The 226,512-nt window shown below is 54.0% G+C and carries 243 protein-coding genes, 3 tRNA genes, 4 pseudogenes and 1 other annotated feature (2 of these 251 only partly in view); of the genes and pseudogenes, 87 read left to right on the plus strand and 163 right to left on the minus strand.

Annotated elements, in window-relative coordinates:
- The 3 genes in view from MY052_RS12785 to MY052_RS12795 are tightly spaced (each overlapping or abutting the next) and all read right to left on the minus strand, a layout consistent with a single transcriptional unit that may run on beyond the window.
- On the minus strand, positions 1–34 hold the 5' portion of the coding sequence (locus MY052_RS12785) for a heavy-metal-associated domain-containing protein (protein WP_035895277.1). It extends 251 nt beyond the left edge of the window; 34 of the gene's 285 nt are visible here — the first part of the coding sequence; its start codon is at positions 32–34; its stop codon lies off the left edge, out of view.
- The gene (locus MY052_RS12790; protein WP_115074230.1) at positions 31–387 is read right to left on the minus strand and encodes a hypothetical protein; all 357 of its coding nucleotides are present in this window, start codon (positions 385–387) and stop codon (positions 31–33) included. The genes MY052_RS12785 and MY052_RS12790 overlap by 4 nt, the downstream gene beginning before the upstream one ends.
- A complete protein-coding gene (locus MY052_RS12795) occupies positions 365–1,510 on the minus strand; it encodes a transglutaminase-like domain-containing protein (protein ID WP_248537108.1) in 1,146 nt (381 codons plus the stop codon). The genes MY052_RS12790 and MY052_RS12795 overlap by 23 nt, the downstream gene beginning before the upstream one ends.
- Before the next feature lie 227 nt (positions 1,511–1,737).
- Here MY052_RS12795 and MY052_RS12800 point away from each other — a divergent pair, with 227 nt between their 5' ends.
- Positions 1,738–2,277, plus strand: coding sequence for a DUF2058 domain-containing protein (locus tag MY052_RS12800; RefSeq protein WP_185064419.1), 540 nt, complete (start codon positions 1,738–1,740; stop codon positions 2,275–2,277).
- Positions 2,278–2,353: 76 nt separating this feature from the next.
- Here MY052_RS12800 and MY052_RS12805 read toward each other — a convergent pair whose 3' ends face one another.
- Entirely contained in the window at positions 2,354–3,052 is a 699-nt protein-coding gene (locus MY052_RS12805; protein ID WP_248537109.1) for an RluA family pseudouridine synthase, read from the minus strand.
- A 397-nt stretch (positions 3,053–3,449) separates the two neighbouring features.
- Between MY052_RS12805 and MY052_RS12810 the strand changes: the two genes are divergently transcribed.
- Together MY052_RS12810 and ttcA are read left to right on the plus strand one after the other, a co-directional pair.
- Positions 3,450–4,145, plus strand: coding sequence for an outer membrane protein (locus MY052_RS12810; protein ID WP_202215826.1), 696 nt, complete (start codon positions 3,450–3,452; stop codon positions 4,143–4,145).
- 435 nt (positions 4,146–4,580) lie between these two features.
- The gene (gene ttcA, locus MY052_RS12815) at positions 4,581–5,516 is read left to right on the plus strand and encodes a tRNA 2-thiocytidine(32) synthetase TtcA (protein ID WP_035895287.1); all 936 of its coding nucleotides are present in this window, start codon (positions 4,581–4,583) and stop codon (positions 5,514–5,516) included.
- Positions 5,517–5,564: 48 nt separating this feature from the next.
- Here ttcA and dbpA read toward each other — a convergent pair whose 3' ends face one another.
- From dbpA to MY052_RS12830, 3 genes are all read right to left on the minus strand, one after another.
- The gene (gene dbpA / locus MY052_RS12820) at positions 5,565–6,938 is read right to left on the minus strand and encodes an ATP-dependent RNA helicase DbpA (protein ID WP_202215827.1); all 1,374 of its coding nucleotides are present in this window, start codon (positions 6,936–6,938) and stop codon (positions 5,565–5,567) included.
- Positions 6,939–7,271: 333 nt separating this feature from the next.
- On the minus strand, positions 7,272–8,255 hold the full coding sequence (zntB, locus tag MY052_RS12825; protein ID WP_035895307.1) for a zinc transporter ZntB: 984 nt from the start codon (positions 8,253–8,255) through the stop codon (positions 7,272–7,274).
- A 226-nt stretch (positions 8,256–8,481) separates the two neighbouring features.
- Complete coding sequence (locus MY052_RS12830) at positions 8,482–9,648, minus strand: methyl-accepting chemotaxis protein (protein ID WP_248537110.1); 1,167 nt, start codon at positions 9,646–9,648, stop codon at positions 8,482–8,484.
- Between the two features lie 365 nt (positions 9,649–10,013).
- On the opposite strand from MY052_RS12830, the gene MY052_RS12835 reads away from it, so the two are divergent.
- The 3 genes from MY052_RS12835 to MY052_RS12845 all read left to right on the plus strand — a co-directional run bounded on the left by MY052_RS12835 (position 10,014) and on the right by MY052_RS12845 (position 14,146).
- Complete coding sequence (locus tag MY052_RS12835) at positions 10,014–12,152, plus strand: putative bifunctional diguanylate cyclase/phosphodiesterase (protein WP_248537111.1); 2,139 nt, start codon at positions 10,014–10,016, stop codon at positions 12,150–12,152.
- Positions 12,153–12,286: 134 nt separating this feature from the next.
- Positions 12,287–13,138, plus strand: coding sequence for an aldo/keto reductase (locus MY052_RS12840; RefSeq protein ID WP_248537112.1), 852 nt, complete (start codon positions 12,287–12,289; stop codon positions 13,136–13,138).
- Between the two features lie 18 nt (positions 13,139–13,156).
- Positions 13,157–14,146: an aldo/keto reductase gene (locus tag MY052_RS12845; protein WP_248537113.1), complete on the plus strand. Its 990-nt coding sequence runs from the start codon at positions 13,157–13,159 to the stop codon at positions 14,144–14,146.
- A gap of 37 nt (positions 14,147–14,183) precedes the next feature.
- Here the strand turns inward: MY052_RS12845 and MY052_RS12850 are convergent, their stop codons facing one another.
- Both MY052_RS12850 and MY052_RS12855 read right to left on the minus strand, forming a co-directional pair.
- Positions 14,184–14,642, minus strand: coding sequence for a DMT family transporter (locus MY052_RS12850; protein WP_202215831.1), 459 nt, complete (start codon positions 14,640–14,642; stop codon positions 14,184–14,186).
- A gap of 3 nt (positions 14,643–14,645) precedes the next feature.
- Complete coding sequence (locus tag MY052_RS12855) at positions 14,646–15,080, minus strand: DMT family transporter (protein ID WP_035895296.1); 435 nt, start codon at positions 15,078–15,080, stop codon at positions 14,646–14,648.
- 95 nt (positions 15,081–15,175) lie between these two features.
- Here MY052_RS12855 and MY052_RS12860 point away from each other — a divergent pair, with 95 nt between their 5' ends.
- Positions 15,176–16,111 carry a LysR family transcriptional regulator gene (locus tag MY052_RS12860; RefSeq protein WP_248537114.1) on the plus strand — a complete coding sequence of 312 codons (936 nt, stop codon included), beginning with the start codon at positions 15,176–15,178 and terminating at the stop codon, positions 16,109–16,111.
- Positions 16,112–16,160: 49 nt separating this feature from the next.
- Here MY052_RS12860 and tkt read toward each other — a convergent pair whose 3' ends face one another.
- The 5 genes from tkt to MY052_RS12885 all read right to left on the minus strand — a co-directional run bounded on the left by tkt (position 16,161) and on the right by MY052_RS12885 (position 20,998).
- The gene (gene tkt / locus MY052_RS12865; protein WP_115074234.1) at positions 16,161–18,152 is read right to left on the minus strand and encodes a transketolase; all 1,992 of its coding nucleotides are present in this window, start codon (positions 18,150–18,152) and stop codon (positions 16,161–16,163) included.
- Between the two features lie 135 nt (positions 18,153–18,287).
- The gene (gene alsE / locus MY052_RS12870) at positions 18,288–18,965 is read right to left on the minus strand and encodes a D-allulose 6-phosphate 3-epimerase (protein WP_123650479.1); all 678 of its coding nucleotides are present in this window, start codon (positions 18,963–18,965) and stop codon (positions 18,288–18,290) included.
- Positions 18,966–18,986: 21 nt separating this feature from the next.
- Positions 18,987–20,249: a PTS ascorbate transporter subunit IIC gene (locus tag MY052_RS12875; RefSeq protein WP_248537115.1), complete on the minus strand. Its 1,263-nt coding sequence runs from the start codon at positions 20,247–20,249 to the stop codon at positions 18,987–18,989.
- Positions 20,250–20,280: 31 nt separating this feature from the next.
- Complete coding sequence (locus MY052_RS12880; RefSeq protein WP_035894009.1) at positions 20,281–20,547, minus strand: PTS sugar transporter subunit IIB; 267 nt, start codon at positions 20,545–20,547, stop codon at positions 20,281–20,283.
- Positions 20,548–20,557: 10 nt separating this feature from the next.
- Complete coding sequence (locus MY052_RS12885; RefSeq protein WP_248537116.1) at positions 20,558–20,998, minus strand: PTS sugar transporter subunit IIA; 441 nt, start codon at positions 20,996–20,998, stop codon at positions 20,558–20,560.
- Positions 20,999–21,220: 222 nt separating this feature from the next.
- Between MY052_RS12885 and MY052_RS12890 the strand changes: the two genes are divergently transcribed.
- Entirely contained in the window at positions 21,221–22,270 is a 1,050-nt protein-coding gene (locus MY052_RS12890) for a LacI family DNA-binding transcriptional regulator (RefSeq protein ID WP_035894013.1), read from the plus strand.
- Positions 22,271–22,507: 237 nt separating this feature from the next.
- On the plus strand, positions 22,508–23,221 hold the full coding sequence (gene bdcA, locus MY052_RS12895; protein ID WP_248537117.1) for an SDR family oxidoreductase: 714 nt from the start codon (positions 22,508–22,510) through the stop codon (positions 23,219–23,221).
- Positions 23,222–23,613: 392 nt separating this feature from the next.
- Here the strand turns inward: bdcA and MY052_RS12900 are convergent, their stop codons facing one another.
- Together MY052_RS12900 and MY052_RS12905 are read right to left on the minus strand one after the other, a co-directional pair.
- Positions 23,614–24,012, minus strand: coding sequence for a hypothetical protein (locus tag MY052_RS12900; RefSeq protein WP_115074236.1), 399 nt, complete (start codon positions 24,010–24,012; stop codon positions 23,614–23,616).
- 153 nt (positions 24,013–24,165) lie between these two features.
- Positions 24,166–24,285 (minus strand): annotated as a pseudogene (locus MY052_RS12905) (recombinase family protein); the annotation flags it as partial.
- Positions 24,286–24,428: 143 nt separating this feature from the next.
- Here MY052_RS12905 and MY052_RS24310 point away from each other — a divergent pair.
- A complete protein-coding gene (locus tag MY052_RS24310; protein ID WP_420828644.1) occupies positions 24,429–24,740 on the plus strand; it encodes a gp53-like domain-containing protein in 312 nt (103 codons plus the stop codon).
- A 1-nt stretch (position 24,741) separates the two neighbouring features.
- On the plus strand, positions 24,742–24,981 hold the full coding sequence (locus tag MY052_RS12910; protein ID WP_202216843.1) for a hypothetical protein: 240 nt from the start codon (positions 24,742–24,744) through the stop codon (positions 24,979–24,981).
- Here the strand turns inward: MY052_RS12910 and MY052_RS12915 are convergent.
- The 38 genes and pseudogenes from MY052_RS12915 to MY052_RS13100 form a co-directional block, all read right to left on the minus strand.
- A complete protein-coding gene (locus MY052_RS12915) occupies positions 24,970–25,557 on the minus strand; it encodes a tail fiber assembly protein (protein ID WP_202216844.1) in 588 nt (195 codons plus the stop codon). The genes MY052_RS12910 and MY052_RS12915 overlap by 12 nt on opposite strands.
- Positions 25,557–26,495 (minus strand): phage tail protein, encoded by a 939-nt coding sequence (locus tag MY052_RS12920; RefSeq protein ID WP_248537118.1) that lies wholly within the window; start codon positions 26,493–26,495, stop codon positions 25,557–25,559. The genes MY052_RS12915 and MY052_RS12920 overlap by 1 nt, the downstream gene beginning before the upstream one ends.
- Complete coding sequence (locus tag MY052_RS12925; RefSeq protein WP_115074244.1) at positions 26,495–27,160, minus strand: DUF2612 domain-containing protein; 666 nt, start codon at positions 27,158–27,160, stop codon at positions 26,495–26,497. Before MY052_RS12925 ends, MY052_RS12920 begins: the two co-directional genes overlap by 1 nt.
- The gene (locus MY052_RS12930; protein WP_115074246.1) at positions 27,157–28,356 is read right to left on the minus strand and encodes a baseplate J/gp47 family protein; all 1,200 of its coding nucleotides are present in this window, start codon (positions 28,354–28,356) and stop codon (positions 27,157–27,159) included. The genes MY052_RS12925 and MY052_RS12930 overlap by 4 nt, the downstream gene beginning before the upstream one ends.
- The gene (locus MY052_RS12935) at positions 28,356–28,709 is read right to left on the minus strand and encodes a contractile injection system sheath initiator (RefSeq protein ID WP_115074248.1); all 354 of its coding nucleotides are present in this window, start codon (positions 28,707–28,709) and stop codon (positions 28,356–28,358) included. Before MY052_RS12935 ends, MY052_RS12930 begins: the two co-directional genes overlap by 1 nt.
- The gene (locus tag MY052_RS12940; protein ID WP_248537119.1) at positions 28,709–29,461 is read right to left on the minus strand and encodes a Gp138 family membrane-puncturing spike protein; all 753 of its coding nucleotides are present in this window, start codon (positions 29,459–29,461) and stop codon (positions 28,709–28,711) included. The genes MY052_RS12935 and MY052_RS12940 overlap by 1 nt, the downstream gene beginning before the upstream one ends.
- 60 nt (positions 29,462–29,521) lie before the next feature.
- Positions 29,522–29,896: a hypothetical protein gene (locus tag MY052_RS12945; protein ID WP_248537120.1), complete on the minus strand. Its 375-nt coding sequence runs from the start codon at positions 29,894–29,896 to the stop codon at positions 29,522–29,524.
- Positions 29,897–29,898: 2 nt separating this feature from the next.
- A complete protein-coding gene (locus MY052_RS12950; RefSeq protein ID WP_248537121.1) occupies positions 29,899–30,513 on the minus strand; it encodes a hypothetical protein in 615 nt (204 codons plus the stop codon).
- Positions 30,514–30,588: 75 nt separating this feature from the next.
- Positions 30,589–30,930: a hypothetical protein gene (locus MY052_RS12955; RefSeq protein WP_248537122.1), complete on the minus strand. Its 342-nt coding sequence runs from the start codon at positions 30,928–30,930 to the stop codon at positions 30,589–30,591.
- On the minus strand, positions 30,930–31,994 hold the full coding sequence (locus MY052_RS12960; RefSeq protein WP_248537123.1) for a hypothetical protein: 1,065 nt from the start codon (positions 31,992–31,994) through the stop codon (positions 30,930–30,932). The genes MY052_RS12955 and MY052_RS12960 overlap by 1 nt, the downstream gene beginning before the upstream one ends.
- A 2-nt stretch (positions 31,995–31,996) precedes the next feature.
- Positions 31,997–32,299, minus strand: a complete 303-nt coding sequence (locus MY052_RS12965; RefSeq protein WP_248537124.1) for a phage baseplate plug family protein — start codon at positions 32,297–32,299, stop codon at positions 31,997–31,999.
- A gap of 1 nt (position 32,300) precedes the next feature.
- Positions 32,301–32,869, minus strand: a pseudogene (locus MY052_RS12970) (phage baseplate protein).
- Complete coding sequence (locus tag MY052_RS12975; RefSeq protein ID WP_248537125.1) at positions 32,869–34,818, minus strand: hypothetical protein; 1,950 nt, start codon at positions 34,816–34,818, stop codon at positions 32,869–32,871. Before MY052_RS12975 ends, MY052_RS12970 begins: the two are co-directional and overlap by 1 nt.
- A complete protein-coding gene (locus tag MY052_RS12980) occupies positions 34,808–34,972 on the minus strand; it encodes a DUF6889 family protein (protein ID WP_370868726.1) in 165 nt (54 codons plus the stop codon). Before MY052_RS12980 ends, MY052_RS12975 begins: the two co-directional genes overlap by 11 nt.
- Before the next feature lie 23 nt (positions 34,973–34,995).
- The gene (locus tag MY052_RS12985) at positions 34,996–35,451 is read right to left on the minus strand and encodes a phage tail assembly chaperone (RefSeq protein WP_248537126.1); all 456 of its coding nucleotides are present in this window, start codon (positions 35,449–35,451) and stop codon (positions 34,996–34,998) included.
- 3 nt (positions 35,452–35,454) lie between these two features.
- Complete coding sequence (locus tag MY052_RS12990) at positions 35,455–35,895, minus strand: DUF3277 family protein (RefSeq protein ID WP_115074266.1); 441 nt, start codon at positions 35,893–35,895, stop codon at positions 35,455–35,457.
- A gap of 9 nt (positions 35,896–35,904) precedes the next feature.
- On the minus strand, positions 35,905–37,059 hold the full coding sequence (locus MY052_RS12995; protein WP_248537127.1) for a DUF3383 family protein: 1,155 nt from the start codon (positions 37,057–37,059) through the stop codon (positions 35,905–35,907).
- 2 nt (positions 37,060–37,061) lie between these two features.
- Positions 37,062–37,610 (minus strand): phage neck terminator protein, encoded by a 549-nt coding sequence (locus MY052_RS13000; RefSeq protein ID WP_248537128.1) that lies wholly within the window; start codon positions 37,608–37,610, stop codon positions 37,062–37,064.
- Entirely contained in the window at positions 37,607–38,008 is a 402-nt protein-coding gene (locus tag MY052_RS13005; protein ID WP_115074272.1) for a head-tail adaptor, read from the minus strand. Before MY052_RS13005 ends, MY052_RS13000 begins: the two co-directional genes overlap by 4 nt.
- The gene (locus tag MY052_RS13010; RefSeq protein WP_115074274.1) at positions 38,008–38,514 is read right to left on the minus strand and encodes a hypothetical protein; all 507 of its coding nucleotides are present in this window, start codon (positions 38,512–38,514) and stop codon (positions 38,008–38,010) included. The genes MY052_RS13005 and MY052_RS13010 overlap by 1 nt, the downstream gene beginning before the upstream one ends.
- Positions 38,514–38,930, minus strand: coding sequence for a DUF4054 domain-containing protein (locus MY052_RS13015; protein WP_115074276.1), 417 nt, complete (start codon positions 38,928–38,930; stop codon positions 38,514–38,516). Before MY052_RS13015 ends, MY052_RS13010 begins: the two co-directional genes overlap by 1 nt.
- Positions 38,899–39,183, minus strand: coding sequence for an STY1053 family phage-associated protein (locus tag MY052_RS13020; RefSeq protein ID WP_115074279.1), 285 nt, complete (start codon positions 39,181–39,183; stop codon positions 38,899–38,901). The genes MY052_RS13015 and MY052_RS13020 overlap by 32 nt, the downstream gene beginning before the upstream one ends.
- A gap of 42 nt (positions 39,184–39,225) precedes the next feature.
- Positions 39,226–40,167 carry a DUF2184 domain-containing protein gene (locus tag MY052_RS13025; RefSeq protein WP_248537129.1) on the minus strand — a complete coding sequence of 314 codons (942 nt, stop codon included), beginning with the start codon at positions 40,165–40,167 and terminating at the stop codon, positions 39,226–39,228.
- A gap of 13 nt (positions 40,168–40,180) precedes the next feature.
- Entirely contained in the window at positions 40,181–40,675 is a 495-nt protein-coding gene (locus MY052_RS13030; protein ID WP_248537130.1) for a structural cement protein Gp24, read from the minus strand.
- Positions 40,676–40,678: 3 nt separating this feature from the next.
- Positions 40,679–41,881, minus strand: a complete 1,203-nt coding sequence (locus tag MY052_RS13035) for a DUF2213 domain-containing protein (protein ID WP_115074286.1) — start codon at positions 41,879–41,881, stop codon at positions 40,679–40,681.
- Positions 41,882–42,182: 301 nt separating this feature from the next.
- A complete protein-coding gene (locus MY052_RS13040; RefSeq protein WP_248537131.1) occupies positions 42,183–42,404 on the minus strand; it encodes a hypothetical protein in 222 nt (73 codons plus the stop codon).
- Between the two features lies 1 nt (position 42,405).
- Positions 42,406–42,954: a phage head morphogenesis protein gene (locus MY052_RS13045; protein WP_338033456.1), complete on the minus strand. Its 549-nt coding sequence runs from the start codon at positions 42,952–42,954 to the stop codon at positions 42,406–42,408.
- A 55-nt stretch (positions 42,955–43,009) separates the two neighbouring features.
- Positions 43,010–44,461, minus strand: a complete 1,452-nt coding sequence (locus MY052_RS13050; protein WP_248537132.1) for a DUF1073 domain-containing protein — start codon at positions 44,459–44,461, stop codon at positions 43,010–43,012.
- A gap of 5 nt (positions 44,462–44,466) precedes the next feature.
- On the minus strand, positions 44,467–46,080 hold the full coding sequence (locus MY052_RS13055) for a terminase large subunit (RefSeq protein ID WP_248537133.1): 1,614 nt from the start codon (positions 46,078–46,080) through the stop codon (positions 44,467–44,469).
- Positions 46,081–46,277: 197 nt separating this feature from the next.
- The gene (locus tag MY052_RS13060; RefSeq protein WP_248537134.1) at positions 46,278–46,880 is read right to left on the minus strand and encodes a hypothetical protein; all 603 of its coding nucleotides are present in this window, start codon (positions 46,878–46,880) and stop codon (positions 46,278–46,280) included.
- 246 nt (positions 46,881–47,126) lie between these two features.
- On the minus strand, positions 47,127–48,131 hold the full coding sequence (locus MY052_RS13065; RefSeq protein ID WP_248537135.1) for a tyrosine-type recombinase/integrase: 1,005 nt from the start codon (positions 48,129–48,131) through the stop codon (positions 47,127–47,129).
- 206 nt (positions 48,132–48,337) lie between these two features.
- Complete coding sequence (locus MY052_RS13070; protein WP_248537136.1) at positions 48,338–48,826, minus strand: hypothetical protein; 489 nt, start codon at positions 48,824–48,826, stop codon at positions 48,338–48,340.
- Between the two features lie 308 nt (positions 48,827–49,134).
- Positions 49,135–49,596, minus strand: coding sequence for a lysis protein (locus MY052_RS13075; RefSeq protein ID WP_248537137.1), 462 nt, complete (start codon positions 49,594–49,596; stop codon positions 49,135–49,137).
- Positions 49,593–50,090 (minus strand): lysozyme, encoded by a 498-nt coding sequence (locus MY052_RS13080; RefSeq protein WP_248538941.1) that lies wholly within the window; start codon positions 50,088–50,090, stop codon positions 49,593–49,595. Before MY052_RS13080 ends, MY052_RS13075 begins: the two co-directional genes overlap by 4 nt.
- The gene (locus tag MY052_RS13085; RefSeq protein ID WP_115074299.1) at positions 50,090–50,392 is read right to left on the minus strand and encodes a hypothetical protein; all 303 of its coding nucleotides are present in this window, start codon (positions 50,390–50,392) and stop codon (positions 50,090–50,092) included. Before MY052_RS13085 ends, MY052_RS13080 begins: the two co-directional genes overlap by 1 nt.
- Positions 50,393–50,533: 141 nt before the next feature.
- Positions 50,534–50,608 (minus strand) — tRNA-Gly (locus MY052_RS13090).
- 3 nt (positions 50,609–50,611) lie between these two features.
- Positions 50,612–50,687: transfer RNA gene (locus MY052_RS13095), tRNA-Thr, on the minus strand.
- A gap of 82 nt (positions 50,688–50,769) precedes the next feature.
- A tRNA-Ile gene (locus MY052_RS13100) sits at positions 50,770–50,846 on the minus strand.
- 32 nt (positions 50,847–50,878) lie between these two features.
- On the opposite strand from MY052_RS13100, the gene MY052_RS13105 reads away from it, so the two are divergent.
- Positions 50,879–51,256: a hypothetical protein gene (locus MY052_RS13105; protein ID WP_248537138.1), complete on the plus strand. Its 378-nt coding sequence runs from the start codon at positions 50,879–50,881 to the stop codon at positions 51,254–51,256.
- Between the two features lie 232 nt (positions 51,257–51,488).
- A protein-coding gene (locus MY052_RS13110; RefSeq protein ID WP_248537139.1) for an IS1 family transposase occupies positions 51,489–52,186 on the plus strand; the annotation gives its coding sequence in 2 pieces (ribosomal slippage) (positions 51,489–51,738 and positions 51,738–52,186; 699 coding nt in all).
- A 169-nt stretch (positions 52,187–52,355) separates the two neighbouring features.
- Here MY052_RS13110 and MY052_RS13115 read toward each other — a convergent pair.
- The 6 genes from MY052_RS13115 to MY052_RS13140 all read right to left on the minus strand — a co-directional run bounded on the left by MY052_RS13115 (position 52,356) and on the right by MY052_RS13140 (position 56,488).
- Positions 52,356–52,769: an antiterminator Q family protein gene (locus MY052_RS13115; protein WP_248537140.1), complete on the minus strand. Its 414-nt coding sequence runs from the start codon at positions 52,767–52,769 to the stop codon at positions 52,356–52,358.
- Entirely contained in the window at positions 52,769–53,101 is a 333-nt protein-coding gene (locus tag MY052_RS13120) for a hypothetical protein (protein ID WP_248537141.1), read from the minus strand. The genes MY052_RS13115 and MY052_RS13120 overlap by 1 nt, the downstream gene beginning before the upstream one ends.
- A gap of 2 nt (positions 53,102–53,103) precedes the next feature.
- A complete protein-coding gene (locus MY052_RS13125) occupies positions 53,104–54,975 on the minus strand; it encodes a toprim domain-containing protein (protein ID WP_248537142.1) in 1,872 nt (623 codons plus the stop codon).
- A gap of 103 nt (positions 54,976–55,078) precedes the next feature.
- Positions 55,079–56,005: a hypothetical protein gene (locus tag MY052_RS13130; RefSeq protein ID WP_248537143.1), complete on the minus strand. Its 927-nt coding sequence runs from the start codon at positions 56,003–56,005 to the stop codon at positions 55,079–55,081.
- Complete coding sequence (locus MY052_RS13135) at positions 56,002–56,199, minus strand: DUF4222 domain-containing protein (RefSeq protein WP_248537144.1); 198 nt, start codon at positions 56,197–56,199, stop codon at positions 56,002–56,004. Before MY052_RS13135 ends, MY052_RS13130 begins: the two co-directional genes overlap by 4 nt.
- A gap of 1 nt (position 56,200) precedes the next feature.
- A complete protein-coding gene (locus tag MY052_RS13140) occupies positions 56,201–56,488 on the minus strand; it encodes a helix-turn-helix domain-containing protein (RefSeq protein ID WP_338033420.1) in 288 nt (95 codons plus the stop codon).
- 49 nt (positions 56,489–56,537) lie between these two features.
- Between MY052_RS13140 and MY052_RS13145 the strand changes: the two genes are divergently transcribed.
- The 13 genes and pseudogenes from MY052_RS13145 to MY052_RS13205 all read left to right on the plus strand — a co-directional run bounded on the left by MY052_RS13145 (position 56,538) and on the right by MY052_RS13205 (position 61,741).
- On the plus strand, positions 56,538–57,236 hold the full coding sequence (locus MY052_RS13145; RefSeq protein ID WP_248537145.1) for an XRE family transcriptional regulator: 699 nt from the start codon (positions 56,538–56,540) through the stop codon (positions 57,234–57,236).
- Positions 57,237–57,433: 197 nt separating this feature from the next.
- Positions 57,434–57,652: a hypothetical protein gene (locus tag MY052_RS13150; RefSeq protein WP_248537146.1), complete on the plus strand. Its 219-nt coding sequence runs from the start codon at positions 57,434–57,436 to the stop codon at positions 57,650–57,652.
- Positions 57,653–58,063, plus strand: a complete 411-nt coding sequence (locus tag MY052_RS13155) for a hypothetical protein (protein WP_248537147.1) — start codon at positions 57,653–57,655, stop codon at positions 58,061–58,063.
- 181 nt (positions 58,064–58,244) lie between these two features.
- Entirely contained in the window at positions 58,245–58,439 is a 195-nt protein-coding gene (locus MY052_RS13160) for a hypothetical protein (RefSeq protein ID WP_248537148.1), read from the plus strand.
- Entirely contained in the window at positions 58,429–58,800 is a 372-nt protein-coding gene (locus tag MY052_RS13165; RefSeq protein ID WP_248537149.1) for a hypothetical protein, read from the plus strand. The genes MY052_RS13160 and MY052_RS13165 overlap by 11 nt, the downstream gene beginning before the upstream one ends.
- On the plus strand, positions 58,782–59,036 hold the full coding sequence (locus MY052_RS13170; RefSeq protein ID WP_248537150.1) for a hypothetical protein: 255 nt from the start codon (positions 58,782–58,784) through the stop codon (positions 59,034–59,036). Before MY052_RS13165 ends, MY052_RS13170 begins: the two co-directional genes overlap by 19 nt.
- A complete protein-coding gene (locus MY052_RS13175; RefSeq protein WP_147281539.1) occupies positions 59,008–59,226 on the plus strand; it encodes a ParE family toxin-like protein in 219 nt (72 codons plus the stop codon). The genes MY052_RS13170 and MY052_RS13175 overlap by 29 nt, the downstream gene beginning before the upstream one ends.
- On the plus strand, positions 59,223–59,636 hold the full coding sequence (locus tag MY052_RS13180) for a hypothetical protein (protein WP_115074378.1): 414 nt from the start codon (positions 59,223–59,225) through the stop codon (positions 59,634–59,636). Before MY052_RS13175 ends, MY052_RS13180 begins: the two co-directional genes overlap by 4 nt.
- Positions 59,633–60,211: a hypothetical protein gene (locus MY052_RS13185; RefSeq protein WP_115074380.1), complete on the plus strand. Its 579-nt coding sequence runs from the start codon at positions 59,633–59,635 to the stop codon at positions 60,209–60,211. The genes MY052_RS13180 and MY052_RS13185 overlap by 4 nt, the downstream gene beginning before the upstream one ends.
- 10 nt (positions 60,212–60,221) lie before the next feature.
- Complete coding sequence (locus MY052_RS13190) at positions 60,222–60,815, plus strand: hypothetical protein (RefSeq protein WP_115074382.1); 594 nt, start codon at positions 60,222–60,224, stop codon at positions 60,813–60,815.
- A complete protein-coding gene (locus tag MY052_RS13195) occupies positions 60,815–61,039 on the plus strand; it encodes a hypothetical protein (protein ID WP_115074385.1) in 225 nt (74 codons plus the stop codon). Before MY052_RS13190 ends, MY052_RS13195 begins: the two co-directional genes overlap by 1 nt.
- A 326-nt stretch (positions 61,040–61,365) precedes the next feature.
- A pseudogene (locus MY052_RS13200) lies at positions 61,366–61,542 on the plus strand (ATPase); the annotation flags it as partial.
- Between the two features lie 7 nt (positions 61,543–61,549).
- Positions 61,550–61,741, plus strand: coding sequence for a helix-turn-helix transcriptional regulator (locus MY052_RS13205; protein ID WP_115074460.1), 192 nt, complete (start codon positions 61,550–61,552; stop codon positions 61,739–61,741).
- On the opposite strand, the gene MY052_RS13210 is transcribed toward MY052_RS13205, so the two are convergent.
- A complete protein-coding gene (locus tag MY052_RS13210; protein WP_115074387.1) occupies positions 61,722–62,903 on the minus strand; it encodes a tyrosine-type recombinase/integrase in 1,182 nt (393 codons plus the stop codon). The genes MY052_RS13205 and MY052_RS13210 overlap by 20 nt on opposite strands.
- A 256-nt stretch (positions 62,904–63,159) precedes the next feature.
- Here MY052_RS13210 and MY052_RS13215 point away from each other — a divergent pair, with 256 nt between their 5' ends.
- Complete coding sequence (locus tag MY052_RS13215) at positions 63,160–63,645, plus strand: DJ-1/PfpI family protein (protein WP_420828619.1); 486 nt, start codon at positions 63,160–63,162, stop codon at positions 63,643–63,645.
- A gap of 69 nt (positions 63,646–63,714) precedes the next feature.
- Here MY052_RS13215 and MY052_RS13220 read toward each other — a convergent pair whose 3' ends face one another.
- The 7 genes from MY052_RS13220 to ycgZ form a co-directional block, all read right to left on the minus strand.
- Positions 63,715–64,584, minus strand: coding sequence for an aldo/keto reductase (locus MY052_RS13220; RefSeq protein ID WP_248537152.1), 870 nt, complete (start codon positions 64,582–64,584; stop codon positions 63,715–63,717).
- Positions 64,585–64,870: 286 nt separating this feature from the next.
- Positions 64,871–66,358 carry an alpha-amylase gene (gene amyA / locus MY052_RS13225; protein ID WP_202215839.1) on the minus strand — a complete coding sequence of 496 codons (1,488 nt, stop codon included), beginning with the start codon at positions 66,356–66,358 and terminating at the stop codon, positions 64,871–64,873.
- A gap of 152 nt (positions 66,359–66,510) precedes the next feature.
- On the minus strand, positions 66,511–67,044 hold the full coding sequence (locus MY052_RS13230; RefSeq protein WP_035894023.1) for a LuxR C-terminal-related transcriptional regulator: 534 nt from the start codon (positions 67,042–67,044) through the stop codon (positions 66,511–66,513).
- A 33-nt stretch (positions 67,045–67,077) separates the two neighbouring features.
- Complete coding sequence (locus MY052_RS13235) at positions 67,078–67,290, minus strand: hypothetical protein (RefSeq protein WP_248537153.1); 213 nt, start codon at positions 67,288–67,290, stop codon at positions 67,078–67,080.
- Positions 67,291–67,345: 55 nt separating this feature from the next.
- The gene (locus tag MY052_RS13240; RefSeq protein WP_248537154.1) at positions 67,346–67,609 is read right to left on the minus strand and encodes a biofilm development regulator YmgB/AriR family protein; all 264 of its coding nucleotides are present in this window, start codon (positions 67,607–67,609) and stop codon (positions 67,346–67,348) included.
- 23 nt (positions 67,610–67,632) lie between these two features.
- On the minus strand, positions 67,633–67,935 hold the full coding sequence (locus tag MY052_RS13245; RefSeq protein WP_248537155.1) for a hypothetical protein: 303 nt from the start codon (positions 67,933–67,935) through the stop codon (positions 67,633–67,635).
- 55 nt (positions 67,936–67,990) lie between these two features.
- On the minus strand, positions 67,991–68,227 hold the full coding sequence (gene ycgZ, locus MY052_RS13250) for a regulatory protein YcgZ (protein WP_035894025.1): 237 nt from the start codon (positions 68,225–68,227) through the stop codon (positions 67,991–67,993).
- A 321-nt stretch (positions 68,228–68,548) separates the two neighbouring features.
- Between ycgZ and MY052_RS13255 the strand changes: the two genes are divergently transcribed.
- Both MY052_RS13255 and MY052_RS13260 read left to right on the plus strand, forming a co-directional pair.
- The gene (locus tag MY052_RS13255) at positions 68,549–69,742 is read left to right on the plus strand and encodes a diguanylate phosphodiesterase (RefSeq protein ID WP_248537156.1); all 1,194 of its coding nucleotides are present in this window, start codon (positions 68,549–68,551) and stop codon (positions 69,740–69,742) included.
- A gap of 175 nt (positions 69,743–69,917) precedes the next feature.
- On the plus strand, positions 69,918–70,649 hold the full coding sequence (locus tag MY052_RS13260) for a MerR family transcriptional regulator (RefSeq protein ID WP_248537157.1): 732 nt from the start codon (positions 69,918–69,920) through the stop codon (positions 70,647–70,649).
- 104 nt (positions 70,650–70,753) lie between these two features.
- Here the strand turns inward: MY052_RS13260 and MY052_RS13265 are convergent, their stop codons facing one another.
- Complete coding sequence (locus MY052_RS13265) at positions 70,754–71,050, minus strand: DUF406 domain-containing protein (RefSeq protein ID WP_035894032.1); 297 nt, start codon at positions 71,048–71,050, stop codon at positions 70,754–70,756.
- Between the two features lie 235 nt (positions 71,051–71,285).
- Complete coding sequence (locus MY052_RS13270) at positions 71,286–72,902, minus strand: peptide ABC transporter substrate-binding protein (RefSeq protein ID WP_248537158.1); 1,617 nt, start codon at positions 72,900–72,902, stop codon at positions 71,286–71,288.
- 192 nt (positions 72,903–73,094) lie between these two features.
- On the opposite strand from MY052_RS13270, the gene mpaA reads away from it, so the two are divergent.
- Positions 73,095–73,814 carry a murein tripeptide amidase MpaA gene (gene mpaA, locus MY052_RS13275; RefSeq protein ID WP_123650493.1) on the plus strand — a complete coding sequence of 240 codons (720 nt, stop codon included), beginning with the start codon at positions 73,095–73,097 and terminating at the stop codon, positions 73,812–73,814.
- On the opposite strand, the gene ycjG is transcribed toward mpaA, so the two are convergent.
- A complete protein-coding gene (gene ycjG, locus MY052_RS13280; protein ID WP_248537159.1) occupies positions 73,805–74,770 on the minus strand; it encodes an L-Ala-D/L-Glu epimerase in 966 nt (321 codons plus the stop codon). The two genes, mpaA and ycjG, sit on opposite strands and share 10 nt — an antisense overlap.
- Positions 74,771–74,870: 100 nt before the next feature.
- On the opposite strand from ycjG, the gene tpx reads away from it, so the two are divergent.
- Positions 74,871–75,377, plus strand: a complete 507-nt coding sequence (gene tpx / locus MY052_RS13285; protein ID WP_234505934.1) for a thiol peroxidase — start codon at positions 74,871–74,873, stop codon at positions 75,375–75,377.
- 50 nt (positions 75,378–75,427) lie between these two features.
- Here tpx and tyrR read toward each other — a convergent pair whose 3' ends face one another.
- The 12 genes from tyrR to pspA all read right to left on the minus strand — a co-directional run bounded on the left by tyrR (position 75,428) and on the right by pspA (position 86,382).
- A complete protein-coding gene (gene tyrR, locus MY052_RS13290; RefSeq protein WP_123650496.1) occupies positions 75,428–76,969 on the minus strand; it encodes a transcriptional regulator TyrR in 1,542 nt (513 codons plus the stop codon).
- A gap of 208 nt (positions 76,970–77,177) precedes the next feature.
- Positions 77,178–77,882: an ABC transporter ATP-binding protein gene (locus MY052_RS13295; protein ID WP_035894045.1), complete on the minus strand. Its 705-nt coding sequence runs from the start codon at positions 77,880–77,882 to the stop codon at positions 77,178–77,180.
- Positions 77,869–78,705, minus strand: coding sequence for an ABC transporter ATP-binding protein (locus MY052_RS13300; RefSeq protein WP_248537160.1), 837 nt, complete (start codon positions 78,703–78,705; stop codon positions 77,869–77,871). The genes MY052_RS13295 and MY052_RS13300 overlap by 14 nt, the downstream gene beginning before the upstream one ends.
- Positions 78,698–79,531 carry an ABC transporter permease gene (locus tag MY052_RS13305; protein ID WP_035894049.1) on the minus strand — a complete coding sequence of 278 codons (834 nt, stop codon included), beginning with the start codon at positions 79,529–79,531 and terminating at the stop codon, positions 78,698–78,700. The genes MY052_RS13300 and MY052_RS13305 overlap by 8 nt, the downstream gene beginning before the upstream one ends.
- Positions 79,531–80,580 carry an ABC transporter permease gene (locus tag MY052_RS13310; protein ID WP_248537161.1) on the minus strand — a complete coding sequence of 350 codons (1,050 nt, stop codon included), beginning with the start codon at positions 80,578–80,580 and terminating at the stop codon, positions 79,531–79,533. Before MY052_RS13310 ends, MY052_RS13305 begins: the two co-directional genes overlap by 1 nt.
- Positions 80,581–80,659: 79 nt before the next feature.
- Positions 80,660–82,228 carry an ABC transporter substrate-binding protein gene (locus tag MY052_RS13315; RefSeq protein ID WP_035894053.1) on the minus strand — a complete coding sequence of 523 codons (1,569 nt, stop codon included), beginning with the start codon at positions 82,226–82,228 and terminating at the stop codon, positions 80,660–80,662.
- Positions 82,229–82,351: 123 nt separating this feature from the next.
- A complete protein-coding gene (locus tag MY052_RS13320; RefSeq protein ID WP_035894055.1) occupies positions 82,352–83,419 on the minus strand; it encodes a YcjF family protein in 1,068 nt (355 codons plus the stop codon).
- A complete protein-coding gene (locus MY052_RS13325; protein ID WP_035894057.1) occupies positions 83,416–84,813 on the minus strand; it encodes a YcjX family GTP-binding protein in 1,398 nt (465 codons plus the stop codon). The genes MY052_RS13320 and MY052_RS13325 overlap by 4 nt, the downstream gene beginning before the upstream one ends.
- Before the next feature lie 34 nt (positions 84,814–84,847).
- Entirely contained in the window at positions 84,848–85,066 is a 219-nt protein-coding gene (gene pspD, locus MY052_RS13330; protein ID WP_185666061.1) for a phage shock protein PspD, read from the minus strand.
- 14 nt (positions 85,067–85,080) lie between these two features.
- Entirely contained in the window at positions 85,081–85,440 is a 360-nt protein-coding gene (gene pspC, locus MY052_RS13335; RefSeq protein WP_123650504.1) for an envelope stress response membrane protein PspC, read from the minus strand.
- On the minus strand, positions 85,437–85,661 hold the full coding sequence (gene pspB / locus MY052_RS13340; RefSeq protein WP_248537162.1) for an envelope stress response membrane protein PspB: 225 nt from the start codon (positions 85,659–85,661) through the stop codon (positions 85,437–85,439). The genes pspC and pspB overlap by 4 nt, the downstream gene beginning before the upstream one ends.
- A gap of 52 nt (positions 85,662–85,713) precedes the next feature.
- On the minus strand, positions 85,714–86,382 hold the full coding sequence (gene pspA / locus MY052_RS13345) for a phage shock protein PspA (RefSeq protein WP_035894065.1): 669 nt from the start codon (positions 86,380–86,382) through the stop codon (positions 85,714–85,716).
- A gap of 167 nt (positions 86,383–86,549) precedes the next feature.
- Here pspA and pspF point away from each other — a divergent pair, with 167 nt between their 5' ends.
- Positions 86,550–87,524, plus strand: a complete 975-nt coding sequence (gene pspF / locus MY052_RS13350; RefSeq protein WP_035894067.1) for a phage shock protein operon transcriptional activator — start codon at positions 86,550–86,552, stop codon at positions 87,522–87,524.
- On the opposite strand, the gene MY052_RS13355 is transcribed toward pspF, so the two are convergent.
- Both MY052_RS13355 and MY052_RS13360 read right to left on the minus strand, forming a co-directional pair.
- The gene (locus MY052_RS13355; protein WP_248537163.1) at positions 87,515–88,906 is read right to left on the minus strand and encodes an MFS transporter; all 1,392 of its coding nucleotides are present in this window, start codon (positions 88,904–88,906) and stop codon (positions 87,515–87,517) included. The two genes, pspF and MY052_RS13355, sit on opposite strands and share 10 nt — an antisense overlap.
- 25 nt (positions 88,907–88,931) lie before the next feature.
- Positions 88,932–90,104, minus strand: coding sequence for a M20 aminoacylase family protein (locus MY052_RS13360; protein WP_035894071.1), 1,173 nt, complete (start codon positions 90,102–90,104; stop codon positions 88,932–88,934).
- A gap of 169 nt (positions 90,105–90,273) precedes the next feature.
- On the opposite strand from MY052_RS13360, the gene MY052_RS13365 reads away from it, so the two are divergent.
- From MY052_RS13365 to osmB, 13 genes are all read left to right on the plus strand, one after another.
- Positions 90,274–92,577, plus strand: a complete 2,304-nt coding sequence (locus MY052_RS13365) for a helix-turn-helix domain-containing protein (RefSeq protein ID WP_248537164.1) — start codon at positions 90,274–90,276, stop codon at positions 92,575–92,577.
- A 90-nt stretch (positions 92,578–92,667) separates the two neighbouring features.
- Entirely contained in the window at positions 92,668–94,317 is a 1,650-nt protein-coding gene (sapA, locus tag MY052_RS13370; protein WP_115074734.1) for an ABC transporter substrate-binding protein SapA, read from the plus strand.
- The gene (gene sapB / locus MY052_RS13375; RefSeq protein ID WP_035896323.1) at positions 94,314–95,279 is read left to right on the plus strand and encodes a putrescine export ABC transporter permease SapB; all 966 of its coding nucleotides are present in this window, start codon (positions 94,314–94,316) and stop codon (positions 95,277–95,279) included. The genes sapA and sapB overlap by 4 nt, the downstream gene beginning before the upstream one ends.
- Entirely contained in the window at positions 95,266–96,156 is an 891-nt protein-coding gene (gene sapC / locus MY052_RS13380) for a putrescine export ABC transporter permease SapC (RefSeq protein ID WP_248537165.1), read from the plus strand. The genes sapB and sapC overlap by 14 nt, the downstream gene beginning before the upstream one ends.
- On the plus strand, positions 96,156–97,148 hold the full coding sequence (gene sapD, locus MY052_RS13385) for a putrescine export ABC transporter ATP-binding protein SapD (protein ID WP_035896321.1): 993 nt from the start codon (positions 96,156–96,158) through the stop codon (positions 97,146–97,148). Before sapC ends, sapD begins: the two co-directional genes overlap by 1 nt.
- Position 97,149: 1 nt before the next feature.
- Positions 97,150–97,956, plus strand: a complete 807-nt coding sequence (sapF, locus tag MY052_RS13390; RefSeq protein WP_035896320.1) for a putrescine export ABC transporter ATP-binding protein SapF — start codon at positions 97,150–97,152, stop codon at positions 97,954–97,956.
- 23 nt (positions 97,957–97,979) lie between these two features.
- On the plus strand, positions 97,980–98,765 hold the full coding sequence (gene fabI / locus MY052_RS13395; protein WP_248537166.1) for an enoyl-ACP reductase FabI: 786 nt from the start codon (positions 97,980–97,982) through the stop codon (positions 98,763–98,765).
- A 235-nt stretch (positions 98,766–99,000) separates the two neighbouring features.
- Entirely contained in the window at positions 99,001–100,158 is a 1,158-nt protein-coding gene (locus MY052_RS13400; protein WP_248537167.1) for a carboxymuconolactone decarboxylase family protein, read from the plus strand.
- Between the two features lie 81 nt (positions 100,159–100,239).
- Positions 100,240–102,174, plus strand: a complete 1,935-nt coding sequence (locus tag MY052_RS13405) for an exoribonuclease II (RefSeq protein ID WP_035896317.1) — start codon at positions 100,240–100,242, stop codon at positions 102,172–102,174.
- 230 nt (positions 102,175–102,404) lie between these two features.
- Positions 102,405–104,390, plus strand: a complete 1,986-nt coding sequence (gene pdeR, locus MY052_RS13410; protein WP_248537168.1) for a cyclic di-GMP phosphodiesterase — start codon at positions 102,405–102,407, stop codon at positions 104,388–104,390.
- Positions 104,391–104,471: 81 nt separating this feature from the next.
- Positions 104,472–104,654: a YciZ family protein gene (locus MY052_RS13415; protein WP_035896315.1), complete on the plus strand. Its 183-nt coding sequence runs from the start codon at positions 104,472–104,474 to the stop codon at positions 104,652–104,654.
- Positions 104,655–104,724: 70 nt separating this feature from the next.
- The gene (yciT, locus tag MY052_RS13420) at positions 104,725–105,474 is read left to right on the plus strand and encodes a DNA-binding transcriptional regulator YciT (RefSeq protein ID WP_035896314.1); all 750 of its coding nucleotides are present in this window, start codon (positions 104,725–104,727) and stop codon (positions 105,472–105,474) included.
- A gap of 294 nt (positions 105,475–105,768) precedes the next feature.
- Positions 105,769–105,984: an osmotically-inducible lipoprotein OsmB gene (gene osmB / locus MY052_RS13425; RefSeq protein WP_035896313.1), complete on the plus strand. Its 216-nt coding sequence runs from the start codon at positions 105,769–105,771 to the stop codon at positions 105,982–105,984.
- Positions 105,985–106,152: 168 nt separating this feature from the next.
- Here osmB and yciH read toward each other — a convergent pair whose 3' ends face one another.
- The 5 genes from yciH to pgpB form a co-directional block, all read right to left on the minus strand.
- Positions 106,153–106,479 carry a stress response translation initiation inhibitor YciH gene (gene yciH / locus MY052_RS13430; protein ID WP_035896312.1) on the minus strand — a complete coding sequence of 109 codons (327 nt, stop codon included), beginning with the start codon at positions 106,477–106,479 and terminating at the stop codon, positions 106,153–106,155.
- Positions 106,479–107,213 carry an orotidine-5'-phosphate decarboxylase gene (gene pyrF / locus MY052_RS13435; RefSeq protein WP_035896311.1) on the minus strand — a complete coding sequence of 245 codons (735 nt, stop codon included), beginning with the start codon at positions 107,211–107,213 and terminating at the stop codon, positions 106,479–106,481. The genes yciH and pyrF overlap by 1 nt, the downstream gene beginning before the upstream one ends.
- 148 nt (positions 107,214–107,361) lie before the next feature.
- Positions 107,362–108,531 carry a lipopolysaccharide assembly protein LapB gene (gene lapB / locus MY052_RS13440; RefSeq protein ID WP_035896310.1) on the minus strand — a complete coding sequence of 390 codons (1,170 nt, stop codon included), beginning with the start codon at positions 108,529–108,531 and terminating at the stop codon, positions 107,362–107,364.
- Between the two features lie 6 nt (positions 108,532–108,537).
- Positions 108,538–108,846 carry a LapA family protein gene (locus MY052_RS13445; protein WP_035896309.1) on the minus strand — a complete coding sequence of 103 codons (309 nt, stop codon included), beginning with the start codon at positions 108,844–108,846 and terminating at the stop codon, positions 108,538–108,540.
- A 168-nt stretch (positions 108,847–109,014) separates the two neighbouring features.
- Positions 109,015–109,740, minus strand: a complete 726-nt coding sequence (gene pgpB, locus MY052_RS13450) for a phosphatidylglycerophosphatase B (RefSeq protein ID WP_248538943.1) — start codon at positions 109,738–109,740, stop codon at positions 109,015–109,017.
- 167 nt (positions 109,741–109,907) lie between these two features.
- Here pgpB and ribA point away from each other — a divergent pair, with 167 nt between their 5' ends.
- A complete protein-coding gene (ribA, locus tag MY052_RS13455; protein ID WP_035896308.1) occupies positions 109,908–110,498 on the plus strand; it encodes a GTP cyclohydrolase II in 591 nt (196 codons plus the stop codon).
- Positions 110,499–110,546: 48 nt separating this feature from the next.
- Here the strand turns inward: ribA and MY052_RS13460 are convergent, their stop codons facing one another.
- From MY052_RS13460 to MY052_RS13470, 3 genes are read right to left on the minus strand one after another with little or no spacing between them, the layout of a single operon-like run.
- Positions 110,547–111,674 (minus strand): ABC transporter ATP-binding protein, encoded by a 1,128-nt coding sequence (locus MY052_RS13460; protein ID WP_202215861.1) that lies wholly within the window; start codon positions 111,672–111,674, stop codon positions 110,547–110,549.
- 12 nt (positions 111,675–111,686) lie between these two features.
- Positions 111,687–112,589 (minus strand): carbohydrate ABC transporter permease, encoded by a 903-nt coding sequence (locus tag MY052_RS13465; RefSeq protein ID WP_248537169.1) that lies wholly within the window; start codon positions 112,587–112,589, stop codon positions 111,687–111,689.
- Positions 112,582–113,472 carry a carbohydrate ABC transporter permease gene (locus tag MY052_RS13470; protein ID WP_248537170.1) on the minus strand — a complete coding sequence of 297 codons (891 nt, stop codon included), beginning with the start codon at positions 113,470–113,472 and terminating at the stop codon, positions 112,582–112,584. The genes MY052_RS13465 and MY052_RS13470 overlap by 8 nt, the downstream gene beginning before the upstream one ends.
- Before the next feature lie 192 nt (positions 113,473–113,664).
- On the opposite strand from MY052_RS13470, the gene MY052_RS13475 reads away from it, so the two are divergent.
- A complete protein-coding gene (locus tag MY052_RS13475; RefSeq protein WP_248537171.1) occupies positions 113,665–114,513 on the plus strand; it encodes a helix-turn-helix domain-containing protein in 849 nt (282 codons plus the stop codon).
- Positions 114,514–114,532: 19 nt separating this feature from the next.
- Here MY052_RS13475 and bglB read toward each other — a convergent pair whose 3' ends face one another.
- From bglB to MY052_RS13490, 3 genes are read right to left on the minus strand one after another with little or no spacing between them, the layout of a single operon-like run.
- Positions 114,533–115,642 carry a beta-galactosidase BglB gene (bglB, locus tag MY052_RS13480; protein WP_248537172.1) on the minus strand — a complete coding sequence of 370 codons (1,110 nt, stop codon included), beginning with the start codon at positions 115,640–115,642 and terminating at the stop codon, positions 114,533–114,535.
- A 9-nt stretch (positions 115,643–115,651) separates the two neighbouring features.
- Positions 115,652–116,944 (minus strand): ABC transporter substrate-binding protein, encoded by a 1,293-nt coding sequence (locus tag MY052_RS13485; protein WP_248537173.1) that lies wholly within the window; start codon positions 116,942–116,944, stop codon positions 115,652–115,654.
- Positions 116,941–118,113, minus strand: coding sequence for an oligogalacturonate lyase family protein (locus MY052_RS13490; RefSeq protein ID WP_248537174.1), 1,173 nt, complete (start codon positions 118,111–118,113; stop codon positions 116,941–116,943). Before MY052_RS13490 ends, MY052_RS13485 begins: the two co-directional genes overlap by 4 nt.
- A gap of 424 nt (positions 118,114–118,537) precedes the next feature.
- Between MY052_RS13490 and MY052_RS13495 the strand changes: the two genes are divergently transcribed.
- On the plus strand, positions 118,538–119,293 hold the full coding sequence (locus tag MY052_RS13495; RefSeq protein WP_248537175.1) for an oligogalacturonate-specific porin KdgM family protein: 756 nt from the start codon (positions 118,538–118,540) through the stop codon (positions 119,291–119,293).
- Between the two features lie 122 nt (positions 119,294–119,415).
- Here MY052_RS13495 and acnA read toward each other — a convergent pair whose 3' ends face one another.
- The 5 genes from acnA to topA all read right to left on the minus strand — a co-directional run bounded on the left by acnA (position 119,416) and on the right by topA (position 126,683).
- On the minus strand, positions 119,416–122,091 hold the full coding sequence (acnA, locus tag MY052_RS13500; protein ID WP_248537176.1) for an aconitate hydratase AcnA: 2,676 nt from the start codon (positions 122,089–122,091) through the stop codon (positions 119,416–119,418).
- A 214-nt stretch (positions 122,092–122,305) separates the two neighbouring features.
- A complete protein-coding gene (locus MY052_RS13505) occupies positions 122,306–122,473 on the minus strand; it encodes a hypothetical protein (RefSeq protein ID WP_156105145.1) in 168 nt (55 codons plus the stop codon).
- Positions 122,474–122,475: 2 nt separating this feature from the next.
- Positions 122,476–122,592, minus strand: a complete 117-nt coding sequence (locus MY052_RS13510) for a YmiA family putative membrane protein (RefSeq protein ID WP_072011363.1) — start codon at positions 122,590–122,592, stop codon at positions 122,476–122,478.
- Positions 122,593–122,928: 336 nt separating this feature from the next.
- A complete protein-coding gene (gene cysB / locus MY052_RS13515) occupies positions 122,929–123,903 on the minus strand; it encodes an HTH-type transcriptional regulator CysB (RefSeq protein WP_035892921.1) in 975 nt (324 codons plus the stop codon).
- Positions 123,904–124,085: 182 nt separating this feature from the next.
- Complete coding sequence (topA, locus tag MY052_RS13520; protein WP_035892922.1) at positions 124,086–126,683, minus strand: type I DNA topoisomerase; 2,598 nt, start codon at positions 126,681–126,683, stop codon at positions 124,086–124,088.
- A gap of 394 nt (positions 126,684–127,077) precedes the next feature.
- Between topA and MY052_RS13525 the strand changes: the two genes are divergently transcribed.
- The gene (locus tag MY052_RS13525; RefSeq protein ID WP_035892923.1) at positions 127,078–127,329 is read left to right on the plus strand and encodes a YciN family protein; all 252 of its coding nucleotides are present in this window, start codon (positions 127,078–127,080) and stop codon (positions 127,327–127,329) included.
- 92 nt (positions 127,330–127,421) lie between these two features.
- On the opposite strand, the gene sohB is transcribed toward MY052_RS13525, so the two are convergent.
- Positions 127,422–128,468, minus strand: a complete 1,047-nt coding sequence (sohB, locus tag MY052_RS13530; protein WP_248537177.1) for a protease SohB — start codon at positions 128,466–128,468, stop codon at positions 127,422–127,424.
- Positions 128,469–128,721: 253 nt separating this feature from the next.
- Here sohB and MY052_RS13535 point away from each other — a divergent pair, with 253 nt between their 5' ends.
- Both MY052_RS13535 and cobO read left to right on the plus strand, forming a co-directional pair.
- Positions 128,722–129,483, plus strand: a complete 762-nt coding sequence (locus MY052_RS13535) for a YciK family oxidoreductase (protein ID WP_248537178.1) — start codon at positions 128,722–128,724, stop codon at positions 129,481–129,483.
- Entirely contained in the window at positions 129,480–130,070 is a 591-nt protein-coding gene (gene cobO / locus MY052_RS13540) for a cob(I)yrinic acid a,c-diamide adenosyltransferase (RefSeq protein ID WP_248537179.1), read from the plus strand. Before MY052_RS13535 ends, cobO begins: the two co-directional genes overlap by 4 nt.
- Here the strand turns inward: cobO and MY052_RS13545 are convergent.
- The 5 genes from MY052_RS13545 to MY052_RS13565 all read right to left on the minus strand — a co-directional run bounded on the left by MY052_RS13545 (position 130,042) and on the right by MY052_RS13565 (position 136,605).
- Positions 130,042–131,016, minus strand: a complete 975-nt coding sequence (locus MY052_RS13545) for a helix-turn-helix transcriptional regulator (RefSeq protein ID WP_248537180.1) — start codon at positions 131,014–131,016, stop codon at positions 130,042–130,044. The genes cobO and MY052_RS13545 overlap by 29 nt on opposite strands.
- Before the next feature lie 23 nt (positions 131,017–131,039).
- The gene (locus MY052_RS13550) at positions 131,040–133,391 is read right to left on the minus strand and encodes a beta-glucosidase (RefSeq protein WP_202215871.1); all 2,352 of its coding nucleotides are present in this window, start codon (positions 133,389–133,391) and stop codon (positions 131,040–131,042) included.
- Positions 133,392–133,409: 18 nt separating this feature from the next.
- Complete coding sequence (locus tag MY052_RS13555; protein ID WP_035892933.1) at positions 133,410–134,771, minus strand: MFS transporter; 1,362 nt, start codon at positions 134,769–134,771, stop codon at positions 133,410–133,412.
- 181 nt (positions 134,772–134,952) lie between these two features.
- On the minus strand, positions 134,953–135,870 hold the full coding sequence (rluB, locus tag MY052_RS13560) for a 23S rRNA pseudouridine(2605) synthase RluB (RefSeq protein ID WP_035892934.1): 918 nt from the start codon (positions 135,868–135,870) through the stop codon (positions 134,953–134,955).
- A 243-nt stretch (positions 135,871–136,113) separates the two neighbouring features.
- Positions 136,114–136,605 carry a GNAT family N-acetyltransferase gene (locus tag MY052_RS13565; protein ID WP_248537181.1) on the minus strand — a complete coding sequence of 164 codons (492 nt, stop codon included), beginning with the start codon at positions 136,603–136,605 and terminating at the stop codon, positions 136,114–136,116.
- 96 nt (positions 136,606–136,701) lie between these two features.
- On the opposite strand from MY052_RS13565, the gene MY052_RS13570 reads away from it, so the two are divergent.
- Positions 136,702–137,613, plus strand: coding sequence for a LysR family transcriptional regulator (locus MY052_RS13570; RefSeq protein WP_035892942.1), 912 nt, complete (start codon positions 136,702–136,704; stop codon positions 137,611–137,613).
- Positions 137,614–137,653: 40 nt separating this feature from the next.
- Here the strand turns inward: MY052_RS13570 and MY052_RS13575 are convergent, their stop codons facing one another.
- The gene (locus MY052_RS13575; protein ID WP_035892943.1) at positions 137,654–138,274 is read right to left on the minus strand and encodes an L-threonylcarbamoyladenylate synthase; all 621 of its coding nucleotides are present in this window, start codon (positions 138,272–138,274) and stop codon (positions 137,654–137,656) included.
- Positions 138,271–139,152, minus strand: coding sequence for an RNase RNM (gene rnm, locus MY052_RS13580; protein WP_035892945.1), 882 nt, complete (start codon positions 139,150–139,152; stop codon positions 138,271–138,273). The genes MY052_RS13575 and rnm overlap by 4 nt, the downstream gene beginning before the upstream one ends.
- A gap of 167 nt (positions 139,153–139,319) precedes the next feature.
- Positions 139,320–139,412, plus strand: a sequence feature (Trp leader region).
- 34 nt (positions 139,413–139,446) lie between these two features.
- On the opposite strand from rnm, the gene MY052_RS13585 reads away from it, so the two are divergent.
- The 5 genes from MY052_RS13585 to trpA are packed head-to-tail and all read left to right on the plus strand — an operon-like array spanning position 139,447 to position 145,978.
- Positions 139,447–141,009 (plus strand): anthranilate synthase component 1, encoded by a 1,563-nt coding sequence (locus tag MY052_RS13585; RefSeq protein WP_248537182.1) that lies wholly within the window; start codon positions 139,447–139,449, stop codon positions 141,007–141,009.
- Positions 141,009–142,604 (plus strand): bifunctional anthranilate synthase glutamate amidotransferase component TrpG/anthranilate phosphoribosyltransferase TrpD, encoded by a 1,596-nt coding sequence (trpD, locus tag MY052_RS13590; RefSeq protein WP_248537183.1) that lies wholly within the window; start codon positions 141,009–141,011, stop codon positions 142,602–142,604. The genes MY052_RS13585 and trpD overlap by 1 nt, the downstream gene beginning before the upstream one ends.
- Before the next feature lie 3 nt (positions 142,605–142,607).
- Positions 142,608–143,966 (plus strand): bifunctional indole-3-glycerol-phosphate synthase TrpC/phosphoribosylanthranilate isomerase TrpF, encoded by a 1,359-nt coding sequence (gene trpCF / locus MY052_RS13595; RefSeq protein WP_248537184.1) that lies wholly within the window; start codon positions 142,608–142,610, stop codon positions 143,964–143,966.
- Positions 143,967–143,975: 9 nt separating this feature from the next.
- Entirely contained in the window at positions 143,976–145,169 is a 1,194-nt protein-coding gene (gene trpB, locus MY052_RS13600; RefSeq protein ID WP_035892954.1) for a tryptophan synthase subunit beta, read from the plus strand.
- Entirely contained in the window at positions 145,169–145,978 is an 810-nt protein-coding gene (gene trpA / locus MY052_RS13605; RefSeq protein ID WP_248537185.1) for a tryptophan synthase subunit alpha, read from the plus strand. Before trpB ends, trpA begins: the two co-directional genes overlap by 1 nt.
- 32 nt (positions 145,979–146,010) lie before the next feature.
- Here the strand turns inward: trpA and MY052_RS13610 are convergent, their stop codons facing one another.
- A complete protein-coding gene (locus MY052_RS13610) occupies positions 146,011–146,466 on the minus strand; it encodes a MarR family winged helix-turn-helix transcriptional regulator (protein WP_248537186.1) in 456 nt (151 codons plus the stop codon).
- Positions 146,467–146,541: 75 nt separating this feature from the next.
- On the opposite strand from MY052_RS13610, the gene MY052_RS13615 reads away from it, so the two are divergent.
- Both MY052_RS13615 and MY052_RS13620 read left to right on the plus strand, forming a co-directional pair.
- Positions 146,542–147,489: a quinone oxidoreductase family protein gene (locus MY052_RS13615; protein WP_248537187.1), complete on the plus strand. Its 948-nt coding sequence runs from the start codon at positions 146,542–146,544 to the stop codon at positions 147,487–147,489.
- A gap of 325 nt (positions 147,490–147,814) precedes the next feature.
- On the plus strand, positions 147,815–148,447 hold the full coding sequence (locus tag MY052_RS13620; protein WP_248537188.1) for a LysE family translocator: 633 nt from the start codon (positions 147,815–147,817) through the stop codon (positions 148,445–148,447).
- Positions 148,448–148,456: 9 nt separating this feature from the next.
- Here MY052_RS13620 and MY052_RS13625 read toward each other — a convergent pair.
- Positions 148,457–148,939 (minus strand): annotated as a pseudogene (locus MY052_RS13625) (EAL domain-containing protein); the annotation flags it as partial.
- Positions 148,940–148,997: 58 nt separating this feature from the next.
- Here MY052_RS13625 and MY052_RS13630 point away from each other — a divergent pair.
- A protein-coding gene (locus tag MY052_RS13630; RefSeq protein WP_248537189.1) for an IS1 family transposase occupies positions 148,998–149,695 on the plus strand; the annotation gives its coding sequence in 2 pieces (ribosomal slippage) (positions 148,998–149,247 and positions 149,247–149,695; 699 coding nt in all).
- Here the strand turns inward: MY052_RS13630 and MY052_RS13635 are convergent.
- Together MY052_RS13635 and MY052_RS13640 are read right to left on the minus strand one after the other, a co-directional pair.
- The gene (locus MY052_RS13635; RefSeq protein ID WP_248537190.1) at positions 149,630–150,757 is read right to left on the minus strand and encodes an EAL domain-containing protein; all 1,128 of its coding nucleotides are present in this window, start codon (positions 150,755–150,757) and stop codon (positions 149,630–149,632) included. The genes MY052_RS13630 and MY052_RS13635 overlap by 66 nt on opposite strands.
- 99 nt (positions 150,758–150,856) lie before the next feature.
- Positions 150,857–151,735 (minus strand): LysR substrate-binding domain-containing protein, encoded by an 879-nt coding sequence (locus tag MY052_RS13640; RefSeq protein WP_248537191.1) that lies wholly within the window; start codon positions 151,733–151,735, stop codon positions 150,857–150,859.
- A 113-nt stretch (positions 151,736–151,848) separates the two neighbouring features.
- On the opposite strand from MY052_RS13640, the gene MY052_RS13645 reads away from it, so the two are divergent.
- Positions 151,849–153,330, plus strand: coding sequence for a UbiD family decarboxylase (locus tag MY052_RS13645; protein WP_248537192.1), 1,482 nt, complete (start codon positions 151,849–151,851; stop codon positions 153,328–153,330).
- A 113-nt stretch (positions 153,331–153,443) separates the two neighbouring features.
- On the opposite strand, the gene MY052_RS13650 is transcribed toward MY052_RS13645, so the two are convergent.
- Positions 153,444–154,028, minus strand: coding sequence for a hypothetical protein (locus tag MY052_RS13650; protein WP_248537193.1), 585 nt, complete (start codon positions 154,026–154,028; stop codon positions 153,444–153,446).
- A gap of 423 nt (positions 154,029–154,451) precedes the next feature.
- Between MY052_RS13650 and MY052_RS13655 the strand changes: the two genes are divergently transcribed.
- Both MY052_RS13655 and MY052_RS13660 read left to right on the plus strand, forming a co-directional pair.
- Complete coding sequence (locus MY052_RS13655) at positions 154,452–155,258, plus strand: winged helix-turn-helix domain-containing protein (protein ID WP_248537194.1); 807 nt, start codon at positions 154,452–154,454, stop codon at positions 155,256–155,258.
- Positions 155,242–155,733, plus strand: coding sequence for a hypothetical protein (locus tag MY052_RS13660; protein ID WP_181814588.1), 492 nt, complete (start codon positions 155,242–155,244; stop codon positions 155,731–155,733). The genes MY052_RS13655 and MY052_RS13660 overlap by 17 nt, the downstream gene beginning before the upstream one ends.
- A gap of 155 nt (positions 155,734–155,888) precedes the next feature.
- Here MY052_RS13660 and ompW read toward each other — a convergent pair whose 3' ends face one another.
- On the minus strand, positions 155,889–156,524 hold the full coding sequence (ompW, locus tag MY052_RS13665; RefSeq protein ID WP_035892976.1) for an outer membrane protein OmpW: 636 nt from the start codon (positions 156,522–156,524) through the stop codon (positions 155,889–155,891).
- Positions 156,525–157,042: 518 nt separating this feature from the next.
- Between ompW and MY052_RS13670 the strand changes: the two genes are divergently transcribed.
- From MY052_RS13670 to yciA, 3 genes are read left to right on the plus strand one after another with little or no spacing between them, the layout of a single operon-like run.
- Positions 157,043–157,786: a YciC family protein gene (locus tag MY052_RS13670; protein ID WP_248537195.1), complete on the plus strand. Its 744-nt coding sequence runs from the start codon at positions 157,043–157,045 to the stop codon at positions 157,784–157,786.
- Positions 157,787–157,833: 47 nt separating this feature from the next.
- Positions 157,834–158,373, plus strand: a complete 540-nt coding sequence (locus MY052_RS13675; protein WP_035892980.1) for a septation protein A — start codon at positions 157,834–157,836, stop codon at positions 158,371–158,373.
- Between the two features lie 15 nt (positions 158,374–158,388).
- Complete coding sequence (gene yciA, locus MY052_RS13680) at positions 158,389–158,787, plus strand: acyl-CoA thioester hydrolase YciA (RefSeq protein ID WP_035892982.1); 399 nt, start codon at positions 158,389–158,391, stop codon at positions 158,785–158,787.
- An 82-nt stretch (positions 158,788–158,869) separates the two neighbouring features.
- Here yciA and MY052_RS13685 read toward each other — a convergent pair whose 3' ends face one another.
- Positions 158,870–159,406, minus strand: coding sequence for a YniB family protein (locus MY052_RS13685; RefSeq protein ID WP_202215882.1), 537 nt, complete (start codon positions 159,404–159,406; stop codon positions 158,870–158,872).
- Positions 159,407–159,541: 135 nt separating this feature from the next.
- Between MY052_RS13685 and hxpB the strand changes: the two genes are divergently transcribed.
- From hxpB to MY052_RS13705, 4 genes are all read left to right on the plus strand, one after another.
- Entirely contained in the window at positions 159,542–160,210 is a 669-nt protein-coding gene (hxpB, locus tag MY052_RS13690; protein ID WP_248537196.1) for a hexitol phosphatase HxpB, read from the plus strand.
- Between the two features lie 153 nt (positions 160,211–160,363).
- On the plus strand, positions 160,364–161,125 hold the full coding sequence (kduD, locus tag MY052_RS13695; RefSeq protein WP_035892987.1) for a 2-dehydro-3-deoxy-D-gluconate 5-dehydrogenase KduD: 762 nt from the start codon (positions 160,364–160,366) through the stop codon (positions 161,123–161,125).
- An 89-nt stretch (positions 161,126–161,214) separates the two neighbouring features.
- Positions 161,215–161,805, plus strand: coding sequence for a metal-dependent hydrolase (locus MY052_RS13700; RefSeq protein WP_035892990.1), 591 nt, complete (start codon positions 161,215–161,217; stop codon positions 161,803–161,805).
- Positions 161,806–161,982: 177 nt separating this feature from the next.
- A complete protein-coding gene (locus MY052_RS13705) occupies positions 161,983–163,374 on the plus strand; it encodes an L-cystine transporter (RefSeq protein WP_035892992.1) in 1,392 nt (463 codons plus the stop codon).
- 125 nt (positions 163,375–163,499) lie between these two features.
- On the opposite strand, the gene cedA is transcribed toward MY052_RS13705, so the two are convergent.
- The 8 genes from cedA to osmE all read right to left on the minus strand — a co-directional run bounded on the left by cedA (position 163,500) and on the right by osmE (position 169,739).
- Positions 163,500–163,739, minus strand: coding sequence for a cell division activator CedA (gene cedA, locus MY052_RS13710; protein ID WP_035892993.1), 240 nt, complete (start codon positions 163,737–163,739; stop codon positions 163,500–163,502).
- A 139-nt stretch (positions 163,740–163,878) separates the two neighbouring features.
- The gene (gene chbG, locus MY052_RS13715) at positions 163,879–164,634 is read right to left on the minus strand and encodes a chitin disaccharide deacetylase (RefSeq protein ID WP_115074727.1); all 756 of its coding nucleotides are present in this window, start codon (positions 164,632–164,634) and stop codon (positions 163,879–163,881) included.
- An 11-nt stretch (positions 164,635–164,645) separates the two neighbouring features.
- Positions 164,646–165,992 carry a 6-phospho-beta-glucosidase gene (locus tag MY052_RS13720; protein WP_035897024.1) on the minus strand — a complete coding sequence of 449 codons (1,347 nt, stop codon included), beginning with the start codon at positions 165,990–165,992 and terminating at the stop codon, positions 164,646–164,648.
- A gap of 105 nt (positions 165,993–166,097) precedes the next feature.
- Positions 166,098–166,922 (minus strand): transcriptional regulator ChbR, encoded by an 825-nt coding sequence (gene chbR, locus MY052_RS13725; RefSeq protein WP_115074726.1) that lies wholly within the window; start codon positions 166,920–166,922, stop codon positions 166,098–166,100.
- Between the two features lie 25 nt (positions 166,923–166,947).
- Positions 166,948–167,295 carry a PTS N,N'-diacetylchitobiose transporter subunit IIA gene (gene chbA / locus MY052_RS13730; RefSeq protein WP_035897022.1) on the minus strand — a complete coding sequence of 116 codons (348 nt, stop codon included), beginning with the start codon at positions 167,293–167,295 and terminating at the stop codon, positions 166,948–166,950.
- 54 nt (positions 167,296–167,349) lie between these two features.
- The gene (gene chbC, locus MY052_RS13735; RefSeq protein WP_035897021.1) at positions 167,350–168,708 is read right to left on the minus strand and encodes a PTS N,N'-diacetylchitobiose transporter subunit IIC; all 1,359 of its coding nucleotides are present in this window, start codon (positions 168,706–168,708) and stop codon (positions 167,350–167,352) included.
- A gap of 84 nt (positions 168,709–168,792) precedes the next feature.
- Positions 168,793–169,113, minus strand: coding sequence for a PTS sugar transporter subunit IIB (locus MY052_RS13740; protein WP_035897020.1), 321 nt, complete (start codon positions 169,111–169,113; stop codon positions 168,793–168,795).
- Positions 169,114–169,400: 287 nt separating this feature from the next.
- The gene (gene osmE, locus MY052_RS13745; RefSeq protein WP_035897019.1) at positions 169,401–169,739 is read right to left on the minus strand and encodes an osmotically-inducible lipoprotein OsmE; all 339 of its coding nucleotides are present in this window, start codon (positions 169,737–169,739) and stop codon (positions 169,401–169,403) included.
- A gap of 227 nt (positions 169,740–169,966) precedes the next feature.
- Between osmE and nadE the strand changes: the two genes are divergently transcribed.
- Positions 169,967–170,794 (plus strand): ammonia-dependent NAD(+) synthetase, encoded by an 828-nt coding sequence (nadE, locus tag MY052_RS13750; RefSeq protein WP_202215885.1) that lies wholly within the window; start codon positions 169,967–169,969, stop codon positions 170,792–170,794.
- Positions 170,795–170,893: 99 nt separating this feature from the next.
- Here nadE and spy read toward each other — a convergent pair whose 3' ends face one another.
- The 6 genes from spy to astC form a co-directional block, all read right to left on the minus strand.
- Positions 170,894–171,400 (minus strand): ATP-independent periplasmic protein-refolding chaperone Spy, encoded by a 507-nt coding sequence (spy, locus tag MY052_RS13755; RefSeq protein ID WP_167540428.1) that lies wholly within the window; start codon positions 171,398–171,400, stop codon positions 170,894–170,896.
- Between the two features lie 318 nt (positions 171,401–171,718).
- The gene (astE, locus tag MY052_RS13760) at positions 171,719–172,696 is read right to left on the minus strand and encodes a succinylglutamate desuccinylase (protein ID WP_248537197.1); all 978 of its coding nucleotides are present in this window, start codon (positions 172,694–172,696) and stop codon (positions 171,719–171,721) included.
- 9 nt (positions 172,697–172,705) lie between these two features.
- Positions 172,706–174,031, minus strand: a complete 1,326-nt coding sequence (astB, locus tag MY052_RS13765; RefSeq protein ID WP_248537198.1) for an N-succinylarginine dihydrolase — start codon at positions 174,029–174,031, stop codon at positions 172,706–172,708.
- Complete coding sequence (gene astD / locus MY052_RS13770; protein ID WP_248537199.1) at positions 174,028–175,506, minus strand: succinylglutamate-semialdehyde dehydrogenase; 1,479 nt, start codon at positions 175,504–175,506, stop codon at positions 174,028–174,030. The genes astB and astD overlap by 4 nt, the downstream gene beginning before the upstream one ends.
- A complete protein-coding gene (gene astA, locus MY052_RS13775; RefSeq protein ID WP_248537200.1) occupies positions 175,506–176,537 on the minus strand; it encodes an arginine N-succinyltransferase in 1,032 nt (343 codons plus the stop codon). The genes astD and astA overlap by 1 nt, the downstream gene beginning before the upstream one ends.
- On the minus strand, positions 176,534–177,754 hold the full coding sequence (astC, locus tag MY052_RS13780) for a succinylornithine/acetylornithine transaminase (RefSeq protein WP_248537201.1): 1,221 nt from the start codon (positions 177,752–177,754) through the stop codon (positions 176,534–176,536). The genes astA and astC overlap by 4 nt, the downstream gene beginning before the upstream one ends.
- A gap of 450 nt (positions 177,755–178,204) precedes the next feature.
- Between astC and xthA the strand changes: the two genes are divergently transcribed.
- Entirely contained in the window at positions 178,205–179,008 is an 804-nt protein-coding gene (gene xthA / locus MY052_RS13785) for an exodeoxyribonuclease III (RefSeq protein WP_035897757.1), read from the plus strand.
- 665 nt (positions 179,009–179,673) lie between these two features.
- Here xthA and MY052_RS13790 read toward each other — a convergent pair.
- Positions 179,674–179,841 carry a hypothetical protein gene (locus tag MY052_RS13790; protein ID WP_202215891.1) on the minus strand — a complete coding sequence of 56 codons (168 nt, stop codon included), beginning with the start codon at positions 179,839–179,841 and terminating at the stop codon, positions 179,674–179,676.
- Here MY052_RS13790 and MY052_RS13795 point away from each other — a divergent pair.
- The 6 genes from MY052_RS13795 to MY052_RS13820 all read left to right on the plus strand — a co-directional run bounded on the left by MY052_RS13795 (position 179,764) and on the right by MY052_RS13820 (position 185,840).
- Positions 179,764–180,417, plus strand: a complete 654-nt coding sequence (locus MY052_RS13795) for a TVP38/TMEM64 family protein (protein WP_248538944.1) — start codon at positions 179,764–179,766, stop codon at positions 180,415–180,417. The two genes, MY052_RS13790 and MY052_RS13795, sit on opposite strands and share 78 nt — an antisense overlap.
- Positions 180,417–181,118 carry a TVP38/TMEM64 family protein gene (locus MY052_RS13800; protein WP_248537202.1) on the plus strand — a complete coding sequence of 234 codons (702 nt, stop codon included), beginning with the start codon at positions 180,417–180,419 and terminating at the stop codon, positions 181,116–181,118. The genes MY052_RS13795 and MY052_RS13800 overlap by 1 nt, the downstream gene beginning before the upstream one ends.
- Positions 181,118–182,311 (plus strand): ABC transporter substrate-binding protein, encoded by a 1,194-nt coding sequence (locus tag MY052_RS13805; protein ID WP_414627540.1) that lies wholly within the window; start codon positions 181,118–181,120, stop codon positions 182,309–182,311. Before MY052_RS13800 ends, MY052_RS13805 begins: the two co-directional genes overlap by 1 nt.
- Positions 182,284–183,819 (plus strand): ABC transporter permease subunit, encoded by a 1,536-nt coding sequence (locus MY052_RS13810; protein WP_248537203.1) that lies wholly within the window; start codon positions 182,284–182,286, stop codon positions 183,817–183,819. Before MY052_RS13805 ends, MY052_RS13810 begins: the two co-directional genes overlap by 28 nt.
- Positions 183,819–184,451: an ATP-binding cassette domain-containing protein gene (locus MY052_RS13815; RefSeq protein ID WP_248537204.1), complete on the plus strand. Its 633-nt coding sequence runs from the start codon at positions 183,819–183,821 to the stop codon at positions 184,449–184,451. The genes MY052_RS13810 and MY052_RS13815 overlap by 1 nt, the downstream gene beginning before the upstream one ends.
- Positions 184,452–184,535: 84 nt before the next feature.
- The gene (locus tag MY052_RS13820; protein ID WP_248537205.1) at positions 184,536–185,840 is read left to right on the plus strand and encodes a rhodanese-like domain-containing protein; all 1,305 of its coding nucleotides are present in this window, start codon (positions 184,536–184,538) and stop codon (positions 185,838–185,840) included.
- On the opposite strand, the gene MY052_RS13825 is transcribed toward MY052_RS13820, so the two are convergent.
- Together MY052_RS13825 and MY052_RS13830 are read right to left on the minus strand one after the other, a co-directional pair.
- Positions 185,837–186,469, minus strand: a complete 633-nt coding sequence (locus tag MY052_RS13825; RefSeq protein ID WP_248537206.1) for a CDP-alcohol phosphatidyltransferase family protein — start codon at positions 186,467–186,469, stop codon at positions 185,837–185,839. The genes MY052_RS13820 and MY052_RS13825 overlap by 4 nt on opposite strands.
- A complete protein-coding gene (locus MY052_RS13830; protein ID WP_248537207.1) occupies positions 186,459–187,028 on the minus strand; it encodes a carboxymuconolactone decarboxylase family protein in 570 nt (189 codons plus the stop codon). The genes MY052_RS13825 and MY052_RS13830 overlap by 11 nt, the downstream gene beginning before the upstream one ends.
- Positions 187,029–187,106: 78 nt before the next feature.
- Here MY052_RS13830 and MY052_RS13835 point away from each other — a divergent pair, with 78 nt between their 5' ends.
- Positions 187,107–187,523 (plus strand): pyrimidine (deoxy)nucleoside triphosphate diphosphatase, encoded by a 417-nt coding sequence (locus MY052_RS13835; protein WP_248537208.1) that lies wholly within the window; start codon positions 187,107–187,109, stop codon positions 187,521–187,523.
- Here MY052_RS13835 and MY052_RS13840 read toward each other — a convergent pair.
- Positions 187,483–187,752 carry a YnjH family protein gene (locus MY052_RS13840; RefSeq protein WP_248537209.1) on the minus strand — a complete coding sequence of 90 codons (270 nt, stop codon included), beginning with the start codon at positions 187,750–187,752 and terminating at the stop codon, positions 187,483–187,485. The two genes, MY052_RS13835 and MY052_RS13840, sit on opposite strands and share 41 nt — an antisense overlap.
- 235 nt (positions 187,753–187,987) lie before the next feature.
- On the opposite strand from MY052_RS13840, the gene gdhA reads away from it, so the two are divergent.
- On the plus strand, positions 187,988–189,331 hold the full coding sequence (gene gdhA, locus MY052_RS13845) for an NADP-specific glutamate dehydrogenase (protein ID WP_035895378.1): 1,344 nt from the start codon (positions 187,988–187,990) through the stop codon (positions 189,329–189,331).
- A 103-nt stretch (positions 189,332–189,434) separates the two neighbouring features.
- Here gdhA and rnd read toward each other — a convergent pair whose 3' ends face one another.
- The 5 genes from rnd to MY052_RS13870 all read right to left on the minus strand — a co-directional run bounded on the left by rnd (position 189,435) and on the right by MY052_RS13870 (position 195,811).
- A complete protein-coding gene (gene rnd / locus MY052_RS13850) occupies positions 189,435–190,550 on the minus strand; it encodes a ribonuclease D (protein ID WP_035895405.1) in 1,116 nt (371 codons plus the stop codon).
- An 81-nt stretch (positions 190,551–190,631) separates the two neighbouring features.
- Positions 190,632–192,317, minus strand: a complete 1,686-nt coding sequence (gene fadD, locus MY052_RS13855; protein WP_123651447.1) for a long-chain-fatty-acid--CoA ligase FadD — start codon at positions 192,315–192,317, stop codon at positions 190,632–190,634.
- Positions 192,318–192,524: 207 nt separating this feature from the next.
- Positions 192,525–193,106: a Slp/YeaY family lipoprotein gene (locus MY052_RS13860; RefSeq protein WP_248537210.1), complete on the minus strand. Its 582-nt coding sequence runs from the start codon at positions 193,104–193,106 to the stop codon at positions 192,525–192,527.
- A 40-nt stretch (positions 193,107–193,146) separates the two neighbouring features.
- Positions 193,147–193,842: a tRNA (adenosine(37)-N6)-threonylcarbamoyltransferase complex dimerization subunit type 1 TsaB gene (gene tsaB / locus MY052_RS13865; protein ID WP_035895390.1), complete on the minus strand. Its 696-nt coding sequence runs from the start codon at positions 193,840–193,842 to the stop codon at positions 193,147–193,149.
- 58 nt (positions 193,843–193,900) lie between these two features.
- On the minus strand, positions 193,901–195,811 hold the full coding sequence (locus MY052_RS13870; RefSeq protein ID WP_035895392.1) for a DNA repair helicase YoaA: 1,911 nt from the start codon (positions 195,809–195,811) through the stop codon (positions 193,901–193,903).
- Between the two features lie 127 nt (positions 195,812–195,938).
- On the opposite strand from MY052_RS13870, the gene MY052_RS13875 reads away from it, so the two are divergent.
- The gene (locus MY052_RS13875; RefSeq protein WP_035895394.1) at positions 195,939–196,283 is read left to right on the plus strand and encodes a RidA family protein; all 345 of its coding nucleotides are present in this window, start codon (positions 195,939–195,941) and stop codon (positions 196,281–196,283) included.
- A gap of 111 nt (positions 196,284–196,394) precedes the next feature.
- Here the strand turns inward: MY052_RS13875 and MY052_RS13880 are convergent, their stop codons facing one another.
- From MY052_RS13880 to MY052_RS13900, 5 genes are read right to left on the minus strand one after another with little or no spacing between them, the layout of a single operon-like run.
- Positions 196,395–197,537 carry an alginate lyase family protein gene (locus MY052_RS13880; RefSeq protein WP_248537211.1) on the minus strand — a complete coding sequence of 381 codons (1,143 nt, stop codon included), beginning with the start codon at positions 197,535–197,537 and terminating at the stop codon, positions 196,395–196,397.
- A gap of 7 nt (positions 197,538–197,544) precedes the next feature.
- Positions 197,545–198,639, minus strand: coding sequence for an ABC transporter ATP-binding protein (locus MY052_RS13885; protein ID WP_248537212.1), 1,095 nt, complete (start codon positions 198,637–198,639; stop codon positions 197,545–197,547).
- Positions 198,640–198,649: 10 nt separating this feature from the next.
- Positions 198,650–199,489 carry a carbohydrate ABC transporter permease gene (locus MY052_RS13890; protein ID WP_115074719.1) on the minus strand — a complete coding sequence of 280 codons (840 nt, stop codon included), beginning with the start codon at positions 199,487–199,489 and terminating at the stop codon, positions 198,650–198,652.
- A 9-nt stretch (positions 199,490–199,498) separates the two neighbouring features.
- Complete coding sequence (locus tag MY052_RS13895; protein WP_081918560.1) at positions 199,499–200,440, minus strand: carbohydrate ABC transporter permease; 942 nt, start codon at positions 200,438–200,440, stop codon at positions 199,499–199,501.
- A gap of 13 nt (positions 200,441–200,453) precedes the next feature.
- A complete protein-coding gene (locus MY052_RS13900; protein WP_248537213.1) occupies positions 200,454–201,743 on the minus strand; it encodes an ABC transporter substrate-binding protein in 1,290 nt (429 codons plus the stop codon).
- Positions 201,744–202,269: 526 nt separating this feature from the next.
- Here MY052_RS13900 and MY052_RS13905 point away from each other — a divergent pair.
- Complete coding sequence (locus tag MY052_RS13905; protein WP_248537214.1) at positions 202,270–203,502, plus strand: alginate lyase family protein; 1,233 nt, start codon at positions 202,270–202,272, stop codon at positions 203,500–203,502.
- A complete protein-coding gene (locus MY052_RS13910) occupies positions 203,499–205,502 on the plus strand; it encodes a heparinase II/III domain-containing protein (RefSeq protein WP_248537215.1) in 2,004 nt (667 codons plus the stop codon). Before MY052_RS13905 ends, MY052_RS13910 begins: the two co-directional genes overlap by 4 nt.
- A 537-nt stretch (positions 205,503–206,039) precedes the next feature.
- Here MY052_RS13910 and MY052_RS13915 read toward each other — a convergent pair.
- Positions 206,040–207,236: an MFS transporter gene (locus MY052_RS13915; RefSeq protein ID WP_202215903.1), complete on the minus strand. Its 1,197-nt coding sequence runs from the start codon at positions 207,234–207,236 to the stop codon at positions 206,040–206,042.
- Between the two features lie 115 nt (positions 207,237–207,351).
- On the opposite strand from MY052_RS13915, the gene MY052_RS13920 reads away from it, so the two are divergent.
- Complete coding sequence (locus MY052_RS13920) at positions 207,352–208,308, plus strand: AraC family transcriptional regulator (RefSeq protein ID WP_248537216.1); 957 nt, start codon at positions 207,352–207,354, stop codon at positions 208,306–208,308.
- 187 nt (positions 208,309–208,495) lie between these two features.
- Here MY052_RS13920 and MY052_RS13925 read toward each other — a convergent pair whose 3' ends face one another.
- Positions 208,496–209,095, minus strand: a complete 600-nt coding sequence (locus tag MY052_RS13925; protein WP_248537217.1) for a hypothetical protein — start codon at positions 209,093–209,095, stop codon at positions 208,496–208,498.
- A gap of 241 nt (positions 209,096–209,336) precedes the next feature.
- On the opposite strand from MY052_RS13925, the gene MY052_RS13930 reads away from it, so the two are divergent.
- Complete coding sequence (locus tag MY052_RS13930) at positions 209,337–210,023, plus strand: helix-turn-helix domain-containing protein (protein WP_035893557.1); 687 nt, start codon at positions 209,337–209,339, stop codon at positions 210,021–210,023.
- Between the two features lie 2 nt (positions 210,024–210,025).
- On the opposite strand, the gene MY052_RS13935 is transcribed toward MY052_RS13930, so the two are convergent.
- Genes MY052_RS13935 through MY052_RS13980 form a run of 10 tightly spaced genes read right to left on the minus strand, consistent with a single transcriptional unit; the run spans position 210,026 to position 219,597 of the window.
- Positions 210,026–211,714, minus strand: a complete 1,689-nt coding sequence (locus tag MY052_RS13935) for a PglL family O-oligosaccharyltransferase (RefSeq protein WP_248537218.1) — start codon at positions 211,712–211,714, stop codon at positions 210,026–210,028.
- 4 nt (positions 211,715–211,718) lie between these two features.
- On the minus strand, positions 211,719–212,390 hold the full coding sequence (locus MY052_RS13940; protein WP_248537219.1) for a fimbrial biogenesis chaperone: 672 nt from the start codon (positions 212,388–212,390) through the stop codon (positions 211,719–211,721).
- A gap of 14 nt (positions 212,391–212,404) precedes the next feature.
- Positions 212,405–212,914: a fimbrial protein gene (locus MY052_RS13945; RefSeq protein WP_248537220.1), complete on the minus strand. Its 510-nt coding sequence runs from the start codon at positions 212,912–212,914 to the stop codon at positions 212,405–212,407.
- Positions 212,914–213,429, minus strand: coding sequence for a fimbrial protein (locus tag MY052_RS13950; RefSeq protein WP_115074712.1), 516 nt, complete (start codon positions 213,427–213,429; stop codon positions 212,914–212,916). Before MY052_RS13950 ends, MY052_RS13945 begins: the two co-directional genes overlap by 1 nt.
- A 7-nt stretch (positions 213,430–213,436) precedes the next feature.
- On the minus strand, positions 213,437–213,973 hold the full coding sequence (locus tag MY052_RS13955; RefSeq protein ID WP_248537221.1) for a fimbrial protein: 537 nt from the start codon (positions 213,971–213,973) through the stop codon (positions 213,437–213,439).
- A 9-nt stretch (positions 213,974–213,982) separates the two neighbouring features.
- Positions 213,983–214,996, minus strand: a complete 1,014-nt coding sequence (locus tag MY052_RS13960; RefSeq protein WP_248537222.1) for a fimbrial protein — start codon at positions 214,994–214,996, stop codon at positions 213,983–213,985.
- Between the two features lie 16 nt (positions 214,997–215,012).
- Positions 215,013–217,643, minus strand: a complete 2,631-nt coding sequence (locus MY052_RS13965) for a fimbrial biogenesis usher protein (protein ID WP_248537223.1) — start codon at positions 217,641–217,643, stop codon at positions 215,013–215,015.
- 24 nt (positions 217,644–217,667) lie between these two features.
- Positions 217,668–218,384 (minus strand): fimbria/pilus periplasmic chaperone, encoded by a 717-nt coding sequence (locus MY052_RS13970; protein ID WP_248537224.1) that lies wholly within the window; start codon positions 218,382–218,384, stop codon positions 217,668–217,670.
- Between the two features lie 41 nt (positions 218,385–218,425).
- A complete protein-coding gene (locus MY052_RS13975) occupies positions 218,426–218,971 on the minus strand; it encodes a fimbrial protein (protein ID WP_202215915.1) in 546 nt (181 codons plus the stop codon).
- Positions 218,972–219,024: 53 nt separating this feature from the next.
- On the minus strand, positions 219,025–219,597 hold the full coding sequence (locus MY052_RS13980) for a fimbrial protein (RefSeq protein ID WP_035893543.1): 573 nt from the start codon (positions 219,595–219,597) through the stop codon (positions 219,025–219,027).
- Positions 219,598–219,955: 358 nt separating this feature from the next.
- Here MY052_RS13980 and MY052_RS13985 point away from each other — a divergent pair, with 358 nt between their 5' ends.
- Positions 219,956–220,237 carry a hypothetical protein gene (locus MY052_RS13985; RefSeq protein ID WP_248537225.1) on the plus strand — a complete coding sequence of 94 codons (282 nt, stop codon included), beginning with the start codon at positions 219,956–219,958 and terminating at the stop codon, positions 220,235–220,237.
- Here the strand turns inward: MY052_RS13985 and MY052_RS13990 are convergent.
- The gene (locus MY052_RS13990) at positions 220,224–220,400 is read right to left on the minus strand and encodes a hypothetical protein (RefSeq protein WP_248537226.1); all 177 of its coding nucleotides are present in this window, start codon (positions 220,398–220,400) and stop codon (positions 220,224–220,226) included. The two genes, MY052_RS13985 and MY052_RS13990, sit on opposite strands and share 14 nt — an antisense overlap.
- A 525-nt stretch (positions 220,401–220,925) precedes the next feature.
- Here MY052_RS13990 and proX point away from each other — a divergent pair.
- Positions 220,926–221,921 (plus strand): glycine betaine/L-proline ABC transporter substrate-binding protein ProX, encoded by a 996-nt coding sequence (gene proX, locus MY052_RS13995; protein WP_035893541.1) that lies wholly within the window; start codon positions 220,926–220,928, stop codon positions 221,919–221,921.
- A gap of 122 nt (positions 221,922–222,043) precedes the next feature.
- Here the strand turns inward: proX and catA are convergent, their stop codons facing one another.
- The 6 genes in view from catA to MY052_RS14025 are tightly spaced (at most 35 nt apart) and all read right to left on the minus strand, a layout consistent with a single transcriptional unit that may run on beyond the window.
- A complete protein-coding gene (gene catA / locus MY052_RS14000) occupies positions 222,044–222,970 on the minus strand; it encodes a catechol 1,2-dioxygenase (RefSeq protein ID WP_248537227.1) in 927 nt (308 codons plus the stop codon).
- 35 nt (positions 222,971–223,005) lie between these two features.
- Positions 223,006–223,284: a muconolactone Delta-isomerase gene (gene catC, locus MY052_RS14005; RefSeq protein WP_035893537.1), complete on the minus strand. Its 279-nt coding sequence runs from the start codon at positions 223,282–223,284 to the stop codon at positions 223,006–223,008.
- A gap of 12 nt (positions 223,285–223,296) precedes the next feature.
- A complete protein-coding gene (locus MY052_RS14010; protein WP_248537228.1) occupies positions 223,297–224,409 on the minus strand; it encodes a muconate/chloromuconate family cycloisomerase in 1,113 nt (370 codons plus the stop codon).
- Entirely contained in the window at positions 224,396–225,739 is a 1,344-nt protein-coding gene (locus MY052_RS14015) for an MFS transporter (protein ID WP_248537229.1), read from the minus strand. Before MY052_RS14015 ends, MY052_RS14010 begins: the two co-directional genes overlap by 14 nt.
- Positions 225,740–225,760: 21 nt before the next feature.
- Entirely contained in the window at positions 225,761–226,255 is a 495-nt protein-coding gene (locus tag MY052_RS14020; protein WP_248537230.1) for a flavin reductase, read from the minus strand.
- Between the two features lie 10 nt (positions 226,256–226,265).
- Positions 226,266–226,512, minus strand: partial view of a PDR/VanB family oxidoreductase gene (locus tag MY052_RS14025; RefSeq protein WP_202215922.1) — the 3' portion only. 686 nt of this gene lie beyond the right edge of the window; only the last 247 of its 933 coding nucleotides appear in the window; the start codon falls outside the window, past its right edge; the stop codon is at positions 226,266–226,268.

Raw genomic sequence — 226,512 nt, forward strand, 5'->3', positions numbered from 1 at the left:
ATAGCATCAACGCCAGGCAAACTGCTTTTTTCATTCCATCCACTCCCAAATCCAGGGCAGAACATAAGGATAGGTGATAAGCGCCAGCACCAGCGGTACCGACAGCCAGTAGAGCCACACCAGCACCCGACGGCTCACCACGTTGACGCACACCGGCTTCGACGACAAATGCAGGCGCCAGAACCCCCGCGCCATCAACCCTACCGCCACCACAATCATCGGGAACTGCAGCCAGGAGGCACCGGGGATCCCCACCAGCCCTGCCGCTGAGATACCAAACAGCAGATACAGTAACGGCCCAATGCAACAAAGCGTTGATGCGCCAGCGGCGACAATCGCCGCCAGCAGCGTCAGTACACCGCCCTTAATGCTGTTCGACGCTGACATAGTCGTAGCTAAAGAGAGCAGGATCGTAGAAGTTCAGCGGGTCGCCATCAACTTCCGCATACGGATAGCCCAGGTTATTGACGTCACCCTGCTCTGCCGCTGGCGACAGCGCGAAATCACGCGCGTGGTTGAAGCCCACCCAGTTCATCTCCCAGTTGCCGAACAGATAGTCGTTTACTGCCGTTACCGCCGGGTCGCCGTTCTCTTTTTTCTCGGTCAGACGCATTTTAGTCACATCCGCTGGGTCAGCAGGCATCCAGCCAAAACCCGCCAGCCAGAACATCGCGCGGCAGTGCTGGCCACCGCTGACTTTAGCCACGCCCTGCGCATCGGCGCTGCCGAAGGCTTTTTTCGAGTAACCATCGAGTTTTCGACTAGCGCCCAGGCGAATACCGAACATTTCACGCGCCGGGATCCCGACCGCGCGGCACAGCGCGACAAACACCGAGTTAATATCGGTGCATTTACCGCCCAGCTTACCGGTTTTCAGGATTTCACCTACATCACCGGTACCGCAGCCAATCACCGCATCATCACGATGCATATGCGTACTCACCCAATCGTGAATCAGACGCGCCTGCTTAAGCGGGGCTTTTTCATTGCCGATAATTTTCAGCGCGGTCTCTTTTACCAGACCATCCACCGGAATATGCGGGGTTGCCTGTAGGAATGGCTTGATTTCGTCAGGGATAACGGCGCCTTCCACCGGCAGTTGCCAGTCGGCAAGACGGTTTTCTTTCAGCACTTCCCAATCACGGGTTTCAGTTTCCATTTCCACTTTGATATCCAGCGGGCCGCTGGAGGCAGGCCAGGTCACAAAGAGCACTTTCGCACCGTAACGGTTATTGGCATTGAGGGTAGCGCTTTGGTAATTCCCGCTAAAAGAGAGGTCAAGCAACTGCTGGAAAGCCGTGTCTTCCGGGATAGGGATCCACAAATTAACCTTGCCAGAAGAGCCCTCAGGGGCCTTAAGGCTGTAGGTCTGGGTCATAACAAAACGGCGGGATTTGCCTGAAGATGAAACGGCAGGCTTAGCAACAGCTTCGGTTTTTGCAAAAACCGGGCTCACCAGCCCAAGGGTGGAGAGTGCCGCGGCACCTTTCAGAAAGTTACGCCTTTCCATTGTGTTTCCTTCATCACCAGAAAAAGCTGGCGCTTAACCCCGCACCTGCGGAGGTTGGCAGCTATTATGCGGCTACGCATTCATCGCCACAATAATTTACGGGGCATTAAAGGCCCAAAATGCCAAGCGGACGCCGGACAACGCGCCACTCGAGACCTATAATCTGGCATCGTGACAAAAATTACGGGTATAATCCCCGCTATTATTCATCAAATTCAGAAGCGAAAATGACAAAACTTACCTTACAAGAGCAGATGCTAAAAGCGGGATTAGTCTCCAGTAAAAAAGTGGCCAAGGTCCAGCGTACGGCGAAAAAATCGCGCGTTCAGGCTCGTGAGGCAAGAGAAGCAGTCGAAGAAAATAAGAAGGCGCAGCTTGAGCGCGATAAGCTACTCAGCGAGCAGCAAAAGCAGGCCGTGTTATCGAAAGAGTATAAAGCCCAGGTGAAGCAGCTTATCGAGATGAACCGCGTCATGCCGGGTCGAGGCGATATTAGCTTTAACTTTACCGACGGCAGCATCATTAAAAAAATCACGGTCGATAAGCTGACGCAGACTCAGTTGATTAACGGGCGCCTCGCCATCGCGCGTCTGGCAACCCAGAGCAACGGTGATAGCGAATATGCGATTATCCCAGCGGTCGTGGCGGAAAAAATCGCTCAGCGCGATGCCAGCAGCATTGTTCTGCACAGCGCCCTAAGCCAGGAAGTACAGGATGAAGACGATCCGTACGCAGATTTCAAAATCCCTGACGATCTAATGTGGTAAGCATTATTTCATGTCGGCCTGATAAGCGAAGCGCCATCAGGCAATGCCCAAAAGCCCTCACGGGCTTTTTTATTGCTCAAAAAGGGCTAGCGTGACGCGCATTGACCGCTTCACCACTAACGGGGTGAACAAAATTCAGCGCGCTGGCATGCAGCATCAGCCTTGGCGCATGCTCGGCGCCCGCCATCAATAGACCACCGTACAGATCACAACCCAGAATCGGATGCCCCAATTGCTGACAGTGAATCCGCAACTGATGCGTACGGCCGGTTTCCGGGGTTAATGTGACCCGCGTCAACGGCAACGGCGTTCCCCCTTCTCCCTGCTGGAAAAAACGTGCATCAACCCGGTAATGAGACCGCGCCGGTTTTCCCTGGATCGGGCAAATCGTCATACGCGGGAACCGCGCCGGATCTTTAGCAATCGCCGCGTCAATAATCCCTTCATCATGTTCCAGATGACCACACAGTAAAGCGCTGTATTCCTTCGTCACGCTGCGCTGGCTAAACTGCTGGCACAGAGCTGCATTAATGGCTTTATTGCGCGCCACTACCATAAGCCCGGAGGTGCCAAAATCAAGACGGTGAACCAGCGTACAGCCGGGGAAATCCTCTACCAGCCGGTGGTGTACTGAATCGAGGTTCTGCGGATTTTTCCCCGATAGACTCAGTAACCCGGCAGGCTTATTGATAAGCAGCAGATGTTCATCTTCATAGAGGATCTCTATCTCAGCGGAACACGGTGGAGCGATAAAAGTATCAACAATTGTAGACATCAGGTGGCCAGCATAGCGAAGGTGCCGGGATAATAGCGAAATTCCCGTCTGCTGGCGAATCAGTTGTTTCGGTGATCGCCTGCTGACGGAACAGGTTAGCCGGGCGGACGGTGCTGATTATATTATCACGAAACTGCTTTAATATTCTGGAGAACAATACCTATGCCATTTGGCCTAATACGCCATACCAAATAGCCATTATTATATACACCAATAACAACAATCATTAATCCAACCAATAAAATTATAGAGGCATATATTTACTATGCCATTGTCCTTTTTTGTTACATTCACTATTAATTAAAAGAAGATTCAAGCGAAGTTATAAATTGCATTAGAATCCATTACAGGAATAATACACAGGCTTGATCAATTTACTTCATTCATAGGTATTTAAATGAAACGTGCACTACTTGTCTCTGCATTAATGGTTTCTTGTTCTACTTTTGCAGCGTCAAATCAGCTTGATCAATGGACTGGTTTTTATGCAGGGGGCAATCTCGGTTATGGCTCAGGCCACAGTCGCGATGAAGGGAATTCAAGCTCCTGGGGCGATTCTATCGACGGTGTGGTCGGTGGTATTCAGGTTGGTCATAACTGGCAGTTCGATAATAATATCGTACTGGGCGTGGCAGCGAACCTGAACCTGTCTGATATGGGCGATGATTTCAAAAACAGTGCCCACGATCAGTACGACCCGTATGATGGCTCCGTTGATATCAAACAGAACGGTTCTGTCGATGTCCTGATGGGCTATGCTTTTGACCGCATTCTTCCATACGTAAAAGTGGGCGTGACTGTCGCAAAACAAGATTTCACGATGGGTTGCCACAAAGGCGATACCGCGGTAACGAATGGCTGTAAGAACGCAGAATTCAATACCAGCGCATCAAATATCTCTGCAGGTATGAACGTTGGCGCGGGTGTACAATATCGCGTAACCGAGAATTTATCTGCGGGTATTGAATATACATACGTTGATTTAGGAACGTCTTCCGTTTATCTGCACGATCCTAACTTCCCAGATTATGGTTCTCGTGACTTTAATACGTCTTACAGTACCACCACGCTTAACGTAAACTATCTCTTCTGATAGCCAGCATCACGGAAACTATATTTTCCCAGGAACGTAGGCATCCGATAACAACATAATATTTGCATTCTTAATTATTTTGAATAGCGATGCGTCACGTCTGATAAATCTCATCAGCATAATAAGGCTGCCGATAATATTATCTGTCAGGTCCATTATTTTAATGGGCCTTCTATTTTACACCATACTCTCTGATGAAAGCCTACCCCAGCCCCCTTCCACGCCAGCCTCGCGCAGGTCGGCTCCAGAATTAGATGGCTCAACGCTGTAAAACGTGCTGACATTCACCGTCGTAATCCGTACCATACACGCCACACATTCGCTGATTCGCTTTTGACCGGTCAGCGCGAGACATGTCTTTTATCGCAAATCAAATGGACGGGAAGACGCTGTGTTCGGCCTGAATTTCCATTTAGATTTTTGAGTAACCATTAAATGCAACAAAATCAAGAAATTAGCCAAAAAGAAAAATACAATCTGAACAAGCTACAGAAGCGCCTGCGCCGTAACGTGGGTGAAGCCATCGCTGACTTCAACATGATTGAAGACGGCGACCGCATTATGGTTTGCCTGTCCGGTGGTAAAGACAGCTACACCATGCTGGAAATTTTGCGCAACCTGCAGCAGAGCGCCCCTATCAGCTTCAGCCTGGTGGCGGTAAACCTCGACCAGAAACAGCCGGGCTTCCCGGAGCACATTCTGCCAGAGTATCTGGAGAAACTGGGCGTAGAGTATAAGATTGTCGAAGAGAACACCTACGGCATCGTGAAAGAGAAAATCCCGGAAGGGAAAACCACCTGCTCGCTCTGCTCCCGTCTGCGTCGCGGTATTCTGTACCGTACCGCCACTGAACTCGGGGCGACCAAAATCGCGCTGGGTCACCACCGTGACGACATCCTGCAAACGCTGTTCCTGAACATGTTCTACGGCGGTAAAATGAAAGGCATGCCGCCGAAGCTGATGAGCGACGACGGTAAACATATCGTTATTCGTCCGCTGGCCTACTGCCGCGAAAAGGATATCGAGCGTTTTTCTGAGGCTAAAGGGTTCCCAATCATTCCATGCAACCTGTGCGGTTCGCAGCCAAACCTGCAGCGTCAGGTGATCGCGGACATGCTGCGCGACTGGGACAAACGTTATCCAGGCCGTATCGAGACCATGTTCAGCGCTATGCAGAACGTGGTGCCATCGCACCTGAGCGATATCAACCTGTTTGATTTCAAAAGTCTGACCCACGGCGGTGAAGTCATTAACGGAGGTGACCTGGCGTTTGACCGTGAAGAGATGCCGTTACAGCCGGTAGGCTGGCAGCCAGAAGAAGAAGACGGTCAGTTGGATGAGCTGCGTCTGAACGTAGTTGAAGTGAAGTAATACGATTGTCGCGTCTCAGGTTTATGCCTGAGACGCGTTATTCCGCGCTTATTTCAGCAAACGCACTCGGCACGCCTTGCCTTTGATTTTCCCTTTCTGCAGCAGTTTCCACGCCTGATGCGCTACGCCTTCGCGAACCGCCACGTAAACGTGTGCTGGATGAACGTCGATTTTACCGATATCCGCCCCTACCAGCCCAACGTCACCGGTTAACGCGCCCAGCACGTCACCTGCACGCATTTTGGCTTTCTTGCCGCCGTCGATGCACAGCGTCATCATTTCTGGCTCCAGCGGCACAACGCGCGCTTTACCCGGCTCAGCCATCCAGTTGAGTTTAATTTGCAGCATTTCAGCAAGAATATTGGCGCGCTGGGCTTCTTCCGGTGCACAGAAGCTGATTGCCAGCCCGCTGTTACCGGCACGAGCGGTACGTCCAATGCGGTGCACGTGAACTTCCGGGTCCCATGCCAGTTCGTAGTTCACCACCATCGCCAGCGATTTTATGTCCAGACCGCGTGCCGCCACGTCGGTTGCCACCAGAATACGCGCACTGCCGTTAGCAAAACGCACCAGCGTCTGGTCGCGGTCACGCTGTTCGAGGTCGCCGTGCAGCACGATGGTGCTCTGGCCCGCAGCATTCAGCTCTTCATAGACCGCCTGGCAATCTTTTTTGGTGTTACAGAACACCACGCAGGACGCCGGCTGATGCTGACTCAACAGCTGCTGCAACAGGGCGATTTTGCCGTGACGCGGCACGTCGAAGAACTGCTGCTCAACGGCTGGCAGCGCGTCAACGGAATCAATTTCGATGGTTTCCGGCGAGCGCTGTACGCGACCGCTGATCGCCGCGATGGCGTCCGGCCAGGTCGCGGAGAACAGCAGCGTCTGGCGAGACGCTGGCGCAAAGCGAATAACTTCATCGATGGCGTCGCTAAATCCCATATCAAGCATACGGTCCGCTTCGTCCATCACCAGCGTTTGCAGCGCATCCAGAGAAACGGTGCCTTTTTGCAGGTGATCCAGCAGACGCCCCGGCGTCGCCACAATTATATGCGGCGCGTGCTGCAGCGAGTCGCGCTGCGCACCGAAAGGCTGGCCACCGCACAGCGTAAGCACTTTAATGTTTGGCAGGAAACGCGCCAGACGACGAATTTCCCCAGCGACCTGGTCTGCCAGCTCACGAGTTGGGCACAGCACCAGCGATTGTGTCTGATACAGACCCGCATCAACATGTTGCAGCAGGCCTAAACCAAATGCTGCCGTTTTGCCGCTACCGGTTTTTGCCTGTACCCGCACATCCTTTCCAGCAAGGATGGCTGGCAGCGCGGCCGCCTGTACCGGGGTCATAGAGAGATAGCCCAGGTCGTTAAGGTTTTCGAGCTGGGATGCGGGGAGGATATTCAGGGAGGCAAAAGCGGTCACGGTGTAGTTCTCACGAATTAGGGGCTGACGTTCAGCAGGCGCGTATCCTCGCAGATCTCGTCGCGGGATGCGACAACTAATCAACGAGTGTAGCCAGGGTAGCGGAAAAAAAGACAAAAAAAAGCCGACTATTCTAAGCCGGCGTCGTACGAATCAATTGTGCTATGCAGTAATTCAAAAAAAGGAAGTAAGACAATATGGAGCGCAACGCCCATCGCTTGACGTTGCATTCACCTGCAGGAACGATATTGCCTCGATTGGAGCGCTGGTTTATTGACCTCGCTCAAATTAAGTTGCGTTATCGTCACCTGGCGGAATATAAAAGATGACTTTTTACAACCAGTTACTGCGGTGTAACCACCACGTAACACCCCCAATGAGTACGACCAGCATAATACAAAAGAGGGAGAATCCCAGATGCGAACCGCCGCCGGGAATACCGCCCAGGTTGACGCCAAATAGGCCGGTCAGGAAGGTGCTGGGTAAGAACACCATGGCCATCAGGGACATCGTGTAGGTGCGACGCGAAAGCGACTCTTGCATCATCTGCGCGATTTCGTCGGTCATCACGGCGGTGCGAGCGATACAGCCGTCAATCTCATCCAGCCCACGGCCAAGTCTGTCAGCAATGTCCTGCATCCGTCGGCGCTGATCGTCAGTCATCCACGAGAGCCGTTCACTGGACAAGCGCGCGTACACATCACGCTGCGGTGCCATATAGCGTCGCATCACGATAAGCTGTTTGCGCAGCAGCGCCAGGAAGCCACGCGGCGGCACCTGCTGCTCAAGCAGATTGTCTTCAAGGTCGATAATTTTGTCATGCAGCTGTTCGATAAACTCGCTAGCGTGATCGGTCAGCGCATCGCATACGTCCACCAGCCAGGAGCCGCAATCCGTTGGACCGCTGCCCTCCTGCAGGTCACTCACCACATCATCCAGCGCCAGCACTTTTCTCTGCCGCGTAGAGACAATCATGCGTTCATCAATATAGAGACGCATCGCCACCAGTTGGTCAGGGCGTTCGTCGGTACTACCGTTAATACAGCGCAGCGTTATCAGCGTTCCCTCACCTAATCGACTGACGCGTGGCCGCAGGCTTTCGCCAGCAAGCGCATCACGTACCGTTTGCGGCAGCAGTGGCGTTGTTGCCAGCCATTCGGCGCTGTCGGGATGGGTGTAATTCATGTGCAGCCAGCACGGATTATCTTTGCTGACGGTTTCATCGTCGGTCAGGGGTCTGACTCCGCCCTGGCCGTCGAGTAGCCACGCAAATACCGCATCAGGTACGTTCAGTTCTGATCCCTTTATGGCTTCCACTTCGCCTCCGATCACGACTATTCATCCTGATAGTCTAGCTATCTGCTTTTGTTAAGCAATAAGAGCGTGTGCCATCGCGCTGAAATTGTTCACAAAAGGTGGTAGGTAGAAGTGATTGGATTAGTGCTTCCTTGCCGCGGTAGGCCGGATAAGCCAAGCGCCATCCGGCCTAGCGGGAACGCTTCAGCGGTTGAAACGTTATCAACAGCGAAAAACCCTGCAAACCCTAAAACGACTGCCAAAAATCCTTATCATGGCTCCCCGCCACCGCTGGCTGCAATGCCCCCACCGGCGGCGCATCAGCCGCCCGTGGCTCCCCTCCGATACGGAAGTTCTGCGTCCGCGACTGCAACTCAATAACCTGATGCTTCAGAACATCAGACGACCGCGCCAGCTCCTCAACCACCATCCCATTACTCTGGGTTACGGTTTCCAGCTCCGTCAGCGCCTGAGTGATCTGGTCAATCCCCTTTTCCTGCTCATTGGTTGAGACGGCAATCTGCTCCATCAGGCTGTTGAGCTCACCAGACCCCGCGACGATGTCCTGCATATTCTTCTCGGCTTCGGCCACAATATTCGCCCCTTGCGTCACGTTATCGCTGGTCACGCTAATCAGGGTCTTAATACTTTTTGCCGCCTCGGCGCTGCGATGTGCCAGATTGCGCACCTCACCGGCTACCACCGAGAATCCTTTACCATGATCGCCCGCTCGGGCTGCCTCTACCGCCGCGTTCAGCGCCAGAATATTCGTCTGGAACGCAATGCCATCAATCATGGCAATGATTTCAGTCATCTGACGAGCACAGTCGGTGATCGACTGCATATTGTTCGCCACTTCACCCATCAGCGCGCCACCTTTACGGGCGCACTGAGTCGCATCGCCCGCCCGCTCGCTGGCCAGCCTGGTATGCTCGGCGTTGTTTTTGGTACTTGCCGCAATCTCTTCCATGCTGGAAGCCGTCTGCTGAAGCGTTGCCGATTGTTCTTCGGTTTTGACCGCCAGTTCCGCACTGCGGTTAGCCAACTGTTCGGATAGGGACATGGCTGAATCAGACGAAGCGCGAATCTCCGCCACAAGCGTAGAGATATTATTCGATAAGTTATTGATACCCGGAATTAAGCGCCCTGCGCAGTTATTACCGAATATAGGAATACGCACCGACAAATTCCCATCATTAACTTCGTCAATGCTGCGTTTAACCGCGTTAATCGGTGTGACGAGATATTTCGTCATATAAAGCCAGAGCAACCCTAGTGCCACCACCCATACAATATTGACGGCCAAATGCAAGAATATATTCTTCGATAATATTAAACAGATCACATCTGCAATAAGAAAGACCGCCAGAATAAAAACCAGGATAAAAGTTCGGACGCTAATGTTTTTAAACATAATCTACTCCCCAACTCCTGCTGTGTCATTTTGTTATATCACCAGAAGTTGCATTTTCCAGACTATTTCCATGTTTTTAAGTAGTTTAATTGTTAGCAACGTTAGTTTTACTTTTTGCAGATTTTTAAACCAACCAAAGTAAAACTGACAAAACCAAAAATCACAGCAACAGTTAAGCACCAATAAAATAAGAACAATATAAAAAAGCAAGACTTAATGTTCACTGGCATTTCATTACTCGTTAGCCATGCTTAATAATATCCAATGACGAAAAAAGAGCGTCTGAGAAGTGTTTTTTCATTGTGTAAATTTAGGAATTTACTGATAGATTAATTAAATCACGTTTATGAAAAGGTATGGATTGCATGATGCTGCACGCTTCGTGGGACCCGATACTAGTCGGTATTTCATTTCTGGTGGCCTTCATTGCGTCTTTCGTTGCGCTTGATAGTGCTGCAAAAATTGCCGCTTCTAATAAAAAGGCGGCCATCTTCTGGCGTATTACCGGCGGCGCGACGCTAGGCATTGGTATTTGGTCAATGCACTTTATCGGCATGTTGGCAATGAAAATGCCGATGCCGATGAGCTATCACCTTGAGCTCACGGTTATTTCCTTATTAGCCGCGATTATTGCCTCTTCATTGGCCATTAATATTGCGGTCGCTGGCAATACGTTATCACTAAAACGCCTCTGTATTGCTACCGCCCTGCTCAGCTCCGGGGTCGTAACCATGCACTATGTCGGCATGGCGGCGCTGATGGCCCACGACGAAATCACCTGGAGCATTCCGCTGATTATCGCCTCGGTCATCATTGCTATCGTGGCGTCATGCGTAGCCCTTTGGCTGGCGTTCAGCCTGCGCCTTAACAGTAAAGGAGTACTGCTAACCCGCGTCGGCGCGGCGTTCGCCATGGGTATTGCCATCGCCGCCATGCACTACACCGGCATGAGCGCCGCCACCTTTACCGGCCATAGTCATATGATGATGAACCACGGCGCTATGGTCAGCGAAGAGGGTCTCTCTATCTGGGTATCGGTCACTACGCTGCTATTGCTGGGACTGATGCTGATGATTTCCATGGTGGATTCACAGGTTCGCACCACGCGCCTGACGGAAAATTTACAGCGCCTTAATCAACAGCTGGAACAACAGGCGCGCTTCGATGGGCTGACGGGGCTTGCGAACCGCAGCCAGATTGACATGCGGCTGCTGGCCTGCCTGCATCAATCACGCCTGGCCGGCAGCACTTTCGCGCTGGTGCTGATGGATCTCGACCGTTTTAAATTAATTAACGATGCCTGGGGCCACCACGTTGGCGATAACCTGCTGGTGTCCGTTGCGAACCGCATGAGCGCCTGTATTAATCCCAAAATGACGCTCGCACGCATTGGTGGGGATGAATTTATTCTGCTGGCGCCAGATTGTAATGAAGCGGAAATTGCCGATATTTGCACCCGCATGGTGGAGAGCATTCGTCGTCCGTTTTATCACTCCGGACAAATCCTGCAGATCTCATTAAGCGTGGGAATAAGTCTTTATCCCGGCCACGGTGAAACGCCTCAGGAACTAAAACTCTCCGCAGACACGGCGATGTATCACGTGAAGCACAGCGGTCGTAATGGCTGGGTTTTCTATCATGAATCGATGCTCGACAGCACCTGGCAAGGGGCACATTTTCTGCAGGATCTAACCCAGGCGCTGGATCACGGTCAGTTTGAGCTGTGGTATCAGCCCAAGTATCACGTCAAAGAACAGCGTATTTACGGTTTTGAAGCCCTCCTGCGCTGGCGGCATCCGAAAAAAGGGATCCTGCTGCCCGAGGTTTTCCTGTCTACGCTACAGAATACGGGGCTCATTGTCTCGGTTGGGAACTGGATTGTGGACCAGGCCTGCCAGCAGTTGCACAAATGGAGTCTCTCAGGGCATGACGATTGGACGATATCGTTGAATATCTCTCCGGTACAGTTTGAGCAGCAGAATTTTTATGAGCGAGTCTGCGACGCGCTGGTACGCCATCACGTTTCCCCTACTCGCCTGACCATCGAGCTTGCGGAAACCACCGCGCTCCACGGCTTTGATCGCAGCGTGCAGATTTTTAACGATTTCTGTCGCATCGGGATCACCATTTCTATCGACAACTTCGGCGTGGGTTATTCCAATATGCTGGCGCTGCAGGATCTTCCCGCCGGTGAGCTGAAAATCGATAAAAGCTTTATGAAGGATATGCGGGAAAACAGCAAACACGTCAGAATTGTCTCCACCATCATTAACATCGCCCATTCGATGAATATGGACGTCGTGGCCGAAGGTATAGAGACTCAGGAACAGCAGCGGATCCTCAGCGGGCTTGGCTGCGATACCCTCCAGGGCTTCTGGTTCTCTGACCCAGTACCAGCGGATGATATTGAGGTCATGCTAAATAATCTGCCGCTAACCGGCGACCCGAATTCTCCCGCCACCCTGCGCCGGGATATTTCCTCCGGTAAGAAGCGTCAGGCCTGAAGTCTGGTGAGCGGTATTCCACCGCTCACCAGACTGATTCATGAATTTTGATCATTACCGTTAGAGAATACCCCCCTCTAATCAAATAAATCTCCCCGCGCTATTCTTCTTCTACTCAGAAAAAGGATAACGCCATGCAAACAGTAAAACTGAACAACGGTATCGTGATGCCTCTGCAGGGCTTCGGGGTTTATCAGATGACCGATGCCGCGGAATGCGAGCGCGCGGTGCTTGATGCCCTGGATACCGGCTACCGGTTAATTGATACCGCCGCTTCCTACCAGAATGAAACCCAGGTCGGCAATGCTCTTAAGCAAAGCGGCATCGCCCGCGACGAACTGTTTATCACCACCAAGCTGTGGCTGCAGGGTACCAGCTACGATGGGGCCAAAGCCCAGTTTGAACGATCGCTGAACCGCCTGCAGTTGGACTACGTCGACCTCTATCTCATCCACCAACCTTTCGGCGACATACACGGCGCATGGCGCGCTATGGAAGAGCTACACCAGGCGGGGAAAATTCGCGCCATTGGGGTCAGTAACTTTCACCCGGACAGGCTCGCCGACCTGATGGCTTTTAATACCGTCGTGCCCGCCGTTAACCAGGTTGAAGTTAACCCGTTTAACCAGCAGCTTCACGCCACGCCGTGGATGCAAAGTCACGGCATCCAGCCGGAAGCCTGGGCACCATTTGCCGAGGGCCGTAACGGCCTGTTTGAGCACCCGACGCTTACCGCCATCGGAAAAAAATACGGGAAAAGCGTGGGCCAGGTGGTACTGCGCTGGCTGCTGCAGCGCGGCATTGTGTCGCTCGCAAAATCCGTGCGCAAAGCACGTATGGTCGAAAACTTTGCCATTAACGACTTTACGCTGAGCGATGACGACATGCTGCACATCGCTGCGCTGGATACTGCCACCAGCGCCTTTTTCTCCCACCGTGATCCGGCCATCGTTGAGTGGCTGGCCGCCCGCAAACTCGACGTTTAATCCCATAAGGAATCTGCAATGCAACAGAGAACGCTCGGCCAGTCTGGTCTGAAAGTATCCGCACTTGGGCTTGGCTGCATGGGGCTTAGCTACGGCTACGGCCCAGCAACAGACACCCGTCAAGCGGTAGAACTGATTCGCGCCGCCGTTGAGCGCGGGGTGACCTTTTTTGACACCGCCGAAGTCTACGGCCCTTACCTCAATGAAGAGGTGGTCGGCGAAGCACTGAAGCCGTTTCGCGACCGCGTAGTCATTGCCACCAAGTTTGGCTTTACCTTCGGTGATGACAACAAGCAGCAGATTTTAAACAGCCGCCCGGAGCATATCCGTAAAGCGGTAGAAGGTTCACTTAAGCGCTTAAAAACCGACGTTATCGACTTACTCTATCAGCACCGCGTTGACCCGGATGTCCCGATTGAGGACGTTGCAGGCGTGGTTAAAGACCTGATTGCCGAAGGTAAGGTGAAACATTTTGGTCTTTCCGAAGCCGGGGCGCAGACCATTCGCCGCGCGCATGCGGTACAGCCCGTTACTGCACTGCAAAGCGAATACTCTATGTGGTGGCGTGAACCGGAGCGAGAAATCATCCCGCTGCTCGAAGAGCTGGGGATCGGTTTTGTGCCATTCAGCCCGCTGGGCAAAGGTTTTCTGACCGGGGCCATTACCACCGACACCGCCTTTGGCAGCGATGATTTCCGCAGCAAAGTGCCGCGCTTCCAGGCGGAAGCCCGCGAGACTAACGCGCAACTGCTGACCGTACTGGCAGACCTGGCCGCCGAGCGCGGGATCACCCCCGCACAAATTGCGCTCGCCTGGCTGCTGGCACAAAAACCGTGGATAGCTCCCATTCCGGGTACCACCAAGCTGCACCGGCTGGAGGAAAACCTGGGGGCGGCAGAAATTGTGCTAACGGCCAGCGATCTGCAAAAAATTACCCTGGCGCTGGATGCGATTAAGATTGTGGGCGATCGTTATCCTGCATCCATTCAGGCGCGCGTCGGACGATAAAAATGACAATGGCCTGTGACTTTGACAGGCCATTTTTTCACGCGTTAACCGTCGCTGCCTTACTGCTTGAATAGATAAAATAGAGCGCAATGCCTAAACAAACCACCGCCCCCAAACGGGTATAGGTGAAGTGGATAGACGCGTTGCCCAGCCAACCAAAGTGGTCAATCAGCATGCTCATAGCCAGTTGGCCGAAAATAACCGCCACCGTGGCGATGCCGGTACCAATTCGCTGTACCGCCACGACCATAATCACGATGTACGGGACGCCGAGCATCGCCCCCATCAGCTGCCATTTTGGCACGTCCAGTAACGTTACCGTCTGCACCGGTTCGAAATAGAAAATCAGCAGCGCCGTCACTAACGCACCCACCGAGAAGGTCAGGAATGCACTTTTCAATACCCCCACCTGGCTACCAAGCCGACCGTTGATTGCCGCCTGAACGCTCAGCGTCGCACCGCCCAATACCGCCAATAGCATCATGATAACTATCATTATTTACCCTCTTGCCACCAGCAGCAGCGCCGCCAGAATAAAGCCCAACGCGTACAGACGCTGTACGTTGATTTTACGGTGCGGCGTACCAAACAGGCCGTAATGGTCAATCAGCAGACTTTTGAAAACCTGCCCCGCTAGTACGCCAATCATCGTCATCGCCACGCCAATAATCGGTGCCGCCACCGTGAGGATCACCACGTAGATAGGCCCGAGCACCCCACCCAATAACGTCCAGCCCGGCTGGGAAAAAAATGAGGGCCCCGAGCGCGGGCTGAAAAACAGCATCAGTAAAAACGTCAGTACCGCACCGACGCCGAAGATGCTGAACGTCGCCCATAAATCACCCACTTCCCCGCCGAGCGGACCCAGAATCCCGGCTTCAACCGACAGCCCCATACCACCGGCTATCACCAGCGCAATCAGTAACAGTTGCATCACTACCCCCCATCGTTAAGGCGGATGAAGATAGTCGATTTTGATTGCGCTAAAAATGGTATAAGTGAAGAAACACTTTTTCAGGATTTGCATTAATGTTCGATCTCAGCGCAGTGAGTATCCGCACCCTGCTGTTCTTTATTGCGGTGTACGATGCGCAAAGTTTTTCCGTTGTCGCCCGCAAAGAAGGGGTCTCAGCATCGATGATTTCGCGCACCATGCAGCAGTTTGAAGAAGCTATCGGTCAGCAGCTGTTTTATCGCAATACGCGTTCGGTTATCCCAACAGAAGCCGCTCGGCAGCTCATTGAACATGTCCGTACCATTGCCGATGAGCTTGAGCAAGCGAAAGAAACGCTGCAAAGCCGCGCCGCCTCACCATCTGGCATGGTGCGTATCAACGCGCCGGTCTTTTTTGGCCAGCGACACATCGCCCCCGCCCTTGTCGGGCTCGCCGAGCGCTACCCGACGTTGCAGGTTGAGCTGACGTTAACCGATGATTTTGTCGACCCGCACCGGGAGGCTACCGACGTCATTTTTCGTATTGGCGCCCTGACCGACTCGGCGTTTCACGCCCGGGTGTTTGGCAATCAGCATTACCATCTGGCCGCCTCGCCTGCCTATCTGCGACAGCACGGCGCGCCGCAATCACCGGGTGATATCCAGCAGCATGCGTGTCTGGTTTATAAAGGTTCATCGGGCCCTAACCGCTGGCTGCTGAAGCAAGGTGAAGCACCGTGGGTTCACTACCCGCTGTTGCCGAAGCTGGTTTCCAATAACGCCGACGCGCTGCTGTCTGCCGCACTCGGGGGTATGGGGCTGGTGCTGTTTCCTGACTGGCTTATCGGTGACTGCCTGAAAAATGGCACGCTGGTTAAGCAGTTAGCGGGTTTTGATGCGGCGATTCATACCGAAACGCAGCAGATTGCGGCACTCTATCCGAACGCTCGCCACCCGCCGCTGAACGTGCGGGCGGTGATTGATTATTATGTGGAAAGATTTGGCACCCCGCCGTATTGGCAGGTGAAGTAGATAGCCCGGCGTTGCTGCACGCGGCCGGGCTACCGTGAGGAAAAACGAATTACAACAGCGCTCTCGCCTTTTCCAACACATTATCAACGGTGAAGCCGAACTCTTTGAACAGCAGATCCGCTGGCGCAGACTCACCGAAGGTGGTCATGCCAACGATAGCACCGTTCAGGCCCACGTATTTGAACCAGTAGTCTGCGATGCCCGCTTCGATTGCCACGCGTGCAGAGACCGCTTTCGGCAGTACAGATTCGCGGTAAGCCGCATCCTGTTTGTCGAAGGCGTCGGTGGACGGCATGGAAACCACGCGAGCCTTCACGCCTTCAGCGGTCAGTTTTTCGTAAGCGGCTACCGCCAGCTCAACTTCGGAACCGGTCGCAATCAGGATGATTTGCGGCTGACCATCGCTGTCTTTCAGCACGTAACCACCGCGGGCCACGTTCGCCAGCTGCGCTTCGGTACGTTCCTGCTGCGCCAGGTTCTGACGGGAGAGGATCAGCGCGGTCGGGCCGTCGTGACGCTCTACGCCGTATTTCCACGCAATCGCGGATTCAACCTGGTCACATGGACGCCAGGTGCTCATGTTCGGGGTCACGCGCAGGGACGCAATCTGCTCTACCGGCTGGTGAGTCGGGCCATCTTCGCCCAGACCGATGGAGTCGTGGGTGTAGACCATTACCTGACGTTTTTTCATCAGCGCGGCCATACGTACCGCGTTACGGGCATATTCCACGAACATCAGGAAGGTAGAGGTGTACGGCAGGAAACCACCGTGCAGCGAGATACCGTTGGCAATCGCGGTCATACCGAATTCACGCACGCCATAATGGATGTAGTTACCCGCGGTGTCTTCGTTAATCGCTTTAGAGCCGGACCAGATGGTCAGGTTAGACGGTGCCAGGTCAGCGGAGCCGCCGAGGAATTCCGGCAGCAGAGGGCCAAAGGCTTCGATGGCATTCTGGGACGCTTTACGGCTGGCGATTTTCGCCGGGTTAGCCTGCAGCTTCGCGATGAATTCGTTCGCTTTCGCGTCGAAATCAGACGGCATGTCACCTTTCATACGACGGGTGAACTCTGCTGCTTCCTGTGGGAAGGCTTTCGCGTAAGCGGCAAACTTGTCGTTCCAGGCGGCTTCTTTCGCCTGGCCTGCGGCTTTCGCATCCCACTGCGCGTAGATGTCAGCCGGGATTTCAAACGGACCGTATTTCCAGCCCAGTTTTTCGCGGGTCAGCGCCACTTCGGCTTCGCCCAGCGGTGCGCCGTGGGAGTCGTGAGTACCCGCTTTGTTTGGTGAACCGAAACCGATAACGGTTTTGCACATCAGCAGGGATGGCTTGTCGGTGACTTTACGCGCTTCTTCTACTGCGCGTTTAATCGCTTCTGGATCGTGGCCATCGATGCCGCGGATCACGTGCCAGTGGTAGGCTTCGAAGCGCTTAGCGGTGTCATCGGTGAACCAGCCTTCAACGTGGCCGTCGATGGAGATGCCGTTGTCATCGTAGAACGCAATCAGTTTGCCCAGTTTCAGGGTACCGGCCAGGGAGCACACTTCGTGAGAAATGCCTTCCATCATGCAGCCATCGCCCATGAACGCATAGGTGAAGTGGTCAACGATGTCGTGACCAGGACGGTTGAACTGCGCCGCCAGCGTTTTTTCTGCGATAGCCATACCGACAGCGTTCGCGATGCCCTGACCCAGTGGGCCAGTGGTGGTTTCAACACCTGCGGTGTAACCCACTTCCGGGTGACCTGGGGTTTTAGAGTGCAGCTGACGGAAGTTCTTCAATTCTTCCATCGGCAGGTCGTAGCCGGTGAGGTGCAGCAGGCTGTAAATCAGCATGGAGCCGTGACCGTTAGACAGCACAAAGCGGTCACGGTCAGCCCAGGACGGGTTCTGCGGGTTATGGTTCAGAAAATCACGCCACAGGACTTCGGCAATGTCAGCCATACCCATAGGGGCACCCGGGTGACCGGAATTCGATTTTTGTACACCATCAACAGAAAGCATGCGCAAAGCATTCGCAAGCGTGCGACGAGTTATCATGAGGGGAACTCCAGAGAGAAAGAGGTTACAGCGCCCTCAACCGTAATAATCAGGCGGGTGCGCAAAGAGACGGGACCGGTTAAATAGACTCTTTGCGCATCGCTAATGCTCAATACGGCTGAGCGCGCTGCAATTTTAGGCAGCGACTTCGCGCTGGTAGATATCAATCATTTTATCCCATGCATCGCTGACGTTTTCCGCCAGCGAGAACAGGCCTGAAGTGCCGACGATGAACACATCGACCCCGGACTGGGAAATGACGTTGAAGGTTTTTTCGTTGCAGGAGCCGTCAATCTCAGTCAGATAGTGGTACCCATTCGCTTCACGCATCGCAATCAGCTGTTTGATTTTGTTGAGCGATTCCGGGATAAACTTCTGCCCCGCGTAGCCTGGGTCAACCGACATCACCGTCACTTTATCCAGCAGATGCGCGTACTCTTTGATGGCGTCCGCCGGGGTTGCTGGGTTCAGCACCACGCCGCAGCGACGACCGGCATCTTTAATCTGGTTTAGCAGACGGAAGATTTTGTTATTCGCTGTCTCCGGGTGGAAGCTGATGATGTCGGCACCGGCATCAATACACATCGGAATAATGTCTTCCGGATGGTTAACCATCAGATGCACGTCAATCGGCACGTCGGTTATCTTTTTCAGGTTTTCGATAAAGAACGGCGACAGCGTAATATTCTTCACGTAGCTACCGTCCATAATATCGACGTGGTAGAAGTCTGCCCGGCCGTTCATGGCCGTGATTTGCTCCCTGAACTGTGTTAAATCCATGCACATCAACGAAGGCGAAAATTTAGCCGCCATACCTCACCTCACAAGAATCAATTAGTTAAAGAGCGCCACGACGTGCCCAAGAATAATGCCCACCACGCCGAAGTCCGCATCGCCAAAGGTGGTGGATGCAAAGCCCAAATCACCCATCAGCGGCAGTAAAATGGCCGGTAAGAACGAAATCAACAGACCCTGAGCGAAGGCCCCGATAATTGCCCCGCGTCGACCGCCGCAGATGTTGCCGTAAACGCCCGCCGTTGCGCCGCAGAAGAAGTGCGGTACCAGACCTGGAACGATGACGCTTAAGCCAAACAGTGGGCACAGGAACATGCTCACCAGACCTGCGGCAAAGCTCGACAGGAAGCCGACAATCACGGCGTTTGGTGCGAACGGGAAGACCGTTGGACAGTCCAGCGCCGGTTTAGCGTCTTTAACCAGTTTGTCGGCGATACCTTTAAAGGCAGGGACGATTTCGGCAATAATCATGCGTACGCCCGCCAGGATAATCCACACGCCGGCAGCAAAGGTCAGCGACTGAATAATGGCGAAGATAATGAAGTTCTGGCCGCCGCTAACGCTGGTTTCAACGAACGTTTTACCGGCCACCAGCACCAGAATCACGAACAGAATCATCATCGTCAGTGAGATAGCAACCGACGAGTCACGCAGGAAGTTCAGCGACTTCGGAACCTTCAGCTCTTCAATCGACGGGCTGCCCTTACCAACAACCTTCCCCACCCACGCTGACAGCAGATAGCCGGTTGAGCCAAAATGGCCCAGCGCGAGGTCATCGGTACCGGTGATTTTACGGGTGAACGGCTGCAGAATAGCAGGAGAGACCACCATCATGATGCCGAGGATCACCGCGCCAACCAGCACGACCCAGAACGGCGACAAGCCGCCGACGGAGAGAATAACGGCCAGCATCGCCGACATATAAAGCGTGTGGTGCCCGGTCAGGAAGATGTACTTCAGCGGCGTAATACGGGCGAGAACGATGTTAAACAGCATCCCCAGCACCATGATCATCGCCGTCGCAGTACCGTAGTTTTTCTGCGCCAACGCCGCCATGGCGTCAGTATTTGGCACCACGCCCTGAATATGGAACGAATGCTCAAACAACTGGCTAAAGGTGGTTAAAGTAGTAGCGATAATCGCCGCACCGGATGTTAATATCACAAAACCCATAATTGTTTTGAGGGTTCCGGAAATAACATCGGAAAATGCTTTCTTCTGCAATAATAAGCCAATCAGGGAAAACAGACCGACCAGAATTGCTGGCGTACCCAACACATCATGAATAATAAACTGCAGCATAGAATAGCTCCGTAGGGCCGCAAATAATTAATCAGATATTCTCAGAGAGAATTTCTTTAATTTTATTATTGTCCAGCAGATTAGACAGTCCAAAAACCTTTGCGGAATGGCTGGACAGATGTTCAGCAATATCTTTCGCGCTAAGGATAATGTCGGCAGTTTCGCTTTTCGCCGACGTGAGGTCAGTATGAGAAACCTCTGCGTCTTTATTCAACTCTTTGAGGATTTTTTTAACGTTCATTTCAACAATGAAGCTGCTGCCTAAACCATTACCGCAAACAATCAGAACCTTTTTCATCTTAACCTCACTATCCGTTGATAACGCTTTGAATTGCTTCCATTGATGACGCTTCCAGCAGCGCTGCTAGCCGTTCATCATCACTGAAAATTTCTGCCAGTGCCGTAATCATATTGATGTGTTCTTCTCCTGAAAGCGCACACAGCATAATCACAACATAGATAGGATCATTCTCTTCAGCATCAAAAGAGACACCTTGTTTAATATGTAAAAGCGACAAACCATTTTTAATCGCCCCCTGCTCTGGACGGGCGTGTGGCATTGCCAGACCGGGCGCTAAGACATAATAAGGGCCGAGCTCCTGATGGCTGTTAAAAATCGCGTTAATATAATCTTCAGTGATCGCACCTTTCGCCAACAAAGGTTGTGCCGACAACGTAATAGCCTGTTTCCAGTCGTTGACCGAATCCACTATCTGGATATTTTCCGCAGGTAGCCAGGTCGTAATCATAAATACCCCGAGAGCGTTGAAAGTGGGCCTACTATAGTGGAATGCCTTCGCGGCTTACCGTGATCCACATCGCAAAGTTAGCGCTAACATGATAACAATGTTAAAATTCTTGTTAACGCTAACTTTATTACCCATACTTATCATTACTTTGCAGTTGGGCAATGCGCAAAACGCTAAACATCTATTACAATGGGTGCCCAGACAAGCTGAAGGAGGACATCAGTGCAGACGCTACAAACGGATGACGGTGCGAGAGAAAAACGCAGAAAAAACACCGGTAAGATTACCCTTGCCGAAGTGGCAAAACTGGTCGGTGTTAGCACGATGACTGTTTCGCGTGCGTTACGAATGCCTGAAAAAGTAAACCCAGAGCTGCGCACCCGCATTGAAGCCGCGGTGAGCGAATTAGGCTATGTGCCAAACTTGCAGGCGCGTAACCTCGCCTCTGCCGACTCCAGCCTGGTCATGGGCGTCGTACCCACCTTCTCTTCTCCCGGTTTTCTTGCCGTCTCCGAAACGCTGCAGACCGTACTGTCTACACAGGGCTTCAGCATGATGTTTATTGAGTCCGGACAGGGTGGCCAGAGCGAAGAAAAAGCGTTTGCGCAGATGCTCGCCTATAACCCGGCGGCAATTGTCCAGTTCAATATTGATAACATCAGTAGCTGTTCGCAGATGCTTATTAATACCGGCGTGCCGGTGGTTGAAATTGGCGCGATTAACCGCGATGCCAGTTGGGTTAGCATCGGCGTTGACTACGCCGCTGCTATTAAAAAGCTGGTAACATCGCTTGCGAAAAGTGGTTATAAAAATATTGGCCTGCTCTGTACCGCGTCCAATAACATTATGTTCCGCCAGGTGCTGAGCGGCTGGAACAGCGCCATGCTCTCAATTAACCACTCGCCGCACCGGGTGGTGACGTCGCACCTGCCACCAGGCATTACGACAGGTTTAAACCTGCTGGGCGATATTCGTATCACCTGGCCGGAACTGGATGCGCTGATTTGTACGTCTGATGAAATTGCCTGTGGCTGCATTATGGCCTGCCACGGTGCGGGCGTGAAAGTACCCGATACGCTGGCCGTAGCAAGTCTTAGCGGCGGCACGCTGGCAGCCGTATGCTCACCTGCGCTCACTGCAGTTGAGTTCCCATGGAGTGAAACCGGGACGCTGGCCGGGCAGACGCTGCTCGATTTACTGGCGGGCAATCCGCCGGAAAAAACCATTGAGCTGCCTTCAACGTTACAGCTACGGGCCAGTACGAAGCGCTAGCGCTCCCCATCCCCAAGATAGGCCAGCGTATAAGATTGATACTCGCTGGCCAGGACCCTCCCCTCTACGCCGTCGGTTCACCGTTCTCACTGCGTAATCCCATCGTTTCTATCACGGTATCTGCACAGTAACGCGAAAGCCACCGCCGCCACCTCCGCGCAGAACTATACTCCTTGCTGGCAGGAGCATCTGCCCGGTAGATGTTCATCGTTTCGACACGAGCATGAGGGTGTATTGATGACGACATTTCACAACAAATCCGTACTGGTTCTTGGTGGGAGCCGCGGTATCGGCGCGGCCATTGTCCGACGATTTTGCGCCGATGGCGCATCGGTAGTGTTCAGCTACGCCGGCTCGCGAGAAGCAGCAGAACAGCTAGCAACAGAAACGGGCAGTACCGCAGTCCAGGCAGACAGCGCCGACCGTGATGCCGTCATCAAGCTTGTTCACGACTACGGGCCGCTGGACATTCTGGTGATTAACGCCGGGATCATTCTCTTCGGCGATGCGCTGGAACAGGACAGCGACGAAGTAGACCGTCTGTTTCGCATCAACATTCATGCGCCCTACCACGCGGCCGTGGAAGCCGCGCGTAGCATGCCCGAAGGGGGGCGTATTATCGTCATCGGTTCAGTAAACGGCGATCGCATGCCCCTTCCTGGCCTCGCCGCCTATGCCGTCAGTAAATCCGCTTTACAGGGACTGGCACGCGGCCTGGCGCGCGATTTCGGTCCGCTGGGGATAACCGTGAACGTCATCCAGCCGGGGCCGATTGATACAGATGCCAACCCGGAAGACGGCCCGCTGAAAGAGGTGATGCACAGCTTTATGGCGATTAAACGACACGGCCGACCGGAGGAGGTCGCCGCCATGGCCGCCTGGCTTGCGGGTCCGGAGGCCTCTTTTGTGACCGGCGCCATGCACACCATCGACGGCGGATTCGGCGCCTGAGTGAAAATGGGGCTGCTCTTTTCCGCAGCCCCTCACTTCACCACTCATCACCATATCCGTGACGCAGCGCGCGGTTTGCGGGTCGCAAAGCCACTATAGACAGGCTATATCTTAGACATATTTACTCAACGAGGATGGGTTATGGCAGGCAAAAAAATACTGATGCTGGTAGGTGATTACGCGGAAGATAGCGAGAATATTTAAGTAACATCATGTTTTTAATGATTTTACAACCAAATAAAAACACTTTATGTACTCAAAATTGTACGCAACATCGTTAATAATCCATTGACCAGAAACATCTATTTACCTGTACACTCAGTCCGGTGCCACGGCATAAACACCTGGCCTACAGCTGCGGTCCGTGCTTGCATACCACGGATCGCAGCAAACTACCATTGAGCACTTTTGCTGCTCACTACATCTTCGGTCACAAATTTTGCTGCTTTTTTCAAAGCCTGATTGAATGCAACTACTGTGACAGGTTTATCCTGAAACTTGACCCTGTTTGAGTGGCTCTGAAAAATATAGATGTCATCGGGATATCTTTCTCTGCGCCTCTGTATGAGTTCGCATACAAGAGGTGATGCCGCAATCTGCTTCGCTTTAAACTTGCCCCTCTCCTCAAAAGTAAGAGATTTCCCGTCAAAGCAGCTGTACCGCAGATCGATGGCCCTGCTAACGCCAATGGGTACGAGGTGAAGAAAGACCCATAAATCTGACCATGTATCACTGATATCTCTTAGCTTACGAGTTATTAGCGCGGCTTCTTTGGTGGTAAGTTGATTCATATTGGCTGTTCATTCTGAAGCGGTTACAATATGTAATGCAGTATAAATCACATAAAGTCAACATGTTACGCCGCATTCGGTTTCAGCAGCCACTCGATATCCGGGCCGTGTCAAGTGTTCGCCCTTGCCCAGCGCCTTGAGCAGCCACCCGCCTGAAGTTTTGCCGTAGTTCTTAATTTCGAAAGCCAGTTCACATCCTGCGCACTCAAGGGCATTTCTCTGTAACGCGGGGTTCTGGTCATTTGTTGATACCCTGACGTAGACAATCAGCATCATTATCCCCTCGTCAAAAGAGCGGAATCATGCCATCCAGCCGGGGGATATGCATTTTCTTAAAGGTTGGTTTGGGAAATCTACCGACATTCGGAACGGCGGCATCGAAAGATGTTGGCACCGGAGCAGGGCAAATTCCTGATATGTCTGCCTGGACGTCAAATAATGGGACGGGAAGTGGGTGGCGGAAATCACCAGATGGCACACTCGTCAACTTCGGGTATGCATCAGCTCCCACAGCGGGACCGGTATCTATCACTTTCCCTGCAGCATTCCCGAATGGAATTCGGTCAGTATCAATTACGCCAGTTGTCCTCTCACCGTCTGGTACAGACTCTCCAACTATTGGAACCTATAACAATTCAGGCATGACAGTGAACAGACGAAACAGCTCTGCGGGCGGAGCGGCCAATAACGCAAGTTGGGATTTTTTCTGGACAATTGAAGGGCATTAATATGAAACAATATTTTAGCGCGAAGAAATTGGGGCTCTACCCTGATTCTATTTTAAAGATGTATGAGGATGCAGGCGCACTTCCGGATGATCTCATCGAAATCACGGATGAACAATATGAGGAGTTTGCTGGTAGCGCACCTGGCGGAAAGGCTCTAGGCGCGACGCCTGATGGCAAGCCCTGCTGGGTAGACCTGCCATCAGAAATAGGAAGGGATTCCGAAGAAAAGTTAATTAGGTAGCGTAGGCCACTCGATATCGGGTGCGGCATCTGTTTTGATACGCATCAACTGCACCCGGTACATCTCCCAGGCATCAAGTTCTGATTCTTCTTCAGCAGTGGCAATTCCTTTATCGACCGCATACTTTCGCCATGCAATCTCTTCTGCTGCCTCAGCGAGTAGTTGTGATTTTTTCTGTTCTGCTGAAGCAACGTCAGCCGCATGCTGAGCATCTGCATCCGTCACCCACTCAGAACCATTCCATTTGTCGTAGGGTGTCGCTGGAGCCAGGAGAGTATAAGCATCATCAAGGGGGCCAAGCGTGCGAACGGTTTCCGTCGTGAGGTCGCTTTTCTTATAGGCCGTTTTACCACGCAGGTCTTCAACCTGAACCCATGCTGAACCATCCCAACATACCGCATACCCGTCATCAGCGGCTGGTGCAAGCGTCATCGTTGAAAAGCCGGGAATACCCGTACCAACGAGGATACGCACGTCATACGTAGCAATATGCTCGCCAGTACCTGGCTCAAAGCCGCTCACCGTCACAGTATGCGTTTCTGTGGCGTTCCCATTTACATCGAATAAATTCGTCACTATTTTGCCCTCACAATCATATTCCACGCCACGTTTTTACTTCTGACTTCAGTAATCGCCTGGTACTCAGTGCTGTCTTTGGATGCATCGAGCATTATGTGAAATGTGCTGCTATCCGTACCGCCCTTGAGGGTAGATCCCGATCCTGAGGATACTGCGTACAGCGCATGACCCTGCGTGCCAACTCCTAGTATGTTACCCATGTTGGAAACCTGCCCTGTCAGGTTTGGCGCACCACTACTCTGAGCCGACATCAATGCGCGGCCTGTATCAACGCCGCGTCCGTTATCCCATCCCCGAGCAACATATGCTCGCATATCAGCAGGCAATACGTTCGTAGGGTGGAGCTGAGAAAGCAGCGGGTATTTAACCGGGTCGAAGGACTGAGCCATGTACGGGATATACTCCTGTCCCATATCAGGCCAGATTTCATGTGGCATTTTCTGAAGCGGCCATTCGATTAACTGACCGATTAGTGGTGCTCCATACTTCGTGTTTCCCAAACCAAGGTATGTGAGAACGTCGGCAATCGAAGATTTACCTATGATATCCCGCCCCACGGCTGTCAGCGCAGTTAGTGCAGCGGTATCGTCCCCATTGAAATAGGCCAGCTTATCAGCAACACCCGTTAACGCGGCCAGCGCCGTCAGCGTGGCATCGAGGGGCTGGAAGTCCTTCCCAAATGCAGCGGCCATTTTGCTGATGAACGCCGCCTGGTCACCATCATCCAGCACATCGCCACCGGTTTTATCGGAGGTGTACTGCGCCAGCGCCGCAGCAATGAATGATGCCTGACGAATGGCTTTGTTAATCTGTGCGCTGCTGGCTTTGCCAGACTGGAAGCCGGTAGCCAACGCGGCCAGGAGTTCCCAGTCAGCCTGAGCGGTGACGTTCGCGCCAGCGCCGATCGCAAATGGTTTAAAGTCGTTTTGAGCCATTACAGTGTTACTCCCCATGCGCCTTCATCAAATCCGGCGATATAGTCGTTTTCAAGATCGAATCCAAAGAACTGGTTACCTTCTGACGGCGTCTGCACATCTCCGGCCCAAACCCCCGCGGCTTTCACCGTCAGATAGCCCTGTCGGATGGCGGCTAGCAGCTCGAGAGAGACATCAGCAATATCTGTTTCGGGAAACACCCAGACCGAAATCGTCATGTCCTGGTTGTCGACGATCTGCATGCGCAGGCCTGAGCCCTCTAATGCGGTATCGAGGATGTCGGGTAGGCTGTCGTTCTGCCCATCCCAGTTGTTGATTGCGATTTTTGCTTTGAGGATGACGCGGTAGGTGTCGTCACTCAGTGATGTGTACCCGTTGTCCGGGTCATATGGCCCTTGCCAGACGCCCTGGTCATAACCGAGACCGTCGGTATCGAAAGCAAAATAGATACCGCTGATTGGCTGGCTGACTACCCGGCTACGCCCTATCCACTCCCCGACCTGATCAAGCTGAACACCCACTGCCGTATCGATATCAAACGCAGGGATGAAACCCTGCATTGCGGTTGATACGTCGGTGAACGGCCTAGTGGATAGGTCTATGTGGGCGAAAAACTTCGGCTTGGTTGCGTGATAGTTAGTGATCCGGTCCGTGTATTTACTCATGACGTCACCGTTATCAGGACGTTCGCCGTGCTGCATGAAGCTGATTCATCGTAGGCGATGGTGATATTGGCGGCCGCCACGCTATCCGCAGACTTGCCGATCAGAAGCTCCGTGATGTCGTAATATTTCGCGTTGCCTCCGCTTACCACGCCGAGGTTGGCCGGTGAATAAATACGGCTCAGCAGCACGCTGTCACCGATGGTCAGTGAGTTGATGTAGTCAGCCACGGCCTGCTTAATTTGATCGCCGATTTGCGATGTGTACCCTGTGAAGACTTTTAGCTCGATAGAGACAAAGACGGGAACATCCGTCGAGCGGGAAAAGTTGATGATGTGCGGGTTACCGTATTTATCCGGAACCGTAATCGACGTCTTACCATACGTGGCCACACCCTGCCCTTTCTTACCGCGGATAGTCTGGGCAATCTGGGTGACGTCGCCGCCGTCGACGATGGCGCTAATCGAATGCTCAGGAAGCCCGTTGCTGTCAGTGCTCACGGTATCGTTCTCGTACAGCTTGTGCCGCGTCACGCCGCTGATGTTCGCCAGTGCTCCATCGACTGCATCAAATGGCGTCAGGGACGGCAGCGCGACACTCTGGCTTTGCCGTACGCGTAACTCATCATCTTGTTCCACAGCAACGCCTACCGTGGCCGCAGTCGGGTTCGTTACCGATGTCCAGCCGCGGGTCGGGGTGTTAATGCTGGTAATTGTTCCGGACAGCGCCGCCACCGCTCCAGTGTTCGCGCAAGTCGCTGTCACCGTCACGGTACCGTCAACGCCGATTGATACGCTGGCGGGGAGGTTCCAGATCACGTTATTGGCATCTTTCGCCGAACCGTTCGTGATTGTCGCTCCCACGGTGCCCATCAGAAGCAGGTCAACCGTCGAGTTTGTCGCACCGTTGCGCGCAATCCCGTTAATTTTAACGTTGCTCGCCAGGCCTGCGCCGTATGCTGTCGAAGGGGAATAGCTGTTGTAGACCGAAATAGCGGTGTTATTGGCATCATGGATAGCCAGCGCCTGCAGCGCTACTGCCTGCCCGTCTTTGCTGTCCGGGTCGAGATAGACGTCACTGCCATAAATCTGCTGGTAATAACTGGTCAGCGTGTCGAGTATTGTCTGATAATCAGGCGCACTGATGCCCTGAGCGGTTACCTTTGCAGATAAGCCCAGTGTGTCGAGGTTTAAGGCCATCACGCCTCCGATGTGACTGTCGTTGTTCCGTAAATGGTATCGACGGTGGCGGTGAATGATACGCGTCGGGTTGTGGTATTAACTACGGTGTTAAAGTCGGTGATGCTTTTCACACCCTGCGTCTGCAGGATGCGCTGGCGGATTGTCAGGTTGTAGGTTTCGGGCTTCTGCTTGCCGAGTACAGACTGTACCCATGGTGTACCGGTGGTGGTATCGAGGAACCACTGCCCGTACCAGAGGTTAAAGCGCGTTTTAATCGCCTGCGCTACCGCATCCGGGGAGTTAATCAGCCACGTATCATCACCGCTGCCGAACGTGTAATCACCGTCGGCGTCTTCGCGTCGGTATCGCATCAATTCACCTTATCAGTGTTATCAGTACCGTGCTGAACACCGCCGTGGGTGTGCGTGTCGCCGATATCTTTTCCGTTAGATTTGAGCGTACCGAAGAACTCGATCGCACCTGTAATTTTCGCCGCTGTGCCGCTGGCGATGCTACCTACCATGCCGCCCATCCATGTCAATAACCCGCGAATTGTCACGGCGGCGCTGAAGTTTGCCTGAGGCGTTTCTACATCAAGGCCGCCAGGAGCAACGATTTTAATTTTCTTGGTCGAGGGGTTGAGGTCGATGTAAGTACTGCCGTCAACCGTCCGTAGTTGTGCTGATGTGGTGCTGACATTTTTGATTCGGTTTGGCTGTGATATTTGACCGACTGAACAGGTTGCATCCGAAAGGTCATGCATGCGGTCATCGACCGGTTCCTGGACGCCGCCGCTTTGCCAGAAGAAATCTATGCATCTGTCCTGGAATTTCAGTTCACACTCATCACCCGGGTTAACCGGAAGAGTCAGTGTCACGCCGCCCGCTGTTGGGAATACTACGGGGACATCCACCAGCAGCGGATAATCTCTGGTGGTGCGGTTACCCTCATTATCTGTTTCAACGCAGCGGATAGCCGGCTGTACTACGGCGGTCACAGCTTCTGCGTCAAATGACTGGATGATGCCAGGCATAGCAACGCGTAGCCCCTGCGCCAGTACCTTACCCTCAGACTTGAATGTCTCAGCCTGATCGCCGCTACGGGTCTGTTCTGAAAAGGCCATTGGTAAACTCCAGGCAATAAAAAACCCGCCGGGTGGCGGGTTGTATTTGATAAGTAAGTATTACGTTAGCGAACTGACAGGGGGAAGTTTGAACGGTGGATGAGAACCATAGCTCACAAATCTGACTTCAGACTCTTTATTTTGGTAATGAACAACATACTCAGAAGTCCAGTCACCGAATGTTCTTTTTTTATCGTACTCAGCATACCCGACGTGATAATGCCAAAGCAGCTTTTCGATTGCGTACTGAATTAGCTTTTCACGATTCACATGTTTTTTGCTTACCCCGGTCGATGGCTTATTTCGCCCTGGTAACCCTTCAAACCCCGACTTCTTTAAAGATGAAACAAACTCACCAATAAGCAATAATTCACCATCCGAAAGTTTTCCCATTTCATCAAGAAAGCTCTTTGAATACATTACCTTGATTGACATTATTAAGCCTTCATACCTTTAACCCATTTAACAAAATCATCACCGCTATCCACCCATGATGGATGCTCAACAAAGGGTTCCGCCAAGGCTTTATCTATTTTTTCCATATCAAAATCTATGGAATAATCTAGCTCAATGAAATTAGGCAACAGGTCGGCTATCTCAACAACTGCCTGGTAGTATTCGCTAAACGATTTAATCGTTTTGGTTTCTAAATGTTTTAAGGTAGCCATATGTGGCTGCCAAGCCTGCGAAGTTGAGGCAACGAAAAAAGCGTATTTCAATCGCTTCAATCCAATGCGTAGTTTATCAGCAACTTCTAATAGCTGTTCGGGTTCAATCTCTTCAATTTTTAGCTCAGCTATCTCTTCAGCTGAGCCATGCCTCATTACGCTTATGATGGCACTCCCCTCATCCGCTTTTGCTGATGCAAGGTCTGTACGCTGGTAAACCATCTTGGTGATATCTCGGACCTGCCTTTTGCTTAAAGAGCCTTGATTAGTCCGATCAAACTCCCCAAAAGATCTTTCAATCTTACGGGAAAAAGACTCCATAAACTTATCGACCGTAGGAGCTTTTGGCGGTGTAAACGCCAACGCTGCGCTCAAGCCAATCATGATAATCACCTTTCATTGAAAACTTCTTTAATGGTAACAGATTAACCAGCAACCAAGAAAAACTTTTGAATAGGGTTAACCAGGCACTTTCTTACACGGGAACGAACCGATGATTTTCGGCGCATCCATGTTGTTCTGCAGCAGTTGGACGTTCAGGAATGACTTTCCGTTACGTTTAACAAACTCAAAGCCGTAGTTATTGCCGTCGCGCGCAGGCATCAGGCCCATATTCCACACGGCGTTCGCCTCGTCACCCTGCGTCCCAATATATTTAACTTTTTGGCTGGTAACCAATTCGCCGTTAATCCGAACAAGCCCTTCTGCATCGGATAGCGTCATCTTATAGCCGCCACACTGGAACGCGGCAAAAGACGGTAATGAAACCAATAATCCAGCCAGTAATGCGTATTTACCCATTATCCACCCCGGTTAAACGCTGCCTGAGTTTTAATATCGATGGCCCCACGCGCTTCACACATCATATCCATGTACCACGCCTGGCCCCTTGTATCACCAGTGTACATAATGCCGCGCACAATATACACACCATCTGTGGCAATACTGGCTGGCTGCGCCGTGGTGCCGCTGAGCGTGATATTGCCGTCCGTGTTCTGGTCGGTTATCTGCCCACCAGCCATAGCAATATCGTTGTTCGACAGCGCTGTGCGGAATACCGATGCCTGGTCGAGCTGAATCAGGCCATTCACCCGGATGTTAGGGTTGATCAGCGCGCGGACATTAACGCCGTTGCCGATGGTCTGCTGAGGCATGCCAATCAGCCCGGTGGCGCTATTCAGCACGATCGCCTCGTGAACATACTCGTTTTTTGCCACCATCTGGCGCTGACCATCAACGAACTGCCAGGTTGCACCGCACTGTTCGGCCACGTTATCCATCAGCTTACGCGTCGAGCCAAACAGCACTCGCCCGCGGGGGAATACCGTTGTCGGCATCGCCGTGGTGATCCCCTCGCTTGCCCCTTTCGCCTCGAAATCCTTCATCAGCGCACGATTCATATCAGCGACCGTGTAACCGGCCGCCAGTGTCTGAACGGTGATTGCCGTAGAGAACGCCAGATCCGTATCGCATGCCTGAATCAGCACATACGAATCAACCGGGTTATCCTTGCCGGTTACTGCATAACGCAGATCGCCCGTGAACAATAGCCCATAGTTTCGACCATCCGTCTGTCCAACTGTCGACGCATCAACGTTTCGTGCCACACCAACCTCGCTGGCCGATACCTCCGATGCAATACCATCATAGCCGGCGATCAGCCGTAGCTTGGAGAATTCTTTCCCCGTGATACGGTTGGCTGTATCCGATGACAGGTTATAAATTTTGAACGTTCCCACCCGGGAAGCGCTGCTGATATTGAACCAGTCGATGGTGAAGGTGACCTTAAAGCCACTGAGGTCGATACCCTTCCCATTTTCGTCAACGAGCTGCAGCTCGAAGTGACGCATCCAGTTTTGAGACATTGCTACTCCGTGGAGACCAGAAGATGACTCCTGGTGCCCAAATTAGTTTTTGTCGGGTATGCCTGGGTAGCGTCGTCGCAGAAGACCGCCAGCTTAAAGCCCAGACCGAGGTATGCGTATTGCGCCAGCAGATCAGCGCCAGTCACCAGCGGGATGCCGGAAATAATGGTATTGCTCTGTTCGTCGAGAAGGTCGAGGATCCAGTACAGGTCTCGCCAGATGATACTCATCCGATAGGTGCTTCCCGCCAGTACAATGCTGAACTGCTGGTTATCCGCAGTCAGCGGAATTTCTGATACCGCCATGCTATCCCCCGAAATATGAAACGGCTTTATCTGCCACCGTCTTCAGCAGTGAGTTATTCGGTGGCTTTGTAGTCTTGGTACCGGAGTTCGCAACCGCAGATGTGCTGGCTCCATCCTTCATGTTGGATTTATTCGCGACGGTAATCTGCTGGGTCTGAGTAATGAGAACCTCACGCAACGTCAGCACCGCCGATAGCACATTTTCCGTGGTTTTGTCGGTGGTGACCTCCAGCGCGCGGATTAGCATATTGCTGTAGAGCCGTTTGCCCGTCACAACATCAAACGGGATACGACTGCTCTGCAGGTCCAGCAGCTCCTGATAGGTTTCCTGCGGACTAAGCCCAAGACTCAGACCGATAGAGGAGGTGTCAACGAAATCAAGCAGCGAACCACCACCAGCACAACCTCAGAAGGCCGCTTATAGGCGTGGTCCGCCACCGCTGCGCCTATCTCTACCGGGTGCTCTGTAATCTCCAGCGTGTCGCTGTGCTTCTCAGAAACGACAACGCTGGGGACTATCAGGCCGATTTTTCGCGACTGCTGATGAAACAGCGTCGACAGAATATCCATTAGCCGACCCCGCTCTGGTTGGTGCGCATAATGCGTGCGTTTGAAGAGTGCTGGCGCTGCTCAACTTCGTCGCCGACCTCGCGAGCATTGCCACCGTAGATGTTGTAGGTATTCTGCTGCTGAATACTTGCCCCACTCTTACCACCAGCTGCCTGGTATGCCAGAGGGCTGTTCCAGTTGGAATACCCCTCTTTGCGCGCCATCGACTGCATCAGCGTTGCCATGGTGTTCGGGTTGGTCAGGTTAAGCACTGCATCAGGCGATACCCCCATCCACCCGGCGACCTGCTTGGCGTAAAGCTCAGGATCGTTATTGTCGCCGGCAGGCGCCCACGTGCTGACGATATCCCGGACAGTTTGCAGTGCGCGCCCGGTAGTCTTCCCTGTGAAATATCGCATCAGCTGGTTTTTCATCGCTGACCATCCATGCAGGGCTGACTCAAACATGCGGAAGCCGCCACCGCCGACAGGACGAATATTACCGGGGTTGTTATTGCGATCTGCCAGGGTGTTTCCGGCCCCCGCTGCGGGTTCGGACTCTCCACTAAGCCAGCGACCTACGCTACGAGGGTCCCAGCCCGTTTTTTTCTTAATCCATTCTGCCGTGTTATTTGCACTATCCTCAACCATTGGTGTAGCGCTCGGTTGGTCACTACCCTGGCTAAGTAACTGCTTACCGATTTTTGCAGCTTGCGACCAGTTCCCGTCTTTGATGGCGTTCAGCAAGTCTGCAATCATATTAAGCATCTTGCCAAACTCCCCCATTTGGGAGATGAAGTTGCTGAAATCCCACTTCAGAGACCACGATTTAGGGTCAATATTTAGCAACTTAGCAATGGATTTGGTCAGGTCGACGACCGTTTTTTTCAAATCGCCGACCATCTTCACTGCCTGATCAACCTCCGGCTTCCATTTTGCCCAGTCAATCAGGCTCTGGCCGCCTTCCTTCCACGTTTTATAGTCTTCCCACAATAACGCGATAGCGGCGGCCAGCGCCGTAATCAGGCCGATAGGCGACATCCAGAACGTGCTGTTGAGGATTTTCAGCGCCAGCGTCAGCGCGCCAAACAAGCCAATCAGCTGTTTGGTCGATTTATCGAGGCTCCCCCACCAGTCGATTAGGTCGGCGGCCCCTTCAATAATCCGGAAGAATAGCCGACCGATAACATCGCCGAGCCAGAGAATACCCTTAATGGCTTTCGTCAGCGTTTGCTCGATGCGCGGGAAATTGTCCAGGATGTGACGGCGCAGCTTATCGAGTGAACCCGCCAGACCACCAGCAAGGTTAGAGCCGATTTTATCGCGCGCCATGCTCGCCATTTCGCCGAACGAACGTAGCGACGTCATGAAGCGATTAGAGCTGGCAGCCGCCTGGTCAGCATTAAAGCCGATGGCTTTCGCCATGGCGCTATACTGCCCGGTAAATCCGCCAATACCGCGGCGCATGGCCATCAGCGTATTTTCATCGATGCCGAGCATCGAGGCGTACTGATTGGCGCGGTAGTACGGCATGCTGCTGAGCTTCTGCCCGACACCAGTGAAGATGGCCGACATATCCCGCATATTGCCGCTGGCGTCACGTGTCTGCACGCCAAGGCGGTTAAGGAATCCTTCCGCCCCAGGGTTATTGCGGACAAACCGCGCCAGGCTCTCCAGAGAACCGCGCGCGGCATCGGCGCTACCGCCAACCTGACTGACCGCGTAGCCAATGGCTTTGATGCCCTGCACCGTTGCGCCAGTGCGCTGTGATGCCCAGTACAACGTATCCAGCCCGCTGGCAATCTTCGCGGTGTATGCCACAACTGAGAGCGCCGCCGCTTCGACGGCTACTCCCATTTTTATTGCATTGGCCGTCACACCAGTAAGGACCGCATTGAATTTCTTCTCGCCAGAAGAATCAACCTGGAAGCCGAGGCTAACCAGGAACTCCTTGATTGTCTCAGCGTTCATTGTCGGCTCTCCATTTGTCGATCAGACGCTGGTTATCAGCTTTAACCGCCAGTTGGTCATTCATCAGCGCGATATCGCACAGGTCGACAGACCCGTCTTTAAGCGCAGAGTAAGGTATATACCCGGCATCTACCGGGTCGAGGAGATAAGACAGCCCGTCAGGCAGGCTGTTGAGCGTCAGGACTGAGGTTGGCCCGGAGACGTCGCGCTGGTAGGAAGTTCTGGCAAAAAATTTCCCAGGCTATCGGCGACCACCCGCGCCACCAGCTGCAGCATCGTCATCAGGTCGATATCATCGAACATCAGTGTGCCGCTGCGCATGATAGGGGTCCAGGTGGTACCCTGCTGGCGAACGACAACCGACAGACAGGGGTGAATGATCGCGTTGGTGTCTTCCTCGCTCAGGTCGGAGATTTCCTGCGCGATACGCGGCAGCACTTTATCCAGCACCGGGGACAATGCCTCCATATTCGCGCCTTCAAATTTCCCGTCCGCTGGCAGCAGCTCACGAACGCTGCCCATGTCAGCCATCAGGCTGGCGAGCACCGGCAGCAATTTACGCGATACCCGCAGTTGCGCGAATACATCCAGCTTAGGAGCCTGGTAATTCACGCCTTTGATTTGACATTCCATCTGTTAAAACTCCCCAAGCAGTTCATCAATCTTACCACCGTCAAAGACCCACGATACTGTGCTTCCGTCTTTGGCGTTGGCAAAGTCAGGCTGTTTCTGGAACGCGACACTACGCGCCGTGACGACGTCACCACTTACCTTATTTCGGATAAGGATCACGTTATTCCCCCAGGTTGCAGAGGACTGGCTCTGTGCGTTGTACATCAGAGACAACTTCTTGTTGGTTGGCGATGTTTTGAGGTAGTTGACGGTGATCGTACCGCTTTTGTCCGCGTGTAGGCTATGCATCACCTCACCGTCAGCGCCGATGGTCATGGTGTTCTTCGGGCCGCCCATCGCAACGACGATACCTTCCTCTGAGTTAGCAGAGCCATAACCAAGTTCAATAGAACCCGTTGGACCTGTCAGCGTTGCCGTGACGTCCATAAAAGAATATGTAGGCATTTTCGCTCCTTAACGAACAACGGTGATTGCTACAGAGGAATAGTGCACAGCACCGGCCAGTTTTGCGGCAACCTGAATCTGGACACCTTTGCGCGCCTCGCGGTCCGCCTGCAACTGGTCATCCACGCTCGGCGCGTACATGTAGTAGCCTTTGGTCAGCGTGTCGCCCGTATTTAACTGACCAATCGGGCCGCCAGTCCATTTCCCTGGCGCAAACAGACCGTTGTTCACAGCCTGGTCGAGAACCTGCTCGATGTTCGCCATGCGGGTAGTAGTGCCGGCGTCGGTCTGTGGGATTTTGGTGGTGCTGGTGTACAGCGTGTTGTAATCCGTCGTCTGCACGGTGTTCTGCAACCAGTCCAGACCGTGGCGTTCGTCGAAGAAATCGCCGTTCGCCATTACGCCCTGCTCGAGGATGGCGGTGTCGTTTTCGTAGTACACGTAAACGTTACAGTTCTTGGCTTCCAGCGCATTGGCCTGAGAGGTGCCGATGGTCTCGTAAGTAACACCCGGCTCCTGCTTGAATTTCAGGGTGATTGTGGTGTTGCTGCCGTTGAAGTCGACAGTGAACGCACGCCCGAACGCCGACAGCGCCGCGTAGCGGCTGGTTGAGGAATACTGGATAAACGAACGGCTGTACTTAGCGGCTTTCATCTTAGAAGCCAGATCGGTAGACACCGAGGCATCCATGACAGTGGCATCAGCAGACGTCAGCGCCAGAATGCGCGACACCGTCGCAGACTCAATCGCGGCACATACAGGCAGAATATCCGCATCAGAGGGGTAATCCGCTTCCGGCACAGCCAGATGCAGACCGTACCAGGAGTTGTAATCCAGCAGCGCGTTAACCGCTTCGAGCAGTGTTTCAGCCGTACCTGATTCAGCAGAAGTCAGGGAATCAACCCAGCGGCCGACATAGAGCTGCGTCGGCTGCGGAGACTGCGAAAACCAGATGGTGGCCGCAGCGTACTCTTCACTATCCACGCCGAAGTCGTCACCGATATCATCCGGAGAAGAATAGACACGCAGTCGTTCGCTAATTGGGATAACTGTCGAGTTACCCAGGATAAGCATCGAACCGAAGTTGCGCCCCTGCGCAGCTTTGGCCGACAGTGTTACGGCCGTATTCGCAACACGGTTTAACGGCAAACCTTTCGTCGCCATAGTCAGTCTCCGGTAGAAATCGTGACGTCGCCGTCAACGATGGATTTAATGTTGTATGTCCGGACGTTTTTCCGGTTGAGGGTAACAGTAAGGTCGTAGCGCCTGACCCACTGGTTATTGATGAGTTCGGGCAGGTTGTAGATGGTTCCGGCCTCCACCAGCGAAAGGCCTACGCGGTTGAGCTCAGCGTTGTTTTGCTCTACGAAAATTCCGGCGCGAAACGTCGAGGCTGTACTATTACCGTTGGGCCCATAGAAGCAGCAAATGACCGTGACTTTTTCCCACGTCCACTGCTGAGACTCAGTATCTGAAATCTGAACGTCAGCCTGGCTGAGTGGTTGCGGGATGGTGGTAATACCGAAACCACACCACGTCGTGCCATTATTGGGTATCTTCCGTTGAGGGTCGGTCCAGCGAGGAAAGACAACTTCTGCAGGTAGCCCAGATACGCCTCGGATCCAGCGGCTAATCTCTCGCTCCAGATCCTCGTCATATTTAGGTAAATCCCCGACGGGTGTCAGATACCCGGGTGTTGTGCTGTCATTACTCAACTGGGGTTACCTCCGTCAAAGTCCACCAGCTCACAATGCGCCTGGACAAACCCAGCGCCATAGCTGATGTAAGGATCAACAAAGGTCACTCGATAGTTTCGTCCGTTGTAAGTCACCACATCGGCGTCCAGTTCTGGGTCAGAACCGTTAGCCGTCTGCCCCTGTGTTAAGCGAAATTGCGTCACAATCAGAATCGCACCGTTGATGTTCTGCCCTGCGGCCATGCGCTTTGCTTCCAGCGCACGGTCGACGGTCACCACCCCACTAAATGGAATATCCTGCACCGTGTTCGTCGCGAAATTATCGCTGTCCGTCGTCTGTATTTGGCGATGACATACCAGGGTGGTATCCATGAAGTCAGGGTCAAGGAGGACGTCTGTAACATCAAGGAATGGCATTATCGTTTCCTCACAACATAGTTTATTGAACGCAGAAGGTAGCCATGTGCATACAGTGGCTTATCGCCGGGTATGCCCTCAGCACGTCGACGTTCAAGGGTTTTCTCAGAAAGAGGATGCAGTCGATCACCAGCACCGATCACCGCTTTTGACGCATCACGGGCAATCTGCCCGGCTTTCTCCAGCTCCCGCTCTGCCGCTTCCGCTTTACCATCAAGGGCCAGCGACGCCGCCGCTTTCAGGTGTTCCGTGGTGCGGGGTTTTGAATCCTCGATCCCCATATCCAGAAAAGGACGCGGGTGAAGTGTGACCGTCGTCCCGTCGATTTCCACCGTCGCGCCAGTCGACTGGAGATAGCCCAGTTCCGCGTTATTCATCGGGGAACCGTCTTCACGCCCAGCCTTGTCCTCAGGAATACCCACCAGCACATCCATGCTGGACAGTTGTTGGAGGGATTCCAGAACAGCCGCGGCATTATCAGCGCGAACCGTTAACCCACTTTTCATTACGGCGTCCCCAGCTGAATCGCCCCGGCACCGAATATCATCAGGTATTCCCAGAATTCAGCGCCGTAGCGAGTGTTATTCCAGAAGCCTGCATCAGGATTCAGCGTCGTGCTGGCGTCATAACTGACAGAAACCTTGTCCACTGATTTTGATGTCTGCACCCCACTGTTCGCACCACCAGCGGTACCCACCGCGGCCCCGCGCATATCAGCAGCATAAAGAGCCATGTAGTGCGCCACGAATAACTCAACGACATAGGGGAAAATGTCTTCACCAAACCGAGATTCACTCATCAACACATCCGCCAGAGAGAGACGGGCCTTAATCATCAGCGTGGGGTATTTGGTTTCATCAGAGAACTGCGGGAAGTCTGCGCGGAATTTCTCAGGCGTCGGCAGGCTTTTGTTTTTTGCCATTAGCTTTAGCCTCTGCGAGTTGCTCTTCAAGCTCGGCAATGCGGACAGCCTGCTCTTCCACCAGCGCTTCAAGCTCGGCAGTGCGCGGGTCATCATCAAGCGCCGGGGCTTCACCGTCAGGCGAGCAGTGTGCTTTCACAAACCAGTGATCCGCCACGTCGCTTTCAACATCATGAAATCCTGCGGCAAAAGCGGTAATACTGGCGCCATCGTTAAAATTAAACGGGGTCAGTACATAGATTTTCTTTTTCATCGCAAATCCTCAGAGATCAGCCCCGTTTCCGGGGCTACAGGCTTAGATGCCGTCCATGTAGTTCAGGGTTTCCGGATAGACCGGTTCAACGGCACCCAGCTTGCCGTAATAGGTCACCAGCTGGTAAATGCCGCGGTACTGGATCGGAACGCTCTGCAGAGGGACCATCGGGAAGCGGACAAACTTTTTATCGTTCGTGTACGCAACCATGCGGTCTTTGTTTGCAACGCCGCGACCGATAGCCCATTTCACCGGGCGGATGTTCAGCGGTTTGCCGTTCTGATGGAAAGCGATTGTGTTGGTCTCCAGGTAGGTCAGCAGAGACTGGTTACCCGCAGAAGAAACAATCGTGCTTGCCAGGAAGGAATACTGGTCCGGCGGGATCAGCAGGTCTTCAGGCACCTTGGAATACGCGGAGCGGGTCCACGCATTGCTCAGCACCTGGTTGATGGCTGCGCGAATTTCGTCAGGGGAGGATGTTGCGAAAGTCTTCGCCGCGTTTGTCGGCGTGACCTGCGACAGTTTCAGCAGACCTTTGGCACCTTTGGCCGCATCCCCGATATACACCTGCTCGTCGGTGTCCATGTTCCACTTCAGCTGCATGCCGTCGTACTTCTGGGTGTCAATCGGACGACCAACCTGAGCGGCCGCAGCGAGTTCAACCACGGTCCAGCCCAACTCCATCCCCCACAGTTCCAGAGGAAAACCTGTTTTTGTGATATCGACATTCAGCCCTGAGATGGCAGTGGCTAACTGGTTGATCCAGTTTTTACCGTTTGAGTTCGGAGAGCCTGCGGCCGCAAACGTGGTGTTGGTGAAAGAGCTCATCTCATCCGCGATAGAAACATCCTCACGCAGTTCGATATCGCGACTCCACGTCTGGGATGTCAGCGGCAGGTTCAGCCCCTGGTCGAGTCGCTCAAGCTCGTGAACCAGAAAAGCACCAGTGCTGTCGACTGTTGCCTGATCGAAGGTCATTGGCATTTGTCATGCTCCCTTAAATGTTATATGCCAGTTCAATGTTGCCATCGGCGTCGCCGGGACCATTGAAATAGGCGTTGGTGATCTGAACGGTGTTTGTATCGTCAGCAGCCGCGAGGAAAGCACCCAGTGGGCTTGCAGCGGTCGGAGTACCTACGCGCATAAATACCGGGGCATATAGCGCGACAGAAGAGGCGTCACCGCCGATGTTAACCGTGACATAGCCGCGTTTCAGATTGTCGCCGGCAAAGTTGTAGCCAGTGCCAACCTGGCGAATCTTGTCAGGCTGTGAAGCTGTCGGGTAAGGGCGAACAAAAATTCCCGCCATCACAGTGACCGGATCGTCCGCTTCAACAGGCACGAACTTGCCCCCGACAATCTTTCCCCCCAGTCCATATGCCGGGAAGGGTTTTGTTGCATCGAGAATATGCGGCTCTACAGTTAAATCCTGCGGGCGTGAAATCGCCCCGGCAATGCCCGCAGGCATCCGGTAAAGAATGGTGTTAGCCATGTTTTAGCCTCGTTTAGCCCAGAGTTCTTTCGCGGCTTTATTGATTTCCGCGATAGATTTTGTGGTTTTGGTGGTCATCGTGCGGAAACTGTCGACAGTCTGCGCGGCAGTATTGCGGTTTTTAGCCAGTTCAGAAACAGCGTTGAATGCCATATCTACGGTGGCTTTTTTCAGGCCGGTAACATCCACATCACCTACGATGGAGCGAACCAGCGTCTGATCGGCAGCGGCAAGGATCTGACGTTTAAACGCCGTAGGCTTCGCTTTCGTCGGAAGCTGAATACCCGGTTGAATCAGGTCGGCACGGTAAGCGGCATCACCTGTCACTGCGCCTTCCACCTCGCCTTTTTCGTCCTCATCCTCATCGACCGTGGTCGGCGCAGTCGGGGTGAGCTTTGCCACTGCGGCAATCAGCGCCTTACCCCATGCCGGGATATCCTCTTCTGCATCGGTAGTTACGGGCAGCGTCGGTGCAGGCATCGGGGCCTGAGGCGCGAGGTTAATCACTACCCCGCCAGGCGTCACGGATGACGTCACATCGTCGTTATCACCAGTCATATTGTCCGGCGGGTTATCGATCAGGTTCGCCATTTCGGCGGCGTCGTTGGTTTTACGGGCCTTTAAAAGCCGGTTAAACCAGTTTTTAGTCGTGCTAGGCATAGCATCCCCTATTTTGCAGCGGAAACCGGCCCGCCCGTTCGGGACAAGGGCCAGATGGTTACCGGTTATCGCGGACTGCTTTGCGAGACCCGGTGAGATTTGTTCATAGTCAGCGTCATAACCACAACTGACCTCATCGTCACCATCGTCGATGGCCTGTAACCCCTCGGGGGTTTTAACGATGACATCAGCAAGCAACAGGTCGGAATCTGAACCTTTCCCGCGCCTGACGTTCTGAATGTGTCCGTTGGCTAATTGGCGCCAGTTTTCCGGAGTGACAAAGATAATTTCCCCGTTGAAGTCACGAGGGTGACCGACTGTCACCGCCATACCTTCAAAGGACGCCATTGCACGTTGGCTAAAGACCTCTTCTGGCGTGCGTCTGACAATCACCTTCCCTCGAGCATCCGGCACCAGCTCTGGGCGTTCGGTAGCGTCATATTCCTGCTCGCCAGTACGCCCGATCGGCACGTCTTTAAAGAGCACCGAGCCATCAGCCAACTGGTAACGGGTGTTCCCTAGCCGTGTTTTAAAGAAATATTTCATGGGTTACCTGCTCAATTACGGGCAACAAAAAAGGCCGCTTAGTTCGCGACCTTGCGAGATGGGATAAATGTTCAAAATAGCGGGCTATTTAACATAAGGGCTCTTACACGCCCTGGCGAAAATGGACTCGATTAAAATGTCACCTCAAAGCAGTAAAACCAGCTATTTTCCGGATGGAAACAGCGCATTTTCGAGAACAACATTTTTACAACATTTCGCGGGTTTGGTAGTTCAGCCAAAATGACAGTGATAAACCGCGTTTTTCACATCATTGACGCAGGACACCAACTACAGGAGAGGGTTAATTTATTTCAGGCCCGCTGTATCGAAATTGAATGGCGAATGCCTGTATCGACGTAGCTTTCTGCCATACGATTCTTTCAACGACATCACAATGTGGTGAATAGCGCTTTATGTTCTGTCTCATTTCAACGAAAAGGACAGGTGTTTTCATGAACCCAACTTCAAACCTGAATTTACCTGTCATTGCTGATGAGATAACAACGTTCGGTGGTGTTGCCATATCATTTCCTCGGCTCAGGTATCTGTACTTCTGACCAGCACTTGCAGTTAGGCAGGCATCCGGCGTGCCCGGTCATACCGTCGAGCGTTGGCGGGTTATCCCAGCGAACAAACACATCCTTCATCTTGCGATGTGACGGGCGGGTCCCGACCCCTTCAATGCGCCACCAGTAGCCCTCAGAACCGACCGATAACGCTCTGGCTTGCGTCAGTGCTCCGGTGGCCCTTCCAATCTCAGTACGCGCAATAAGCTGCGCCCTGCTGGCAGTCACACCACCAGACTGCATTATCATGTCGTAGAGCTGCTCCGGACGTTCACCGTTAACCACGGCTTCCATGGCACGCTGTTGTATGTCCATCACGCGATCTGCAGCTTCCAGAGGCAGGGACTTCATCAGTTGAATCTGCCGGTATACGATATCCTGCGCTACCATCCCGACTGGAGTGCTCCCCACAACATCGCGTAGACCAGCGGCGAGTTCTTCCGATACAGCTCGCCACTGACTCCATTCTTCGCGCTCGACCTGAACAAACATTTTACGGCCAACCATTTCCGCCCAGTCGCTAATGACGTCCGAATAGTCCACAAGGGTGCTGGCGGTTTTATCAGCGCTGGCCTGAGAACCATCGTAAATACCATTTACGATTTCCCCGATTTGGTTCGCTATCGCCAACAGGCTTTTGCGGTACTGTATTTCCGAACGTCGGCGGAGGGCTGGTTTCAGATTCATCCTCCGACCACTGGGCCTTCGCATGGTCGATATCCTCGTCAGTAATAGATGAGCCAATCCCCGTCACACGCGCCGTCTCCCTGAGATCGGTTAGTGCGGCGGCAGGAGACATTCCCAGTTCACGCACAGCGGTTGCCAGTGCAGTAGTGGTATTGGTCGCTACTGTCGAACGGTCAACGTCTGACATCTGCCATAGTGGATTAAATTCGAACGTAAAATCGTCAGGCAGCGGTTCGCCAAATTCTGAACGATGCAGCACGTCATAAAGCAACCGAACCGGTGCTCTAAGGGTGTTCTCCTGCTGAGCGCCAATATCGTCGTAGTAGTTAGCTAGATCTGAATCGCCCGTCGAAAACCCCTTCGGCGACTGTCGAAACAGGCGGACCAATGGAATACCAACAGCACCGGCGATGTCTTCTTTAAACTCACTCAACAGGTCTGACAACCCAGCGAACGAGTAGGAATGCGTCTCGAAGGTATCTTCAGCATCAAAGAGAGACATTCCCTCGTTGGTCTGGAACTCACGAACCATATCCATCTGTTTTATCAGAGCTTCGAATGGCTTCCCGCCCATGGCGATAATTTCACGAAGCTTCTTAATTTTTGCTGTGCGCAAGTGTGCTTTGTAAGCCAACTGCGCTGCGCCAACGCTTGTGCTGTCATACGATGTCAGTCGGTCGAAGATCCGCTCAACAACGGACATCCCCCATTCATTTTCCGTGAGTGCCTGCTGATACGGTAGAGTTATGCCATCCATGCGAATCAAGCGGCTATAGTTTACTGTCCAGGGGGGAATACCTTGCGCCGAGGTAACGATATCGTAAGTTTCAGGCTTGCCGAGCTCAGGCCCGAGAGTCTTGATACGGCGCCCAAGGTTCGGGTTAATCATCCAGCGGTCGAGCACGGCCAGCCCTTTAAAGCTGCCTTTCCCTACTTTATCCAGCACCAGTGGGGTAAGCGGGGCCTGCCCCTCAATGAGGATCAACCCCACGGCGCCGCCGTACAGTCTTGACCATTTCAGCACCTGGTTCAGTCTTTCCCAGAGTTTCAACTCTTCAAACCTGGCTTCCAGAATCCCCCGGCGCTTCGGGTCAATTTCGCTGGTTATCCTGGCCCCTTTTTTCGTCATATCGTCAGGCTTTGCATCAACCGCGACACCGATAATCCATGATGAACGATATGCCCACTCCACCAGCAGACGGTTGCGGCTGGTGTAATTGGCACGATAGGTTGATGCTGCATGCTGATTTGGTTGCTGCAGGCCAACGCGAGCAACAAAGTTATCGTAAGAGTCCGCTGTGGCGACTCTTCCTGTTTTTTTCGCCATAACGGTCACGCTCCGAGTTTGGACCAGATATCGAGAGAAGAATCCATCGGCGCGTAATTAATCATTACGGAATCCGCCAGGTTCGGTGATTTAGTGCCTTCGGGTTGTTTATCGACGAGAATTTTCCCGACGGCATTTCTTGACCATGTCGGCTGTGAAAGCTCCATCAACAGGCGCTCCTTGTTCTCTATCTCGCTGCTGATTGAAATAATTTCGTCCGGGTTGTAGTCCATCCCGTTCAGCGCGCGGAAGGTATTACGGAACAGCTTGCGGAGATGCCACCAGCTCTGTGCTTTGGCAGTCGCGAAGAAGTCTTTATTGAGGCGTGCCGCTTTACCGTTATCACCCGGCACCGCTTCGTCATCAGGATCAAATACGCCGCCGCTGCCACGGAAAGGTGTAGCCGTTATCGTACTTCGGCCTTCATCCCGTCTAGCTTCGTTAATCACACGAGCATCGCCACGCGCACCGGCCCCAAGGCCATCTTCATCGAAACGGAATTCATCAAGCCCGTAGTCGTCACAGTAACCGAAGGATTTAACCACTGAGGCGTAGATGTCGCTCCCCTCGCCTGACCATTCGTGTACGCCCTGCAGGAGGAAGCCATAACGGGCAGAAAAGCCGTTTTTATCTTTCCCTTCATCGGCGATATCCATTGCGCCAAGTCGCTGGCCGCTGGGCTGAATACCCAGTTTGATATGAGCGTCAACGGCGGCCTGTACCCACTCAGAAGGGATCAGGATGCCTTCTGTTGATGCCAGGTAGTTCAGGTCTAGTTCCTGAGCAACGATGACCGGGTCATCAATTTTCAGGCACTCATTCCGGTACCATTCATCATCTTTGCGCGGGTCGCTGCGCCAGTGGAACGTGAATACCGGGATTTTCCCGCCATGACGTTTACGGGCGAATGGGTTATTCATTCCGTTGACCGATGAGAGGTCTATACGGCAGCGAGTGGTTTGGGAGAGCGCGGCATCGATAAGGAACGGTCGCTGCAGGAACGCCGATTCATCGATAAAGTGCATAGTGGTCCTGTCACCACGTCCGATATTGTCGCCGGCCTCACCTGTCATGACGGAGCCGCTGTCGGGAAACTCTATTCGCATGTAAGGCGCATTTTTCTTTTCGTTCCAGCTGCCACGAAATTCAGCAGGGAGCAAAGATATAAATTTTCTGGCTTTCCAGAACAACGCTTTCGGGCTGCCGGTGCTGTCCACGTACTCTTCTTTACGGGAGCCGAAGCCAATAACCATTTCCCGGTTAAACAAGCAAAGCGAACACGCCAGACCTATCGATGTCCAGCTGAGCCCCATCTCGCGACTCTTTTCAGTGATTCCGTTTTCGAGTTTCTTACGGCGGTCCATTATCCAGTGGATCCATTCCTCCTGTTTCGGGAACAGCAAAAACGGGATGGATACTGGCAGACCGTAGTCAAGGTTACGGGGGTCAGTGGTCATGCCCCAGTCGATAATGAACTGGGCCGGGTTATCCCGGTAGAACTGGCGGAGCACTGGCAGCATTTCAGGCGCTTTCCTGATCCGCTCCAGCCTCTCCATTCGCCACTCAAACACGGCGTTATAGTCCGGTTTGCGGAAGTCGAAGGGGAACGGAATCGGCACAGAAAAATTCCTTAAATTGGTCCCCATTTAACATAATGGACGTTACCCGCACCAGCCGGATCACGCCCACGCTGAAATGGCCGCGAGTGCCTTATTTCATGCGGATAAGTCGTCAAAATGGGGTGAATAAAACATGCATAAAACGGGTCAAAAAATGCATAGGCTTTTTTCTGAATAAAACGCCTGTTTTTGCATTTTTAGCCCAGGAAGGTTTTGTACTGCTCAGCAGCTTCCTGTGGGGTGAGGCTCGCGGTTTCCGGCTTGCCAGTAGACTGCCCAGCCAGCAAGACTTCGATTTTCTTCGGTGTATCTAGTTCCATCATCAGCGTATCAGGAACATTTATCCCCTCAGCCTCAAGCAACTGCGCCGCCTGCAATGCTGTGTACTCACCGGATACCTTGCGTTTCATGACGTCGCGGAGTACATCACGTTGGCGGTCCTCCTCCCCGTACACACTCCGCCCAAGTCCTAAAGCTTTAGCGAACACGGCCACGTCATTGTGCGTAGGTAATACGTCCTCGACGGTCGTTTTCACTCCATCCGGGGATTTGGTAATCACCTTTCGCTTTCTGACATCGAGACTCTTAGCAGCAACGCTGTTAATCCTCTCCATGAGAACCTCGCGGGCCTCAGTGAATGCGCGGTTAAAATCGGCATGTTCCTTACGCCAGTTGCGTATGGTTGCCTCGTCGATTTCCAGCCGCTGGGCGACCATACGATTTGAAATCTTGTTACGGGCTAACGCCATGTCCATAACGGTGCTGACGTAGGCCTTTTTAAAGCTATTTTTTCGGGCCATACGCTTACCTGTGATCGGGTGCTGTTTATATTTTGTTCAAAATCATTTTTCCGCATTTTGCGTGCGGAATAATTCTGAGAAAAAAATCGCTCCGGGACCGCAAGCCTGCTGGGTTTGAGTGCGGAATTAAAAACTCAAAAAAATGCGGAGTTATCGAGATTTCGTGAAAACTGCGATTTCATGCCCTGAGCCCGCTTAGAATGGGGATATAGTGGATCGCTATACCATTTCCATTTTGTAGGTAGTTCAGTCGAGATCCATATCTACAGACTCATTAAAAAGATGACCGTAAACATCGATGGTGATCCTGATACTCGAGTGCCCTATCAGGCGTGAAATCTTCATGATATCCACTCCCTTATCAGCCAGGCGAGAAACGGCAAAATGCCTTAGGTGATGGAAGCATCTGATATCGAAAGCCTGAAGCGATTTATACAGCGGCCCCTGAGTACCGTAACAGGTCGATAACGGCCCTCCGGTAAAATGATTTGCCACGAGAGGATGTGTCGTCCCGATGCGGGATTTATCCAACAAATCAAACAGCTCGCGAGGCATTCTTACCCGACGTTCTACGCCACGTTTCAGACCATCACAAATAACGCCATCAACTACGTGGCGACGGATGTGTATCCAGTCCTCAGAGACATCAGCGTAAGTAACAGCGAGAACTTCACCAATTCGCAAGCCACAGATGCCCAACCAACAGGCGATACGTTCGCGATGCGGCGCTTCATCCAGCAATTGCCGAACGGTGGCTTTTGATGGAATGGTGATAGGTTTACGCTTCCGCTTCACAGACTTTTTAACTGGGTTAAAGCTAATAAGCTTCTTTTCGAGCAAAAGAAAGTAAGCAGAGCGAACCCATCTATGGCAGCCGGCCCGAACTGACTCAGCGATATCATGATGGGTAATGCTTGAAATATTTCTACCCAGAATATCGCCGTCTATTGCGAGTATGTCATGGCGACATTTTTTGTAGCTGGATAGTCTTATCTGGTTCGTCTCAACTTTATTGAACTGATGACCAAGGAAAAACATTAACAGCTTCTTGAAGTTCCACGAGCTATCGAGAACGCTCCAATTTGCTGTTCGAGAATCCAGCTCAATATTCTGTTTTTCCCAGAAAAGGTGTGCCGCGGCGTCAATATTATTAAATATACGACGCCGTCCATGCCCGGATTTTTCATCCTTCCAGTGAACATAATATTTTGATTGTCCGCTGGCATCTGTTGAGTGTTTTATCGATGCCATGCAGGTCAATCCTCTTTCAAAAAAAATCATTATCGAGACCACTCAGCGAATGGCCTCTGTAATGCTGCTTTAGTCTTTTTGTTCCGAAAGCGGGAGGATGGTGAAGTGCGATACATCGTCTACACAAACAGATACGGATCCTTTCATCTCAACAGTTGCAGCAACGTGAAAAAATCCCTTTTGGACAGGAACCGTATCACCGTTGTCTAAGTACCCAACAACGACGCCACCCTGCTTTTTGTGAAACGCCACACTGTGCAATTCAGCCACCAGGCTACCCCTTCTTTTTTTTCGGCTACGTTGTCGCGTGCAATAGACAGGAAAAATTTAACAATTAGCCCCACCAGGACGTAAATCACAGCGGTGAACACCCAGCCTGAATAAGCCAGTAGAATTGTGATAGAAACGAGGCATACCCACTGGATGCCGCGCATCACCTTTGAACGTCGCTTCGTCGCATCCCTGACGAGGTCAATCAGTTTCTGTTTTGCTGCTTCATCACTCGTATGGTCTTTAGCAACGCTCAGAACCATAATCAGCGCGCCCATAAATAGGCCGAGGAAGATTACAACCCAATATGCAGCCACAGAAATACCAATCAGCTGTTGATTATCGATTATAGCGCTATACGCCAGCAGACTTAGCAGCGCATAAGAACCAATATTCATCAGCGACTTAGTTAAAAAACTCTTCATTGCGTTTCCTTTTAGAGGTGAGCCTGCCGTACAGGAATGCCGCCCGAGAGAGGTCGCCACCTTTAACGGCGTTCCTCAGGCTCACTGCTGAAAGACTCTCTTAGATGGCGCGTACGATGCGCATAAAAAAGCCCCGCTATTGCGAGACTGTTGTCTGTAGGCTTAATTAAAAATGAAAATTCTGAAAAGTAGGCCAGTTAATGATTAAAACCCACACTAACAATAGTTATTTGTTATGTTGGTACCCTGTTATTTGTGTGTTGATACTTGCCCCATTCTTTGCTCCTGGGGCTTTTTTTTGCAATAGGCTAATTCAGGCATTGTGTGCGGATATAGTCCTGCAGGTAGCTCACTTGCCCGGTGATGGTTGTTATTCGCTCTCTGAGGGTGAAATAATCCCGTTCAGCGGAGTTAGTAAGTCGGGGGGTGGAAGCATCGCCCATGCCGCCGGGGCTGGTCGCTCCGTTCGCGGGACATCTGGCGTTGACGTGCAACCCACACTTGCCAGCGCTAACGCAACGCTGCAAATCATCAAGCTGCTTTTTCGCATCAGCTAAGTCCTTCGTGTATCTGGCATCCAGCTCAGCAACATCGCGCTGGCGGGTCTCCATGTCTTTGATCGTAGCGTTAGCCAGGGTCAGCTTTTCAGTGGCTTTATCGCGCTGGTCTTTGTAGGTGATGGCGTTATCGCGATAGTGGTTAACCGCCCAACCAAGCGACGCGATAACGCAGATGACCACAGCGATGATTATTGTGGTTAACCTGCTCATTCCTGCCCCCACATACACACCTCACGCTCAATCTCACGGCGTGTCATCAACCCCACCCACTTCTTCTTCCCGGCGTAAATCCAGACGCGAAGTTGATCACATGCGCCTTTCGTATCGCCCAGGTTAATTTTGCGTAGCAGCGTAGAGGTTTTGAAGTTACCAGCGCCGACGTTGTACACGAACGAATAAAGCGCGCCGCGCATTGTTGCCGGGATAGGAACCTTGATGTAAGGGTCAATCTGGCGCGCCACAGTATTCAGGTCTTTTCTGAGAAGAATACGGCACTCAGCCTCGGTGTAGGTTTTCCCAAGCATGATGTCGCGGCCTGTATGCCCGTAACAAACTGTCCACTTATTTACCACATCCTGATAAGGCTGATAGCGCACGCCCTCCAGGCCATCATTACCAGTCGGGCCGGTAATCAGCGCGGAAGCGATGGCAATAGCTCCACCACCTACAGCAGACAACACATATTTTCTCAACGCAGGATTCATCATTCACCTGCCTTTTGCAGCGCATCAACAACAACACTGGCTGCTGCTGGTCGCTCGTGGTACGGCTTGTCGCTGACACCGTTCAAATAGTCATTGACCATTTTGGTGCGCTTCTCATCTTCTTTTCGTTTTCGACTGGCATCAACGCGACCGTTGATATATGACGCCAGTGATATAAGCAGACCTACAGCACCGAAGAACATGTAAATAACATCCTGGGTGGTAAAGCCCAGCGCTGCTGCAAAGGTCCCTACCCACGCAAAGAATTGCGTGAAGATATTCCCGGAGTCGTTCATTTTCATAGTCTCTCACCTCGCTATTTGGCGGGTGCTGTGTGTGTTGGAAAGGGGATCAGGCTCTCGGGCTGATTTAACAACAACACACGTCGGGGATGTTTCCCGGAGCCTGAAATAGAAAAGGCCCGCCGAAGCGAGCCTGAAGAATGGAGCGGTCAGCGGGAATCGAACCCGCATCATCAGCTTGGAAGGCTGAGGTAATAGCCATTATACGATGACCGCATTTGGTGCCGACTACCGGAATCGAACTGGTGACCTACTGATTACAAGTCAGTTGCTCTACCTACTGAGCTAAGTCGGCATTGGTCCGCCATCGAGGCCTCGAACCCCGTACTATACAACGCTTACGGTTGGCTGCTCTTCCTGGTGAGCTAATGGCGGTTTGGGGGCCCTTGCTGGACTTGAACCAGCGACCGAGCGATTATGAGTCGCGCGCTCTAACCAGCTGAGCTAAAGGGCCGGGTGCGCAATGATACATAAGTAAAACTAACCATGCAAACCAAATGGTTTTTATGGCTGCCACCACCTCTGTCTGATATCGTTAAATCGCCAAAAGTAACCACATCAAATATGGAGATATTTATGTCAAATGTGCTCGCGAGGGTTGAATTGCATGGCGCTGATGAAGAGGCGTATGAAATACTTCATGAACGTATGCTATCACTGGGATTTGTGAGGGAAATCCCTCATGGTGATGGCTCTCGCAACAAATTACCTGATGCAACATATGTCGCACCAAAAAGGGAGGAATTAACACCTCTGAGAGAGAAAATCTCTTTATGCGCTAATTCACTCGGAACCCGAAGTGCTTCAGTGTTCTTATGTGAATTTGAAAATTGTGCCTGGTATCTATTTAGAGCAGATGATTAGAGATTAATACCAGATCCACTTCGACCGTTTTCACCGGTCCTGTCATCACATTTATCTGGGGCGCTATCATAGCGCTCCATTGCAATAAACGCGGCAGCCACGCTGCGACCGAGAGTTTCGCAGTTCGCCCCTGCCGACTCACCGCATGCCACAATAAGCTGGCCCAGTGCGATTTTTGGTAATGCTGCCAACTTACTGATTTAGTGTATGATGGTGATTTTAAGGTGCTTGCGTGGCTTCCATTTCCATCAGATGTCCCACTTGTTCAGCTACCGAAGGCGTCGTGCGTAACGGTAAAAGCACTGCCGGACATCAGCGCTATCTCTGCTCTCACTGCCGTAAAACATGGCAAATCAGCTTCACTTACACCGCCTCTCAACCCGGTACACATCAGAAAATCATTGATATGGCTATGAATGGGGTTGGGTGCCGTGCCAGTGCCCGCATTATGGGCGTTGGCCTCAACACGATTTTACGGCACTTAAAAAACTCAGGCCGGAGCCGGTAACATCGCGCATACAACCGGGCAGTGACGTCATTGTCTGCGCGGAAATGGACGAACAGTGGGGCTACGTCGGGGCTAAATCATGTCAGCGCTGGTTATTTTACGCCTATGACAGGATGCGCAGGACGGTGGTGGCACACGTCTTTGGTGAGCGTACTCTGGCCACACTGGAGCGTCTTCTGGAGCTGCTGTCGGTCTTTGATGTGGTGGTATGGATGACGGATGGCTGGCCGCTTTATGAATCACGCCTGAAGGGAAAGCTGCACGTTATCAGCAAGCGTTACACTCAGCGCATTGAGCGACATAACCTGAATCTGAGACAACATCTGGCAAGGCTGGGACGGAAGTCACTGTCGTTCTCAAAATCGCTGGAGCTGCATGACAAGGTCATCGGGCATTATCTGAACATAAAACACTATCAGTAAGTTGGAGTCATTACCCGATTTTTGCCTGAGAGCGGGATTCAGAAGATAATTCGTTAAATTTCATCACTGGCTCCAGAAACGACAAAGCCCCGCCATTTCTGGCAGGGCAGCAATTATTAAGCTGTGTGTCGAAGTGACCACTCTTAACAGATTAAAGCGGGTTTTGTAATTACACAACCCTTTTTAATTTGGGCGGTAAAACATTTTCTTTTCGGCATTCCCTGTCCATTTCGAGCTTAATATCGAGGGTGCAAAGGGAGCCCTGTATGAAGCTCTCCGCAGCCTGAAGTCGAACCGAAACATGATTGTGTGAAATGCCCAGTTTCGTTGCCATCGTGCGTAACGCCATGTTGTCGATGTAATGCCATTCCAGAAGGATGCAAAGATACTCATCGTGCTTTCTAAGGCGGATCATAGCCTCATTGATGTACATTCCGTCATCGTCACAGCATGAAGGACGACCAGCATGACTGGCTGGCAGTAGCCGGGATAAACCAGCAGCTATACGCGGATAGCCGATATTGGTACCACCACTGGCCGCCCATACCCCCCAACGCTCAAGTACCATCTGAATATCACGCATTATGCTTTCCCCTCAGAATAGATATTCCCGAGAAAAGTCGGATCCCCACCAAGACGGACGATTTCAGCCTTCAACACCATGTTCTCAAGAATGAGTTCGCAGGTATTATCCCGATGCATAGCAACCTGATTCAGAAGGTCGACAAAATCAGACGGCGTAACTGAACTGCAGAATTCATCGCGCGCATTAGCCAACTCTTCAAACAGAGACGCATCTGCACCACTACCGATTCCGTCAGGGTCATCACCAGCACTCTCGCGCTCCTGTTTTTTGATTTCCTCATGGATGCGAAGATATTTTTCCAATGAGGCGGTGGTTTGCTTATTTTTCATCTTCAGACCCTTGTTACGTTGTTAGCTTCCCATTCGAGATCAATTTCGTTTTGGGTTTTATTCGCCAGGTAGTTAAACGGTTGTTTTTCGCCTTCGAGAAATTGATGTGAACGGCCATCAAATCTCATACCAATATCACCGACCCATCCCTCACCCTCTCGCTGTTTAAGCAAGCGAATCATGGAGGCTGGAAGGTTTACGACTGCCTGCTCGTCTTTATCTAGGCTTTCATATCCCACAGCCTCAGCCTTTCGTATAGCGAGTTCGCGAGGAATGTTTCGCCAAATAGCCATCACATTGTCGGGCATGTCAGTGAGCGCCCCAGTCCCTTTCACATCCATCTTTCCGGTAGGGGCTGAGTCATTTGTTTTCCGCGCATGGGTTACCAGCAGAACGTGGCAGTTATGCTCATTTTTAAAGTCACACAGGGTATCGATAAATTCCTTCTGGCCACTGTAGTCCTCTTCATCCAGCCCACACTTAGCCAGGTTATCGATAATAAATAGCTCTATCCCATATCGGCGGCGCGCATAAGCAAAAATCTCAAGCAGGCGTGTTGCCTTCGCGGTTCCTGTCAGTTTGAATACCCACAAGCGATCAGACAGCCACTCATTGGTCATGACGATCTCTTCACGCTTTGGTGATGCGGTACAGATGGTCTGGCGCGTAAGACGGGCAAGCATCTTCCCGGGTTTAAGTTCGAGAGACGCGATACAGGTTCTTACCCCCTGACTCATGGCATCCACTGCGATATGTCCGACGACCTCCGTTTTCCCATGGCCGTTTACACCGTTCACTAGCGTCAGTTCACCAGAACGGAATTTGAAATTCCTGTTCAGCGATGGCCATGGGCTATTGAACAAACCAACATCCCGATGCTCGAAGGCGTCAATAGTTTCCTGGAGCAGATCACCAGCAGAACATAGTTCGTCAGGGTCGAAGAACTTAGCAGTTCCGAGGCATTGCCAGATATCATCCTCATTCACGCCAGACATCAGGCATTCATTGATATCTTTTTGCGGAAGCTCGACCAGACGGCAGCGGTGTTCACCAAGACGGCGGGCTATTTCTTTCGCTGCTTCCCGGCCCACGTCATCATTATCCAGGCTTAGCCAAATCTCTTCGAAGCGATCCAGGTTGTGATACTCGTACTCAATCCACTGCTGTTTAGCACCCTTTCCGCCACCGAACGGCACTGACAGCGCGCTGATACCCATCTGCGAATAAGTCATGCAATCAATTTCACCTTCACATAGCACGACTGCACGGGCTTTGGCGTCCATAGCCTGCCAGCCAAACAGACTCGGCTCACAATCAGCCTCGGCCATAATGAGTTTTTTTCCGCCAGGGCGTTCTGTGCCAATTCGCTTAACCTGCAGCAGTTCGCCGTTGCGGATGCACGGAAAAGCCACCGCCGGCACTTCGCGGTTTTCATCGTGGTACCAGACCACCGCATCAGAAACGCGGAACTGGTCAGCAGTCTCGCGAGTGATCCCACGGGAGGAAAGATAGTCGTAGCAATGGTTGGCCTTTTTGACGCCCTTTTTCGTCGGCCGGGAGAATGTTTTTTTCTTCGCTTCGAAGTGGTGATCATCATCTTTGAGGCCAAGAAACTCTTTCGCTTCGCGCATAGCATCGTGAAGCTGGCAATTGCGCACCAGAACCCAAAGATCGAGAAGGTCTCCACTGTCACCGCTGGCAAAATCGGACCAGGCCTTTTTCCCCGAAAGGTTTACCTTCAAACTTTTGCCCGCTTCGCCATCAACACTACCAACGCACCACTCACGCCCTTCAAGGTGGCCTTTTGGCAAAAGATACTTCGCCACTCGCTCAGCCTGATCCCACAATTTTTCAGATAACTCAGCAGGTGTCATCACACACTCCGTAAATCAAATTTATCAAAACACCACGCCACGAATCCTTCACGCAGAAAGCCGTGGTTATAACCAGCAACCAGCATGCGTTTCAGGCTCGTTTTCATGGGCGGTTAACTCCACGTTTCATGCGGTCTATAGCAGCCTGGTTAATAAAGACCTCGGCAGAACCATCGTTTGGTTTTGCGTACCACGACTGGCTGCTACTGCTTTGCTGCTGTTCGGGAGGTTTCACTGCAACAGCCCACTCTTCCTCAAAGTGGCGATCTGGGCCAAAGAAAGTGGAAGTCTGTTTGACGAACTCAGTTCCGATCTTGTTATCGGCGGCCATAAATACCGCGTAACGTTTAACCCCCTCCAGCATCACTTCTGGCTTTACCCCCTGTTTCAATCTGGCGTTCCATGCTTTCCATGCAGCTTGCTTGGAGTTTCCACCACGGCGATTCGGGTAAGCGCTCCAGGCCTCTTCGAATGCAGGAGAATAATCATGTTTATTTTTCTGTTCCGGTGTGTCGGCGCCAGCCGATGCACCAAGAGATTTATTCTCTGTAGTAATCTCCTGTGTAGTCTCCTGGTAATCTACTGTATGAATGGATGCGGGATTTCCACGTAACTGCTCGTGGGTTTTCCCCACACCTGCCTGCTGGTTTTCCACATCACTGTTTGCGGAATTTCCGCATCCTTGGTTGTGGGTTTTCCCCACACCTGCCTGCTGAACTTTTCCGAGTAATAATTCTTCCAGGCGCAGCTGGTTAACGCGAAAGTAAAGCTTTGCTGGGATGCCTCGTTTTGCTTCTTCCAGAACGCCGCAGGACACCAGTTTTTTACGGGCGCCTTCCTGCTCATAACGAGTCAGCCCGGTTTCCTCTTCAAGGTCTGCCTGTGTCTTGTAGAACCATTGGCCGTCCATGCGGTTTTGCCAGTACACAATTTGCGACAGCAACAATGCGCCGGTAATACCAACACCAAGACGGACGAACGACCGCTGAAAGGCTATTGGACGATCAACGAGCTGCAAAAATTGACTCATTCCGCCACCCTCTGAAAATACTGTTGAAACTTCCAGACTGGCTGCATACATTCATGCGGATAGCCCTGCCTGGTAAAATAAACCTGCTGCTTCTCCCGATTCCAACCAGTGACATGCACAATCACACCTCGCGGATCGCGATAATCGATATCGAGCAACTTAATCGGATCTGGTGATGTGCTCGAATGTGGCATGTCACACCTCTACAGAAGGGTGTGGGAAAGTATCAGGAAGGTCCGGACGAATCTGATAAGCTTTAACTTCGCCGTTTGTGGCCTTCACGATGGACATAACATGGTCAGCCTTTACACGACTACCATGAAGCCAGCGGAATACTGCGGGTTGAGTGACACCACACGCCCTAGCTAGTGCTGCTTGTCCACCAAGAATTTCAATTGCTTTTTTTACATGTTGGTTGACCATGAAAATACCAAAAGTTATTAAACACAAAGCAAGATTATAACCTTGAATAAGATTATGCAATAACTTATCGTATTTGCCGCGTAATAACTTTTTGTATAGGCTTATAGTTATGAATACATTCTCAGATCGTATTAAAAAAGCGATGGCTGACGCGGGCCTTACCCAGGCTGAATTGGCTACGATGGTTGGGGTCTCTCAGCCAGCCATCTGGCGTCTAGCCTCCGGGAAAACCAGCTCATCACGTAAGTTGGTTGAGATCGCTCAGGTTCTGGGCGTTAGCCCTGAATGGCTTTCGACTGGTAAAGAGCACAGCCCTCACAAACAAGGGTATGTGATTGAGAATATGAATGATAAAGAACTGAGGGCCAACGCTGATGTATTCAGGGTTGAAGTGCTTGATCTTACTGTGAGTGCGGGTCCAGGCACATTTATGCTTTCTGAATTTGTTGAAGTTTTACATGCCATAGAGTACACAACAGAACACGCCAAATCCCTTTTTGGAAATCGTAGCGAAGAAGTTGTAAAAGTAATGACTGTAAACGGCGACAGCATGGCCAGCACCTTCAACTCAGGCGATCGCGTCTTCGTTGACATTTCGGTCCGCCACTTTCTTACTGATGGTGTATATGTGTTTGTTTTTGGTAAAACATTCCACCTTAAGCGGCTACAGATGCAGGGAAACAGACTCGCAGTCTTATCTGATAACCCAGCCTATGAGAAATGGTATATTACAGAAGAGAGCCAGGACGATCTTTATGTTATGGGGAAAGCTATCATGCATGAATCAATAAATTACAATAGGCTTTAACGCCATCCCCTCCTATGAAGCCGCAGAAATGCGGCTTTTTTGTGTCAACGGTTCAATAAACTAATTAAAAAAATAAAATTTACACAAATAAATCAACACGTCAAACAAAGAAACCAAATAAAAATAAGTTTTGTTATTGCAATAAGTTATTGCATGACTTACAGTTCACTCATCGGCAAAACCACGGAGCCAATGAGATGACAACTTCATTCCACCCTTTAATAAGTAATGCAAAAAACAAAATTGATAACGTCGTTTGTCTACTAATTGCACTTGAGCATTGTAGTACAACTCTTGATGAAGTAACTCTTGAGGGCGCTATTTGTGGAATTAGAAAATTAGCAGCAAACGCATATCACGACATGGATAAAGCAGAAAAATCAGAGAATGCTTTGGACAAAACGGAGGGCATTTAAATGAAAACTCCAATTAACATGCTCGAAAGCATTGCTGCTGACGTCGTCGAAAGCACATCATTATTAGAGGTAATTTATCGTAATAACGAGTTACCTCCAGAGGTCGACAATGCAATTGCTTGCTTAATTCGCTCTATGCAAAAAACGAATGAAACTGCATATGAATATGTCGAACAGTTAAGTAAGAATATTGCAGGGAAAGAAAACGTCTCCAATCTTGATATTATCGGCGATGTTTTTGATGCAATAATCACAGCAAAGAAACTTGAGGCTCTAACTCATACCTATAGCGAGAGTTACTTTACAGACGAAGATAATGATAACCCAGCTTGTTACATGGCTGCGGCGATTAATGATTATTCGATGCAAGTTTGTGACGAACTAAAAAAAATCCAATCAAAACTTAATTAAATAACAAATAGTTTAAATTACAGCTTAATCGCTGGGGATATCCACAACCAGATTTTACCGGGTGATTAATCATGACATTCATTAAAGATTTCCGTGCATATAAAACCGCCCTGCTCTATGCATCGTTCGGGCAGGTCGTAATTGCAAACCTTTATCTGCGCAAAGCATACGGGAGATAACAATGTTAAGAAGAGACAGCTCTCTTGAAACGGCAAAAAACACGGCTGATAACCTTTATCACTTAATGGAGCTCTTTAACGCAAACATTATAGATATGGATATCGAGCAAATAATTTCATTATCTGGCCTTTGCCTTAATTTATCAGCTGAGGTTTCGACATGGTTTGATGCGGAGTTTGAGCGTCGTGAAAAATAACACTATCGAAATCTACCGCCGACGCATTGCAATTGCCGCTCTGCACAGAATGAAGCGTAAAACAGGCGGTTACTGTCTGGTTATCAATCTCCCGAACAAGGAGATACAGACAATCGAGTTGAATGAAGAAGCGTTCCAGAAACTTCTGATGAAATTCGAAAAACAGGCGTCATCTGAATTTGGCAAAGAGTCGTCTGAGTTTATCAGAAATACATATTTAAACAGCCTCGATATTAACGGTCACACAGAGTATCTGACCGAGACGGGGAAAATGATTATCGACGAACTGCTATCTGAATTAGAAGCGCATGCCAGAAAACTATATAAGCGGGAGGCTGTGAAATGGCTGGACAGCAAATGATGTTATATCGCGGGGTAGAAATTCCACGCCCTATTTTAAATATCGACCTGCATGTCTTGCCAGAATTCACAGGCCGCGTAGTTCTCTATATCGAAAATGGCGTAGTGAAATGCGACCGCCGGCTGCACGATGATGAACATATTTGTGCCTTAGACACGTTTATAGAAATGGCGCGCGACATGGAACTGCGCTTACAGGAGGTTCCAGGTGGCACTAACAGCAATAAGAATTCCTGAACGTGTTCACCTGCAGGCGCTGCAGGTCCTGTGGCGATACCGACGTAAGCGCATCTACGCGCGGCGCATGCACCGCACCGGCCATCTCAGCCTGAAAGTTAACCCGCGCTGGAGGCTGCTATCGAAAGACGATGGCAGGAACTGGGAAGTAATGAGTCATGAAACGTATAACCGGGAGAAAGACAGATGATCGATAACCGCACCGCCAGCGCCATTGACCTGGCATTACAAAAGCACATCACCCCAGTTGGTCCGTTGTTCGTAGCTGCGCGCCACGGGCGCCAGAAGAAATGCTTCAGCCGCGATACAGCAATCCGGTATCTGGCGTTCTTCATGACAACTCATGCTTTTGCTGTTTCTGGTTTTGAGCAGCGTCACCCGCGGGTACGCATTGACCGTGACGACATGGAGGTATGGCGAGACGGGGAAACAAAGGCTGAATATCTGGCAGCCCACCAGCGTTGCGAGCACCGACTCCGCCGCATTCTGGCACGTAAGCGTGACATGACGAAATGGTGCGAGAAATGGGACGCAATGCATGACCGTTATGTGAAAGAACTTAACGAGCTGCAGGACTGCAAGCCGGAGGGGATCCGATGAGCAGCAATTACGATATGCCAGAGACAACACCAAACGGCATCAAAATCGGGAACCGCGTTATTGGCTGGTCATGTGCAGTTAAGCAGTTTGAGGGCTCACGCTTTGACTCCCGGCCATCGGAAGGGTTGCGTTGGTTAGCCTGCATTTTTGATGCCAACGCCGCGGGTTGGGTTGCTTTAGGCGCAAAGAAAGAACTCGTCCTATGGCGCTGGCTGGTGGCAACGGTATTCATCAACGAAGAGAAGGATAAAAACGGGACTGTTGAAATCCCAAGCGAAGACGGCGGCGTTGATATCGCGGTCATTTACTCGGGTAAGAAAGGAGACCTGAGCATCTACCCCGGCCCGCTGCGCTTCTCTCTCGCTAACCATGTTGAAGGTATCGCGATCGAGAAATACGGCGCTGAGGAAGGCCCAGCGTTGGCGCTGCGCATGTACCAGGACATGGTGATTGCAGATCCTGGGTACGGATTCAGGATGTCCCCTTTTGGGCGTGAGGGACTTGAGATGCTTCACGATGACTACATCGGAATGATTAACACCAACGGCATGCCAGAAGCGGCCGTGATTCACTAAGGGGAAATCCATGTTTATTTATACCGATCTGCTCCGTGCCGCTCTGTGCTGTGTTGCCAGCCAGGAAGAAAAACGAAAGCTCCTGCGTGGCGTACATATCACGTCAACTCACATTCAGGCCACGAACGGCATTGCTGCTGTATCGATGAAGCATGACGCCAAACCTGAAGTGGAAGGCGTATTTATCCTGCACGGTGATATCCCGGCCAACGCAGAAGGAACTGTATTCCAGCAAATTGGCAGCCAGTGGATCGCCTGTCACATGGACGACTACGAGCGGCCTGTTGGGCATAACGAGCTTGAGCTGGTTGAAGGCAAGTTTCCAGATATTGGCAAGCTGCTGCTGACACAGGAAGAACACTGTACTGAGTTCCCTCCGTTCGCCGCTGAATTGCTGGCTTTGCCTTATCGCATGTTTGGTAAGGAATTCACGTCCATGCCCGTTAATTTCAAACTCTTTGGTCCTGAAAAACCATGCCTGGTGCTGTTTAACGCCGCGGTTAACAGCTTCTACGGCGATCCGGTGCTGGTAATCATGCCGATGAAATCAACGGTGTTCGAGCTGCACCGTAAGGCGATGCAATCGATGGGGGAGATCCACTGATGAAGCTAGAAATTCACGACAAAGGCGCGGTGGCCACACTGACCATCATAAGTACCGTCTTCGAGTTCCGAAAGCATGTCCGGGTGGTCGACACCGTTCTGATGTGTACGCCGGGAGTTGTCGCCAGCCGGCGCGGATTCTTCCTGATGAAAACGGTTATTTCCGGTCGTTCAAAAGAAATGCTGCGCGCAAACAAGACAGCTCTGCGGGAGGTTTCACGATGAACCAGTTAACTGACAAGCGAGTAGCAGAAATCCTTGCTCGTGCGGAAATATGCGACGACTCGGTTTTGACTGACTACGCCGATATTGTGCTGGCGATGCGCGAGTTGCAGGAACACCGCAAAGCAGCAGGAGCGACACAAAACAGCAGGAGCAGCGCAAAAGTGCAGGTGGTGCAGGAGCAAATCGGCACTACTCACGTTCCGGAGCCGGGGCAGAGCGTCGAGCAGGTAGATGGAGAGTCGCTGCCCAGCACCCAGACCGCGCCAACGCTGGATTCTTCACCGAAAAATGCCGGGTTGCTGCCCGGCATAAATCCAACACTGGTTAACGATGTCACCAGTGGTAAACCGTTGACCATCACCCTGCCGGATATCAGCTCAAAGGCATTCTGGAGCGGCACGGGTAAGCATGAGGTATTCCATCCGGAAACCTATAAGCGATGGGTTAAAGAGGCGATCGAGAGAGATTGCACGATTGCAAAAATTGAAGTGAAGGTGAAGTGAGGTGGGTATGGCTGATATTGAAATGATCGATGAGAAAGAAGCAATGCGGATGATCCGCGTATCTTCACGCATGACCATCCGGAAATATACAGAACACTATGGCTTTCCTAAACCGATTCGCACCTACCCGAAACAGTACCTGCGTTCTGCTGTAGAGGAATGGATCCTAAACGGAGGGATTAACCAGAAATCTTCTTGAGATGCCAGAATATTTTATCCGCATACAAATCATAGGCATCTTTTTGTTCGGCAATCCAGTCATGCTTGTTGTAGACAGCAAGCACACCGCCTAACTCATGCCCCAGCATTTTTTCAATAACATGCGGGGCAACCCCCTCTTCTGACAAGCGAGTAGCCATAGTTCGCCGGAAATCATGGGAAGAAAAATCGCCAATGCCCAAAGACCCTCTAATTCTCCGGAGGAATTTGTTGGCACCAGAAATTGTTATGGGCGTTTTCAGATCTTCACCAGGGAAAAGTACTTCACCATATGTCATTTCCGCTTTCTTCAGTAATGTATCCGCAGCGTCGAAAATTGGACGTCTGATGATTTTTTTAGTTTTACTTTTCTCTGCTGGTACAATCCAAAGCCCCTCTTCTCGGTCTACCTCTTGTTTAACGGTCAGTCGCAATTCGCTATTCCTGGCGCCGTATAAAATGAGCAGCTGATGAAGAAGGCGATTCGATGTTGATCCTCTACTCCGTTCTATAGACATCCAAATTTTTGCGAGTTGATTATAGCTGAGCGTTGTTTCACCTATAGATGGCTTTACACCTACATCCTTTGGTTGCAACAGCATTAAATCAGGGGTGCTAATAAACTGGCGTCGTGTACACCATCCAATAGCTGAACGTAGCTGTATAAGCAGATGCCGCGCGCGGCGGGGATTAATCTTTTCTTCCTCTGTAAATCTCTCAACCCACCATCGAACCGGTATATCCTCGATCGGAACGCCCGGGAAAGCGTCGCTCATTTGTTTTAGAACCGTTGACTCATAAAGAGCAATTGTCTTCTCCCGCAGAGTTAAATCAACATAGTTCGTTTTCCAATAATCAAGGCATTCCTTCACTGTCGGCCTGCTTTTCGGCTTTGCGCTTTCTTTTGAAAGGCGAGGATCAACACCTTTATCTGCAGCCTCTCTTAAGTCTGCAACTAAGTTACGAGCCTCTCTGAGGGATGTCGCAGGGTAGCGCCCTAACCCCATTCGGTTTTGCTTACCCTCCCATCGATACCTGAACTGAAAGCTAATAACTCCCTTTGGAGTTATACGGATCCCCAAGCCATCTGAATCAGTAATTTCAGTCGGGCCTGAATACGGCTTTCCATGTATAGAGCGCAGTTTCGTGTCACTGATAGCCATAGTAATTTCTTGTACTCATCAAATTGGCATTTTATGTACTCACTATGTACTCACTATCGCATGTACAACCATAAACAACAATATCTACATGCTCTCAAGCATGGCCGAAAACAAGCAATTCATTGAAAAATACCATATTAATTAGTACTGATATATATACAGGTATGTACAAAAACACACATCAACATGCAATGATGTATAAAACAAAAATAATGCGGAAGATTATGAAACGATGGTGCCCTTTCAGGCGCTGCAGATGATTGGTCATCAGGTGGATGCGGTTTGCCCGGACAAACCGAAAGGTGACTACATCATGACGGCCATTCATGATTTTGACGGCGCTCAGACCTATAGCGAGAAACCCGGTCACCGTTTTGTGCTCAACGCCGATTTTGCCAGCGTGAATGAAGCAAATTATGATGCGCTGGTGATCCCCGGCGGACGTGCGCCGGAATATTTGCGCTTATATGAGTCGGTTATCAAGCTGGTACAGGCCTTTGATGCGGCGAACAAGCCCATTGCCGCCGTTTGCCACGGTCCGCAGCTGCTGGCAGCCGCAGGCGTGTTGAAGGGGCGAACCTGCAGCGCCTACCCGGCCTGTGCGCCTGAAGTACGGCTAAGCGGTGGAGAATTTGCACAAATCGGTATTGATGAGGCGTATGTCGATGACAATCTGGTGACGGCGCCGGCGTGGCCTGCGCATCCGCAGTGGTTGGCGAAATTTGCCGAGCTCTTGCGTTAACCTGCACCTATCGGTCCCCTCGCCCCTCCGGGGAGAGGGTTAGGGTGAGGGGTACCGTCGACGCCAGAATCAATCGTGAGTCTTAACGCTCAGGCAGCTGCGAATAAATTCAGGATTAAAATGCTTCACAGCTTCTCCCACGTAGCCTAAATCCAGCGCGCTGATTTGCGCCATGTCATTATCGGTCAATGCAAAATCCCAGATGGCAAAATTCTCTTCAATGCGTGCTTGCTTCGTCGATTTCGGGATGACCGTAACGCCACGCTGCACGTTCCAGCGCAGGATGACCTGGGCGATGGTTTTATGATGAGCGTCGGCAATTCCTTGCAGCATTTTATCTTCATACGGTTTATGCCGCCCACCACCCAACGGTGCCCAGGCTTCTGGCTGGACGTTATAGCGCTTCATGGTCTCGAGCGCTTCAGGCTGCGCAAAGTAGGGATGCAGTTCAACCTGATTTACCATGGGTTTAATTCTGACGGTTTCACAGAAATTGGTTAATACGTGCGCGTAAAAATTCGACACGCCAATGGCTTTGAGCTTACCGGCATCATACGCATCCTCCAGCGCGCGCCAGGCGCTGAAATAGTCGCGCATCGCCTGATGCAATAAGTAGAGATCAAAATACTGTAACCCTGATTTTTTCAGCGACGCCTCAATACCCGCTTTGGCCGTATCGTAGCTAGCCATATCCTGCACCCACAGCTTGGAGGTGATAAACAGCTCCTCGCGGGTACACAACCCTTGCGCAATTGCTTCACGAACAGCATCACCCACGGCATCTTCGTTACCATAAACGGCAGCGGTATCAATGAGGCGATAGCCCGTGCGAATAGCGCTTAGCACTGACTGCTTACACTCTTCTTTATCGGTTACCTTAAAAACACCAAAACCGACCATCGGCATTTTGAGATTGTTACTGAGAACGGAGTATTCCACGGTATGGCCTCTATCATGGTAAAACCCAATACTAAGCTATAAAAATCACCTTGATTAGCGGCAATAACAGATTTGGCTTATGCAAAAAATTCATCAATGAAAGCGTGTTCCTTTTCAGGTACCTAAGTATGAGAGTGACAGTATCTAGTTATATATATCTCCTCCCCTGCAATATCTGCCACCCTAAATACCAGGCAGTATTTTTTACCGCTTCACTTTATATTCACCGTCTTAGTATTCCACGATATAGTTCATTTCGTGGAATTTTAAAAATACAACGCGAGATTTACAGCACCTCCTCCATCACCCACACGCTGACGCTTCCACCATTGCAGGTAAAGATACCGGTGCCTGTCTCATCGGTCGTCACCGTCTCTTCACGGTTATTGAGGAAATCTTTCCAGTTTTTATTGCCGTAGTTTTCACCCAGCGCAATCGTTTTTTCCCCATCATCGCCGTTGGACATCACCACGACGCAGCCCGGTGCATCTTGAGTGCCGCTGCGGCTAAACGCAATGCAGTTGGGGTGATCGAAAAATAGGGTCTGGACTCCATGCGCGAAACGCTGACGCGCATCAATCAGCTCATGTAACTGGTGAATGACCGGCATCTCGATAGGATACGAGTTGCCGTCACGACCGGTGTCTTCATAAGTGGCACCAAAAAGATCGGGATAAAACACAGACGGCACCCCATTCTCGCGTAACAGAATTAAGGCGTACGCCAGCGGCTTAAACCAGGATTCTACCGGGGCTTCCAGAGCCTGAAGCGGTTGAGTGTCGTGATTGGCCACCAGCGTGACGGCATGGAAAGGATCCGCTTCAACAAGGGTACCGGTGAAAATCTGGCTCAGATTGTAGTCTCTCCCTTGACGAGAGGCCTCGTGGAAGTGCATTTGCAGCGGCGCATCAAACAAAAGCGTCTGACCATCAACCTGGTTAATATAATGCTGCAGTTTATCGACGTCGTGTGACCAGTATTCCGCCACAATAAACAGCGGTTTTGGCGCGACTTCCTGCACATGCCCAATCCACTCTTTATAGAACCAGGCCGGAATGTGTTTTACCGCATCAAGACGAAAACCGTCACACTGCGTTTGCTCCAACATCCAACGAGCCCAGAACTTCAGTTCTTCGGTCACCGCGTGATTGCGAAAATCAGTGTTAGCACCCATCAGGTAATCAAAGTTACCCATCTCGTCATCAACCTGATCGTTCCAGCCTTCACCGCTATAATCATTAACGATTTTAAAAACGCCGTTTTCATCTGGATTTTCGATGTGGTCAATACCGTTAAAGCATTTATGATCCCAGATGAATTGAGAATATTGCCCGGCGCGCGCGGGATAGGTGTACTTAGACCAGGCTTCGCATTCAATCACCTCTTCATCTATCTGCGTGCGGTCTTGCTCATTAACGCGCTGAACCTGGATACGTTCTTTCTCATCCGCCCCCATTTTGTGGTTCAGCACCACATCCATCAATACCGCAATATCGTGCTTTTTCAATGCGGAAACGGCGGAGAGTAACTGCGCTTTATCGCCATATTTGGTGGGCACAGAACCTTTTTGGTCAAACTCACCGAGGTCAAATAAATCGTAGCTGTCATAGCCTACTGAGTATCCGCCGGACGCCCCCTTATATGCCGGAGGCAGCCAAATCATATTGATACCTATCTCATTAAGGTGCGGGGCAAGACTTTCAGCTTCTCGCCACAGCTCACCGCCGTCAGGGTAATACCAATGAAAGCATTGTAATAACGTGGGGTTGACCATTGTCCTTTACTCCCAAAAAGCGTTAATGTATTAATGCATAACGGCAATAATTTATTGAGTATAACGAAGGAATCACATTTCGCACGATATCAATATTAGGAGATATCGTGAAAAATGTGATTAATTGGCAGTATGGTTAGCATCACCGTTTGCTATGCTGAAACTACCCACGTTTTGAACACATCGCTTTTCAACGTTCTAAAGAAGTTGACCAGATTGGTGCATCCTAATTTAGTGATTAATTTTTGGCGGTTTTGATAGACGGTCTTGTAATGGATTTTATTTAAGAGCGCAATTTCTTGTACGCTTTTGCCGGCACTGAATTGATCCAGAAAAACCTTGTCCCTGGCAGTTAGCACTATTTTCTCAGGTCTTTTCCTGACCTTCTCTACATCCGAGGCAATGTCTTTAATGGATCGTTGCAAGGTAGAAAGATCGCAGCGCGCGTGAAGCCTAAACATTTTGAAATCACTGAGAAAATAATACATATCCCCCTGCGTCAGCAACACCAGACGGTGGGTGGATAAATCATAATTTTGCGCCTTAACATCATAATAGTTTTCGATGGTAAAAAAGACAAAACGTTTTCGTGCTGGCGCTGAGAACGACGTCTCAAGTAGGGTCTCAAGCCCACGCTGTAGGTAAATATCACTGATCCAGATATCTGCTGTTTTCACTCGCTTCATTTTAGGCTCCGGATATTTATTACATTACATTTTTCATTTTATGACGACATCATGCTGCGTCACTTTTATTAAAATTTGCTGGTAGAGATCGAAAAGTATGGTATTTCGCTCTTTCGCCATTTTTTTAATAATGACAGCCTTGATGACATCAATGTCAGAGGAACCAAAATCAGCTATTGCGCTTCTTTCCACATTTCTGAAAAGCTCGCAGCTGAAAATGTATTTATCAGGAATAGCATTTCTCATTTGTGCTACCTGCTCTGTTGATAAAGCTATTCTCCGCTATTTTGCGAACAGAAGGTTAAAAGTCATCGGAGGTATGGCTCACAACAATTTCTAACGTCTTGCGAATAATATCCGCCTGAACGACCCCTTCAGCGCAATCGAGAGATTTAATAAGACAAATAATCAGGTTCTTGTTAGTCAATGGCATACCGACAGCCAGCATCTCCTGAGCCATATCGCCTAAGAGTTTGGCTTCCTCAGCCATCGCCTCACCGGAGCGGGAGAAGAAGTTTTCGAGCGTTTTGTCAGACAGCGAGGCGATAATAGGTTGAGTCTGCATGGTTCTTTTTCCTGAGAGGTAAATTAATGTAGTTTGTGTGTGTTGTGCAAAATATCGGCACGTCTCTTTTCGTCACCAGATTGCGATTTTCTGACTTCACTATCGTTTTCCCGCGCCACCTTAACGGCGTCTGAAGTGACCTTTTTTACCCTAACGGATAATTCGGCGATCAACTCCTGCAAGGCCTCCTGGCGTACAGGGTCAGGCGCCAAAGTTTGTATATTCCGTAACTGCTTGAGCAGCGTGCGTTCAGATATCGGGCTTTTCTGGACAAGGAGCGCCAGTATGGCCTGCCCGATAAGCTCATTACGCAACTGCGTTTTCATTAGCGTCTTCATAGCATAAGTGTCTTACTTTTATTTCCGGTCTTTCAGAAATGGCTTAGTCAAACAGCATTCCAATCAAACGGTTGCAGTGCGCTTCCTCTTCGGTATTTTGTGCTTTATCAAGACGTGAGAGCAGTTTTGTGCAAATCGCTTTGCGATTCAGGCTGCGTCCATCATTTAAAATTTCAGCCACTATCTCACCAAGAATAAGGTGCTGTGTCGGTAACTCCGCCTTAGCAAAGTAGCGTGTAATCGCAGCGGCCGAATCTGCGCCAGGAAGTGATCTCTGCATTTTCTCTCCGGTTATTGGCAGGGGGTAATGCTTTGGTTAACTAAACTTAGCAAACTTATACAAAAAATGTGTACAGAATGATTACAAAACAATTAGCAAAAAGTGCTTTTCATTGTTAATCAATTAGTTAAGTGAGTAGGTTTATTTTTAACTTACGCGTGATGCTGTACAAAAAAAAGTACTCCTCAAAAAAACCTGTACAAACCTGGATAAAATCACTCATCAAGGTTAATACTTTGTGAAAATAATGTTTATTGATTAAGCATTTACAACGATGATCTGTTAGCCTCTCCCTTCCCCCACCTTGTCACTGGACAACCTATGCTCACCACACTTATCTACCGCAGTCGTTTATGCGATACCGTTCCTTTCAGGGACGTCGAAACGATGGTTGCTGCGGCCAACGTCAGGAATGAGCATGAAAGCATTACCGGAATTCTGCTGTTTAATGGTCTTCACTTCTTCCAGCTCTTAGAGGGGCCAGAAAACACCGTCAAAATGATTTACCAACAGATCTGCAAAGACGTTCGACATTACAATGTCGTAGAGCTGATGTGTGACTATGCTCCGGCCCGCCGCTTTGGCAAAGCCGGTATGGAGCTTTTTGATTTACGTAAACACGGTCAGGATGATGTGTTACAGGCGGTACTGGACAAGGGGACAAGCCGGTATCAGTTAACCTACAGCGATCGCGCGCTGCAGTTTGTCAGAACGTTCGTGCTGACGGACGGAAAGGACGGCGTGTACGAAATCCCCCCCGCCGACAGCTGGGATTTTATCGCGGATGCCCAAGACGATAATGCCGCCCCCTCTGACGCGACAGAAGAGATTTGCTTTCAACCACTGATCGACCCGCTGTCCAGAGAAATTGTCTCGCTAGAGGCGCGAACGCGCGGCCCTGCTCCGACGTCCTCCGCCCCAGATTCGTCTAGCGACGACATGTATCAAACTGACCTGATGGCCAAAAAAGCCGCTTTTGCCACAGGAGCCAAACTTCTGGCGGGTTCTGGCGTGCTTTCCGTGAGCCTGATGCCCATGACGCTGGTCAATGTACCTGGTGCAGTAGATTTCCTGCTCACTGAAATAGCCGCAAATGGCCTGGTTCCGGAACAGATTGAGGTGCAGTTCACTGAGAATGAAGTCATCTCACGCTTTGATGAATTCGCGGGCGCCGTCAAAGGGCTTAAAGCCTCAGGCATAAGCGTTGCTATCGATCATTTTGGCGCAGGTTTTGCTGGTTTACAGCTGCTGGCTCGTTTCCAGCCCGATCGCATAAAAATCAGTCAGGACCTGATTACAGAAGTCCACAAAAGCGGTCCACGTCAGGCCATTATCCATGCCATTATCAAATGCTGCTCCTCCCTCGAAATTCGGCTCTCCGCTGATGGCATCATGCTGGCAGAAGAGTGGATGTGGCTTGAGTCCGCAGGCATCGAGCACTTTCAGGGTGCGCTTTTCTCATCCCCCGATTGCAATAGAATCCCAAGCATTGCTTGGCCGGAAAAAAAGGTATAATGCCGCGATTTAACGGCGCAACGTTCGCTTAATAAGGGAATAGATTCCGAAAGATGCCCTGAGAGTTTGATCACTCTCCGGGTATTGAGTAAATATTTAACTCAGTACTGTATCTTAAAGAGACTTAATGGTCGCTTAACACCGCCTTCATCTGGACAGTGCTTATAGGGGAAATATGTCAAGTTATAGCATTGGCGAAGTTGCCGAGAGATGCGGGATAAATCCGGTCACACTGCGGGCGTGGCAAAGGCGTTATGGTCTTCTTAAGCCTCAGCGTACTGAGGGTGGGCACCGTCTTTTTGATGAAGAAGATATTCAGCGCATTGAAGAAATTAAAGCGTTGATAAAAGGCGGCACATCGGTCGGGAAAATTAAAGCGCTGCTGGAGGCGGAAAAGCCCGTTCCCGCTGACGACTGCAACGCCTTGCAAGAAAACCTGATGGCCGTACTCAGATTAGCCTCCCCGGCAAAGCTTCGGGCAAAGCTGGTGACGCTAAGGCGCGAGCATGCGCTACCTGAACTGATTGATAACATTATCAATCCTGTCCGCCAGCGTCTCACGTTAGATAATCAGACGGGCAAAATGTTATCGGGCATGTTTGACGGCATTTTAACGGAGCTGGTAGCAGCATCGCTCAATGAATCTCGCCGAAAATCCGGTAAGGAAGCATTGATAATGGCATGGGACATCGAGGACAGAATCGGCCTCTGGCTTGAAGCGTGGCGTCTGTCTTTGCAAGGATTACATCTTACGGTGATACCTGAATTTGTCTCGTCGCCGCGTCCAGAGCTGTTCCCGGGCCAAACGCTATACGTCTGGACCGGAAAAACGGCGTCCATCAGACAGACGGAACTGCTTCAGTATTGGTCCGAGCAGGGATATGTGGTCAACGTTCACAACGCATGATGGAAGGTACTTAGCCCCTCCCCCATGCGAGTAGGTTTCAGCAGCCTATACAGCCAAAACCTCCCACTGGACGTCGGCCATGTTCGTCAGTAACGAACCCATACTCAGAATGCCGATCTCAATGATAATTCAAAAATAATCATTTCCGCCTGGCAAGAGAACGTCACCGACGCATTGAGCTTCACGTCGTTATCAACGTGCGTGATGTGATAAACAACCTTTGCGTCTTCATCGGACGCCGCTGCAGCTGCCAGTTTCTTAATTTTCGCAACCGCCAGTTCAGCTTCATTTTCCGTCGGGAAAAATCGTTCGATCTCAGCGGTGCAATTATCATTCTCAATGATGGTGCCAATATCAATGGCACACCCTTTGGTACTGCATTTATCAACTACGTCTTTCATGATGATAACCTCGTATGTTTATTCTCAAGATAAGACTCTGCCGCTGAAAAGTCCAACCATTAATAGGGTTATAGATTACCATTTTTGCGATTAAACACTGGATGTAGGCTGATGAAGCGGCGTTACTTCCGCCGTTTACTAAAGGAGTGATGTTTTCAACCGTTAACGATAGTGACGGGCTGTGCGAAGACACAAACCGTTGGGTTGCCTGACCGTGCCAGGCAACCGTGATTTATCAGTGCTTCACGATATACATCGTATGCGTATACGCCACATCTTCCGGATTGGTGATCGGGTATCCTTTTACCCACGGCTTAATCAAACGCCCGTTGGTGTACTGATAGATAGGCGCAATCGGCGCTTTCTCGGCCAGAATTTTTTCCGCAACGTTATAGTCCGCATTTCGGGCTTCAGCGGTATTTTCCAGCGTCGCCTGACGGACAACCTTATCGTAGGCCGGGTCACTGAAGCGTGAAATATTGCCGGTATTGGTCGAGGTCAGCAGCGACAGGAAGGTTGACGGCTCGTTATAGTCACCCACCCAGGATGCGCGGATTACGTCGAAATTACCGGTATTACGGCTATCGATATAGGTTTTCCACTCCTGGTTTTGCAGCTTCACCTCAACGCCGAGATTTTTCTTCCACATCGACGCCACGGCAATCGCTATCTTCTGGTGATTCTCGGAGGTGTTATAGAGTAGCGTCAGCTTCAGCGGACGATTCGGGCCGTAGCCTGCCGCCTGCAGCAGCATTTTCGCCTGGGCGTTCAGCTCAGCCTGGCTCGCGTGCGCCATCTCAGAGTCCTGCGGCTTAAAGCCCGCGGTCACATCTGGCGTAAAGCGCCATGCCGGTTTCTCGCCCGTGCCTAACACTTTCTCGGCAATAATTCGGCGGTCGATGCTCATACTCAGCGCCAGACGGACGCGCGCATCGGCTGTTGGCCCTTTTTGGGTGTTAAAGGCGTAGTAATACGTCCCCAATTGCGCAGGCGTGTAAACCTGCCCCGGCAGCTCCTTGAGCAGCTTCTGATACTGGTTTTTCGGGAAAGATTCCGTGATATCAATATCGCCTGCCAGGTAGCGCTTCGTCGCGGACGACTCCTGATTGATAGGGATGAAGGTCACTTTCTGGATAACCGTTTTAGCGTTGTCCCAGTAATACTTATTCGGTACCGCCTCCAGCTTCTCGTTGACCACGCGGTCGGCCAGTACATAAGCCCCATTCCCCACCAGCTTGCCCGGACGCGTCCAGTTTTTGTCGCTTTCGACGTTGGCTTTATTCACCGGGAACAGCGAGAAGTTAGCGGTCAGATTCACAAACCACGGCAGCGGTTTGTCCAACTGCACGCGCAGGGTGTGCGCATCTACCGCCGTCACGCCCAGCGTGTCGGGCTTGGCTTTACCATCGATAATATTCTGGGCATTGTTAATGCCCGCCAGCGCGGCAAACCAGGCGAACGGTGATGTGGTATTTGGGTCTACCAGTCGTTGCCAGCTATAGACAAAGTCCTGCGCGGTGACCGGCGTACCGTCTGACCATTTCGCGTCGTTACGCAGGGTAAAGGTCCAGATACGCTGGTCGTTGGTTTGCCAGCGCGTGGCGACCCCAGGAATGATGTTGCCGTTGGCATCCTGGTTAACCAGCCCTTCGAACAGATCGCGAATCACCTGGATTTCAGGCAACCCCACCGCTTTTGCGGGGTCCAGTGAAGCGGGTTCATCTTTAATGTGACGAACCAGCGTTTGCTGCTTCGCCAACACCGTTCCGGCGGGAACGTCGGCCGCAACGGCGAGAGTACTCAGACCTGAAAGCAAGGCTGCACAGCAGGTCAAGGTGAACGGTAACTTCATGACATCCCCTTAAAATAGGTAAACCCACACAACTTGATGAAAATATTATTTGTTTCAGTCGCGTTAATTGCAAACAACATGTCACATAAACTTGATATATCCCCAGCAATATCTATCAGGGAAACTATTTGATTCGCGGCGGGTTTTGCACAACACTGCTCAATATCCCCCTTGCGTATCAGGACTCCGCGTATGTCAGTTACTCGCCCTCGCGCCCAGCGCGGCGCGTTCCCGCCGGGAACACAACATTATGGACGCTCGCTGCTTGGAGCCCCTTTAATCTGGTTTCCTGCCCCGCTAGCCGGCCCGCAGAGCGGTTTAATCATTGCTGGCACGCATGGCGACGAAAACTCGTCGGTCGTCACCCTTTCCTGCGCGCTGCGCACGCTGGCGACGGATCTTCGTCGTCATCACGTGGTGCTGGCGGTTAACCCGGACGGCTGTCAGCTCGGGCTTCGCGCCAATGCGAACGGCGTGGATTTGAACCGTAACTTCCCCTCGGCAAACTGGAAGGAAGGCGAAACGGTCTATCGCTGGAACAGCGCCGCAGAGCAACGCGACGTGGTGTTACTGACCGGTAGCCGCCCCGGCTCCGAGCCGGAAAGCCGCGCGCTGTGTCAGCTTATCCACCAGATAAATCCTGCATGGGTTGTCTCTTTCCACGACCCGCTGGCCTGCATTGAGGACAACCGCCACAGCGAGCTGGGCCAATGGCTTGCCGAAGCATTCAGCCTGCCGCTGGTCAGCAGCGTGGGTTATGAAACCCCGGGGTCATTTGGGAGCTGGTGTGCCGATATCGGTCTGCACTGCATCACCGCCGAGTTCCCGCCCATCTCTTCCGACGAAGCGAGCGAGAAATATCTCGCGGCGATGACCGCGCTGCTGCACTGGCAGTCAACGCATCACAAGTGAAGTTCACCGTAGGTAAAATGCAGCGCCGGTTCGGCATCGGCGGCAAGCCAGGTCGGGCCATCAAGGTCAGCAAAACGCACCTGCGGTGCCAGCGGCAGCGCAGCTTCAATGGCGCGAGAGGTACAAAGCATGCAGCCGAGCATGAGCGCGAAACCCTGCGCCTTGGCTTCGGCAGCCAGCGCCAGCGCTTCGGTCAGACCGCCGGTTTTATCGAGCTTGATGTTCACCATCTCGTAGCGTTCGCGCAGAACAGGTAAATCTTCGCGGGTATGACAGCTTTCATCAGCGCAAATCGGTAGCGGATGGATAAAGTGGCTGAGCGCGTCGTCTTCGCCCACCGGCAGAGGTTGTTCGAGCATGGCGACGTTTAAATCAGCCAGCAGCTGGCAACGCGCCGCTAAACCATCGCCATGCCAGGATTCATTAGCATCAACTATCAGCGTCGCATCCGGTGCGGCGGCGCGAATCGCCACCATTCGTTCGCAGATAAAATGGTTATCGAGCTTCACTTTAAGCAGCCGGGCACCGCTTTCATACAGCGCCTTTGCGCTAGCGGCCATTTGCTCTGGGGTGCCAATGACCACCGTTTGGGCAGTCATGATCGTTTCTGGTAAGCGAACACCCAGATGGGTGACAACGTCACTTTTCAACAAGTGAGTTTCCAGGCTCCAGAGCGCGCAGTCGACCGCATTGCGCGCCGCTCCTGCCGGGAGTAGATTCGCCAGCTGTTCGCGCGTTAATCCGCGTTCAAGCTGCTCGCCCAACGCCATAATTTGCGCCATCACCGACGTAATGCTTTCCCCATAGCGTGGATACGGCGTGCACTCGCCCACCCCTTTTACGCCATCCTGTTCCAGCTCGACCACCACCACTTTGGCTTCACTGCGGCTACCACGGGCAATAACAAATGCGGTATGCAGAGGCCAGGCCTCTTCGAAGACGCGTAGCTTTCTCATTTTCACTCCTTTTATTCAGGCGTAAATAGGGTTTGCCGTGTTAACACCTGTTGTCATACACTAGGGTTGACGTTAACTATATGTAAACAGGAAGATAATCATGTCGCAAACCGTACATTTCCAGGGCAATCCCGTTGCTGTTCAAGGTTCTATCCCACAGGCGGGCGATAAAGCTCAACCGTTTACGCTGGTGGCAAAAGATCTGTCAGACGTCACCCTGGGCCAGTTCGCTGGCAAACGTAAAGTTCTGAACATTTTCCCAAGCATCGATACCGGCGTTTGCGCGGCATCTGTGCGTAAATTCAATCAACTGGCTGGCGAACTGGCCGACACCGTTGTGCTGTGCGTTTCCGCTGACCTCCCGTTCGCGCAGTCTCGCTTCTGCGGTGCTGAAGGCCTGAGCAACGTGGTCACTCTGTCCACCCTGCGTGCGCCAGAATTCCTGCAGACCTACGGCGTAGGCATCGCAGACGGCGCACTGAAAGGCCTGGCGGCACGTGCCGTTGTGGTTATCGATGAAAACGACAACGTGGTTTACAGCGAGCTGGTGAACGAAATCACCAACGAACCAGACTACGATGCGGCACTGGCTGCGCTGAAAGCGTAATCAACGTACCGCAAAATATAAACAGCCTCTTTTCAGAGGCTGTTTTTTTATCACTCTTCGCCCTTCTTGTTGCTCAGGCCATATTCCCGCAATTTATTGGCAATCGCCGTGTGCGATACACCCAGACGCTTGGCAAGTTTTCGGGTGCTTGGATAGCTGCGATAAAGCTGCGTCAGCACCGAGCGCTCAAAGCGACGGGTAATATCATCCAGCGAACCTTCTATCGCCTCTTCGCCTACCGCCGCGCTCGACACATCGTGATCCGGCAGCAGCACGTCCTGAGGACGGAGTTCGTAGCCCTCAAGCTGAGTCAATGCGCGATACACCGCATTCTTCAACTGGCGAACGTTGCCCGGCCAGCCGTAGCGGGTGAGCACAGTGTTGAGGTCAGCGGAAAGTTTCGGGCGTGAAATCCCCTGCTCGTCGGCAAAGCGCGCCACAAACAGTTCGGTCAGCGGCATGATGTCCTGCGGACGATCGCGCAGCGGCGGCAGGTTGAGGGTCAGCACATTGAGGCGATAATAGAGATCCTCACGGAACAGTCCTTTCTGCACCAGCTCCACCAGATTTTTCTGGGTGGCGCAAATAACGCGGACATCAACATGCACTTCATGATCTTCACCCACGCGGCGGAAGGTGCCATCGTTGAGGAAACGCAGCAGCTTGGTCTGCATGCGCGGCGACATTTCGCCAATTTCGTCCAGCAGCACCGAGCCGCCGTTGGCCTGTTCGAAGAAGCCTTTTTTACCTTCAGAGGCGTCGCCAAACAGCTCGCTCTCTACCGCATCTTCTGGAATCGAACCGCAGTTCAGCGCGAGGTACGGCTTCGCCGCGCGTGGGCTCGCCAGGTGGCAGGCGTGAGCCAGCAGATCTTTACCGGTGCCGGTTTCACCCACAATCAGCAGCGGTGCGGTCAGCAGCGCCAGCTTGCGCGCCTGCTCAACAACCTGACGCATACGCGGGCTCACCGCCACAATCTGGCTGAACGCGCTGACGTCCTGAGTGGTCATGGTTTGCAACTGACGGCCCATACGCAGCGTCGAGCGCAGCATAATCACCGCCCCGGCCAGCACGCGGGCATCGTTCTCGCCGCTCAGGTAAACCGGCGTCGCTTCCAGCAGGAAGTTTTGTCCGTGGATCACCACATGCTCGGCGTGCGGTTCCACCTCCTCGCTTTCCAGCCAGCGCGGGAAGTTAAAGCCGCTTATGAGCTGCGCGACATTATGGTTGCGCATCTTGTCCTGGCTCATGCCGAACAGCTGGCAGCTTGCCGGGTTAGCGCGTTCAATTTTACTGCGCGTGTCCAGCGACAGGACCGGTTCCGGCATCGCTTCCAGCAATGCGCTAAGCGCCAGATGTTCACGTTCGGAAGGCATCCACGGTACGGTGCGCACGTCGGTCACGCCCGCGATACGGCGGATTTCAGCCATCAGGCTGCTGAAGCTGGTGAATTCCAGCTCCGCAAAATTAAGGTAGATTCGGCCAACAGGGTCGATATCGATACCGCGCAGGTCAATGCCGCGCAGCACCAGAAGATCGAGCAGTTCACGGGTCAGACCGAGACGGTCCTCACAAAAGACTTCAAGACGCATGGGAGTGTTCACCCTTATAAGCCAAAGACGTATGAATAATAAGACACTTATTCGCTGGCGTGAAGATGAGTGTCAACAATTATTGACAGTATGGCGGAAAAATGGGCGCTGTGCCGTAAAGTTATGCGTTCAATTAATAAACTGCACATAACGGTCCCCTCTCCCTTAGAAAGGGAGAGGGGGCAGATTGTGCCAAAACGTAAACTTGTTACCCCATCCGGTGTTCACCGCGCTCCAGCGCCGTACGGTCGAAGAAGCGCTGAATCACGCCTCCTGCCATAAACGCCGCGCGGTCGGACATATGCGCAATCACATCGGCATCGTGACTCACCAGCAGATAAGTCATACCGTGGTCCTGCTTCAGACGGTTGAGCAAGTTCAGGATTTCCGCCTGTACCGACATATCCAGCGCCGAAGTGGGTTCATCCAGCAGCAGGATTTTTGGCCGCAGCAGCAGCGCACGGGCAATCGCCACGCGCTGGCGCTGTCCGCCGGAGAGTTGATGCGGATAGCGGCTGGCGGCATCGGCGGGCAGGCCCACCTGCTCTAACGCGGTCTGGACTCTAGACTCAATATCCGCTTCACCATGAATACGCAGCGGTTCCGCCAGCGTACGCCAGAGGGTGTGGTTCGGGTGCAGCGAGGCGTACGGGTCCTGGAAAACCATCTGCACATTGCGCCGCAGGTCGCCCTGAAAACGCGCGCCGGGGGCGATATTTTTGTCAAATAGCGAGACGTACCCGCCCCACTCGCGCTGAAGCCCGGCGATGACGCGCAGAATGGTCGATTTTCCGCAGCCGGATTCGCCAATCAGGCTAAAAGTCTCGCCCGCGTTGACGTGGAAACTGGCCGCCGACACCGCCGTTTTCTCGCCAAAGGTGACCTGTAACGCCTGAATATCAACGATCGCCATGCGCCGCCTCCTCAAAGTTCTGACTGCGGTCCAGCGTCGGCAGCATCTGTCCGTAGGTCTGCGCGCTCGGGCGACAGGTCCATAAGGTGCGGGTATAGGGGTGCGTTGCCTGCGGTAAATCTCGGGCCGCCATCTCATCAACGCCGTTGCCCTGATACATCACCAGTACGCGGTCGCAGTGCTGGGCCACCAGCGGTAAATCGTGGCTAATCAGCAGCATCGCCATTTGTCGCTTCTCGCATTGCGCCACCAGTAGCTCAAGGATCTGGTTGCGCAGGCGGGCGTCCAGCGCCGAGGTGGGTTCGTCGGCAATCAGCACTTTAGGGTCGTTGATGAGCGCAATGGCAATCATCACCCGCTGGCCCATGCCGCCGGACAGTTCGCCGGGATAGCGGTTCAGCACCGCAACATCCAGCCCCATGGCGACCACCGACGCAGCGATTTTTTCCTGCCGTTCACGGCGGTTAAGGCGTTGATGCAGGGTGAGCGCCTCTTCCAACTGCTCACGCACCGTTTTCACCGGGTTCAGCGCATAGCGAGGGTCCTGCAACACCATGGCGATGTCGTTGCCCCGCAGCGCGCGCCAGCCGCGCGCATTCAGGGAGAGCACATCATGGCCCAGCACGTTCAGACGGTCAGCGCTGACGATACCTGGCTTACGCACCAGCCCCATCAGCGCACGCGCGGTCATTGACTTGCCGGAACCAGATTCACCCACCAGCGCTAACCGCTCGTTGCCAAGCGTAAAGCTCATATTGTTGACCACCCGCGCGCGGGGATAATCAATATTCAGCCCCTGTACGGAAAAGCGTTGCTCAGTCATGTTGCGGCTCCAGAACGTCACGTAAACCATCACCCAGCAGGTTAAACGCCAGGCTGGCAATCAGAATCGCGGCACCTGGTGCAGCGGCAATCCACCACTGGTCAAAGATAACCTGCATACCGTCGGCAATCATCGCGCCCCACTCCGCCATCGGCGGACGTGCGCCCAGGCCAAGGAAGCCTAACCCTGCGGCGGCCAAAATAATCCCTGCCAGATCCAGCGCCAGACGCACGATGGCGGACGGCAAACACAGCGGCAGAATATGGCCGACCAGCAGGCGCAGACCGCGGATGCCCATCATTTCAGCGGCGGCTAAATAGTCGCTATGCCGTAGTCGCTGGATCTCGCTACGCGCCTGTCGCGCGTAGGCAGGCCAGGTGGTTAACGCCAGCGCCAGTGCGCCGTTAACTAATCCTGGGCCAAGCATCGCCACAAAGGCAAAGGCCAGAATCAGGCGCGGCATCGACATCACCACGTCGGTAAAGCGCATCAGAATCCGCTCCAGCCAGCCGCCGTAATAACCGGAAAGAATGCCCATCAACAGCCCTACCGGCAGCGTAATCACCGTCACCAGCGCCACCAGACCCAGCGCCGGGCGGGTGCCGTAAATCAGCCTTGAGAGCAGATCGCGCCCGTAGCTGTCGGTGCCGAGCCAGTGCTGCGCATTGGGCATTTGCAAACGCGCGGCGGCGTCCTGCCAGTTTGGGTCCTGCGGCGCAAGCCATGGAGCCAACAGCGCCGTCAGTACCAGCACGGCAATAATCATTAACCCGCAGCAGGCCGCAGGCGAGCGCAGTAATCGGCGCAAAAACAGAGATGATGGCATCAGCGAACCCTCGGGTCGGTTAGCCGCACCAGCACGTCGGTGAGGTTATTAATCAACACAAAGCAAACGCCAATGAGCAGCGTTCCTCCCATAATCGCCGCCGTATCGCCAGCAAACAGCGCCGTTGTCAGGTAGCGGCCAATTCCCGGCCAGGAGAATACCGTCTCGGTCAGCACCGCACCTTCAAGCATTGAGGTATACGCCAGCGCGATAACCGTCAGCAGCGTGCCGCGAATATTCGGCAACACGTGGCGCAGCAGAATGCTCATCTCGCCCGCTCCTTTGGCACGCGCCAGCAGAATGTATTCTTTGTTCATCTCACTCAGGCATGCCGAGCGCGTGAGGCGCGTAATGCTGGCAAGCGAATAGTAGGCCAGCAACAGCACCGGCAGCACCAGATGGCTGAAGGCGTTGCGAAAGGCTTCTTTGTCACCGGAAAGCCAGGTATCAACCAGCGCAAAACCGGTTTTGGGTTCGATAGTGAACTGGTAAATGTCGTCCAGCCGACCGGGGCCGGGGCTCCATTGCAGCTTCGCGTAGAACAGCGCCAGCATCAGCAGCCCGAGCCAGAAGATGGGCACCGAGTTGCCCAGAAGCGTCAGCGTTCGCATGGCTAAGTCCCAGGGGGTACCGGCGTAGCGCGCGCAGAGTACACCAGCAATCACGCCGAAGACCGCACCGATAATCAGCGCCAGCGTGGCAAGTTCAAGCGTCGCAGGAAAGGCAGCCAGCAGGTCGTGTAGCACCGGTTGTCCGGTGGCGCTGGCGGTCCCGAGATCGCCGTGGAAAAGATTGATCAGGTAGTGCCAGAACTGTACCGGCAGCGAACGGTCGAGACCCAACTGATGGCGAACCTGATCGTAAGTTGACTGGCTCGCATGGTCGCCGACAATTTGCAGTACGCGGTCAACGGGTGAAAGCGCAGAAAGCGCAAAGGTGACGAGTAACAGGCCCAGCAACGTGAGCGCCAGCGTCAACATCCCCTGGAGAAGCCCGGACAGCAAACGTCGGGTTCGCTGTGCGGTTGGATTCGGTAAAACGGCGGGCATGGGAATTCCGTATATCAACGAGAAAAAAACGACAATGGCCCGAACGGGTTACGCCGCCGGGCCATGTTTATCAAACGGTCTATTTCGTTACGCGGTCATACCAGACCATATCGGCGTTAAGCCCTTGCTGGTAGCCTTTCACGTTATCGCGAACCACAATCTGCGTTTTGCCCTGATCGATAAAGACATACGGCGAACTGCGTTGCAGCTCTTCCTGCATTTTTTTGTACAGGTCGAGGCGCTTCGCCACATCCGGCTCGGCAACCGCCGCCAGCGTCGCTTTATTCAGCTCTGGGATTTTCCAGCCGTTCAGCCCCGCCACGGTGCTGGATTTGCCGTCGTTAAAGGCAAAAGCGCTGGCGTTAGAGTGCGCGTCGAAGTAGTCCGGGATCCACAGACGAATCGCCGCCTGATGCTGTTTAGCACGCACGCGAGCATAAACCTGGCTGCCCGCCGCCGGCAGCAGATCCACCTTCACGCCGCCCTGAGCAAAGCTTGCCTGCATCGATTGCGCGATGGTGATAAACGGCGGTTTGTTCTCCACGTCGAGGGTAAAGTGGGCGTCTTTGATGCCCGCTTTCGCCAGAATTTCTTTGGCTTTGGCAGGGTCAAATTTGAACGGCGTATTATCCAGCGCGCCCGGGAACCCGACCGGCAGGAAGCTCTGGTGCACAAAGTACTGCCCTTTCAGCAGGTCTTTGGTGATACCGTTGTAGTCCACCAACCAGCGTGCCGCTTCCCAGAACGCGGGGTTCGCCAGCAGCGGATTGGCGGTGTTCGCGGTGTTGAACACCACGTAGTTTTGCTCGGCGGACGGAATGCTTAATACCTGTAAGCCCGGTTTACCCTGCAGCGCGTCAATCTGATCGGCACCAAGGTCGCGCGCCACGTCGGCGTCGCCCTGCTGGATAAGCAAGCGGCGAGAGGCCGGATCCGGCACGTTTTTAATGATCACGCTTTTCAGCTTCGGCGCGCCGGTTGGCGAGGTGTCGTTGGCTTCCAGCACGATAGCCTGATGCGGCTGGTAGACGCGCATTTTGAACGCGCCGCTACCCGCAGAGTGCATTTTCAGCCACTCATTGCCGAAGTCATTGCCCTTCACATTGGCCGCCACCAGCTTCTCATCAACAATCGAGGCAATTGGGGTAGAGAGAATATTCAGCGCCACCGACGGGCTAACATCAGCGGTCCAGCTTAGCTGTAGCGTATGGTCGTCGATTTTCTTCAGCTGGCTGGCAATGTTGCCAGGCTCCCAGCCGAGGACGTTAAGGATAAACGCCGGGGATTTGTTAAGGGTGACGGCACGGGTGTAGGAGAAGATCACATCTTCCGGGCGCAGCGGGTTGCCGGAAGCAAATTTAGCATCGCTTTTTAGCTTGATGGTCAGCGTTTTCGCTGCCGCATCAGCCTGCCAGCTTTCCGCCAGAATCGGGGTAATTTTTGCCGGATCGTTACGGTCAGGCTGAACCAGACGCTGGTACAGGCTCGGCACCGTCTGGATGCTGGAGAGCTCGTTGGCCTCCGCCGGGTCCAGACTAACAATATCGTCCAGGCCCTGAGCCACGACCAGGGTGTTCGGTGGCGTAGCGGCATAAGCGGAGGCTGACAGCGCTGTCAGCACGAGTAACGGCAGCAGTTTTTTGGTCATCGTGACTTCCTGAAAATGAACGTGTTGTGGACGATTCAGCTAAAGTAGCGCTGCTTGTCACTTTCAGTAAAGTTAAGTATAGAAATAGGTTATACAATTTTTGCATAACCATATTTTATCTTGTCAACTATCCCTTTGCGCCGCCGATTTTCCTTTCTGTACCGTCGCTTTCAGTTGCCCGATTAGTTCACGGCGGAAGTCACCGAGGCGTGGCTTGTCGTTGTCGATCCACGGCAGCGGTCGACAAAGTTCCATTGCTTTGATCCCAAGACGTGCAGTCAGCAACCCAGCACCAATCCCCTGCGCTGCGCGGGTCGACAGGCGAGCGGCCAGATCCTGCGACATCCAGTCCATGCCGATTTCCCGCACCAGTTCGCTGGCCCCGGCGAAGGCGATGTTGATAAGCACCAGGCGGAACAGACGCAGGCGGCTGTAGTAACCCAGTTCAATGCCGTAGAGATTCGCGATGCGGTTAATCAGCCGCAGGTTACGCCAGGCGATAAAGCCCATGTCCACCAGCGCCAGCGGGCTGACGGCTATCATCAGCGTCGACTCCGCCGCCGAGCGGCTGATTTCGCGACGCGCCTGAGCATCCAGCACCGGCTGGACCAGATGGGCATACAGGCTGACCACTTCGCGATCGCTCTGAGTTTCGTGAATAGCGGCGTACCAGCGCTGTAGCGCCGGGTGCGACTGATCAAGCCCCGCCTGACGCGCTAACCCTTCACAGAACGCACGCCCTTTGCCCACGCTGTGGCTGTGCATTAACGTGCGCGCTTCATCGCGTTCTTCCGCGCGCTGGCGCAAGCGCCAGAGTCGGCGCCATTCGGTAACCACCGAACCAACACCCGCGCCGACGATTAGCGCCCCGGCGGCACAACCACCGAGCGCTGCCCAGTCGTTGGTTTGCCAGGCGGTCATCGTCCACTGTACGCCCTGGGCGACTACGCTGATGCCAAACAGGCCGAGCCCCGCGGTGACCATTTTGCGCCACAGGCTGCGTTTCGGGCGCAGCGCCGCATCAAGAGTGGCTTCTACTTGTCCTTCCTGCTCTGGTGATTCGTCGAGCGCCACCGGCGCGAATTTCTCCGCCGTCGCGTCATCAAACGCCTGCGAGGTTTTAAACTGCTCCGCTTTGGCGTCCTCTAGTGGGCCATCAAAATCGATTCGTGGTTTATAGGCGTCGTTCATCGCAGCTTATCTCCAATCAAAAACTCCAGCGCGGCATCCAGACGGATATGCGGCAGCGGCTGGTCAACATCCATGGCTTGCGGGCGGAAGGCCTCAAACTGAAAACCTTGTTTATCCCAGAACGCCTGTCCGGGAAGGCGCGCCGGGACTTCGCCGGGGTAAACGGTGAGCGGCTGACCGTCGCTTAAGCGATGACCGCGCAGCGCCGGGATCTTCTCGCCGTTCACCTCAATCAACCCGCTTTGTGTCGCCTGCACCGAGGCCAGCCCCAGACAATCCATAGTAATGCCTTCAAAGGCCGCGTTCTGCCAGGCATCCTGGATCAGTTGTTGTAACAGCGACACCATATTGCCGTGCTGATCAACGGTGACGTGATCTGCTTTGGTGGCGGCAAACAGCAGCTTGTCGATAACCGGCGAAAACAGGCGGCGAAACAGCGTGCGCTGCCCGTAATGGAAGCTGTGCATCAGCTGCGTCAGCGCCAGGCGCATATCGTTAAACGCCTGCGGGCCGCTGTTGAGCGGCTGTAGGCAGTCGACCAGCACAATCTGGCGGTCGAAGCGCAGGAAGTGATCGCGGTAGAACCCCTTCACCACTTTTTCGCAGTAGTAGTGGAAGCGTTCGCGCAGCATTCCAGCGTTGCTGTGTTTGTCCGCCTGCGCGAGCTTCGACTCACCGATGGCGTCCACGTCCGGCCACGGGAAAAACTGTAAAGCCGGAGCACCGGCAAGGTCGCCCGGCAGCACGAAGCGGCCCGGCTGAATAAAGTGCAGCCCTTCCTGCTTGCACTGGTGTAGATAGTCGGTCCACGCCTGGGCGATTTCCGCCAGCCGGTTTTCGTCAGCAGGCGCGAAAGGGTCGAGCCCTTCACAGAGCTGTCGCCATTTTGCCGACCACTCAGCGCGCTGGCCGGTCAGCAGCCCGGTCATCTGGCGCGACCACCCCAGGTAATCCTGGTTAAGCATCGGTAAGTCGAGCAACCACTCGCCGGGATAGTCGACAATCTCCAGATAGAGCGTGGAGGTCTCTTTAAAGTGGCGCAGCAGCGAATCATTGGATTTGTAGCGCAGCGCCAGGCGGATTTCGCTCACCCCACGCGTCGGCGTCGGCCAGGACGGCGGCTGGCCGTAGAGCTGCGCTAGCCCTTCGTCGTAGGTGAAACGCGGGATACCGAGGTCGCGCTGGGGAATGCGCTTAACGCCGAGTAGGCGCTCTTCGCGCACCGCACTCAGCAGCGGCAGGCGCGCGCCGGTGTGAATATTGAGTAACTGATTCACCAGGCCGGTGATAAAAGCGGTCTTGCCGCTGCGGCTAAGGCCAGTAACGGCAAGACGAAGATGCCGGTCAACGCCACGGTTGACCAGCGCATTGAATTCATTTTTAAGTCGCTTCATTGCTTATCAAACACTCCTCGCTACGCCGATAGCCCTATTTTGCCATGGGAAAATAACGTTTGGCGAGGCGGGACAGCAGCGGTTCCAGCGCCACCGCCAGAAACATCTTCAACGGACGGCGGGCAACAGACTTCACCGCCCATCCGGCTACGCCCGCCGGGCCGTAGCGTAGCGCCGTCAACAGCGCCAGCTTGCCGACGATTTTCAAACCGGGCTTCACCTTCTGGCCTGCCCGCTGCCATTTATTATTCATCAGTAACCTCTTACTCAGAGCTGACGGAACCGGCTGCGCAGGGTAAAGGTATCAGATGTCACGTAGCGTTCCATCTCGCGCAGTCGCTGCTCGCCAGCGGCTAATTCAGCATCTACCGCATCCAGCAGGTCGCGGCTGGAAGGTTGATGCGGGTTGTTCATCGCCCCTTCCGGCATCGGGTCGAGGGCAAAGGTCAAAATCACGTAGGCGACGACGACAAAGAAAAACAGACCAAACAGCATCGCCAGCACGGTAATAATACGAATCAGCTTCACCGGCACGTCGAGGTACTCGGCAATGCCAGCACAGACCCCTTTCACCATGCCTCGCTGCGGGATACGCCACAGCTTTTTGTTAAGATCCAGCGCCATTATTTGTCCCTCCAGTTTGGATGTTCTGCATCCAGAATGGCTTCCAGCGCCTGAATACGCTCGCGCATCCGTTTCGCGTCATCGGTCAACTGCATCAGCCGCTGCTGCTCGCCCTGCGAAAGCTCGCCGGAGTGGGAGCGATTGCTATAGTGAAGCCACAGCCAAATCGGCAAAACAAACAGCACAAACAACGTCAGGGGAATGCCGAGGAAAAGCGCGCTCATAGAAACTCCTTATATATTATGAGCGGCGGCACGGTCAGTGCCGCCGGAATTATTATTCGTTGTCCTGCTTCATTTTGGCTTTCAGCGCCGCCAGCTGCTCGCTGATTTCGTCATCCGCTTTCAGTTCAGCAAACTGCTGGTCCAGCGACGGCTGCTTGCCAAAACGATGGCTTTCGGCTTCCGCTTCCATATGGTCGATGCGGCGTTCAAAAGATTCAAAGCGAGCCATCGCTTCATCCAGTTTACCGCTGTCCAGCTGGCGACGCACATCGCGGGATGAACTCGCCGCCTGATGACGCAGTGCCAGAGACTGCTGACGAGCGCGGGTTTCGCTGAGTTTGTTCTCCAGCTCACCGATCTCTTTTTTCATACGCGCCAGGGTTTCATCCACCAGCGTCACTTCATGCTCCAGCGTGCTGATAACGTCGGTCAGCTTCTGCTTTTCAATCAGCGCCGCACGCGCCAGATCGTCTTTCTCTTTGCGCAGCGCCAGTTCGGCCTTCTCCTGCCATTCAACCTGCTGCGCCTGCGCACGTTCCACGCGTCGAGACAGGTCTTTCTTTTCTGCCAGCGCACGGGCAGAGGTGGAGCGCACTTCAACCAGGGTGTCTTCCATCTCCTGGATCATCAAACGAACCAGCTTCTGCGGGTCTTCCGCTTTTTCCAGCAGCGAGTTGATGTTGGCGTTCACGATGTCGGCAAAACGAGAAAAAATACCCATTGTTCAATCCTCTTAGTTCTGTGTATCGGGCTGAGCCCTGCGTAATGACTATTACAACTTCCGTGCCAACTTTTTATCTTATTGATTATAAAAGAGGTGATTGAAATTCAGCCGCTAAACGCCTACAGTGAAATGGCGAATTACACCAACATGTGGCGAATTTCATCATGGCAGATAACAAAGATACCCTTCTCGGTGAAGCAAACCGCTTTATTGAAGTGCTGGAGCAGGTGTCCCGGCTGGCACCACTGAACAAGCCGGTGCTGATTATCGGCGAGCGCGGAACGGGCAAGGAGCTTATCGCCAACCGCCTGCACTACCTCTCCTCCTGCTGGCAGGGGCCGTTTATTTCGCTTAACTGCGCGGCGCTAAACGAAAACCTGCTGGATTCCGAGCTGTTCGGTCACGAAGCCGGCGCGTTTACCGGCGCACAAAAGCGTCACCCAGGGCGGTTCGAACGCGCCGACGGCGGTACGCTGTTCCTCGATGAGCTGGCCACTGCGCCGATGCTGGTGCAGGAAAAGTTGCTGCGGGTGATTGAATACGGCGAGCTGGAGCGCGTTGGCGGCAGCCAGCCGTTGCAGGTGAACGTGCGGCTGGTGTGCGCCACCAATGCAGATTTGCCGCAGTTGGTAGAGGAAGGCACCTTCCGCGCCGACCTGCTCGACCGGCTGGCCTTTGACGTAGTGCTGCTGCCGTCGCTACGTGAGCGTCAGAGCGACATTATGCTGATGGCCGAGCACTTCGCCATTCAAATGTGTCGAGAACTCGGTCTGCCGCTGTTCCCAGGATTTACCGAACGCGCCCGCGAAACGCTGCTGCACTACCGCTGGCCGGGGAATATCCGTGAGTTGAAAAACGTGGTTGAGCGTTCGGTCTATCGGCACAGCTCCATCGAGGAGCCGCTGGACGATATTATTATCGACCCGTTCCGCCGCCAACCAGCGGTTCACGCGGAGCCCGCGGGGGAGAAAGTCGGTCCATCGCTTCCGCTGGATCTGCGCCAGTTCCAATTAGAACAAGAAAAAGGCCTGTTGCAACAAAGTCTGCAACAGGCCCGATTCAACCAAAAACAGGCCGCCGAGCTGCTGGGGTTAACCTACCACCAGCTGCGCGCGTTGTTGAAAAAGCATCAGCTTTGACGGTGGCGCGGTAACATCACCGCGCTGACCGCTATCGCCCCCAGACACAGCAAGCAGTTAAACCACAGCGCATACTGTGCCGCCTTTGCCATCCCGTGCGGCAAAAACAACGCATACAGCGAGGCGGTCATCGCTAGGCCGAACGCCCCGCCAAGCGAGCTGCCCATTTTGTAGATTCCGGAAGCCACGCCCACTTTATTCTCCGGCGCACTGGTGACGGCGGTGTCAGTCGACGGCGTGGCGTAACAGCCCAACCCTAATCCAAATAACACATTGCTGAAAAAGACGGTGACAATATAGGTCCAGGTTTCCAGGAAGGTGCAGGAAATCAGGAAAATCCCCACCATGGTGATTGCCGGGCCGCCCATCATCGGTAATCTGGCACCGTAACGTTGAAGTAGTTTTTCCCCCACCCGAATCATCAGCAGTACGGTCACCAGATAGCCGAGCGTCATCATCCCTGTCTGCAGCGGGCTGAGATGCCGCCCCTGTTGCAGCCAGATGCTGGTGATCATCATGGTGCCAATCGCGCCGTTGAGCATCAGGTTCGACAGCACCGCCGCGCTGTAGGAACGGTTGTTAAACAACGCAAAATCGATGAGTGCCGCCTCCTTTTTGCGCAGACCGCTGCGGATAAACCAAACCATCGCTAGCACGGCGCCTGCCAGCATCGACAGCGACAGGCTGCTGGTCCAGCCCCAGTGGTGCCCTTTGGCGATAAACAGGTTAAACAGCACCAGACCTGCCACCAGACTCAGCAGCCCGCTCACGTCTAGCTTGTGCTGCTCGGCGGTAGCGCTTTTACTTTCCGGCGTGCCACGAATCAGCAAAAACGCAGTCACGGCGGCAACGATGGAGAAAACGAAAATCCAGCGCCAGCCTAGCCCGGTGGCAATCGCCCCGCCGACAAAGGAGCACAAGCCGCTACCGCCCCAGGAACCAATCACCCAAAAGCTCACCGCGCGCTGCCGCGACCGCCCTTCATACCAGGTTTTAATCAGCGCCAGCGTCGCTGGCATGATGCAGGCGGCAGAAAGCCCCTGAATCACGCGACCGATGAGAAACAGCACCGGCCCTTGAGACACCACCAGCAGCGCGCTGCCGGCTATACTGAGCGCCAGGCCAATCAGCGTCAGACGCACCCGGCCAAACTTATCTGCCAGACCGCCGCTGGCGACGACAAAACAGCCGCTGAACAGCGCGCTGAGGCTGACCGCGAGGGTGAGCGTCTCCAGTGAGATATCGATACTGCTTTTCACCACCGGAACGACGTTTATCACCGACTGGGCAAACAACCAGAAGGTCAAAACACTTAAAACTATACCCGCCAGCAGTCGGTCGGTGCCGACATACTGCGTTTCAGTCAACGAAACAGTACTCATGGCTCGCCCTCAGGTTGCGCGTCACTTATGCACGCAGGTAGTGTTCCGTCAGGCCGCACCACAGCGCCGCCCCCGTCAGCAGGATATTGTCGTTAAAGTCATAGCCCGGGTTGTGCACCATGCAGCGATCCGGTTCGTCGCCCGCCCCAATGGTGAAATAGGCACCGTTGGGGTTCTGTTCGAGCATAAAGGCGAAATCTTCGCTGCCCATAAACGGGTTAACCGTGGCGATAGAGGCTTCGCCAAACAGCGAAGTGGCCACCTCGCGCACCATCTGATTCGCCTGCGGGTCGTTGCGCAGCACCGGGCTGCCGTTGACGTGCGTCAGCGTCGCCGTGGCGTTGAAACTCTCCGCCTGCGATACCGCAATATCGTGAATGCGCTGCAGCACGGTTTTACGCACCGACTCATTCAAGGTGCGCACCGTCAGCTTCATCTGCACTTTATCGTTGATAATGTTTGGCGCATGTCCTGCCTGAATGCTGCCCACGGTGACCACCACCGGGTCGAACGGGCTGATATTTCGCGACACGATCGTTTGCAGCGCCAGCGTGATATGACAGGCCACCACGGTAGCATCGACGGTATGTTCCGGCACCGCGCCGTGACCGCCGACGCCCTGTACATCAATATGCAAGGTGTCGGACGACGCCATCATCGCCCCGTCGCGCAGGCCAATCTTGCCGAGTTTCTGCCCCGGCATATTGTGCAGACCGAAAATACGGTCGCAGGGGAATTTGGTGAACAGACCGTCTTCCAGCATCACGCGACCGCCGTAGAGCAACTCTTCCGCCGGCTGGAAAATCAGGTGCAGCGTGCCGTTGAACGAGCGGGTGCGCGCCAGATATTCGGCCGCATAAAGCAGCATGGTGGTGTGGCCATCGTGACCACAGCCGTGGAAACTGCCGTCGGTTTCACTGGCCCACGGCTTACCGCTGCGCTCCTGCATCGGCAGCGCATCCATGTCTGCGCGAAGACCTAGCGTGGCGTTGCCGTTGCCCACTTTTAAGGTTCCCACCACGCCGGTGCCGCCGAGGCCGTAGTCCACCTCATAGCCCCATCCAGTCAACAGTTTCGCCACCTCGGCGCTGGTTTTATGCTCCTGAAAACCTATCTCAGGCTGCTGATGAAAGCGGTGGCGTAGCGCAATAAACTCCGCCTCACGGACCTGCAATGCTTCAACAATAGGATGTGTCATTTTTGTTATCCCTTTATGGCTCCACAGTGATAACGTCGAGTTTATGCCGCCAGTGAGGCTTTAAAATGCAGGTTTTTGTTTTATATTGACGGAAAATGAAATGACTATTTTTCATACGGTTTAGTTATGACAAAAAAGATACCGTTATTTTTTGTCTCAGGAGAATGGGATGCCGACGCAGCAAATCAGTGACTTTTCCGTGGTCGTTCAGGATGTCCGTCATCAGACTCACGAGGAGCAGCCTGCACTCGCCCTGCTGTGGGTGCTTCAGGGCGATGTGACGCTGGAGACCAGCAATGGCACTCGTCGCCTGCTGGACGGGGCGCTCGCTATCGTCAATCCCAATCAACGGTGGAGCCTTGTCAGCGAACAACCCAATACGCTGATGACGCTGACCGTTGCCGCTAACTGGCTGACGCGGATGGATGCCCATTTTTTCGGTTTTGATTACCAGATAACCGCCCAGCCGCATGCCTCGCTGGCACATGAAGCCCGACTTTGTTCACTGATGCGCCAGTTGCTCATCACCCATCTCACCAACCACGAAACGCACTCACGGCTGGAAGCCAACCGCTGGCTTTGCGAAATTGCCCTACTGCTGGCCACCCATTTCCAGCAGCCGCGCCAATCCAGCACGCCACACAGCGAAGCGGCCTGGAGCCATCGTATTCGCCAGGTGGTGGCCCGAATTGAATCGCAGTACACCCGACGACTGTCACTTGCTGAAATTGCGCGCGCCGAGCGGGTGTCCGAAGCCTGGCTCTCTCGCCTGTTTCATAAAGAAGTGGGCGTCAGTTTTATGCAGTTCATTACCGCACTGCGCCTGGAGAAATCCGCCGAGCTGCTGCTGACAACCGCCCTGCCGGTCCAGCGCATTGCTCAACAACAGGGCTTTGCCAGCGCCCGAGTGATGAACGACCTGTTTAAGCGTCGCCACGGCATGACGCCCCGTCAGTTTCGCCAACAGACAACGCCCCAAAGCCGCAGCCGCCCGCGAGAAATCCTGCCGGACCGCACACTGCCGGTTGCCGCGGAAACGCTCTATGCCCTGCTTAATCATACAAGCACGGCAGCGTGGGATAACCCGCCACCGCTCCAGCACCACTCACAGCCTCGACAGATTGCGTTGAATACGCTGCCCGCACGCCGTGTGCCACTGCGCCGTAGCGAAATAATTATTACGCTTCGCGAACTGGATGATTTACTGCGCGACGACGTTCGCCAGTCGCTGCTGGCGCTGCATGTGCAAATACCCATCGCCGGCATTGATATTAACGAGCCGTTTCTCAGCAGCCGTCTGTTCAGCGATGGCTGGGACGATCCGCAAATGGTGGGCTATGCCTGCTGGTACAACCTACAGCAGGTCTTCACATTTCTGTCTCGTATGGGCTGGCGCGTACTGTTGCATACCAGCCTGACCACCCGTCCGGATCTGCTGCGCCAGTTTTTATCCCTCGCCGCCCAGCATTTTCCACCGTCGACGCTTGCCAGCTGGCAGTTCGTCTGGCACTGGTCGCCGCAGGCAAGCAAGGAGGTCTGGGCGCAGCAGAAAGCGGCCATCCGAGCGTTATCGCCTGACTCGTTACTTGGAATCTGGCACCGTTTTACCATGGCCGAAGACGGCATCGTTGATGATGCCATTATCACTTCGCCGTTGTTAAAAGAGGCCGATTTTCTCGCCTGTTCGGCAAACGCCAATGAGCGTTTCCAGCAGCAGTCTTTTGACGGCCCCCGGCTTTCCGCTGCCGAAAGCTATCCGGTTGAGAAAGTGCGCCAGATTCAGCGCGCCCTGCGACAACATCACCTTGCGTTACCTTTATGGCTGCTGTCGTGGAACACTCTGACCGGGTCAACCAGACGCACTAACGGCGAGTTCTTCCGTGGCGCACTGTTGATGAACAACCTGCTTGGCCTCGCCGAACAGGTGCAGCTCACCGGTTTCTGGCTCAATTCTAGTCAGCAGGGTGAAGCGCGCAGCAACGGCACGTTTGATACCTCAAGCCTGGCGCTGTACTACCATCATGGGCTTCCCCGGCCTATTTTCTGGGTACTCTGGCTGTGGCACCGTTTACGGGGTGATGTGCTGGTCAACGATAAAAACATCCTGCTGCTGCATCACCACGGGCGCTATCAGCTGCTGCTACGTAACCCGGTAGTATTTAACCCGTGGCTCTCAAGCGAAGAGGCGTTTATTCAGCGTTTTCGTCAGCAGTATCCGGTCGCGCTTCAGCCATTACACGGCAAATGGAAAATCAAACGACACCTGTTCGATCAGTTGAACGGCGCGCTCTTTCCCTACCTTGATGCTATCGACAGCAGCAGCGGCCCGGATGAAGAGACCTGGACCTGGCTTGTCCACAAAACCCGGCCGGCGCTCAGCGTTCGTGAAGAAAACGTAGAAGAAAATTGGCAGGTGGTTGAGGCGCTGGAGAGCAATGCGCTGGTGTTATATGAGTTAACCCCACTGATTTGATGACTTTTAAAGCAGTTGCACGTAGAGATTTGTACCTGGTAGCCGTAAGTGCGATACACTTTGCAGATCAATCGAAAATATAACGAAACTATGCGCCTGAATTTGTCATCCTTCCTCGCCGCGTTGGGGCTACTTTGCGGCCAGGCGATTGCCGCACCGCAACCGCTTGATTCCCCTCGCGCCGATATTCGCGACAGCGGATTTGTCTACTGTGTCAGCGGGCAGGTCAACACCTTCAACCCGCAAAAGGCGAGCAGCGGGCTTATCGTCGACACGCTGGCGGCTCAGCTTTACGATCGTCTGCTGGATGTTGACCCATACACCTATCGCCTGGTCCCTGAGCTTGCCGAAAGCTGGGAGGTGCTGGACAACGGCGCGACCTACCGTTTCCATCTGCGCAACAATGTGCAGTTCCAGACCACCCGCTGGTTTACGCCGACACGCGCGCTGAACGCCGACGACGTTGTGTTTACCTTTGAGCGCATTTTCGACCGCAACCATCCGTGGCATAACGTCAACGGCGGCGCTTTCCCTTACTTCGACAGCCTACAATTTGCCGATAGCGTGCAGAGCGTGCGTAAGCTCGATAACCGCACCGTGGAGTTCCGCCTGACCCGTCCGGATGCGTCATTCCTGTGGCATCTGGCGACCCACTATGCGTCCGTCATGTCCGCCGAGTACGCCAACAAGCTCACCAAACAGGATCACCAGGAGCTGCTCGACCGCCAGCCGGTCGGTACCGGGCCTTTCCAGCTTGATGAATACCAGGCGGGTCAGTTCATCCGCTTACAGCGTCACCCGAAATTCTGGCGCGGTACGCCGCTGATGCCGCAGGTAGTCGTGGATTTAGGCTCCGGCGGGACTGGACGTTTATCCAAACTGCTGACCGGCGAATGCGATGTGCTGGCCTGGCCAGCCGCCAGCCAGTTGACCATTCTGCGCGACGACCCGCGTCTGCGTTTGACGCTGCGCCCGGGGATGAACATCGCGTACCTGGCGTTTAATACCGACAAACCGCCGCTGAATAACCCTGAAGTGCGTCACGCCCTGTCGCTCGCTATCAACAACCAGCGTCTGATGCAATCCATCTACTACGGTACAGCGGAAACGGCGGCCTCAATTTTGCCGCGCGCCTCCTGGGCTTACGATAACGAAGCTAAGATTACCGAATACAACCCGAAGGAAGCGCGCCGACGCCTTGAGGCTCTGGGTCTCCAGAAGTTGACCCTGCATCTGTGGGTGCCAACCAGTTCACAGGCCTGGAACCCGAGCCCGCTGAAAACCGCTGAGCTGATTCAGGCAGATATGGCTCAGATTGGCGTCAAGGTGGTGATCGTGCCGGTTGAAGGTCGCTTCCAGGAAGCGCGGCTGATGGACATGAACCACGACCTGACGCTCTCCGGCTGGGCCACCGACAGTAATGACCCGGACAGTTTCTTCCGTCCGCTGTTGAGCTGCGCGGCTATCAACTCGCAGACCAACCTGTCCCACTGGTGTAACCGTGAGTTTGACAGCGTACTGCGCCGGGCGCTGGACTCCCAACAGCTTGCGTCGCGCATTGATGCCTATGATGAAGCCCAACAGATCCTCGCGCGCGAACTGCCGGTGCTGCCGTTGGCTTCTTCGCTGCGTCTGCAGGCCTACCGTTACGATATGAAAGGCCTGGTGCTGAGTCCGTTTGGTAACGCCTCGTTTGCTGGCGTGTCGCGGGAAAAAGAAGAGAAGGTGCAGAAACCATGATTATTTTCACGCTTCGTCGCCTGTTGCTGCTGCTGGTTACGCTCTTTTTCCTGACCTTCGTCGGCTTCAGCCTGAGCTATTTTACGCCGCACGCGCCGCTGCAAGGTGCCTCGCTGTGGAACGCCTGGGTATTCTGGTTTGAAAGCGTCATGCACTGGGACTTTGGCGTCTCCAGCATCAACGGCCAGCCGATTTCCGAGCAGCTTCGCCAGGTGTTTCCGGCGACCATGGAACTGTGCATTCTGGCGTTTGGCTTCGCCCTGCTGGTGGGTATTCCTATCGGCATGCTGGCGGGAATCACCCGCAACAAGTGGCAGGATAAAGTCATCAGCTTCTTTGCGCTGCTGGGCTTCTCTATTCCGGTTTTCTGGCTGGCACTGCTGCTGACCCTCTTCTTCTCGCTGACGCTGGGCTGGCTGCCGGTTTCCGGGCGCTTTGACCTGCTGTACGAAGTGAAAAACGTCACCGGATTCGCGCTGATTGATGCCTGGCTTTCCGACTCGCCGTGGCGACATGAGATGATCATCAGCGCCCTGCGCCATATGGTGCTGCCGGTGCTCACGCTGGCGGTAGCGCCCACCACCGAAGTGGTGCGTCTGATGCGTATCAGCACCATCGCGGTGTACGACACCAACTACGTGAAAGCGGCGGCAACCCGCGGGGTTTCGCGTCTGACCATTCTGCGTCGCCACGTACTCCATAACGCCCTGCCGCCGGTTATCCCGCGTCTGGGGCTGCAATTTTCCACCATGCTGACGCTGGCGATGATCACCGAAATGGTCTTTAGCTGGCCGGGCCTGGGGCGCTGGATGATTAACGCCATCCGCCAGCAGGACTACGCGGCGATTTCCGCCGGGGTCATGGTGATTGGCGCGCTGGTTATCATCGTCAACGTGATCTCCGATATTTTGGGTGCTATGGCTAACCCGCTGAAACATAAGGAATGGTATGCCTTACGATAGCGTCTACCTCGAGAAGCGCCCGCCGGGTGCCCTGCGCACCGTCTGGCGTAAGTTCTACGGCGATACCACCGCGATGATTGGCTTTTACGGCTGTATCGGGCTGGTGCTGCTGTGCGTGTTCGGCGGCTGGTTTGCCCCCTACGGTCTCGACCAGCAGTTCCTCGGCTACCAACTGCTGCCACCATCATGGTCACGCTACGGCGAAGTGTCATTCTTCCTCGGCACCGACGATCTGGGCCGTGATGTGTTAAGCCGTCTGTTGAGCGGCGCGGCACCTACCGTTGGTGGTGCCTTTTTGGTGACGCTGGGAGCAACCGCGTTTGGCCTGCTGCTCGGTGCTTTTGCCGGGTCGACCCACGGGCTGCGTTCAGCCATGCTGAACCATATTCTCGACACCCTGCTCTCCATTCCATCGCTGCTGCTGGCGATTATCGTGGTGGCCTTTGCTGGCCCGCATCTGTCGCATGCGATGTTTGCTGTCTGGCTGGCGCTGCTGCCGCGTATGGTACGCTCGATTTACAGCATGGTTCACGATGAGCTGGAGCGTGATTACGTGATTGCCGCCCGCCTCGACGGCGCTTCTACACTGAACATTCTGTGGTTTGCGATTTTACCAAACATCGCTGCGGGCCTTGTAACTGAGATTACCCGTGCGCTGTCGATGGCCATTCTGGATATCGCCGCGCTGGGCTTCCTTGACCTGGGCGCTCAACTGCCTTCGCCAGAATGGGGAGCGATGCTGGGCGATGCGCTGGAACTTATCTACGTCGCACCGTGGACGGTAATGCTGCCGGGTGCGGCCATTATGATAAGCGTGCTGCTGGTTAACCTGCTGGGCGACGGTATTCGCCGCGCCATCAATGCGGGGGTGGAATAATGCCGTTACTTGATATTCGCAATTTAACCATTGAATTTAAGACCAACGAAGGCTGGGTGAAGGCCGTTGACCGCGTCAGTATGACCATGGCCGAGGGTGAAATTCGCGGTCTGGTTGGCGAATCTGGTTCAGGCAAAAGCCTTATCGCCAAAGCCATTTGCGGCGTCACCAAAGACAACTGGCGCGTGACCGCAGACCGTATGCGCTTTGATGATATCGACCTGCTGCGCTTGTCTAACCGTGAACGCCGCAAACTAGTCGGCCACAACGTGTCGATGATTTTCCAGGAGCCGCAGTCCTGTCTTGACCCCTCCGAGCGCATTGGCGAACAGCTGATGCAGAACATCCCCGGCTGGACCTTCAAAGGCCACTGGTGGCAACGACTGGGCTGGCGTAAGCGCCGCGCCATCGAACTGCTGCACCGCGTGGGGATCAAAGATCATAAAGACGCGATGCGCAGCTTCCCCTATGAACTCACCGAAGGGGAATGTCAGAAAGTGATGATTGCCATCGCGTTGGCCAATCAGCCGCGTCTGCTGATTGCCGATGAGCCGACCAACGCCATGGAGCCGACCACTCAGGCGCAGATCTTCCGCCTGCTGACCGGCCTTAACCAGAACAACAACACCACTATTTTGCTTATCTCTCATGATTTGCAGATGCTGACCCACTGGGCGGATAAAATTAACGTCATGTACTGTGGGCAGACGGTGGAAAGCGCGCCAAGCGAAGAGCTGGTGACTATTCCGCATCACCCGTATACCCAGGCGTTAATCCGCGCGATTCCAGACTTTGGCCGTTCGATGCCGCATAAAAGCCGCCTGAACACGCTATCTGGCGCGATCCCGCTGCTGGAACAACTGCCGATGGGCTGCCGTCTTGGGCCACGCTGCCCTTACGCCCAGCGTAAATGTATTGAAACCCCGCGCCTGACGGGTGCGAAGAACCACCTGTTCGCCTGTCATTTCCCGCTGAACATGGAGAAAGAGTGAAATGGTCGAAACCTTGCTTGAAGTACGCAATCTGAGTAAGACCTTTCGCTATCGCACCGGATGGTTCCATCGTCAGACGCTGCAGGCGGTGAAGCCGCTGAGCTTTACCCTGCGCGAAAAGCAGACGCTGGCGATTATTGGCGAGAACGGTTCAGGTAAATCCACGCTGGCGAAAATGCTGGCGGGCATGGTGGAACCGACCACCGGCGAGCTGCTGATTGACGATCATCCGCTGGAGTTCGGTGACTACTCGTTCCGCAGCCAGCGTATCCGCATGATCTTCCAGGATCCGAGCACCTCGCTGAACCCGCGTCAGCGTATTTCGCAGATCCTCGATTTCCCGCTGCGTCTTAATACCGATCTCGAGCCAGAAGCGCGCCGCAAACAAATTATCGACACCCTACGCCTGGTCGGCCTGCTGCCGGACCACGTCAGCTACTACCCGCACATGCTGGCACCGGGGCAAAAACAGCGTTTGGGTCTGGCCCGCGCGCTGATCCTGCGCCCAAAGGTGATTATCTGCGACGAAGCGCTGGCCTCTCTGGATATGTCGATGCGTTCGCAGCTGGTGAACCTGATGCTGGAGCTGCAGGAGAAACAGGGGATCTCTTATATCTACGTGACCCAGCATTTGGGGATGATGAAGCACATCAGCGACCAGGTGCTGGTGATGCACCAGGGCGAAGTGGTCGAGCGCGGCAGCACCGCCGACGTGCTGGCCTCCCCGCTGCACGATTTAACCAAACGTCTGATTGCGGGCCACTTCGGCGAGGCGTTGACCGCAGACGCCTGGCGTAAAGACCGCTAACACTGAATAGAAGGATGAACACGATGGGTTTTCTTTCCGGTAAACGTATTCTGATTACGGGCGTGGCGAGCAAGCTTTCCATCGCCTATGGTATCGCTCAGGCGATGCAGCGCGAAGGAGCCGAGCTGGCCTTCACCTACCAGAACGACAAACTGAAAGGTCGCGTGGAAGAGTTCGCCGCTTCGCTAGATTCCAGTATCGTCCTGCCGTGCGACGTAGCGGAAGATGCGAGCATTGAGTCCCTGTTCAGCGAACTGGCAAAAGTCTGGCCGACGTTTGACGGTTTCGTCCACTCCATCGGTTTTGCCCCGGCGGATCAACTGGACGGGGATTACGTCAACGCGGTGACCCGCGAAGGCTTTAAAATCGCCCACGACATCAGCGCCTACAGCTTTGTGGCGATGGCAAAAGCCTGCCGCAGCATGCTAAACCCCGGTTCTGCCCTGCTGACCCTCTCTTACCTGGGCGCGGAGCGTGCAATCCCGAACTACAACGTGATGGGTCTGGCAAAAGCCTCTCTTGAAGCCAACGTGCGTTATATGGCGAACGCCATGGGCCCGGAAGGCGTACGCGTGAATGCGATTTCGGCAGGCCCGATTCGTACGCTTGCCGCCTCCGGCATCAAGGATTTCCGAAAAATGTTGGCGCACTGCGAAGCGGTCACGCCGATTCGTCGCACCGTGACTATCGAAGACGTGGGTAATTCCGCCGCCTTCCTGTGCTCCAACCTTTCCGCCGGGATAACCGGGGAAGTGGTTCACGTTGATGGCGGTTTCAGCATTGCCGCGATGAACGAACTGGAACTGTAGACCCGTAGCCCGGACGAGGCGTTTACGCCGACTCCGGGGTTTTCCCCGGCGTCACTGCGTTCGGCCGGGCTACGATTTTTCCCTTCTTACGCCTCTGTTATTCCAGCCAGTTATTAATTATCACCGAACAATATTTTCTCCCTCGTCACGCATGCGCCAGGATATTTACCTATAACGATCCGGCAACACCTTCTCAATACCCGCCGGCTCGCCACCTATAGATCAAGGAATATCCATGGAGCCACGCCGCGTTTACGGCAAAAGCCACTGGTATCACGAAACCCAGTCGAGAGCCCAACACAGCGACGTGATGCCGCTGGTTCCTGAAGCCGCACACGTTGACGACCGTTTTTTACTGGATCTCACGTTACCCGATGCCCTCTACAGCGCCAATCAGCGCTGGTTACGCCTCGCCCGCACCTTTGCCCAAACGTTATTCCCGGATGCGGTCACCGTTAACCGCCTGCGCACCTTCAGCGCCTACGACCGTCTGAGCACCGCGCTCACCGTCGCGCAGGTCACCGGCGTGCAGCGTCTGTGCAATCACTACGCTGCGCGTTTAGCGCCGCTGCCGGGGCCAGATTCATCACGCGAGAGCAACCACCGGCTGGCGCAAATTACCCAGTATGCCCGCCAGCTTGCCAGCTCGCCGTCGGTGATCACCTCGCGCGAGCGTCAGCAACTGGATGAGGTGGGGCTTACCGCGCACGATATTATTCTGATTAATCAGGTGGTCGGCTTCGTCGGTTTCCAGGCACGCGTTATCGCTATTTTCCAGGCCCAGCTCGGTTTCCCGGTTCGCTGGATCCCCGGCATGCCGGTACAGGAAGATGCCGATGCGGACCGCTTCCAGAGTGAAAGCGCGCCGTGGCATACCGACTTTGTCAGCACCATACCGCATCAGGCCAATACGACGCAGGGTGACGTGCTGGCACGCTGGCAGCATGTACCCGAGCTAACCTCGCTGGCAGACGCGCTAATAGCCGAGGAGACCCTGCTGGAGGGATTGGGTGAGCTTATCGACGCCCTCACCTTCGCGCACCCGCTACAGCCGCTGGCATCGCTGATCCCTGCCCGCATCAACGGCAGCACCAGCTGTTTTCACTATTACAGCGGTCAATGGCAAGGCGCGAACGGCTTGCCAGACGCGGTGCGTAACGGTGAACGCGCCATTCAGGCCTGGAGTCACCACCATCCCTGCGAGCGCGCTGTCGCCCAGGCAACCCAGCTTTTGACTCGCGCACCAGACCGTTTTAGCGCCGCACAGCTAACGCCCCTTACCGAGCAGGGACTTTCCGTTCCGGATGCCATTACGCTGCTTACCTGGAGCGCTCTCTGCGGCTGGCTAAACCGCCTGCGCATAGCACTGAGTAGCGCACAACAAGTTGCGTAAAAGGGTGAAAGAGCGCTTGCTGCAACCTATAGATTCGCGTAAAAATGTCAGCCGCTCTTTTGGCCACGAAAATAGATCAATATGCTTCAGGACAACCCGCTGCTCGCGCAGCTAAAACAGCAACTTCACTCCCAGACGCCGCGTGCGGAAGGGGTCGTAAAAGCCACGGATAAAGGTTTCGGTTTCCTCGAGGTCGACGCGCAGAAAAGCTATTTTATTCCGCCGCCGCAGATGAAAAAAGTGATGCACGGCGACCGTATTATCGCGGTCATTCACTCTGAAAAAGAGAAAGAGAGCGCCGAACCGGAAGAACTGGTTGAGCCGTTCCTGACGCGTTTTGTCGGGAAAGTGCACCGCAAGGATGACAGACTGTCTATCGTTCCCGATCATCCGCTGTTAAAAGATGCCATTCCATGCCGCGCTGACCGCGGTGTCACACACGATTTCAAAGAGGGTGACTGGGCCGTTGCTGAAATGCGCCGTCATCCGCTGAAAGGCGATCGTAGTTTCTACGCCGAGCTGACCAAATTCATCACCTTTGGTGACGACCACTTTGTGCCGTGGTGGGTAACGCTCGCCCGTCATAACCTGGAAAAAGAAGCGCCAAACGGCGTGGCCACCGAAATGCAGGACGAAGGTCTGGAGCGTCGCGACCTGACGGCCCTCGACTTCGTTACCATAGACAGCGCCAGCACCGAAGATATGGACGATGCGCTGTTTGTGGAAGAAGCCGCTGACGGCAAGCTGCTGCTGACCGTCGCGATTGCCGACCCGACCGCATGGATCGTTGAAGGCAGCAAGCTGGACGATGCCGCGAAAATTCGCGCCTTTACCAACTATCTGCCGGGCTTCAACATTCCAATGCTGCCGCGCGAGCTCTCCGACGACCTCTGCTCGCTGCGGGCAGAAGTGGTTCGCCCGGTACTGGCTTGCCGCATGACGCTGGCGGCCGACGGCACCATCGAAGACAACATCGAGTTCTTCGCCGCTAACATCGAATCAAAAGCCAAACTGGTTTATGACGACGTTTCCAACTGGCTGGAAAATACCGGCGACTGGAAACCGCAGAGCGATGCTATCGCGCGTCAGATTACCCTGCTGCAACGCGTTTGCCAGGTTCGCAGCGAATGGCGTAAAACCCACGCGCTGGTGTTCAAAGACCGTCCTGACTACCGCTTTGTGCTGGGTGAGAAAGGCGAAGTGCTGGATATCGTCGCAGAGCCGCGCCGCATTGCTAACCGTATCGTTGAAGAGTCGATGATTGCGGCAAACATCTGCGCCGCTCGCGTGCTGCGCGACAAACTGGGCTTTGGTATTTATAACGTCCACACCGGCTTTGCTCCTGACAATACCGAAGCGCTGGCTGCGCTGCTGAAAACCCACGACGTTCACGTCGATCCGGTTGAAGTGCTGACCCTGGAAGGTTTCTGCAAGCTGCGCCGCGAGCTCGACGCTCAGCCTTCTGGTTTCCTCGATAGCCGTATTCGTCGCTTCCAGTCATTCGCTGAAATCAGCATTGAGCCGGGTCCACACTTCGGCTTAGGTCTGGAGGCGTACGCAACCTGGACCTCACCGATCCGTAAATACGGTGACATGGTGAACCATCGCCTGCTGAAAGCGATTATCAAAGGCGAAAGCGCGCCGCGTCCTCAGGATGATGTGACCGTGCAGATGGCCGAACGCCGTCGTCTGAACCGTATGGCGGAACGCGACGTTGCTGACTGGCTGTATGCGCGTTATCTGAGCCCGCAGGCGGGTAAAGACACGCGCTTTGCGGCGGAGATTATTGACGTTAGCCGCGGCGGTATGCGCGTGCGTCTGGTGGATAACGGCGCAGTTGCCTTTATTCCTGCACCGTTCCTGCACGCTGTGCGTGATGAGATGGTTTGTAGCCAGGAAAGCGGTACCGTGCAGATCAAAGGCGAAGTGGTCTATAAGGTCACTGACGTCATTGATGTCACCATTGCGGAAGTGCGCATGGAAACTCGTAGCGTGATTGCTCGCCCTGCGGCGTAAGATTTCTGAGATACGTGCTAAACGGCTCCTTCGGGGGCCGTTTTTTTTGGGCGCTGCTCAGTGAAAGCGGTACGCCGCTGGATGGCGCTTCGCTTATCCGGCCAACGTGGAATATCCCTTCCGCCCAGTACTACCCTCTTTTTTCTACGCGAATTTTCAAAAAACGATCACACTGAATATCATGGCATTGGATTCGGACCTATTCGATCGCAGGTGTATGAGGAGCACGCATGGTGAAATCTCTGGCACAAAATCTGCTCGACCCAAACCCTAGCGAAACCAGTCTTTACTGGCGTTTGTCACGAACCGATCCCACCCTGTATCTGAGCATCGATCCCGATGCTGGCTCCGATCTGGCCATTCCGTTAAGCCCAGAAAATGCCCAACGCATTCATTCCATGAGCGTGACCACCTCAAGCATCGCGGTCAATATCCAACTCAACGGTTATGACGTTCCCGTACATCTGATTGGGCGTAAGGTGAACTGTAGCGAATGGGCCGGTACGGCTTCGTCATGGTTTGATACCTCCTCCGTCGCCCGCGACCTGTTACAGGGGCTACTGTTTGCTGAGCAGGTGGTCTCAGAGGCTAATGCGGTCATCGTCATTCTCGACCGTGACGGTAAAATTCAGCGCTTCAATCGCCTGTGCGAAGAGTACACCGGCGTGAAAGAGCAGGATGTTATCGGCAAAACCGCATTTGAGCTTTTTATGTCCGCGCCGGAAGCCGCCGCCGCGCGGGAAAACGTCAGCCGTTTTTTTAGCAACGGCGGCCCTTATGAGGTTGAGCGCTGGATAAAAACGCGCAAAGGCCCGCGCCTGTTTTTGTTCCGTAACCGTTTTGTCCACAGCGGCAGCGGTAAGAACGAGATCTACCTTATCTGTTCGGGCACCGATATTACCGAGGAGCGCAAAGCACAGGAGCGACTGCGGGTACTGGCCAATACCGACACCATCACCGGGCTGCCGAATCGCCACGCCATCAATGAGCTTATCGGTAGCGCCATTGAAACCCGCCAGCCCGAGGAACAAATTGGCCTGGTCTACTTCGATCTGGATAATTTCAAGAAGGTCAACGATGCCTACGGACACGTCTTTGGCGATCAGCTACTACAGTCCGTGGCGCTGTCGATTCTAAGCTGCCTGGAAGAGAACCAGACTCTCGCCCGCCTCGGCGGCGATGAGTTTATCGTTCTGGCGACGCAAACCTCGCAGAGCGAACTGGAGGCCATGGCGTCGCGGGTGTTAACCCGCCTGCGCGACCCTTTTCGTATCGGCCTGATTGAAGTCTACAGCGGATGCTCGTTGGGCATTTCTATCGCTCCACAGCACGGCGAGGACAAGGAGAGCCTGATTCGTAATGCGGACACCGCGATGTACACAGCCAAAGAGAGCGGCCGCGGGAGATTTAGCGTATTTAAACCCGAAATGAATCTGCGAGTTTTCGAATATCTGTGGCTGGATACCAATCTGCGTAAAGCGTTGCAGTGCGATCAACTGGTTATCTACTATCAGCCGAAAGTGAGCTTAGACGGCGAAGTACGCAGCCTGGAGGCCTTAGTGCGCTGGAACTCGCCGGAGCGGGGGCTTATTCCGCCGATGGATTTTATCGCTTACGCCGAGGAGTCGGGGCTTATCGTGCCGCTCGGTCGCTGGGTGATGCTGGACGCGATTCGTCAGGTCGCGCAGTGGCGAGACCGGGGCATTCATCTGCGCGTGGCGGTAAACGTCTCTGCCCGTCAGCTTGTCGACTATTCTATTTTCAGCGACCTGAAGCAGGCGCTACGCGCACAGGGATTCGAGCAGTGCCCAATTGATATTGAGCTCACCGAAAGCTGCCTGATTGATAACGCTGAACAGGCGCTGGAAGTTATCGAACAATTCCGCTCGCTGGGCGCTCAGATTCACCTCGACGATTTTGGTACCGGTTATTCATCGCTGTCGCAACTGGCGCGCTTTCCTATTGATACCATCAAGCTGGATCATATTTTCGTCCAGAGCGTCCACGACCGTTCGGTTTCCCAATCGCTGGTGCTGGCAATTATTGCCGTCGCCCGCGCGCTGAACCTCAATATTATCGCCGAGGGCGTGGAGAATGCTGCCGACGATGCATTCCTTAAGCTACATGGCGTGGATGAGCGGCAGGGCTACCTCTTTGCGCGCCCGATGCCCGTCGCCGAACTTGAGCGCTGGTTGACTGAGCATCCGGGGTTATAAGCTAAGCTATTTTTTCACTTCTCTTTTGTCGGTAAATTTTGCATCATTGATTTCAATCGAATTTATCAACAGGATCCCACTATGTCCGAGCTCGATGCGCGTCAGGTAGCCCAACGTATTGATACCGTACTTGATATTCTGGTTGGCGGCGACACCCATTCCGCAATCAATAATCTGGAAATATTAAAAGCGGAATTGCTGGCATACGCAGCAGACGAACGCGACAGCAGAACAGGTCAGCCAAAATCCCCGTGGGAAATCTGACACCATTCGCCCTGCGAGCGGTGGTTTAATCACGAGACCGCCCTCGCCTTGAAAAATTGATGCATTGATTATGAATTCCCGACAGCAAACCATTTTACAGTTGGTTATCGATAAGGGCCGGATGAGCGTCGCCGATTTGGCGAAAATGACCGGCGTTTCGGAAGTGACCATCCGTCAGGATCTGAATCTGCTGGAGAAGCAGAGCTACCTGAGACGAACCCATGGATTCGCCGTTCCGCTGGACAGTGAAGACGTGGAAACGCGCATGATGAACAACTTCGCCCTCAAACGTGAGCTCGCGGAGTTTGCCGCCTCGTTGGTGCGCCCAGGGGAAACGGTATTCATCGAAAACGGCAGCAGCAACGCGCTGCTCGCGCGCGAACTGGCAAAGCAGCCGGATATCACCATTATCACTGTCAGCAGCTATATCGCGCACCTGCTGAAAGAGACGCCGGGAGAAGTGATCCTACTGGGTGGCATCTATCAGAAAAAAAGCGAAAGCATGGTGGGCCCACTGACGCGTCAGTACATTCAGCAGGTCCATTTCAGCAAAGCGTTTATTGGGATTGACGGCTGGCAGCCTGAAACCGGTTTTACCGGTCGGGATATGATGCGCGCCGATATCGTCAACGCCGTACTGGAAAAAGGCAGTGAAGCGATTGTGCTGACCGATAGTTCAAAATTTGGGGCTATCCATCCGTATGCGCTCGGTCCGATGAACCATTTCAACCGGGTGATTACCGACGATAATTTATCCACGGAAAAACAACTGCAGCTTGAGCAGACCGGGTTGACCGTCAACATCGTCCAACGGCCTTAACCCCCACCCGATGCCTGCTGGCGTCGGGTTCCCTTCTATTCCCGCACCGTCATGAATCCCGTCTCGCTATGAGACTTATCCTACCCCTGAATTAAGACTTTTTACCTGTCGATAACATCACAAAATCGTAAAATTGATGTTAGCGATATAACAGGAAGTAACTATCACCTGCGTGACTTTTAGCACCCAATTTACAACCTGCGCAACAAGCTTCACGGAATACGCACTGAATACTTCTGGCTATTGCTATAATAAAAGGGCTTTTTCCGTGGATAGAATATTCAGGAGAAAAAAATGACTTCAATGAAAAAAATGACTGCTGCTGTTTTAGCGGTGACGCTGGTAATGTCTCTGAGTGCATGTTCTAACTGGTCCAAACGTGACCGTAATACCGCGCTGGGTGCCGGTGCTGGCGCAATCGGTGGTGCTGTGTTAACCGACGGTAGCGCGCTGGGTACGCTGGGTGGCGCAGCGGTAGGTGGGATTATCGGCCACCAGGTCGGGAAATAATCCGTAATACGAATATCAGGGCTCCGATGAGAATCGGGGCCCTTTTTATTTGACGGTGAGGGTTGGAAGCATTTCCGGGGTCGCATGCGCTCGCCCGGGCTGCACCGTCTCGTGCCCTCTCACCAAAGGGGAGAGGGCACGGTGTTAGGTCGTCTTTGAGATAGCGTTTCAGCCGCCTGCCAGCTTGACCTTCATCCCTTTGGCTTCCAGCAGCGTTTTAAGCAAATCGCGCTTGTCGCCCTGAATTTCAATCACGCCATCTTTCAGCGCGCCGCCACAGCCGCATTTCTTTTTGAGCTCGGCGGCAAGTTTGGTCAGCTCATCGTCGTTCAGATCGATACCGGTTATCAGGCACACGCCCTTCCCTTTACGCCCGCTGGTCTGACGCTGGATCCTGACGATGCCGTCGCTTTTCGGACGAACTACCGCCGCTTTTGGCTCATCGATACGTCCGGTTTCCGTCGAATAGACCAGACGGCTATTATTGTCGCTCATTACGCCCCCAGATTCAGAGATGCATTAATATCACGCAGGGTTTTCGCCGGGTCCGCTGATTGGGTGACCGGACGACCAATCACCATATAGTCCACCCCGGCCTCCAGCGCCTGCTCTGGCGTCATAATACGACGCTGGTCGCCTGCCTCGCTGCCGGTTGGGCGAATGCCCGGCGTGACCAATTTGAATGCCTGCCCCAGCTCCTGCTTAAAGCGTACGGCTTCCTGTGCGGAGCAGACGACACCGTCCAGGCCACAGTTTTTGGTCAGCGTTGCTAGCTTCAAAGCGTACTCTGCCGGCGTCAGTGCGATACCCAGGTCCAACAGGTCGCTGGATTCCATGCTGGTCAGCACGGTGACCGCAATCAGCAGCGGCGCATCGGCACCAAACGCCGTCAGCGCTTCGCGTGCCGCAGTCATCATTCTGGCGCCACCGGAGGCGTGCACGTTTACCATCCAGACGCCAAGGTCCGCTGCCGCTGCAACGGCATGCGCCGTGGTATTCGGGATGTCGTGGAATTTCAGATCCAGGAAAATCTCAAAGCCACGCTGCTGCAGGTCACGAACAAACTGCGGCCCAAATAGCGTAAACATCTCTTTGCCCACTTTTAAGCGGCAGTCACGCGGATCAATGCGGTCAACAAAGGCGAGCGCTTTATCGCGATTATCGTAGTCAAGGGCAACGACAACAGGAGAGGAGATGGCAACACGAGAAGAAGATGAAGCAACGGACATGACTGGACCTTCTTATTGATGGGCACGCGGGGTGCGGAAAAGGTAAACGGGCAGCATTCTACCTGCGTGACCGTGCAGGCACAATGCCGAGGGATGAACGAAGGGGAAATTAAAGTATGTTGTAACTAAGTGGGCGATTTTTTAGAAATTACTGACCGTCCAGCCCGCGAATAGGTTTAATGGTCGACCATGAGCGGCATGACGGGCAGTGCCAGTAAAGGGTATAGGCGGTAAAGCCACACTTCTGGCAGCGATAGCGCGGCTTACTGCGCACCTGTTCGCCAACCATATCGCGCAGCACCATCAGGCTCTCTTTGGCGCGCCCTTCTTCCGCCTCGTTGAGGTGGTAGTCCATCAGTTTGTGGAACACGCGCATCGTTGGGTGACGCTGTAGCTGGCGGGTGACGTAGGTTTGGGCCGCTTCGCCACCTTTACTGTGCTCCATAACCTGAGCGAGCATCAGCTCCGCCGTGGCGCCGGTGTTTTCCTCGACACAGCGCTGAAGGAAATGTTCCCACTCTTTATCTTTGCCAAGCTGTTGATAGCAAGTTTGCAGCATCTCAAGAGTTTCACTGACCAGCTCTTTATCTTGCTCGATCACCCTCAAGAGGCTATCCATGGCTTTGGCATAATCACCTTTAGCCATCCATGCCCGCCCCATCATGATGGAGACGCGCGCGCTGGACGGGTCGGCTGCCGCACCGCGTTTGAGCAACGACATGGCTTTATCAAGTTCATCGTTGCCCATCTGCTGCAGCGCCAGCTCGCACCAGAAATGCGCAATCTCACCACGATGCTTGTCTTTTCCGAGCTTCACCAGCCGTTCAGCGATATCAATCGCTTTTTGCCAGTCGCTGGTCGCCTGGTAGATTTGCAGAAGCTGCTGCAAGGCGCTGATACGGAAGTCGGTTTCGTCCACCAGCTGGTTGAACATATCTTCAGCACGATCATACAGCCCAGCGGCCATATAGTCGCGTCCGAGCTGCTGCACGGCCAGTAGACGCTGGTCGTAAGTCAGAGAGGCGCTTTCCATCAGCGTCTGGTGAATGCGAATAGCGCGATCAACCTCGCCGCGCGAGCGGAACAGGTTGCCCAGCGTCAGGTGAGCTTCCACGGTGCCGGTATCCTCTTTGAGCATATCGAGGAACAGGTCAACCGCTTTATCCTGCTGGTTGCTTAAAAGAAAGTTCACCCCTGTCACGTAGTCACGTGACAGGCGGTTCGCTTCGTCCTGTTTGGACTGTTGTGCACTTCTGCGCCCCATATACCAGCCATAGGCTGCTGCTACAGGTAAAAGCAGAAACAACAACTCCAGCATAGGTAATTATTCCTTCGCCGCCGGGACGGCCGGCGCAACCGGAGCCACCGTATCTGGCGTCATTTGATGTTCGAGTCTTTTAATTTTACGTTCAGCGCGCATCAGCGAAACGCGCACGCGCAGCCAGAACAGACCGCAAACCAGCCAGCCGATGGCAAAACCTACGGCGAACAGCACCGCCAGCAGCGTTGAGATTCGGAACTCACCCTGCGCCAGCAAATAGTTAAACGTGACCAGTTGATCGTTTTGCGCACCCAGCGTCACCGAAATGACGAAAATCGCTAACACCAATAAGAAAATGAGTAGGTATTTCACATGACTTCCCGTTATGTGGCTTCGGCAGTGTCGACACCGCACCCAGCCTTATAAAATAACATCTTCACCGCGACGACGAAATGGAAAAGCGCACAGCAAGTCTTAGATCTGTGGTTAACACCGATGAAAATCAACCCTTTCCCGTTATTCTCTTCGCCGCGCCCGCGTTTACGCTGCTTTTTTCAGCGGCCCACACAGATATTCCACTAGCCAACAGGCAAGCGTCGCCAGCAGCCAGGACATTACCGTCGCCACCATGAGATCCAACGGCCAGTGCATCCCAAGTAGCAGACGGCTGCCCATGACGCTTATCGCCCAGGCCATCGCGACGACTACGATAACCATGCGACGTCGTGACCACAGCAGGCCAGCAATCAGCAGCGCCCAGGTCGCCGCAAACATGGTGTGGCCAGAGGGAAACGCGAATCCGGTCTCTTTTTGCCAGTGATGACGTAAAAACCCGGGAATATCATTTTGTTGCGCCAGCTGTTCTTTCACCAACGCCGACCGCTCTTTACGCTTTAAAGTGTAGAACTGCTCAACGGGAATTTGCTGTGTTTTTTCAAGCCAGATGACGAAAGGACGCGGTTCCTGAACCCGTTCTTTCACCAGCGATTTCAGCCCCTGCCCCAGCATCACGGTCGCACTCAGTACGGCAAACAGGATAATCGCATTGCGCCGCCCCGGCCGCAACACCCCGATAACCACTGCGCACAGCAGCAGGTGCGTGATAATCCCCCAGGGTTGGGTCACGGTTTCAGTAATGGCATAGAGCGCATGAAGCCCCCAACCGCTGGGTTCAGGCAGCCATTGCCAGCCTGAAAACCAAACGGCCAGGGGCATCAGCAGCAGTATGACCGCGGCGAGCGTCGTTCGTCCTGCCATGGCCTGTATCTCTTTTCCTTTTTTCATCAATGTCATCGCCCCGGTTAAGAATAAAGTGTCAAAATTGTGCGCTTTACGAACGGTCATCCGCGCATGATTAGGTGAAGTAAAGCACGTTGTGGCAAAATAAGGAAAACAGAAGGCGCTGATGGCGCTGACATAATCTGGAGAATCACATGCAGCTAAAACGTGTGGCAGAAGCCAAACTGCCAACCCCATGGGGCGATTTCCTGATGGTGGGCTTTGAAGAACTGGCAACCGGGCACGACCATGTCGCGCTGGTTTTTGGTGATATTACTGGGCAAACGCCGGTGCTGTCGCGGGTTCACTCCGAATGTCTGACTGGGGATGCCCTTTTCAGTCTGCGCTGCGACTGTGGTTTTCAGCTTGAGGCCGCGCTGTCTCACATTGCAGAAGAAGGTCGTGGGATCCTGCTGTACCATCGCCAGGAAGGCCGTAACATCGGTCTGTTAAATAAGATTCGCGCCTACGCGCTGCAGGATCAAGGCTATGACACCGTTGAGGCCAACCACCAGCTTGGTTTTGCCGCTGACGAACGTGACTTTACCCTCTGCGCCGATATGTTCAAACTGCTGGGCGTGGACGCCGTGCGTCTGCTGACCAACAACCCGAAAAAGGTTGAGATCCTCACCGAAGCGGGCATCAACATCGTTGAACGCGTACCGCTGATCGTGGGCCGTAACCCGAAAAATGCCCACTATCTCGATACCAAAGCGGCCAAGATGGGGCACTTGCTCAGTAAATAACGCCGTTGTCGCCGTTTAATCACTAAACGGCGACCTCTTCCCGCTTGCTTAGAGTGAAATATTCAACTCGCTCTCGGCATCAAAAATATGGCATTTCGCCATCTCAAAACGGAACCACACCTGGCTATTCAGCCCGGCCTCCAGAATCGACCTCACCTGATCGGAAGGCATACGCGCCGTCAGTTCAAAATCGCCCACCTGCATGTAGAGAAAGAACTCATGGCCCATATTCTCAACGCGGATAAGCGTGCCCCGACCGCCGCCTTGCGCAAACGGCTGCGTTGCGACATGAACATACTCAGGTCGAATGCCGAAACAGACCGCTTTATCGACGTAGTGCGCCACCTTCTCCTGCTGCTGTGCGTTAAGCGGTAATGTATCGTGGCCAACGGTGATGTGCAGACCATCGTCTTTACGCACGAGGCTCGCCGGTTTGATGTTCATCTCCGGCGCGCCGATAAACCCAGCCACGAACATATTTTGCGGATAGTGGTAAAGGTTGTCTGGCGTATCAACCTGCATGATGTGGCCGAGCTTCATCACGCAGATACGGTCGCCCATGGTCATCGCTTCAGTCTGGTCGTGGGTGACGTAAACGGTGGTCGCCGGTTTACCGGAGCGTTTGAGCGATTTATGCAGATCGGAAATCCGAATACGCATTGAGGCGCGCAGCTTGGCATCGAGGTTAGACAGCGGTTCATCGAACAGGAACACGTCTGGCTTTTTCACAATCGCGCGGCCTACGGCCACGCGCTGCGCCTGACCGCCGGAGAGCTGACGCGGCAAGCGATCGAGCAGGTCTTCCAGCTCGAGAATTTTCGCCGCTTCGTTCACCTGGGCTTCAATCTGGTCTTTCGGCAGCTTGCTCAGCTTCAGGCCGAACGCCAGATTCTCACGCACGGTCATATGCGGATACAGCGCATAGTTCTGGAACACCATCGCAATCCCGCGCTCCTTTGGCGCCAGGTTGTTCACTATCTTCTCGCCAATACGAATTTCACCGCCGCTGATGGTTTCAAGTCCTGCCAGCATCCGCAGCGTGGTGGATTTGGCGCAGCCGGACGGACCAACAATCACCATAAACTCCCCTTCCGCAATGTTAAGATCGATACCATGTACCGCTTTGAAGCCGTTGGAGTAGACCTTTTCCAGTTTATTAAAAATCACTTCAGCCATGATAGTTCCCTCTTAACCTTTAATTCCGCTGCTGGAGACACCCTGGACGAAGTAGCGCTGCGCCAGGAAGAACACAATGATAGATGGCAGGATGGAGATACTCGCCATTGCCAGAATTTCGTTCCACGGCGCACCTTCGGTCACGTCGATGGACATTTTAAGCGCCAGGGCAATCGGATATTTATCCACGCTGTAGACGTAAATCAGCGGGCCGATAAAGTCGTTCATCGACCACATAAACTGGAACAGCGCAACGGAGATAATCGCCGGTTTCAGAATCGGTACGACCACGTACCACAGCACCTGCCAGGAGTTGCAGCCGTCAATCTGCGCCGCTTCTTCCATATCACGCGGTACACCGCGCAGGAACTGAATCAGCATAAAGACGAAGAAGCCCTGAGTGGCAAACGCCGTCGGCAGATACAGCGGTAGGTAGCTGTTGAGCATGCCCATTTCACGGAACATCAGGTACTGAGGAATCAGCAGTACGGTACTTGGCAACAGCATGGTGGCGATGAGCGTGGCAAACCAGAACTTCTTCCACGGGATCTCGAAGCGGGCAAAGCCGTAGGCCACGATAGTGGAGGAGATGATAGTCAGAATCACCTTCGGAATAACATATTTGAAGGTGTTAATCATATAGTGACCGAAGTCGTATTCCGTCCCGGTTTTCCAGCCGTTGATAAACCCATCCCAGGTGGCATGCACCGGCCAGAGATTCAGGGTGGTGAAAATTTCGTGGTTCGGTTTAAACGATGCCGAGAACATCCACGCCAGCGGGTAAAGCATCATCAACCCGACCACCAGCAGAATGGTATATCGCAGCGAGCGACTGATTTTTTCGCGACGTAGCGTACGGGCTACTTCGCGTGCAGCCTCCTGCTCGGTCGCAGACATGATGTGCAGATTAGCCATTTTTGCCTCCCTTATCGGCGGAGTAGAAGACCCAGTATTTCGACGATTTGAAGGCAACGGCCGCAAAGGCAGCCACCACCAGGAACAGGACCCACGCCAACGCGGCGCCGTAGCCCATATCAAAATATTTAAAGGCGGTATCGTAGATGTAGAGTGAGAACAGGTAGGTGTAGTAGGTCGGGCCTCCGCCGGTAATCACATACGGACCGGTAAATTCCTGGAAGGTGCCGCTGGTCTGCATAATGAAGTTAAAGAAGATAACCGGCGTTATCAGCGGCACCGTCACCTTGAGGAACATCTGCCACTTCGAGGCACCGTCAATCATCGCCGCTTCATACTGCGACTGCGGAACGTTTTGCAGCGCGGCCAGGAAGATGACCATCGCCGAACCAAACTGCCAGACGCGCAGCAGGGTTACGGAAATCAGCGCCAGAGAGGGTTCGCCCAGCCAGTTGATCGGGTCAACGCCAATCACCCCGAGCATGCTGTTGAACAGGCCATCGATGGCGAATAATGCGCGCCACAACACCGCAATCGCCACCGAACTGCCGAGAATAGACGGGATGTAGTAGGCGGTACGGAAGAAGCCAATCCCCCGCAGTTTGAAATTCAACACGAAGGCAATGCCTAGCGCGAACGCCAGCTTGACGGGAATAGTCAGAAATACGTAGACGAAGGTGACCGCCATCGATTTCCAGAAGAGCGGATCTTCCGTCAGCATGTAGCGATAGTTTTCAATGCCGTTAAATTCCGGCGGGCTCATTAAATCATACTGGGTAAAACTCAATAGAAATGACGAAATAAAGGGAAATGCGGTAAAGACCACTAGCCCTATTATGTACGGCGAGATCCATGCCAGCCCTAATAACTTATTCTCGTTCATAGATTCCTCTAATATAATAAAGATATCTTGTAAGACGTTCCGTGATATCGGAGGTACAGTGATCTTTATCATATTTAATATTAGCTAATAAAAATTAGCTGTGAACTTTAGCAAAAAAATGAAAAAACATTTCATTTTATAAAGATTAAACCCTATAGTCGGAAAATAATCTCTCTTTTGAAGGCTGCCGCTATGGCTTTGCGTCGTCACGCTACCTATTTTCCTGAAAATGCATCGCTGATGATTAAGCACATCGCGGATCAGGATATCTGTCCCCTGCATGCCCATGACTTTTACGAAATGGTCTGTGTCTCTTCGGGGAGCGGTATGCACGTTATCGACGGCATTTCATGGCCTATCAGCTGCGGTTCCGTGTTTATCATCGCGCCGAATGAAGAACATTATTTTGAGAAAGTGGAAAAGCTATCGCTGCTCAATATTCTCATTCATCCCGACTTCCTGACGGATACCCTACTCATGTTGCTGGCTAACTTCGTGCCAAATAAACAATTTATGGCCACGCATCAAACCATCGTACATAGTGCATTTTATACCAACCTATTAAATGAAGAGCTCAACAAAGAATTAGCCTGGCGTTCCGTCATGCTGGAAACATTATTCACCCAACTCGTCGTGTTTTTACAGCGAGGTCATGTTAGTCAGACCACTAATGATTGTGCCAAAGAAGATTCTATTATCTATCTGCTAAATTATTTGCATCACAATTATGCAAATGATCAATTAAGCATTGATTACCTGGCACAAAAATTTAATATCCAAAAGCGCATGCTGGAACGTAAAGTACAGTCGATTACTGCGCTCACACCGAATGATTACATTACTCACGTCCGCTTATGCCATGCCATGAACCTGCTGGTCACGTCGGAGCAGTCCATCACCGATATCGCCTACCTGTGCGGTTTTAACGACAGCAACTACTTCTCTCATCGTTTCAAACTCTTTTTCGGCATGCCGCCGCGCACGGTGCGCAAGTACGGGCTGTTTCCGCTGATAAACCACCGTACGGCTCTCCAGTCCTGAGACGGAGAGCCGCTGTGGCTCAGATAAACAGATTTTGATACTCAATCAGCGCCAGCATCGCCATCGCCTGTCCATACGGCATGGAAGTACGTTCGATATTGCGATAGTAGTCGAGATCCTTGCCCATTCCGGTGCCGAAAGAAACGTTCTCCAGCTCACCCTGCGGGGTAATCTGCCGCATGACGCCTTCCGCCGCCGCGACCCCGGTCGCCAGGAAATGTTTATCAATATAGCGCTTACGCACCGCCTTCAGAATGCCGTAGGCAAAGCCTGCCGAGGCGGACGATTCCAGGTAGGAAGTTGGGTCATCCAGCAGCGTGTGCCAGAGTCCGCTCTCTTTATCCTGCCGCTCCGCCAGCGCAGCAACCTGACGCGAGAGTTGCCCTAGCAGGAATTCCCGAATCGGGTCGCCCTGTGGCAAATCGAGCATCTCAATAAAATCAGGGATTGCCACCGTTACCCAGCTATTACCTCGCCCCCACAGCGCTTTGGCGTAGTGGTGTCGGCCCGCGAAATTCCATCCGTGATACCACAACCCCGTCGGGGCATCACACAGATACTGAGAATGAAGCAGAAACTGCCGTTTGGCCTCTTCAACCCATTCCGGGCGATTCAGCACCAGGCCCGCTTTTGCCAGCGGCATCACGCTCATCATCAGCGTGTCGTCCCACAGCTGTTGATGGTGCGCATAATTAAAGGTCATATGTTGTAAACCACCGAGCTCGGTGCGTGGCATTTCGTACATCACCCAGTTGGCCCAGCATTCAATATAGCGCTTCCATGGCGTGTAGCCATTCTCTTCGTACACCGAGGCCAGCGTCAGCATCGGGGCCATGGTGTTAACATTTTTGGTCGGCGTGCCTTCACGGAAACGATCCGCGAACCACTGCTCAATAATCGCCAGCCAGCGCGGGTCTCGGGTTTGCTGCCAGTACTGCCAGAGCCCATAGAGACCTACGCCGTGGGTCCACTCCCAGCCGCCCCAGCCTTTGGTGTCGACCACGCGTCCATCGGCCAGCGTCATCAGAAACGCGCCGTTTTCATCGCGAATGTTCACCAGCGCATCAATCAGTTTTTCCGTCATCAGCACCGTTTCATCGGCGCTAAACTGCAGTTGTTTCCTCTCCATGAACTCCCCTTACTTCGTCGGTGCATGTTTACGCAGCGCGCGCTTCGCCGTGCGTTCAAACTCTTTTGCCGCGTCTTGTGCGCTAATTTTGCCGTAATCGATCCGCTGGGTGAGATCCAGCCAGTACTGTTCGATCTCTGGGTTTTTAAAGTACGGTGAGACGTAGACGTTGTCCGACGGCATGCTTTCGACCAGCTTTAGTCCGGTTATCACTGGGTCATTCGGCTGCGCCATATTGGTTTTCAGCACGAAGTCTGCCGCCGCTTTGCTGACCGGGAAGCCGCGCTCCAGCCCCATTAACTGTACGCCTTCCGGCTGGTTAACCATAAAATCAAGCAGCATCGCCGCCTCTTTCGGGTGCTGCGTGTTGCGGCTGATGGCAAAGATCATCGATGGTTTGATAAACAGCCCCGCATCCTTGGCGCCCGGCAGCAGCGGATATGGCCCCACTTCGAGTTTCGCCGGTGGTGCCAGGGTGTCTTCATATTTGGCGACCGCCGAGCTCATCAGGTTTGAGCCGCCAAATTCGCCGTTGATCCACGGTTTCATCTCAAACGGCTGCGCTTTGCCAAAGGATTGAATGTACTTCTGGCTTGGCAGGACGTGCTCGGCAACCAGTTTCTGGTAGACCTGTACAAACTCCAGCCATTGCGCTTCGCTGTAGGTGAACTCCCCTTTCTCATTGAGCATCGGCTGGTTGTATTTCTGTACCATCCACGAGTTAATCAGCTCCATTGAAGTGGTGACGATCGCCGGATAGTAGTTATCCCCGAGCTTCTCTTTAAACACGTGACCAGCGGCAAAGAGTTCATCCCAGGTTTTCGGGTAGGCCAGCCCGGCTTTCTTCCAGGTTTCGGTGTTGTAGTAGAGAATAGGCGCCACCAGCGACACCGGCAGCCCCTGCACTTTGCCATTGACGGTTACGGTGCTGAGCTTGCCCGCATAGTTGTCCAGCCCTACCTCTTTGCTGAGCTGGTTAAGATCGTAAAAGCCATTACCCGACCGTGAAAACACCTGAATCCAGCTCCAGTCGAGCTGCATCACGTCAGGTTCATTCTTCCCGGCTATCTGCGTGGAAAGGCGTGATACGAAGCCATCCCAGCCGGTATACTCCGCTTTCACCTTGATATTCGGGTGCGCCTGTTCGAAGGCGCGGATGGTTTTCAGCGTGTTCTGGTGGCGAGAGTTAGCGCCCCACCAGGCCACGCGCAGCGTCACCGTATCACTGTCATCAGCAAAGGTCGGTGTCGCGCACAGAATGCCGCTACAGGCGAGCATTAATGAGAAGGCGATCTTTTTCATTTAGAGCTTCCTTTTAGTAAAGGGGCTATCTCCGCCAGATAGACGGCAGGCAAACCATCGCGGTCAGAGGTATAGAGCACATGGCTTAGGTCCGGGCTAAAAGAGGGATGCGGATGGCTTGCTTGACACTGCCCATCGATAACGCGCCAGGAGGTGTCGTGGCGGGTAATTTTGCGCGTGTGCTTTTGGTCTGGCGCAAACAGGTAAAGCCACGGGTCGGTTAACGCCGTATAGCCACCCTCATCGGTTAAATCAACCGGTGTACCACAGCCGTCACCGACCAGGAGCGACCCGTCGTGGTTACTCATCAGATGCGAACAGGCGGGCATTTCCATCACCTTCTCACTCTGCACGCTACCGGCCAGCGTCTGACAAATGTGCCGCTGATGCGTCTCTTTATGCAGCGAGACGAAAACGATGCGCGAACCGTCAGGCACCCAAAATTCGTGGGTAAAGGTTTCCGCCTCCGGCTGGCTGACCGGCGTGGAGAGGCCGGTCTGGCGGTCGTACAGCCAGATGCGGTTACGGATCAGATCGTGTGGCCCTTCATGGCAGTACATGATGGTGTTGGTGTCGTTCGGACGAAAACCGGGATGCCCCAGCCAGCGCGACTCTTCAAACAGAATCTCGGTTCGTCCAGTAGCGAGGTCGACAACTTCGCAACGCGTTGTCGGGTTCATATGATACTGACGCTGGAAATCATTCCAGTCATTCAGCGGTATCCAGGTTTCCGCCGATAACGACATACCAATCATCTTGCTGCCGGTACTATCTGGTGCCCAGGCGCTGGTACTGACCCACTGTGAAGGCAGCTCATAGAGAATCTCTTCGCGCAAACTATCCAGTTCTACACGGACGATATGGCGGTTCTGCCGCATAAAGATCAGTGCGCTGTCGTCCTGCGTGATGAAGCCGTCAAAGCTATTGTCGCCAGGGCCTTCCGTCAGTTGACGCAGCGTATGCTGCTGCAAATCCAGCAGCCAGTAGTTCCAGTTGCCTTCATCCACACCGCCAATCAGCAGCTGCCTGCCTTGCTGCGAAAAGCACTTCTGATAGAAGTAGTTGCGATGAAAGATACGATCCCGCGGCGTTAGCCGTACCACGCGAACCTGCGTGACGGGGTCAATTTCAGATGTAAACGTCAGTGGAGTGACATCACCCTTTGCCATAGTGTCCTCAATGTCAGGAGTTGTCTGGTCGATTCAAAGGCATCCCAGGATGCGGATTCTCCCATCAGGCCAGGCTGACAGGAGTCGCTCACAGCATGCCGAGGCGCTCCGACAATAACCTTTGAAATAAAGACAAAGCCTGTTACCGGGTGACGCAATAACAAAGGTTGCAGCGTTATCATGAATAATTTCAGCCATGCTCACATTCTTAACATGACAAATATCTTTCTTAGCTTTCCCGACAAAAAAACTAAACAGTTGGTGGTTTTATAAAGGTTTTAACTCAGCGACGGATGCTTAACTACTGGCGTTCATTTAGCGAAAGCTTGCCAGCAGCGGCAATTAATACCTCAGCAGACTTACGTGGAGTGAACTGAGTGCATTTTTAATGCCTTATTCAAATAATAACGAGGAAAGAATTATTATGTTATCCGGTAAATACCTTATAGCAGGTTGCGTTTTATTAACCAGTAACGTTGTACTGGCTGAAGAATATAGCTCTCCAATCCGCTCGCTGAGCCTCGACTACCGTCATGAGTACCGAGTGCGTGACCGTACTCACTATGACAAACTAAACATGTCTGCGGCCTTGCCGGATAATTATAATTTTTCAATTGAAACTAAATACAAGACAGGTGGCAATGATCCGCAGGATAAATGGTATAATGATCCGGTCATCAACGCCGTCGAACTTACATTATCGAAATCGTTTACCTTCGGTAATTTTAAAATAGCGCCACTCATCCAACCCGAATTCAACAGTGAAAGAACGGAATGGAAATTCGGATTTGTACCCTGGTATACGATTAATGAAAATTGGGCTATAGGAGGGATGTATCGTTTTGAACTGACTGATTATGCTAACGACCCAGACTGCGGATATAACGGTGATAAATCCTGTAGCACCAATAAACATCGCACCGTTAACCGTGGCGATCTCTATTTACGCTATACCCTGGACCGTTTCTCTACTACCTACAAATTCATCTACAAGCACGGTGATGAAGTGCTTTGGGGAAACCAGAACTACGATTACGAGCAGGAATGGCAGTTTGACTATTCACTTGGGGATAAAAAAGAGTGGAAACCGTATGTCACCTTTGGCGACATTGGCCGCTCGTCAAAATCCACCGAGCGCCAGTTCCGTCTGCGTATGGGGGTAGTTTACACCTTTAAATAAGCATTATTCCTCTCACGCCGGATTGGCGTGAGAGGCGCGTTTCTGTTCAACATGCCACGCTAGCGTTTTCTTTTGCTGCAATTGCCAACGTCCGTTTTGGGGCCCGCCGTCGGCCCCTTTTTTCAGCTCAGCATATTACGAATGACATAGTGCAGAATGCCGTCATTCTGGTAATAGGCCAGCTCTGTCGCCGTATCAATACGGCAGCGACACGCCAGCGTCTGCTGCTGCCCGTCAGGCCGAGTGATCAGCACCGGGATGATGGCGCCAGGCTTCAGCTGTTGCAGCCCGGCGATATCAATCTGCTCTTCACCGGTCAGCTTCAGCGTTTTACGGTCCTCCCCCTGCGGAAATTCCAGCGGCAGAATGCCCATACCAATCAGGTTTGAACGGTGAATACGTTCGAATGATTCAGCAATCACCACGCGAACGCCAAGCAGACGCGGTCCTTTTGCCGCCCAGTCGCGGCTCGAGCCCGAACCGTACTCTTTACCCGCAATGACCGCCAGCGGTGTCCCCTGCTGTTGATAAGCCATGGCCGCATCGTATATTGACATCACCTCGTCACCGGGCAGCAGACGCGTCATGCCACCTTCAACGCCCGGCACCATCTCATTACGGATACGAATATTGGCGAAGGTGCCGCGCATCATCACCAGGTGGTTACCACGACGGGAACCGTAGGAGTTAAAATCGCGGCTGGCGACGCCGTTTTCCTGCAGATAACGACCTGCGGGGCTGTCGGCCTTAATACTGCCCGCGGGAGAGATATGGTCGGTGGTGACAGAATCGCCCAGCATCGCGAGCACACGCGCCCCGTGAATATCCTGCACCGGGTCGGGCGTCACACCCATTTCGTCAAAGAACGGCGAGAGTCGGATATAGGTGGAATCATCCTGCCACTCGTAGGTGTCTGTAGCAGGTACATCGATCGCCTTCCATTCCGGCGTACCGGCAAAGACTTCCGCATACTCTTTGTGGAACATCCCCGTAGACACCTGCTGAACCGCTTGTGCTATCTCAGTGCTGCTCGGCCAGATATCTTTCAGATAGACCGGGTTTCCCTTGCTGTCGTGCCCCAGCGGATCGTGGGTCAGATCCACCCGCATATTTCCGGCCAGCGCGTAGGCGACGACCAGCGGCGGTGAGGCCAACCAGTTGGTTTTCACCAGCGGATGAATACGGCCTTCAAAATTGCGGTTGCCGGACAGCACCGCGCCCACCGTCAGATCACCCTGTTTGATGGCGCTCTCAATCGGATCCGGCAGCGGGCCTGAGTTACCGATACAGGTCGTACAACCATAACCGACCAGGTTAAAACCAAGCTGGTCGAGATACTGCGTCAGACCTGCGTGTGCCAGATAATCGGACACCACCTTCGAGCCAGGGGCCAGCGACGCCTTAACCCACGGTTTAGGCTGTAATCCCAACGCGACGGCTTTTTTCGCCAGCAGACCCGCGGCCATCAACACGCTGGGGTTCGACGTGTTGGTACAAGAAGTGATAGCCGCAATAACCACCGCCCCTTCCGGAAGGGAATGCGGTTTACCGTTTAGGGTAAAGTCGACCGCGGTTTTACCGGCAGTGCCCGCGTTAACCGCCAGTTCAGTTGTAGCGTTAAACGCCTGAGGTACCTGAGCCAGCGCGACGCGGTCCTGCGGACGTTTCGGACCAGCAAGGCTTGCTTCAACGTCACCCATATCCAGCGCCAGCGTCTGGCTGAACACCGGCTCATCGCCTTTAGAGCGCCACATGCCCTGTGCTTTGGCATAGGCCTCAACCAGCGCGACCTGCTCGTCGCTGCGCCCGCTGAGGCGCATGTAAGAAAGCGTAATGTCGTCTATCGGGAAGAAGCCACAGGTTGCACCGTATTCCGGCGCCATGTTGGCAATGGTTGCCCGGTCTGCCAGCGGCAGGGAATCCAGGCCATCGCCGTAGAATTCAACAAATTTGCCGACGACGCCAAGCTTACGTAGCATCTGCGTGACCGTCAGCACCAGGTCAGTTGCGGTGATCCCTTCACGGAGCTTACCGCTCAGCTTGAAGCCAACCACGTCCGGTATCAACATCGAGACCGGCTGGCCTAGCATCGCCGCTTCCGCTTCGATACCGCCAACGCCCCACCCTAAAACCCCCAGGCCGTTAATCATGGTGGTGTGGGAGTCGGTCCCCACCAACGTGTCTGGGTAGGCAACGAGTTCATCGCCCTGCTGTTCACTCCACACCGCTTTACCCAGGTACTCGAGGTTAACCTGGTGGCAAATCCCCGTTCCCGGCGGCACTACGCGGAACTGGCTAAAAGCCTGTTGGCCCCAGCGTAAGAAGGTATAGCGCTCATGGTTGCGCGACATTTCCAGACGCACGTTTTCATCAAACGCATCATCATCACCAAAACGATCCACCGTGACCGAGTGGTCAATCACCAGATCGACCGGGGAAAGCGGATTCACTTTGTGGGTATCGCCGCCGAGGCGTTTCACCGCTTCACGCATGGCGGCCAGGTCTACAACCGCCGGTACGCCGGTAAAGTCCTGCATCAGCACGCGCGCCGGGCGATAGGCTATCTCACGGTCAGCGTGGGCCTGTTTAAGCCATCCGGCAAGCGCCTGAATATCGTCAGCGGTAACGGAGTCGCCGTCCTGCCAGCGGAGCAGGTTTTCCAGAAGAACTTTGAGTGATTTAGGCAGGCGGGTGATGTCACCCAGGGTCTTAGCAGCCAGCGGTAGGCTGTAGTAACGGTAGGTTTTATTATCGACCTGTAGTGTTTCCTTGCAGGTCTCTCGTAGTGTTGACGACATAGCTCCTCCTTCAATGGCGGGAATTGCAGTACTCTGACACTCCTCATGGTCTATATAAAAGATAACACATTCAGGGGATAACGCCGGGAAAGGGCTCAGATTGATAAATGCGATCAATAGGTTATTAAGAATAACTACCAACTGGAATTAATAGCAGGGAAAGGATTTATTTCGTATGAGGGAGGTAAAACGAAAGGAGTAAATAACCACGTGGTTACTGTTTCTTATTCTCATCTTGATTGAAGAGATCGATAAATTCTTTCTGGTCGTGGGTCAATTTCCATTCATCAGGGACGTTGACCTTATTATTTTTGTCATCTTGCGGTTTTTTTTCTACCGGAACGAGAGGCTTCACCGGCTTGACGCGTTCAGACGTAAGCATAGCTAGCCCCAGAATTTCCAAACCAGCAGCGCCAGCGCTACCCAGAACAGCGCAGACCCGAGGAATACGCTCAGCCATGCTTTACGTTTCACGCGAGTTTCGTTCTTTTCTGACACCATTACTGCCCTCTCACAATCGATATTACTTATCATTATCGCACCAATCAATTGTTACAACTAATCATCGTTGAGATAAATCCTAAGTAAATTCTAAGCAAAAATCCAGAGGTTTTACGAATATTACAATGAGATTAATTTAATCTTTTGAGCCCAAAGCGATATTTGAGAGGAGAAATTTGCCTAACGTTAAATTTATTTCTACTTTTGCTGCGTAATTCGTAATAGAAACAATTCTTAATCAGGATAGAGAGCTAACGGAGAGGGGAAAAGCCTTTTGTTCCGGGAGGATATAAGCTATCCGCCTCTTCATCGTAGAGGCGGATAATTAAATCGGGACTATTTTTCCGGCAGCTTAATATCTTTAAACATCGCTTCAATGTCTTCATTCGAGCGCAGCGCTACGGCGGTGTCTACGACATCGCGCGTAAGATGTGGTGCAAATCGCTGAATAAAATCATACATATAGCTGCGCAGGAAGGTACTGCGACGGAAGCCAATTTTGGTGGTGCTGTGGCTGAAAATACCGTCGGCGTCCAGTTTAACCAGATCCGGGTCAGAAATAGGATCGACGGCCATGCTGGCGATCACCCCTACCCCTAAGCCCAGTCTTACGTAAGTTTTAATGACATCGGCGTCGGTCGCGGTGAAGACAATACGCGGCGTCAGGCCCGCGCGGTTAAATGCGGTATCCAACTCAGAACGGCCGGTAAAGCCAAAGGTGTAGGTCACCAGCGGGTACTGTGCCAATTCTTCAATGGTGACGGACGTTTTCGATGCCAGCGGGTGCTCCGGCGTCACGACAATCGAACGGTTCCAGTGGTAGCAAGGCAGCATCACCAGATCGTCATAGAGGTGCAGCGCTTCGGTCGCGATAGCAAAGTCCGCGTTACCTTTAGAGACCGCTTCTGCAATTTGCGTCGGCGAGCCTTGATGCATATGCAGTGACACACGCGGGTAGCGTTCGATAAACCCCTTGATGACACCGGGCAGCGCGTAACGCGCCTGCGTATGCGTCGTCGCAACGTACAATGAGCCTTTATCCGGCCAGGTATGCTCGCCGGCAACAGACTTAATCGCATCGACTTTTGAGAGCACTTCACGAGCAATACGGATGATTTCCTGGCCGGCTGGCGTCACCTGCGTCAGATGTTTGCCGCTACGGGCAAAAATCTGAATCCCCAGCTCATCCTCCAGCATTCTGACCTGCTTACTGATACCAGGCTGCGAAGTATACAAACCTTCGGCGGTCGAGGAGACGTTAAGGTTGTGGTTCACCACCTCAACGATATAGCGGAGTTGCTGTAATTTCATGCGGTTGTATCCAGTCTGCGCTCAGGAATCGGTCATAAAGACGATTTAATCATAAGAAATGCATTGGCTATAACCACTATATCATTTATAGCAAGTGTGTATAGATGGAAACAAAAAATAATAACGAGGTTATAAAAAAGGGCCGCAATTGCGGCCCTTTGTGACGTTCTTGGCAAAAAACGCTACTTTTTCGCTTCAACCCATTTACCGTCAACGAAGAACGCTGACCAGCCGGTTGCCTTGCCATCTTTCTCGGAAGCAACATACTGCTGTTTGGTTTTACGGCTGAAACGCACCATCGTTTTGTTCCCTGCCGGGTCCTGCTGCGGCGCATCGGCCAGATAACGCAGTTTTTCCGGCAGACGGTCACGGAAGCGGAACAGCTCTTCAACCAGCGGCGCACGGGTTTCGCGCGATTTCGGGAAGGTGTTGGCTGCCAGGAATACCCCAGCCGCGCCATCACGCAGCACGAAATAGGCGTCAGACTTCTCGCACGGCAGTTCCGGCAACGGTACCGGATCTTCCTTCGGTGGAGCCACTTCACCGCTACGCAGGATCTTACGGGTGTTCTTACATTCTTCGTTAGTACAAGCCATGTACTTACCAAAACGCCCCATTTTCAGGTGCATTTCAGAACCACATTTTTCGCACTCAACGATTGGGCCATCATAACCCTTGATGCGGAACTCGCCTTCTTCAATCTCGTAGCCGTCGCAGGTCGGGTTGTTACCACAAACGTGCAGCTTGCGTTTCGGATCGATGAGGTAGCTGTCCATCGCCGTACCGCACTTCTGGCAGCGACGTTTAGCGCGCAGCGCGTTGGTTTCCGCGTCATCGCCTTCCAGCACGTTCAGCACTTCGTTTTCCGGCACCAGGTTAATGGTGGTTTTGCAGCGTTCTTTTGGCGACAGCGCATAGCCGGAGCAGCCAAGGAACACGCCGGTGCTAGCGGTACGAATGCCCATCTTGCGACCGCAGGTCGGGCAATCGATACTGGTCAACACCATCTCGTTCGGCTGCATGCCGCCCTCTTCTGGCGGTTTCTCAGCCGTTTCGAGCTGCTTGGTGAAATCACCAAAGAACAGATCCAGTACCTGCTTCCACTCGGCTTCGTGGTTTGCCACGCGGTCGAGATGGTCTTCCATCTGCGCGGTAAAATCGTAGTTCATCAGCTCGCGGAAGTTAGCTTCCAGACGATCGGTGACGATCTCGCCCATTTTTTCCGCGTAGAAACGACGGTTTTCGGTGCGCACATAGCCGCGGTCCTGAATGGTCGAAATGATCGACGCATAGGTGGACGGGCGACCGATGCCGCGTTTTTCCAGCTCTTTAACCAGCGAGGCTTCGCTAAAGCGTGCAGGCGGTTTGGTGAAGTGCTGCGCCGGGGTCAGTTCAACCAGGCTCAGTTTATCGCCCTGGTTCACCATCGGCAGCGTGCGGTCTTCATCGCCTTTACGCAGCGCTGGCATTACTTTGGTCCAACCATCAAAGCGCAGGGTACGGCCACGCGCTTTGAGTTTGAAATCGCCCGCTTTTACGGTCAGCGTGGTGGAGTCGTACTGCGCTGGCGTCATCTGACAGGCCACGAACTGGCGCCAAATCAGCTGATACAGTTTCTGCGCGTCCGTTTCCATATCTTTCAGCGCTTCCGCCTGAACGGAAACATCGGAAGGACGAATCGCTTCGTGCGCTTCCTGCGAGTTTTCTTTGCTGGTGTACTGGTTCGGGTTCTCCGGCAGGTATTTCTTGCCAAAGTTATCGCCGATATAGTCGCGAACCATGCTCACCGCGTCCTGACTCAGGTTAGTGGAGTCGGTACGCATGTAGGTGATGTAGCCCGCTTCATACAGACGCTGCGCCATCATCATGGTTTTCTTCACGCCGAAGCCCAGACGCGTGCTGGCCGCCTGCTGCAGCGTAGAGGTAATAAACGGCGCGCCCGGCTTGCTGCTGGTCGGCTTGTCTTCACGCTCCAGCACGCTGTAGCTGGCTTTTTCCAGCAGGCTGACCGCAGCCATGGTTTCGTCGCGGTTAACCGGACGGAACGGCTTGTCACCCTGATGGGTCACTTCCAACGGCAGGGCATCGCCGCCCGGCGTGGTGGTGCTGGCGTCAATTTCCCAGAATTCTTCCGGCACAAACGCTTTAATTTCGCGTTCGCGTTCAACAACCAGACGTACCGCTACCGATTGGACGCGACCGGCGGATAAACCGCGGGCAATCTTTTTCCACAGCAGCGGCGAGACCATATAGCCCACCACGCGGTCCATAAAGCGGCGCGCCTGCTGAGCGTTTACACGGTCGATATTCAGCTCGCCCGGCTTTTCGAACGCCTGACGAATCGCATTTTTCGTAATTTCGTTAAACACCACGCGGCTATAGCGTGATTCATCACCACCGATCACTTCCCGCAGGTGCCATGCAATGGCCTCCCCTTCGCGGTCAAGGTCGGTTGCGAGATAGATGTGGTCGGCTTTTTCCGCCAACTGTTTGAGTTCCGATACTACCTTTTCTTTGCCAGGCAGCACTTCATAGTGTGCCGCCCAGTCATGCCATGGGTCGACGCCCATGCGGTTAACCAGCGCGCCTCGTTCATCCTTTTTAGGCTTTTTGGCCGTTTTGGTGGAGGTAGAGTCAGCGCTCTTTTTGGCTGCTGAGCCACTTGTCGGCAAATCGCGGATATGACCGACGCTGGACTTAACCACGTAGTCATTACCCAGATACTTATTGATCGTTTTGGCTTTTGCCGGGGACTCAACGATAACGAGAGCTTTACCCATATTCACCTTACCTAATTTGATTCTTCCAGGAATACATCGCACATGTTCCACGTTCCACTGGCGACAAGCCTTGTATGTTGCGGCAATACCAATGGATATCAACCCTTTACCGACTGACTTTTGAGACATGTAGTCAGGTGGCTGAGTTTACAGACTTTTTTTCGTCAGGGTCTATAGCACGAAGAATATTTGGTCGAATGTCAAGCAAATCTGTTGCCAGATCGCCGAAAGCGTCACACTGTACCTGATAAAATTCGTTACGCAACTTTATTAGCATGCAATCACCCTTCATGCCAACTCTGAGGTAAAATGCTTGTCCCTGGTAAACGTCGGGAATATTTGCCCCAAGCGGGTGCCCGGCGTAGACTAGCGCAGGAATTTTGAGGAGTTGAATATGTCAAATAATAGCCAACCTATCGATCGTCAGACACTGCTAATTGAAGCAAATCGCCTCATTCGTGAGCATGAAGATACCATGGCGGGTATTGAAGCCACCGGCGTAGAACAGCGCAACGGCGTGCTGGTTTTCAGCGGTGAATATTACCTGGATGAACAGGGCCTGCCGACGCCGAAAAGCACGGCGGTGTTTAATATGTTCAAGTATCTCGCCCACCAGCTGTCTGAAAAGTATCACCTGGTTGACTGAGCGTAGGGCCATGGCCTGAGCCGTCAGATATAGCCCGGTAAATCTGATTTACCGGGCTATAAATAGAAAGGTAAAGAATAGAAAGGAAACGCTTACAGCAGCGGTTTCTGTCCGCGCTGCCACCAGCGCATCATCAGCTTATCGGCGCTTTCTGCCGCACTTCCGGTAAAGCGATCCATCATTTTCTTACGCTGCGTGTAGCGCACGCTAATGACTTCTCGGTTCTCCATCAGCCCCAGCAGCAATTCATCGCTGGTACCCACTTCATCAACCAGCCCTTTTTCCTGAGCCTGTGTGCCGTACCAATGTTCACCGGTAGCAACCTGTTCAATGTCCAGAGACGGACGCATTTCTTTCACGAAATCTTTAAACAGATGATGAGTCTCGTTCAGCTCTTCACGGAATTTCTGACGTCCTTCTTCGGTATTTTCACCAAGCAGCGTCAGCGTACGTTTGTACTGGCCCGCAGTGTGTAACTCAACGTCGATGTCTTTATTTTTCAAAAAACGGTTCAGGTTCGGGATCTGCGCGACCACGCCGATGGAACCAAGAATCGCGAACGGTGCCGCGACAATTTTGTTGGCCACACAGGCCATCATGTAGCCGCCGCTGGCCGCGACTTTATCTACTGCTACCGTCAGTGGGATCTGCTTATCGCGGATACGCTGGAGCTGCGATGCCGCCAGACCGTAGCCGTGAACGACGCCACCAGGGCTTTCCAGACGTACGACCACCTGGTCCTGCGGGGTGGCGACGGTCAGTACAGCGGTAATCTCTTCACGCAGGGAGGAGACTTCATGGGCGTCCATACTGCCTTTAAAGTCGATAACCCAGACGCGCGGTTTGGTTGCCGCCTCGGTGTCGCCCTGCTTCGCTTTGGCTTTGGCCGCTTTCGCTTCCAGCTTCAGCTTCTTCTTTTGCGCCTTATGCCAGAGCTTTTGCTGCGGCGCATCGAGCAGCGCCACGGCTAAGTCGTCCTGCATATCCTTGTGTTGCTCGCTTAAGTTGGTGATTCGCAGCTCACCGCGCTGACGTTTGCGCTGCGTGACGTTGACAATCAGTACGGCAATCACCGCAATAGCAACAACAACTGTGACGATTTTCGCCAGAAAAAGACCATATTGAAAAAGTAATTCCACACATCCACCTTGTACAAAAATCACAGAATCTACCGCCCAGTGTACAACACCGCGTTCACTACGTCTCGATAGCAGTATCAGGCCACGAGGCGCATTCCAGATTACTTTTTTGCTGATGAAATCATTGCAAATTGTTAATTAACCGTTGTCTCTCCCGTGCGCTGATTGAAATAGCGCGAAGATTCAGGCATAAAGCCCGAAAGCCATGAAAAGTACAAAAAATATGGCAGACGAATGCCATAGAGGAGTCACTGTGCACTATCAACCCCAGCTCGATTTGTTGCAAAACCGTATCATTCTGGTCACCGGGGCCAGCGATGGTATTGGGCGGGAAGCGGCAATCACCTACGCCCGTTACGGCGCCAGCATTATTTTGCTCGGCCGGAACGATGAAAAACTGCGCGCGGTTGCGCAGGAGATAGACCACGCCGGCCTGCGGCCCGCGCGCTGGTTTACGCTCGACCTGCTCACCTGTACGCCACAGGAATGCCAGCAGGTTGCTCAGCAGATTAGCCTACACTATCCGCATCTTGACGGCGTGCTGCACAACGCCGGGCTTCTGGGCGAAGTCGTTCCGATGGACCAGCAGGACCCGGCCGTCTGGCAGCAGGTGATGCAGGTCAACGTCAACGGCACCTTTATGCTCACCCAGGCGCTGCTGCCGCTGCTGCTGAAAGCAGAATCCGGCTCGCTGGTCTTTACCTCGTCGAGCGTCGGGCGCGAGGGGCGCGCCAACTGGGGTGCCTATGCGGTATCGAAGTTTGCCACCGAAGGAATGATGCAGGTACTGGCCGATGAGTATAAGAATCGCCCTCTGCGCGTAAACTGCATTAACCCAGGCGGCACCCGCACCGGCATGCGCGCCAGCGCCTTCCCGACGGAAGATCCGCAGAAGCTCAAAACACCTGCCGATATTATGCCGCTCTACCTGTGGCTGATGGGCGATGATAGCCGCCGTAAAACCGGTATGACTTTTGATGCCCAACCAGGGCGTAAACCAGGAATCGCACAATGAGTGATGAACGCTATCGTGAACGTCAGCAGCGCGTAAAAGAGCGCGTTGCCGCCCGTGTCGCCGCGGCTCAGGATACCCGCGGGATCGTGATGGTGTTTACCGGCAACGGTAAAGGCAAGACCACCGCCGCCTTTGGTACCGCCACCCGTGCCGTCGGGCACGGGCATAACGTTGGCGTCATTCAGTTTATTAAGGGAACCTGGCCTAACGGCGAGCGTAACCTGCTTGAGCCACTCGGCGTCGAATTTCAGGTCATGGCCACCGGTTTTACCTGGGACACCCAGAACCGGGAGAGCGACACTGAAGCTTGCCTTGCTGTCTGGGAGCATGCAAAGCGGATGCTGGCCGACGACACGCTGGATATGGTGCTGCTTGATGAGCTGACCTACATGGTGGCGTACGATTATCTGCCATTAGAAGCGGTATTAACCGCGCTGAAAAACCGTCCGCATCATCAGACGGTGATTATTACCGGTCGCGGATGCCACCGGGATATTCTGGAGTACGCCGATACGGTCAGCGAACTGCGCCCGGTGAAGCATGCGTTTGAAGCGGGAATTAAGGCGCAGATTGGGATTGATTATTGAGCGCTAGCCTGTCGAGCAACGCCCTATTGAGCGGCAGGCATAAACAGTCTTCCCCTTGCGCCAGCGCGACCTCCGTCAGGTTCTGACGCGAAATAAAGCGCTTACGGTACTCCGTAGGCGTCAGTCCGCAGTACTTATTAAAAGCGGCAATCAGCAGTTTGTGCTCCGGGAAACCGCAGCTGTGGCTGATTTCAGTAATTGGCGTTCGCGTGTCGCGCAGCAGGGTGCGGGCTTTATTGAGCCTCACCAGCGTCAGATACTCTTTAAAGTTGTGCCGACTGACCTTTTTAAACAACCGCGAAAACCACGAATAGCTCATGCCGCTATGCTCGGCAACGTCGCTTAGCGTCAGCGGCCGATCGAAGTGTTGATTAATATATTCAATCCCTTCTTTAATCATCGCCTCTTCACGTATCGTATTTTCCGCGAGCTCAATCGTCTGCCCGGCGGCGACCAGCGCGTCAAGCAGCATATAAATCGCCGCAAAACGCTGAAATGGCGCATGGTTATCGATAATACGTTCCAGTAACGCCATCAGCCGTTGAAAAACGGTATGGTCAGCATTCGTCATGGCGTGCTTATGGGTTTGCCACTCCAACAGCGGCGCCGGGTGCAGGTCATCAAAAAGTCCGGGAGAGAACTGCACCGTCACCAGTTGGCTGCCCTCCTCCTCCGCACTCAGTTCGTGCACCTCTTCAGCGTTGATATATAGCATCTCGCCCTGTTGGAGGACCACGTTCTGCTGACCAACGGTCAGAGAGAAGCGCCCATTCAGCACCGTAATCAGTTCCGGTGCCGGATGCCAGTGCGGCTCACAATAGCGAACCTCAGCGGCAAATACGTTCAGTTTTTCTGCGTCGAAGGCAATCAGCTCATAGCCGCTGTTTGCCGTCTGCCGCCCGGTTTGCGTTGCCGGGTGGGGATGAGTCACTGAAAATGGGAACACGCCTTCTCTCCTGTAGTTAGCCGTTATTCAGGCTCAGCCAGCACCGCGTTTAGCTCATCACGCTCGATATCCAGCGCCAGGAATTCCGTCAGCGCGATAAGCAGGCCGCAGAACAGATCCGGTGCCAGGCGAATCAGCTTTTCCCGAACCTGCTCCGGTGGAAGCTGACTCTTCCCGGCAATCAACTGTACGACACGGGCAAAGGCGGCAGGCTGCTGGATCAACTGCTGCAAGGAGTTATCGTCACGCAATGGAACATAACGCGCGGGACAGTCAACCTCAAACCGGGCATTCAGTGGCAGACTGCGAGACGAGCCGCCCACATGCACCTGCCAGACGCCTGGCGTAATCACCCAGTCAGCAAGGCCTGGATGATAGCAGGCCAGTTCGGCTATCGGTAGTTGCAGGCTAACGCGCCGCGTTTCCCCTGCGGCGAGAGCGATTTTATCGAATCCCTTCAACGCGCGGACTTCGCGGATCAGTTCGCCTTCAGGCGCAGAAACATACAGCTGAACCACTTCTTTGCCATCACAATCGCCGACGTTACTCACATCAAAGGAGACCGTCAGCGTGTCATCAGCACCGGCACGCGCCGACGACAGTGATAGATTCGCGTAGGCAAACTGGGTGTAACTTAAGCCAAATCCGAACGGGAACTGCGGCGTCAGGCAACGCTTATCATAGTAACGGTAGCCAACGAACAGCCCTTCACCGTAGTGGTGGCGCAGGTTTTCACCCGGATAATTCAGCCAGGCCGGCGTCTCTTCCAGCGTGTTCGGTACGGTGACCGTCAGCTTACCGCAAGGGTTTCGCTTGCCGAACAGGATTTCCGCTACCGCACGCCCCATGCCCTGCCCGGCGAAGAAAGTCTCCAGCAGAGCCTTACACTCACCGAGCCACGGCATCACTACCGCGTCACTGTTTGCCAGCACCACCACCACGTTTGGCTGTACGGAGGCGACCTCACGAATGAGCTGCTCATGTACCGCCAGAATATTCAGATCGTGGCGATCTCCATTTTCACCGTCCTCGCCAACCGCGGTGCTGACAAATACCACCGCGACATCGGCATCCTGGGCAACGGCTTTAGCCTGAGCCAGCGCCGCTTCATCGCTCTTCATATCGTCCGGAGCACCAATGGCCCAGGTTACGCTGAAATCGTCACCCGCAAGATCAAAGATCTCGTCCAGCGGACGGTCGAGCAGATACGGTACCGTGGTCGCACAGCCAGAGCCTTGGATAACGGGCTCCTGCGCCGGTTTTCCCAGTACGGCAATACGCGGCGTTTTTTCCGGGCGCAGCGGTAGAATATGGTCGTCATTTTTCAGGAGAACGATGGACTCCGCAGCCAACTGCTGCGAAAGTGCGTGATGCACCGAGAAGTCTGCTTTGGTATCCGGTCGACGGTTACGCTGCACTTTATCCAGCAGTTCCAGCATCCGCAGACAGGCGCGGTCAACCACATCCATAGGAACGTCACCTGCGTTAATGGCCGCCAGTAACGTCTGCTTATCACGACGCGTTTCCGGCATCGCCAGATCGTTCCCTGCGAGCAGTGACGCTGGGCGGTCTTTAATCCCGTACCAGTCCGACATCACCAGCCCGTCGTAGCCCCATTCGTCGCGCAGCACCTGGGTCAGCAGGAACGGGTCCTGCGAAGTCTGCGTGCCGTTCAGGCGGTTATAGGAGGACATCACCGTCCACGGCTGCGATTTGGCAATCGCCCGCTGGAACCCGGCCAGATAGATTTCGCGCAGCGCGCGCTCTTCAATAATGGAGTCCATTTCGGTGCGGCGGTATTCCGAGTTATTGGCCGCAAAGTGCTTCAGGCTGGCACCCACGCCTTCATCCTGTAGGCCATTGATAAGCGCGGCGGCAATATCGCCGCTCAGCACCGGGTCTTCAGCGTAGTATTCGTAACCGCGCCCCGCCAGCGGCGTGCGGCGGATGTTAATCCCCGGCCCCAGTAAAATCCCGACGCCCATATGCTGACATTCGCGCCCCAGCGCCTGGCCCATCTGATAAACAAGGTCAATATCCCAGCTACAGGCAAGGCTCGAGCCGTTTGGGAAACAGGTGGCCGGCAGCGAGGCGCTAAATAGCGCTTCACTGCCCCCTTTCGCAGCCGGTTCTTCAGCATTGGCCCGGTCGGCGGTTTGGGTGATCACGGAGATAAAATCATCCATGCTCCACTTTTCATTACCGTCTATCTGCGCGCTGCTGTAACGTACGCCGTAGGTGCCGTCGGTCATGACAATATCGTCAATGCCATGCTGCGGCAGGCTCGCCGTGCGCCACAGGCCGCTGCCGGTCAGCAGCGCCACTTTTTCTTCTGCGTTCATTGCCGCAATAAGGCTGTTAAAATCACGATTCATGTCTCTGACTCCCTGAGGTTAAAGCGCGTTCTGTTTGCGCAGGCTGATTTTCTGCACGATGTCGCGGTAGGTCTTTTCATCTAACGAATAGCTGGCAACGAAGATAGCGCCAATCGCAAACATGGCGCCGGGGAACAGCGTCATCAGTATATTGATACCGCTGAGCGCGCTAGCGCTGATATTCGCCGCATCATAGTGATAGTAATCCAGCATCCAGCCTGCACAGCCGCCACCAATCGCCATCGCTATTTTGGTAATAAAGTTGAAGAAGCCGTAAATCGCGCCTTCGGTGCGTACGCCGTGGTGCCATTCTGCATATTCGACGGTGTCGGCGATCATTGACCACATGGCGACAAATCCCATCCCCAGCGTAATACTGAACAGGCATACTCCGGTCATAATCAGCCAGATATTATTACCGGCGACAAAATACTGCATCAGTACGCCGAGCACGCCAATCAACAGCGCCACCAGCGCCATTTTCTTTTTCCCCATCATGGCGATAACTTTCTCAGAAACCACCGTTCCTAAAATATAAGCGGCAGACTGAATCATAAAGAACGAGGCGGTAAAACCTTCATTGCCGATGATGTATTTAATAAAGTAAATGGCTATCGCCATCCACACGGTATAAGCGATATAAAAGAAAACGGTAAATAACGACAGGTTAATCAGCGGCGCATTGCCCATCACCGCGCGGAACATTTCACGCAGCGTCGGTGCAGGCGTATCTTCTTCTTCCCCCACGCGCTCTTTGGTCATGCCAAAGCAGGCCAGGAACAAGAACGTTGCCAGCAGCGCAAAACAGGAGACGGCAAAAACGTAGCCCAGCTGTTTGTCGTCGAACGGCGAAATAAGAATATCCGCGGTGGTGGAGACAATCAGGTAGCCGACAATCGCCATCACAAAGCGGTAGACCGACAGCGACGAGCGTGAGGCTTCATGCTGCGTTAAGCGGTTGGTCATTGCCGAGTACGGCGTATTCACCGCTGTGTAGGCCAGGCAGTAGATGGTGTACGAACAGAGTGCAAACCAGAACTTGGCCTCGCCGCCAAACGGCAGGAAGCACAGTACGGTTAACAGCCCCAGCGGCACCGAACCATATAACAGCCACGGACGCAGCTTGCCGTAGCGGCTGTGGGTTTTATCAATGGCGAAGCCAATCAGGATATTAAAAATCGCATCAACCACTCGCGCAATAACAAAGATCAGGCTCGCCTGAACCGCGCTGATACCGTAGATGTTGGTATAGAAGAATAATAAAAAGAGTGAAACGAAACCGAAGGATAAATTAGAGGCAAAGTCACCGAAGCCATAGCCAATTTTTTCTTTAACGCCGATAACCACATAGCTTGCCGAGAGTTTTTGGGTTGTATCCATTTCGGGCTACCTGTTTGAGTAATCTGTGGCGACAGTATATGGCGAGGGTTATTTTATCACTTTGCGTTCTTTGTCCGGGGAATTCCTGTTTTTTGTCTTTATATAGAAGTGTGAATGGCATCACAGGAGAAGAGTAACACGGGAAAAACATTCCGGCGGGAGCCCGCCGGAATGGACGTCGTTAGCCTTTCGGGTTATTACGCGTGCTGGAGCGACGGTTATTATTGTTGTTGCCGGTATTACCACCGGTGGTGGTATGACGCTTGACGGCGCGACGAATCTGATTTGCCTTCATGCGACGACGATCTTTTTCTACCGCCACTTTCGAGGAGGTTTCAGCCGGCAGTTCTACCAGCTCACGCAGGTAGTTGGTCTGCGCCAGATCCAGCTCGGTATAGCCACCGCGCGGCAGGCCTTTCGGCAGCGGGATGTCGCCGTAGCGAACGCGGATAAGACGGCTAACCTGCACGCCTACCGCTTCCCACAGACGACGAACCTCTCGGTTACGGCCTTCGGTCAGGGTCACGTTGTACCACTGGTTGATACCCTCACCGCCGCTGAATTTGATGGTTTTGAATGCCGCAGGACCATCTTCCAGCTGCACGCCGCGGGACAGTTGACGCACTTTCGTATCGTCCACTTCACCAAATACGCGCACCGCGTATTCACGTTCTACTTCACGGCTTGGGTGCATCAGGCGGTTTGCCAGCTCACCATCGGTGGTGAACAGCAGCAGGCCGCAGGTATTCACATCCAGACGACCGACGGCAATCCAGCGTGCGCCACGCAGTTTTGGCAAACGGTCAAATACGGTCGGGCGACCTTCTGGGTCGTTACGGGTACACAGTTCGCCTTCCGGCTTGTAGTACGCCAGTACGCGGCAGATTTGTTCTACGGATTCTTTGACGGAGATGAGGTGGCCGTCGATACGAATTTTGAGGCCTGGGATCACTTCAACGCGATCGCCCAGCTTGGCGATTTTGCCGTCTACGCTCACGCGGCCCGCTTGAATAATCGTTTCAATTTCACGACGGGAGCCGTGGCCAGCGCGCGCCAGCACTTTTTGCAGTTTTTCGCTTTTATCGCTTTTTTCGCTCATGGAGCTTCCTTCCGGTGTCGCCTTCACAGGCGTCTTAGAGACTTCATCAGCAGCACGGGAAATCGACACCGGGCTGCATAAGGAGGCGGGCAGCGGCGTTTTTTTGCGACGCAGGCTCCCCACCCAAAATGGTGACCGCACATACTACACGAATTTTAGGAGAAAAGGGCAGCTTGTTCCTGCCCTTTTGTTTCACTTTCCCAGTGCGGTTGAAGCAAAGAAGGAATAATGCGCGATAAAAACCTAAATACTCTGCCTCATTTCAAACCAGGCTTCCCCACCGTGCGTCGAGTCAGATTTTTTCAGGAACTGATAGCCAAAGCGTTTATACATCTCAAGGTACTGCGCTTTGCACATCAGGTAGATGGCCGTTTTCCCCTGCTGGCGCATGTGTTCAATAAACGCCTGCATCAACACAGTGGCGAGGCCTTTGCCCTGATAATCAGGATCCAGCACCACCGACATAATCACCGCGTTTGGCGCTTGCGGGTCATGACCCACCAGCTCTTTGAACTCTTCATCCGACATCACCACGTCCCAGGCGCAGCCCGCATTGATAAAGCCGATAATGTCGCCGTCCTGCTCCATGCACAGGAAACCCTGCGGGTAACGCGCAATGCGGATAGCAATTTTCTCCCGCGTGGCCGCTTCATCTGCCGGATAGGCTGCGGATTCAATTTCATAACAACGGTCGATGTCGGACGGAGTAGCCTGACGAAAAATAGCGTGTGACACAATGCCTCCAGAGATACGCATTCAGTTGATGTTCGCTATTCTAGCGCCAGCGTGATATGAATACGCTGCATTCTTTTCACTGGTAAACTGAATAACATGCATCGCAATCTTCGCCTGCTAGACCTTAACCTGCTGCTGGTCTTCGACGCGCTTTATCGCCATCGCCGCGTTGCCGAAGCCGCTAGCGAACTCGCCATGAGCCCTTCCGCATTCAGCCACGCATTAAGTCGTCTGCGCGGTTCGCTCAACGACCCGCTATTCAGCCGTCAGGGTAGCCAGATGCAGCCAACCCCGCGCGCCGAATCGCTGTTTCCCGCCATTGCCGGGGCACTCTCGGCGCTGAACGGTGAGCTCGGGCAGGCTGACCATTTTCACCCGGCGACCAGCAATCAGACCTTTACCTTTGCCGCCACCGACTATACCGCCGCGGTGTTTTTCCCCGAACTCATCGCCAGACTCCAGGCTGACGCGCCCGGCATCCGGACACGCATTGTGTACTCTCGTGAATATGATGCGCTGGAGGAACTGTTAACCGGTAGAGTCAATTTCGCCATCGGTTTTGAGGAAGAGAACGTGCAGCCGCGCCACGGCCTGGCATCGCTGGAACTGTTTACCGACGACTACGTGGTGGCGGTACGTAAAGGCCATCCGCTGGCGAACGATGTGCTGACGCCGGAAACGTATCTGCAACTGGGACACGTGGTGGTCAGCCCGTGGAATGAGCATCATCGCCCTATCGACAGCTACCTGGCATCACGCCACGTCAGCCGTCGTACCGTGGTGGAGCTGCCGAGCGTCATGTCCGCGCCGTTTATTGTCAGCCGTACGGATTTGGCTATCACGCTTCCGCGTCGCGGCGTCCATCAGCTATTTGATACCCGCGAGCTCACCCTGCACACCCCGCCGTTCCCCATTCCGCCCTATACCCTGAAGGTTTACTACCGTCCGGCGAACGGGCAGGCAAAAGCGCAGCAGTGGATGCTGGAGCAGATAAGTCAGTTTGAATAAGCGAAACACCCGGCGGCAATCGCTCGCCGGGTGTGGAAGATCAGAGGAACGGTTTTACGTCGCCGACGCCTTCACGCAGCACGACCGGAGAATCATCAGTCAGATCGATAACGGTGGTGGGCTGTTGGCCGAGATAGCCGCCGTGAATGATCAGATCCACCAGTTTCTCCAGACGATCTTTAATCTCTTCCGGGTCGGATTCGGTGAAATCACTGCCCGGTAGCATCAGAGAGGTCGACAGCATCGGCTCGCCTAAGGTTTCCAGCAGCGCCTGCGCAATAGGGTTAGAAGGCACGCGCATCCCGATGGTTTTACGCTTCTCCTGCAGCAGACGACGCGGCACTTCTTTGGTGCCCTTCAGGATGAAGGTGTAATTACCCGGCGTGTTGTTTTTGATTAAGCGAAAAGCCACGTTATCGACGTAGGAATAGGTCGACAGCTCGGACAGGTCGCGGCACATCAGCGTAAAGTTGTGGCCGTCCGGCAAATGACGGATGCGGCAAATGCGCTCCATCGCGCCTTTGTCTTCAATTTTGCAGCCCAGCGCATAGCCGGAGTCGGTTGGGTAGACGATGACGCCGCCCTTACGCACAATCTCTACCGCCTGATTAATCAGACGCGCCTGCGGGTTATCCGGGTGGATATAAAAAAACTGACTCATGCTTCCCTCTCAGTTGAATTCTGCGGCTGTTCCCAGCGCTGCCAGACACCCTCGACGCCTGCGGGTAACCACAGTTTACGGCCCAGTTCTATCCACGGGCAGGGCTGATGGAAATCGGAACCCTGTGACCCCAGTAAACCGTAATCGCGGGCATAGGTGGCAAGCTGAGCGCGCTCGTGAGGCGCTTGCTGACACTGGGCGACTTCCATCGCATCACCGCCGTGTTCACTAAAGTGTGCCAGCAATCTTTTCAGCCACTTGGCGGACAAATCGTACCGCCCCGGATGGGCCAATACGGCTACTCCACCCGAATGATGAATGACATCAATAGCTTCCTTTATTGTACACCACTGTGGCGGAACGTATCCGGTTTTCCCACGGGCGAGGTATTTTTTAAACACGTCGCCAATATTATTCGCTTTGCCCTGTTCGACGAGGAATCGTGCAAAGTGCGCACGCGTTACCGCCCCACCCTCGGCGTACTTCTGCGCCGCTTCCCAGGCGCCGGGAATATGCGCTTTTTCCAGCCGCTCGGCGATCATCACCCCGCGCTGCTCACGGCGCGTTATCTGCGCGCTTAAAAACGCGGTGAGCGCCGGATTGGCGATATCAATATTCAGGCCGACGATATGAATCTCGTGATTTTCCCAAAGGGTCGAGATCTCTACGCCGCTAATCAGCGTCAGCGGCAAACCAGCGCGAGCGATTTCCGCTCGTGCGGCAGGAATGGCTGCGACAGAATCATGGTCAGTGATCGCCAGCGTGCCTACGCGGTTTTCCAGCGCACGATGCACCAGCGCTTCCGGCGTCAGCCGTCCGTCGGAGGCGACCGTGTGGCTATGCAGGTCATAAATGATGGCGTACTCGTTGTCGCTCAAAACAGCTCCCATTGGACTACATATAAGGATTCGCGGCCTATCATAACGGCATTGCATGAAATTCTAAAATCAGGGGTTGACTTTGCCCTCTCGAACTAGTTAACTAGTACGCAAGTTCACTTAGTAGAAGGTATCTCAAAATGATGCGTAAAATCATTGCTCTGCACGGCGGTTGGTGGCGTACTTCCCAGTAGGGCGGAGTCATCACGTCTGCGTAAAGCATACAGATACCCGGCCCGCCAATGAGCGGGCTTTTTATTAAGTAAAAATTATTCAGAACAGGCGAGAACAACGATGCAAACACAAAAACCTATGCTCGAGCTTCTGACCAGCGATGCGATTTACCGTGAGAATCCGACCGCGCTGTTCCATCAGCTGTGCGGTGCACGCCCGGCGACGCTGCTGCTTGAATCAGCCGACATTGACAGCAAAAACGATTTAAAAAGCCTGCTGCTGGTCGATAGCGCGCTGCGCATCACCGCGCTCGGCGATACCGTCACTATTCAGGCGCTGTCCGATAACGGCGCTTCCCTGCTGCCGCTGCTTGATGCCGCGCTGCCAGCGGGTGTAGAAAACAACCGCCAGCCGACCTGCCGCGTGCTGCGTTTCCCGGCGGTCAGTACGCTGCTGGATGAAGATGCTCGCCTCTGTTCGCTGTCGGTGTTCGACGCCTTCCGTCTGTTACAGGAGCTGGTGACCGTTCCGCAAAACGAACGTGAAGCGATGTTCTTCGGCGGTCTGTTTGCCTATGACCTGGTCGCGGGCTTCGAAGACCTCCCGCAGCTTGAAAACGACACCAGTTGCCCGGACTACTGCTTCTATCTGGCCGAAACGCTGCTGGTGATTGACCACCAGACCAAGAACACGCGTATTCAGGCGAGCCTGTTTACGCCATCTGAATCCGAGAAAGACCGTCTGCTGCAGCGCATCGCCCAGGTTCGTCAGCAGTTGAACGAGCCGCCGTCAGCGCTGCCGGTACATGAAATTAAGACCATGCGCTGTGAAACCAACCAAAGCGATGAAGCATACGGCGACGTGGTGCGTAAGATGCAAAAAGCGATTCGCGCCGGGGAAATTTTCCAGGTGGTGCCGTCTCGCCGCTTCTCTCTGCCGTGCCCTTCTCCACTGGCCGCCTACGACGTGCTGAAGAAGAGCAACCCAAGCCCGTACATGTTCTTTATGCAGGACAACGATTTCACTCTGTTCGGCGCGTCACCGGAAAGCTCGCTGAAATATGACGCGACCAACCGCCAGATTGAGATCTACCCGATTGCCGGTACCCGCCCGCGCGGTCGCCGCGCCGACGGTTCGCTGGATCGCGACCTCGACAGCCGCATTGAGCTGGAAATGCGTACCGACCACAAAGAGCTCTCCGAGCATCTGATGCTGGTTGACCTGGCGCGTAACGATCTCGCGCGTATCTGTACACCGGGCAGCCGCTACGTCGCGGACCTGACCAAAGTGGACCGCTACTCCTTTGTCATGCACCTCGTCTCCCGCGTGGTTGGCGAGCTGCGTAAAGACCTCGACGTACTGCACGCGTACCGCGCCTGCATGAATATGGGCACCCTGAGCGGCGCACCAAAAGTGCGTGCCATGCAGCTGATTGCCGCCGCTGAAGGCAAACGTCGCGGCAGCTACGGCGGCGCGGTGGGCTACTTCACCGCCCACGGCGACCTTGATACCTGCATTGTTATCCGCTCCGCCTTCGTTGAAAACGGCATTGCGACCGTTCAGGCGGGCGCTGGTGTGGTACTCGACTCCGTTCCACAGTCTGAAGCCGACGAAACCCGTAATAAAGCTCGTGCGGTTCTGCGCGCCATCGCCACCGCTCATCATGCACAGGAGATTTTCTGATGGCTGACATTCTGCTGCTCGATAACATCGACTCTTTTACCTACAACCTGGCAGATCAGCTGCGCGCAAACGGCCACAACGTGGTGATTTACCGTAACCACGTCCCGGCACAGACCTTAATTGACCGTCTGGGTACCATGGATAACCCGGTGCTGATGCTCTCCCCTGGCCCCGGTGCACCGTCTGAAGCAGGCTGTATGCCGGAACTGTTGACCCGCATGCGCGGCAAGCTGCCGATTATCGGCATCTGCCTCGGCCATCAGGCGATTGTTGAAGCCTACGGCGGCTACGTTGGTCAGGCTGGCGAAATCCTGCATGGCAAAGCCTCTAGCATTGAACACGACGGCCAGGCGATGTTTGCCGGGTTAACCAACCCGCTGCCGGTGGCGCGCTACCACTCGCTGGTCGGCAGCAACATTCCGGCAGGCTTAACCATCAACGCCCATTTCAACGGTATGGTGATGGCGGTACGTCACGACGCGGATCGCGTCTGCGGCTTCCAGTTCCACCCGGAGTCTATCCTGACAACCCAGGGCGCACGCCTGCTGGAACAGACCCTGGCATGGGCGCTGCAGAAGCTGGAGCAAAGCAACACTCTGCAGCCGATTCTGGAAAAACTGTATCAGGCCGAAACCCTGACTCAGCAAGAAAGCCACCAGCTTTTCTCCGCCGTGGTGCGCGGTGAAGTGAAGCCGGAGCAACTGGCCGCTGCGCTGGTAAGCATGAAAATTCGCGGCGAAAGCCCGAATGAAATTGCCGGTGCCGCCACTGCCTTGCTGGAGAACGCCGCGCCGTTCCCGCGCCCGGACTACCCGTTTGCCGATATCGTCGGCACCGGCGGCGACGGCAGCAACAGCATCAACATTTCCACCGCCAGCGCCTTCGTTGCCGCGGCGTGTGGTCTGAAGGTCGCCAAACACGGCAACCGCAGCGTCTCCAGTAAGTCTGGCTCTTCCGACCTGCTGGCCGCCTTCGGCATTAACCTTGATATGAACGCCGACAAATCACGTCAGGCGCTCGACGAACTGGGCGTGTGCTTCCTGTTCGCACCGAAGTATCACACCGGTTTCCGCCACGCGATGCCGGTTCGCCAGCAGTTGAAAACCCGCACTCTGTTTAACGTGCTGGGACCGCTGATTAACCCGGCACACCCGCCGCTGGCGCTGATTGGCGTCTACAGCCCAGAACTGGTGCTGCCGATTGCCGAAACCCTGCGCGTACTGGGATATCAGCGTGCCGCAGTAGTACATAGCGGCGGTATGGATGAAGTTTCACTGCACGCGCCAACGGTTGTCGCTGAGCTGAATAATGGCGAAATTAAGAGCTATCAACTGACCGCCGATGACTTTGGCCTCAAGCCTTATCATCAGGCCGAACTGGCTGGCGGCACGCCGGAAGAAAACCGTGACATTCTGACACGCTTGCTACAAGGTAAAGGTGAAGCTGCACACGAGTCCGCCGTGGCGGTTAACGTCGCCATGTTGATGCGCCTGTATGGTCATGAAGACTTAAAAGCGAACGTTCAGCGCGTACTCGACGTATTACACACTGGTGCAGCCTACGATCGCGTCACCGCATTAGCGGCAAGAGGATAAGAAATGCAAACCGTATTAGCAAAAATCGTTGCCGATAAAGCGATTTGGGTAGAAGCCCGCAAACAACAACAACCGTTAGCCTCGTTCCAGAATGACGTACAGCCAACCCAGCGCAGCTTCTATGATGCGCTGCGCGGCACCCGCACCGCCTTTATTCTGGAGTGCAAAAAAGCCTCTCCGTCGAAAGGGGTGATCCGCGATGATTTCGACCCGGCGCGCATTGCTAACGTTTATAAGCACTACGCTTCGGCAATTTCCGTGCTGACCGATGAGAAATATTTCCAGGGCAGCTTCGACTTCCTGCCTATCGTCAGCGGCATCGCGCCGCAGCCGATTCTGTGCAAAGACTTTATTATCGACCCTTACCAGATTTACCTGGCGCGTTTCTACCAGGCAGACGCCTGTCTGCTGATGCTCTCCGTGCTGGACGACGAGCAGTATCGTCAACTGGCGGCGGTGGCACATAGCCTGAACATGGGCGTGTTGACCGAAGTCAGTAATGAAGAAGAGCTGGAACGCGCCATTGCGCTGAAAGCGAAAGTCGTCGGCATCAACAACCGCGACCTGCGAGACCTGTCCATTGACCTTAACCGCACGCGCCAACTGGCACCGCGCCTGGGTCACGATGTCACGGTCATCAGTGAATCTGGCATTAACACCAATGCCCAGGTACGTGAGCTAGCGCACTATGCCAATGGCTTCCTGATTGGCTCAGCGATGATGTCCCATGACGACCTCAATGCCGCCGTGCGCCGCGTGCTGCTTGGCGAGAATAAAGTCTGCGGGCTCACGCGTGTAGAGGACGCACAGGCCGCCTATGAAGCCGGCGCCATTTACGGCGGTTTGATTTTCGTTCCAACGTCACCTCGTGCGGTCAGCGAAGACCAGGCGCGCGAAGTGATCAACGCGGCACCGCTCTCTTACGTTGGGGTGTTCCGTAATACACCTGCGGCGGATGTCGTTGCACGTGCCACTGCGCTTGAGCTCAGCGCCGTTCAACTTCACGGTGACGAAGATCAGGCCTATATCGACGCCCTGCGCGCCGAACTGCCCGCCAGCGTGCAAATCTGGAAAGCGCTGAGCGTCGCCGACAAGTTGCCTGCACGCGACCTCAACCACGTCGATAAATATGTTTTCGACAACGGTCAGGGCGGTTCCGGGCAGCGTTTCGACTGGGCACTGTTACAAGGTCAGGATCTGAGTAATGTGATTCTGGCCGGTGGTTTAAGCGCAGATAACTGCGTGACCGCCGCCAAAAGCGGCTGCGTCGGACTGGATTTCAATTCAGGCGTAGAGTTACAACCGGGCATTAAAGATGCCAGCAAACTGGCCTCGGCATTTCAAACGCTGCGCGCATATTAAGGAGCAATAATGAGCACTTTACTGAACCCCTATTTTGGTGAATTTGGCGGGATGTACGTTCCGCAGATCCTGATGCCTGCCCTGCGCCAGCTGGAAGAGGCTTTCGTCAGCGCCCAGAAAGACCCTGCGTTTCAGGCAGAGTTTACCGACCTGCTGAAAAACTACGCGGGTCGCCCAACGGCGCTGACCAAGTGTCGTAACCTGACAGAAGGCACCAAAACCACGCTGTACCTCAAGCGTGAAGATTTACTCCACGGCGGCGCGCACAAAACCAACCAGGTGTTGGGTCAGGCGCTGCTGGCGAAACGCATGGGTAAAACCGAGATCATCGCTGAAACCGGCGCTGGTCAACATGGCGTGGCGTCTGCACTTGCCTGCGCCCTGCTCGGCCTGAAATGCCGCATCTATATGGGTGCAAAAGATATTGAACGTCAGTCGCCGAACGTGTTCCGTATGCGCCTGATGGGCGCGGAGGTTATCGCGGTACACAGCGGCTCCGCTACCCTGAAAGATGCTTGTAACGAAGCGCTGCGCGACTGGTCTGGCAGCTATGAAACCGCGCACTATATGCTCGGCACCGCAGCAGGTCCGCACCCGTTCCCAACCATCGTGCGTGAATTCCAGCGCATGATTGGTGAAGAGACCAAGGTGCAAGTCCGTGAAAAAGAAGGTCGCCTGCCGGATGCGGTCATTGCCTGCGTCGGCGGCGGTTCTAACGCCATCGGCATGTTCGCCGACTTTATCGATGAAACCAGCGTCGGCCTGATTGGCGTTGAACCTGCCGGTCACGGTATCGAAACCGGCGAACACGGCGCGCCGCTGAAACACGGTCGTGTGGGTATCTACTTCGGCATGAAATCGCCGATGATGCAGACTGATGAAGGCCAGATTGAAGAATCTTACTCGATTTCTGCCGGTCTGGACTTCCCGTCCGTTGGGCCACAGCACGCCTTCCTGAACAGCATTGGCCGCGCCGAATACGTATCAATTACCGATAACGAAGCGCTGGATGCCTTCAAGGAGCTCAGCCGCCACGAAGGGATTATCCCGGCGCTGGAATCCTCCCACGCTCTGGCGCACGCGCTGAAAATGATGCGCGAAAATCCAGAAAAAGAGCAGCTGCTGGTCGTAAACCTGTCCGGTCGCGGCGACAAAGACATCTTTACCGTACACGATATTCTGAAAGCGCGAGGGGAAATCTGATGGAACGCTATGACAACCTGTTTGCTCAACTGAAGTCCCGCAAGGAAGGCGCGTTTGTTCCCTTCGTCACGCTGGGCGACCCGAACCCGGAGCAGTCGCTGAAGATTATCGACACGCTGATTGCCGCCGGTGCTGACGCGCTGGAGCTGGGGATCCCGTTCTCCGACCCGCTGGCGGATGGCCCAACCATCCAGAACGCGACCCTGCGCGCCTTTGCTTCCGGCGTTACGCCGACCCAGTGCTTTGAAATGCTGGCGGCCATTCGTCAGAAGCATCCGACGATTCCAATTGGCCTGCTGATGTACGCCAACCTGGTCTTTAACCGTGGTATTGATGAGTTCTATGCCGAATGCGCTCGCGTAGGCGTCGATTCAGTGCTGGTTGCCGACGTGCCGGTAGAAGAGTCCGCGCCGTTCCGTCAGGCCGCGATGCGCCACAACGTTGCCCCTATCTTCATCTGCCCGCCAAACGCCGACGATGAACTGCTGCGCCAGATTGCCGAACACGGCCGTGGCTATACCTACCTACTCTCCCGAGCAGGCGTCACCGGTACCGAAACGCGCGCCGCGCTGCCGCTACACCATCTGGTAGAAAAGCTGGCCGAGTACAACGCGGCACCGCCGCTGCAGGGCTTTGGTATTTCTGCACCGGATCAGGTAACCGCGAGCATCGAAGCGGGTGCTGCCGGGGCTATTTCGGGTTCCGCGATTGTTAAAATCATTGAGCGCAACGTCGAGAAGCCTCATGTGATGCTCGACGAGCTGTCAAACTTTGTGAAAAGCATGAAAGCGGCGACCAAAACCGCATAATCCCTCAGGCCGCCTGGCGCTCGTCAGGCGGCTTATTGCTGCTGTAAGCTGTCGGCATATTTGCGCGTCAGCGTGAACAGCGCCTGTACCTCATCCGGTGACCAGTTTGCCAGCACCTGATTCATCAGTTTCTGTCGCGCCCGCGCAATCTGCGCAAAAATCGCCTGTCCCTGTTCGCTCAACGTCACTTCGCTAATACGCCTGTCGTTCGCGTTCGGCTGCTTGTGCGCCAGCCCCTGCGCTTCCAGCTTTTTCACCTGACGGCTGACGGTGGTGTAATCCCGCCCAAGATTATCCGCCAGCTCCACCACGCCTATCGGCCCACGGCGGCCAATCGCCACCAGCAGCGGAAACAGCAGCTGTTCCAGTTGAACGCCCGCGGCCTGTAACAGCTGCTCATCGCGGGCGGGCTGGTTCATTACACCGATGATATCCAGCAGCGCGCCGTGAAACGTCGTAATGTCATAATCATTATGTGCATATTGCATATATCTTCCAACCGAGTATAGTGCCGTTATCTGATATGTGCATTTTACACATAAATACCCTATGGAGACAAAATTATGAAAGCAGCCGTGGTCTTTGACCTCGCCCAAGGCCCTATTTGGGCCGATTTTAATGAACCGCAGGTCGGCGAGCAGCAAACGTTAGTTACCGTACGCGCCGCCGCGATTAGCCATGTTGTTAAGAGTCGCGCTTGCGGGAAGCACTACAGTTTTGACGGCACGCTGCCGTTTGTCGTCGGTATCGACGGCACCGGCACACTCCCCTCTGGCGAGCGGGTCTATTTCGCCTTCCCCGCGTCTCCGTGGGGCAGCATGGCACAATACGCGCCCGTTGCTTGCCAGAACTGCTTTGCGCTGCCGGATGGCTTAGACGATGTGACCGCCGCCGCGATGGCAAATCCGGGAATGTCCGCATGGGCAGCGCTGGTCAAACGCGCAAAATTTGAGGCGGGTGAAACCGTGCTGGTGAACGGCGCGACCGGCAGCGCGGGACAGCTCGCGGTGCAGATTGCTCGCTACCTTGGCGCAAAAAAAGTGATTGCGACCGGGCGCAATGCCAGTGCACTCGCCGCGTTGAACGCCGATGCCACTATCCTGCTAACCGGCGATGACACCGCTCTCAGCGCCGAGTTTGCGGTGCAGGCCAATCAGGGCATTGACGTGGTTATCGATTATCTTTGGGGACATAGCGCCGAGCTGATGCTGCCTGCGCTTGCCAAATACAGCCCGGGCAACGCCCCCCTTCGCTATGTTCAGGTGGGGTCACTTGCAGGAAGCGATATTGCGCTTAACAGTGCGGTATTGCGCTCTGCCCCATTACAGCTGATGGGAAGCGGTATTGGCAGCCTGTCGATGCCTCAGCTTTTGCAGGCAACCGGCGAAATGTTACATGCCGCCGTTGCCGGTGGTTTTACCATCGCCACCACCCCCGTTCCCCTGCGCGATGTCGCCTGCGCGTGGTCGCAGGACAACAGTCAGAAACGCACCGTTTTCACCCTCGATTAAAAAAAATCGCTTTCACACAAAAGATAGGGTTGATATCTTAAATGAGAAATATTATCTTTCTCATTACCGAATAGTTGAGCAAATCACTCAGGTATTCGGTACGACATTGCTCACATTGCTTCCAGTATTTTTGCCCGCATTCTATGCGGGCTTTTTTTTGGCCCCGTGCCAGCCCCGGGGTCGGCGCAAACGCCTCGCCCGCGCTACACGGTTTGTAGCCCGGCCAAGCGAAGCGCTGCCGGGAGCAGCCCCCTACCAACAATTGTCTCGCCCGTATTCATTAGACGTCGTAGTATAAAAACTCCTCGCCCCGATGGAGTTACCCATGTCAGAGTCCCACAACATTCTCGCCTTCGCCTTCGTGTCTCTCGGCATGGCGCTTACCCCCGGCCCTAATATGATCTACCTGATCTCACGTTCCATTTCTCAAGGGCGCACTGCGGGGTTGGTCTCACTTGGCGGCGTAGCGCTGGGCTTTATCTTCTATATGGTCAGCGCCGCCTTTGGCTTAACCGCGCTGATGATGGCAGTACCCTACGCCTATGACGCGCTGCGCATTGCCGGCGTCATCTATCTGCTGTGGATGGCATGGCAGTCGGTACGCCCCGGCGGGCGCTCACCGTTCCAGCTAAAAGAACTGCCTAAGCACAGTCCGCGCAAGCTGTTCCTGATGGGCTTTCTGACCAATCTGCTCAACCCCAAAATCGCCATCGTCTACCTTTCTCTCCTGCCGCAGTTTATTAACCCCATGCAGGGCAGCGTGCTGACGCAGTCGCTGATATTGGGCATGACGCAAATCGTTATCAGCGTGTCAATTAACGCGCTAGTGGCAATTTCAGCGGGCACCATTGCTCTATTTCTGGTGCGCCGTCCGTCGTTTGGCACCATCCAGCGTTGGTTAATGGGGGGCGTATTAACGGGGCTGGCGATTAAGATTGCCACTGAATCCCGCCGCTAGCGGCGGGAATTATTCCACGACAACTTTCACTTTTGGCTTCGACAGCAGAATTTTCACAAGCTCGGGTAAAGAGACCGGTTTATAAAAATAATACCCCTGCAGGAAAGTGATGTTGTTGCGGCTGAGATAGTCGAGTTGGGCCTGCGTTTCGACGCCTTCCGCGACGATGCTGATAGAGAGTTTTCGTGCAAGCTCCAGTACGGTATCGAGGATAAGCGTGGAGTCCTTATAGGCATTCACCCTGCCAACAAAGCTCTGATCGATTTTGATGTAATCGATATGCAGGTCGTGCAAATAAGAGAGCCCGGAGTATCCGGTACCAAAATCGTCGAGCGCGATAGTAAACCCGCTTTCATGCAGCACGTTCAGCGTCTGAATCAGATGCTCATCGACGTGCAGCGGCTCGCGCTCTGTCATTTCAATCACCAGATTCAGATCTTTTCGTATGAAATTCTTTTTATATTCAAGGCACTCGGCAACAAACGTTGGCGAGGTGGTGATGCTGCCAACTTACTGATTTAGTGTATGATGGTGTTTTTGAGGTGCTCCAGTGGCTTCTGTTTCTATCAGCTGTCCCTCCTGTTCAGCTACTGACGGGGTGGTGCGTAACGGCAAAAGCACTGCCGGACATCAGCGCTATCTCTGCTCTCACTGCCGTAAAACATGGCAACTGCAGTTCACTTACACCGCTTCTCAACCCGGTACGCACCAGAAAATCATTGATATGGCCATGAATGGCGTCGGATGTCGCGCCAGTGCACGCATTATGGGCGTTGGCCTCAACACGGTTTTACGTCACTTAAAAAACTCAGGCCGCAGTCGGTAACCTCGCGCATACAACCGGGCAGTGATGTGATTGTCTGCGCTGAAATGGACGAACAGTGGGGCTACGTCGGGGCTAAATCGCGCCAGCGCTGGCTGTTTTACGCGTATGACAGGCTCCGGAAGACGGTTGTTGCGCACGTCTTCGGTGAACGCACTCTGGCGACGCTGGGGCGTCTTATGAGCCTGCTATCACCCTTTGACGTGGTGATATGGATGACGGATGGCTGGCCGCTGTATGAATCCCGCCTGAAGGGAAAGCTGCACGTAATCAGCAAGCGATATACGCAGCGAATTGAGCGGCATAACCTGAATCTGAGGCAGCACCTGGCACGGCTGGGACGGAAGTCGCTGTCGCTCTCAAAATCGGTGGAGCTGCATGACAAAGTCATCGGGCATTATCTGAACATAAAACACTATCAATAAGTTGGAGTCATTACCTGGCGAGGTTATATGCGACGCGCTGAAATTAATCCCCACATGGAACCCTTCCGGCAGCTTGCTTTCAATCGCATTCATATGCGCCACGACCTGAGTCATCAGGCTACGCGTCAACGCAACGATCAGCCCAGACTTTTCGGCAGCGGGAATAAAGACCGAAGGCGAAATAAAGCCCGCCTTCGGATGCTTCCAGCGCGCCAGCACCTCAATACCCCGCAGGGTACCCTCCCTACCGTTCATGATAGGCTGATAGAAAGGCACAATTTCACCTTTCGCGATGGCCCTGCGCAATGACTCTTCTGGGGTTGTGCTTTTGTTAAGGTATTTGTACAGCGCGTAGGCGGCAATGCAGGACATCAACAACAAGAAGATAAGGATCCCACCGCCCTGGTGAATCAGGCGGCTCGCGCTAAACAACGGTGGGAGATTGTACTGGATGCTAAAAGGATAGGCAGCCGCCTCGATGGTGCCGCGCCCGGGCGCATTTTCCACCCGCGTAGTAATATCGCCGCTCATGCCCATCACCTGATTGCCCACCGCTAACGAATAGTTTACGTAGCGTAGGGGCGTATTCATGGCGTCGCGTATATTACGATCGCTGATGCTAACAATAATGCGTTTTCCCGCAAAATGTCGTTGAAATAGCATCACAGGCCGGTTATCTACCGCATTTTTTGCGGGAATCAGCGACAGCTCTTTTTCGGGGATCGTATCCAGGTGTCGAAGCAGCACATTATTACCGGGCAACGACGTACACCAGACCTTCCCCTCACTGAGGATTACTAGCGTTCTTAGATGCGGCTGCACCGCCGCCTCGGTCCCTAACTGGTATTGCCCTGCGGAATCACATCCCCGAGTGCTAACCTCAACCGCTACGCGGGTTGCATCCTTTGCTTCGTTAAGAATAGTGGCAATATTTTGGGCAGCATAACGGGCGCCAGCTAAGCGATCCTCCCGAAGCGAATACCAGAGCTGGGCATTAAGAATAAAAACACCGGCAACCAGAAGAAGTATCGCGGCACAGACGGGAATGAGGATATTGCGCATTAACGTCACCAGGCCGTGAGTAAGGAAACCGTAGCGTTGTTTGTTATACCGTAAGCATGGTCGATAACACGCAGAAATGCCATACGTGGCGCGCTGCGGCTATTTAAGGCTCCTCAGAAATTTATTTAACACCTCCGAGCGAATGATTCTGTGGCATACCAGCGTTAACTCGCTATCCGCAAGCTTGTCGATGATATCCACATAAATAACATTCTCGACCCTGACTGCCCTGGCAGAAGCAGGTAATAACGCAATGCCGAATCCCGCCGAGACCAGGCTAATAACGGCAAGGACATCGGTCACGTGTTGTATCACCTGAGGCTGGAACCCCGCGCTGTTACAGGCATCATAGAAGAATTGTTCCAGCCCTACGCCTTCTGGGTCATGCAAAGAAATCCATTTGTCGTCTTTAACGGAGGAAAGCGTCAACGCCGAAGAGGTGGACAAGGGATGCTGCGTATAGAGCGCCAGTACCGTTTTTTCTGAGGTAAAAGGTCGGCTTTGCAGATCATCCGGTAACGCCGGAAGCGGCGCGCGGATGATGGCAACATCCAACTGGTTATGTTGCACGGCGGCGTACAACGTTTGCACATTCCCCGTCATCATTGACAATGAGATAGCGGGCCATTGCGCATGCAGCCGACGCAGGTCGCCTGGAAGTTTACCGTCGAGCATCACGCTTGGTACGCATCCGAGATTTAAAATGCCCTGTTCCCCTCTGGCCGTTTGCCGGGCATCGATCACCGCCTGCTCCGCCATCGACACGGCAATCCTGGATTTATTGAGGAATGCTTCACCGGCTGGTGTCAACGTTAAGCGCCTATTTGCCCGGCTAAACAGCGTAACGCCTAAGCGTTCTTCCAGGGTTTTAATCTGCTGGCTCAGCGCAGGCTGCGCCATACTCAAACGCTCTGCGGCTTTGTGCATATGGAGCTCTTCGGCCACGATGATAAAGTTGCGCATCAGTCGAAATTGCATACGTTCCACCGAGAAAATGATAATAAAATTCTTATCAAAATAGCATGAATGATGCAATTGATGGTATTTCGCATTCGGATGAGAATGGGGTTAACGACAATCAGGAGAAGCACATGGAAAACCAGATTAACGATCTCAGAAGCGCCATCGCGTTGTTACAACGCCACGACGGTCAGTATATTGAAACCGACCACCCAGTTGACCCTAACGCGGAACTCGCAGGCGTTTATCGTCATATTGGCGCCGGCGGCACGGTAAAACGTCCAACACGCATTGGCCCTGCGATGATGTTCAATAGTATTAAAGGCTTTCCAGATTCTCGTATTCTTGTGGGAATGCACGCCAGCCGGGAACGCGCCGCGCTGCTGTTAGGCTGCGAACCATCCAAACTCGCCCAGCATGTCGGTCACGCGGTAAAAACACCGGTTGCGCCCGTCGTTGTCCAAGCCTCACAGGCACCCTGCCAGGAACAGGTATTCTACGCTGACGACCCTGATTTTGACCTGCGCAAACTGCTTCCAGCACCGACCAACACGCCGATTGATGCAGGCCCGTTTTTCTGCCTTGGCCTGGTGCTAGCGAGCGATCCAGAAGATTCGTCGCTCACTGACGTTACCATTCACCGTCTCTGCGTGCAGGAGCGTGACGAGCTTTCCATATTCCTCGCTGCCGGACGCCATATCGAAGTCTTTCGCAAAAAAGCGGAAGAGACAGGAAAACCGCTGCCGGTGACCATTAATATGGGGCTCGACCCGGCTATCTATATTGGCGCTTGTTTTGAAGCCCCGACCACGCCATTTGGTTATAACGAACTGGGCGTTGCAGGCTCGCTACGTCAGCATCCTGTTGAACTGGTTCAGGGTGTCTCCGTACAGGAAAAGGCCATTGCGCGTGCAGAGATTATTATCGAAGGTGAAATCCTGCCAGCCGTGCGAGTCAGAGAGGATCAGCATACCAATACCGGACATGCAATGCCGGAGTTCCCAGGCTACTGCGGCGGCGCTAACCCCTCCTTACCGGTTATCAAGATCAAAGCTGTGACCATGCGTCACCACGCTATCTTGCAAACGTTGGTGGGGCCTGGCGAAGAACACACCACGCTTGCCGGTCTACCGACGGAGGCCAGTATTCGTAATGCTATCGAAGCGGCTATTCCAGGATTTCTGCAAAACGTTTATGCCCATACTGCTGGCGGCGGTAAATTCCTCGGGATATTGCAGGTGAAAAAACGTCAACCGTCTGATGAGGGACGTCAGGGGCAGGCAGCCGCTATCGCTTTAGCCACCTACTCCGAGCTTAAGAATATTATTCTCGTCGACGAAGACGTGGATATCTTCGACAGCGACGACATTCTTTGGGCCATGACGACCCGAATGCAGGGCGATGTCAGCATCACAAATCTGCCGGGGCTGCGCGGGCACCAGTTAGATCCATCACAATCGCCAGATTACAGCCATTCAATCCGTGCAAATGGCATTACCTGTAAGACAGTATTTGACTGTACCGTGCCGTGGGCGTTGAAATCCCAGTTTGAACGCGCCCCCTTTATGGAGGTTGACCCTACACCGTGGGCACCAGCGCTTTTCCAAAAATAGGGCAAGTCACGCCGCTCTTCGTCCCTTTTGGGGTGAAGAGATACCAGGTCGCCTGGGCGGCATTGCCAGCGTTGTAGTTACAAAATAACCCGCTAAGGTGGGTTATTGGCTATTTACCAGATTTCTCGCCATTGCCTTACCGATACACAGTGATGTTCATTCATTTTCCGCCTGACAAAGCTCGGATGATATTCGTATCGAAAGAACTGGTGTACCTGAAGACTACTACGCATGTTCAACACTTTTACCAGCCGATTGACGCGCATATAAAACAGCTTGACGCTTATCCCCATTACCCTTGCGGCTTCATTCATTGAGTCATTGAGCAAAAGCCCATAGACCGTCGTTTTATCTCGATGGGTAAAATTATCCATATTTCGGCGCGCCAATAATAAACGCATTGCGACTTCGTAGCTTATACCAGGGCAATCACATATTACTTCATGATACTTCTCGATTGGAGCATGATTCTCTATAGAAACGAGTGACACCAGCGCCCGAGAAACCGCAGAAGAATTACCGATGAAAATAAATCGGTTTACATCATTATTACGTCGAACATAACGCAAAACGTCAAGCAAAGAATGGCAGGAAGCTAGGTCGATGATACAGGTATTCTGCGCGAACTGGTTTTGCTGATATAACGTTTCAAGTGCAAAGCGTAAGAATTGATTACGAGTCTCAATATAATAATTCACAGTCATTTTCCATCAATCAGGGAGAGGCCAGCTATCTCCCCAACGTTAATCTATTATTAGAAGCTGAAACGAATATCAGCTATACCATGAGTTTTTAGACATAACGATACAGACTCAGGCCGACAATCCTTTTGCTGGTTAGAAAGGGCATCATGGCAAGCGACTCTATTTATCGTTTCGTCTATCCCGCTCTGAATAGCGGTTGACATCAATCCTACTTACTCAGCCCTATTACAGCAATTTGTATTGATATTTATCCATTATTCAAATTTTTATTCTTAAATATAAATAAAATACAAACCATTTAACCGTATGCGTTGTTGGATTGATCTTGTATGAGATAATGGAGAAACGTAAACAACGGGCATATCTACAAGTTAATTGCGTGTCGATATCTTCCCCTGCGATGTATGGAGACACGTAATGGTGTTCAGAATTGGCTCATTAATTATGTATCGAACCGATGATGGAGCTATGTGGCTCGCAACGGATGAATCTACCGACATCACGCTAACGGTGACGATGAACAGATTGCTTTCTTTTCTCCTGGCGCGCAGAGGTCAGGTCGTTGCTCGTGATGAAATTCTGGAGAATGTCTGGGATGTTTATGGTCTGCGCTCGTCAAATAACACACTGAATAAATACATCTCTGAAATAAGAAAACAGTTCGTCGCTTTTGGTCTGCATGATGAATGTATCACGACCATCCCGCGAATCGGGTTTATGTTCAGCGGCGACGTAGACGTCCAAATTATTCAGGAGTGCACCAATACGACTTTAGCCAACGTAGCCAATAATGCTGAGGTTGGGAAGAGTAAGTCTAAAAACCATAAAGAAATTAATTATTTTTATTCTGTATTAGTCATAACATTATCACTGGTCGTCATCTTAATGAGTCTTTTAGTCCGTGAAAAAACGCACTTACTTGACGAGAATAACCCCATTGAGGAATTATCGACTTACCATTTGTTTGATTTTAAAAACTGTCCTGTTTATACCACTCAGAAAAATGCAGATTCATTATCTGAAAATAAAAAAGACATTTTCATAAAAATGGTCACTAAAGAGGGACTATCTTGCCTGCCAGGGACAGTATTTCTTTACCAGGTATCAGAGTCATATCTTTACGGTAAGGAAGGCCGGGTGTTTATTAACCGCTGTACAACAAACAGTGATGGTTTTATTTCATGTTTGAATTACTACTGGAATGGTTATGAACAAAGTAAGTAACCCGGTAATGTATTTAACCGCTATCATTGCGATAGCCTCGCTTCTGCTTTCGGCATACTTGCTCTTCACTCGTCAACCGCGAGGTAGTATGAATGTCGATTGTTCTACTATGCTACAAATGGCGTATAAGGACCCTGACCTAACGGCCACCATCGATCTCACCTTCCGATTGCACCGAAACCATACTGGGCAGGTTGCTCTTAGTGGGAAAATCAAACAAGACGATCGTACCCAGACTATCTCAAGAACGATGTTATTTGACTACGAGGTTAAGACGCCGGGTGAGATCTCATTAGATAACATGCGCTATGCCAAAAACCTGAAAGATTCAGTAACGGACGATGAGTTCAAGATGAATTTCTTTTATGTTCCCGATGGGCAAAAAAGAACCATAAAAATACGCGCAACCCGAAACGCCTATCTTATTGAAAACCTGCACTCTCCCGTTTTTCTATGTGTAAATACGAAGTTGTAGTATTAAGCCGTATGACGCACGTATAGAAGAAATGCGAAAGGCCATTCACTTTCTGAGTATGAAGCGCCAGGATGGCTGCACTGGTTCAGTGCAGGAAAGCGAGGAAAAAAAACTGGCCATATAATGACCAGTTTTGTCGGTGTTTTGCCGAAAAATCAGAAGCGATAACCGGCGGAGAACATAAACACCCACGGATCCAGTCTGGTGCTGACATTCTGGTTCACGCCATTCGCTTTAAACTTCACGTTGGTGTCGATATCCATGTACCAGACCGACATGTTCAGCAGCCAGTCGCGGTTAATCAGATAATCCAGACCCACCTGCCCTGCGGCTCCCCAGGAGTCGTCGAGGCTCAGATCAGAAAGTCCTGCCTTTTTACCGGTGTCGTTAAAGTCGTTATCAAAGAAGGTGGTGTAGTTGATACCCGCGCCGATGTACGGACGTACCTTGCTTTGCGCATCGCCAAAGTACCACTGCGCCATCAGCGTCGGTGGCAGATGATGAACGGTCGCGATATCACCGGTGGGGCCGGTCCCTACTTTGTGACGAAACGGTGTCGCTGCCAGCAGTTCAATACCAATATTCTCCGTCGCCATATAGGTAAATGTCAGCCCTAATTGCGTATTGTTGCTGACATTAAAGCCACCGAGACTGCCCAGAACATTATCAGAGCCTTCTGTCGGTCTGACCGTCGCAGAACCCGCACGAATGAAGAATTCTCCCGCCTCGTGCGCCCAGACGCCGCTTGAAAAGGTACTCAAAACTAATGCAGCCATTGCTAACTTCTTCATATCCATTTCCTCGTTATGGTTTTTTCTAGCGCGGAGAATATACCTATAACGGAGTGCTTTTTGCTCGAGATAAGTCACACCAAATCATTAGTTTTAACATTTATTGATCTAGATTAATTTTTTGCCCACATCGAATTCACAGAATTTATATCTACATCAATTTCATAAATTTCGCGCAAATGATTTAACGCTGCACTCTCATAGCGATGAATGGAACAGTCTGATTTTTATACTTAATTATTCTATTGATGTTTGCTAATCGCTCTCATCAGGGATGGAACCCACCGTCAAAAGGGCCTGACCTATAACCCCTGTTCGGTCACAACCCGCACTAACCATTCCTGCCCGAACGTTGAGCGAAAATGGGGGAATCACGTTGCAGGACTTTCTGACACCAACATCATGAGTTCCTTTTTACAAAGATATACTTAGCGCAGCTGGCGTAGGGAGTGCTACGGCCACGCGATTTGCGGTACAATTGCCGGCTAATCAACACCTGCCATACTCAAGGAGAGTGCATGTCTATCACGGCGCAGTCCGTATACCGTGACACGGGTAATTTTTTCCGTAATCAGTTCGTCACCATCTTACTGATTGCTTTGCTCTGTTCATTTATCACCGTAGTGCTCGGCCATGCTTTTTCTCCTAGCGACGATCAGCTGGCGATGCTGACCACCGGGGATAATCTGGCGGGCAGCACCGGTCTGTTCGATCTGGTACAGAACATGACTCCAGAGCAGCAGCAAATCCTGCTACGCTCCTCTGCGGCTTCAACCTTTTCTGGGCTCATCGGTAATGCGGTTCTCGCGGGTGGGATCCTGCTGCTTATCCAGCTAATCTCCGCCGGACACCGCGTGAGCGCTCTGCGCGCTATCGGCGCAAGCGCGCCGGTGCTGCCGAAAATGTTTGTGCTTATTTTTCTCAGCACTTTCTTGATCCAGATGGGCATGATGTTGGTTATCGTCCCAGGTATTCTGCTGGCTATCGTGCTGGCGTTCGCGCCGATTATCATGGTGCAGGATAAACTTGGCGTGTTCTCTGCCGTTCGCGTCAGTACGCGTCTGGGTTGGGCTAATTGGCGCCTTATCGCACCGGCAGTTATCGGCTGGATGCTGGCAAAAACGCTGCTGCTGCTTCTGGCATCCAGCTTTGCCGTACTCACTCCTTATCTCGGCGCCGTGGTGATCAATACCCTTAGCAACCTCGTTTCGGCTTTGTTGCTGATCTATTTATTCCGCGTGTATATGCTTATTCGTCAATAAACTGATGCTGCCCATCGGTGGGCAGCGCTGAACTACGGAATCGAAGTATGAAGCAGTTTCTGGATTTCTTACCGCTGGTTGTCTTCTTTGCGTTCTATAAGATTTATGACATCTATGCGGCCACCAGCGCGCTGATCGTCGCCACTGCGGTGGTGTTGATTTACAGCTGGGTGCGCTACCGCAAAGTTGAAAAAATGGCGCTTATCACCTTTATTCTGGTGGCAGTGTTTGGCGGCCTGACTATCTTCTTCCATAACGATGAGTTTATTAAATGGAAGGTGACGGTGATTTACGCCCTCTTCGCTGGCGCGCTGCTGGTGAGCCAGTGGGTGATGAAAAAGCCGCTTATCCAGCGCATGCTGGGCAAAGAACTCACCCTGCCGGAAACCGTGTGGTCGCGGCTGAACCTGGCCTGGGCAGTATTCTTTATCTTGTGCGGCGTAGCCAATATCTACATCGCCTTCTGGTTGCCGCAGGAAATCTGGGTAAACTTTAAGGTGTTTGGCTTAACCGCTCTGACGCTGGTGTTCACCGTGCTGAGCGGCGTTTACATCTATCGTCATATGCCGCAAGACGACCATAAGTAAGTACAGAGAAGAACCATGACTCAACAAAATGACGCGCCTCAGGGTGAGCTGGTATTACGCACTTTAGCGATGCCTGCGGATACCAATGCCAACGGTGATATTTTTGGCGGTTGGCTGATGTCGCAAATGGATATTGGCGGCGCCATTATGGCAAAAGAAGTCGCCCATGGCCGCGTAGTGACCGTTCGCGTGGATGGTATGACCTTCCTGCGCCCGGTTGCGGTGGGTGATGTGGTGTGCTGTTACGCGCGCTGCGTAAAACGTGGCAATACGTCAGTCACTATCAACATAGAAGTGTGGGTGAAGAAAGTGTCGTCGGAGCCGATTGGCCAGCGCTACAAGGCCACCGAAGCGCTGTTTATCTACGTCGCGGTCGACCCGCAAGGTAAGCCTCGCGCTATCCCAAGTGCATAAAACAACAAGCCCGGCAATCTATCGCCGGGCTTGTTGTTTGTAGGCCGGATAAGCAAAGCGCCATCCGGCAGCATGGCCAACCTTAGAGGAAACCCAACACCTTCAGCACAAAGTAGCCAATCACGATAATGATAATCGGCAAAATATAGAGCGGGAAAAACTGCACCAGAATCGTGTGACGCGGCACTTCGACTCGTGCTTCCAGCGCTTCACGGCTCAGCCCTTCCGCCCCTTTCGCTTTCTCCAGGATAAGCTGATCGTTCACCCCTTCCCGCAAATACTTCGCCTGACGCGACATACGTGCACCGGAATCCTGCAGCGCCAGCGCAACAAAGATCAGCGCATAGATAATCCAGAACATAATATTCAGGCCGTTATGGAAATCCGGCTGCGGTGAGTTGTACCAAAAGATATTTAAGAATGGCGTATTGAAACGCATCATTTCGACCATCACGTGCACGAAGTCCATCATGACGGCATCGATTCCCGGCTGTTTAGCGCTGTGCTCGTACATGAATTTGAGTACGGAAATCAGCGTTGAAATCACTGCAGGAATAAAAATCACCCACCCGGCGATACGCTTCAGGATGGCAATGCGTCCAGCTTGTTGATACGTCATGGGTTCCCCTTGTTAAGACGCCTACGCTCGGGCTAAGTGCTTATTTAGTCTACCCGCTGAAGGTGACTTTCGCCCGACTTTACGCGCGATATGATATACCATTGCTGCACTCGATACCCTAAAGGAGAGGTAGTTATGTCCACCGAGCGTCAAATACGTGCCGCGATTTTCGATATGGATGGCTTATTGATTGATTCAGAACCGCTGTGGGATCGTGGTGAACACGAAGTCCTGAGCGAGTTGGGGGTAGACTTCACCCGCCGTCATGAGCTTCCGGATACCCGCGGTCTGCGTATCGATCTGGTCGTGGATCTCTGGTTCGGGCAACAACCATGGACGGGGCCGAATCGCGCAACCGTCGTTGAGCGCATTATCAGCCGCGTTATCTCCCTCGTGGAAGAGACGCGTCCGCTGCTGCCGGGCGTACATGAAGCGGTAGCGCTTTGCAAAGCTCAGGGACTGAAGGTCGGTCTCGCCTCCGCATCGCCGCTCTATATGCTGGAAAAAGTGCTGACTATGTTCGACCTGCGTGACCAGTTTGATGCGCTGGCTTCCGCCGATAAGCTGGATTACAGCAAGCCGCACCCGCAGGTCTACCTTAACTGTGCGGCACAGCTCGGCGTCAGCCCGCTCAACTGCGTGGCGCTGGAAGATTCTGTTAACGGGATGATTGCCAGCAAAGCCGCACGCATGCGCTCTATCGTGGTTCCCGCGGCTGAAAGCCAACTTGACCCGCGTTTCAGCCTGGCCGATATCAAACTGTCTTCCCTCGAATCCCTCACGCGCGAAAATCTTCTTGGGTAATGGTTGTGCGGGCATACATTATGCCCGCAAATGATAACCACCTCATAAAAATGAAACACTGTTTTATTTTTATTTGAATTTTCGACTACGCCCTTCTATGCTTTCGTCTGTAGCTCATTCTCATAACGATAAAAACCGCATACAGGGGTCGACATGATTCTTAACGCATTTAATCTGCAAGGCAAAGTGGCGCTCGTCACCGGGTGTGATAAAGGTCTGGGTCAAGGCATGGCGCTGGGGCTCGCCGAAGCCGGGTGCGACATTGTGAGCGTCAGCCGTCGGGTGCCGCAGGAAACCGCAGAAAAAGTGGCGGCGCTGGGCCGGCGTTTATACGCGATTCAGGCCGACCTGAGTCAGGCAGAAAGCATCGCTGATATTGTGCCTGCGGCCGTTGCTGCGGCTGGCCGCATTGATATCCTGGTCAACAATGCCGGGACTATCCGCCGGGAAGACGCGCTCACTTTTAGTGAAAAAGACTGGGATGAGGTGATGAATCTGAACATCAAATCGGTGTTCTTTCTCTCACAGGCCGTTGCCAGGCAGTTCATGAAGCAAGGTGACGGCGGAAAAATTATTAATATTGCCTCGATGCTCTCTTTCCAGGGCGGCATTCGTGTGCCATCCTACACCGCCTCAAAAAGCGGCGTCCTCGGCATCACCCGCCTGCTGGCGAATGAATGGGCGCAGCACCAGATTAACGTTAACGCGATTGCGCCAGGGTATATGGCTACCAACAATACCCAACAGCTGCGCGAAGACGCCGAACGCAGCAAAGAGATTCTTGACCGTATTCCGGCAGGCCGCTGGGGTTCGCCAGACGATCTGAAAGGCCCGGTGGTCTTCCTCGCCTCATCCGCCTCTGATTATATCAATGGCTACACCATTGCCGTCGACGGTGGCTGGCTGGCGCGTTAACTTTTTGACAAAGAGTTACACTGTAACCTCTTCCGCCTACTGTATAAAAACCCTATACTGTATGAATTTACAGAATAACGGGTTTTATCATGACGGCGGAAGGTCATCTGCTCTTTTCCATCGCCTGCGCGGTGTTTGCTAAAAATGCCGAGCTTACGCCAGTTCTCGCTCAGGGGGACTGGTGGCATATCGTGCCGTCGGCGATATTGACCTGTCTGCTGCCAGATATTGACCACCCGCGCTCGCTGCTTGGGCAGCGGCTGAGTTGGTTATCGAAACCCATCGCCCGACTCTGCGGCCACCGCGGGTTCACCCACAGCCTGCTCGCCGTTTTTGGCGCGTTGACGTTGTTCTATCTGAAAGTACCCGATAGCTGGATTGTTCCGGCCGATGCGCTTCAGGGGATGGTGCTGGGCTATCTCAGTCATATTCTGGCTGACATGCTTACTCCTGCTGGCGTGCCGCTGCTCTGGCCATGCCGCTGGCGTTTCCGCCTGCCCATTCTCGCCCCGCGCAAAGGCAACCAGTTGGAGCGTGTGCTTTGCATGGCGCTGTTCGCCTATGCCGTCTTTATGCCGCAGTCCCTGCCGGATAACGGCGCGGTCCGTTGGTCTTCCTCAATGATTAATTTGCTGCAAACGGACTTCAACCGCTTTATCGGTCGCCACGTTGAGCAATAATCCAGCGATAATCACACTTTTGGCATAATCAATTCCATTTGGATATAAGCGGACTAATACACTTCTGTTAACCTTCTCACATCCAGACAAATCTTTACGGATTTGATCTAAAAAACACACGTCGCGGCTGTCTTTATTGCCGCTGAACGCCGTGGATAATACTTCAGGAGAACGGGGATGAATTTTCCATTAATAGCGAACGTTATTGTGTTCGTGGTACTGCTGTTTGCGCTGGCGCAAACGCGCCATAAGCAGTGGAGTCTGGCTAAAAAAGTACTGGTCGGTTTGGTTATCGGCGTGGTCTTTGGCCTTGCGCTACAGATGATTTACGGTTCCGACAACCCGGTGCTGAAAGATTCTATTCAGTGGTTCAACATTGTCGGCAACGGCTATGTGCAACTGCTGCAAATGATCGTGATGCCGCTGGTCTTCGCCTCAATTCTGAGCGCTGTAGCCCGTCTGCATAACGCCTCTCAGCTCGGTAAAATCAGCTTCCTGACCATCGGTACGCTGCTGTTTACCACGCTGATTGCCGCGCTGGTCGGTGTGCTGGTTACAAACCTGTTCGGTCTGACCGCTGAAGGTCTGGTTCAGGGTACGGCAGAAACCGCGCGTCTGAACGCCATTCAGAGCAACTACGTTGGTAAAATTGCTGACTTGAGCGTGCCACAGCTGCTGCTCTCCTTCGTGCCGAAAAACCCGTTTGCTGACCTAACCGGCGCTAACCCAACCTCTATTATCAGCATTGTTATCTTCTCCGCATTCCTCGGCGTCGCCGCGCTGAAGCTGCTGAAAGACGATGAGCCGAAAGGCAAACGCGTACTGACCGCTATCGATACCCTGCAAGGCTGGGTCATGAAGCTGGTTCGCCTGGTGATGCAGCTGACGCCTTACGGCGTGCTGGCGCTGATGACCAAAGTCGTTGCTGGTTCTAACCTGCAGGACATCATCAAGCTGGGCAGCTTTGTTGTCGCCTCTTATCTGGGTCTGATCATTATGTTCGTGGTACACGGCCTGCTGCTGGGTGCTAACGGCGTCAGCCCGCTGAAGTATTTCCGTAAAGTCTGGCCGGTGCTGACTTTCGCCTTCACCAGCCGTTCCAGCGCCGCTTCTATTCCGCTGAACGTGGAAGCACAGACCCGTCGTCTGGGCGTGCCGGAGTCTATCGCCAGCTTCTCTGCATCCTTTGGTGCCACTATTGGTCAGAACGGCTGTGCTGGCCTCTACCCGGCAATGCTGGCGGTGATGGTTGCGCCAACCGTAGGCATTAACCCGCTGGATCCGGTGTGGATTGCTACCCTTGTTGGCATCGTGACCGTGAGCTCTGCCGGTGTTGCAGGTGTGGGCGGTGGTGCCACTTTCGCGGCGCTGATCGTGCTGCCAGCGATGGGTCTGCCGGTGACGCTGGTTGCGCTGCTGATTTCCGTTGAACCGCTTATCGATATGGGTCGTACCGCGCTGAACGTGAGCGGTTCGATGACTGCCGGTACTCTGACCAGCCAGTGGCTGCGCCAGACCGACAAAGATGTGTTGAATAGCGAAGAAGACGCAGAGTTAGCCCACCGCTAACCTGTAGCCCGGCCGAGCGAAAGCGACGCCGGGGAGACTCCGGAGTCGGCGTTACGCCTCGTCCGGACTACAAAAAAAACCGCTGGTTTGTATGCCAGCGGTTTTTTTATATCGGTATCACGCCATTACGCGTCTATCTCCCCTTCCTGCCGCATCTGCACCGCCCAACGCTGGGCCGACTCCGGGATGGTGAACGCCTGAGAGCGACAAAACGCGCTGCCCATCAGCACAAACGCCACGTACTTGCCGCGCAGTAACCAGACATCGCGAAAGCCTTCGACTTTCACAGCGTGATCGGGCGGAGCGGGTTCAGTACGCGGTACATAGCTGATAATCTGCCGTTTTTGTTGGCGAAGCGGTTTCATAAGCAGTTAAATTCACAATCAGTAATAGCAAAAGCAGGAAAGGCTTATGATAGCAGGATTCACCCGAGCGCGTCATACACAAAAAAGCCCGGCAGGAACGCTGCCGGGCAAGGGTTGAGGGGGTAAAACATCACTCTTCTTACACGTCGCGGTAGGTCCCGAGACGATAACCTCGTTCAGCAATCGCGTACTTCAGCGATTCAGAGGTCAGCACATCCAGTTCATCAAGACGCGGGTAGCAATACGCGCTGCCCATAATCGTCCGGTCGACAAACGCCGGATGGCACATCACTTCCAGAGATTGCTCATTACGTGCCATTGAGCTATCCAGCACCTTCAGGAACAGCGCTTCCGATACGGCATCACCGTAGAACTCACTGCTAAAGCTTTCGGTACTGCGCAGCCCTTCCGGTAACTCAAACGGATACGGAATAGTGCGGTCAACGCGTAACGCAATGCCTTTCGATTTCGCAAACTCGGCCACCAGCGGGAAAATTTGCGGGATCATGTGCACATGGTGATGACTATCAAAATGCGTCGGCTCGGCATCGAACAGGTCGATAAAGCGACGATATTGACACTCCAGCTCATGGGCAATTTCATCCATCGGCAACGAGTCCTCTTCCGCCATCTGCCAGATCCACTTGCCCAGCTTCCCCTCGCGGGTCAGTCCAGGCATCGGCGACAGCGGCTCGCCCAGCGTCAGCACAAAGTGCATCCCCACGGCGAGTTCCGGCGTACGGCGGCTCATACGAGCCGCGTGGTCGATAGCCGCACCGTTAACCAGTGCGGTTGTTGAGGTGACCAGACCATGTTTACAGGCATCGATAATGCCGTAGTTCTGACCTTTGCTCAGACCATAATCGTCGGCATTAACGATTAACAAACGTTCCATCATGCCTCCTGTCACTGTTTCAGTTTCTCCACGGTGGCAGCGAAGTTCGGCAGCCATTCTTCATGCGCCAGAATCATCTCGCGAGCCAGCACCTCTGCATCTTTATCAGAGTGGATGAGCGGGCTTAAGTTCAGCGCCAGCAGCACATCGTTAAACTCACCGCTAAGCGCAGCCTGGCTTGCCGCCACTTCGAAACCTTTGATGGTGTGGATAAGACCCAGCACTTTCTCATCAAAATGGGTCACGCGCGGGTGCGGTTTAGCACCATCACGGCCCAGAATGGAGGTCACTTCGATAGACCAGTCCGCCGGGATATTATCAATATGGCCGTGGTGCGGAATGTTGACGTAGTGTTCGGTCTGCTTATCGTTGTAGATAGCGTTGATCACTTCGCACGCCGCGTCGGAGTAGTACGCCCCACCGCGCAGTTCCAGCTCTTTTGGCTTCACGTTCAAGTCCGGATTTTTGTACAGTTCGAAGAGTTGCTTCTCAACTTTCTGTACTACCTGAGCACGCGCGCCGCCTTTGTAGTATTCGCCCATTTCAATCGCCAGCATCTCTTTTTGCTTGAAGTAGTACAGCAGATAAGAGCACGGCAGCAGGTTCAGGGAGCGCAGAAGCCCTTCGCTGAACGGCATATCGAAGATGTTTTTCACGGTATTCGCCGACAGCGTACCGGAGGCCACGCCGTCCAGCAGTTCCGCAAAGCGGGACTCGCCGTTCACCAGCACATCGCGGACGAACACCATGTGGTTCAGGCCGAACAGGTCGATAGAGAGGTCGTCTTTCTCGGTCAGGCGCAGCACGTCGGTGAAGAACATTTTCATTCCGATTGGAATGTTGCACACGCCGATAAAGCGCTTGAAATTGGTGTGACGGTAAACCGCTTCTGTCACCATCCCAGCCGGGTTGGTAAAGTTGATAACCCACGCATCCGGGCAGACTTCCTGAACATCTTTAATGATGTCGAAAATCACCGGAATGGTGCGCAAGCCTTTAAACAGGCCACCCGCGCCGTTGGTTTCCTGGCCCAGATAACCGTGGCTCAGCGGAATACGTTCGTCTTTTTCACGGGCTTTCAGCTGGCCAACACGCAGCTGAGTGGTAACAAAATGGGCACCTTCGAGCGCTTCGCGGCGGTTCAGCGTCTTATAGACCTTCATCGGTACGCCCGCTTTTTCCACCATGCGCTCGCACAGCGCGTGGATAATATCCAGCTTCTCCTGGCCGCCTTCGACGTCAACCAGCCACAGCTCCGTTACCGGCAGCTCATGATAACGTTTAAGAAAACCTTCCAGTAATTCAGGTGTATAGCTGCTACCACCACCAATAGTAACGACTTTCAATTTCTGGCTCATACTTTTCTCCCTCGAGATCCACAAGCTAAACGTGGCTTACCCGCCGCATAATATACGGTGAGCTAAATGCTTTGTTTCAGAACTACGAAATAATATCGTAGTGCGTTATTTAATAACCGTCAGTTTCTTACGATAATTGCTTGGCGTGAATGAGGTCAGCTTCTTGAATGTTTTAATAAACAAACTTGGGCTGCTGTAACCTGACTCATACGCAATATCGGTTACCGAGTAGTTGGTTATTTCCAGTTGTTTCTTGGCAAAGTTAATGCGGATATCATTGATAATCTGCATCGGCGTTTTGCCATAATAGCGCTGGGTGGCTCGGGTTAAATATTCCTGGGTTTTCCCGGATAACTCGACCATATTTTCCAACGCACCTTCACCAAATTTTAATTTATCGTGCATGGCTTCTACGGTGGTTTTTAACCACTGTGGCGTCACATCCTGCGCCTGCTCTTCCCGGTGATGTCGTAGACGATTAATCACATAGAAGGAAACCAGTTCAATAAATTCGTCGAATTCCGTTTCGCGAAAATGAAGTGATGCAATAACCGACTCAATGTAGCTAAGAAACGTGCTTTTGATCGAATAGACTTGCGAAGCAACCAGCGCAAACGGTACCAGAGCCTGGTAATGGGTATCGAAGAAATCTTTGCTGATCCCGACGTTGAGAATTCGCGTAGCACCGAACTCGTAGAAGCTCTGATGATGCGACCCCATCGGGATGAAGACAAAATCGCCTCGCTCCAGCATGACCCGCTTACCGTTTATCTCCTGATAATAGCGGCCGGTTAGTACGATAGTGAACTCGTAGTAGTCGTGCTGGTGTAACCCACTGATACTTTCCGTTTTGTTGTAGATGAAGACATGAAAATTTTTACCGTTAAAGAGCTGTTGTTCTCGGGCGGTGTTAATTTCCATGGTGATCATCTTTGGTTGCCTCATAGGGAAAAGCCTATTGTACCTTCTCGTGGAGTTCGATCAATTCAGCAACCAGCTCGCGCGCCAGCATTGAGGTCATAAGATGATCTTGCGCATGGACCAGCACCAGACTCACCTTCATTTTACCTTCGCCTTCATCGCTCTCAATCAGCTGAGTCTGCACGCGGTGGGCTTCGCTCAGCGCAATGCGGGACTGTTCCATCGTGGCTTTTGCGGTTTCGAAATCACCCTGCTTAGCCAGTTTCAGCGCGGCGTATGCCAGGCTGCGTGCTTGCCCTGAGTTGATAATCAGGCCCATCACCACTTCTTCGAGATCGTTTTCCTGCACGTCCTCAGCAACAACATTATCCAGATCAAACATAACTTTTCCCTTTTGTGAGGGCGGTATGGAGACTCGCTCCATACCGCATTGGCATTAGAATTTCAGAGAGGCAGCGATGTCTTCTTCGCTTTCTTCTTCTTCAATGGTGGCCTGCGCTTTGTTCGAAATCATCACGAATGGCAGGTAAACCAGCGTCGAGACACCGAGGTTGAACAGCGCGACAATCAGGGCGGCAACGCTACCGTTACTGTTGAAGAACGCCCCCAGGCCGGTTGGCATGGTCCACGGTGCCAGGTTAGTCACCGGAGGAATGATGCCCATGGAGTAGGCCGCCAGGGTGATCGCTGCAAGAATCGGCTGTACCAGGACGAACGGGATGAACATGACCGGGTTCATGATGATCGGCAGACCAAACAGAATCGGTTCGTTAATCTGGAAGATACCGGATGGCAGAGCCAGTTTCGCTACCTGACGATGGTCAGCGCGACGGGAGGCAATGAAGATGGCGATAATCAGACCCAGAGTCGCACCGGAACCACCCAGCAGGATGTAGGAGTCGAGCATCGGCTTCGCCCAGAAGTGGAACTGCTGGCCAGCGGCAATCGCTGCGTCAACGGAACCGTACTGGTTGTACAGCGCGATGTTTTCCAGCGCCCATGGGGTCATGATGCCGTTATCCAGCGCGGTCAGCGCCAGAGAACCGTGAACACCGAAGAACCACAGCAGGCTGTTGAACACCACATAAGCCCAACCTACCACACCACCCATTGCTGCCAGCGGTTTGGAGATGGAGTCCATGATGATCTGGTGGAAGTTGCTGCCGTACGAGGACAGAATCCAGGAGAGGATCCCGAAGATAGATAGAATCAGGAAGCCCGGGATTAACGCCGAGAAGGAGCGCGCAACCGATGAAGGTACGCTCGAAGGCAGCGTAATGACCCAGTTACGACGGATAACGAAGGTGAACAGTTCCGCCACAACCAGACCGATAATCATACCGGAGATAATGTTTTGACCGCCCAGCCAGTTTGCACCGACGGCATAAGCATCGCCAACGCTGTATGGGGTGACGGTCATAAAGGCCGCTACCGCCAGCAGGCCTGCTGCCATTGGGTCAACTTTGCGTTCTTCTGCTAACGCAGAGCCAATAAAGAAAGGCGCCATCAGCGACATAATGCCTAAGGTACCGTTATAAACGTTACCGCCGATGGCTTTAAAGCTGTCTAAGGTCGCAATGGTTGATGGATCCAGGCGGACCCCCATTGAATAAAAGAATGACCCCTCACCAAAACTCAGGAAAACGTTATTAATTAAGACGAACATGGCCCCCGCGAGGGTCAGTGGCATTAATTTAATAAAACCGTTTTTAATGGCATTGATGTGAGGCTGCTTTCCTATTTTAACAGCAAAAGGAAGGAGTACCTTTTCAAGCGAATCGATCACTTTACTCATAGAAAAATACCCTTAAAAGGCCGCAATCAATATTGCGGCGATTAATTATGAAATAACTCTTTGACGGGGAAAATAAATCAAAAATTACTGCGCAGCTGACTTCTTAATTGCAGCAACAGCTGCTTTTAACACACCTAAACCATCGACCTTGCCGTAGAGGGTTGAATCAATAACTTCAACCGGCTTGTTCGGCAGAATCTTTTTAATATCATTCAGCATATAGCCGATTTGTGGGCCAAGTAATACGACATCAGCCTCTGGACCTTTTTCCGCAGCGAAGGCTTCGGAGAATGCTTCAATAATAACCGGCACTTCGTATTTCTCAGCCTGAGCTCGCATTTTGGAGACCAGTAATGAAGTGGACATGCCTGCAGAACAAAATAGATAGATATGTTTCTTTTCCATTCACGCTTCCTCAACTTGTGAAATCTGTCATCATCGGGCGATGTTCCATGTGCCCACTACCCTCGTATGTAACAGATGAGTTTCTTCTGTTTATGGGATGAGTATACGGCAACAATTTGTGTACGGATAATTCTCATCACCCAAAAATTGTCTCTCATTGACCTCCCATTTTGACTACCTTCACACTTTGCTCAAAATAATTCGCGACAAGAAATAAGCATGATGCCTCATAAAAAAGCCCGACACAGGGGTCGGGCTTTCGTACGAATCCTATAAATGCACGAGTATCACTTCTTGGTTGCAGGGTCCGTGTCGTACTCGGAGCAGGTCTGGTAGCCAGAGTTGATGACGTGGCCGGTGTCATCCAGCGCCACAAAGTAGGTTTCAGTTTTACCATCTCTTTGACCCAGAATGTAGGTCTGGCAGGTCCCTCGGGCATGAATCATGCTCACCTCAGAAGAGGGTTTGCCCGCAATCTGCATCACCTGGGAGCGACTCATCCCTTTTTTGACATCTTTTACTACCGGTTGAGTGAATTGATCTTTCGTACGGTCGTAGGCGGTACAGCCTGCTAGCATGGTCAATACCGCTGCTGCACCCAGAAGCCCTGCTACATTCTTGTTCATCTTCCCTCTCCTTTTTGTTGGTGTTCATTAAGCCTGGAATAAATATTGCTATTTATCAACTTAGTCAGCGAATTGATTACCGTAACCCACGGTAAATCGGGCTAATATCCAGCAGTCAAAACTGTGATCCTTGTCGTTTTACCGTCAAAGAGGTAGTTTTAACACTTTGTTCTGATGGGCCAACGACACGCGATTTTCAGGGCGGCACACACATTCCGGAGGGGTAAATGGCATTACAACAAGACATTATTCAGGCGCTCGGCGCAAAACCACAGATTGATGCAAAAGAAGAGATCCGCCGCAGCGTGGATTTTCTTAAGGCTTATCTGAAAACCTATCCGTTTATCAAATCATTAGTACTGGGGATTAGCGGCGGCCAGGACTCGACCCTTACCGGGAAACTGTGCCAGCAGGCGATTAATGAGCTGCGTGACGAAACTGGCGACAGCGCGCTGCAGTTTATTGCCGTCCGCCTGCCTTACGGCGTTCAGGCCGATGAGCAAGACTGCCAGGATGCGATTACCTTTATTCAGCCGGATCGCGTACTGACGGTAAACATTAAAGGTGCGGTGCTGGCCAGCGAGCAGGCGCTGCGCGAGGCCGGTATTGAACTCAGCGACTTTGTTCGCGGTAATGAAAAAGCCCGTGAGCGTATGAAAGCGCAGTACAGCATCGCCGGGATGACCAGCGGTGTGGTGGTCGGTACAGACCATGCGGCTGAAGCCATTACCGGCTTCTTCACCAAGTACGGTGACGGCGGTACCGACATCAACCCGATTTTCCGCCTCAACAAACGCCAGGGTAAACAATTGCTGGCCGAGCTTGGCTGCCCGGAACACCTTTATAAGAAAGCGCCAACCGCTGACCTTGAAGATGATCGCCCTTCTCTGCCGGATGAAGCGGCGCTGGGTGTCACCTATGACAACATTGATGACTATCTGGAAGGTAAAACGCTGCCTGCGGATATCGCCAAAACCATCGAAGGCTGGTATCTGAAGACCGAGCACAAACGCCGCACGCCGATCACGGTTTTCGACGATTTCTGGAAGAAGTAGTCTATTGATTTATCGGCAATAAAAAACCGCCGGAGCTGCCCATTGCCTGATGGCGTTTATGGGCAACTTCGGCGGTCTTAAGACAGTACGCTGAAAGTATTATTCAGCTGGCGCAGGAGGCATTTTACCTTCATGCGCTTTGTGTTCTGTCAGACGCTTCTCAAAATTGGCATTAAATTGCTTTTTCTGATCCGGCGTTAAGATGTTGTAGATCTTGTTCTGGGTTTCCAGACGAGACAACATCATGTCTTTATGCTGGGCTTCCATTTTGCTGATTTGCGCTTCTGCTTTCGCTTTGTCGAAGCTATCGCTCGCAATCAGGTTATGCATCTCGCGCATCTCTTCCTGCGGCGGACGTTTCATGTTCTGGCGGCTGTCTTTCATGATGTCGCGAATCTGCTGTTTCTGAGCATCGGTCAGGTTCAGACCCTGGAACATCATGTCATGACGCGGGCCCATTTTACCTTTGTGATGATGCATCATCGTACCGTTCGGCTGTGCCGCATCGGTGGTGGTCGTAGAGGTGGTGTCCGCAGCGTGAGCCAGGTTCGCCGCGCCCAGAGCCAGGGTAGAGGCAACAAACAGAGCAGTTAATTTTTTCATCATCGAATCCTTACTTTTCAGTTATTCTGACGGCGCATCGCCGTGTTGACGAGATTAACTTTACGGGGTTTATCGTCAATTAATCAGAGCGTGCGTAAAACAATGAAAGTGTAAAAAACGATTTCGTGCCAATTATGAGGGAATTAAGGAAAAACTATGGAGAGTTGCTACAAAAATATTCAAGACACTGATTAAGAAGAGATTTTGAAGAATTATAAAGCAGGCAAGATTAATAATAAAGCAAAATACTAAGAATTATCTGCAATAAAGTGTGGCACTAAAGATCAAAAGCCGCGACGAAGGCTCGCGCGGCTCGTTTAATTAATCCTGCGTTGGACAGCGCTCCAGCATTAATCCTGCTCGTAACCCCAATGCCACCTCTGGATTCGGGAACAGGACATATTCGCACGGCGAAGCTACTACATACCGGGTATCCCCATCTTCAGCCAGCAGCGTGCCTTTGGCAAAAGGGGTGAAGTTCAACGTCTGCGCCGACATATAGAGGCGGAAATCAGCGCTACGTCGGGTTATCTGCTGCACTACGCGGTAGTACAGCGGTACGGCTGATGACCCTCCGCCCCATTCTCCCGCCAACAGATGCCTAAGCTGACGCGTCACCAGCGCGAACTGGCTCAGGTCATTTTGCCCAAACGGTTTTGCCTTCCCGAGTTCCAGCGTACAGGCTAATGCGCCAAAGTACTCGCAGCTAAAGTGGGTAAAGGTACCGCCGGGCGACTGATGGAAAACCAGCGCCTGCATGCCTGCCGAGCCCAGCCAGCGAAGAAACGGTGGGTCCCATGGCGTCTCTCTCGCAGGTAAAACGCCAAACCGCTGATGATGAGAGCCACGAATGGCGGTGTGCAAATCCAGATGCCAGCGCACCTCCGCCGGACAACGCTGATAGAACGCCGTTACTGCCTGTTCAAGGCTTGCAGCACGGACCGTTTCGTCGCTGACGGGAAAATGCCGCCAGCGGGCACCGAACATGCGGTTCATATCGCTATGCAAATAGCGCTTGTTATCACGCAACGCAGGCGGATTCCCCAGCACCACCAGCAGATGCCAGCGCAGCTTGAGTTCACCTTTTATCAGCGCATGCAGCAGATAATCGACTATCTCGACCGGCGCGGTTTCATTACCGTGTATCCCCGCCGACAGGACCAGCGCCTGAGAGCAGGGTTCATGCGGCGTGAGCTGCAGCACGCCCGCTTCACGCCATTCCCAGTGAAAGTAGTCGGTATCGCCTTCCGGCTCTGCCGGCATTCTTCCCGCGAGCGTAAGGGCCAGAAAATGTTTCATATCACCTTCTTAGCGCTGGAATGGATAAAGCGAACCCAGTCGCAATATTTGCGTTAAGCGGTCAAGCGCCTCGCGCCCTTCCTGTAACAGCTGAGGGTCAGCCAGGTCAGCCTGGGTCAGGCGATCGCGATAATAGCAATCCACCCAATCATTCAGCGTGGCAAACAGCGTGTCATTCATCATCACCGCAGGATTCACCGCCCGGCGCTCGTCATCTGTCAGTACGACTCGCAGGCGCAAACAGGCTGGCCCGCCGCCGTTGGCCATACTTTCACGCAGGTCGAATACCTGCAGTTCGTCAATGGGGTTATCGTCTGCCAGTAATTGGTTCAGGTAGCGCCAGACCCGCGGATGTTCCTGCGCCTCCCCCGGCAACACCAGCATCATGCTGCCGTCAGGTTTGCTCAATAGCTGACTGTTAAACAGATAGGTCGAAACCGCATCATCCACCGAGACACGAGAAGCGGGAACTTCAATCGGTATAAACCCCGGTATTTTTTGCGCCAGTTGGGCCATCAGCGCGGGCTGGTTTACAAACGCCTCCGCGTGGCAAAACAGCACCTGCCGGTTACTGACCGCGATCACATCATTATGGAACACGCCCCGGTCAATCACATGGGGATTTTGCTGAGCAAAAATCGCCTGATTTGGATTGAGCTGATTAAGCCGTGCCACCGCTTCGCTTGCCGCGCGCGTTTGCCGGGCGGGATAGCGCTGCGGCTGTGTAGCACCGGTAGCATCCCGGCCATAGATAAAGAGCTGTATGCCCGGCTGGCCATAATCACGCCCCAGACGGTTATGGTTCGCGGCGCCTTCATCACCGAAAGCGGCAACGGACGGCAGCGCCTGGTGTACAGCAAAGTGATCCCGGTTAGCAAAAATGCCCTCGAGAATGGCCTGCGTCGTTGGCGCTTCACTGGCGCGATGCAGCAAGCTGCTAAGGTTAGCCACCGTGAAATGCACTTTCCCGTCCAGCGCATCGGCTGAGGGGCAAACCGTCGCGGCATTGGCAACCCACATCGCCGAAGCCGAACTGGCGGCGCTCAGCAATTCAGGGGCCTGGGCCGCGGCTTTGGCAATAACCTGCTCATCACGTCCGCCAAAACCGAGCTGACGCAGAAGCGCCACGTTTGGTCGCTCCTGGGGCGGGATCACGCCTTGCGCGAATCCCGCGTCCGCCAGCGCCTTCATCTTTAATAGCCCCTGCTTCGCCGCCCGTTGCGGGTTAGAAACCTGATACTGGTGTTTCGCCGACGCTTCATTGCCGAACGACAGCCCGGCGTAATGGTGGGTCAACCCCGGCAGTCCATCAAAGTTCACTTCCCAGGCGTTCATGATTTCACCTCGTGGTGAAAATCGAGTCCAGGGTTGAGTGCCGTTGGCAGGGTCAGCGTCGCTGACTCAAGGCTCGCCATCGGCCAGGCGCAATAATCTGCGGCATACCACGCGCCGGGGCGATGGTTACCGGAAGCGCCGGTACCGCCAAACGGCGCGGTACTCGCAGCACCGGTCAACGGTTTATTCCAGTTGACTATCCCGGCGCGCGCCTCCAGCAGAAGGCGCTCAAATTTCTCACGTTCCGGCGAGACCAGACCGCAGGAAAGGCCATAGCGGGTGTCGTTGGCAAGAACAATTGCCTCATCAAAATCATCATAGCGCCATACGCCCAGCAGCGGCCCAAATACCTCTTCATCGGCAATATCACGCGCTTCGCTCAGTTCAATAATCCCTGGCGTCAGCAACGAGGTACCCGGTTTGATTAAACGCGGCGCCAGCAGCGTTTTTCCGCCTTTTTCCACCTGGTGCTGCCAGGCCTGATAGACGCGCTCGGCGGCCAATGGCGAAATGAGCCCGCCAATAAACGGCTGCGGTTCCGCATTCCATGCCCCCGGTACAATTCGCCCGGCCACATCGACTAGACGTTGCAGGAAAGCATCCCCCGTAGCGCCGCGTTTCACCAGCAGCCGACGGGCGCAGGTGCAGCGCTGCCCGGCGGTGACAAACGCTGACTGGATGGTGAGATGCACCGCCGCATCGATATCATCAATATCGTCGACAATCAGCGGATTGTTGCCGCCCATCTCCAGCGCGAGCATTTTTTGCGGCTGCCCGGCAAGCTGGCGATGCAGATGGAAACCGGTCGCCGAACTGCCGGTAAAAAGCACGCCGTCCAGACCCGATTGCCCGCTCAGCGCTTCGCCGGTTTCACGGCCGCCCTGTATAAGGTTCAGCACTCCCGCAGGCAGCCCGGCTTGCTCCCACAGTTTCACCACCGCTTCGCCGCATTCTGGCGTCAGTTCGCTGGGCTTAAAGACCAGCGTGTTACCCGCCAGCAGCGCCGGAACGATATGACCGTTCGGCAGATGCCCGGGAAAGTTATAAGGGCCGAAAACCGCCAGCACACCGTGCGGACGGTGACGCAGTGACGCTGCACCGTCCGCCATCTCGGTATGGCTCTCTCCGGTACGGCTGTGATAAGACTTGATGGAGATGGCGATTTTATTGATCATCGCCGCCACTTCCGTTGCCGCTTCCCAACGCGGTTTGCCGGTTTCACGAGCAATCGTTTCAGCGAGCGACGTTTTATTCACTTCCAGCAGCCCGGCAAAAGCCTCGACTATCCTCTGACGTTCCCCCAGCGGCAGACGAGCCCAGGCGGGAAAGGCCGAGCGTGCCGCCGCGACCGACATCTCCACCTGGACGGAATCCGCATCGTTACCCTGCCACACCGTCTCTGCGGTTACCGGGTTTACGCTCTGACGCACCGCGCCATGGCCTTTCAGCCACTGTCCGTTAATCCATAGGCTCATTATTTTTTCTCCTCAGGGCACAGGCGTACCAGGCGAACGGCATCGCCCGGGTGGCAGTTCAGGGCATCGGACTGTTCAGCGTTTAACGACAGGACATCTGCCTGCGGGTCAGCATGCACCAGCATGGCGCGATAGTGCTGATACTGTTCATTTGCCACCACGCACAGCGGCAGTTCCGCCCCCGCCGGTTCACCCGCGACCACCGTGACCAGGCGGCTTTTACGCACCGCGCGCACGCGGTCAATATCGCACTCCAGCGTCGGACCGCCGTCGAAAATGTCGACATAATCACGATAGCGGAAGCCCTCTTTTTCCAGCACAGCACGCGCAGGCGCCGTTTGCGGATGCACCTGACCAATCACCGCCCGCGCCTCTTCGCTGAGAAAATCGGTGTAGATCGGATGCTTCGGCATCAGTTCGGCGATAAAGGCTTTCTGCCCGGTACCGCAGAGATAATCCGCGCGGGCGAACTCCATCGAGAAAAAGCGCTTGCCGAGGCTCTCCCAGAACGGCGAATAGCCGTGGTCGTCGATGACGCCGCGCATCTCCGCCACCACCTTGTGGTTAAAGCGGTCGCGAAAGGCGGCCATAAACAGAAAGCGTGAGGATGACAACAGGTGTCCGTTGCTCTCTTTGCGCCATTCTGGGTCAAGAAACAGTGAGCACAGTTCGCTACTGCCGGTGTGATCGTTGGTCAGAAACAGCGTTGGCAGCGCGTTGTAGACGTTCAGCTCTTTTGACGCATGCACCAGCGTACCAACCCGGTAGTTATACCAGGGATCGTTAATGCCGACGGCCACCTCAATGGCGCAGACCCCCACCACATCACCGCTGCGGGTATCTTCCAGCACGAACACAAAGCCCTGGTCGCCGCGCGGCAGCGTCCCCTGCCAGGTGGCCTGCGAGCGGGCAATGCGTGCCCCGAGCGTCGCTTCATCCTGCGGTAGCGAGGTCAGCCCGCCGCCCGTTTTCCCGGCGAGTTTTAGCAGGCCGGACAAGTCACCGGACGCGATTGGACGGATTATCATCATGATGATTCTCCCGCGACAAAACGTTCACAGGCCGCGGCGAAACGGTTCAGACCGAGCGTCACGTCCTCTTCATTGACGATGAGCGCAGGGGCAAAACGCACCACGTTGGCGCCAGCAATCAGCACCATCAGCCCCTCTTCGGCGGCCAGCAGGCTAATCTGCTTGGCTTTTCCGGCGTATTCGTCACGCAGCGCGCAGCCAATCAGCAGGCCGATGCCGCGAATCTCGTTGAACAATCCAAACTGGGCATTTATGGCCTGTAAGCGCTCTTTAAACCACTGTTCGCGCTGTTTGACGCCGTTTAACACCGCAGGCGTATTGATGATAGAAAGCACCTCACCCGCAACCGCGCAGGCCAGCGGGTTACCGCCGTAGGTGGTACCGTGGGTGCCGACGGTCATGACGCTCGCTACCTCTTCACGCGCCAGCAGCGCACCAATTGGGAAGCCGCCACCCAGCGCTTTCGCGGTGGTGAGCAGATCTGGCGTGATGCCATAGTGCATGTAGGCGTACAGTTCGCCGGTGCGGCCTACGCCGGTCTGTACTTCATCGAAAATCAGCACCGCATGGTGGCGGTCGCACAGCTCGCGCAGTTCACGTAAAAATGCAGGCGTCGCCGGGATCACCCCACCTTCCCCCTGAATAGGCTCGACAATCACCGCGCAGGTGCTGTCATCAATCAGCATGCGCGCAGATTCCAGATCGTTATATATTCCGTGACGCACGTCCGGCGGCAGCGGCGCAAAGTCCTGCGAATAAGCGGGCTGGCCGCCAGCGGTAACGGTAAACAGCGTGCGGCCGTGAAACGCATTTTTGAACGCCACAATGCCGCTTTTATGTGCGCCGAAGCGGTCATGGGCGAATTTACGCGCCGTTTTCAGCGCCGCTTCATTGGCCTCCGCCCCGGAGTTACAAAAGAAAATGCGGTCAGCAAAGGTGGCATCAATCAACTGCTTCGCCAGCCTTAACGCCGGTTCATTGGTATAGCCGTTGCCGGTATGCCAGAATTTCGTCGCCTGCTCGGTCAGAGCGCGGACCATCGCGGGATGCGCGTGTCCCAGGGCATTCACGGCAATCCCGCCCGCAAAATCGATATACCCTTTCCCCTCTTGATCCCACAGCCAGGCCCCCTCACCGCGCACAGGAATAAACGGTGCCGGCGCGTATACCTGCATCATCCACTGATCAAAATTCTGACGGCTGATTGACTGAGACATAGCGACCTCGACAAGTAAATAAATGGTTTATTTTATGTTAATAATTTGAGTGCGTTTCACCTTAAATGTAGATTGCACAGTTCATGCCAGCGAGAGATAAAAATGCATAAACGAGGTTTGACAACGAAATATCAATGAGTTAAGGCAGACACTTATTCACACAAAATGCATAAAAAGTGAATATTAGTGACAACTGGCGATGATTGCAGGGTGAAATTAAGAAATATTATGCATCAGCAAAATATCATTCTGGATTTGTGATCAACTGCGAAATTTATCGTAGATTTACGCCTCATTACGGCGCAGATTGCCTCAATCTGGTGCGTTTTTTGCTCGGTAACATGGCAGTAACGATAAAAGAAATTGGCGATACCACCGGCCGGAAGCAGCGAGCCACGTTAAATTCTGCTACTATCCCGTCACAATTCACCAGGTAAAGTGACTCCGACTATGAAATTTGTCTCTTTTAATATCAACGGCCTGCGCGCCCGCCCTCATCAACTGGAAGCCATCGTTGAAAAACATCAACCTGATGTGATTGGCCTGCAGGAGACAAAAGTTCACGACGATATGTTTCCGTTGGAAGACGTGGCTAAACTCGGTTACCACGTTTTCTACCACGGGCAAAAAGGCCACTACGGCGTGGCGCTGCTGACCAAAGCCGAGCCGATTGCGGTACACCGTGGTTTCCCGACCGACGACCCTGAAGCGCAGCGTCGTCTGATCATCGCCGAAGTCCCGTCACCGTTTGGTAACGTGACGGTGATGAACGGCTATTTCCCGCAGGGAGAGAGCCGTGACCATGAAACCAAATTCCCGGCCAAGACTAAGTTTTATCAGGATTTGCAGGACTATCTGGAAACCCGACTGAGTAAAGAGAACCCGGTGTTGATTATGGGCGACATGAACATCAGCCCGACCGACCTCGATATCGGGATTGGTGAAGACAGCCGTAAACGCTGGCTGCGCACCGGCAAGTGTTCGTTCCTGCCGGAAGAACGCGAGTGGATGCAGCGTCTGCTGGGCTGGGGTCTGGTGGATACGTTCCGTAATGCGAATCCGGAGACTAACGATCGTTTCTCGTGGTTTGACTACCGTTCCAAGGGGTTTGACGATAATCGTGGGCTGCGTATTGATTTGCTGTTGGCGAGCCAACCGCTGGCGGCGCACTGCGTGGAGACGGGGATTGATTATGAGATCCGTGGGATGGAGAAGCCGTCGGATCATGCGCCGGTGTGGGCGACGTTTAAATAGTTCTCGTTCGGTTTAGTGCCCTGTTGCGCTCCCTTCCAATGCTAGCCATATAAATTGCGCTGGCGCAGGGAGCGCGCAAGGGGCGGCCAATCGCCGCCGCCCCCTGCACCCCCGGGCTCTGGCGGCAAAATCGCCACTTCGTGGTTCCCTCAGCTTATTCCCTCCGGCTTCGGGTCGGGCGTGAGTTCACATCCATGTGAACCACGCCCTCAGCCCACATCCCTGTGGGCTGACCCGGCCTACGGGAAACGCTTCGGCGATTTAGACGCCACCAACACCAGAGCAGTTTTTTAGCCAACAGCAAAAACCTGAGTGACTGAAACGGCGGAGTCCCCGCTGGAAATCGGCGAGCCGAAGAATGGAAGACAAGGTCAGGACGCCATGGATGGCGGACTGAGGCGAACCGAGACAGGGATGTCGAGTTTCGCCGTGCTGCAGGCTGGAATTCGTAGGTGAGCGCAGTGCGAAGCACCGATTTCCCTGCGGGGCCGCGGGGATTGCGAAGGGGTGCGCGGCCGCACCCCTTCGCCCGTTCACCGGTGAAGGGACTTCATATTCCACCCAACGTAAAGTGAACGGAACCCCGCACCCAACCTGCAAACCACCCCCAAAAATTCTGAGCAAAATCAATAAACCAACGCTAAAATCTTGCAGTGTCCCCTAATCTATAATACCGTCGCGCGCACTTTTTCTTCCCACCAGGAGGACCCCCATGCAAAAGAAGTCACTACCCCACAGCCGCTAAGCTCCTGCTCATCGTCGCTGTCATCACCCTCCTGGTTATCCTGACCCACACTTTCGGCCTGACTGACCTGGTCACTAACCTCCGTCACCTGCAAACGCTCGTACGCGAGAGCGGCACGCCTGGCTACGCTATTTACATCGCCCTGTTCATTCTCGCCACGGTCTGCCTGCTGCCCGGCAGCGCACTGGTGCTCGTCGGAGGCATCGTCTTTGGCCCCTGGCTCGGCACCCTGCTCTCGCTCATTGCCGCCACCCTTGCCTCCGCAATCTCTTTCCTGCTGGCTCGCTGGCTTGGACGTTCACTACTCGTGAAATACGTCGGGCATACGACCACCTTTCAGGCTATAGAACGCGGTATCGCCCGCAGCGGCATCGACTTTTTGATTCTTACCCGACTCATCCCGCTCTTTCCCTACAACATTCAAAACTACGCCTACGGTCTGACCGCAATCCCGTTCTGGCCCTACACCCTGATTTCCGCGCTCACCACGCTACCGGGAATTTTTATCTACACGCTGATGGCGAGCGAACTGGCAACACACGGCCTGACGCTGGCATTCATCCTCAAACTGAGCCTCGCCGGGCTAGCGCTGTTTGCGCTGGTACAGGCCGCCAGATGTTATGCCCGACATAAACGCGTGGATCTCTCCGGAGAAGAGCGCTGATGCCTTCGCGCCGCGCCACGCTGTTTTTCCGCCTGCTGCTGCTCGCGGCAGGTATCGCGCTGCTGCTCGCCTGGTGGTGTATTCCGAGCGTGAAGGCTTTTATCGATCAGAGCCTGACCGCGTTTCTTAGCGTCGACCAGCAGGGCATTGAGCGGTTTATTCACTCCTACGGCTCACAGGCTGCCGCCGTCTCGTTTGTATTGATGATTTTTCAGGCCGTCGCTGCCCCGCTGCCCGCTTTTCTTATCACCTTCGCCAACGCGTCGCTGTTCGGCGCGTTCTGGGGCGCGGTGCTCTCGTGGACGAGTTCGATGGCCGGCGCCGCACTGTGCTTCTACATCGCTCGATTGATGGGGCGCGGCGTGGTCGAGAAGCTGACGGGAAAAATGGTGCTCAAAAGTATCGACGGCTTTTTTGAGCGCTATGGCAAGCACACCATTTTGATCTGTCGCCTGCTGCCCTTCGTCCCGTTCGACCCGGTGAGCTACGCCGCCGGACTAACGTCACTGCGCTTTCGCCACTTTTTTATCGCCACCGGTATCGGCCAGCTTCCCGCCACCATCGTCTATTCGTGGGTGGGCAGTCTGCTAACCGGAGGTACCTACTGGTTTATCACCGGGCTGTTTATTTTGTTTGCACTGACTATCGTTATCGTTGTCGCTAAGACGGTCTACCATGAACGACAAAAGAGGAATTCATGATGCCTTACCACGGAAAAACACATCGCCTGCGCAACGGCCTGCTCGGTCTTAGTATGCTGGCGCTGAGCCCATTTATGGCACACGCGCAAAGCTGGCAGCAGGTTGAAAGCGAAGCCAAAGGCCAGACCGTCTGGTTTAACGCCTGGGGTGGCGATGAAGCGGTGAACCACTATCTTGATTGGGTCAGCGCAGAGGTAAAACGCGATTACGCCATTAACCTGCGCATCGTCCACATTGCCGATGCCGCAGACACCGTAAAGCGCATTCAGACCGAGGCGCAGGCCGGGCGTAAAACCAACGGTTCGGTCGATTTGCTGTGGGTCAACGGCGAAAACTTCCGCGCGCTGAAAGAAGCTAATCTGCTGCGCACCGGCTGGGCGGAACAGTTGCCGAACTGGCGCTATGTTGATGTCAGCAAACCCGTTCAGGAAGATTTTTCGGTGCCCGTGGAAGGCGCGGAGTCTCCGTGGGGCAGCGCGCAGCTGACTTTTATCGCCCGCCAGCAGCAAACACCGCAGCCGCCAGACTCGGCACAGGCGCTGCTCGAATTTGCCAAAGCCCATCCCGGCACGGTGACCTACCCGCGCCCGCCGGACTTTACCGGCACCGCGCTATTGGAACAGCTGTTAATTGACCTCACCGCACAGCCCGATGCACTAAAGCAGCCGCCTGACGCGAAAACGTTCGCGACCGTAACCGCACCGCTATGGGCCTATCTTGATAAACTGCACCCTTACCTGTGGCGTAACGGCAAAGATTTCCCGCCTTCACCTGCGCGAATGGACACCATGTTGAGCAACGGTACGCTGCGCCTTTCTCTGACCTTTAACCCGATGCACGCGAAACAGAAGGTGGCAAAAGGTGAGCTGCCGAAGGACAGCTACAGTTTTGGCTTCCTGAGCGGCATGCTCGGCAACGTTCACTTTGTGACGATTCCCGCGAATGCCTCCGCGAGCGCGGGAGCACAGGTGGTGGCGAACTTCCTGCTGTCGCCTGAAGCTCAGCTTCGTAAAGCGGACCCGGCAATATGGGGCGACCCCAGCGTACTCGACCCGCAAAAGCTCAGCGGAGCACAGCAAAAAACGCTGCAATCGCTCATTCAGGAAAATACCCCAAAGGTACTGGCTGAGCCACACGCGGCCTGGGTAAATGCGCTGGAGCAGGAATGGCTGCGCCGTTACGGTACGCACTAACGCTGCTCTGCTGGGGCATGATGCTGACTATCTATCTGCCCCTGCTCCCTGCCGCAGGCATCATGGCGATGCCTGCATTTTCGTTCGCCCACTGGCAGTACCTGCTCAATGAACCGCAGCTGGCGCAAGCGCTCGCCGCTACGCTGGTTTCCACCCTGCTCGGCGTGGGCGGTGCGCTATTTCTGGCGCTGTTCGTTATCGCCACCCTTTGGCCCTCGGCCGGCTGGCAGCGGCTGGCATCTCGCCTTCCCTTGCTGCTGGCCTTACCACACGTCGCTTTTGCCACCTGCGCCCTGATACTGTTTGCTGAAGGCGGCGCACTTTATCGCCTGTTGCCGATTATCCAACCGGTTCAGGATCGCTATGGCATCGGGCTGGGGCTGGTCCTGGCGGTGAAGGAGAGCGGATTTTTGCTGTGGGTATGCTGGGGGCTGCTGGGTGAACGACGGCTGGCGGAACAGGTGGTGGTGTTTAAGAGCCTGGGCTATGGACGCGGGCAGTGTCTTACTCATATCATCTTGCCCGCGCTGGCCCCGGCGTTAAAAGTCGCGCTACTGGCGACGACGGCGTGGACACTCTCCGTGGTGGACGTAGCAGTCATTATCGGCCCCGGCAACCCGCCGACGCTGGCCGTCCTCGCCTGGCAATGGCTGAACTCAGCCGACCCGGGCGATCGGGCTAAAGGCGGCCTGGCCTGCCTGCTGTTACTGGCGCTGCTGGCCGCCATAACCGGAACCTGCAGGCTGATCGGGTCAAGATGGCAAGCGCGCGAGCCGCTTCCAACAGGTATTCGACACCCTGATTTTCCATTGCTGCCTGGACGGGTTATCGGCATCCTGCTGCCGTTCAGCGGACTTTTCTGCACCCTGTGCCTGGCCTGGTTCGCACATACGACATTTCCCAGTACTGACACGTTCAATAACAGCCTTGGGCTGGCGCTATTCTCGGCGTTAATCGGCGCAGGGGTCTGCCTACTGTGGCTCGAATGGGGGCCTTCATCTATGCCGATTTGGCTGACCCTGCCGTTGCTGCTCCCCGCGCTGCCGCTGGCAGCAGGGCAATATCAATTGGCACTTTATGGCTGGCTGGACGGGCAATTCGTCACGGTCATGTGGGGGCATCTGCTGTGGGTGGTACCGTGGATGCTTTTCGTGCTGCACCCTGCCTGGCAACAGATAGATACCCGCCAGATACTGCTAGCAAAAACGCTGGGCTGGGGGCACGGACGGATATTCCTGCGCCTGAAATGCCCGTTGATTATCCGGCCGATCCTCTCCGCGCTGGCCGTAGGCTTCTCCGTCAGCATCGCCCAGTACCTGCCAACGCAGTGGCTCGGCGGGGGGCGCGTGCCCACACTCACCACCGAAGCGGTCGCGCTCAGCAGCGGCGGCGTGACCGGGTCACTCGCGGCGCAGGCGCTGTGGCAACTCCTCCTGCCGATGGGTTTCTTTTTATTCACCGCGCTGCTGGCGCGTCGCATTGGCCATTACCGTCGAGGATTACGTTAATGTTGCAGGTCAAACACCTCACGCTTTCGCTCAATGGGCAGCCATTGCTGCGCGATATCCATTTCACCGCTCAACCCGGCGAGATAGTGACGCTCATGGGACCGTCGGGCTGTGGAAAATCGACGCTATTTTCATGGATGGTTGGCGCGCTGGACGGTGCCTTTCGCGCCCAGGGAGAACTGTGGCTTAACGGACAGCGCTGCGACACGCTGCCAACCGAGAAACGCCGTATCGGCGTGTTATTCCAGGATGCGCTGCTGTTTGACAACATGAGCGTTGGACAGAACCTCAGTCTGGCGCTGCCGGCAACCGTCGCACGGAAAGCGCGCCGCGACCGCGTTGAGCAAGCATTGGAGCATGTCGAACTCGGCGGGTTTTATCACCGTGACCCGGCAACGCTCTCCGGCGGTCAGCGCGCTCGTGTGGCGCTGCTTCGCGCCCTGCTGGCCGAGCCCGACGCGCTGCTGCTGGATGAACCGTTTAGCCGTCTCGATAAAACATTACGCGCAAATTTTCGCCAATGGGTTTTTGATGAACTGAGCCAGCAGCAGATCCCGGTCGTCCAGGTGACCCACGACCCGGACGATGTTCCTCCCCATGCCGCTTGTTTACAGCTTAGCGAGTTCCGCTGACGCGGGAAAAACTGCGTTAACGCAAGGTATTTACCCATCTGGAGGTTCAGAATAATGCTCCTTTTTTCCTCGTCGGATGATTTGATGAAACGTGTTTCTCAACTGACTGCGCTGGCCGTTGCCCTTGGCCTCGCCTCCTCTGTCTTTGCTGCTGAAACGGCAAAAACCTTAACTTTCACCCACCTGCTGCAGCAAAAAGGGACCGCCATTGATACGCGCCTGAGCGCCTTCTATAACGGCTGGCCACAGCAGGTTAACGGCACGCAGGGCCACGAACCGGGCGCATTGAACCTCTCCGCAAGCTGGCTCTCTTCGATGAACAACGAACAGCTTAGCGCGTGGGCACAGCAGCATCAGCTGAGTAAAACGACCGACATTGCGCTCTATGGCGACAGCAAAGACAACGAAGCGGTGGCCAAACGCCTGAAACAGGCCGGTTTCAGCAATATTTCCACGCTGAGCGATGCGCTGCAGCAGCCTGACCGTCTGCAAAAGCTGCCGCACTTTGAGCAGTTGGTCTACCCTCAGTGGCTGCATGATTTACAGCAGGGGAAAAACGTCCCGGCGAAACCCGCGGGCGACTACAAGGTCATTGAAGCCGCGTGGGGCGCGCCGAAGTTCTATCTGGTCAGCCATATTCCGAACGCGGGCTATATCGACACTAACGAAGTGGAAAGCGAGCCGCTGTGGAATAAAGTCTCTGACGATAAGCTTAAAGCGATGCTGGCAAAACACGGTATCCGCCATGACACCACCGTGATCCTTTACGGTCGCGATGTCTATGCCGCAGCGCGCGTCGCGCAGATTATGCTGTATGCGGGCGTGAAAGATGTACGTTTACTGGACGGCGGCTGGAAAACCTGGTCCGACGCGGGCCTGCCGGTAGAACGCGGTCTGCCAAAAGACGTGGCCCCGGCACCGGACTTCGGCGCACCCATCCCAGGCCAGCCGCAGCTGATGCTGAATATGGAACAGGCGCGCGGCCTGCTGCATCGCCAGGATGCGTCGCTGGTCAGCATTCGTTCGTGGCCGGAATTCATCGGCACCACCAGCGGCTACAGCTACATTAAGCCAAAAGGTGAGATTGCGGGCGCACGTTGGGGCCATGCGGGCAGCGACTCTACTCACATGGAAGACTTCCATAACCCAGACGGTACCATGCGCAGCGCAGATGATATTGCCGCGATGTGGAAGTCCTGGAATATTCTGCCAACCCAGCAGGTCTCCTTCTACTGCGGCACCGGCTGGCGCGCGTCTGAGACCTTTATGTACGCCCGTGCGATGGGCTGGCAGAACGTCAGCGTCTACGACGGCGGCTGGTACGAGTGGAGCAGCAACCCGAACAACCCTGTTTCCACCGGCGACCGCGGCCCGGACAGCGTTCGCTAATCCGTCATTTCATGACGCTGGAGGTTTTTCAGCGTCATGTACCCTCCCCACACCCGATTAAACGTCGTCATCCAGCACAGCGCGCCAAACACCCACGCCATCCACGCGAACCACGCCGGAAACAAACAGCCCAGTACAAACAGCAGAATCGTCTCGGAGCCTTCAGTTAAGCCGCCAAGGTAATACAACGATTTGTGCGCGTAGCCCGGATTATCAATCTGATGCTTTGCCGCCAGCGCCGCAAACGCCAGAAAGCTGCTGCCGGTGCCCATAAAGGCGAAGAGCAGCCAGCCGCCCGCGAGGGCATTAGCCGCGGGATCTGCCAGCATAAAGCCGAACGGCACCAGCGCGTAAAACAGAAAATCGAGGGCGATATCAAGGAATCCTCCGGCATCCGTCAGCCCGCGTCGGCGCGCCAGCGCACCATCAAGGCCGTCGAGCAGACGGTTAACCACAATCGCCACCAGCGCTGCGCCATACCAACCCAGCGCCAGGAACGGCAGTGCCAACACACCGATGGCAAAGCCCATTAACGTGATGCCGTCGGCGGAAATACCCGGCCTATCTAACGCTTGGGCGGCCCGGTTGAGCAGCGGCTTCAGGCGGGGATGCAGGTGCTTATCTAGCATGTGAATCTCCATCCGTGCTGCACAGCCCTTGTGACGGGATCTCCAGCGCGGCGTTAAAGCGCGCGGACAAATTCTGGAACGCTACCAGCGCGGTCATCTCGGTTATCTGCCCATCTGAAAAGTGACAGTGTAACGATGTTTTTTGCTCATCGGATACGCGCGGCGGCGTAGCCGTTACCGCATCCGCATAGCCCAGCGCTGCACGCTCGGCAGGAGAAAAAAGCGTCGAGGTGTGCCAGTCAGCGAGCGCCAGCACTTTATCCATCGCCCCGCTACGCTGCGCCAGACGCAAGCTGTTGGCATCAATACAGAATGCGCAATCACACTGCTGGGAAACCCGGGTCATCAACAGCGCCCGAAGCGTAGGGTCCAGGCGCGCTTTTTTACGCTCCAGATAGCCAACGAACAACGCCACTAACCAGAACAATCGCGGTATTCGCCCCCACCAGCGGGTTGGGTTCAATACGCTACCGTAATGTTTCTGCTGCATAGCAACGATGGGTTTTAAACTGAGGGGTAACTGACTGAGCGGCTGCACCCAGGGTTGTTTATTTTTCACCCGGAGACTCCTGCAAGGCTTTAGCTGACAACAAAGCAGCGATAATATGGCATTCCCTTTATCACGTCTTTGACCGCTATGCTGAAAACCATTGATGTTGTTGCCGCCATTATCGAACAAAACGGCAAAATTCTGCTTGCCCAGCGCCCACCTCATGCCGATCAGCCGGGGCTGTGGGAGTTTGCGGGCGGAAAAGTGGAAACAGGAGAAACGCAGCCAGAAGCGCTGGTACGCGAACTGCGCGAAGAGTTAGCCATTCATGCCTGGCCTGCCTATTACGTTGCCAGCCACCAGCGCGAGGTATCCGGGCGGATTATCCATCTCCACGCCTGGTACGTTCCGCGCTTTGACGGTGAAATCATCGCCCGTGAACACAGCGCACTGGCGTGGTGTACGCCGCAGGAGGCGTTAAGCTACGCATTAGCTCCCGCCGACATACCGTTGCTTCACGCGTTTATGGCTTTACCCGCCGCCACACGAGCGGATTCGTGCTGATGGTTTTTTCATCGCGCTGGCACTGTAACAGCACGCCTTCCGCTTTGATAACCGCCCCTTCAGAGTAGTTCTGATTTTCATAAATACAGCATTGAGCGCACGGCTGCGCCCGCTGGGTGGTGTTGCTGTTGCTGAACACCTCCGGCGGAACGTTGACTTCCAGCTGAGGCCGGGCCTGCGCCGCATGACAAAACAGCGCCAGTGCGCCCGCAATCCAGAACGTTTTCATCCCTTAATCTCCTGAAAAATCATCTCTTAATACTATCGACCAAAATCGGGGCTAACTTAAATTTTTTACATCATCGCTTTTAGTTATGACCCCACCCCAAATATTAATTTTATTTCGCTCCCGGAATTTACTTGTCATCCGTTAGCCAGGTAATGATATAGTCGAAAAATGCCACTTTATTAAACACAACCATAACAACTACATACGATCACAACCATAAGAGGTGCTTATATTTATGGATCAGGTTTGCTCCCTCAATAACTTCCTGGCTCATGTTCAACAACGCGACCCACACCAGACCGAGTTTGCTCAGGCTGTCCGCGAAGTCATGACAACCCTCTGGCCGTTCCTGGAACAGAACCCGCGCTATCGCCAGCTTTCCCTGCTGGAGCGATTAGTTGAGCCTGAGCGTGTTATTCAATTCCGCGTCGTGTGGGTAGACGACCGTAATCAGGTACAGGTTAACCGCGCATGGCGCGTGCAGTTCAGTTCGGCGATTGGGCCGTACAAAGGGGGAATGCGCTTCCACCCGTCGGTAAACCTCTCTATTCTCAAATTCCTCGGCTTCGAACAGACCTTCAAAAACGCCTTGACCACCCTGCCTATGGGCGGCGGTAAAGGCGGTTCTGACTTCGATCCGAAAGGCAAAAGCGAAGGCGAAGTGATGCGCTTCTGCCAGTCGCTGATGACCGAACTCTATCGTCATCTGGGCTCCGACACAGACGTACCGGCAGGCGATATCGGCGTGGGTGGCCGTGAAGTCGGCTTTATGGCCGGGATGATGAAAAAACTCTCTAACGACACCGCCTGCGTGTTCACCGGTAAAGGCCTCTCTTTCGGCGGCAGCCTGATTCGCCCGGAAGCCACCGGCTATGGTCTGGTGTACTTTACTGAAGCGATGCTTAAGCGTCATGGTCTGGGCTTTGAAGGTATGCGTGTCGCCGTTTCCGGTTCCGGTAACGTGGCGCAGTATGCTATCGAAAAAGCAATGGAGCTGGGCGCGCGCGTCGTGACCGCTTCTGATTCCAGCGGCACCGTGGTAGATGAAGCAGGCTTCACCACCGAGAAGCTGGCGCGCCTGTGCGAAATCAAAGCCAGCCGCGACGGTCGCGTGGCCGATTACGCGCGCGAGTTTGGTCTGGTGTATCTGGAAGGCCAGCAGCCGTGGAGCGTTCCGGTAGATATCGCTCTGCCATGTGCGACCCAGAACGAACTGGACGTTGATGCCGCCCGCGTGCTGATTGCTAACGGTGTGAAAGCCGTGGCGGAAGGCGCCAACATGCCAACCACCATCGAAGCAACCGACCTGTTCCTCGAAGCGGGCGTACTGTTCGCACCGGGTAAAGCAGCGAATGCCGGTGGCGTGGCAACGTCTGGTCTGGAAATGGCGCAGAACGCGGCACGCATGAGCTGGAAAGCAGAGAAAGTGGATGCACGTCTGCACCATATCATGCTGGATATCCACCACGCCTGCGTTGAGCACGGCGGTGAAGCAGCGCAAACTAACTATGTTCGCGGCGCGAACATCGCTGGCTTCGTGAAAGTCGCCGATGCAATGCTGGCTCAGGGTGTGATTTAATCTCGCGAGTTTTCCCGGCGTCGTTTCACTCGTCCGGGCTACCAATGCAACAACATGTAGCCCGGTCGTACAGAATGCGACCCCGGGATTTTTAACACAAGACTTAACGCGGGTACGCCGCCAACAGCTTATCCAGCCCGCCACAGAGCAGCTCACCGCGCCAGCCGGAAATCATCTCCGGAGCCGTGTTACGTGGCTTCAACTGCCAGTGCCAGTTCAGCAACTGGTTAATCTGACGACGGGATGCCAGCATTTCAGGACTGACGTCATTCGCCTGCCCCACTTCCTGCACCAGCGCCTTAATTTCTTTAAATACCTTGCGATAGCCCGGCATATCCATCAGGTTCAACAGCGGTTCTGGCAGCGCGTCATCCGGCAGCGCTTGTGCTTTCTCCACGAGACTAATCAGCGTTTTACCGTGGAAGCGAATCTCACTGCCCGACAGCCCCAGGCTGTCCAGTTCACCCAGGCTGCCCGGCATATAGCGCGCCACGCTCCACAGGTGCTCTTCACGGACCACAAAGTTTACCGCCAGGTCGCGCTCGCGCGCTTTACGCAGACGCCAGTCCGCCAGCAGTTGCAGGCACGCCAGTTGACGCGTACGCAGCTGCCAGGCGTTGGTTATGTCACGCCATGCATCAGCGGGGTCGGTCACTTCCTGACGGCGCTGCTGCATCAAATGGCATTCATTAAGCGCCCAGTCCAGTCGCCCGGCCTGTTCGGTTTCCGCCATCAGCTTGTGGGCGATAGGCAGCAGATACCAGACGTCCGCAGCGGCATAGTCGCACTGGCGCGTCGTCAAGGGGCGAGCAAGCCAATCGGTGCGTGATTCACTTTTATCCAGCTCAACGCCGGAATACTCCGCGACCATCGGCGCGAAGCCCCAGGACATAGGGCGGCCACAGAAGGCTGCCAGCACCTGGGTATCAATAAGCGGCTGCGGCATGGAACCGAAGGTGTTCATAAACACTTCCAGGTCTTCACTGCCCGCATGCAGGAATTTGGTGATGTTACGGTCTTGCAAAATCGCCTGCAGCGGCGACCAGTCGGTAATGTTCAGAGGATCAATCAGCGCCGTACGTTCGCCGTCAAAAAGCTGAATCAGCCCCAACTGCGGATAATAGGTGCGGGTGCGGACAAACTCGGTGTCCAGCGCCACGGCGGTGGTCTGACGAACCGCATCGCACAGGGTGCTGAGTTCGTCGTTGGTAGTGATCATCTGATAGTTCAATTCGTACTCTCTTAGATTGCGCCAAAAAAAACGCCAGCTGAGCTGGCGTTTGGCATCATGACTCGTGACTTATCCCTTATTGTCCACTTTGGCGCGGGCTTCGTCACGTAATTCTCGTCTCAAAATTTTACCGACGTTCGACTTCGGCAATTCCTGACGAAATTCAACCAGTTTCGGGACCTTGTAGCCGGTAAGCTGGCGACGACAGAAGGTAATCAGCGCCTCTTCAGTCAGGCTTTCATCCTTCTTGACTACGAAAATCTTCACCGCTTCACCGCTATTGCCGGACGGCACGCCCACGGCGGCCACTTCCAGCACGCCGGTGTGCTGCATCACCACGTCTTCAATTTCATTTGGATAGACGTTGAAGCCGGAGACCAGAATCATATCTTTTTTACGGTCAACGATGCGCAGGAAGCCTTCATCGTCCATCACCGCGATATCGCCGGTATGCAGCCAGCCATCTTTGATGATTTCGGCGGTAGCGTCAGGACGCTGCCAGTAGCCTTCCATCACCTGCGGCCCTTTCACACACAGCTCGCCCGGCTGACCCGCGGGCACTTCATTATCGTCGTCATCCACCAGCTTCACGTCGGTAGACGGCACCGGCAGGCCAATGCTGCCGCTGTGGTAGTCGATATCGTGCGGGTTCACGCTCACCAGCGGCGCGCATTCGGTCAAGCCGTAGCCTTCCAGCAGATACTGCCCGGTCAGCTTCACCCAGCGTTCAGCTACCGCGTGATTCACCGGCATCCCGCCGCCTGCGGAGAGGTGCAGGGTTGAGAAATCCAGCTGCTGGAACTCTTTATTGTTCAGCAGCGCGTTAAACAGGGTGTTCACCCCGGTCATCGCGGTGAACGGGTATTTGCCGAGCTCTTTCACCAACCCCGGAATATCGCGCGGGTTGGTGATGAGAATATTTTTACCGCCCAGTTCAATAAACAGCAGGCAGTTCATGGTCAGCGCGAAAATGTGGTACAGCGGCAGCGCGGTGATGACGACTTCTTTACCCTCGTGCAGCAGCGGTCCGTAGGTCGCTTTCACCTGCTCGAGGTTCGCCAGCATGTTGCGGTGGGTCAGCATCGCCCCTTTCGCCACGCCCGTCGTCCCGCCGGTATATTGCAGGAAAGCGATGTCGTCAGCCTTCACTACCGGCTTCACGTACTGCAGGCGGTAGCCGTTATGCAGCGCGCTGCGGAACGAAATCGCGTCCGGCAGATTGTATTTCGGCACCAGACGTTTGATGTATTTGACCACGAAGTTCACCAGCGTGCCTTTCGCCGTGGAGAGCTGGTCGCCCATCCGGGTAAGGATCACGTGCTTCACCGAGGTTTTGTCGACCACTTTTTCCAGGGTATGGGCAAAGTTGGAGACAATCACGATAGCCTGCGCGCCGCTGTCGTTCAGCTGGTGTTCCAGCTCGCGGGGCGTGTACAGCGGGTTAACGTTCACCACGATCATCCCGGCACGCAAAATACCAAACAGCGCGACCGGGTATTGCAGCAGGTTAGGCATCATCAGCGCGACGCGGTCGCCCTGCTTCAACCCCAGCCCGTGCTGGAGATAAGCAGCAAAGGCGCGGCTGCGCTCTTCGAGCTTACGGAAGGTCATGACTTCGCCCATGTTGACGAAGCCAGGCTGGTCGGCAAAGCGCGTTGCCGAGTGTTCGAACAGTTCCACCAGGGATTGATAACGGTCAGGATTGATCTCTGCCGGGACGTCAGCAGGATAACGGTTGAGCCAAACCTTTTTCAAAGCATCACCTCTAAAATACGTATTCGTCGTCATCGCAACCCCAAATGATAAACTTTCATTAACATTATATTAACTCAGCGTACCAGTTTAAGAATTAATCAGAATTAAGGTTGCGAAGCGCGTCACTCTTTATTTTTTTTATATCCATTACAACGAAGAAACAGCGGGCTAGCCGCTGTTTCTTTTTTGTCTGCTTTACATCAGATCTTATTCAGTTACGACGTTCCGGACTTCAGCGGGGCCGCTGTTATACCATCCCCAACCGCCGTAACCGTAGTTCCAGGGGCGTGGACCAAACATCCACGGGTCGATAGGCTGCGGCGGCATCACGACCTGCTGGGCCACATGCCAGCGCTTGTAACCCGTCGCTTTCATCTGCAGGAAGGTGTATTTGGTGGTACCGACTTTACCGTCAACGGTGCCAACAATCGGCCCCACTACCGTGACCAATTGACCACGGAAATCTACCGGGTCGAGGAAGCCGTTCACGTCAGCATAGATACGCCCGCGCGAGGCTTCGCCCAGAATCGGACGCGCGCCGCTATCGAGCGGTACGGTTGCGATTTCCAGACGGGTGTTGCCCTGCTGGTTTTCAATACCCACGACGGTGCCGCCAAAACGCGACTCCTGCCCGACGTACAGCTGCGGTGCAGCCATTACCCGCACCAGATCCTGCTGCGGCGTTGGGCTGCTGCCCTGAATGGCATCCGGCACGCTGACGCAGCCGCCTAACGCGAAAGCGATAAGCCCCACTGCGGCTCCACGAATCACAAAATTTTTACCTGCCATGATGCTGCTCCTGATTTTTACGCTCTCTATCTACTGAGATTCATTCACGGCCAGGAAGTTTCTTCCACGCAACGTTGTTACGTAAATAAACCGGTTCCGCTTTATCCACGGCGACGGTTTTGCCCTGCTCCAGCATCGCACAGGCAATAGGCAGCATATCTTCGGCTTCGGGTAACGTGACGTTGCCGTCTACCAGCGTCGCGTTCGCGCTCTGCGCCATATCAGGCCAGGCCGCCCAACCGGTGCCGACGGTTGCCCATTCGCCGCTGAGTTCGGCCAGACGTTGTTGCACCGCTTCCGGCTTCAGCACCGCTTCGCTCTCTTCGCCGTGCCAGACGCCATTTTCATCACGCTGGTATTCGGCCCAGTAGACTTCGCCCATACGCGCGTCGATAGCTGCCAGCACGCGGGTCGCGCCCTGCTTACGCCAGGCGCCCTGCGCCATGGTGGCGAGGGTCGATACGCCGATCATCGGCAGCTCTGCGCCCAGCGCCAGACCTTGTGCAATACCAATGCCGATACGCACGCCGGTAAAGCTGCCCGGCCCACGGCCGAACGCCAGCGCGTCGAGGTCGGTCAGGCTGACGCCACCTTGAGTGAGGATATCCTGCACGATAGGCAGGATACGTTGGGTGTGTTCCCGTGGGCAAAGCTCGAAGTGGGCACAGGTGTTGCCATCATTCCACAGAGCAGCCGAGCAGGCTTCCGTGGCGGTATCGATAGCCAGAATTCGCATGGTTAGTCGCGCTCTCGATCAACAAAATGGCGCGCATCTTACCACACTTTGCTCCGCATTACCGCGTCGATGACAGCGCCAGGAATCGCGTCGCCCGTCGAATATCGCGGGTGCGCGGCGCGGGCGGCAGGCTGGCGAGGAAGGTTGCGCCGTAAGGACGCATCACCAGGCGGTTGTCGCAAATCACCAGCACGCCGCGATCGTCAACGTCGCGAATCAATCGTCCTACGCCCTGCTTGAGGGTAATCACCGCGTCCGGTAGCTGTACCTCTTCAAACGGGTCACCGCCGCGCAGACGGCAGTCTTCCATGCGCGCTTTCAGCAGCGGGTCGTCCGGTGAAGTGAACGGCAGCTTATCGATGATAACCAGCGACAGCGCGTCACCGCGCACATCGACCCCTTCCCAGAAGCTGCTGGTCGCCACCAGCAGGGCGTTACCGGCGCTGACAAACTGCTGAAGCAGTTGGCCTTTGCTGGTTTCCCCCTGCAAAAGCACCGGCAGCGTCATGGTCGCGCGGAACTGTTCGGCGAGGTCACGCATCATGGCGTGCGAGGTACAGAGCATAAAGCAGCGCCCGTCATTGGCCTCAATCAGCGGTTTCAGCATCGCCGCCAGATGACGCGCGGCCCCCGGTTGATTCGGCAGCGGCAGGTTGCGCGGCACGCACAAGAGTGCCTGGGTGGCGTAGTCAAACGGGCTCGGCAGCAGCATAGACTCCGCCGCTTCAATGCCGAGGCGTTCAGTAAAGTGGTGCAGGTCGTCGTTTACCGACAGCGTCGCCGAGGTAAAGATCCAGCTGCCCGGTTTGGCCGCCATCACCTCTTTGAATTTGTCCGCCACGGTGAGCGGCGTCAGCGCCAGCGTAAAGTGACGCGAGTTGCATTCGTACCAGTAGCTGTAGCCGGGCTTATTGATCTCTTTGAGGCGCTTTAAGCGGGCGCGATACAGGGTCGCACGTTCGAAAGCGGCATCGAGCAAGGCGGAGCGGCCAAGCGACAGCTTCGCCACGTCGTAGCACAGTTCGAGCGCATCATCGAGCAGCAGCAGCGAGCGCTGCACGGCGGTTTCTGCCAGCAGTTCACGCAGGTTGCCGCGATAGCCTGGGTCACCCACCTGCAAACGGAAATCCTGAGTGGCCTGCGCCAGACGGTCGGCGCATTTTTGCAGCTGCTGGGTATCTTTTAGTTCGGTACGGTAGGCAATGACCACGTCTTTGGCGAGGTCCAGCAACTGGCGGCTGGAGAGCGATTGACCAAAATACTGGCTGGCGATATCCGGGAGTTGGTGTGCTTCATCGAAGATCATCACGTCGGCTTCGGGGATAAGCTCGCCGAAGCCGCTCTCTTTTACCACCATGTCAGCGAGGAACAGGTGATGGTTGACCACCACCACGTCGGCATCCATCGCCTTTTTACGCGCCTTCACCACGAAACAGTCCTGATACTGCGGGCAGTCGCTGCCCAGGCAGTTATCGTTGGTGCTGGTGACCAGCGGCCAGGCCTGAGAATCTTCTGCCACGCTGACGCAGGTACTGATGTCGCCATCCACCGTCTGGTTAGCCCAGCTGCGCAGCAAAATAACGTCGCTGAGGGTTTGTACCGGCAGGTCGCCGCCCGCCATCGCCTGCTGTTCTAGACGTTCGAGGCAGAGGTAGTTTGAGCGCCCTTTCAGCAGCGCCAGCTTGCCGCTAAAGCTAAGCGCGGTGGCGACGGTCGGCAGGTCGCGGCTGTAGAGCTGATCCTGCAATGCCTTCGAGCCGGTTGAGATAATGGCTTTTTTCCCCGAGCGCAGCGCAGGGGCAAGATAAGCGTAGGTTTTCCCGGTCCCGGTCCCCGCTTCTACCACCAGCGGCTGACCGTTATCAATCGCCTTCGCGACGGCGTGCGCCATCTGACGCTGCGGTTCACGCGGTTTAAAGCCGGTTATCGCCTGCGCTAGCTGGCCATCTTCTGCAAAATCGTCCGTCACATTACCCCCTGGAAAAATTCCCAGTGATTATGTCAGGCGAACCCCGCTTATGCCAGTCGAAGTCGTGACGCGGCGTCGACATTGTGGCAGTCTTAGCGCGTTTACGTGATGTTAAAAGGAAAATGAAATGACAATTGTACGTATTGATGCCGAAGCTCGTTGGTCTGATGTCGTCATCCATAACAATACGCTGTACTACACCGGCGTACCGGCAAACCTGGACGCCGATGCGTTTGAGCAAACGGCAAATACGCTGGCGCAGATTGATGCGGTGCTGGAAAAACAGGGCAGCGATAAGTCGCGTATTCTCGACGCCACCATTTTTCTGCCTGACGGCGATGATTTCGCCGCCATGAACAAAGCGTGGGATGCCTGGGTAGTTGCCGGTCACGCGCCGGTGCGTTGCACCGTGCAGGCAAAGCTGATGAACCCGAAATATAAGGTTGAGATTAAGATTATCGCCGCGGTGTAATTCGGTATACCGTGCCTCCCCGGGGTCGGTGAGGCACGGTATCTGTAGGCCGGATAAGGCGGCACGCCGCCATCCGGCAACGTGCGCCTGATGGCGCTGCGCTTATCAGGCCTACAATCCCGGACACCACATCAGCTGCTCTTTCAACTGTAGCGTCTCCTGCGGCAAGCACTTCAGCACGTCACGATAGCTCGCCGACTGCTTCGGATACCCGCGCACCGTCTGTAACAACACCCGCAGCGCGCTATCCCAGACAATCCCCTGCAAATCACTGTACGGCCACAGATCCGGCTCGCGAATAAATGGCACCAGGTAATCGATCCCCTGCTTCACCCCACGTCCGTCACGAATGTGGTTCCAGCGATCGAACTCGACGTGCTCGGCATAGCGGTTAAGCAACAGATGCGCTTCGAGGTTAAACAGCGAATAGTGGAACGGAATGGTACGCTCCAGCTCCATCGTCTGCTTGCCGTCCTGATCAATCTGCGCCGCCATGCGCTGGGTGATCCCCTGCTCAATAATCCGCGCGGCCAGCCCTTTATCACCGTAAAACAACGCATTGACCGCACGCTGGGCGTCGTACCAGGTACCGTGGTTATTGTGCCAGACGTATTCAGAGTGGCCGATGTCGCTGTAGTACATCCAGTGGTTAAAGTCGCGGAACCACTGGTGCAGACCGATGATATCATCGGTATCCAGCACGCTAGCCGCGTTGATCAGCCCGATAGTATCGACCACCATCCACAGCAGACAGGTGTCGATAAGCCCGGTTCCGCGCCCGGACACTATGCCAGGGATCGCCTGTCCGTAGTTCAGGTGCGGGTTCATGCGCGTGTCGCCGTCGAGGAACCAGCAGCGGATCTGCGTGGCGGCGGCCTGCGCGTACTGACGCTGGCCGGTGAAGTACCACGCCAGCCCCAGCGTCAGGCAGCGCTCGCACATGCGGATGATGCGCGAGGTATCGGTATCGTTATTCTCACACTGCGGGTTGATATGCCCGTCGCGGCGAATGTAAGGCAGCCCGTTGGGCCGCCGTGGGTTTGGCCACCAGTAGGTGCCCAGACTGTAGTAATCGTGCGCATCACCGCTCGCCGGGCGCAGCTTTTTATGCACCACGCTTTCCGGTGGCTCGCGCTTAAGCAAATCCGCTTCAGCCACCAGCTTGCTGAGGGCCAGCTGCAGCGGCGAAAACGGCTGCTTCAGGCCCGCACGGGCATTTTCCAGACAGGTTTCATCAAGGGTGTACAGCTTCATCGCCACCTTATTGGCCCTCCTGGCACGCTATGCGCAGGCCGCTTTGCGCATCAAACAAATGCACGCCGGAGAGCTTCGGCTGAAGCCAGATAGCGTCACCCTCTTTCACCGCCAGACGCTGCTTAAACACCGAGGTAAATGCCCCGCCGCCGGTATCGCAGAACAGCTGCATATCCGAACCGGTATTTTCCACCGCCGTCACCTTCGCCGCCAACGCATCGTCGCGGGCTTCGTGTACCACGTTGACCTGCTCCGGACGAATGGCGTACACCACCTGTTGACCGTCGGTCACCTGGAGTCCTACCGGCAACGCCAGCAGCGATCCATCTTTCAGGCGCAGGTTGGTCGTATTGCCGGTGAGCACCACCTCTCCTCGTAGCTGGTTAATCTCCGGCGAGCCGATAAACCCGGCGACGAACAGGTTGGCCGGCTGGTCGTACAGCTCCAGCGGCGTGCCCGCCTGTTCAATGCGCCCGTCGCGCAGCACCACGATCATCTGCCCCATGGTCATCGCTTCAATTTGATCGTGGGTGACGTACACAGAGGTCGTTTTCAGGCGACGATGCAGTTCGCGAATTTCACCGCGCACCTGAGTACGCAGCTTGGCGTCAAGGTTCGACAGCGGTTCATCAAACAGGAACACCTGCGGTTTACGCACAATGGCGCGCCCCATCGCTACACGCTGACGTTGGCCGCCGGAGAGATCTTTTGGCAGACGCTCCAGCAGCGGTTCCAGCCCCAGCAGCGCCGCCGCTTCATCAACTTTCTGTTTGATTTCCGTTTTCGGCAGTCGCGCCATCTTCAGCGCAAAGCCCATGTTTTCGCGCACCGTCATCTGCGGGTAGAGCGCATAGCTCTGGAATACCATCGCGATATCGCGCAGTTTCGGCTCCACTTCGGTGACATCACGTTCGTTGATATGCACTTCCCCGGCGGAAATCTCCTCCAGACCGGCAATCATGCGCAGCAGCGTCGATTTCCCGCAGCCGCTCGGCCCCACCAGCACGCAGAACTCGCCGTCAGGAATAGTCAGCGACACATCTTTAATGACGTGAGCATCACCGTATGATTTGCGCACGCTATTTAATACAACAGATCCCATCGGTAACCCCTTATCCTTTGACCGCGCCGGACATGATCCCGCGGTTGAAATGTTTTTGCAGACCCAGATAGACGATGATGCTTGGCAGCATCGCCAGTAGCGTAATGGCGATAAAAATGTTCGGCGTGATGCTCTCATCGGTACGCAGCGTGCCGAGAATGACCGGAATGGTGTTCAGGCTGTCCTGGTTCACCACAATCAGCGGCAGCAAGTACTGGTCCCAAATCATAATGAAGCCGAAGGTCACCACGGTACCGAGCGCCGGTTTCACCAGCGGCAGAATGACGTGGAAGAAAATCTGCCACTCGTTCGCGCCGTCGATACGTGCCGCCTCTTCCAGCTCTTTCGGGATAGCTGACATAAATTCGGTCAGCACGAAGATGGAAAAGGCCCAACCCACCACCGGCAGAATCATGCCGAGATAGCTGTTGTAGAGCGACGCATCGATAAACGGCAGCCGCCAGTTGATAATCATGTACAGCGGAATGGCGATAACCTCTTCCGGCAGCATCATGGTGGATAAAATCACCAGGCTGACCAGCGCCACGCCGCGAAACTTCTTACGGGCCAGGGCGTAGGCCGCCAGCGCGCTGACCGACACCTGCAAAATGGTGCCGAAGAACACCACCAGAATGGAGTTCAGCAGATACTGCCAGACGCCGATATCCATCCACGCAAAGATGAAGTTTTCAAACGAGAACTGATTCGGCCAGGCCAGCAGTTCACCCGGCTTCACCGGCGCTCCGCTAAAGGCGGTAGCAACAATGCCCCAGAACGGCCCAACGAAGACAATCAGCAGCAGCGCGTAGATGCACCAACGCCCTGCGGTATCCCAACGTTTACTCAACATCACGGCTCCTTAGTAACGTGCGATACGTTTTTTCAGCGTCAAATGACAAATGGTTAAGATTACGGTGAAGGTAAACAGCAGGAACGACACCGCCGAGGCATAGCCATAGTCAAACTGCTCAAAGCCCAGCTTATAGATATGGGTCATGACCATTTCCGTGGCGTTAGACGGCCCACCGCCGGTGGTGGCATACACCTCGGCAAACACACGGAAGCCACGAATAAAGGAGAGCATCAGCACCACCGACAGCGCCGGGATCATCCCAGGCAGCGTCACGTAGCGCAGACGGTTCCACCAGTTCGCGCCGTCGACGTTCGAGGCGTCGTACAGGTCACGACTGATACCCGCCAGACCGGCGATAAAAATCACCATGTTGTAGGGCACCGCTTTCCAGATATGCAGCAGCATGATGACACCGAGCGCCTGGTCAGAACTGGCAAGGAACCCCTGGTCAGCCACGCCAAACCAGCTGAGAATGTGGTTCACCACGCCGTTTGGCGTTGGGTTGAACAGAATGCGCCACATCTCCGCGACGATCGCCGCACTGGTCACCGCCGGTAAGAAGATAGCGGTGCGAATAAAGCGCAGGTGGCGTGCGGGGCCTTCCAGCAACATCGCAAGGAAGAAGGCCAGAATGGCGGCCGCGAACATGGTCACGACCACGTAAAGCAGCGTGTTCACCACCGCCGCGTGCAGCTCCACGTCGGCAAAGGCGCGGGTAAAGTTGTCGAACCCGACCCACTCATCCGGCTGATTAAAGTTGACCTTGTAAAAGCTCATCACCAGACCCTGAATCATCGGGATGAACTTAAACCAGCTAAAGATAATCAGCGCCGGGGCCAGGAACAGCCACGGAATCAGCGCCCGCTTGCGTTTTGCCGTCAGCCAGCCGGTCGCGTCAGGCGAAGCGGCTTGCTTTAGCGGCGCGGACTTCGTCTCATGCAGCGTCATTACTTACTCCTTCTCACTTAGCCAGCACGTTTTGTTTTTCCAGCTCGGCGTTCACCTTCACGTCGGCCGCCTTCAGCTCAGCGCTGATATTGCTATTACAGTCGGCGAAGATACGGTTAAAGCCATCGGCCGCCACCTGGCGTACCGGGGTCCAGTTAGGGATCTGCGGCACGTAGCGGCCCTGCTCGTTGTAGAGTTTGGCGAAGGTTTCCCAGCGCGCATCCTGATAGACGGCTTGCACATCAACGTTCTTATTCACCGGCAGACGCACCACCGGAATATGCTGGCTGCCTTTGCCCATGCCTATCTCCTGACCTTCCGCTGAGATAATAAATTCGATGAATTTGCGCGCCGCCTCCTTCTGCTTGCTGCTCTTCATCATAAAGACGGTGGTCCCTTCGGCGAGCGTGGCTTCGCCTTTTGGCCCAATGACCGGTACGACTTCAAAGTTATCTTTGCCCGGGTCTTTATCAAAGAGCGCAATGTGGTACGGGCCGCTAAAGAACATGCCGCTTTGTCCAGAGCGGAACGATGGGATAACGTCGGCGGTGGTGGCGTTAATCGCCCCCGGCTGGGTCACTTTTTCGCACATCATAGTGCGCATAAAGGTCATCGCCTGGGCCACTTCTGGGGTATCGAGCGACGCGCTGAATTTGCCGTTGTTCTCTTTGACGAAATCCCCGCCCGCCTGCCAGATAAAGCTACTCATAAACCAGCTGGCGTAGCCGCGCGTGGTAGAGGCCGGAACGATAAAGCCGTAGGTGTCGTTTTTACCGTTACCGTCCGGGTCCTGGGTGGTGAAGGCTTTAGCCAGTTTCTGGATATCGTCCCAGCTTTTCGGCTGCGGCAGGCCCAGCTTCTCGCGCCAGTCTTTGCGTACAAACAGCGCGAAGGTTTGCGCAGACGTTGGCACACCGTAGTATTTTCCGTCGATGTAGCGGGTACTGTTCCAGGCTGTCTGGTAAAGCTGGTCGCCGCCGCTGATGGCTTTCGGGTCTATCTCATCGGCAATGCCGAGTTGAATAAACTGACCGAGCGAAGCTGCATCGTTGAAGATCAGATCCGGTAAGGCATTGCCCGCCGTTGCGCGCGCCAGCCGCTGTTCAAAGTCAGTGGTGGCATTGAAATACTCAATCTTAATGCCGGTCTTCTCTTCAAACTTCTCGGCTTCTTGTTTGTAGATATTTTTGGAATCGTTGCTCGCGCGGATCCAAACGTTAAGGGTCGTGGCGGCGTAACTTTGCCCGATACCCAGTCCCAGAGCGGAAAGAAGTAATAATGAACGTAATTTATTCGCAGACATGATTGCATATCCTTTATTGTGTAGGGCACAAAGATAATTAAATTCTCACCAAACGCATTTCCGTGATCTGGATTAACATTTGGCGTTGAATACAACATGTATAAAAATTATTTCGAACATTAAATAGAAATATATTTTCCAATACAACCACACAAAAAAGAAATCGTATTTCATAAACAGAAAAGTTGAACCGGATCACACCAGAAAGTGACATAAAAAGTGACTAAAATATTTTATTGATTAAATTCAACGAATTAACATTTTGTTTATTTTTTTGATAATCTAAACAAAATAAGAAAAACGGCTAAAAACGTGAGCTACACTGCATTAAACGCGTCATTTTTTATGCAACTCGATAACCATGATGAACATCACAAAAAAAATCACTTTGTCTTTTACACTGCACGCCAACCTATTTATGAATACGTTACCTTTTAATTAAATCGCCTGCTTTTAGTGTTGTTAAAATACGCTAAAGGCAAAATTCTCTTGTTATCTTTTCTCTATTTGCAGAAGGGTTATCACTATGAGTTCAATACATCGCCGTGGAATATTAGGCATTGCGCTACTCTGCTCTGGGTTCAGCGCTTCACTGTATGCGGCAGATCCCTATACGCTCGATGGCAAAGATCTGGCGTTCAGCCGTGAGCAAATTGCCGCCAAAGACCCGCTGTTTTTACAGGCAGAAAGCACGTTGCTGAAAAAAGCGGACGGTGCGTTGAAGCACCCGCTCTATTCGGTGATGGACAAAACGCTGGTAGCCGCCAGCGGCAACAAGCACGACTACTACAGTTTCCCGCCCTACTGGTGGCCAAACCCGGATACCAAAGACGGCCTGCCGTACATCCGCAAAGATGGTCAAACCAACCCGGATGCCAACAGCGACGCCACCGATAAAAACCGCCTGGTGAAGATGAGCAACGACGTCTCCACGCTGGCGCTGGCCTGGTATTTCTCGCATGACGAGCGCTATGCGCAGAAAGCCGCGGCACAGTTGAAAAGCTGGTTCCTCGCGCCTGAAACCCGTATGACACCAAACTTACAGCATGCACAGGCCATTCCTGGCATTAACACGGGCCGTGGCATTGGCATTATCGACAGCCGCGCTCTGGTTGACGTGGTGGATGCCATTGCCCTGCTGCAAGCCTCCGGCACGCTGAGCGATGCCGACGTGACCGAGCTGAAACAGTGGTTTGGTGATTTCTATCACTGGATGACTACCAGTCAGAATGGTTTTGAAGAAGAGAACTGGCACAATAATCACGGCACCTACTTCGATATGCAGGCGGCGACCTTTGCGCTGTTCAGCGGCAAGCAGGAAGAGGCCAAAAAGCGCCTGTATGTCACCCAACTGCGCCGCATTGCCGGGCAGTTTGACGTTGAGGGCCGTCAGATGGCCGAACTGGAGCGCACTCGCCCGTGGCACTACAGCAACTTTAACCTCGACGCGTACAGCCGTCTGGGCGAAAAAGCCGGGGTAGATATCTGGAACTTTACCCTCGACGACCACAGCCTGCGCAAGGGCTATCAATACATCGCGGGGTTTATTAATAGCGATACACCGTGGCCGTGGAAAGACCTCGACAAAATGGATGACAAGAAGGCGCTGCGCAACATCGTCACAGCCGCCCACGCCTGGCCTGACGATGCGCTGTTCCGCGAGAAAGCGCGCTGGCTGCGGGCGAAATATCCCGACGATATCACCACGCTCACGGTACCGCTTACCATGTCTTCAGAGGTCAGGGAAAACCAAAAATGAGACAATTTTCTGGGCTATGGCCAGAGATCGCCGCACGTGCTGTCGGCGAACAGGGCCTGATTGAACAGCTCGTGAAGGATGCACAACCGATGCTTGACGCCGCTGTGTGCATTCCGCAAACCGGGATCGCCAGTTGGAATCTCTACTACTTCTGCCCGCACCACGGGGTACGGCTGACCTGGCAGCCGGACTCACCGCACCACCACGCCTGTCCGGTAGACGGTGAGGTGTTCAGCGGCGAACCGTGGGACGGTGCCTGGTGGCGGGAAATGAACGGCCGTAACGCCAGCGCCTGCCAGCAGTTAGGCCTGCTCTGGCGCCTGACCGGCAACGCCGCCTACCGCGATAAAGTGCGTACCCTGCTGATGGGCTATGCGGATGTCTACCCGGACTACGCGGTACACGGCGATATTCCGCACAATGGTCCCGGTAAAATGAACGCCCAGACGCTGTGTGAAGCCAACTGCATTCTGGATATGGCGCTGGGCTATGACTTTATCGCCGAGAGCCTGACGGCGGCCGAACGTCAGCATATCAGCGAAAACCTGCTGCGCTGCGCTGCGACGTTTTTGTGCGAGCACCGCAGCCCGCAAATCCACAATCACGAGGTCAAAATTGGCGCGGCGCTGGGGGTGCTCGGCTTTGTACTGGAGGACGACAGCCTGCTGGAGTTCGCGGTCAATGCGCCTTACGGCCTGCGCTGGCAGCTTGAGCACGGCCTGTTAGCTGAGGGTCTGTGGTTTGAGGGTTCGGTTCACTATCACTATTACGCGCTTCAGGGGTTCTTTGCCTTTGAGAAGCTGGCGCACGGCACCCGCTGGAGCCTGATTGACGGCCCGTGGTACCCGCAGATGCTGCACTTCCCGCTCGAGCTACTGCTGCCGGACGGCACCTTTCCCCGGCTCAACGATTGCCTCGCCGGGCAGGAGAAGTTGCATCATCGGGATCTGTACGAGTTCGCGTGGTTTATCTGGCGCGACCCGCGCTACGCAGCGGTGCTGCAATTTACCGCCGGAGAGCCTGACGAGCGCGAGACGCTGCTCTGGCGTCACCAACCGCTGCCGGAAACTCATCTGAATCTGATTCCGCAGCAGTCGCTGTACGCGCCCGGTGCCGGGCTCACGCTGTGGCGGCGGCCGCATCAGCAGCAGGCGGTGCTGATTAAGCACAGTCCGTGGGGCGGCGAGCACGATCATTATGACCGCCAGAGCCTGATGCTGTGGCAGCGCGACGGCTGGCTGCTGCCGGACCTCGGCACCACCGGTTACGGGGCCAGGATGCACTATGACTATTACAAAAACAGCGCCACCCATAATACGCTGACGATCAACCAGACCAACCAGCCCCCGGCCAACTCCGACGTGCTCGGCTGGCATATGGGCGAGGAGTATTTGTGGTTGGATACCGAAACCGATTGGGGGAAACCACCACCGCAGCTAAACAGCCACACCCGCGTGGAGTGGGACGTCGAGTCCTGGCGCGATGTGCGTTTTCGTCGCCGTTTGCTGTGGCTGGATGACGTGCTGATTGATCTGTCGACGGTGGAAAACCCGCACCGCCAGCAGCTTGATTGGACGCTGCATCTGGCGGCCGATGCGCTGGACCAGAGCGGGGAACCGCAGCCCTTCTCGCTCAGCGGCCCGCTGCAAGCGATGCGCAACGCGACCGTCACGCCGCTGCATGGCTGTCAGCCGCGCCACTTTTCCCATCAGGGCGAGACCTTTGCGCTGTGGCTGTCTGGCGACGGTGAGCTTTGGCAGGGGCTGGGGGCCGATAATCCGGCGATAGGTGATTTGAGTTATCTGGTGCTGCGTAATCATCTGCCGCAGGCGCGTTTTGTCTGCGTGTGGGATTTGGCGAGGCAGTCGCCGCTGACGGAGGTGAGCGTGCATCATACTGCTGTTGGGACTCAATTGACTATCTGGCGGGGGGAGCGGGTGGCGCATGTGACGCTGTATGAAGATCCTGCGCTGCGGCCTGAGTTCGTGGGGCGAGCCTGATATATGTCAGTTTAGTACGGCGGTTCCGTTCATTTTGCATTGGTGAAAGGTTCCGTTCACTTTATGTTGGGTGGAATATGAAGTTCCATCACCGGTGAACGGGCCAAGGGGTGCGGCCGCGCACCCCTTCGCAATTCCAGCGGGGACTACGCCGTTCCAGTCACATTGGTTTTTGCTGTTAACTAAAAGACCGCACGGTTTTTGGTGGCGTCTAAATCGCCGAAGCGTTTCCCGTAGGCTGGGTCAGCCCACATGGATGTGGGCTGAGGGCGCAGTTTACAGGGATGTAAACTTGTGCCCGACCCGAAGCCGGAGGGAATAAGCTGAGGGAACCACGAAGTGGCGATTTTGCCGCCAGAGCCCGGGGGTGCAGGGGGCGGCGGCGATTGGCCGCCCCTTGCGCGCTCTCTGCGCCAGTGCAATTTATATGGCTAGCGCTGGAAGAGAGCGCAATAGAGTGATAAACCCAAATGGATGCCCCTCTTACCTGATAACCGCCCACAATCATGTGCACGGCAATCAGCGCAAAGAGAAGCGCTACTCAGCCGCCGCTGGCTTCACCCTCACCCCCGCAAACACCATCACCATCGCCGCCACCAACAGCACCCCGCTCACGGTAAACACACCGCTAGCACCATTAAGATCGAACACCAGCCCGCCACCCGCGGCCCCTGCACTAATAGCCAACTGGATAGAGGCCACCATCAGCCCACCAGCACTCTCCGCTTCGTCGGGTACGGTCGTCGCAAGCCAGGTTGACCAACCGACCGGCACCAGCCCAAAGGCAAAGCCCCACAGCGTCACCAGCAGCCCATCCAGCAGTGCCAGATGCCCAAACGCCACCATCAGCAACGCCAGCACGCCCATGCCAAATGGCACCAGCGCCAACGTCAGACGCAGGTTACGTGCCAGCAGATGCCCGGCAATCGAGGTGCCGACAAAGTTAGCCAGACCAAAGCCCAGCAGGATAAGTGAAATCGTCTCTACGCTGGCGCGGCCTACCGTTTCCAGGAATGGACGCAGGTAGGTGAAGAACGCAAAGTGGCCGCTAAAGATAAAGATGGTGGCCAGCAGCCCGCCAATCATTCCCGGACGACGCAGCACGTGCAGCAACGTACGCAGGCTACCGCCGTTTTCCGGACGCATCGACGGCAGCACCCACAGTTGCCACAGCAATGCCAGCACACCCGGCACCACGCAGAGGATAAACACGTTACGCCAGCCAATCAGGCTGCCGAGAAAACTCCCCAGCGGCGCGGCAACAACGGTAGCAATAGAGACACCGGCAAAGATTATCGACAGCGCCTTCGGCACATCGCGCGCGGGTACCAGACGCATAGCAGTCGCCGTCGACATCGCCCAGAAACCACCGATTGCCACCCCAAGCAACAATCGTCCCATCAACAGCACCTGCAACGACGGCGCAAAGGCCACCAACAGGCTGGAGATAATCTGCAAGAACGTGAAGAACATCAGCACCCAACGGCGGTCGATGCTTTTGGTCGCACTGGTAATCAGCAAGCCGGTCACCAGCGCGACCAGCGCCGTGGCGGTCACCGTCTGCCCGGCAACCCCCTCGGTAACACCCAGGCTTGAGGCCATCGGTGTGAGCAGGCTGGCAGGTAAAAACTCGGCGGTAATCAGCCCAAATACCCCAAGGCCCAGTGACCACACGGCGCGCCAGGCGGGTTTGGCAGGGGCGGACGACTCGCTTTCTGCGACGTATGAATTCATCGGTTAATCTCCGGTTATAAAATTGTGATGTGTGTCGCAAAGCATAGAAAGTTACGTCAGGACGATCTATGATGGATAATCTTCATTTTTTGATAATTCGTCCGGAGTTGCGAAAATGGCCCTGAATGCCCCTGATATGATTAGCGAACTGCTGCGCGGCATGCGTCTCTCCGGCGTCAACTATCGCCGCTTTGAAGCCAGTGCCCCATTTGGCGTGTCGTTCGGTAATGTGCCAGGAAAAGCGCAGTTTCATTTTGTCAGCCGTGGGCCGGCGATTTTACGCATGCAGAGCGGCGAGCGCTTTACTTTGAACAGCGGTGACGCGGTGTTTATTCCCAACGGTGAGGGCCATGCCCTGCTCTCTGATGACGCCGCCGCGGTCACGCCCATTACCGATTTTCCCAGCGAGCCTATCTGCAGTGAGGTCTACGATATTCACTGTCAGACCTGCCCGGACGGCGAAAACGTGATTATCTTTACCGGCTGTATGAATTTTGAACTGGGCGGGATGCAGCCACTTATCAAAGCGATGCCGGAAGTGATGATGGTGAGCAGCCTGATGTCATCGCGACCTGAAATACAGGCGCTGCTTTCCGCGATGGAACGTGAATCATTGGGCCGTCAGGTCGGGTTTGCCGGGATTTTAGCGCGTCTGGCGGACGTAGTGGCCGCGCTGATTGTGCGTGGCTGGGTCGAGAGCGGCTGTGGGAAAGCAACCGGCTGGATTCAGGTACTGCGCGACCCGCGTCTGAGCCGGGCGATTTACGCCATGCACCAGCAGCCGGGCGCTAACTGGAGCGTCGCCGATCTTGCCAAAGAGGCGGGAACGTCGCGATCCGTATTTGCCGAACGTTTTCTTTCCGCAACCGGCACCACTCCGGCGAAATACCTCGGCGAGCTGCGGATGCGGCTTGCTATCCAGTATATCGGTCAGGAACAGCAAACGATTGAAACCGTTGCCCTTCGTCTGGGATACGGTTCAGTCGCCGCCTTTAGCCGGGCGTTCAAGCGGGTGGTTGGCCACTCGCCTGGGACATTACGCGAAGCGCTGCCTGTCCCCGAGGAGGTATAGTCTTCTCGCCTACAGGTAGGTCATGGTGATGCAGGCAGGACAAGCGCCATACTTTGCCTATGACCAGGTTATGGCCCGCAAGGACATGAACAACATAACCGCACCATAAGCCAGAAAGAATCTACCGTGAATGGCGTACTCTTTTTCTGGCTGTGCTGGTTGCACTTCACAGCGAATGTCGGTGCAGTCAGGCTTTTTCACACCTCATTTGGCGCTTTTTACACGGGGCAGCGCCCCCCTGCGGAATGAAAATCGCCTTAATCACATCGTAAAAAATATGGCTATTTTTGATATTGAGTTGATTCATTGCATCGCGCTTGATGGCGCTGACTCTTTTTTCCGAGCGCCCTGTAATACGGGTTAATAGCTCTGGCTTCATTCCCATGCTGAGCGACAGCAGAATAAAGAGTTCATTATCTGACAACGAAAAATAGTGCGCCTGTTCTATTTCCTTGCGAGGTTCCCGACTCTGCACATCTATCAGCACGTGGCTCACGTTGTTTTTAATACTATAAACCACCAGCCCGCGGCACTTGCGCAATAAATAGCCAACAATCAGCGGTGAAACGGTCTCCGTGAGTACCATAACGTGCTGGTACAAAAACCGAGCGCTTTCCGCTTTCAGGGCATCAATCGTCTGACGAATATCCAGGTCATTGAGGATGATAATAGAATCTATCGGCGCATTGTTGATTTTATACTGATGCGGTTCTGAAGAAGAAAACCTTAATATTTCCTTAACACCATAATTAAGAAATATATTATCACTATAACTGATAACCTCCATTTCACACCACTCTCACTGGTCTTTTTCACTGCAAAATACTAACCAGCACGAAATATTATTACAACAGCTGTTACCGTCCATTATTGGACTGTTCCCCTGCATCTAAAAATAACGATTTCGGACTCTATTAAAGGATTAGTCTTATTCGATAAAACAAATCAAAAACAATCATTAACATCAGCTATATAATCCAATTTCGGCATGCTATACTCCTTTCATATTACTCACAGAGAAATAATGCATGTCGCAATCAGATGATTTACCTCGTCCATTGCACGCCTTCGAGTTTAGCCAACAAACTAAGCCGCTCAAGGCAATAATGGATTTACATAAAGTACTGGCACCTTTCGGCACAGCATTTACCTTGAATGCCGGCACTAAAATGTTGCTCAGTAACGACAGGGAAACAGCGTTTATTCTATTGGTGACCACCGGATGCTTTTCCGTGAGTCACGCACAGGTTGATTTGCATATGGCGACCGTGTTCGCGCCTACCGTCGTAGGACTCATCGACGGTTACAGCCTATATTACGATGTTCAGGCACGCCCACAGCACTATATTCGTGCAGAAACAGAATGTACCGGATGGATTATTCCGCTGGATCTCTTTGTTGAGAAGTGTGATGAATTTAATTTATGGCATGATATTGCCCGAATTCTGGCACAGCGCGTGATGGTAATGAGCGCCCGTGACAGCGAACTGGTGGGCAACGATGCCTACAGTAAAATTCGTTCACTGCTCATGGAATTATGGCTGTACCCTGAGGATATACGCCTGCAAATCAAGGTTTCGTCATTTATTCAACGCCGCACCAGAATTTCGCGCAGCCGAATCATGGATGTTCTTGCTGAGTTAAAAAAAGGAAATTATATCGAAATGAAATCAGGCGTACTGATTGCTATGGATAAATTACCTGTCGCGTTCTGATATTATTGGAAACGACGTTCTTCGCTAAATAGCCGTTGCGCTTCAGATTTTAACGTTTGGCCGGCAAACGTGTTATCCAAAAATAAATTAATATTGATCAGATTATCGTACATGTCGTCATCAACCCAGATATTTAGCCAGTTTCCCGCCTGGGCGGTGAATGCCAATAACGCCTGCCGGTTGCCGGAATGTTGATATTCCACAATCAATGCCTGTGCACGATCTTTCTTTAACCGCTCGATACCTAACCCTGTCTCATGTAGCGCTAACACCTCGCGGTAATAGCAGTCGGGCTGTTGCTCAAAATCGGTTAAAACGTCCTGCTGGCGCAGCGCCGCTAAAACCGCAAACGCCCACAGACAAACTCCGCCCAATATCAGCGCAGAAAACCAGGGGAGCCGGGAAAACGTCAGTGCACGCGCAGCGTTGTGCTCCGAGCTGGCAAAACTCAGCAATAAAATAAAGGTCAGCCAGTGCGCGGTCGATTGATAAAACGGGTATTCCACTTGGGTATGGAGCAATAAAGGGAGCAAGCAGCACAGCAGCGACAGCCTTGAGCGGGTGGCTCGCCGTAGAAATATCACCCCGCCTGCCCACGCCATCATCACCAGCCCCAGCAGCGCGATAATCCCCCCTTCCACCCACCAGTACAGGATTTCATTATGCGGATGCGGGATGACGCGTATGCCGTTGTCAATCGGCACCGCGCGGTCGGCAATAAAGTGGCTAAAGTGCCAGACATAGCTACCATATCCCCAACCGGACAGGGGATGCTGTGCAATCATGCGAACGGTTTCGTGCAAAATCATCAGCCGCTGCAGCGTGGAGCCTTGATGCCGCGCCAGCGCATCGGCAAGGGAGATGGGCATCATCAGCGCGCCGACATAGACCCCGACCAGCGGCAACCCCAGCAGCGCAACCCGTCGCCAGCCTGGATTTCTACGCCAATAGAGACAGGCCATTCCGCCATACACGCCAAGCGCGCTAAGCCAACCAATGCGGGATTGGATCTCGGTTAATGCGCAGAACATCACCACAATCGCCGCGCTGGCCAGCGCCATACGCCAGGCCTCCAGGCGCGGATTCTGACAGCGAAAAAATGGGGAGCCCATGTTGTATAGCCACACCGCTGCGCCACAGGCCAGAAAAGAACCCGCCACGTTTCGCTGCTGAAACACGCTGATATTTCCCGGTGACGCCGCCAGTACCTGTTGTTCAAACTGCGGAAGTATGACGGGAAGATGCAGCCCCAGCAGGCTGTAGACCGCTTGTATCAGCCCGGCTAGCGCCACCAGATATAGCACTATCTGCCGCTGACGAAGGCTAAAGCGGCAGTTTGTCATCAGTAACAGTAGAAGCACGCCTCCCCACAGCCCGGCGAAGCGCGGCAGTGCCTCAAGCCGCCAATCAGCACCTGGACTCCAGGCCATCGGTACGGTCATCAACAGCGCCCCGAACATTATCCACCGGGTACCCGGTGCCAGAATTACCGTAGTGCGAATCAACGATGACCAACCGCAGCCGAGCATAACCAGTAGGCAAAACCAGACCCACAGCGAGGTCGGCAGTTCGCTGCCAGTTCCGCCCATATTGGGTATCACCAGATGCATCACGACGAGGTAAATCACGGCCAGCATAACCACTAACATAGTGGAAATCGGGTGGGTAACGTCCCTGTTTTGGTTTTCCATCGCCTTACCTCAAGGTCTGCGTGAGTTCGGGCATGACGCGCCCATAATCATTGATAGTTTGCCACTGCACCACGCAGGCACCCGACGCCGGACATTCGCTTTTAGCGGCGGTCGCGAACGGCGCAACCATCCCGGCATTGTCAACCGCGCTGCCGTTCACCCGCAGATTAAACAGCGTGACGTAATAAGGCGTGGGGTTATTTATCTGAATCTGACGCCCCTGCTTTTTCCAGACCAGCTGGCGATAGGCTTCCTCTTCGCGCCCTTTCAGACCTGCCGGGCGATAGAAAAGCTTCATCCGGCTACGAATAGCCACCTGCAGCGAGTTTGGCGGCTGCTTTCCCTGCGTTTCTGGAATGCTGGCCACGCTCAGCCAGAACAGGCTTTCCCGGTCGGCTGGCAGGTCACCGCCGACGCGCATAATGCGCACAATATTGCTATGGCCTGGCAGCAGTGGAAACAGGGGCGGAGTAGTCATAAACGGTACGTCATTACCGGCCCGGCCCTGGGCATTCAGCACTTTCGACAGAACCAGATAACGTTGTTGCGCGGTGTTATTCACCGTAAACGTAATACTCGGTTTGTCGGCATCAAAAATAAAACGGGTACCGTCAACGGTGACGCCCGCATGGGCCGCAAAGCAGCAAGCCAGCAGCGCAAAAACGGCCTTTTTCATTACAGAGTCCCTCGCTATTGCCAGGTCAGCGTAAACGTCGCGGTCGCCTTCGCCGTACCGCTGGTCACGCTGTTCGCCGTCGCAATATAGCGGGCGTAAAAAGTAAACTGATTGTCGGTGAGCGTCGGGTCCAGCGCATAGCGCGCGGAGGCCTGATTCAGCGGCAGACGAGTGTGATCCGCATTTTGCAGTTCGATACCAATCCCCTGTGCCGCGTCGCTGCCGCTGTCGACAGCCAGCAGGGTTTTATCATCGCTACCCGCCGTGCCGCTGAAGGTAAAATCCACGCCCGTAGCGGCCGCACCACACTTTTGCAGGTCGATGACAAAGGCCACCGGCTGCGAGCCGCTACCCTGAGTGGCAAACTGTTTCGCGGAAATGTCGCCCAGCGGCACGGTTTGCGCCTGGGAAGAAGGCGCCACGATGCAGGTATTGTCCTGAATCGTGCCGCTGACGTTAACGGTGCCGTCGTGAGCCTGCGCGCCAGCACAGGCCAGCAGGAGAAACATGAGGTTAGCTTTCATTACTGATAACTCAGGTCAAAGTACATGACCGACGACGCGTTACCGGCGGTCACCGGGATTTTCGTCGCCATATAGCGCAGGTAAAAGGTCAACGTATTATCCCCTTCACTCAGCGCAAAAGGCTTGCTCTGGCTATTGAGCGGAATCTGCCCGCCATCTTTATCCAGCACCTCTACCCCCACGCCGCTCGCCATATTGCCGCCGCCGCTGGTATCGCTCAGCGCCAATAGCGTGGTGTTATCGGTGTCGGCATCGCCGCTGAAGGTAATGGCCCCACCGGCGATTTCCGCCGTGCAGTTATTCAGGGTAATGCTTAACAACGCGTTACCCTGTACGTCACCTACGCTGCTAAAACTGTTGGCGGCAAAATCACCGATGCGGATATTTTTAGTCTGGCTGTTACTGTCCACGTCGCAGCTGCTGGCATAAATTGACCCGGTAATGTTGACCGTGCCGTCATGGGCCATTGCTGCCAGGCTCAGCGTACTCATCAAAAAAAAGACAAAGGCTTTCATCGTCCACTCACTGGTAGGTCACATCGAAATACATCACCGACGAGGCGTTACCGGCGGTGACCGGGATCTTCGTCGCCTGATAGCGCAGGAAAAAGTTCAACGCGTTGTCGTCACCTTCCTGTAGCGTCTGGCTGTCGCTTGCGGTGTTGATGGGCACACTTTTTTTATTACCGTCGAGGATCTCCACGCCGACGCCGGAGGCCATTCCGCCTTTACCGGTGGTGTCGGATAACGCAAGCAGCTTGCTGTTGTCGTTATCCGGCGAACCGCTGAACATCACCGAGGCCCCGGCGATACCGCTGCTGCAGTTAGTCAGCCGAATCACCAGGTTAGCCGTCGATGAAACGTCCCCCACCGCATGAAACGCGTTGCTGCTGAAGTTGCCGATAAAAATGGTTTGTGCCGTGTCCGCAGTATCAACATCACAGGTTGCCGCCACGACGGTGCCGCTCATATCAATTTCCACGCCGTTATCCGAGGCATGGCAGGTTGTCATGAAAAACGCCCATCCTGCCGCCAGCCAGTATTTCTGTTTTCCGCTCATCCTTGTGCCTCAGTTAAAGTCGACCACGATGTAGGCCTGAGCATGGAATACCCCCTGCTGCGGCTTTTTACCGGTAGCGCTGATAGGAAAGACGGTAAACGGCACCGTCGCGGTGTAGTTTTCAAGCTGGAACGGGATAGTGCCGGTGTTAGGGGTAATCACGTTGCCGAGAATATCGGTGAACTGCACGGCGATATCGCTGTTGTCGCTGGCAATCGCCGTCGGTTCGTTGACGTCAGCCTGCCCCTGGAAACGGAAACTCAGGCTCGCCATTTCGCTCACGCCCCCCGAACACTTCACCGGCACCTGTTTGCTTACCGGGGTGAAACCTGAGGGCTTTTGCCCTTTGGTTTTAAAGTTGCCGGAGGAGATCGTGCCAAAGTCGATGGTGATAACCTGATTACTATTCACCTCGCAGCTTTGCGGTACGGTAATCGAGCCACTAAACGAGATGGTATAAACCGGCGTGCCGAACGACGATGTGTTGTTACGGTTGATATAGACGTTAAACAGCCGCGTCTGGGGAATCGTCACGTTGCCAACAAAAGGCTTGGCGATTTTTATCTGCAACGTGATGTCCGAATCCGAGACGGGGAAATTACAGCCCTTAGAAACGCAGCTGTCCTGGCCCATTTTGGCGTAGTTCGCCGGTGCGTAAATATCCCCCGCAACCGCGTCAGTCACCCGCAGCGCCCCTTCGAGATAATCGTTGAGTGACAGGTATTTCCAGTTGCCAGAGGTTTCGACCACGGGGTAATTCGAAACGTAGGAGCGGTAGGTATAGTTGTTCTTGTTAGAACTCACCTTCGGGCAGATCGCGTGCATATTAATATCGCCAGAACGAACCACCTGAGTGGTTTTCCCCGCCACGTTGGTATCCGCCGTCAGCGACGTGGTGACGTCGAAGTTTTCGTTTTGCGTAGACCCAGAAGCATTGGTACAGCTGTCAGATGAGCTGGCAAATGCCGTACTGGCCGCACCCATCAACAGAAAAAAGAACAGAATATTTTTTATCGTTTTCATGACCGTTTCCACATCGTTAATGGCAGGTTTCAGCAAGTCGGTTAAAGGTGTCCATCTGCTCGGCTGAGAGCTGCCAGGCCACGGAGCAGCGCTTATCATCACCCTGCCCCCACTGCACCGTCAGGGTGCCAGACTGCGGTAAACCGGAGAGATAGACCTGCCCGTCATCCCCCACCAGGCTGCTCTGCTGGCTATCGTTCACCGTGACCGTCGAACCAAACGGCACCGGTTTGTGGCTGTGGTTGAGCGTCATCAGCACGCGCGCGCCGATGTGAGCATTAAACTCTGCACGCACCATCGCACCCTGCGTGGGTACCACGTTCACCACCGCGTCATCGATGTCGACGTTTTGCCCCATTGAATTCGTGTCCAACGCCACGCGGTTCTGCCGATAGGTGGTGGCGTAAGGCACTACCGCATAGCCTCGCCAGTCGGTTTTAATGCCGGTGGTGTTTTCCAGAGCAATACCCGCGGCACCCGGCGCTTTCACCAGAATATTGGTATCGCCCAGCGGTTGGCTGAGGGTGACGCCGTTGCGATGCACCACCACGCCGCCGCTCATACCGTAGTTACGCTGGTGATACCCATCGCTGTAGTTGTAGCCGGCCTTCAGGTTGCCGTAGGTGCCCTGATAGCTAAGGCTGGCGTTACCGCTGTCGCCGGTGCCATGGTTGCCGTAGCTCTCCTGCACGTTGTAGCTCAGGTTGTTTTCAGCAAGCAGCGTGCCGTTGACGCCCGCCGTCTGTGAGGTTTTACCGTGACGGTCGGTACTCATGTTGTACGACGCATTCAGGGTATTTGCCGCGTGGTACACATCGGCGTTTCCGCGCCCGGATAGCCATTCGCCAATAGGGAGCGACACGTTAAAGGCGTAAACCTGGTCGGCCTCGCTCTCCCCAGGCGTTCGGTCATAGTTCCAGCTCAAGCCGTAGGAAATGTCATTCCAGCTACCGTTGTAACCCACCTGGATAAGCCGGTCGGTGTCGTCGGTGTGCCAGTAGCTTTGTTCCGAACCGGTGACAAAAAGCGACCCGTTATCGCCTACCGACTGCGAAATGTTGATCTGTACCTTGCCTTTTTTGGTGTAGTAGAGATTGTAAAAATCGGTCCAATCGGGCTTATCCTGCTTGCCGTCATGGTCTTCATCCTGAAAACCGTCGTTACCGGTATAGCCGTCCATATGCTGATAGGTGGTTTCATCAAGGGTATAAAAGCCCTGCGTCGAATAGCGATAGCCCAGCAGTTGGAAGTTGGTGCCGAGCGAGTTCAACGCCTTAGCGTACAGAAAACGTATGGATTGCCCTTCGTGCTGGCTGCCGTCCACCAGCGTACTATTGGCCTGTGTGATATCCGTCGAGACCGCGCCAAAATCGCCCATATTGAGCCCGACACCCAAGGCAAACGCCCGGTAGTCAGACGATACCTGGCTGCCGCCATAGGCGGTGAAGCCCTTTGGCAACCCCCAGATGACGGTCCCCTGGGTAAAGTTGACCTCATCCTGCTGATCGTTGCTGCTGCGGTATTTCCCGGCGGTCAGCGCATATTTCACGCGCCCTTCACGCTGGAGTAACGGCACCGCCGAATACGGCACCGTGTAGCTATTTTCGCTACCGTCTGTCTCCTGAACCGTCACCTGTAAATCACCGCTTGATGAAGTGGGATAAAGATCGTTAATGGCAAACGCCCCCGGCGACACGTAGGTCTGGTAAATGACGTAACCGTTCTGCTTAATGGTCACTTTGGCGTTGCTACGGGCAATACCGCGCACGGTCGGCGCAAAGCCTTTCAGGCTGTCGGGCAGCATATTGTCGTCAGAGACTATCTGCGCGCCGCGAAAGCCGAGCGAGTCAAACACATCTGATGGCGTATAGCTTTCGCCGAGCGTCAACTCGGCTTTTAAAGGAATAATGGTTCGCTCGGCGTAGGTGCTGATATGCTCCCATTCGTTCTGCGAATCCCCCTCGCCGTGGCTGTAGTTCCAGGTCGAATAGTCGCGCAAACGCCAGGCGCCAAGGTTCAGACCACTTTGCAGGTTCAGGTAGTAACTGTCCTGGCTGCTGGTCCCGCCGCTGTTACTGCCGGAAAAGTCATAGTTCAGGGTCATGGCGTTGATTCCCTGATCCCACTGTTCAGGCGGAATATAACCGCGCGCGCTTTGCTTCATCCCTGCCTGCGGGATGCTGACATCCAGCTTCTGGTGTTCAAAATCAAAACGCGTGCTGCCGTCCGGAATGGCGTCAAATGGCACGCACTGGTCCGCCGCAAGCGTTTTTAGCGCCGGGAAGGCGTTCTGGTTAAGCCCCATCGCTTCGAGACGCGTAAGGGTAAAACACGGCGACAGCCCGGTATCGTCCTGGCTTTTTTTATCCGCTTTAAAGTCGACATCTTCGCTGGAAATAAACTGCTGGTTGATATAAATATCAACCCGATATTTCCCCGGGGCCTGTCCATTGCTATTTTCAAAACGCGACAGGTCCGCCACCGCTGAATTATCACCGGAAAGAAACGCGGGGTTAAAATAGCTATCCGCACACGCCGTATAGGGAATAGCGCCTAGCGCCGCCGGCAAAATAAAGGTGTAGCCATACTGTCGGCTGCGCAAAATTCGCGCAATGGACCGCGTGGCATAACGAATGCGATGTGTCATTATTTCGCCGACCTGTCCCACAGATTAGTCCATCACCGCATGCTGTTTAGGCGTATTCGCGCCGTAATCATTCACCGTCTGGAAGCTGATATCACCGTGCGCCGTTGACGGCACAACGAGGCTGCTCTGCCCTAATGGCGGAACCATCGTGGCGGGAAGCGTTGCGCTGCCTTCGGTAAGCTCGACGAGCGTCACGTAATATGGCGTGGGATTTTTTATCGTCAGCTGTGAACCGGTCTGATGAAAACGCAGCTTCGCAGGCGCGTCGGCAGGCGGCATATTTAAGCCTTTCGGGCGGACAAACAGCTTGATGCGGTTCAGGACGGCAATTTGCAGCGTATTTTTATTTTGCGATTCCTTCGTGGCTGCCGGAATGGCTTTGACGTTCATCCAGTACAGGCTTTCGCGGTCTTTGGGCAATGACGCATCCTGGCCGATATACATCACCCGCAGGGTATTTTCTTTTTTCGGTTTAATCACAAACAGCGGCGGCGTCACCACAAAATCGCTGCTCTTTTTGCTATCGGCGTTTTCCACCCACGACTGAATTAAAAAGACGCCCTGGCCGTCGGTATTATTAACCGACAATGAAATTTGCTCGCTGCCCTGAGGATAAATAACCCGCGTGGCACCCAGCGCAATACCGCCGTAGTCGGCAGCCTGGGCAAGCGGCGAAAATAACGGCAGGCTGGCTAACGTCAGCGCCGTCGCCCATAAGCCGGTTCGGGAAAAAATAGACATGAGTTACCTTTTAATAAAATACGCCCGCCGCGGCGGAATAATTACATGTAAGTCAGCGTGAACCAGGTTTGTGCATCCGCCTCACCCGGAGAGACGTTTTCTGCAGTAGCCCGATATTTGGCGACAAAGTTCAGCACGTTGGTGTCATCTTTCAGCGTGGTAAAAAGCTGCGGCGATGTATTAGGGACAATCACACTCCCGCTACTATCAAAGATGCCGATACCCACATGAGCCGCGCTGCCTGCGCCGCTGGTCACCGCCAGTACGGTTGGATCGTTCTCGTCGGTCACACCGTTAAACGCCACGCCGACCTGCTGGCTAATGGTGATGTCACAGTCCTTTAGCACGATGGTGAACGGCTGCGGGTTTCCCCAGGTACCGGTGCCGCTAAACAGGCTGGATCGCACCTGCCCCATGTCCACCGTCTGGGCTTCGCTATTGGTATCCACCGCACAGGCGGCTTCCACCACCGCGCCGGTAAAATGCACGTCGCCGCCGGGTACGGTCACCACATGGTGATTACCCGCCCAGGCGAGCGGTATCAGGGCATTCAGCAACAGCGCCAGACCCGGTTGCGATAGCTTCATCCCTACTCCTCTTCACAAAATTGCCGTCCGTGGCTTAAGCCATTCCTGAAAAGTTACTGGTAGGTAACGTTAAAGGTCGCCGTCGCGTCGACGTTACCGGCGGTCAGCGTACTGGAGGTGCTGACGTAGTCCGCAGAGAAGCTCATGACGTTATCACCGTCGATAAGCGTGGCGGCTTTAGACTCCTTGCCCAGATCCAGCGCCGTACCGTCGGTGTCATAAATCTGCACGCCAACCCCCTGCGCCCCGCCCGCACCGGCCATGTTGTCCAGTACACCGGCGCTACCTTCTGCCGCCGCGCCGTTAAAGGTCACCGTTGCCTCGGTAGATACACTGGTGTCGCAGTCGGTCAGCGTGATGCTGAACGGGGTTTTCTGGTTTGCCGCCGTGCCCGCCACCGGTTGATCACCGAAAGCCGCCAGACGAACCTGACCCATATCAACGGTTTTGTTGACGGAGTCTTGCGAAACGGCACAGGCTGCGTTAACCACCGACCCGGTAAAGTGAACGGAGCCACCGGTCACGGTCGTTGGCCCCGTTGCATCGCTAGAACCGCCCATTGCCATTGCAGACGTCCCTACCATCATTAATGCCAGCGTCAGTCCTTTAACCGTAAAATTTTTCATTCTCATTGCCTTTGGGTTGTAAAATTAATATTTCCCTGATGTTTAAGACAAAATACGGGAACGTTCCCATTTAATAAATTAAATAGTCCGCAAAGTAATTATTGAGTTGGATAATTTTTCTCGCAGCAATCGCTACAAATAATATTCTGTCATCAGATAATCCTCATCCGACGGCGCAGATTATCCACAATACGATTAATGTTTTACAACGCCGTTTTTATCCGATAGTGGACAGTTACTTTTTTTTTCGTTGGTACTTCATTCGAAGCATGTGGCATAACTATCTGTTTTAAATGATAATAACAAAACAAAAATTGTTAAATTTACGTGTCATTACCACCTTGGTGGTATTGATGCAATGAAATGGAATAGCGTTCCAGCGGTAGATAATATTTATTTTTTATACCCCCAAAATAAATCTCCTGGGTACAAAATAACAGTAAATAAAAATGCACTTTTTATTTATAAAAATGTCTGTAGGACATTCATAGGAAAAGGCTTTTTTACTCGTCGTTTTCTTACTCGTTTAGTCGGGTATTACCGCCTGACGAATGAGGGGATGTACAGGGAAAATGGGGAAACGGCCTTCACGCTGGGCAGGAGAAAGGCCGTTTTTTATCGAAAACTTAAAAATAGCTAATGGTGACTTCGCGAAGTTCAGGATGACCGGGTAACGTTCTCTCACTGACGGAGCCAAGCGACTGCATAAAGCGCGAATCACCGGATGTCGGAACCACCATCCGGTGCGTCTGTTTTTCACCGTTTCGGTAGCAGGTGACCTGTAGGGCTTGTCTCTGCGGCACTGCACTGCAAGCACCCTCAACAATGCTTCCGATAAAGTGAATTCTTCCCGATGTGGCTCGGTCCTGAGCCTGAGCCATTGTCGATAACGTTAAAGCGGCCAAGGCCAGACAAACTACGCGTGCTGTATTCATTTTAGACCCCACATCCTGTGAGCAATATCGGCAACGCGGAATTATCGCCCTGCCTCCTTTTAATGCCTGTTTCGCAATGAAAAAGTCATCCTGATAACTATAGTTCTCGCCATTTTTATCGGTATCCGTTATTTGTCGTATTTATCGGTTTTATCCGTAATTTTGCGAGCTGTATCATATTAACTTTAAGAATAACCTCACCATAAAAAGACGATAAAACGGCCATTCTGTAGGTATTCCGGATTGCCAACCCGTCACGATATGTTAGGGTAAGGTTATTATTGTTAATTATCTGAGGGAATATTCGCACACCTTTCTTTATTTCCACCTTTTATCCAAGCGGGAATAACCTGTCGTTTCTGGCTTAACACGCGAAAATAACAAGGTCTTATTATGCAAACTACAACAAAAAGCGCCCTTACGCTTGCCGCACTACTTACCTCTTCTACCCTCTATGCCGCAGACCTCCCCGGCAAAGGCATTACGGTGCATCCAGTACAAAGTCCTCTACCGGAAGAGACGTTTCAAACCGAAATTATCAACCGGGCGCTGAAGCAGCTTGGCTACGATGTCGCGCCTATCGAAGAGGTAGAATACAACGTTGCCTATACCTCAATTGCTTCCGGTGACGCCACGTATATGGCGGTCAACTGGATGCCGCTGCAGCAGGATATGTATCACGCCAGCGGCGGCGATAAGAAATTCTACCGTCAGGGCACCTATATTAGCGGCGCAGCACAGGGTTATTTGATCGATAAAAAAACCGCCGACAAATATCACATTACCGATATTTCACAGTTGAAAGACCCTAAGCTCGCGCAGCTATTTGACGCCAACGGTGACGGCAAAGCGGATTTAGCAGGCTGTAACCCCGGCTGGGTGTGCGGCTCAGTGATTGATACCCAGATTAAGGCTTACGGTCTTGATAAAACGGTGACGCAAAACCAGGGCAACTATGCGGCGATTATCGCCGATACCCTCTCCCGTTATAAGGCCGGAAAGCCGGTGCTTTACTGGACCTGGACGCCGTATTGGGTCAGCGATGAGCTTAAACCGGGGAAGGATGTGGTGTGGCTGACCGTGCCGTTCTCGGCGAATCCGGGCACGCTTAAGGATTTGAATACCGAACTACCAAACGGCAAGAACTACGGTTTTGCCGTGAACAACGAGTACATCGTCGCCAATAAAGAATGGGCGGCAAAAAACCCGGCGGCGGCGAAGCTGTTTGCGGTGGCGAAACTGCCGCTGGCGGACGTGAACGCCCAGAACCAGCTGATGCATACCGGGAAATCAACGCCGGAAGATATTCAAAGCCACGTCGACGGCTGGATTAAGGCCCACCAGGAAACATTTGATGGTTGGATAAAAGAGGCGCTGGCGGCGAAGTAAGCTGCGTTGTGGGAAACCCGGGGTCGGCGTAAACGCCTCGCCCGGGCTACGTCGGATGGTGAGTTTTGCACCATTGTCGCCCGGGCAAGCGCAGCGCCGCCGGGGCGGCACCGCGCCTCAAATCACTCCTTCACACGCGCACGCTTAATGCGGCTCTCTTCGCTGGTTTCAGCCGATTCCACCAGCGCAAAGCTAAAGCTCACTTCGGTATGCGGCTGGTTGATGTTGCGCTCCTGAGAAAGCGCAACGTCGGTGATTTTCACCGGATCGGCAATCAGCTCTTCGCGGGTGGCAAAGGCAAAATCGTCCCACAGGTAGGCATCGCCGTTGAGGTTAATCTGCGTGGTCAGGTGCTTATAGCCCGGTGCCGACACGAAGAAATGAATGTGCGCCGGGCGATTACCGTGACGGCCTAACTGGTTGAGCAGCTTCTGCGTTGGGCCATCCGGCGGGCAGCCGTAGCCGCAAGGCACGATGCTTTGTACCGCGTAGCGCCCATCAGCGCCGGTTTCCACGCGACGACGCAGATGATATTCGCTCTGCGACTGGTCAAAGAACGAGTAGCCGCCCAGCGTGTTCGCGTGCCAGATATCGACAATTGCGCCTGCCACCGGTTTTCCCTCAAGGTCGGTCACCTGCCCGTGCAGCCACATCGGCTCGCCCTGCTCGCTGCCGTCATCCATACGCGCAAACTGCTTGCTGAGCGGTGCGCCCGCCACGTACAGCGGCCCTTCGATGGTGCGCGGCGTGCCAACGTCATTACCGGCGGCGGCCTCTTTTTCATCGGCGCGCATATCCAGATAGTGCTCCAGCCCCAGCCCTGCTGCCAGCAGCGCCGCTTCTTTGCGCTCGCCCAGTTCGTTCAGGTAGTTCACCGCCAGCCAGAACTCTTCGTCGGTGATATCAAATTTGCGGATGGTCTGGCACAGGTCGCTCAGCAACTGATGCATGATAACCTTAAAGCGCTCGTTGCCCTGCTCGGCGTTCAGGCCGCTGCTAATGGCCAGTAAGGATTCCAGTTCGGTCTGTTTTGCGGGATTAACGGACATTGCGTATTCCTCTTCGTAGGGTAAGGGTTGTTGTTTTAATCAATGGCCGACGGGTGTCGGCATAACGGCTGCACGCTGATGTCCATATACGGATACAGCGGCAGCGCGGTTAAGAGGTCGTGGAGTTCCTGGTTATCGGCCACGTCAAAGATGCTGACGTTGGCGTACAGCCCGGCGACGCGCCAGATGTGCAGCCATTTCCCTTCGTGCTGAAGCTGCTGGGCGTAGGCTTTCTCACGGGCCTTGATCGCATCGGCCTCGGCTTTGGGCAACGACGACGGGATATTGACGGTCATTTCAACTTTGAACAGCATCGGGATGTCCTTTTAGTGGCGCGCGTAATAACGCAGTTTGTCGAAGTCAATCTCTACGCCCAACCCCGGCCCCTGCGGCAGCGAAACCAGCCCCTGGCGGAAGTCGAGCGGCGTGACCACGATGTCGTCTTTCAGCAGCAGCGGGCCGAACATCTCGGTGCCCCATTGCATCTTTACGGTGGACCAGGCGTGCAGCGAAGCTACCGTGCCGAGCGAGCCTTCCAGCATGGTGCCGCCGTACAGCGCCACGCCCGCCGCCTGTGCGACGTGCGCCAGCTTCAGCGCCTGCGCCGGGCCGCCCGCTTTAGCAATCTTCAGCGCATAGGCACCGCTAAAACCGCCGTGCGCCAGAGCAAAACCGTCGTGGCTGGTTGCCACCGCCTCATCGGCGAGAATCGGAACGTCAAAACGCTGGCTCAGGGTAATCAACCCCTCTCTATCCCAAAGCGGGGTTGGCTGTTCGACGAGGTCGATACCACCATCCTGTAGCTGACTCATGCCTTTCACCGCGGTGGTAAAGTCCCACGCCTGGTTAACGTCAACGCGAACGCTGACCTCTTCACCGAGCGCCGCTTTAATCGCCAGCGCGTGGCGGATATCGGTTTTGAGATCCCGGGCACCAATTTTCAGTTTGAAGGTGTCGTGTCGCCCTTCCGCCAGCAGCCGTTTCCCTTCTTCAATATCTTTATCGGTGTCGCCGCTCGCCAACGTCCACAGCACCGGCAGGCGGTCGGTTATCGCCCCGCCGAGCAGCGCGCTCACCGGCAGCCCCAGCAGTTTGCCCTGGGCATCCAGAAACGCGGTTTCCAGCGCCGATTTAGCAAAGGTGTTGCCCTTGACGCTGGCGTTCATTTTCTCGGCCAGCGCCGCTACGCCGCTGAAGGTCTGGCCGCACAGCAGCGGCGACAGGTAGGTTTCAATAGCCGAGCGGATGGCTTCCGGGCTTTCTGCCCCGTAGCTCAGCCCGCCGATGGTGGTGGCTTCACCCCAGCCAACCACGCCCTCGGCGCACTGCATGCGCACGATGGTCAGGGTCTGGCAGCCCATGGTGGCCATCGACAGCTTGTGCGGGCGAATGGTGGGAATATCCACCAGCCAGCAGGTCAGTGATTCAATCGTTAACATCCGTTGCTCCTGCATTGTTGTGTGGTAAAGGGGTTGAAGGCAGGCTTCTCAGGGCAATCCATGCCAGCAGCGCGTAGGCCATCAACAATAAAGAGACCGGCCACGAGGCATCGAAGGCCATCAGCAGCGCCACCGCCAGCATCGGGCCGAGGCCGCCAGAGAAGATGGACCCCACTTCGTGGCCCAGCGCCAGTCCGGAGTAACGCACCCGCACCGGGAAGAGATCGCTCATGATGCACGGCTGAGTGCCAATCATCGCGCCGTGGCACACCGGCAGGCCGAGGAACATCGCCAGCATCACCACGCCGTAGCTGCCGGTGGAGAGTAGCCAAAAGAAGGGGAACGCCATGACCAACAGGCCAATCACGCCGATGTAGTAAACGGGTTTCAGGCCAATCTTGTCCGACAGCGCGCCCCAGAAGAGGATCGAGAAGAATTCAATCAGCATCGCCAGCGTCACCGCGCTGATGATCTCCCCGGTGCCGATACCAATGTGTTTGGCGTAAACCACCGAGAAGGTGAAGAAAATGTAGGACGCCCCGTTTTCCGGCAGGCGCAGGGCAATGGCCTGTAACAGCGCTTTCGGGTGTTCGCGTACCAGTACCAGCAGCGGGATCTTTTCGTGTTTGTCTTCCGGCTTTGCCTGTGTAAAGGCTTTGCTCTCGCGAATGTTTTTGCGGATATAAACGCCGACCAGGAAGATGACGATGCTCAGCAAGAACGGCACGCGCCAGCCCCAGCTCAGGAAATCGCTCTCCGGTAACTGCTGGACGAGGTAAAAGGCGAAGGCCGAGAGCACAAAGCCGCCGGAGACACCCATCTGGCTCCACGCGGTGTAGAAGCCACGGCGCGAGGCCGGTGCGTTTTCACTCAGCATCAGCACGCCGCCGCCCCACTCGCCGCCGGAAGCCACGCCTTGTAAAAAGCGCAGGATGATGAGCGACAGCGGCGCCCAGATGCCTATCTGCGCGTAGGTCGGCAGCAGGCCAATAACAAAGGTCGTCGCCCCCATCAGCGTCAGGGTCATTATCAGCGTCATCTTGCGGCTATAGCGGTCGCCGATATGGCCGAACAGGATGCCGCCGAGCGGGCGCGCCAGAAAACCGACCGCGAAGCCGGAAAACGCCAGCAGCGTGCCCTGCAACGGGTCGCCGCCCACCGGGAAGAACAGCGGGCCAAAGACCAGCGCGGCGGCGGTGCCGTAGAGAAAGAAGTCATACCATTCCAGCGCATTACCCAGTACCGACGCGACAACCAGCTTGCGCATTTGCTGCGCGTCCTGGCGGACGGTCGTTGATGTGACGGCAGTTTCAGAAACGACATTGCTCATCCGGCATTCCCCTTTTCGTTATCAGACTTCCACGTCGCAGCCAACCGTGTGGTAGCGGCGGTTGAAATAGACCAGCCCGCGCGGCTGCTCGCTGACGCGAATCGCCTGCACCCGGCAGTAAAAGACTGAATGGCTGCCCACTTCGTGGCAGTCATCAATCACACAATCGAAGCTCGCCACCGCAGAGCTCAGCACCGGCGCGCCGCTGGCCATCACCTGCCAGCTGTCGTGGCAGAAACGCTCTTCGGAGCGCAGGCTGGCGTTGGCAAAAATGCCCGACAGCGCCTGGTGGTCGCTCGACAGCACGTTGACGCACAGCGCGCCGTTTTGCTTGAAATGCGCGTGGGCAAAAGAGTTGCGGTTCATGCACACCAGCAGCGTCGGCGGCTGGTCGGTCACGCTGCACACGGCGGAGGCGGTGAAGCCAAATTTACCTGCGGGGCCATCGGTGGTGATCACCGATACCGCGCTGCCCAACTGCGCCATGGCGTTACGAAACTCGGTTTGCAGAGTCATAGGGAGATCCTCAAAGATCGATTATCAGACGGGCGCTTTTCGCCCGGGAGCAACACAGCAGGATCTGATCGCCATCGGCCTTCTCTTCGTCGGTCAGATAGTGGTCACGATGATCCGGCTCACCTTCCAGCACGTCGGTCAGGCAACTGCCGCAGATCCCCTGTTTACAGGAGACGCAGACCTTGAGCCCCGCTAACGCCAGTGCTTCAACGATGGTCTGGTTTGCCGCTACCTGCACGGTGATACCGCTGGCGACT

The sequence above is a fragment of the Kluyvera ascorbata genome, assembly GCF_023195735.1.
GTDB classification, from domain to species: domain Bacteria; phylum Pseudomonadota; class Gammaproteobacteria; order Enterobacterales; family Enterobacteriaceae; genus Kluyvera; species Kluyvera ascorbata.

Bases quoted from the DNA above. Each gene is read 5' to 3' on its own strand.
- xthA (WP_035897757.1), top strand. From the start codon at position 178,205: ATGAAATTTGTCTCTTTTAATATCAACGGCCTGCGCGCCCGCCCTCAT.
- MY052_RS13820 (WP_248537205.1), top strand. From the start codon at position 184,536: ATGAAACGTGTTTCTCAACTGACTGCGCTGGCCGTTGCCCTTGGCCTC.
- MY052_RS13320 (WP_035894055.1), bottom strand. From the start codon at position 83,419: ATGAACGACGCCTATAAACCACGAATCGATTTTGATGGCCCACTAGAG.
- bdcA (WP_248537117.1), top strand. From the start codon at position 22,508: ATGACGACATTTCACAACAAATCCGTACTGGTTCTTGGTGGGAGCCGC.
- catA (WP_248537227.1), bottom strand. From the start codon at position 222,970: ATGTCCGTTAATCCCGCAAAACAGACCGAACTGGAATCCTTACTGGCC.
- MY052_RS13460 (WP_202215861.1), bottom strand. From the start codon at position 111,674: ATGGCTGAAGTGATTTTTAATAAACTGGAAAAGGTCTACTCCAACGGC.
- MY052_RS12885 (WP_248537116.1), bottom strand. From the start codon at position 20,998: ATGATTACGACCTGGCTACCTGCGGAAAATATCCAGATAGTGGATTCG.
- MY052_RS13700 (WP_035892990.1), top strand. From the start codon at position 161,215: ATGACGGCGGAAGGTCATCTGCTCTTTTCCATCGCCTGCGCGGTGTTT.
- ttcA (WP_035895287.1), top strand. From the start codon at position 4,581: ATGCAACAAAATCAAGAAATTAGCCAAAAAGAAAAATACAATCTGAAC.
- MY052_RS13975 (WP_202215915.1), bottom strand. From the start codon at position 218,971: ATGAAGCTATCGCAACCGGGTCTGGCGCTGTTGCTGAATGCCCTGATA.
- MY052_RS12805 (WP_248537109.1), bottom strand. From the start codon at position 3,052: ATGTCTACAATTGTTGATACTTTTATCGCTCCACCGTGTTCCGCTGAG.
- MY052_RS13010 (WP_115074274.1), bottom strand. From the start codon at position 38,514: ATGAAAAGTGGGTTAACGGTTCGCGCTGATAATGCCGCGGCTGTTCTG.
- yciT (WP_035896314.1), top strand. From the start codon at position 104,725: ATGAATTCCCGACAGCAAACCATTTTACAGTTGGTTATCGATAAGGGC.
- MY052_RS13800 (WP_248537202.1), top strand. From the start codon at position 180,417: ATGCCTTCGCGCCGCGCCACGCTGTTTTTCCGCCTGCTGCTGCTCGCG.
- MY052_RS13655 (WP_248537194.1), top strand. From the start codon at position 154,452: ATGGTGTTCAGAATTGGCTCATTAATTATGTATCGAACCGATGATGGA.
- MY052_RS13740 (WP_035897020.1), bottom strand. From the start codon at position 169,113: ATGGAAAAGAAACATATCTATCTATTTTGTTCTGCAGGCATGTCCACT.
- MY052_RS13840 (WP_248537209.1), bottom strand. From the start codon at position 187,752: ATGAAAACGTTCTGGATTGCGGGCGCACTGGCGCTGTTTTGTCATGCG.
- MY052_RS13205 (WP_115074460.1), top strand. From the start codon at position 61,550: ATGGCTGATATTGAAATGATCGATGAGAAAGAAGCAATGCGGATGATC.
- MY052_RS13575 (WP_035892943.1), bottom strand. From the start codon at position 138,274: ATGAGTCAGTTTTTTTATATCCACCCGGATAACCCGCAGGCGCGTCTG.
- MY052_RS13355 (WP_248537163.1), bottom strand. From the start codon at position 88,906: ATGAGTACTGTTTCGTTGACTGAAACGCAGTATGTCGGCACCGACCGA.
- kduD (WP_035892987.1), top strand. From the start codon at position 160,364: ATGATTCTTAACGCATTTAATCTGCAAGGCAAAGTGGCGCTCGTCACC.
- MY052_RS13230 (WP_035894023.1), bottom strand. From the start codon at position 67,044: ATGAAGCGAGTGAAAACAGCAGATATCTGGATCAGTGATATTTACCTA.
- sapD (WP_035896321.1), top strand. From the start codon at position 96,156: ATGCCGTTACTTGATATTCGCAATTTAACCATTGAATTTAAGACCAAC.
- MY052_RS13060 (WP_248537134.1), bottom strand. From the start codon at position 46,880: ATGGCCCGAAAAAATAGCTTTAAAAAGGCCTACGTCAGCACCGTTATG.
- pspD (WP_185666061.1), bottom strand. From the start codon at position 85,066: ATGAATAATAAATGGCAGCGGGCAGGCCAGAAGGTGAAGCCCGGTTTG.
- MY052_RS13245 (WP_248537155.1), bottom strand. From the start codon at position 67,935: ATGAAAACGCAGTTGCGTAATGAGCTTATCGGGCAGGCCATACTGGCG.
- MY052_RS13645 (WP_248537192.1), top strand. From the start codon at position 151,849: ATGGAAAACCAGATTAACGATCTCAGAAGCGCCATCGCGTTGTTACAA.
- MY052_RS14010 (WP_248537228.1), bottom strand. From the start codon at position 224,409: ATGTTAACGATTGAATCACTGACCTGCTGGCTGGTGGATATTCCCACC.
- sapB (WP_035896323.1), top strand. From the start codon at position 94,314: ATGATTATTTTCACGCTTCGTCGCCTGTTGCTGCTGCTGGTTACGCTC.
- MY052_RS12790 (WP_115074230.1), bottom strand. From the start codon at position 387: ATGTCAGCGTCGAACAGCATTAAGGGCGGTGTACTGACGCTGCTGGCG.
- tsaB (WP_035895390.1), bottom strand. From the start codon at position 193,842: ATGCGAATTCTGGCTATCGATACCGCCACGGAAGCCTGCTCGGCTGCT.
- MY052_RS12975 (WP_248537125.1), bottom strand. From the start codon at position 34,818: ATGAACGCTGAGACAATCAAGGAGTTCCTGGTTAGCCTCGGCTTCCAG.
- MY052_RS13635 (WP_248537190.1), bottom strand. From the start codon at position 150,757: ATGCGCAATATCCTCATTCCCGTCTGTGCCGCGATACTTCTTCTGGTT.
- tpx (WP_234505934.1), top strand. From the start codon at position 74,871: ATGTCGCAAACCGTACATTTCCAGGGCAATCCCGTTGCTGTTCAAGGT.
- MY052_RS12830 (WP_248537110.1), bottom strand. From the start codon at position 9,648: ATGTTTAAAAACATTAGCGTCCGAACTTTTATCCTGGTTTTTATTCTG.
- MY052_RS13660 (WP_181814588.1), top strand. From the start codon at position 155,242: ATGAACAAAGTAAGTAACCCGGTAATGTATTTAACCGCTATCATTGCG.
- MY052_RS12945 (WP_248537120.1), bottom strand. From the start codon at position 29,896: ATGTCAATCAAGGTAATGTATTCAAAGAGCTTTCTTGATGAAATGGGA.
- MY052_RS13045 (WP_338033456.1), bottom strand. From the start codon at position 42,954: ATGGTTGGCCGTAAAATGTTTGTTCAGGTCGAGCGCGAAGAATGGAGT.
- chbR (WP_115074726.1), bottom strand. From the start codon at position 166,922: ATGATCACCATGGAAATTAACACCGCCCGAGAACAACAGCTCTTTAAC.
- MY052_RS12930 (WP_115074246.1), bottom strand. From the start codon at position 28,356: ATGGCCTTAAACCTCGACACACTGGGCTTATCTGCAAAGGTAACCGCT.
- ompW (WP_035892976.1), bottom strand. From the start codon at position 156,524: ATGAAGAAGTTAGCAATGGCTGCATTAGTTTTGAGTACCTTTTCAAGC.
- MY052_RS13810 (WP_248537203.1), top strand. From the start codon at position 182,284: ATGGCTGCGCCGTTACGGTACGCACTAACGCTGCTCTGCTGGGGCATG.
- MY052_RS12875 (WP_248537115.1), bottom strand. From the start codon at position 20,249: ATGCTGCAGTTTATTATTCATGATGTGTTGGGTACGCCAGCAATTCTG.
- MY052_RS12920 (WP_248537118.1), bottom strand. From the start codon at position 26,495: ATGGCTCAAAACGACTTTAAACCATTTGCGATCGGCGCTGGCGCGAAC.
- MY052_RS13270 (WP_248537158.1), bottom strand. From the start codon at position 72,902: ATGAAGTTACCGTTCACCTTGACCTGCTGTGCAGCCTTGCTTTCAGGT.
- MY052_RS12955 (WP_248537122.1), bottom strand. From the start codon at position 30,930: ATGGGTAAATACGCATTACTGGCTGGATTATTGGTTTCATTACCGTCT.
- MY052_RS13125 (WP_248537142.1), bottom strand. From the start codon at position 54,975: ATGACACCTGCTGAGTTATCTGAAAAATTGTGGGATCAGGCTGAGCGA.
- fabI (WP_248537166.1), top strand. From the start codon at position 97,980: ATGGGTTTTCTTTCCGGTAAACGTATTCTGATTACGGGCGTGGCGAGC.
- MY052_RS13920 (WP_248537216.1), top strand. From the start codon at position 207,352: ATGGCCCTGAATGCCCCTGATATGATTAGCGAACTGCTGCGCGGCATG.
- MY052_RS13160 (WP_248537148.1), top strand. From the start codon at position 58,245: ATGTTAAGAAGAGACAGCTCTCTTGAAACGGCAAAAAACACGGCTGAT.
- trpA (WP_248537185.1), top strand. From the start codon at position 145,169: ATGGAACGCTATGACAACCTGTTTGCTCAACTGAAGTCCCGCAAGGAA.
- MY052_RS13915 (WP_202215903.1), bottom strand. From the start codon at position 207,236: ATGAATTCATACGTCGCAGAAAGCGAGTCGTCCGCCCCTGCCAAACCC.
- MY052_RS12935 (WP_115074248.1), bottom strand. From the start codon at position 28,709: ATGCGATACCGACGCGAAGACGCCGACGGTGATTACACGTTCGGCAGC.
- catC (WP_035893537.1), bottom strand. From the start codon at position 223,284: ATGCTGTTCAAAGTTGAAATGACCGTCAATATCCCGTCGTCGTTGCCC.
- MY052_RS13705 (WP_035892992.1), top strand. From the start codon at position 161,983: ATGAATTTTCCATTAATAGCGAACGTTATTGTGTTCGTGGTACTGCTG.
- MY052_RS13525 (WP_035892923.1), top strand. From the start codon at position 127,078: ATGTCAAATAATAGCCAACCTATCGATCGTCAGACACTGCTAATTGAA.
- MY052_RS12990 (WP_115074266.1), bottom strand. From the start codon at position 35,895: ATGCCTACATATTCTTTTATGGACGTCACGGCAACGCTGACAGGTCCA.
- MY052_RS13835 (WP_248537208.1), top strand. From the start codon at position 187,107: ATGCTGAAAACCATTGATGTTGTTGCCGCCATTATCGAACAAAACGGC.
- MY052_RS13470 (WP_248537170.1), bottom strand. From the start codon at position 113,472: ATGAACGAGAATAAGTTATTAGGGCTGGCATGGATCTCGCCGTACATA.
- alsE (WP_123650479.1), bottom strand. From the start codon at position 18,965: ATGGCGGCTAAATTTTCGCCTTCGTTGATGTGCATGGATTTAACACAG.
- yciH (WP_035896312.1), bottom strand. From the start codon at position 106,479: ATGAGCGACAATAATAGCCGTCTGGTCTATTCGACGGAAACCGGACGT.
- osmE (WP_035897019.1), bottom strand. From the start codon at position 169,739: ATGAACAAGAATGTAGCAGGGCTTCTGGGTGCAGCAGCGGTATTGACC.
- MY052_RS13405 (WP_035896317.1), top strand. From the start codon at position 100,240: ATGCTTCAGGACAACCCGCTGCTCGCGCAGCTAAAACAGCAACTTCAC.
- MY052_RS12960 (WP_248537123.1), bottom strand. From the start codon at position 31,994: ATGTCTCAAAACTGGATGCGTCACTTCGAGCTGCAGCTCGTTGACGAA.
- MY052_RS12950 (WP_248537121.1), bottom strand. From the start codon at position 30,513: ATGATTGGCTTGAGCGCAGCGTTGGCGTTTACACCGCCAAAAGCTCCT.
- MY052_RS13905 (WP_248537214.1), top strand. From the start codon at position 202,270: ATGAGTTCAATACATCGCCGTGGAATATTAGGCATTGCGCTACTCTGC.
- MY052_RS13080 (WP_248538941.1), bottom strand. From the start codon at position 50,090: ATGAATCCTGCGTTGAGAAAATATGTGTTGTCTGCTGTAGGTGGTGGA.
- MY052_RS13325 (WP_035894057.1), bottom strand. From the start codon at position 84,813: ATGAAGCGACTTAAAAATGAATTCAATGCGCTGGTCAACCGTGGCGTT.
- MY052_RS13890 (WP_115074719.1), bottom strand. From the start codon at position 199,489: ATGTTGAGTAAACGTTGGGATACCGCAGGGCGTTGGTGCATCTACGCG.
- ycgZ (WP_035894025.1), bottom strand. From the start codon at position 68,227: ATGCAGAGATCACTTCCTGGCGCAGATTCGGCCGCTGCGATTACACGC.
- MY052_RS13070 (WP_248537136.1), bottom strand. From the start codon at position 48,826: ATGAAGAGTTTTTTAACTAAGTCGCTGATGAATATTGGTTCTTATGCG.
- MY052_RS13170 (WP_248537150.1), top strand. From the start codon at position 58,782: ATGGCTGGACAGCAAATGATGTTATATCGCGGGGTAGAAATTCCACGC.
- MY052_RS13360 (WP_035894071.1), bottom strand. From the start codon at position 90,104: ATGACACATCCTATTGTTGAAGCATTGCAGGTCCGTGAGGCGGAGTTT.
- cobO (WP_248537179.1), top strand. From the start codon at position 129,480: ATGAGTGATGAACGCTATCGTGAACGTCAGCAGCGCGTAAAAGAGCGC.
- MY052_RS13620 (WP_248537188.1), top strand. From the start codon at position 147,815: ATGTCAGAGTCCCACAACATTCTCGCCTTCGCCTTCGTGTCTCTCGGC.
- MY052_RS13610 (WP_248537186.1), bottom strand. From the start codon at position 146,466: ATGCAATATGCACATAATGATTATGACATTACGACGTTTCACGGCGCG.
- proX (WP_035893541.1), top strand. From the start codon at position 220,926: ATGCAAACTACAACAAAAAGCGCCCTTACGCTTGCCGCACTACTTACC.
- amyA (WP_202215839.1), bottom strand. From the start codon at position 66,358: ATGGTCAACCCCACGTTATTACAATGCTTTCATTGGTATTACCCTGAC.
- MY052_RS13115 (WP_248537140.1), bottom strand. From the start codon at position 52,769: ATGCGTGATATTCAGATGGTACTTGAGCGTTGGGGGGTATGGGCGGCC.
- chbC (WP_035897021.1), bottom strand. From the start codon at position 168,708: ATGAGTAAAGTGATCGATTCGCTTGAAAAGGTACTCCTTCCTTTTGCT.
- MY052_RS13180 (WP_115074378.1), top strand. From the start codon at position 59,223: ATGATCGATAACCGCACCGCCAGCGCCATTGACCTGGCATTACAAAAG.
- MY052_RS12840 (WP_248537112.1), top strand. From the start codon at position 12,287: ATGCAAACAGTAAAACTGAACAACGGTATCGTGATGCCTCTGCAGGGC.
- astE (WP_248537197.1), bottom strand. From the start codon at position 172,696: ATGAAACATTTTCTGGCCCTTACGCTCGCGGGAAGAATGCCGGCAGAG.
- acnA (WP_248537176.1), bottom strand. From the start codon at position 122,091: ATGTCGTCAACACTACGAGAGACCTGCAAGGAAACACTACAGGTCGAT.
- MY052_RS12860 (WP_248537114.1), top strand. From the start codon at position 15,176: ATGTTCGATCTCAGCGCAGTGAGTATCCGCACCCTGCTGTTCTTTATT.
- MY052_RS13555 (WP_035892933.1), bottom strand. From the start codon at position 134,771: ATGGATACAACCCAAAAACTCTCGGCAAGCTATGTGGTTATCGGCGTT.
- MY052_RS13415 (WP_035896315.1), top strand. From the start codon at position 104,472: ATGTCCGAGCTCGATGCGCGTCAGGTAGCCCAACGTATTGATACCGTA.
- MY052_RS13950 (WP_115074712.1), bottom strand. From the start codon at position 213,429: ATGAAAGCCTTTGTCTTTTTTTTGATGAGTACGCTGAGCCTGGCAGCA.
- sapC (WP_248537165.1), top strand. From the start codon at position 95,266: ATGCCTTACGATAGCGTCTACCTCGAGAAGCGCCCGCCGGGTGCCCTG.
- MY052_RS12900 (WP_115074236.1), bottom strand. From the start codon at position 24,012: ATGAATCAACTTACCACCAAAGAAGCCGCGCTAATAACTCGTAAGCTA.
- MY052_RS13505 (WP_156105145.1), bottom strand. From the start codon at position 122,473: ATGCTTACGTCTGAACGCGTCAAGCCGGTGAAGCCTCTCGTTCCGGTA.
- MY052_RS13185 (WP_115074380.1), top strand. From the start codon at position 59,633: ATGAGCAGCAATTACGATATGCCAGAGACAACACCAAACGGCATCAAA.
- MY052_RS13065 (WP_248537135.1), bottom strand. From the start codon at position 48,131: ATGGCATCGATAAAACACTCAACAGATGCCAGCGGACAATCAAAATAT.
- pdeR (WP_248537168.1), top strand. From the start codon at position 102,405: ATGGTGAAATCTCTGGCACAAAATCTGCTCGACCCAAACCCTAGCGAA.
- MY052_RS13955 (WP_248537221.1), bottom strand. From the start codon at position 213,973: ATGAGCGGAAAACAGAAATACTGGCTGGCGGCAGGATGGGCGTTTTTC.
- MY052_RS13015 (WP_115074276.1), bottom strand. From the start codon at position 38,930: ATGGCAAAAAACAAAAGCCTGCCGACGCCTGAGAAATTCCGCGCAGAC.
- MY052_RS12810 (WP_202215826.1), top strand. From the start codon at position 3,450: ATGAAACGTGCACTACTTGTCTCTGCATTAATGGTTTCTTGTTCTACT.
- MY052_RS13400 (WP_248537167.1), top strand. From the start codon at position 99,001: ATGGAGCCACGCCGCGTTTACGGCAAAAGCCACTGGTATCACGAAACC.
- pspA (WP_035894065.1), bottom strand. From the start codon at position 86,382: ATGGGTATTTTTTCTCGTTTTGCCGACATCGTGAACGCCAACATCAAC.
- MY052_RS12925 (WP_115074244.1), bottom strand. From the start codon at position 27,160: ATGAGTAAATACACGGACCGGATCACTAACTATCACGCAACCAAGCCG.
- ycjG (WP_248537159.1), bottom strand. From the start codon at position 74,770: ATGAGAAAGCTACGCGTCTTCGAAGAGGCCTGGCCTCTGCATACCGCA.
- rnd (WP_035895405.1), bottom strand. From the start codon at position 190,550: ATGATCACTACCAACGACGAACTCAGCACCCTGTGCGATGCGGTTCGT.
- cysB (WP_035892921.1), bottom strand. From the start codon at position 123,903: ATGAAATTACAGCAACTCCGCTATATCGTTGAGGTGGTGAACCACAAC.
- trpCF (WP_248537184.1), top strand. From the start codon at position 142,608: ATGCAAACCGTATTAGCAAAAATCGTTGCCGATAAAGCGATTTGGGTA.
- MY052_RS13900 (WP_248537213.1), bottom strand. From the start codon at position 201,743: ATGTCTGCGAATAAATTACGTTCATTATTACTTCTTTCCGCTCTGGGA.
- MY052_RS13880 (WP_248537211.1), bottom strand. From the start codon at position 197,537: ATGAAGCTGTACACCCTTGATGAAACCTGTCTGGAAAATGCCCGTGCG.
- MY052_RS13265 (WP_035894032.1), bottom strand. From the start codon at position 71,050: ATGAAAGACGTAGTTGATAAATGCAGTACCAAAGGGTGTGCCATTGAT.
- MY052_RS13005 (WP_115074272.1), bottom strand. From the start codon at position 38,008: ATGCCATTCCTTGATGTTACAGACGTCCTCCTTGACCCTGACTTCATG.
- hxpB (WP_248537196.1), top strand. From the start codon at position 159,542: ATGTCCACCGAGCGTCAAATACGTGCCGCGATTTTCGATATGGATGGC.
- cedA (WP_035892993.1), bottom strand. From the start codon at position 163,739: ATGAAACCGCTTCGCCAACAAAAACGGCAGATTATCAGCTATGTACCG.
- MY052_RS13485 (WP_248537173.1), bottom strand. From the start codon at position 116,944: ATGAAAAAGATCGCCTTCTCATTAATGCTCGCCTGTAGCGGCATTCTG.
- MY052_RS13940 (WP_248537219.1), bottom strand. From the start codon at position 212,390: ATGAAAAAGGCCGTTTTTGCGCTGCTGGCTTGCTGCTTTGCGGCCCAT.
- MY052_RS12795 (WP_248537108.1), bottom strand. From the start codon at position 1,510: ATGGAAAGGCGTAACTTTCTGAAAGGTGCCGCGGCACTCTCCACCCTT.
- MY052_RS13260 (WP_248537157.1), top strand. From the start codon at position 69,918: ATGTCAAGTTATAGCATTGGCGAAGTTGCCGAGAGATGCGGGATAAAT.
- astA (WP_248537200.1), bottom strand. From the start codon at position 176,537: ATGATGATAATCCGTCCAATCGCGTCCGGTGACTTGTCCGGCCTGCTA.
- chbG (WP_115074727.1), bottom strand. From the start codon at position 164,634: ATGGAACGTTTGTTAATCGTTAATGCCGACGATTATGGTCTGAGCAAA.
- MY052_RS13300 (WP_248537160.1), bottom strand. From the start codon at position 78,705: ATGACTGAGCAACGCTTTTCCGTACAGGGGCTGAATATTGATTATCCC.
- pyrF (WP_035896311.1), bottom strand. From the start codon at position 107,213: ATGTCCGTTGCTTCATCTTCTTCTCGTGTTGCCATCTCCTCTCCTGTT.
- topA (WP_035892922.1), bottom strand. From the start codon at position 126,683: ATGGGTAAAGCTCTCGTTATCGTTGAGTCCCCGGCAAAAGCCAAAACG.
- MY052_RS12940 (WP_248537119.1), bottom strand. From the start codon at position 29,461: ATGGCCTTTTCAGAACAGACCCGTAGCGGCGATCAGGCTGAGACATTC.
- astB (WP_248537198.1), bottom strand. From the start codon at position 174,031: ATGAACGCCTGGGAAGTGAACTTTGATGGACTGCCGGGGTTGACCCAC.
- MY052_RS13490 (WP_248537174.1), bottom strand. From the start codon at position 118,113: ATGGCAAAGGGTGATGTCACTCCACTGACGTTTACATCTGAAATTGAC.
- MY052_RS13305 (WP_035894049.1), bottom strand. From the start codon at position 79,531: ATGCCATCATCTCTGTTTTTGCGCCGATTACTGCGCTCGCCTGCGGCC.
- MY052_RS13980 (WP_035893543.1), bottom strand. From the start codon at position 219,597: ATGAAAAATTTTACGGTTAAAGGACTGACGCTGGCATTAATGATGGTA.
- MY052_RS13960 (WP_248537222.1), bottom strand. From the start codon at position 214,996: ATGAAAACGATAAAAAATATTCTGTTCTTTTTTCTGTTGATGGGTGCG.
- MY052_RS13195 (WP_115074385.1), top strand. From the start codon at position 60,815: ATGAAGCTAGAAATTCACGACAAAGGCGCGGTGGCCACACTGACCATC.
- MY052_RS13475 (WP_248537171.1), top strand. From the start codon at position 113,665: ATGGCTTTGCGTCGTCACGCTACCTATTTTCCTGAAAATGCATCGCTG.
- MY052_RS13805 (WP_414627540.1), top strand. From the start codon at position 181,118: ATGCCTTACCACGGAAAAACACATCGCCTGCGCAACGGCCTGCTCGGT.
- MY052_RS13155 (WP_248537147.1), top strand. From the start codon at position 57,653: ATGAAAACTCCAATTAACATGCTCGAAAGCATTGCTGCTGACGTCGTC.
- MY052_RS13615 (WP_248537187.1), top strand. From the start codon at position 146,542: ATGAAAGCAGCCGTGGTCTTTGACCTCGCCCAAGGCCCTATTTGGGCC.
- spy (WP_167540428.1), bottom strand. From the start codon at position 171,400: ATGATGAAAAAATTAACTGCTCTGTTTGTTGCCTCTACCCTGGCTCTG.
- MY052_RS12835 (WP_248537111.1), top strand. From the start codon at position 10,014: ATGATGCTGCACGCTTCGTGGGACCCGATACTAGTCGGTATTTCATTT.
- MY052_RS13640 (WP_248537191.1), bottom strand. From the start codon at position 151,735: ATGCAATTTCGACTGATGCGCAACTTTATCATCGTGGCCGAAGAGCTC.
- MY052_RS13150 (WP_248537146.1), top strand. From the start codon at position 57,434: ATGACAACTTCATTCCACCCTTTAATAAGTAATGCAAAAAACAAAATT.
- MY052_RS24310 (WP_420828644.1), top strand. From the start codon at position 24,429: ATGTCTGCCTGGACGTCAAATAATGGGACGGGAAGTGGGTGGCGGAAA.
- ribA (WP_035896308.1), top strand. From the start codon at position 109,908: ATGCAGCTAAAACGTGTGGCAGAAGCCAAACTGCCAACCCCATGGGGC.
- chbA (WP_035897022.1), bottom strand. From the start codon at position 167,295: ATGTTTGATCTGGATAATGTTGTTGCTGAGGACGTGCAGGAAAACGAT.
- gdhA (WP_035895378.1), top strand. From the start codon at position 187,988: ATGGATCAGGTTTGCTCCCTCAATAACTTCCTGGCTCATGTTCAACAA.
- MY052_RS13885 (WP_248537212.1), bottom strand. From the start codon at position 198,639: ATGGGATCTGTTGTATTAAATAGCGTGCGCAAATCATACGGTGATGCT.
- MY052_RS12910 (WP_202216843.1), top strand. From the start codon at position 24,742: ATGAAACAATATTTTAGCGCGAAGAAATTGGGGCTCTACCCTGATTCT.
- MY052_RS12880 (WP_035894009.1), bottom strand. From the start codon at position 20,547: ATGAAAAAGGTTCTGATTGTTTGCGGTAATGGTTTAGGCAGCAGCTTC.
- MY052_RS13825 (WP_248537206.1), bottom strand. From the start codon at position 186,469: ATGCTAGATAAGCACCTGCATCCCCGCCTGAAGCCGCTGCTCAACCGG.
- MY052_RS13720 (WP_035897024.1), bottom strand. From the start codon at position 165,992: ATGAGCCAGAAATTGAAAGTCGTTACTATTGGTGGTGGTAGCAGCTAT.
- MY052_RS13190 (WP_115074382.1), top strand. From the start codon at position 60,222: ATGTTTATTTATACCGATCTGCTCCGTGCCGCTCTGTGCTGTGTTGCC.
- MY052_RS13050 (WP_248537132.1), bottom strand. From the start codon at position 44,461: ATGGCGAAAAAAACAGGAAGAGTCGCCACAGCGGACTCTTACGATAAC.
- MY052_RS13685 (WP_202215882.1), bottom strand. From the start codon at position 159,406: ATGACGTATCAACAAGCTGGACGCATTGCCATCCTGAAGCGTATCGCC.
- MY052_RS12800 (WP_185064419.1), top strand. From the start codon at position 1,738: ATGACAAAACTTACCTTACAAGAGCAGATGCTAAAAGCGGGATTAGTC.
- MY052_RS14015 (WP_248537229.1), bottom strand. From the start codon at position 225,739: ATGAGCAATGTCGTTTCTGAAACTGCCGTCACATCAACGACCGTCCGC.
- MY052_RS13970 (WP_248537224.1), bottom strand. From the start codon at position 218,384: ATGTCTATTTTTTCCCGAACCGGCTTATGGGCGACGGCGCTGACGTTA.
- MY052_RS13875 (WP_035895394.1), top strand. From the start codon at position 195,939: ATGACAATTGTACGTATTGATGCCGAAGCTCGTTGGTCTGATGTCGTC.
- MY052_RS13510 (WP_072011363.1), bottom strand. From the start codon at position 122,592: ATGGTGTCAGAAAAGAACGAAACTCGCGTGAAACGTAAAGCATGGCTG.
- MY052_RS13570 (WP_035892942.1), top strand. From the start codon at position 136,702: ATGCATCGCAATCTTCGCCTGCTAGACCTTAACCTGCTGCTGGTCTTC.
- yciA (WP_035892982.1), top strand. From the start codon at position 158,389: ATGACTCAACAAAATGACGCGCCTCAGGGTGAGCTGGTATTACGCACT.
- MY052_RS13030 (WP_248537130.1), bottom strand. From the start codon at position 40,675: ATGGCTAACACCATTCTTTACCGGATGCCTGCGGGCATTGCCGGGGCG.
- tkt (WP_115074234.1), bottom strand. From the start codon at position 18,152: ATGATAACTCGTCGCACGCTTGCGAATGCTTTGCGCATGCTTTCTGTT.
- MY052_RS13085 (WP_115074299.1), bottom strand. From the start codon at position 50,392: ATGAAAATGAACGACTCCGGGAATATCTTCACGCAATTCTTTGCGTGG.
- MY052_RS13210 (WP_115074387.1), bottom strand. From the start codon at position 62,903: ATGGCTATCAGTGACACGAAACTGCGCTCTATACATGGAAAGCCGTAT.
- MY052_RS13145 (WP_248537145.1), top strand. From the start codon at position 56,538: ATGAATACATTCTCAGATCGTATTAAAAAAGCGATGGCTGACGCGGGC.
- MY052_RS13020 (WP_115074279.1), bottom strand. From the start codon at position 39,183: ATGAAAAAGAAAATCTATGTACTGACCCCGTTTAATTTTAACGATGGC.
- pspF (WP_035894067.1), top strand. From the start codon at position 86,550: ATGGCAGATAACAAAGATACCCTTCTCGGTGAAGCAAACCGCTTTATT.
- MY052_RS13215 (WP_420828619.1), top strand. From the start codon at position 63,160: ATGATTGGTCATCAGGTGGATGCGGTTTGCCCGGACAAACCGAAAGGT.
- MY052_RS13930 (WP_035893557.1), top strand. From the start codon at position 209,337: ATGTCGCAATCAGATGATTTACCTCGTCCATTGCACGCCTTCGAGTTT.
- bglB (WP_248537172.1), bottom strand. From the start codon at position 115,642: ATGGAGAGGAAACAACTGCAGTTTAGCGCCGATGAAACGGTGCTGATG.
- MY052_RS12965 (WP_248537124.1), bottom strand. From the start codon at position 32,299: ATGGCGGTATCAGAAATTCCGCTGACTGCGGATAACCAGCAGTTCAGC.
- MY052_RS13310 (WP_248537161.1), bottom strand. From the start codon at position 80,580: ATGCCCGCCGTTTTACCGAATCCAACCGCACAGCGAACCCGACGTTTG.
- MY052_RS13935 (WP_248537218.1), bottom strand. From the start codon at position 211,714: ATGGAAAACCAAAACAGGGACGTTACCCACCCGATTTCCACTATGTTA.
- MY052_RS13965 (WP_248537223.1), bottom strand. From the start codon at position 217,643: ATGACACATCGCATTCGTTATGCCACGCGGTCCATTGCGCGAATTTTG.
- lapB (WP_035896310.1), bottom strand. From the start codon at position 108,531: ATGCTGGAGTTGTTGTTTCTGCTTTTACCTGTAGCAGCAGCCTATGGC.
- mpaA (WP_123650493.1), top strand. From the start codon at position 73,095: ATGTCAGTTACTCGCCCTCGCGCCCAGCGCGGCGCGTTCCCGCCGGGA.
- MY052_RS13130 (WP_248537143.1), bottom strand. From the start codon at position 56,005: ATGAGTCAATTTTTGCAGCTCGTTGATCGTCCAATAGCCTTTCAGCGG.
- astC (WP_248537201.1), bottom strand. From the start codon at position 177,754: ATGTCTCAGTCAATCAGCCGTCAGAATTTTGATCAGTGGATGATGCAG.
- MY052_RS12845 (WP_248537113.1), top strand. From the start codon at position 13,157: ATGCAACAGAGAACGCTCGGCCAGTCTGGTCTGAAAGTATCCGCACTT.
- MY052_RS13040 (WP_248537131.1), bottom strand. From the start codon at position 42,404: ATGGCAACACCACCGAACGTTGTTATCTCATCAGCAATGACAGGTAAA.
- MY052_RS13255 (WP_248537156.1), top strand. From the start codon at position 68,549: ATGCTCACCACACTTATCTACCGCAGTCGTTTATGCGATACCGTTCCT.
- sapA (WP_115074734.1), top strand. From the start codon at position 92,668: ATGCGCCTGAATTTGTCATCCTTCCTCGCCGCGTTGGGGCTACTTTGC.
- MY052_RS13550 (WP_202215871.1), bottom strand. From the start codon at position 133,391: ATGAATCGTGATTTTAACAGCCTTATTGCGGCAATGAACGCAGAAGAA.
- MY052_RS13670 (WP_248537195.1), top strand. From the start codon at position 157,043: ATGTCTATCACGGCGCAGTCCGTATACCGTGACACGGGTAATTTTTTC.
- MY052_RS12855 (WP_035895296.1), bottom strand. From the start codon at position 15,080: ATGCAACTGTTACTGATTGCGCTGGTGATAGCCGGTGGTATGGGGCTG.
- MY052_RS13895 (WP_081918560.1), bottom strand. From the start codon at position 200,440: ATGACGCTGCATGAGACGAAGTCCGCGCCGCTAAAGCAAGCCGCTTCG.
- MY052_RS13675 (WP_035892980.1), top strand. From the start codon at position 157,834: ATGAAGCAGTTTCTGGATTTCTTACCGCTGGTTGTCTTCTTTGCGTTC.
- astD (WP_248537199.1), bottom strand. From the start codon at position 175,506: ATGAGCCTATGGATTAACGGACAGTGGCTGAAAGGCCATGGCGCGGTG.
- MY052_RS13910 (WP_248537215.1), top strand. From the start codon at position 203,499: ATGAGACAATTTTCTGGGCTATGGCCAGAGATCGCCGCACGTGCTGTC.
- osmB (WP_035896313.1), top strand. From the start codon at position 105,769: ATGACTTCAATGAAAAAAATGACTGCTGCTGTTTTAGCGGTGACGCTG.
- MY052_RS14020 (WP_248537230.1), bottom strand. From the start codon at position 226,255: ATGACTCTGCAAACCGAGTTTCGTAACGCCATGGCGCAGTTGGGCAGC.
- MY052_RS13945 (WP_248537220.1), bottom strand. From the start codon at position 212,914: ATGAAAGCTAACCTCATGTTTCTCCTGCTGGCCTGTGCTGGCGCGCAG.
- MY052_RS13025 (WP_248537129.1), bottom strand. From the start codon at position 40,167: ATGCCAATGACCTTCGATCAGGCAACAGTCGACAGCACTGGTGCTTTT.
- MY052_RS13135 (WP_248537144.1), bottom strand. From the start codon at position 56,199: ATGCCACATTCGAGCACATCACCAGATCCGATTAAGTTGCTCGATATC.
- MY052_RS13295 (WP_035894045.1), bottom strand. From the start codon at position 77,882: ATGGCGATCGTTGATATTCAGGCGTTACAGGTCACCTTTGGCGAGAAA.
- MY052_RS13235 (WP_248537153.1), bottom strand. From the start codon at position 67,290: ATGAGAAATGCTATTCCTGATAAATACATTTTCAGCTGCGAGCTTTTC.
- MY052_RS13585 (WP_248537182.1), top strand. From the start codon at position 139,447: ATGCAAACACAAAAACCTATGCTCGAGCTTCTGACCAGCGATGCGATT.
- MY052_RS13985 (WP_248537225.1), top strand. From the start codon at position 219,956: ATGAAATGGAATAGCGTTCCAGCGGTAGATAATATTTATTTTTTATAC.
- MY052_RS13365 (WP_248537164.1), top strand. From the start codon at position 90,274: ATGCCGACGCAGCAAATCAGTGACTTTTCCGTGGTCGTTCAGGATGTC.
- MY052_RS13035 (WP_115074286.1), bottom strand. From the start codon at position 41,881: ATGAAATATTTCTTTAAAACACGGCTAGGGAACACCCGTTACCAGTTG.
- pspB (WP_248537162.1), bottom strand. From the start codon at position 85,661: ATGAGCGCGCTTTTCCTCGGCATTCCCCTGACGTTGTTTGTGCTGTTT.
- trpB (WP_035892954.1), top strand. From the start codon at position 143,976: ATGAGCACTTTACTGAACCCCTATTTTGGTGAATTTGGCGGGATGTAC.
- sapF (WP_035896320.1), top strand. From the start codon at position 97,150: ATGGTCGAAACCTTGCTTGAAGTACGCAATCTGAGTAAGACCTTTCGC.
- MY052_RS13120 (WP_248537141.1), bottom strand. From the start codon at position 53,101: ATGAAAAATAAGCAAACCACCGCCTCATTGGAAAAATATCTTCGCATC.
- MY052_RS13815 (WP_248537204.1), top strand. From the start codon at position 183,819: ATGTTGCAGGTCAAACACCTCACGCTTTCGCTCAATGGGCAGCCATTG.
- MY052_RS13465 (WP_248537169.1), bottom strand. From the start codon at position 112,589: ATGGCTAATCTGCACATCATGTCTGCGACCGAGCAGGAGGCTGCACGC.
- rluB (WP_035892934.1), bottom strand. From the start codon at position 135,870: ATGAGCGAAAAAAGCGATAAAAGCGAAAAACTGCAAAAAGTGCTGGCG.
- trpD (WP_248537183.1), top strand. From the start codon at position 141,009: ATGGCTGACATTCTGCTGCTCGATAACATCGACTCTTTTACCTACAAC.
- MY052_RS13495 (WP_248537175.1), top strand. From the start codon at position 118,538: ATGTTATCCGGTAAATACCTTATAGCAGGTTGCGTTTTATTAACCAGT.
- nadE (WP_202215885.1), top strand. From the start codon at position 169,967: ATGGCATTACAACAAGACATTATTCAGGCGCTCGGCGCAAAACCACAG.
- tyrR (WP_123650496.1), bottom strand. From the start codon at position 76,969: ATGCGTCTTGAAGTCTTTTGTGAGGACCGTCTCGGTCTGACCCGTGAA.
- MY052_RS13315 (WP_035894053.1), bottom strand. From the start codon at position 82,228: ATGACCAAAAAACTGCTGCCGTTACTCGTGCTGACAGCGCTGTCAGCC.
- MY052_RS12850 (WP_202215831.1), bottom strand. From the start codon at position 14,642: ATGATAGTTATCATGATGCTATTGGCGGTATTGGGCGGTGCGACGCTG.
- MY052_RS13240 (WP_248537154.1), bottom strand. From the start codon at position 67,609: ATGCAGACTCAACCTATTATCGCCTCGCTGTCTGACAAAACGCTCGAA.
- MY052_RS12995 (WP_248537127.1), bottom strand. From the start codon at position 37,059: ATGGCGACGAAAGGTTTGCCGTTAAACCGTGTTGCGAATACGGCCGTA.
- MY052_RS13925 (WP_248537217.1), bottom strand. From the start codon at position 209,095: ATGGAGGTTATCAGTTATAGTGATAATATATTTCTTAATTATGGTGTT.
- MY052_RS13105 (WP_248537138.1), top strand. From the start codon at position 50,879: ATGCAAACCAAATGGTTTTTATGGCTGCCACCACCTCTGTCTGATATC.
- MY052_RS13860 (WP_248537210.1), bottom strand. From the start codon at position 193,106: ATGGCAGGTAAAAATTTTGTGATTCGTGGAGCCGCAGTGGGGCTTATC.
- MY052_RS13075 (WP_248537137.1), bottom strand. From the start codon at position 49,596: ATGAGCAGGTTAACCACAATAATCATCGCTGTGGTCATCTGCGTTATC.
- MY052_RS12985 (WP_248537126.1), bottom strand. From the start codon at position 35,451: ATGGAATGTCAAATCAAAGGCGTGAATTACCAGGCTCCTAAGCTGGAT.